Origin of the sequence: Bradyrhizobium sp. ISRA464, from assembly GCF_029910095.1 — a bacterium.
Classification (GTDB): domain Bacteria; phylum Pseudomonadota; class Alphaproteobacteria; order Rhizobiales; family Xanthobacteraceae; genus Bradyrhizobium.
Map to the genome: position 1 here is coordinate 1 of NZ_CP094526.1, position 230,137 is coordinate 230,137.

The window sequence follows — 230,137 nt, forward strand, 5'->3', positions numbered from 1 at the left end:
ATGACGAATACGGAACAGGAGCGCTGGTCGCGGGTGAAGGGGCGGTTGCGGACGAGTGTCGGCGAGGACGTCTATACGAGCTGGTTCGCCCGGATGGATCTGGAAGGCGTGCAGGACGAGAGCGTGCACCTGTCGGTTCCGACCCGGTTCCTGAAGAGCTGGATCCAGGCGCACTACGCCGATCGCGTGCTCACCTGCTGGCAGGCTGAGATGCCCGAGGTACATCGCATCGATCTCACCGTGCGTTCCGCGATCCGCGCGGTGGCGCCGGTGAAGGAAACCGTCGCGCCGGTCGAAGTGCGCCGCGTCGAACGTACCGACGGCCGCCCCGCGCCCGAACTGCGCTCGGTTGCGACCGCGCCGGTGTCCGCAAGCCATGATGCGCTTGGCGGCTCGCCGCTCGATCCGCGCCTCACCTTCGCGAGCTTCGTCGTCGGCCGCTCCAACACGCTGGCGCACGCCGCCGCGCGCCAGGTCGCGGAAGGACGCCGCGGCGATCCCGTGATGTTCAACCCGCTCTACATCCACGCGGGCGTCGGCCTCGGCAAAACCCATCTCTTGCAGGCGGTGACCTGGGCCGGCAACTCCGGCAGCGAACGCAAGGTGCTGTATCTCACCGCCGAGAAATTCATGTACGGATTCGTCGCCGCGCTGAAGACGCAGACGGCGCTGGCCTTCAAGGAGGCGCTGCGCGGCATCGACGTGCTCGTGATCGACGACCTGCAGTTCCTCCAGGGCAAGTCGACCCAGGCCGAGTTCTGCCACACGCTGAACGCACTGATCGATGCCGGCCGCCAGGTCGTGATCGCGGCCGACCGTCCGCCGTCGGATCTGGAAAGCCTTGACGACCGCGTGCGCTCGCGGCTCGCCGGCGGCCTGGTGGTCGAGATGGCTTCGCTTGGCGAGGAGTTGCGTCTCGGCATCCTCAAGTCGCGCGTCGCCGCGGCCCGCGTGCACCATGCGAGCTTCGAGGTGCCGGACGAGGTGCTCGACTATCTGGCGCGCACCATCACCCATAACGGTCGCGATCTCGAAGGCGCGATCAACCGCCTGCTGGCGCACTCCAAGCTCAACAACCAGCCGGTGACGCTGGAGATGGCCGAGCGGGAGGTGCGCGACCTGATCCGCCCGCAGGAACCGAAGCGGATCAAGATCGAGGACATCCAGCGCGTGGTGGCCCGGCAGTACAACGTGAGCCGGTCCGACCTCCTGTCGTCCCGCCGCACCGCCAATGTGGTGCGTCCGCGGCAGGTCGCGATGTATCTGGCGAAGACGCTGACCCTGCGCTCGCTGCCCGAGATCGGCCGGCGCTTCGGCGGCCGCGACCACACCACGGTGCTGCACGCCGTGCGCAAGATTGAGGCACTGGTCGCCAAGGATACGGCGCTCTCCGAAGAGGTCGAATCGCTGAAGCGCCAGCTGCAGGAATAACGCTGCTTCCCGAGCCTCTCCCTCCCGTCTCACGACGGGAGGGAGAGGCTTTTTCTGGCCCAAAACGTGGGGAACGGGCGCCGTTTCCCTTGCGTCGGCCCGCCATCCGCGCCACCTTGCGGTCCCCCCGTGGGTTTGATCAAATCCGACATTGATCCGGCTTTTCGGGTTTCCAATGCCGTGGTGCTGCCGTGAACGGCCGCCCGGCTTTTCCATCTGAGGGATCTGGCGGGTATTGCAATGAAGGTCACCGTCGAGCGCGCGCAACTCCTGAAATCGCTGGGTCACGTTCATCGCGTGGTCGAGCGCCGCAACACCATCCCGATCCTCGGCAACGTGCTGATCCGCGCCGAGGGCGCCAAATTGTCGCTGAAGGCGACCGACCTCGACCTCGAAGTGACGGAGACGCTGGCCGCCGAGACCGGAACCGCCGGCTCGACCACCGTGCCGGCGCACATGTTCTACGACATCGTCCGCAAGCTGCCCGACGGCTCGCAGATCGTGCTGGAAGCCGACGGCGACCGCTCGGTGCTGGCGGTGCGCGCCGGCCGCTCGCGCTTCACGCTGCAGACGCTGCCCGAGAGCGATTTCCCCGATCTCGCTGCCGGCGACATGACGCATTCGTTCTCGCTGCCGGCCTCCGACGTCAAGCGCCTGATCGACCGCACGCAGTTTGCGATCTCGACCGAGGAGACCCGCTACTACCTCAACGGCATCTATCTGCACTCGGCCGGCAGCGCCAAGGCCGCGACCCTGCGGGGTGTCGCGACCGACGGCCACCGCCTGGCGCAAATCGACCTCCCGCAGCCCAAGGGCGCCGCCGGCATGCCCGGCGTGATCGTGCCGCGCAAGACCGTCGGCGAAGTGCAGCGGCTGATCGAGGACGGCGAGGCCGAGATCTCGATCGAGCTGTCGCAGGGCAAGATCCGCTTCACGCTCGGCAATGTGGTGCTGACCTCGAAGCTGATCGACGGCACCTTCCCGGATTACGGCCGCGTCATTCCGCAGAACAACGACAAGGAACTCGTCGTCGACAAGAAGGATTTCGAGGCCGCCGTCGACCGCGTCTCGACCATCTCCAGCGAGCGCGGCCGCGCGGTGAAGCTCTCGCTCTCCTCCGGCAAGCTGGTGCTCTCCGTCACCAACCCGGACTCCGGCAGCGCGACCGAAGAGCTCGAGGTTGAATACGCCTCCGACGCGCTCGATATCGGCTTCAACTCGCGCTATCTGCTCGACATCGCCGCCCAGATCGAGGGCGAGGTGGCGGTGCTGAAGCTCGCCGACCCCGGCTCGCCGACGCTGGTGCAGGACCGCGACAACAAAGGCGCGCTCTACGTGCTGATGCCGATGCGGGTGTGATTCCTCTCTCGTCATGGCCGGGCTTGACGGGGCTTGACCCGGCCATCCATCACACAAGATGACCTATTGGGTGTACATCCTCGCGAGCAAGCCCGGTGGAACCCTTTATGTCGGCGTGACCAACGATCTGATCCGGCGCGTCTACGAACATCGCGAAGGTCTAGCAGAGGACTTTACCAGGAAGTACGGCGTCAAAACGCTCGTCTACTTCGAAGCGCACGAGACGATCGCCGCAGCGCTTCAGCGCGAGAAGAACATCAAGCATTGGTCCCGCGAGTGGAAGATTGATCTGATCGTCGCAAGCAATCCCGAGTGGCGCGATCTATATGATGAAATTGTCCGCTGACGCGGACGATGGATTGCCGGGTCAAGCCGGCAATGACAAGGAACCATGACCCCGTCCCGCATTCATCGCCTGTCGCTGACGCAATTCCGCAATTATCGGGCGGCGACGCTGTCCGCGCGGGGCGACATGGTGGTGCTGGTCGGGCCGAACGGCGCCGGCAAGACCAATTGCCTGGAGGCGATCTCGTTCCTGTCGCCGGGCCGCGGCCTGCGCCGCGCCACGCTGGAGGACATCGCCGACAACCAGGGCGACGGCTCCTGGGCGGTGTCGGCGGAGGTCGAAGGCGCGCTGGGGCTCGCGACACTCGGCACCGGCATCGATGCGCCGAGCGGCGACGCCAGCTCCGCCAGCCGGCGCTGCCGGATCGATCGCGAGCCGGTAAGCTCCGCGACTGCTTTCGGCGATCATCTGCGCATCGTGTGGCTGACGCCGGCGATGGACGGCCTCTTCATGGGCGCGGCGTCCGAACGGCGGCGCTTCTTCGACCGCCTGGTGCTCGCGATCGATTCCGAGCACTCCGGCCGCGTCTCGGCGCTGGAGCGCTCGTTGCGCTCGCGCAACCGGCTGCTCGAGGTGCGCAATTACGACGACCATTGGTGTGATGCGATCGAACGCGAGACCGCGGAACTTGCGGTCGCGGTTGCCGCATCGCGCGGCCAGGCCGCAGCGAAGCTCGCGGCGATGCTGCGCGAGCGCGGGGCGGCGTCGGCCTTTCCCTCCGCCGAGATCGCGCTCGACGGCTGGATGGAGAATGCGCTGCTGCAGGAGCCCGCGACCGCCGTGGAGGACCGCTACCGCGAGATGCTGCGCGCCAGCCGTCCGCGCGATGCCGCCGCCGGACGCACGCTCGACGGCCCGCATCTGACCGACCTGCAGGTGGTCTACGCGCCCAAGAACATGCCGGCGCGCGACGCCTCGACCGGAGAGCAGAAGGCGCTCCTGATCGGACTGGTGCTGGCGCACGCGACGATGGTCGCGGAGATGACCGGCATCGTGCCGCTGCTCCTGCTCGACGAGGTCGTCGCACATCTCGATCCCAACCGGCGCAAGGCGCTGTTTGACGAGCTCGCCAAGCTTGGCGCGCAGGTCTGGATGACCGGCGCCGATCCCGCCGCCTTCGTCGACATCGTCGGCCCGACCGGCGAGATCTTCGACGTCGAGTCCGGCCGCGCCACCCGCCGTGGCTGAGGCCCGGAATCGCTCTCCGTAACGTGCCGAAATCTGCCTCCGAATCGGGCTTTTCCGAGCCTCCGGAATCGGCTCGCAACGGGCTTGAAAGAGGGTCAAAAAATCCCATCTATTCAGTAACTTGCGGCTAGAGACTTTGCGCTAGGCGCAATGCTTCTTTCATGGCACAAATAGCGTAATCAGCGCCCCATATTGCGCGCTGATTCGGGACATTCCTCGAAGGCCTCACATGACAGAACCTGCCCGGCAGACCCCTGCCGAATCTGAGCATCCCATTCCGGTCGAATACGGCGCGGAATCGATCCGGGTGCTGAAGGGGCTCGATGCCGTGCGCAAGCGGCCCGGCATGTATATCGGCGACACCGACGACGGTTCCGGCCTGCATCACATGGTCTACGAAGTCGTCGACAACGCGATCGACGAGGCGCTGGCGGGCTATGCGAGCCGCGTCGAGGTCGTCCTCAATGCCGACAACTCCGTCACCGTGCGTGACGACGGCCGCGGCATTCCGGTCGACATCCACAAAGGCGAAGGCGTCTCGGCGGCCGAGGTCATCATGACCCAGCTCCATGCCGGCGGCAAATTCGACCAGAACTCCTACAAGGTCTCCGGCGGTCTGCACGGCGTCGGCGTCTCCGTCGTCAACGCGCTGTCCAGCAAGCTGGGGCTGCGCATCTGGCGCGACGACAAGGAGCACTACATCGAATTCGCGCACGGCGATGCCGTCGCGCCGCTGCGTGTGGTCGGCGAGAGCCCGGGCAAGCGCGGCACCGAGGTCACCTTCCTCGCCTCGGTCGAGACCTTCAAGAACATCGAATATGATTTCGCGACGCTCGAGCACCGCCTGCGCGAGCTCGCTTTCCTGAATTCCGGCGTCAACATCGTGCTCTCCGACATGCGCCATGCGGTCGAGAAGCGCGAGGAGATGCACTATTCCGGCGGCGTCGAGGAATTCGTCAAATATCTCGACCGCAACAAGAAGGCGATCGTCCCGGCGCCGATCATGGTGCGTTCGGAAGCCAACGGCATCGGCGTCGAAGCCGCGCTGTGGTGGAACGACAGCTACCACGAGAACGTGCTGTGCTTCACCAACAACATCCCGCAGCGCGACGGCGGCACCCATCTGGCCGGCTTCCGCGGCGCGCTGACGCGCCAGGTCAACGGCTATGCCGACGCCAACGCGAAGAAGGAAAAGATCGCACTGACCGGCGACGATTGCCGCGAAGGCCTCACCGCCGTGCTGTCGGTGAAAGTGCCCGATCCGAAATTCTCGTCGCAGACCAAGGACAAGCTGGTGTCCTCGGAGGTGCGGCCGGTGGTCGAGAACGTCCTGAACGAGGCGCTCGCCGCCTGGTTCGAGGAACATCCCACCGAGGCCAAGGTGATCGTCGGCAAGGTGATCCAGGCCGCCGCGGCCCGTGAGGCCGCGCGCAAGGCGCGCGAATTGACCCGCAAGAGCCCGCTCAGCGTCTCCTCGCTGCCCGGCAAGCTCGCCGACTGCCAGGAGAAGGATCCGGCGAAATCCGAACTGTTCATCGTCGAGGGCGACTCGGCCGGCGGCAGCGCCAAGCAGGGCCGCAATCGCGAGTTCCAGGCGGTGCTGCCGCTGCGCGGCAAGATCCTCAATGTGGAGCGCGTCCGCCCCGACAAGATGCTGTCCTCCGAGCAGATCGGCACGCTGATCACCGCGCTCGGCACCGGCATCAGCGACGATTTCTCGCTCGACAAGCTGCGCTATCACAAGATCATCGTGATGACCGACGCCGACGTCGACGGCGCCCATATCCGCACATTGCTGTTGACCTTCTTCTACCGGCAGATGCGCGACATCATCGACGGCGGCTACCTCTATATCGCCCAGCCGCCGCTCTACAAGGTGACGCGCGGCAAGTCCGAGCAATACCTGAAGGACGAGCGTGCGCTTGAGGATTATCTGATCTCGACCGGGCTCGACGAATGCGTGTTCAAGCCGGCCTCCGGTGACGACCGCTCTGGCCGCGACCTGTTGTCGCTGATTGAAGACGCCCGCATCATCCGCTCCGTGCTGCGCAATCTGCACAGCCGATACAATCGCGCGGTGATCGAGCAGGCCGCAATTGCAGGCGTGCTGAATCCCAGGATCACCAGCGACATCGAGACCGCCAAATCGGCCGCTGACTACATCGCCAAGCGGCTGGACGCATTGGCTGAGGAAGTCGAGCGCGGCTGGATCGGCGACTTCATCGAAGGCCAGGGTTTCCAATTCGAGCGCACCATACGCGGCGTCAAGGAAGTGGCGATCATCGACGACGCGTTTCTCGGTTCGGCAGATGCACGGAAGCTCGACGAATACGCCACGAAGCTGCAAGAGGTTTATGTGCGGGCGGGCAAGCTCCGACGCAAGGATGCAGAGCAGGCCATCCACGGCCCGGTCGACCTGTTCGAGGCCGTGACCGACGCCGCCCGCAAGGGCGTGACGCTGCAGCGCTATAAAGGTCTTGGCGAAATGAACCCGGAGCAGCTCTGGGAAACCACGCTCGACACCGAGGCGCGCTCGCTGCTGCAGGTGAAGGTCAAGGAGGTCGACGAGGCCGACGATATCTTCACCAAACTGATGGGCGACGTGGTAGAACCGCGCCGCGAGTTCATCCAGGACAACTCGCTGAGCGCCAACATCGACATCTGAGGGGCCTGTTTCCGCGTGCCGCCGATTCAATACATTGTAGAGGGCGGCCGCCGGCTCTCCGGCACCATCGAGCCGTCCGGCAACAAGAATTCCGCACTGCCGATCATTGCCGCGGCGCTCTTGACCGAGCACCCGGTCACGCTGACCAACGTCCCGCGCATCCGCGACACCGAGACGCTGGTCGAGCTGTGCCGCTCGGTCGGCGCCGCCGCCGAATGGACCGAGCGCAATACGCTCCAGATTCACGCCCGGGAGATCCGCGCGGCCGACCTCGATCCGGGGCTGTGCGCGCGCATTCGCGCCTCGATCCTGCTCGCGGGCCCCCTGCTCGCCCGCTGCGGCGAGGTGGCGCTGCCGCCGCCTGGCGGCGACGTGATCGGCCGTCGCCGCCTCGACACGCATTTCCTCGCCTTCGAGCAGCTCGGCGCCACCGTCACCGCGACGCACCGGCTCGAGTTCCGCGCCTCGCGCCTGAAGGGCGCCGATGTGTTCCTCGACGAGCCCAGCGTCACCGCCACGGAAAACGCGCTGGTGGCCGCCGTGGCTGCCCGCGGCACCACCTATCTGCGCAACGCGGCCTCCGAGCCCCACGTGCAGGACCTCGCGCATTTCCTGGTCGCGCTTGGCGCCAAGATCGAGGGCATCGGCACCAACACCATCATCGTGCACGGGCCGGCGACGCTGGGCGGCGCGACCTATGCGATCCAGCCCGACCACATCGAGGTGGGATCGCTGATCGGGCTCGCCGCGGTGACGCGATCGCCGCTGCGCATCGCGCGCGCCGGCGTCGAGCACCTGCGCTCGATCCGGATGGGCTTCGAGCGGCTCGGCATCGTCTGCGGCGTCGAGGGCGACGACCTCATCGTGCCGTCCGGCCAGACCATGAAGATCAAGGACGATTTCGGCGGCCATGTGCCGAAGCTCGAGGACCAGCCCTGGCCGGCCTTCCCGGCGGACCTGATGTCGATCGCGATCGTCACCGCGACGCAGTGCGACGGCGTCGTCCTGATGCACGAGAAGATGTTCGAATCCCGGATGTTCTTCATCGACATGCTGATCGCGATGGGTGGGCGGATCGTGCTGTGCGACCCGCATCGCGCGATTGTCGCCGGCCCGAGCCGGCTGCGCGGCGCGCCGATCACCTCGCCCGACATCCGCGCCGGCATGGCCATGCTGCTCGCCGCTGTCTGCGCCGAAGGGACATCGACCATCAACAACGCCGTACAGATCGAGCGCGGCTACGAGCGGATCGAGGAGCGGCTGAACGCGCTCGGCGCCAGGATCAAGCGGATTCCAGCGCGAACGTGACCTCCTGCGGCAGCTTGGCCATCCTTTTGGCCCGCTTGCCGTGCTAAGCGTTCCACCATGACCTGCATCGACAAGATCGAACCGGCCGCGCCGCACGCGGCCGTTGCCGTCTCTCGCAATCAGCTTGCGGCCGAGTTCTCGGAAACGCTGAAGCTGGCGGTGCCGCTTGCGCTGACGCAGCTTGGCCAGATCGCGATGATGTCGACCGATCTCGCCTTCATCGGACGTCTGGGCAGCGACGCCGTGGCAGCCGCCGCGCTGGCGCACACCGTGTTCTTCGTCAGCTTCACCTTCGGCATGGGGCTGGTCTCGGCCGTGTCCCCCTTGGCGGCGCAGGCGTTCGGGGCGCGTGACCCGCATCTGATGCGGCGCGCGCTGCGCGTCGGCCTGTGGGCGGCGCTGTTCATGGCGCTGCCGCTGATGGCCCTGCCGTTCCACGGCGAAAGCATCCTGCTCGCGCTCGGCCAGGGGCCCGCGGCCGCACATCTGGCCCAGCAATATCTGTTCGGGCTCGCCTGGGGCATCCTGCCAGCGCTGTGGTTCATCGCACTCCGCGGCTTCATGAGCGCGGTGAACCGGCCGGAGCCGGTGTTGTGGATCACGTTGGCCGCGATCCCGGCCAACGCGCTGCTGGTCTATCTGCTGCTCTACGGCAAATGGGGCATGCCCGAATTCGGCCTGTTCGGCGCCGGACTGGCCACGACCACCGTCAACCTCGGCATGTTCCTCGCCGGCGTGTGGTTTGCCGCGCGTCGCCGCCCGTTCCGAAAATACTACGTCTTCAGCCGCATCTGGCGGATCGACTGGCCGCTGACGGGCAAGCTGGTGGCAATCGGCACGCCGATCTCGCTGTCGTTCTTGCTGGAGTACGGCATGTTCGGCGCCGCCGGCCTCTTGATGGGCCTGATCAGCACCACCGCGCTTGCGGCGCACCAGATCGCGTTACAGATCGCCGCGATCCTGTTCATGGTGCCGTTCGGCGTCGGCATGGCGGCAACGGTGCGGGTCGGCCACGCGGTCGGCCGCCATGACCCGGACGGATTGCGGCGCGCCGGCTATGTCGCGGTCGCGCTCAGCGGCACCTTCATGAGCATCATGACGCTGGCGGTGATCCTGGCGCGCTTCGAGATCGCGACGATCTTCCTCGGCGAGGCCACCGACACCACCGCCCAGCTCACCGCGATGCTGCTTCTGATCGGCGCGACCTTCTTCATTGCCGACGGGGTCCAGACCACCACCGCCGGCGCGCTGCGCGGCATGAACGACACCCAGCTGCCGCTCCTGTTCGCCACCATCAGCTACTGGCTGGTCGGATTCGCGTCGGCCTACGCCCTCGCGTTCTGGACAACGCTCGGCGCAGCCGGTGTCTGGATCGGGCTGTCGCTCGGGACCGCTGTTTATGCGACCCTCCTGATCTTGCGCTTCCGCCTGCTGGCACACAAACTGGCCAAAGAGACTAGCGCGTGACCTTGTCGGTCGATCTCTTCTCGTTCCGCAGCCCCTACAGCTATCTGGCGCTGCCGAAGACGCTGAAGATGGTCGCCGACTACGACGTCGCGGTGAACCTGTGGCCGGTCTATCCGCTCGCGGTGCAAAGCATGACCCGAGGTCATTGCGCGATTTTCTCCTGGGTGTCCTCGCTTGCGCACCAATTGCCATGACAGCGTTTGAGGTCGGTCAGGTTCTGCCGCATCTGTTCGAGCGAGAAGCCGAGCGCAAAAAACCGCTCCGCGGCGTCGACCGGCAGGCCGCGGATCATGCCGTCCTTGCGCAGCGCGGCGACCTCGGCGCTGTAGGCCTGAAGCGCCGCCTCGACCGGCGCCATGTCGGCAGATCCGCGGCCGGCGCGTAAGGAGGTCGCGACCGCCTTCATGTAGGTGACGATCGCGTTGCTCACATCCGACAATGGCCGCGCCAGCCGCGCCTGGATTTCCGCCGGCAGCGGCACGACGCTGGCGCGCCCGATCATCACGACGTCATGCCGCAGCCGCTGGATCGTCCGCAGCAGCGGCCCGGTGTCCGGCCCCGACGACAGATGCATGGAGCGCTCGCGCTCGGCCTCCAGGCCGGTCGCCTGCAGATTGGTCACCGCGATACCGATGCCATCCTGAATCCGGTGTAACGCGTCGTTGTCGAGACCGCGCGTCAGGCCGGCGAGCAGTTCGGCGAACGCCGCCGAGAGCAGTTCCAGCAGCTTCGACGCATTGACCCGGATCTGGCTGACCGCGCGCGACGGCAGCACCAGGAACGAGATCGCGAGCCCGGTCAGCGCCCCGACCGTGACCTCCAGGACGCGGTCGATCGCGGAGTCCAGCGGATTGGACTGATGCATCGTCGGCAGTAGCAGCACGATCACGGCTGTCACCGTCGCCGAGTTCAGGCTGGGATTGAGCGAGGCGATGAAGGCGAGCGGCACGATCGCCAGCACCAGCAGCGCCAGCAGGCTGCCTTCACCGGAATGCGGGATCAGCACCGCGATCGCGCCGCCATAGATGGCGCCGCCGATGGTGCCGAGCATGTAGTCGCGGGTTGCCTTCAGCGAGCGGCCGACGCTCATCTGGGTGACGATCAGCGAGGTCAGCACCGCCCACAGCGGCAGCATCAGATGCAGCGCGACCGCGATGGCATAGGCCGCCACCCCTGAGGCCGCGATCCGGACCGCCAGCGCCAACTGCGTCTTGCGGGCCGAAAGCCGGTCGAACATGCGTTTTGCGAAGGCCCTCATGCACCGCGATCCGGAATCAATGCCAACGTTCGTGTTAAGTGACTTCCAGCATGGCTGCTGCCCGTGGCGGCACGGCGGCTTGAAAGGCCTGTCAGCCCCGCCTACCCTGCACCGCAAGATTGAGGAAACACGATGGCCCACGAAACCGCAACGCTCGCCGCCTATGTCGCCGACCTGAAATATTCCGACATCCCCCCGGAGGTGCTGGAGCGCGCCAAGGTGCTGACGCTGGATCTCCTGGGCAGCACCATCCGCGCCCGCCGCGATGCGGAATCGACGCCGTCGCTGATGAAGATGCTGGAAGCGCTGGCGCTGGACGGCAAGGGCGAGGCCACCGTGTTCGGCGACACCAAAACCTGGACCCCGGCGGTCGCGGCATTGCTCAACGGCGCGCTCGGCCATTCGCTCGACTTCGACGACACCCATGCCGATTCCTCGCTGCATCCGAGCGCGCCGGTGGTGCCCGCTGCGTTTGCGGTCGGCGAGATGGTCGGCGCCTCCGGCCGCGACGTGCTGACCGCGATCGTCGCGGGCTATGAGGTGTGCTGCCGGCTCGGCAACGCACTCGACCCGACATCGCATTACGCCCGCGGCTTCCACCCGACCGCGACCGCCGGCACCTATGGCGCCGCCGCGGCGGCCTCCAAGCTGTTCGGCCTGTCGAAAGAGCAGATCGTCTCGGCATTCGGCGTGTCCGGCAGCCAGGCCGCGGGCTCGCTCCAGTTCCTGGTCAACGGCGCCTGGAACAAGCGCTACCAGGTCGGGGCCGCCGCGATGAACGGCGTGATCGCCGCTACGCTCGGCCGCAACGACTTCGTCGGCTCGACCGACTCGGTCGAGGGCAAGCACGGCCTCCTGGTCGGCTACAGCGACGACGCGCATCCGGACAAGGCGGTCGCCGGCCTCGGCAGCAGCTACGAGACCATGAAGATCGGCGTGAAGCCCTATCCGAGCTGCCGCTACACCCATGCCGCGATCGACGCGCTGATCGCGATGCGGCGCGAGCACAATCTGACACCAGACCAGATCAGGAAGGTCGAGATCGGCCTGCACCGCAACGGCATCACCCTGACCGGCGACGCCGCCACCAAGCGGCACCCGACCTCGATCGTCGGCGGCCAGTTCTCGATGTTCTTCACCGGCGCCATTGCGCTCGACCAGGGCAGCTTCGGCTGGGACGACTATGACCGGCTCGGCGACAAGGCGATCGACGCGCTCGCCGACAAGTTCGACGTGGTGCAGGACGACCGCCTCGAGATCGGCCGCACCCACCCGTTCGGCGCCCGCGTCTCGATCACCACCGACGACGGCACCCATGAGCGCCTCTACGCCGATCCGTCCGGTGAGCCGACCTCGTTCCCCGACGCGCAGGCGATGCAGCAGAAGTTCCTGACGCTGGCCCGCCCGGTGCTCGACAAGCGCGCCGAACAACTCGCGGACGCGATCCTGACACTGGAGCGGTTCGACCGCGTGGAGAAGGCGACGCAGCTCGGGCGGCAGTAACACATCCGCTGCTAGGGCGAAGGTCGGAACGACACCGGAGCAGGCCCTTGGTTGAAGATGTCAAACCGCGCGGCGTCATCACCCGCGAATGCGGGTGATCCAGTATTCCAGAGACGCCGGTGCTCGAGCCGAGAGGCCGCGGCGTACTGGGTGCCCCGCCTGCGCGGGGCATGACAACGGAGAGGATGTGCGTTCGCATTCTCGCGGCGCGTTGCGTCCGAGGTTTTCGTCAGTCTTCGCCGCTCTGAAATCAGAGGGCGCAGGGAAAGCCGGGTGCCGATCGCACCCATGGGTCCCGTGCAGTGAAAAAAGCACGGGAGGTAGGACCACAGGTGAAACCGGATCAATCCCGGCTTTCCCTGCGCGATGGGTTACGGCTTATACCAACGGCCCCCGGATTTGACTCACATTTGGGATTCCCAAATCAGTGAGTTTCTGAATCGATGTTGCTGCGTAGACAGGAGCAATATCGATGGGGGCAGCGGTAGCGATTACGCGGCTTGATTTGACCGCGGGCGAGCTTCGGAAGGCGGCGCGCAGAGAGAAGAATAGTACGGTAGCGCGGCGGATATTGGCGCTTGCGCTTGTGCTGGAGGGCGCGGACCGCAAGAAGGCAGCCGAAAGTTGCGGGATGGATCGTCAGACCCTGCGGGACTGGGTGCATCGTTATAACGCCGAAGGCTTGGCGGGACTGCGGTCGCGCAAACCGACGGGACCGCGGTCGCGGCTGACGACAGAGCAGCAGGCCGAATTGGCCGCGTTGGTCGAGGCCGGTCCCGATCCTGAGCAGCATGGGGTCGTACGTTGGCGGCGGGTGGATTTGCGCGACGCGCTTGAGCGGCGGTTTGGCGTCAAACTGCACGAACGTTCGGTCGGCAAGGTTCTGGCCAAGCTCGGGTACCGCCGGCTCTCGGTGCGGCCGCGCCATCCGCAAGCCGATGAAGCGGCTCAGGAAGCGTTCAAAAAAACTTTGCTACGACCCTCACGACAACGCTCCCCGCTCACGCCCAAGGCAAGCCGATCGAAATCTGGTTCCAGGACGAGGCGCGGATCGGCCAGCAGGGCACGCTGACACGCGTGTGGGCCAAGCGTGGCTCACGGCCTCGCGCGCCGCGCGATCGACGTTACGATTGGGCTTATCTCTTCGGTGCCGCCTGTCCTCAACGTGGCGTCGCCGCGGGTCTTGTCATGCCGACGGCAAATGCAGAGGCGATGTCACTGCATTTGGAGGCAATCAGCCGCAAAGTTGCACCCGACGCACATGCCGTTCTCGTCTTCGACGGCGCCGGCTATCACAGTGCCGGCACCGTCCGAGCTCCGGAAAATATCACTCTGTTACAGCTGCCGCCTTATGCGCCCGAGCTCAATCCGATTGAAAACGTCTGGCAGTACCTGCGCGCCAACAAGCTCGCCATCACCGTCTTCGACGACTACGACGATATCGTCGCCAAGACCTGCGAAGCCTGGAACTTCTTCGCAAATGATCCAGATCGCATCGCCTCAATCACAAGCCGCACTTGGGCAACAGTCAATCCTTAGGGCCATTGGTATTACTACGTGCTCTCCCCGGCGAGACTTGGCTTTTTTGTCACCGTCTTCGCGAAGACGCTTGCCGCGTCTTGCGAAGAGACACCTGCCACTGGGGCGTCAGGACCACACGACTTCACCGTCCGCCTTGCACGTGCTCGTCAGTCACACGCTCGGCGTCCACCGCATCTCGACCCCGCACTCGTGACGATCGCGCAGCGCCCCTCAAGTGGGTGAGACGCGCGCATTAGACCGCTGAGTTGGGTGAATCGCGAAGCGGAAATTTGCCCGTCGGGTTAATTTGTCGCATGCCGACGTCATTCCGGGGCGATGCAGCAGCGTCGAACTATGGTGCGCACTTGCGCACCTGAGAATCTCGAGATTCCGGGTTCTCGCTTCGCGAGCCCCGGAATGACTGAGGGAGAGTTACGCCGCCAGCTCGCCAAGCTCAATTGCCTCCCGCGAGCTTCGCCTTGCCTGTGTTTGCCGCGACGACGTCGCGAACGAGGTCGAACACGCCGTCCGCCTCTGGCGGTGCATTCGGCGAGCGACCGAGGCGAACGATGACGAGGCGCTCGGACGGCACGATGATCACATATTGCCCGATGGTGCCCTTGGCGAAGAAGGCGTCGCGCGGCCAGCCGTGCGCGACGCGATAGCTGGCGCCAAAACTGTCGCCGTGATCGGTCCAGAAGCCGGCGCCATAACCAACCCATGCATTCGGCGTCGGTGTCGCGGAGTATGTCACCCAGCCTTCGGGCAGGATGCGCTTGCCGCCCGCCATGCCGTCGTTGAGATAGATCTGGCCGAAACGCGCCCAGTCACGCGCGCTGGCGAGCATCTGGCTCGATCCTTCCGGCGTTCCCGCGGCATCGAATTCGAGCGTCACGTTGCGCATGCCGAGCGGGACGAACAGCTCGCGACGCGCAAAGCGCAGGACATCGGCTGCGTGACCGCCGGCGGCGTTGCGGATCAGATGCGAGAGAATGATGAAATTGCCGTCGTGATAATTCCAGACCCGACCCGGCGCGCTCGCGAGCGGAATGCTCTCGGCATAACGGGCCATGTCCGATTCCATGAACTTCATCCGGTTGACCGGCTCGAGCGCAGACGCCAGCGAGGCCTGCAGCGAGCTGCCGAGCGCGAGCCCCGCAGTGTGGCGCAACAACTGATCGAGCGTGATCGCATGCCGGGGATCATCCGGACTTTGCCAGGCCGCGATCGGGACCGGCTGATCGAGCGTCAGCTTGCCGTCACGGACGAGAATCCCGATCAGCGCTGAAGTCACCGACTTGGTCGCGGAGAAGCCGAGCAGCGGCGTGTCGATGCCGATGCCGTCGGCGTAGCGCTCCGCGACGATGCGGCCGTCCTTCATCACGACAACAGCGCGGGTGTGGCGGAACGGCGGCGCTGCGGGCTCGGCGAAGGCGCGGTCGAGTGCGGCGGCGAGTTGCGGGGTCTGCGGCGCCACGACCGCAGACGCGGCGATCTCGGGCAGCGATGCGGCTTGCGGCGCCGCCGGCGGCAGCGGGCCGTCGGCGAACGCATCGCCATGATCGAGGGTGCAGCCGAGCCCTTCGCGGTAGACCGCATGACTGCGGCCGAAGCCGAATAGCGTCACGGTGACGTCCTTGCCGGCGCGGTCGACCCGGTAGTCCATCGCCCAGGTGACCAGGCTCGACCCCGGCATCGCCTCCGTGGTCTCGGAGAAAATTCGCGCCGGCTCGAGCCCGCTCACGAAGGTTTCGGAACAGAGGATGTTGGCAACAAACCCGGTCGCGACATCCGGCACGTCGCGGGCGCGCGCGGCGGAGAGGACCAGCACACCGAGCGCGGTGGTGGCGGCAAGGGTCAGCAGCAGCTTTCGACGGGTCACGGTGATCCTCCGGCATGACGCAATGAGCGCGTGGCGGGGATCAGGCAGGACTGGGCTCAGACGCGCTCGCCGGATTTGGAAATCGGGCTGGCCGGAAGTTTGGGACGGCTGGCCGATTCTGAAATTACTCAATGATTTCAATGGAAATTGCCGCGCACTCGCTCCACCTCTCCCGCTTGCGGGGGAGGTCGGATCGCATCGAAAGATGCGATTCGGGTGGGGGCTCTCTCCCAACGAAGGCTCTTAGTCGTGGAGACACCCCCACCCCGGCCCTCCCAAGCAAGCGGGAGAGGGAGAAGAGGTCCACATCACACCATACTCGCTTTCAGCCGCCGGTACTCCGTCGGCGTCACGCCGGTGGTCGCCTTGAAGGCGCGGTTGAAGGGGCCGAGCGACTGGAAGCCGGCGTCCATGGCGATGGTGATGACGGGGACTTCGGCCTGCGCCGGATCGGCGAGCGCGGCCTTGGCCTCCTCGATGCGGTGGTTATTGAGGAAGACGTTGAAGTTGCGGTAGCCGAGCCGCTGGTTGATCAGGCGCCGCAGGCGATACTCCGGAATCTTCAGCCGGTTCGCCAGCGTGCCGATCGTGATGTTGTCCTGGCGGTAGATGCGCTCGTCCGCCATCAGCCGTATCAGGGCGTCGACCAGCTTCTGGTCGGCCGCGTTCTCCGCGGCGGCGGCGGGCGCGTTGGCCGTGACCGCCTCCACCGGTACGGCAAACAGATCGGCACCATCAACGCGCATCATCGCCCAGGCGATCGCCGCCACGATGCCCGCCAGCACGGCGGCGTTGATCGCGTTGGCCCATTCCACTGCAGCACCGCTACCGGCGATCGCGATCTGCAACAGCGCGTTCAGCCCGCCATAGAGCGACGCGGACGCAACGATGAAGACGCGGACGCGGCGCCGCCGCTCGACCAGGTCCACCGACCACGACGAGATCGTTTGCGCGACCGCCAGCGCGATGAAGGCAAGCACGATGAGATTGACCGCGACGATCGCCAGTCGCGCGTGGCCACCAGGTGCGATCCAGAGGCAGTTGGCCAGGCTGAACGCCGTGACCGCCGCCCAGATCAGGCCGTGCCGGGGACGCAACACAAACGCGTCATCGAACAGTGCGCGGGTGAGCAGCCAGAACACCACGATGTTGTCGGTCGAAAACGCGATCAGCGGCGCGTGCCAGGCCGAGACCGGCGCAGTGCCGATCGAATAGGTCACCGCATGCGCGGCCGAGCCGAGCGCGAAGGCAACCGCGAGCCGCCCGGCAACGACGTTCCGGAAATCCGAGACCAGCGAGGCCGCAAGCACCAGCAGCAGCGCCACCGTGGCGCTACGCAGGCAAAGCTCAAATACGGCCAACGTCATTGGTCGAGGTGATCTCCAAGGATGAGCCGAACAATCGTCGGTCAGCCGGGGTTTTTCAAGCCGGATCGCGGCGCCAGCGTCCGCGCGTCGTCACCCAGATGTCGACGACATCGCCTTCGAGTTCGCCCGGTCCCTCGTTCACGGCGCCCAGCCGCCGCGCCACGGCCTGCGAGGCCACGTTGACCGGATCGATGCAATGGATGATGCGGTCGATCGTGAAACTGGCGAACACCCAGTCGATCGCGGCACGCGTCGCTTCCACGGCATAGCCCTGGCCGCGATACTCCTTTGCGATGCCCCAGCCGACCTCGAAGCCGGGCCAGCCCGGCGGGTAATAAGGACCGACACGGCCGATGTAGCTGGTGGAGGCTTTCTCCTCGACCGCGAACATGCCGAAGCCGTGCAGCGCCCAGTGCCCGGCAATCACGGCCGCGTTACGCCAGCCATTGGTTTCCGACGTCACCGGCTTGTGGTTCGGCGTGATGAAGCGCGCCGTCTCGGAATCGGACAGCATCCGCGTATTCGCCGCGATGTCGGACGCACGCCACGGCCGCAGGATCAGGCGCGCGGTCTCGATCACGGGACCATCGACCTGCAGCAGCTTCGCACCGGGCTTGAACAGAGAAACCATCGCTCACCCCAGTTTCCAAGATTGCTCTCGCCGATATCGCACGAGATCAGCAAATAGACCATCGTGACCGCGCCGCGATCGGCGCGACGCGGCGATCAAATCCTGTTACGATCGCCGCACCAGAGAAGGAGTTTTTCCATGAGCTGGCTTCCCGACCTCGACCCTGTGCTCGGTGATCCCAAGACCTGCGACGCGCTGGATCTCGTCATCGTGCCGCGCACCCGCGACCTCGGCGACGGCTTCGCCGTGCGCCGCGCGCTGCCGCACGGCAAGCGGCAGATGGTCGGGCCCTTCATCTTCTTCGATCATTTCGGGCCGGTGCAGTACCTCGCCGGCAAGGGCATGGACGTGCGCCCGCATCCGCATATCGGGCTCGCCACGGTCACCTATCTGTTCGACGGCAGCATCATGCATCGCGACAGCGAGGGCAATGTCCAGGAGATCCAACCCGGCGCGATGAACCTGATGACTGCGGGCCGCGGCATTGCGCATTCCGAGCGCACCCCGGACGTGCAGCGCCGCGACGGCCAGAAGATGCTGGGGCTGCAGAGCTGGATCGCGCTGCCGGCTGGCCAAGAGGAGATCGCGCCGTCATTCCAGCATTATGCGGCCGGCGACCTGCCGATGATCTCGGAGCGCGACTTCACCGCGCGCGTGATCGCCGGCTCGGCGTTCGGCATCGCCTCGCCGGTCAGCATGGTCTCGCCGTGGTTCTACACCGAGGTGACGGCGAAGGTCGGCACATCCGTGCCGCTCGACCCCGACCATGAGGAACGCGCGATCTACCTCGTCGACGGCGAGGTCGAGATCGCAAACGAGCGCTATGAGGGCCCGCGGCTTCTGATCTTCCGGCCCGGCGACCGCATTACCGTGAAGACGGTACAACCGACCCGCATGATGTTTCTGGGCGGCGACGCGCTGGAAGGGCCGCGCCACATCTGGTGGAATTTCGTTTCGTCCTCGAAGGAGCGGATCGAGCAGGCCAAACAGGACTGGAAAACCGGGCGTTTCGCGCCGGTTCCGCAGGAACACGAGTTCATTCCGCTGCCGGAGTGAGCTATCTTCTGAGGTCATCCTTGCCGCCCGCGCGTCGAGCGCGGGCGTGCTGCTTTCGCAAGACCACGCCCGAGAGGCCATGCCCATGACCGCGATGCTATCAAGCGATTTGCCCCTGCCCCGGATCGGCCGCGGCAAGGTGCGCGATATCTATGCTGTCGGCGACGACCGCGTGCTGCTGCTGACCACTGACCGCATCTCGGCCTTCGACGTGGTGATGGCGGAGACCATCCCGATGAAGGGCGCGGTGCTGACCCAGATCAGCGCCTGGTGGTTCCGGCAGCTCGAAGGCACCGTGCCGCATCACATGATCAGCGCCGACGCCGACGAGATCATCCGCGCGGTGCCCGCGCTGAAGGACCATCGCGCCGACATCCTCGGCCGCGCGATGCTGTGCAAGCGCACGACCGTGTTTCCGGTCGAATGCGTGATCCGCGGCTACATCTCCGGCTCGGCCTGGAAGGAATACGCCGCGCATGGCACGCTCGCCGGCGAGAAGCTGCCCGCGGGCCTGGTGGAGAGTGAGAAGCTCGAGCCCGCGATCTTCAGCCCGGCGACCAAGGCCGAGGCCGGCCATGACGAGAACATCACGGTGGCGAAGGTGCGCGAGATCGTAGGCCTCGATGTTGCGGCGACACTGGAGAAGATGGCGCGCGACGTCTACGCCTATGGCGAGACAACCAGCCGCGCCCGCGGCATCATCATCGCCGATACCAAATTCGAGTTCGGCCGCGACAAGGACGGCCGCATCATCCTGATCGACGAGGTGATGACGCCGGATTCTTCGCGCTTCTGGGCGGTCGACGCCTACAAGCCTGGCCAGCCGCAACCGAGCTTCGACAAGCAGCCGCTGCGCGACTATCTCGACGCCGAGCGCAAGGCCGGCCGCTGGAACGGCGATGCGCCCGCACCGCCGCTGCCCGCCAGCGTGGTCGACGCCACCAGCAAGCGCTATCTCGAAGCTTACAGGCGCGTGACGGGGAGCGAGCTGAAGGTCTAACTCCGCTCGTCATCACGAGCCAACGGGTCGCGCGCATGCGCGCCCGATGACGGGCTCCGCGAAGCAATCCATGGATCCGCGCGCGTGGAGAGATGGATTGCTTCGTCGCTTACGCTCCTCGCAATGACGGCGGAGCAGGTTTTAGGTGAATTCAATTCACCACACTTGAAGACATACCTTTTGTCCGATCGTCCGCATCCCTGCACTCTCCGCGCACACGGAGGTGTTCACGATGCGGCAACTGACCTATGTCGGCGGCAACCATGTGATCACCCGCCGGGTCCGTTTTGAGGATGCGTATGAGGCGATCGGCGACCCGACCATCCGCGTCGCCTTCGTTCGCGATGGCATCGCCGGACGGGGAACGCTAGGCTTGGGCTCTAAACAAGAATCGTCCCAAGAACTGACCCAAGGGAGCGCCCCATGTCTGATGCCGATACCGTGCTCATCGAGCGCGATGGTCCGATCACCATCATCTCCATCAACCGTCCGCATTGCCGCAACGCCGTCGACGGCGCCACCGCGCGCAAGCTCTATGACGCGTTCCTGGCGTTCGACGCCGATGCCAGCGCATCGGTCGCGGTGTTCACCGGCATCGGCGGCTATTTCTGCGCCGGCGCGGACCTGAGGGCCGTGGCGACCGGCGATCCCAACAAGAAGCGCGAGATCGGCGGCCACAACACGATTGCGCCGATGGGGCCGAGCCGGCTGCGGCTCTCGAAGCCGGTGATCGCGGCGGTGGAGGGCTTTGCGGTCGCCGGCGGCATGGAGCTGGCGCTATGGGCCGACATGCGCGTGGTCGCCGAGGACGCGACCTTCGGCATCTTCTGCCGCCGCTTCGGCGTGCCGCTGATCGACCTCGGCACCATCCGCCTGCCGCGGCTGATCGGACATTCGCAGGCGATCGACCTGATCCTCACCGGACGCCCGGTCGGTGGACCTGAGGCCCATCGCATGGGGCTGGCGAACCGGCTGGTGCCGAAGGGTGAGGCCCGCGCGCACGCGATCGCGCTCGCGAAGGACATCGCCCGGTTCCCGCAGACATGCCTGCGCGCCGACCGGCTGTCGGCGCTGCACCAATGGGATCTCGAGGAGGAGGACGCGATCAGGAACGAGATGCGCGGCGGGCTCGAGGTGATCGCCTCGGGCGAAACGCTTTTCGGCGCGACGCGCTTTGCGTCAGGCGTTGGACGTCACGGCGCGTTCGGCAATGAGGGCCGGAACGGCTGAGCCCGAGATCGTTCCCGCAGACTCAACCTCGCCTCTCCTCCTACAAGGCAGGGCTATCGCATATGGCACCGGCGAGCTTGTGTGCTGACGTTTCCAGATTCGTCATGGCCGGGCTTGTCCCGGCCATCCACGTCTTTTTCACCGAGAAGCCAAGACGTGGGTGCCCGGCCCAAGGCCGGGCATGACGAGTTTGTGGAGGGATCCAACGCAAAAGGCACTTCGAAACCACGGCACGAGCCGCATATGCGATAGCCCTGCCTTGCAAGGGGAGAGGTAAAGGGTAGAGCACGTGTTGAGAAACCTTGTCACAAAAATCCTGTTGTCGGCCCGCGCCGCGGTCGTCTACGACTGACCGCGGAATTTCGGGGCTTACTTTTCGTGATTAGTCGATCGCTTTATTTCGGCTCGCGGGCACAGCGGGCCATCAATGACGTTCTCGGTGGCAGCGCCGCCAGCATCCTCGGCATCACGTTCGGGCTGTCCTACGCGCTGCTGATCTTCGCCGGACCGCTCTCGCCCTATCTGTCCTACGGCGTCGCCGCGACCTTCATCAGCTCGGCGGTGCTTGCGGCTTGCATCGGCCTGGGCAGCTCGCTGCCCTTTGCGATCGCCGGCCCCGACAGCTCCACCGCCGCTGTAACAAGCATCCTGATGGCCTCGCTGGTCGAGCGCATCGCCGCGACGAACCCGGCCGCGCCGCTGCTCGCGCCGGTGCTGATCACGCTCGGCCTCTCGACCATTGTCACCGGTCTCATGCTGTGCGGCCTCGGGCTCACGCGGATGGGCCGCGCGATCCGCTACGTGCCCTATCCGGTGGTCGGCGGCTTCCTCGGCGCGACCGGACTTTTGATCGTGCTCGGCGCCGTCAGGGTGATCACGGGGCATCCGCTGCAGCCCGGCACCCTCCTCCATTTCATGAACACCGTCACGATCTCGCAACTAAGCGCGGCCTGCGCCATGGCGCTGGTGCTGTACCTGACCTGGCATCGCTCGCGGACGCCGTTCGGCCTGCCGGTCATCCTGATCGGCGGCGTGATCGCCGCGCACCTGGTGTTCTGGATCATCGGCATCTCGCCTGAAGAAGCTCGCGCGACCGGCTGGACCTTCGCACCACCGCCGCCTTCGGCCTTCATGCTGCCCTGGCACGCCGCCGAGCTCGTCCATTACCCGTGGTCGGCAGTTCCGGATCTGCTCGGCAATCTGATCGCCGTCGTGTTCGTCACCGCGGCGAGCACGCTGTTCAACACCACCGGCATCGAGGTTGCCACCCATCGCGAGGCCAATCTGGAGCGCGAACTGAACATCACCGGCTTCGCCAATATCCTCACCGGCGCGCTGGCCGGCTATGCCGGCTGCATCTCGGTCAGCCGCTCGGTGCTCAATTTCTCAAGCGGCGGACGGGGCCGGCTGTCCGGCCTGACGGCGGCCGCGGTGTCGCTCGTGATGCTGGCGGTCGCGCCCGAGTTGCTCGGCTACATCCCGAAATTCGTGCTCGGCGGGTTGCTGATCTATCTCGGCGCGGACCACCTCCACAAATGGATCGTCGAGTCGCGCAAGCGGCTGTCGAAGACCGAGTACGTCTCGCTGCTCGCGATCATCGCCATCATCGTCACCTGGGGATTCGTGCCGGGCATTCTGATCGGCATCATCATCGGCTGCGCGACCTTTGCACTGAGCGCCGCGCGGATCGAGGCGATCAAGTACAGCTTCGACGGCTCGGAATATCGCAGCTCGCTCGACCGGTCGCGCGACGATCAGGAGGTGCTGCTGACGCATGGCGGCATGATCCAGGGCTTGAACCTGCAGAGCTACCTGTTCTTCGGTTCCGCCAACCGGCTTTACCAGCACGTCAAGGCGCTGCTGAGCGAGCGTCCGGAGTGCCGCTACCTCCTGTTCGATTTCAAGCTCGTCACCGGCATCGATTCATCGGCGGCATACAGCTTCGCGCAGATCAGGCGCAGCGCGCACGATGTCGGCGTGGAGCTGGTACTGGTGCACCTGTCGGCCGCGGCGGAGAAGGTGCTGCGCTCCAGTGATTTCCTCACCGAGGGCGTCACCGTGATCGACGAGCTCGATCATGCGCTGGAATGGTGCGAGAACGAGATCATCAGGCAGCATCAGGGGCTGGCGCAGGAGGAGGCCGACCTGCGCGGCTGGTTCACGCGGATCCTCGGCCACGAGCGCGACGCCGACGAACTGATCCGCCGCTGCCAGCGCATCGAGGTGGATGCCGGCGAGGTCATCGTGCGCGCCGGTGAGGCCGCGGATTCGATGCATTTCATCCTCGACGGCCGCGTCGGCGTGGTGGTGCCCGCCGAGGAGCAGCGCACTACGCGGGTGCGCAGCCTCGGCCGCTACACCACGATCGGCGAGATGGGCTTGGTCTCGCAGGCGCCGCGCAGCGCGACCATCCAGGCCGAAGTGGCCAGCGTGCTTTACGTGCTGAACACCCACCAGTTCGCGGCGATCAGGGACGAAGATCCAGAGCTCAGCCAGAAGCTGTTGACATATTTCGTCTCCGTAATGGCGGAGCGGCTGTCCTTCGCCAACCGCACCATCGCGGTGCTGCGGCGGTGAGAACCTTGAGAGCAACGCAATGGACGGTCGCGCGGGGTTTCGGCTCCCTCTCTCGCTTGCGGGGGAGGGATGGGGTGGGGGTCTCACCGCGAGTCGCTAACTGGAGGGAACCCCCACCCGGCGCGCTAAGCGCGCCGACCTAAGAGCGAGCTTCGCTCGTCTCGACCCCGCAAGCGGGAGAGGTGGAGCGAGAGTGTGGATACGCTACAGCAGGCCGCGGCTGGCGCTCGCCTCGAGTTGTTGCATCAGCGCCTTGTCGTCATAGCGCGCCAGCGACAGGCTGCGCGCGAATGGCGGCACCGGCGCGCCAACGACGGCGCGGGCGCAGAGGTCGCCCGTGGCGCAGGCGCCCATCGTTCCGCAACCGGACAGCGCGGTGGCCAAGAACACGCCGGGCGTTGCCGCGGCGCCGATCAGCGGCCAGTTCTCCTTGGTCATCGGATAGTAGCCGCCGTAATGCCGTCGCTGCAGACCAGGCAGCAGCCGATCCAGCTCTCGACGCAAATTCCGCTGATCGAGAACGGGACTATCGACATCGTCTGCGGTCCCGCGACCAACACCCTGGAGCGGCAGAAGGTGGTGGCGTTCAGCGACACCATCTTCGTGTCGAGCATCCGCGCCGTGGTGCGCAAGGATTCGCCGATCAAGACATTCGAGGATCTGAGCGGCCGGCCGGTCTCGCTGACGTCGGGCTCAACCTCGATCGGCCTGCTCCGTGCACGCGCCCAGCAGAAGAACTTCCAGACCAAGAATATCCTCACACCGGATCATGGCGCATCGTTCCTTGCGCTGACGACGGGACGCAGCGAAGCCTTCATCATGGACGACATCCTGCTCGCCAGCCTGATCGCGGGCAGCGCCAATCCGTCCGACTGGCGCATCATCGACGACAGCCTGCGCACCGAACCTTACGGGCTGATCATTCGCAAGGGCGACCCGGAGTTCAAGGCGCTGGTCGACAGGACGCTGACCGACATGATGAAGGACAACGAGTTCCAGGAGCTCTACGCGAAGTGGTTCACGCGTCCGATCCCGCCCAAGAACGTGAACCTGAATTTCCCGATGACCGCGCCGCTGAAGGACGCCATCGCCAATCCAAACGACAAGGGCGTGTGACACGAGCAAAAAGCCCGGCTCTGATTCAATCGGAGCCGGGCTCGAGCGAGAAGATAATACTGGCGATCAGACCCCCGCCATCATCACGTATTTGATCTCGACATACTCTTCCATGCCGTGACGCGAGCCTTCGCGGCCGAGGCCGCTTTCCTTCACGCCGCCGAAGGGGGCGACTTCGGTGGTGATCAGGCCGGAGTTGACGCCGACCATGCCCGACTCCAGCGCCTCGACGACGCGCCAGACGCGGCCGATGTCACGCGAATAGAAATAGGAGGCGAGGCCGAACGGCGAGGCATTGCACATCGCGATCACGTCGGCTTCGTCCTTGAAGCGGATCACCGGCGCGAGCGGCCCGAAGGTTTCCTCACGCGCCACCAGCGCGTCCGGCTTCACGTCGGACAGCACGGTCGGCTCGAAGAAACTGCGGCCGAGCGCGGCGCGCTTGCCGCCGGTCACGACCCTGGCGCCGCCCTTCACCGCGTCCGCAATATGCCGTTCGACCTTCTCGACCGCCTCCATGTTGATCAGCGGACCCTGCACCACGCCTTGCTCGGTGCCGTCGCCGATCTTCATGGCGGCGACCTTCTTCGACAGCTTCTGCACGAACTCGTCGTAGATCTTGTCCTGCGCGTAGAGACGGTTGGCGCAGACGCAGGTCTGGCCCATGTTGCGGTACTTGGAGACGATGGCGCCCTCGACGGCGGCGTCGATATCCGCATCATCGAACACCACGAAGGGCGCGTTGCCGCCGAGCTCGAGGCCAAGCTTCTTCACGCCGACCGACGCCTGCCGGTACAGGATCTTGCCGACCTCGGTCGAACCGGTGAAGCCGACGAAGCGCACCGCCGGATGCTCGCACAGCACCTTGCCGATCGGCGGCGCGTCGCCGGTGATGATATTGAACACGCCCTTCGGCACGCCGGCCTTCTCGGCAAGCGCGGCGAGCGCGAGCGCGGATAGCGGCGTCTCGTTGGCGGGCTTCAGCACGACCGTGCAGCCCGCGGCCAGCGCCGGCGACACCTTGCGGGTGATCATCGAGTTCGGGAAATTCCACGGCGTGATGGCGCCGCAAACGCCGATCGGCTGCTTGATCGCCAACAAGCGGGCATCCGGCCGCTGGGTCGGGATGGTCTCGCCATAGACACGGCGCGCCTCTTCGGCGAAGAATTCGACATAGGCCGCGCCGATATCAACCTCGCCGAGCGCCTCGGCCAGCGGCTTGCCCTGTTCGGAGGTGAGGATCAGCGCGAGATCCTCGCGATTGGCGATGATCAGGTCGAACCATTTGCGCAAAATATTGGAGCGCTGCTTGGCGGTCAGCTTGGCCCAGGCCGGAAATGCGCGCTCGGCGGCTTCGACGGCCTTGGTCGCATCGGCCGCGCTGAGCTGCGGGATCTTGATGAGTTCCGCGCCGGTGGCCGGATTGTTGGTGGCGAATTCCGGCGTGCCGACCCAGGCGCCGTCGATATAGCAGCGGTCGCGCAGCAGCGACGGATCCTTCAGCCGGTCATGGAGGGATGCTGCGGATTGCGAAGCGCGTGCGGCAACGGGCGGGGTCATGGCGTTACTCCTCTGAAGGGGATTCGCCGCCTATATAGGCCGAAACGCACCGCGATGCATTGTCCGCGACGCGGCTCTGCGTGCGCACAAATGCGGTGCCGAAGTCGCGCTCATTTGAGGTTGTTGGCTCGTTAGGCCGCGCCGCTCATATAGGTCTCGCGGCGGCCGGTCATGCGCTGGGCTGCGGCCTTGGCATCCGCCTTGGTCGAGGTTGCGCAGGTGCGATATTCGAGGTCGGCCTGCGCCTTCGTGTCGCGCCGGCCGAACCAGGATTTCGAGCCGGTCCGCAACAGCGCCAACGCCTGCGCGACATTCTCGACCGCCTCGAACGAGTGCAGTGCACCGGTACCAGCGTAGCGGACTTCATAGAGGCCGGGGCTGATCGGCGCCTCGATATTCTCGCCACGTCCGGGCCGCGGATAACGCTTCCATTCACTCCACGTCGAAATCATTGCAGCGTCCCTGCGACCTCAAAAGCGACGACCATTTTTCGTCAAATCATCCCGGTTTGCTGCACGTTTGTGCAGTGATCTGAATGCGTTAGTGTAAAACTTCATCAATGAAAATCGACCACGCCATCACGTTCCCGTGGGTGTTCCCGAGGGATCATCAGGGTTGAGGCAAAGGCTTCCGCAAAATCTCCGCGCGTGATGGACGTCGGTTGCGCGCAGGCCCTGTGCAAGGCCGCCCCCACCGCGCGGCCATCACGAGATCGCGACGTCAGGGCCCCGCGCCCTGCTTGCGGGGCTCCAAAAGCGGGTGGATGATCCCCGCACTCCAAAACAATAACCCACCGGAGGAACATCCCAATGCAAGGCAAGGCTCAGATCGATCAGCTTCTGCGTCAGAAGAGCGACGCAAAGGAGATACCCGGTGTTGTCGCGGTCGCGGCAACGGGCAAGGACGTGATCTATGAAGGTGCGTTCGGCAAACGCGACCTGTCCAAGGACGATGCCATGACCGCCGACAGCGTGTTCTGGATCGCCTCGATGACCAAGGCCGTGACAACAGCGGGCGCGATGCAGCTCGTCGAACAGGGCAAGCTGTCGCTTGACGAGCCGATCGGCAAGCTGTTGCCCGACCTCGCCGCACCACAGGTGCTCGAAGGCTTCGACGCCAGCGGCGAGCCGAAGCTGCGGCCGGCGAAGGGGCCGATCACGCTGCGCCAGCTCATGACCCACACCGCCGGCTTCTGCTACGAGCTGTGGAACGGTGACAAGGCGAGGTATCTGGAAAAGACCGGCACTCCCGGAATAACCACCTGCCAGAACGCCGCGCTGAAGACGCCGATCGCAAGCGATCCCGGTACGCGCTGGGAATACGGCACCAATATCGACTTCGTCGGCAAGGCGGTGGAGGCCGTGAGCGGCAAGAAGCTCGATGCTTACTTGCGCGACCACATGTTCGCGCCACTCGGCATGAACGACACCGCCTTCAAGATATCAGACGACATGCGCAAGCGGCTGGTCGGCATGCATGCCCGCGGCGAGGACGGCACGCTGACCGCGATTCCGTTCGAGCTCGAGCAGAATCCTGAATTCCACATGGGCGGCGGCGGGCTCTATTCGACCGCCGACGACTACATCAAGTTCTGCCAGATGATCCTCAACAAGGGCAAAGGCAACGGCAACCAGTTGCTGAAGCCCGAGACCGTCGCGATGATGGGGCAGAACCACATCGGCGAGCTCAGCGTCGGCAAGATGACGACGGCGGCGCCGATGTACACCAACGACGTCGATCTCTATCCCGACATGGTGAAGAAGTGGGGCTTGAGCTTCCTCATCAACACCGCCAAGACGCCGGAAGGCCGCAGCGCCGGCAGCCTCGCCTGGGCGGGCCTTGCCAACACCTATTTCTGGATCGATCCGTCGCGCGACGTCTGCGGCGTGATCCTGATGCAGCTGTTGCCGTTCGCTGACAAGCAGTGCCTGGAAGCCTTCACGGGCTTCGAGCGCGGCATCTATGCCGGGCTCGATGTCGGCAGTGGGCAGAAGGCGGCTTGAGGCGACCGCGACGGGACCAAGCTCCCTCTCCCCGTCCTTACGGGGAGAGGTTGGGGTGAGGGGCTCTCTCCGCGAGCGCTGACGATTGAGGGACCTGCACCCCCTCACCCGGAACGCATCTCGTGATGCGTCATTGCCGAGGCTTGATCTCGGCGTTCTCAAGAAACGGCCGCCGAAGGCGGCCGATGCCTCTCCCCGCAAGCGGGGCGAGGTGAATCGGAGCCCGCTGCTCTAAAGTCCTCCTCAGTCGGAGGACCTTGCAATACCCGCCATAGGTCGGGCGTGTCCGGCCGGCGCCAAAGGACTAAGATCGCGCAAAACGCGACGTGAAACGCGATCAGGAGGAGGACAGTCTTGGCACCCAGGACGGACAGTTATGTTTGCGGCATTTCCGATACGCCGCTGCTCGGCGAAACCATCGGCCGCAGCCTCGACCGCGCACGCGAGCGCTGGGGCAATCGCGAGGCGCTGGTCTCGCCAAGCCACAATGTGCGCTGGACCTGGAACGAATTCGCCGAGCGGGTCGAGGCGTTGGCCGCAGGTTTCCTCGCCCTCGGACTGGAGCGCGGCGAGCGGATCGGCATCTGGTCGCTGAACCGGCCGGAATGGGCGCTGACGCAATTCGCCGCCGCGAAGGCAGGGTTGATCCTTGTCACAATCAACCCCGCCTATCGCCTGAGCGAACTCGAATTTGCGCTTGGCAAGGTCGGATGCGCCGCCATCGTGACGGCAACCGCGTTCAAGACCTCGGCCTATATCGAGATGCTGAACACGCTGCTGCCCGAGCTTGCGCGCTCCGAGCCCGGCCGCCTGCAATCGGCACGGCTGCCGCAATTGCGCGCGGTGATCCAGATCGGAGGCCCGGCGGCGCCGGGCGCGATTCCATTCGACGAGGTGACCCGGATGGGCGGCCCGCGCCATCGCGAGCAGCTCGCGGCGCTGGCCGAGAGCCTGCAGTTCGACGATCCCGTCAACATCCAGTTCACCAGCGGCACCACGGGCTCGCCCAAGGGCGTGACGCTGACCCACCACAACATCCTCAACAACGGCTACTTCGTCGGCCGCGCGATGCGCCTCACCGAGAAGGACCGCCTTTGCATTCCGGTGCCGCTTTACCACTGCTTCGGCATGGTGATGGGCAACCTCGCCTCCGTCACGCTCGGCACCACCATGGTCTATCCCGGCGAGGGATTCGATCCGCTGGCGACGCTGACGACCCTCGCGCAGGAGAAGTGCACGGCGGTGTACGGCGTGCCGACCATGTTCATCGCCGAACTCGACCATCCCGAGTTCTCGCGCTTCGATCTGTCGTCGCTGCGTACCGGTATCATGGCCGGCGCGCCCTGCCCGATCGAGGTGATGAAGCGCGTCAACACCGAGATGAACATGCGCGAGGTGACGATCGCCTACGGCATGACCGAGACCAGCCCGGTGAGCTTCCAGAGCGCGACCGACGATCCCCTGGAGCGCCGCGTCTCAACCGTCGGACGCATCCTTCCGCATGTCGAGGTCAAGATCGTCGATCTCGACGGCAAGGTGGTGCCGCGCGGCGAACGCGGCGAGCTCTGCACCCGCGGTTACAGCGTGATGCTCGGCTATTGGGACGAGAAGGAGAAGACATCAGACGTGCTCGACGCCAACGGCTGGATGCACACCGGCGACCTCGCCGTGATCGACGACGAGGGCTATTGCAACATCGTCGGCCGCATCAAGGACATGGTGATCCGCGGCGGCGAGAACCTCTATCCAAGGGAGATCGAGGAATTCCTCTACCGCCATCCGAAGATCCAGGACGTGCAGATCTTCGGCGTCGCCGACGACCGATATGGCGAGGAGCTGTGCGCCTGGATCAGGATCCGGCAGGGCGAGACGCTCACCGCGGCCGAGGTGCGCGCGTTCTGCCAGGGCCAGATCGCGCACAACAAGATCCCGCGCTACGTCGAGTTCGTCGACGAATTCCCGATGACGGTGACCGGCAAGATCCAGAAGTTCGTGATGCGCGAGTCGGTCGAGAAGCGGCTCGGGCTGAAGGCGGCGAAGACGGCGTGATGTAGTCCTCTTCCCCCTCTCCCGCTTGCGGAGGAGGGCCGGGGTGGGGTGTCACCACGAGTCACTTTGCGGAGAGAGCCCCAACCCGCCGCCCTTCGCGCGTCGACCTCCCCCGCAAGCGGGAAAGGTGAAGGAAGATCTCGCCTTACACCGGCAAGCCCTTCTGCTTCGCGAGCTCCTTCAGCGACACCAGCGGCCGCGCCCCGATGTGCTGGATCACTTCGGCGGCCGCGAGCGAGCCGAGGCGGCCGGCATTCTCATATCCGGCGTTGCGCACGAGGCCGACCAGGAAGCCGGCGGCGAACAGATCGCCGGCGCCGGTGGTGTCGACGAGCCTGTCGATCGGATAGGCCGGCGCCGCCGTCACGCCATCCTTTGAGACCACGACACAGCCCTTCTCGCTGCGGGTGACGACGCCGAGCTTGGTGTCCTTGCCGAACTGCTGCAGCGCCGTGTCGAAATCCGAGGTCTGGTACAGCGAGTGCAGCTCCGCCTCGTTAGAGAACACCAGGTCCACCGTGCCCTTGCGCATCAGCTCGAGGAATTCGTCGCGGTAGCGATCGACGCAGAACGAATCAGACAGTGTCAGCGCGACCTGGCGGCCCGCGCCATGCGCGATGGTCGCCGCCTTGACGAAGGCATCCTTGGCGTTCTTCGGGTCCCAGAGATAGCCCTCGAGATAGATGATGCTCGCCGCTTCGATCTGCGCCGGATCGATATCGTCGGGCGTCAGGTCCTGCGCCGCGCCGAGATAGGTGTTCATGGTGCGCTCGCCATCCGGCGTGACGAGAATGTAGGAGCAGCCGGTGGCAGGCCCGTCCGTGGCCGGCCTGGTGTCGAAGGTTACGCCTGCGGCGCGGATGTCGTGGATGTAGAGCTTTCCAATCTGGTCGTCCTTGACCTTGCCGACATAGGCCGCGCGCGCGCCGAGATTGCCGACGCCGACGATGGTGTTGGCAGCGGAGCCGCCCGACATCTCGGTCGCCTGGCCCATGTCGCTGTAGATCGCGGTGGCACGGGCTTCGTCGATCAGCTGCATCGAGCCCTTGGTCATGCCGTGACGGGCGAGGAATGCCTCGTCGGTCTGCACCAGCACGTCAAAGATCGCATTGCCGATCCCGAGAACGTCATATTTTGCGTCAGCCATTGACCTGCCCTGTTTGACGGGTACCCACGAAAGGCTGCGGCCTATCACGTTACGCCCGACGGCAGCAAGCCACGCCATTGCACCGTCATCCTGAAGGTGCGAGCCTTGCGGCGCAGTTGCGCCGCTGGGCGAGCCTCGAAGGATGAACGGCCCCGTTGGTGGCCGTCGACCCTTCGAGACGCGCGCAAGGGTGCGCTCCTCAGGGTACGGGTTTGGTAGACTGCCGCTGGCAGCGGCACGCGCGGCTGCTATAGAGGCCGCATGATCCGCTCCTTCCTCACGGTCTCCTCGGGAACGCTGGCCTCGCGGCTGCTCGGTTTCGTGCGCGATTCCGTGATCGCGGCGCTGCTCGGCGCAGGCCCCGTGGCGGACGCCTTTCTGGCGGCGTTCCAACTTGTCAACGTGGTGCGGCGCCTGTTGTCCGAGGGCGGCCTGAACGCCGCGCTGGTGCCGGCCTGGCTCAAGATTCGCGAGCGCGATGGCACGGCGGCGGCGGCCGCCTTTGCCGGCCGCGTGCTCGGCACCGTGAGCGCCGCGGTGATCGCGGCCGCGCTCGTGCTCGGCGTGCTGATGCCGCTGGTGATCACGGTGATCGCGCCGGGCTTTGTCGGCCGCGGCGCGCTGCAATTCGCCGTCGACGACGCGCGGCTGATGCTGCCCTATCTCGCCTTCGCCGGACCCGTCACCGTCATGATGGCGCTGCTCAACGCGCAGGGCCGCTTCGCGCTGACGGCGTTCTCGCCGCTGCTGTTCAACATCGCGCTGATCGCGGTGATGGCCGTGCTGCTGGTGCGGCAACAGGATCCGGTTCAGGCCGCGCAGGTCATGGCGGCGACGGTCGGCGTCGCCGGCTTCCTGCAACTCTCGATGCTGGTCTTGCGCGGCGGCCAGGCCGCCTCACCGCTCCGCGTCTCCTTCGACAATGAGATGCGCGGCTTCCTCGGGCGCGCGGTGCCCGGCATGGTCGCGAGCAGCGCGCCGCAATGGCTTGTCGTGGCGGGCGCGGTGATCGCCTCGACATCGCCGTCGGCGGTGTCATGGCTGTATTTCGCCAACCGCCTGCTCGAGCTGCCGCTCGGCATTGTCGGCGTCGCGATGGGCACCGTGCTGGTGCCGGAGATGACCCGCGCGGTGCGGAGCGGCGAGTACACAGCAATCGCGCATGCGGAATCGCGCGGCCTCGAGCTTGCGGTCGGGTTGGCCTTCCCGGCCACGCTCGGCCTGATGGTGCTGAGCCAGCCGATCGCCCGCATCCTGTTCGAGCGCGGCGCATTCACGGCCGACGACACCGCGGCGACTGCGCAGGCCCTGATCTGGCTCGCGCTCGCCTTGCCGGCGCATGTGCTGGTGAAGGCGTTGTCGCCGGCGTTTTTTGCCCGCGAGGACACGCTGACGCCGCTCGTCGCGACGCTGAGGGCGATCGTGGTCGCGATCGCCGCCGCCTTCCTGCTCGGGCATTTCTTCGGCGCCAACGGGATCGCCGCCGGCATCGCGCTCGGCGCCTGGAGCAACGCGCTGACGCTGATCCGGAACGGTGCGGCAAGCTTCGGCTTCTCGATCGATGCCGATGCGCGCCGCCGCCTGCCGCGCATCCTCGCCGCGGCGCTCGTGATGGGCGCGGTGCTGTGGCTTGCGGAAGACGCCCTGCCGGCCGCCGGCGCGCATGATTCCGCGCAGGCGGTGTCCCTCCTACTGTTGATCGCCGTCGGCATGGCGAGTTACGGGCTGTTTTTGCGGCTTTTCGGCGTGACCGGTTGGCGCGAGGTGGTTAACGCCGTCAGGCAAAAGCGCCCCGCCTGACTTGCGCGCGCGAGGCTTAAATGGCAAACGACGCCGCTGGAGCCTGTTCCGTTCCGATGGAATCGGAACGGGGCTCTAGACTCTTGGTTCGACGCGTTTTCTTGACGCGAACCGGTGCCCACTTCGCTCGAAAGCGCTCCAAAGCAGCCATTTCCGGGAATTGAGACCATGGCGTTCGTTGAACGGGTTTTCTCAGGCGTCCAGCCGACGGGCAATCTGCACCTCGGCAACTACCTCGGCGCGATCGTCAACTTCGTGAAGATGCAGCAGACGCACAACTGCATCTATTGCGTCGTCGACATGCACGCGATCACGCAAGGCGTCGACGTGTGGGGCGGCCCTACTGAGCTCGCACGCAACACGCGCGAGGTGACCGCGGCCTTCATCGCCGCAGGGATCGATCCGAAGAAGCACATCGTGTTCAACCAGAGCCAGATCGCCGGCCACGCCGAGCTGACCTGGATCTTCAACTGCGTCGCGCGGATCGGCTGGCTGAACCGCATGACCCAGTTCAAGGAGAAGGCCGGCAAGGACCGCGAGAACGCGTCCGTCGGCCTCTACGACTATCCGGTGCTGATGGCCGCCGACATCCTGCTCTACCGCGCGACCCACGTGCCGGTCGGCGAGGACCAGAAGCAGCATCTGGAGCTGTCCCGCGACATCGCGCAGAAGTTCAACAACGACTTCGGTGATTCAATTCGTGGTCATGGGTTTGCCGACGGCCTGTTCTTTCCGCAGCCCGAGCCGCTGATCACGGGACCCGCGACGCGGGTGATGTCCTTGCGCGACGGCACCAAGAAGATGTCGAAGTCTGATGCGTCGGACAATTCGCGCATCAACCTCACCGACGATGCCGACACCATCGCGCAGAAGATCCGCAAGGCGAAGACCGATCCGGAACCGCTGCCCACCGAGGAGAAGGGCCTGGAGACACGCCCCGAGGCAGACAATCTCGTCGGCATCTACGCGGCGCTGGCCGGCATTACGAAGCAGGACGTGCTGAAGCAGTTCGGCGGCGGGCAGTTCTCAAGCTTCAAGAACGCACTCGTCGAGGTTTGCGTCACCAAACTGGCGCCGATCGCGGCCGAGATGAAGAAGCTGGTCGCCGATCCCGGCCATGTCGACGCGATCCTGGCCGACGGCGCCAACCGCGCCCGCGTCATCGCCGACGAGACCATGCGCTTGACCAAGGACATCGTCGGCTTCATCCGCCAGCGCTGACGCGACGCGGCGAACAGGAACCGCGGCGCCCTCTCCCAAACGGAGAGGGAGTGTGGCAGCATGCATCGGTTTGGTTCAGCACCGGGACATGCATGACCACCCAGCGACGAAGCTACGAGACGGGCCACCAGCCGAAATGCCTGGTCATCGTCGACGACACCGCGGAATGGGACCGCGCCGTCTATTATGCCAGCCGATGGGCGAAGCGCGTCGGCGGCGGCGTGGTGATGCTGCGGGTGATCGAGACCGAGGACCAGAACCAGCAATGGCTCGGTGTCGCCGACATCATGCGCGCGGAAGCCACGGAGGCCGCCAACGAGGCGCTCGACCGCGCCGCCGGCCGGGCCAACGGGATTGCCGCTATCACCCCGGAGCGGGTGATTCGCGAGGGCGATCCGATCGAGCAGATCATCGACGTGATCGACAAGGACGTCGATATCGCGATGCTGGTGCTGGCCGCTAATCCGGGCCCGGAGGGACCCGGGCCGATCATCACCACCATGGCCAAGACCATGGGCGCGTTCCCGATTCCGGTCACCATCGTGCCCGGCGGCCTGTCCGATCCCGACATCGACGCCCTGTCCTAGGCCATTGGCGCAGGGCTGGAACCGCAGCCCTGCGTCTTGATCGGCGCCTGCCGGGTTGCCATCTTAATCCTTGATTTGACGCGTTTTCTTTGGCGAACCGGTACCACTTCGCGCGAAAACGCTATAATGGAACCCAACGCGCCGGCCTTGAACCGGCGACGCCGGAGACAGCAGATGTTCATTCAGACCGAAGCCACGCCCAATCCCGCCACCTTGAAGTTCATTCCGGGCCGCATGGTGCTCGAGAACGGCACCATGGAATTTTCCTCACCGGAATCGGCCGCGCGCTCGCCGCTCGCCGAACGGCTGTTCGCCGTAGCAGGCGTCACCGGCGTGTTCTATGGCGCCGACTTCGTCACGGTGACAAAGGCGGACGGCGACTGGCAGCACCTCAAGCCCGCGATCCTCGGCGCGATCATGGAGCACTACATGTCGGGTGCGCCGCTGCTCGCCGATGGCACCGCCGGCGGCGACGATATCAGCGATGAGAAAGGCGAGTTCTTCAACGAGGAAGACGCCGAGACCGTCGCGCAGATCAAGGACCTGATCGAAACCCGCGTGCGGCCCGCGGTCGCCAATGACGGCGGCGACATCACCTTCCGCGGCTTCAAGGACGGTATCGTGTATCTCAACATGAGGGGCGCCTGCTCGGGCTGCCCGTCATCGACCGCCACGCTGCAGCACGGAATCCAGAACCTGCTCCGGCACTTCGTGCCCGACGTGCAGGAAGTTCGGCCGATGTAATCTGGGGGGTGGGCAAGACGAAGCGCGCCCACCTCCGACATTGCAAAGACGATGGTGGGCAGGGCGCGGTGCGCCTTTGCCCACCCTACGAGGGGAAAGAACAGTGAGCCGGCGAACCGGAATTGAGCCTGACATTCCATTCGCTGTGACGTTCGCCCCATGCTGATCCTCGCCATCGACACCGCGCTCGACGCCTGCTCCGCGGCCGTGCTCGACACTGCCGCCGGCACAACCATCGCCATCGAATCGCAGGCGATGCAGCGCGGCCACGCCGAGGCGCTGATGCCGCTGATCGCGCGCTTGATGAAGGACAGCGGCATCGCCTTCACCGCTCTCGACCGCATCGCCGTCACCACCGGTCCCGGCAGCTTCACCGGCCTGCGCGTCGGCCTCTCGGCTGCGCGCGGCATTGCGCTTGCCGCGGAGAAGCCGATTGTCGGGCTGACCACGCTCGCCGCTTACGCCGCACCCGTGGTCGCCGAGAATGGCGAGCATCCGATCCTGTCGGCGATCGATGCGCGGCACGATCACGTCTATTTCCAGGTGGTGGGCGGCGACGGCAGTCCGCTGATCAAGCCGAAGGTGGCGCCGATCGCGGAGGCGCTCGAGGCCGCCAGCCTCGGCGCGCTGCATCTGGTCGGCAACGCGGCAAAGATCCTCGCCGAGCGCTGGCCGGCCGACGCTGTGCCGCCGTTCAGGGTCGATCCGCAATCCGCGCCCGACATCACCTGGGTCGCCTGGGTCGGCGCCGCCATCGATCCGGAGAGCGCGCCGCCGCGGCCGTTCTATCTGCGCGCGCCCGACGCAAAGCCGCCGCGGGATCAACTCCCGCTCAGCGCGCAACCGTCGACCACATGATCTCCTGGCTTTCGCGATGGTGGGGCGGCGCTACGCCCACGGTCGAGCCCGCGACATTGCGCGACGCGGCGCGGCTGGCGCAATTGCACGGCGCCTCGTTTCACCGCGGCTGGGGCGAAGGCGAGTTCGAGACGATGCTGACCGAGCGCAACACCCTGGTGCACCGCCTGCGGCAGGGACGCAAGATCATCGGCTTCGCCGTCTCGCGCATGGCGGCGGACGAAGCGGAAATCCTCTCGATCGCGATCGATGCCGGCCAGCGGGGCCGCGGGCTGTCACGCATTCTGCTGCTGACCCATCTCGGTCATCTTGCCGGCCGTGGCGTCCGCACCATCTTCCTCGAGGTGGAAGAAAATAATGAGCCGGCGCGACGGCTCTATGAAAAGGCCGGATTCGGCGTGATTGGCCGGCGCGAGCGCTATTACAAGCAGCCCGGTGGGGAACATTTGAACGCGCTTCTGATGCGGCGTGACTTGTCGTAACATCCGCGCGATGGCAGAACAGCGCCTGCCATTCGACCCAAGGCCTTGAACCCCATGACCACGGTGAAACCCCCGCCTGCGCAAAGGAACACCGGCATCGAGGCGCGCTGCGCCGCGACCGGCATGCGCATGACCGAACAGCGCCGCGTGATCGCGCGCGTGCTGGCGGAAGCCATGGATCATCCCGACGTCGAGGAACTGTACCGGCGCTGCGTGGCCGTCGACGACAAGATCTCGATCTCAACGGTGTACCGCACCGTCAAGCTGTTCGAGGACGCCGGCATCATCGAGCGGCACGACTTCCGCGAGGGCCGCGCGCGCTACGAGCAGATGCCGGAGAGCCACCACGATCACCTGATCAATCTGCGCGACGGCAAGGTGATCGAGTTCACCTCCGAGGAGATCGAGAAGCTGCAGGCCGAGATCGCGCGCAAGCTCGGCTACAAGCTGGTCGATCACCGCCTCGAGCTCTATTGCGTTCCCCTCGACGAAGAAAATAAGTCCTAGTCGAGTGAGCTTCGATCTCGTCATTTTCGATTGCGACGGCGTGCTCGTTGACAGCGAGGTGATCTCCTGTCGCGCGCACGCGGAGACGCTGACGCGTCACGGCTATCCGATCACGCCGGACGGCGTGCTGAAGCGCTTCCTCGGCGTGTCCGACCGCGAGGCGCGGCAGATCGTGGAGACCGAGATCGGCCGCAGACTGCCGGATAGCTTCGAGGCGGAAGTCAAGCAGGCGACGCTCGGCTTCTATGCCGACGACCTCAACGCGATCGCCCATGTCAGCGACGCGATATCGGCGCTCAACTTGCCGAAATGCGTGGCCTCCAGCGGTACGCCGGAAAAGATCCGCCACGGCCTGAGCTGCGCCGGGCTCTACGACCAGCTCGCGCCGCATATTTTCTCCGCAACGCAGGTCAAGCGCGGCAAGCCCGCGCCGGACATCTTCCTGTTTGCGGCCGAGCAGATGGGAGCACGGCCGGAGCGCTGCGTCGTGATCGAGGATAGCGTGCACGGCGTCACCGGCGCGCGCGCCGCCGGCATGACGGTGCTCGGCTTCCACGGCGGCAGCCATTGCACCGCGGAACACGAGGACATGCTGCGCAAGGCCGGAACAGCCGCGACATTCGCCGATATGCGCCAATTGCCAGGTTTGATCGCCCGAGCGGGCCAAAAATACGGCTCGATCGCTGGATTTTCGCCGGTTTAAGCTATATTTCAGCCTCGGCGCCTCGATGACGCCGCTTCCAATCCGCGATCAAGGTTCCATGACGACGCCGCGCAAGCTGCACATCAAGTCCTATGGCTGCCAGATGAACGTCTACGATGCGCAACGCATGGTGGACACGCTGGCTGGTGAGGGCTTCGTCGAGACGGCGAGCGCGGAGGACGCGGATCTCGTGATCCTCAACACCTGCCACATTCGCGAGAAGGCGTCGGAGAAGGTCTATTCCGAGCTCGGGCGTCTCCGGGTCGCCAAGGAAGAGGCCGCACGCGACGGCCGCGACATGAAGATTGCGGTCGCCGGCTGCGTCGCCCAGGCCGAGGGCGAGGAGATCATCCATCGCGCACCGACCGTCGACATCGTCGTCGGGCCGCAGAGCTATCACCACCTGCCGCAACTCCTGAAACGCGCCAAGGCCAACGGCCGCGCGCTGGAAACGGAATTTCCGGTCGAGGACAAGTTCGGCTTCCTGCCGCAGCCGAAGCCGGATGCGATCCGCGCGCGCGGCATCTCCGCCTTCGTCACCGTGCAGGAAGGTTGCGACAAGTTCTGCACCTTCTGCGTCGTGCCCTATACGCGCGGCGCCGAGGTCTCGCGTCCGGTTGCCAAGATCGTCGACGACGTCAGGCAGCTCACCGAGAACGGCGTGCGCGAGATCACGCTGATCGGACAGAACGTCAACGCCTATCATGGCGACGGCCCTGATGGCCGCGCCTGGCCGCTCGGCAGGCTGTTGCAGCGGCTCGCCGAGATCCCCGGCGTGGCACGGCTGCGCTACTCGACCAGCCATCCGCGCGACGTCGACGATTCGCTGATCGCGGCGCATCGCGATCTGCCCGAGCTGATGCCGTTCGTGCACCTGCCGGTGCAGTCCGGCGCGGACCGGGTTCTTGCTGCCATGAACCGCAAACATACCGCCGATGATTACAGGCGCGTCATCGACCGGTTCCGTGCTGCGCGGCAAGATATTGCTTTTTCATCGGATTTTATCGTCGGCTTCCCCGGGGAGACCGAGGAAGAATTTTCCGCCACCCTCGCGCTTGTCACGCAAATCGGGTACGCTGCGGCGTATTCATTCAAATATTCGCCACGGCCGGGCACGCCGGCGGCGGAGATGCGGGAGACAGTGTCAGCAGCAGAGATGGACGAGCGCTTGGGGCGGCTTCAGGAATTGATCGACAGCCAGCAATCGGCCTTCAATCGGGCTGCGATCGGCACAACGGTCGACGTGCTGTTTGAGCGCGCCGCGCCGCGCAAGGAAGGCCAGATCGTCGGCCGCACCGCCTATCTGCAGCCCGCCCATGTGATGGCTTCGCCTGACATCATCGGCAAGGTTCTCCCCGTGCGGATCGACAGCCTCGAGCGCTACAGCCTGATCGGCGAGCTCGCAGCGCCGTCCGCACCGAACCCGGTTTCGCAGACGACCATTGGAGCCTGAAATCCTTGCCCAAAAGCGCATCGGATTCGCCTTCGCTCGCTCCCAGCCGCAAACCTGATCGCGACATGCAAATTCCACCCGAGACCCAGGTCGTCATCGATTTCGACGATAACCGCGCCGCTTCCGCGCTGGTCGGCCCCTACGGCCAGAACCTCGCACTGGTCGAGCGCCGGCTTGGCGTCGTCGTCGACTCCCGCGGCAACCACGTCACCATCGCCGGTTCGCGCGACGGCTGCGACGCGGCACGGCGCGTGCTCGAGACGCTCTACGCGCAGGCCGTCGAGGGACACGACCTCGATCAGGGCGAAGTCGAGGGCGCGATCCGCGCCGTGATCGCGCAGGGATCGCTGTTCGAGTTCGACAACAAGGCGGCCAAGCCGACATTCGAGACGATCAATCTGCGCAAGCGGCCGGTACGTGCGCGCACCGCCGCGCAGGACTCCTACATCCGTGCGCTGAAGCGGCATGAGCTGGTGTTCGGCATCGGCCCGGCCGGCACCGGCAAGACCTGGCTCGCCGTCGCCCATGCCGCACAACTCTTCGAACGCAAGGAGGTCGACCGCATCATCCTGACGCGGCCTGCCGTCGAGGCCGGCGAGCGGCTCGGCTTCCTGCCCGGCGACCTCAGGGAGAAGGTCGATCCCTATCTGCGCCCGATCTATGACGCGCTGTACGATTTGATGGACGCGCGCGTGGTCGAACGCGCGCTGCAGGGCAACGAGATCGAGATTGCGCCGCTCGCCTTCATGCGCGGCCGCACGCTGACCAATGCCGCCATCATTCTCGACGAAGCGCAGAACACCACATCGATGCAGATGAAGATGTTCCTGACGCGCCTCGGCGAAAACAGCCGGATGATCGTGACCGGCGATCCCTCGCAGGTCGACCTGCCGCACGGTCAGGCCTCGGGACTTGCCGAGGCGGTGAAGCTGCTCGACGGCGTCGAGGGCATCGCGCAGGTCCGGTTCACCGCCGAGGACGTCATCCGCCATGAGCTGGTGGCGCGCATCGTGGCCGCCTATGAGGGATTGCCGCAGCGGCCGGCAAACGCCAGATCTTGAGATCAACAGCTTCGGCCGACAGCCCGCGCGATGCAGAGGCCGGCCATAACGCAGATTTTGGAACCACCGTGTCCTCCTTTCCCGCAACCGAGGTTCTCGTCACAGCCGAATGCTGGCGGACCGAACCCAACGCCGAAGCGGTGATCCATCGTGCGATCGAGGCGGCCGCGGAAGTAGCCGACGCCGATGTCGGGGACGCCGAGCTTGCGATCATGCTGACCGACGATGCCGGCATCCGCACCCTGAACAACAATTGGCGCAGCATCGACAAGCCGACCAACGTGCTGTCGTTTCCGGCGCTGCAGCCCACCGGTGGTGGTGCCCCCGATGATGCTCCGCGCATGCTGGGCGACATCGCCATCGCCTATGAGACGACGCGGCGCGAAGCCGACGAGGAACAGAAGCCGTTCGACCACCATTTGAGCCATCTTGCGGTGCACGGCTTCCTGCACCTGATCGGCTACGACCACGAGAATGACGAAGATGCCGAGGACATGGAAAGTCTCGAGCGCGAGATTCTCGGCTCCCTCGGCATCCCCGACCCCTATGCGGATCGGATCGACTGACATGGCGGATTCCGAACCGACCCATGACAATCCGCGCAACGTGAGCAACCTGCCGGTCGTGGTGCACGCCGGCGAGGCGCAGCGCCCCGCCGCCGAAGGCTGGCTGGTGCGTGCGATCCGCACGCTGTTCGGCTGGAAGGCCGGCTCGGTGCGTGATGACCTGCAGGTGGTGCTCGACGCCTCGACGCCCGACGATGTCGGCTTCTCGGCGATCGAGCGCACCATGCTGCGCAACATCCTGTCGCTCAACGAGCGGCGGATCGCCGACGTCATGGTGCACCGCGCCGACATCGTCGCGGTCAAGCGCGACATTCCGCTCGGCGAGTTGATGAGCCTGTTCGAAAGCGCGGCGCATTCGCGGCTCGTGGTCTACAACGAAACCCTCGACGATCCCGAAGGCATGGTGCATATCCGCGACCTGTTGGCCTTCATGACCGCGAGGGCGCGCGTCACCGACGCGACCAAGACGCGGCGCAAGAAGCCGTTTCCGGCGGGGCTCGACCTGCGCGCGGTCGATCTCGCGATGCCGCTGTCGGAAGCCCACATCATCCGCAAGCTGCTCTACATCCCGCCGTCGATGCGGGCGATCGACCTGCTGGCGCAGATGCAGGCCTCGCGCATCCACCTTGCACTTGTCGTCGACGAATATGGCGGCACCGACGGGCTGGTGTCGATCGAAGACATCGTCGAGGAGATCGTTGGCGAGATCGACGACGAGCACGATTCCGACGAGCCGCCCTCGATCGTCCGTCAGGCCGACAATTCCTTCATCGCCGACGCGCGCGCCAGCCTCGACGACGTGCGCTCGGTGATCGGCGAGGATTTCGTCACCGGCGAGGCCGGCGAGGAGGTCGAGACGCTGGGCGGATATCTGGTCTCCTTCGTCGGCCGCCTGCCGGTGCGCGGCGAGGTGATCTCCGGACCGGGCAATTTCGAGGTCGAGGTGCTCGACGCCGACCCGCGGCGGGTGAAACGCCTGCGGATCAGCACGCGCAAGGAGCGGCCGACGCCGCGCAAGGAACGCGAGCGGCGCCGCGAGCAACCCTCTGACTCCGGAACCCCGCAGGCCAATGACAACACCCCGCCGTCCGGCGATGGAGCCGGTCAGCAGTGAGGCTGTCAGACAAACTCCGCGCCACCGGGCTTGCGATCATCCTGACCTGGGGATGGAAGCGTGCGGTCATCGCGCTTGCCGCCGGTGCCTTGTCGTCGCTGGCGATGGCGCCGTTCAACGCCTGGCCGGCTCTGCTTCTGACGTTTCCCATCGCGGTCTGGCTGATCGACGGCGCCGCGGCCGGGCGCTGGCACGGCGTGCCCGCGGCGGCGCTGTCCGGCTTCTGGTTCGGCCTCGGCTATTTCGTGCCGGGTCTGTACTGGATCGGTTACGCCTTCTTCGTCGATGCGCAGACTTTCGCCTGGCTGACGCCGTTCGCGGTGCTCGGCCTGCCGGCCTATCTCTCGCTGTTCACCGCCTTCGGCTTCGCCCTGGCACGGCTGATCTGGCCGCGCGACGCCTCGCGCGTGCTCGCGCTCGCGGCCAGTTTGACGATTTCGGAATGGCTGCGCGGCCACGTCCTGACCGGCTTTCCGTGGAACGCATTCGGCTATGCGCTGAGCGAGCCGCTGGCGCTGGCCCAGACCGCGTCGCTGATCGGGCTGTGGGGCATGACCTTCCTGGCGGTTGCGATCTTCGCAAGCCCGGCCGTGCTGATCGACGGTTCTTCGCGCAGCCGCAAGCCCTGGCGCACGCCGGTCGCGGCGGTGCTGGTGCTGGCGGCGATGCTGGCGTTCGGCGCAGTGCGGCTGTCGCAGCACCCGACCGCGATGGTCGCAGGCGTCAAGCTGCGCATCATGCAGCCCGACCTGCAGCAGGACGCCAAGTTCAACTACTCCGCCAAGGCTGCGGTGATGCAGAAGTATCTCGCATTGTCGGATCGGGCGTCGGGGCCGCAATCCACCGGCGTGGGCGATGCCAGCATCCTGATCTGGCCGGAATCCGCGTTTCCCTTCTTCCTGACTCGGGAAGCCGACGCGATGGCGCAGATCGCCGATCTGCTGCAGAAGGGAACCGTGCTGATCACCGGCTCGGTGCGCGCGCCCGATCTGCCGCCCGGCGTCCGCATCACGCGTGCTTATAATTCCATCTACGTCATCGATCATGACGGCAGCGTGCTGTCGGTCTACGACAAGCTGCATCTGGTGCCGTTCGGCGAATATCTGCCGTTCCAGTCGTGGATGGAGAAGCTCGGCTTCCAGCAGCTCACCAAGGTCGTGGGCGGCTTCATCCCGGGCACGATCCGCCGGCCGCTCGACGTGCCGAATGCGCCGCCTGCGCTGCCCTTGATCTGCTATGAGGCGATCTTCCCCGGCAGCATCGTCAACCACGACGAACGTCCGGGCTGGATCATCAACGTCACCAATGACGGCTGGTTCGGGATCTCGACCGGTCCCTACCAGCATCTGCAGCAGGCACGGCTCCGCTCGATCGAGGAAGGGCTGCCCCTGGTGCGCGCCGCAAATACGGGCATTTCCGCCGTGATCGATCCGTTGGGGCGGATTGTCGCACAACTCGGACTGGGTATCGAAGGCGTGCTCGATGCCGGCCTGCCGGCGGCGATCGCGCCGACGATCTATGCGCGGATCGAGAATATCCCGGCCGCCGCAATTGTGATCGTTGCGCTGGCAATCGTACTGCGGCGGCGTTTTCTCAGGCGAAAGGCCTGACGATTACATATCGCCGGTTGTCGCCGAACCCGAAAAAACGTCGAAATTCGCCTGAACGCGATTCCACCAGTTGACAGATTGACCGTACGCTTCGCATTGTAAGGGTCCGAGCGAAATCCTAAGTCCAGTCAGCCCCTTTGCGCAAATTGTCCGCATTTCGTCCCGATCCTCCTTGCAGGATTTGACGGCACCTGCGCCTGAGGCATATTCGCTTCCAACTTGCCTCATCCACGGGCGCGCAATTCCCTAGGAGAGTTGGAGATGTCTACCAAAGCGCCCAACCCTGTTGACAAATATGTCGGCAGCCGCGTCCGCATGCGACGCATCATGCTGGGCATGAGCCAGGAAAAGCTGGGCGAGGCGCTGGGTCTGACGTTCCAGCAGGTGCAGAAGTACGAGAAGGGGACCAACCGCGTTGGCGCCAGCCGGCTGCAGCAGATCTCCGAAATCCTGCAGGTCCCGGTCTCGTTCCTGTTCGACGGCGGCCCGAGCGGCGTCAAGACGTCCGACGGCTTCGGCGAAGGCGCCTCGCCTGCTTACGTGTCGGATTTCCTCGCGACCGCCGAAGGCCTGGCGCTGACCCGTGCCTTCACCCGCATCGCCGATGCCAAGCTCCGCCGCAGCATTGTCGAACTGGTCGAGCAGATCGCTGCACGCGAGGCGTCCGACCAGGCCTGACCCAGCCGTATCCGTTTGAGGGATCGCCAAATCTGGAATATGTCATTCCGGCGCGCGGACCCGCGCGCCCCGACACGTGAATTCACAGGCGTCGACACCGTCCATGTCCAGCAACCCGTTTGAAGCAGGAGCGATCCTCGACGGCATCCGCCGCTGGGTCGAGATCGAGTCACCGACCGAACGGCCGGACCAGGTCAACAAGCTCGTCGACCTCGTCACATCGGGTTATCGTGATCTGCCGGCAACCGTGGAGCGTGTCGCGGGACGCGACGGCCGCGGCGATCACCTGATCGCGCGCTCGTCCTGGGGCCAGGAGGCGCCGGGCATTCTGGTGCTGAGCCATCTCGACACCGTGCACCCGATGGGATTCATCGAACGCCTGCCGTTCAGGGTCGATGGCGACAGCGCGTTCGGTCCCGGCATCTACGACATGAAGGGCGGCGCCTATCTTGCCTATCATGCCTTCCGGCGGATCTGCGCCGATGGCGCGCGGGCGCCGCTCGGCATCACCCAGCTCTACGTATCCGACGAGGAGGTCGGCAGCCCGACGTCACGGGCGCTGATCGAGGCTGAGGGCCGCAAAGCCAAATACGTGCTGGTGACCGAGCCGGCGCGCGACGGCGGCAAGATCGTCACCGGGCGCAAGGGCGTCGCGCGGTTCGACGTGGCCATCAAGGGCGTGCCCGCGCATGCCGGCACGCGTCCCGAGGACGGCCGCAGCGCGATCCGCGAACTGGGCAACGTGATCCAGACGCTGGAGGCGATGAACGACCTCAAGCGCGGCGTCACCGTCAATGTCGGCGTCGTCCGCGGCGGCACCAAGCCGAACGTGATTGCCGAAGAGGCCTATGCCGAGGTCGACCTGCGCGTGCCGACCATGGCCGATGCCGACGAGCTGGTGCCGAAGATCCTCGGGATCACATCGCGCACCGAGGGCGTTACCGTGACGGTAACAGGCGAGCTGAACCGTCCGCCCTATGAAAAGAGCAGTTCCGGCACCGCGCTCTACGAGCACGCCAGGACGCTTGCCGCCGAACTCGGCTTCGATCTGCTCGATGTCTTCACCGGTGGCGGCTCCGACGGCAATTTCACTGCGCCGCACACCGCGACCCTCGACGGCCTCGGCGTCGACGGCAAGGGCGCGCATACCCACTACGAGCAGCTCTATATCTCCTCGCTCGAGCCGCGTGCGCGGCTCCTGCACCGGCTCTACCAGACGCTGCGATGATCGCTGCACCGCGTGACGCTGGCGACCATGACGTGCCCCCGGACGACGGCGCGGCTGCCCATTCGCGCGGATCGTTCTTCGGTCGCCGCAAGGGCCACAAGCTGCGCGCGCACCAGGCCGACCTGATCGACCATCTGCTGCCGCATCTGGCGCTCGACATCGGCGCTCCCGCGCCCGCAAGCCTGACCGAACTGTTCGACGACGGCCTCGAGAGCGTCAGGCTCGAGATCGGCTTCGGCGGCGGAGAGCATCTGGTTGCGGAAGCGCAGGCGTTTCCCAAGATGGGCTTCATCGGCTGCGAGCCCTATGTCAACGGGATGGCGAAGATCCTGACCCAGATCGAGGCACACAACATCGGCAACGTCAGGCTGTTCGCCGGCGACGCCGCCGAGCTGCTGGCCTGGGCGCCGGCGCGCTCGCTTTCGCGCATCGACCTGATCCATCCCGATCCCTGGCCGAAGCGGCGGCACTGGAAACGGCGCTTCGTGCAGGATGCGACGGTCGCCGCGATGGCGCGGATCCTGACGCCGGGCGGCGAGTTCCGCTTCGTCAGCGACATCGACGACTACTGCGCTTGGACGCTGGCGCATCTGATGCGCTCGCCGGACTTCGCCTGGCTCGCCGAACGCGCAATCGACTGGCAGCAGCCGTGGCCGGACTACACGATGACGCGCTACGGCGCGAAAGCCGAACGCGAGGGTCGCAAGGCCGCGTATCTAAGATTTCGGCGCACGGGTTAGTAACGTCGTTCCAGGGCGATGCGCAGCATCGAACCCGGAACCTCGAGATTCCGGGTTCTCGCTGCGCGAGCCCCGGAATGACAAGAGGTTACCCCTTCGCCGCGGCCATCCGGGCCTTCTTGACGTCGGTCGCCTCCCACACCATGCGCTTTCCCCGCTCGCGGCCCAGCAGCTCGATCGGGTCGCGATTGTCGATGTGGCCGAACTGCCCCTTGTAGACGCCGTAGCCGCACAATTCCTGCAGCCGACGCGGAAAGCGCACGGCGATGTCGCGGGGAATGCCGAGCTGCAGGTTCTCCTGCTGCCGCATCCAGCCCCAGCAATAGGCGCAGGAGAAGGCGAAGCGCCTGGCGTCGCTGGTATTGGCGCCGCCGCCGTGCCACAGCGCGCTGTCAAACAGCATCACGCTGCCTGCAGGCATGGTCGCGGTGACAGCGTCGTAATCCTTGCCGTATTCCGGCGACGAATCGTATTTGTGGCTGCCCGGGATGATCCGCGTCGCGCCGTTGTCGTCGCGGAAATCCGACAGCGCCCAGATCGCATTGATCGTGATCGGAATGTGCGGCCGTGGCAGAGGGATCAGTTGCGTGTCTTCGTGGATCGGTTGCGCCTCCTGGCCGGGACCAAGCACCAGCGAGCAGAACGACGAGAGCAGGCATTCCTTGTCCAGCACGCACTCGACAACCGGCAGCACATTCTCATGCAGCGGCACCTCCCAGAACAGGTCGTCATAGGTCAGGAGGTTGTTGATGCGCAGCGTCTTGAAGCCTTCGAACGAGGTCCTCGCCAAGCCGCGATCATGCTCGCGCTCGATCCGCAGCACCGCCTCCTTCAATCCCTCGACCAGCTCGGGCGAGGCGGCACGCGCGATCACGGTATATCCGTCCTCGCGGATCCGTTCGGCGTGCGATTGAATGTCGGCGTCCATCAGCATGGCAATCTCCCTGTTGGCGCTGTGTCGCGCCTTGCAGGAAGCATAGCGGGCAGACGACATCTTTGGGAGGTATTTTGACGCTGCTACCTTGCCTCGTCATTGCGAGCCAACGGGACGCGCGCATGCGCGCCCGATGACAGGCTCCGCGAAGCAATCCATTTCGGCCCCGGGAGATATGGATTGCTTCGTCGCTTCGCTCCTCGCAATGACGAGGGAGAGAGTTTACCACCGACGATCGCGCCGCGCTCGGCTCCTACCGCGACTTCCAGAAATCGACGACGCGCTGCGCGGTGGACGGCATCAGGCGGACGAAATTCACCCGCGCGCCTTCGATATCGGCCGGTGACGGCACGCGGTTCCGCCCGAGCCGCATCAGGATCAGCGCCCGCACCGTCAGCCATTCGAGGCCGATGGTCTTGCTGGCGATCAGGATCGGATCGTAACGATCGCCGGAGATCAGGCGGTCGAGCGTCACGATCTTCACGCCGGTCATCGCGGCCAGCGCCGCGACCGACTCTTCGTATTTGAAGGACTTTGCGAAATCGAGCAGCGCCGCCTCGTTCAGCTTGCCGGCGTGATGCAGCGCGAGGATCGCGCGCTGTGCCAGCGCGAAATCGCGACGGCCCTCGACAGGAACGATCACGCCTTCGATCTCGCTCATCGCGAGCTTGATCTCGGCCTGCCGCTCCGGCTTGACGACATCGAACAGGCGCCGGCGGATCACGTCGATCGAGCCGGCGAGCAGGTTCTTCAGATGCTCGGGCGGAAGATCGTCGCGCCGGCCGATCTTCAGCGTCAGCACGCCGTCCTGTCCGGCACGGCGGATCATCGTGGCGAAGGCGTCGTCCGAAAATGCAGCACCGGCGTTGCCGGCCGCGCATCTGATCACGTCGCGATCGCCACGGCGGACGATGACGTCGGTCAGTTTGGTCGAAAGCTTCGGCCGCTCGGCTATCGCGAGCAGATGGCCTTGCCCCTTCGCGTTGGCGATTTCGACCAGCACATGCTCGTCGATCACAGGCGAGCGGCGCAGCAGCGGGCCTGCGATCGCGATATTGTCTTCATGGGCGAGCTGGCCGACGAGGTGCCGCGGTGCGTTGGCAAGCAGCGCGAGCCTCTCGGCCAGATCGATCCGCGCATCCAGCTCGGCATGTGGAACCAGGCTGGTCAGCACGCCATCAAAAAGATCGATATGGTCGGGACGGAAGGTCGCAGCGCCCTGCAGGAACAGCTCGCTGACCCGCCGCGCGGCTTCAGCACGGCGCTTGGGGTCACCGCGGCGAACGATGTCATCGAGTTCCGGGATCAGCGCGGGGGCTGTCGTCATAAGCCTATCCAAACCAGCGGCTTCTGCCGGTTTGCCGGCAATCTAGGTCCCGTTTGTAAACGGAGGGTTAGATCGAGCCTCGCGGGGGAGCTGCAAAATCACCCGCCCCCGGGAGCCGGAGGCCTTGCCGGGTCGGGGCAAAAGCGCTATATCGGCAGCAACTTATGGTATCTCATACGATCGCGTAGGAGAGTGGGCCCCCGGGGACCCGCTCTTTTTTATTACCTGACGGGACCCAGCGAGCCCGGGTCCCGTTTGGGTAGCGTTACCGGCCCCTTAAGGCCGCGGAAACAACACGACAGACCTCAGACCGCCTTTGACACTCGATATGACCGATCCGACCGTAACGTCCATCGACGCCGAACTGCTCAACGAGCCGCGGCTCGTCGTCGAGCCCGGCGTGGCCGCGCGGGTGGCCGCAGTCGCCGTGCCGGTCCTGCAGGGCATGGGCTATCGCTTGGTGCGCATCAAGGTCTCGGGCGAGGCCGGCTGCACCGTGCAGATCATGGCGGAACGGCCCGACGGCTCGATGCAGCTCGAGGACTGCGAGGCGATCTCGCGCGCGCTGTCGCCGGTGCTCGATGTCGCCGACCCGATCGATCGCGCCTACCGGCTCGAGATCTCGTCGCCGGGTATCGACCGTCCGCTGGTGCGCCGCTCCGACTTCGAGCGCTATAATGGCCATCTCGTGAAAATCGAGATGGCGGTGGCGCATCAGGGCCGCAAGCGGTTCCGCGGCACGCTCGCGGGCGTCGAGGGCAATGCGGTGCGCGTCAAGCGCGACGATCCGCGCCCGGACGAGGATGCCGACGTCCTCCTGGTGATGGAGGATATTTCGGATGCACGGCTGGTGCTGACCGACGAGCTGATCGCTGAATCGATGCGCCGCGGCAAGGCCGCCGAGCGCGAGCTGCGCCGCGAGCTCGGGCTGGCGCCGCCGCAACCGGAGCACGCAAAGAAGAGCGATCCGGCGAAAAGCCATAAACCGAAGCCGAAGCCCGGCAAGAAGCCGGCTCCGACCAACACCAAACAACACCGCTTGGCCGCCGAGCGTGCGCGTCGAGGCGAGATCGATCCATCCGAAGGAGACTAAGCCATGGCAGTCAGCGCCAACAAACTCGAACTGCTGCAGATCGCAGACGCAGTTGCGCGCGAAAAGTCGATCGACCGCTCCATCGTGATCGCGGCGATGGAGGACGCCATCGCCAAGGCGGCGCGCGCCCGTTACGGCAGCGAGACCGACATCCATGCCGAAATCGACGCCAAGAAGGGCGAGCTGCGGCTGACGCGCCACATGCTCGTGGTCGACGTCGTCGAGAACGCCTCGAACCAGATCTCGCTGGCCGACGCGCAGCGCGCCAATCCGGGCGCCCAGGTCGGCGACACCATCGCGGACACCCTGCCGCCGCTGGAATATGGCCGCATCGCCGCGCAATCCGCCAAGCAGGTGATCGTGCAGAAGGTGCGCGAGGCCGAGCGCGACCGGCAGTACCAGGAGTTCAAGGACCGCATCGGCGATATCGTCAACGGCGTCGTCAAGCGTGTCGAATATGGCAGCGTGATCGTCGACCTCGGCCGCGGCGAAGCTATCGTACGCCGCGACGAGATGCTGCCGCGCGAGGTGTTCCGCAACGGCGACCGCGTCCGCGCCTATATCTTCGACGTCCGCCGCGAGACCCGCGGCCCGCAGATCTTCCTGTCCCGCACCCATCCGCAATTCATGGCGAAGTTGTTCGCGCAGGAAGTGCCGGAGATCTACGACGGCATCGTCGAGATCAAGGCGGTCGCCCGCGATCCGGGCTCGCGCGCCAAGATCGGCGTGATCTCGCGCGACTCCTCGGTCGATCCGGTCGGCGCCTGCGTCGGTATGCGCGGCTCGCGCGTGCAGGCCGTGGTGAACGAATTGCAAGGCGAGAAGATCGACATCATTCCGTGGTCGCCCGACATCGCGACCTTCGTCGTCAACGCGCTGGCGCCGGCTGAAGTCGCCAAGGTCGTGATCGACGAGGACCGCGAGCGCATCGAGGTCGTGGTGCCCGACACCAACAACCAGCTCTCGCTGGCGATCGGCCGCCGCGGCCAGAACGTGCGTCTCGCCTCGCAGCTCACCGGCTGGGACATCGACATCCTGACCGAGCAGGAAGAGTCGGAGCGCCGTCAGGCCGACTTCGAGAATTCGACGCGCGTGTTCATGGAAGCGCTCAATGTCGACGAGGTGGTCGGCCAGCTGCTCGCCTCCGAAGGCTTCACCTCGGTCGAGGAACTCGCGCTGGTCGATGTCAAGGAACTCGCCGGCATCGAAGGTTTCGACGAGGAGACCGCCACCGAGCTGCAGACCCGCGCCCGCGAATATCTGGAACGGCTCGAGGCCGAGCTGGAAGCCAAGCGCAAGGAACTCGGCGTCGAGGACGCCATGAAGGATGTGCCCGGCATCACCTCGAAGATGCTGGTGAAGCTCGGCGAGAACGACGTGAAGACCGTCGAGGACCTCGCCGGCTGCGCTACCGACGACCTGGTCGGCTGGACCGAGCGCAAGGACGGTGGCGAGCCGACCAAGCACACCGGGTTCCTCGACGGCATCGAGATTTCGCGCGACGACGCCGAGGCGCTGATCATGCAGGCCCGCCTCAAGGCCGGTTGGATTACCGAGGCCGACCTCGCCAAGCCGGCCGCGGAAGCCGAGGCCGCCGAAGAACCGGCGGCGTAAGGAGATGGCTTGCGGATGCTCGCTCAGGCTGACCTCGATCTCGACGATGGCCCGCGGACACCGAAGTCCGCGACCACGCGGATGTGCGCGGTCAGCCGCGAGGTGCGCCCGATCGACGAGCTGATCCGGTTCGTCGTCGCGCCCACGGGCGAGGTGATCCCGGATCTCAAGCGCAAGCTCCCGGGCCGGGGATTGTGGGTTTCCGCATCGCGGCGAAGCGTTGCAGAAGCGGTCCGCCGTCACCAATTTAACAGGGGATTCAAGCGCGATGTCCGTGTCGCGCCGACCCTTCCCGCCGACACCGAGGCACTTTTGGTGCGCAGCGCCATCGACGCCCTGGCGATGGCCGCCAAGGCCGGCGAGGTTGTGTCCGGCTTCGGCAAGGTCGAGGACGCGCTCAACCGGGGCGAAACCGCAGCCCTGATCCACGCTTCTGACGGCGCTGCCGACGGAATCCGGAAATTGGACGCGATCCTCCGGCAAAGGAGCGAAAAACGTGGTGAATCGCCGGTAATCGGCACCGTCAATGTTTTGACGTCGGCAGAATTGGATTTGGCACTTGGGCGCGCAAATGTGATACATGCTGCGCTGCTCGCGGGCCCGGCGAGCAAGACGTTCCTGTCGCGCTGCCAGATGCTGGTCCGATACCGGATGGCCGACGACGACAAGACCGCCGAAGCGGCCAGAAATTCCAGAGCATGATCCGGGAGGGCGGAGACCGCCTTTTCCAACGGGATCATGCTCAACAATAGACGACGCGTTGAAGGACTTGTGCGGCAAACGCACAGCGAAACGAGATTAGGACTGCTGAATGGTTGATACCAAAACCCCTGGCGACAAGACTTTGAGTGTCCCGAGCAAGACCTTGACGCTGAAACCGCGCGTCGAGACGGGCACCGTGCGCCAGAGCTTCAGCCATGGCCGGACCAAGCAGGTCGTGGTCGAAAAGCGCGGCAAGCGCCGCATCGGTGGCGATGGCCCGGCCGAGACGCACGCGCCGGAACCCGTGGTCGCAAAGCCTGCGGCGCCAGCCGCCAAGCCGCCGCTCGGCCGCCCGTCAGGCCCGCCTCCCGGCCAGGCGCAGCGCAACACCCGCTCGGGCGTCGTACTGCCGACCCTGACCGAGGACGAGCGCTCTGCGCGCGCCAACGCGCTCGCCGACGCCCGGCAGCGCGACATCGAGGAGCGTCGCCAGGCCGAAGAGGAGGCCAAGCGCCGCGCCGCCCGGGAGGCCATCGAGAAGGCCGAGCGCGAGGCCGCCGAAGCCCGCCGCAAGGCGGAAGAGGAGCGCCATCGCCAGGAAGAAGAGGCCAAGCGCAAGGCCGAAGTCGAGGCCAAGCGCCGCTTCGGCGAGGCCGAAGCCAAGCCCGCGGCGCCGGCCGCTCCGGCCACGGCCAAGCCGGCCGCACCCACCTCGGCACCGGCAGCCCGCACGCCAGCTACACCCACGCGCACCCCGGCCGCCGCGCCGAGGACCCCGGTCGCCGCCGAGGCCGACGATGACGAAGGTCCGCGCCTGGTGCGCCGCCCCGGCGGCGCCGTGCGCCCGGCGACAGCGCCGAAGATGACCCACAAGCCCGGTCCGCAGAAGCAGCGCGGACGCCTCACCGTGACCACGGCACTCGACGTGGACGACGTCCGCGAGCGTTCGATCGCCTCGTTCCGTCGTCGCACCCAGCGCCTGAAGGGGCATTCGTCGAACGAGCCGAAGGAGAAGCTGGTCCGCGAGGTCACGATTCCTGAAGCGATCACGATCCAGGAACTCGCCAACCGCATGTCGGAGCGCGCGGTCGACGTCATCCGCCTGCTGATGAAGCAGGGCGCGATGCACAAGATCACCGACGTGATCGATGCCGACACCGCGCAACTGATCGCGGAAGAGCTCGGCCACACCGTCAAGCGCGTTGCCGCTTCCGACGTGGAAGAAGGCCTGTTCGACGTCGTCGACGACTCGACCGACACCGAGCCGCGCTCGCCCGTGGTCACGGTGATGGGTCACGTCGACCACGGCAAGACCTCGCTGCTCGACGCGCTGCGCCACGCCAACGTGGTGTCGGGCGAAGCCGGCGGCATTACCCAGCATATCGGCGCCTATCAGGTGCTCTCGCCCGAGAGCGGCACCAAGATCACCTTCATCGACACGCCCGGCCACGCCGCGTTCACCGCGATGCGCGCCCGCGGCGCCAAGGTCACCGACATCGTCGTGCTGGTGGTCGCGGCCGACGACGGCGTGATGCCGCAGACGGTGGAAGCGATCAATCACGCCAAGGCGGCAAAGGTGCCGATCATCGTGGCGATCAACAAGATCGACAAGCCCGATGCGAGGCCCGAGCGCGTGCGCACCGAACTGCTGCAGCACGAGGTGCAGGTCGAATCGCTCGGCGGCGACGTGGTCGACGTCGAGGTGTCGGCGAAAAACAACACCAACCTCGACAAGCTGCTGGAAATGATCGCGCTGCAGGCCGAAATCCTCGACCTGAAGACCAATTCGCATCGCCCGGCGGAAGGCACCGTGATCGAAGCCAAGCTCGACCGCGGTCGCGGTCCGGTCGCGACCGTGCTGGTGCAACGCGGCACGCTGCACGTCGGCGACATCATCGTGGCCGGCGCCGAGATGGGCCGCGTCCGCGCGCTGATCTCCGATCAGGGCGAGAATCTCGACGAGGCCGGCCCGTCCGTGCCGGTCGAGGTGCTCGGCTTCAACGGTCCGCCGGAAGCCGGCGACCGCCTCGCCGTGGTCGAGAGCGAAGCCCGCGCCCGCCAGGTCACGAGCTACCGCGCGCATCAGAAGCGCGAGAACGCGGCGGCCTCGATCTCGGGCATGCGCGGCTCGCTCGAGCAGATGATGTCGCAGCTCAAGACCGCGGGCCGCAAGGAATTCCCGCTGATCGTCAAGGCCGACGTGCAGGGCTCGCTGGAAGCGATCCTTGGCTCGCTGGAGAAGCTCGGCACCGACGAGGTCGCAGCCCGCATCCTGCATGCAGGCGTCGGCGGCATCTCGGAGTCCGATGTCACGCTGGCGGAAGGCTTCAACGCCGCGATCATCGGCTTCTCCGTCCGCGCCAACAAGGAAGCGGCAGCCGCCGCCAAGCGCAACGGCATCGAGATCCGCTACTACAACATCATCTACGATCTCGTGGATGACATCAAAAAGGCGATGTCCGGCCTGCTCGCGCCCACGCTGCGCGAAACCATGCTGGGCAACGCGCAGATCCTGGAAGTATTCAACATTTCCAAGGTCGGCAAGGTCGCGGGTTGCCGCGTCACCGACGGAACCGTGGAGCGCGGCGCCAATGTTCGCCTGATCCGCGACAACGTGGTGGTGCACGAGGGCAAGCTCTCGACGCTGAAGCGCTTCAAGGATGAAGTGAAGGAAGTGGTCGCCGGCCAGGAGTGTGGCATGGCGTTCGAGAACTACGGCGACATGCGTGTCGGCGACGTGATCGAGTGTTACCGCATCGAGACGATCCAGCGCTCTCTGTAAGTCCAAGTCTTACGAAGCGCCTGGGTCCATTTAACTGAAAATGCGTCGGCGTGGCCGGACTAGGTCTGGCCACTCCGCATTGTCTGAAATTGAAAAGCTAGGACATTGATGCCCGGGGCGAAGCCTGCGGGCGTGACGGTTTTGGAAGAAGGTCATGTCCCGTCAGAAGAAAAGCTCCGCGCCCGGAGGATCACAACGTCAGCTACGCGTCGGCGAAACCGTTCGCCATGCGGTTGCCGAGATTCTGTCTCACGGTGACGTCCACGATCCGGATCTTGAAGGCCACATCATCACCGTTCCCGAGGTGCGTATGTCGCCGGACCTGAAGCTCGCAACGATCTACGTGATGCCGCTCGGCGGACGCGACACCGACGCCGTGATCGCAGCGCTCGAGCGCAACAAGAAATTCCTCCGCGGCGAGATCGCGCATCGCATTAACCTGAAATTTGCACCTGACATCCGCTTCCGCGTCGACGAGCGATTCGACGAAGCGGAACGTATCGAGAAATTACTGCGAACACCTGCGGTGCAACGAGATCTTGCACCCGATTCGGACGACGAGTGATGACTGTGACGACGACCAACAGCGCGATCGACGCGAAAGATGCCGACGCGCGCGACGCTGACAGAGATATTTTTTCCGAACAGCGCAGTGACGGTCCGCGTCGGGTGAACAACGATCCGCGCCAGAAGCAGGGCAAGCAGAACCAGCAGCCGCGCCGCGACAAGCGTGACGTGCACGGCTGGGTCGTGCTCGACAAGCCGATCGGCATGACCTCGACGCACGCGGTCGCGGTGCTCAAGCGCCTGTTCCAGGCGAAGCGCGCCGGCCATGCCGGCACGCTCGATCCGCTCGCCTCCGGGGGCTTGCCGATCGCGCTGGGCGAGGCCACCAAGACGGTGCCGTTCGTGATGGACGGCCGCAAGCGCTATCGCTTCACGGTGTGCTGGGGCGAGGAGCGCGACACCGATGACACCGAGGGACGCGTCGTCAGGACCAGCGACAACCGGCCGACGGCCGATTCAATCCGCGACCTGCTGCCCCGCTTCACCGGGACGATCGAGCAGATCCCGCCGCAATATTCGGCCATCAAGGTGCAGGGCGAGCGCGCCTATGACCTGGCGCGCGACGGCGAAACTGTGGAACTGAAGCCCCGTCCGGTCGAGATTCACGAATTAATCCTTGTAGAACACGGAGATAACGGCCAGTCCGTGTTCGAGGCCGAGTGCGGCAAGGGAACCTATGTCCGGGCGCTGGGCCGCGATATGGGCCGGATTCTGGGCTGTTTCGGCCATATCTGCGCCCTGCGGCGGACCATTGTCGGTCCATTTACCGAGCAGGACATGATTCCGCTGGAACAGTTAGAGGCTTTATGCAATAGAGCCGCGTCTGGCGAGGGTAGCCTCGCCGACGCGCTTTTGCCCGTTGAGACCGCGCTGGACGACATCCCGGCACTGGCCGTCACACGGGCTGATGCGGCAAGGCTCCACAGGGGCCAGGCCGTTTTGTTGCGCGGACGGGATGCGCCCAATAGTAGCGGCACAGTCTATGTCACGGTGGCAGGCCGTCTTCTGGCGCTTGCCGAACTTGGCAATGGCGAACTCATCCCCAAGCGCGTGTTCAACCTGAGCGGACTGACTGCCAGTTCGGCTCGCAACCATGGAAGCAATTGACGATGTCGATTACCGCGCAACGCAAAGCGGAAGTCATCAAGACGAATGCCACCAAAGCCGGCGACACCGGCTCGCCCGAGGTCCAGGTCGCGATCCTGTCGGAACGCATCAACAACCTCACCGAGCACTTCAAGACCCATGCGAAGGACAACCATTCGCGGCGCGGCCTCCTGAAGCTCGTGTCGACGCGTCGCTCCCTGCTTGACTACATCAAGCGCAAGGACGAGGCGCGTTACAAGGCGCTGCTCGAGAAGCACAACATCCGTCGTTGATATCGAGAAGCACGCGCGCGGTTCGCGCGCGTTTTCGTGTGATCTTCCGGGGAGACGGACTTTCGAATTGTCGAAAGACGATCATGCGCAACAGCATGGCCTTCACGCCATGCACACTAGCGTCCAGCAGCAATCCGGCCGCTGGACGGGGCAAGATGCCCAGATGACCGAAAGGATGGACGCCATCCGGAACCCAAGGACCATGGCAGGATCGCCGGACGCTGGTCGCAGCAGCGCATCAGTGTCTCGCCGTCTTGCGCATGGTCTTTGTGTTTTGGAGCGCCGTGCTTTCGCGAAACCATGAAAGAAGACCGAAATGTTCAAAACGCATTCCGTCGAGATCGACTGGGGTGGACGTCCCCTCAAGCTTGAAACCGGCAAGATCGCCCGCCAGGCCGACGGCGCCGTGATGGCCACCTATGGCGAGACCGTGGTGCTCGCCACCGTCGTTGCGGCCAAGGCGCCGCGCGAGGGCGTCGACTTCCTGCCGCTCACGGTCGACTACCAGGAGAAGGCTTACGCCGCGGGCCGCATTCCCGGCGGCTATTTCAAGCGCGAGGGCCGTCCGACCGAGAAGGAGACGCTGGTCTCCCGCCTGATCGACCGTCCGATCCGTCCACTGTTCGTCGACGGCTGGCGCAACGAGACCCAGGTGATCGTGACGACGCTATCGCACGACATGGAGAACGATCCCGACGTGCTGTCGATGGTCGCAGCCTCCGCCGCGCTGACGCTGTCCGGCGTGCCGTTCAAGGGCCCGATCGGCGCTGCGCGCGTCGGCTTCGCCAATGACGAATACGTCCTCAACCCGACGCTGGACGAGATGACCGAGAGCCAGCTCGACCTCGTCGTCGCCGGCACCGCGGACGCCGTGCTGATGGTCGAGTCGGAAGCCAAGGAGCTCAACGAAGACGTGATGCTCGGCGCGGTCATGTTCGGCCACCGCCACTTCCAGCCGGTCATCAACGCGATCATCGAGCTCGCCGAGAAGGCCGCCAAGGAGCCGCGCGAAGTCACCCCGATCGACAATTCGGAGATCGAGAAGGAGATGCTCGGCATCGCCGAGCAGGAGCTCCGCCAGGCCTATGCGATCGCAGTGAAGCAGGACCGCTATGCCGCGGTCGGCGCCATCAAGGAAAAGGTGATGGCGCACTTCTTCCCCGAAGGGCAGGAGCCGAGATACGACAAGCTGCGCGTCGCCGACGTGTTCAAGGAGCTGGAAGCCAAGATCGTCCGCTGGAACATCCTCGATACCGGCAAGCGAATCGATGGCCGTGACGTCAAGACCGTGCGCAACATCGTCGCCGAAGTCGGCGTGCTGCCGCGCGCTCACGGCTCGGCGCTGTTCACCCGCGGTGAGACCCAGGCGATGGTCGTGACCACGCTCGGCACCGGCGAGGACGAGCAGTACATCGACGCGTTGTCGGGGACGTACAAGGAGACGTTCCTGCTGCACTACAACTTCCCGCCCTATTCGGTCGGTGAAACCGGTCGCCTCGGCGGCACCAAGCGCCGCGAGATCGGCCACGGTAAGCTCGCCTGGCGCGCGATCCACCCGGTGCTGCCGCCGCACCACGAGTTCCCGTACACGATCCGCGTGGTCTCCGAGATCACCGAATCGAACGGCTCGTCCTCGATGGCCTCGGTCTGCGGCGCCTCGCTGTCGCTGATGGATGCCGGCGTGCCGCTGAAGCGGCCGACCGCCGGTATCGCCATGGGCCTGATCCTGGAAGGCCAGCGCTTCGCGGTGCTGTCGGACATCCTCGGTGACGAGGATCATCTCGGTGACATGGACTTCAAGGTCGCCGGCACCGACCAGGGCATCACCTCGCTGCAGATGGACATCAAGATCGAGGGCATCACCGAGGAGATCATGCGTGTCGCGCTTGGCCAGGCCAAGGAAGGGCGCGTCCATATCCTCGGCGAGATGGCCAAGGCCCTGACCGCGGCCCGCGCCGAGCTCGGCGAATACGCGCCGCGCATCGAGACCTTCAAGATCGCCACCGACAAGATCCGCGAAGTGATCGGCACCGGCGGCAAGGTGATCCGCGAGATCGTCGAGAAGACCGGCGCCAAGGTCAACATCGAGGACGACGGCACCGTGAAGGTCGCCTCCAACGACGGCGAGGCGATGAAGGCCGCGATCAAGTGGATCAAGTCGATTGCGTCCGATCCGGAAGTCGGCCAGATCTACGACGGCACCGTGGTCAAGGTGATGGAGTTCGGCGCCTTCGTGAACTTCTTCGGCGCCAAGGACGGTCTCGTCCACATCAGCCAGCTCGCGGCCAACCGCGTGCAGAAGACCTCCGACGTCGTCAAGGAAGGCGACAAGGTCAAGGTCAAGCTGCTCGGCTTCGACGACCGCGGCAAGACCCGCCTGTCGATGAAGGCGGTCGACCAGCAGACCGGCGAGGATCTGGAAGCCAAGCAGAAGCCCGAGGCTCCGGCCCCGCGCGAAGCCGCCGGCGAGTAAGCCGAGGCAATTCGACTGTTATGGAAAGGGCGGCCCCACGGCCGCCCTTTTTGTTTGCGGACACACGAAACAAATCAATCTCCGCTGATCGGCATGCGCTGTTTTGACCCGGCATTGTGAGTGGCATTGTTGGAACCCGTTCACAACTCGCGCCTAACATCGGGAGGCCTTCCCAGCACGGAGAACCACGATGTCATTGATGTCCCGACGCCACCTGATGATCGCAGCAACCGGCATCGCCGCGGCCGCCGCCTCATCGCGTACGGCGTTCGCCCAGGCGACCACGCAGGCCCCGAGCGGACCGTTCAAGGTCGACCCGCTGCCCTATCGGACCAACGCGCTGGAGCCGCACATCGACGCCAGGACGATGGAGATCCATCACGACAAGCACCACCAGGCCTATGTCAGCAACCTGAACACGTTCGCCAAGGATCATCCAGAGATCGCCGCGAAGCCGATCGTCGACGTGCTCGCCAATCTCGGCAACGTGCCGGACGCGATCCGGCGTGCGCAACAACATGGGCGGCCACGCCAACCACACGATGTTTTGGCAGATCATGGGACCGAACGGCGGCAAGCCGGAGGGCGAGGTGCTTGCCGCGATCGACCGCGACCTCGGCGGCATGGAAAAATTCCAGGCCGACTTCAATACCGCCGGCGGACGCGTGTTCGGCTCGGGGTGGGTGTTCGTCACAGTGACCCGGGACGGCAAGCTCGCGATCGAGACGCGGCCGAACCAGGACAATCCGATCATGGACGGCAAGCGCGCCCTGCTCGGCAACGACGTCTGGGAGCACGCCTATTATCTGACTTATCAGAACCGCCGGCCCGATTACCTGAAGGCGTGGTGGAATACGGTGAACTGGAAGGCGGTGGCCGAACGCTACGCAGCAGCCAAGGCCGGGACGCTCGGCGTGTGAGCCCGGCTGTCGAGGCTCGCCGGCTGCGACATGCCCGGTTAAGCTGAAGGCCTCGCGGGAGATCGCGGGGCCTGTCGCGCGCTGAGAGATCGACGATGATGCTGCCGACCATCCGTCCTGCCCGCCCGGACGAATATGATGAGATCGCCCGCCTCTGGATGGAGAGCTGGGTCACGACCGGCTTGGCCCAGGCCAGCGACGTCCTGCTCGCCGATCTGCGCGTGCGCCTTCGCCACGAGGTCGAGCGCGGCTGGAGCCTGTTCGTTGCCGACGACCAGGGCACCCTCGCCGGCATGCTGGCCCTGCATCTTTCCGACAACTATCTGGATCAGCTCTTCGTCGCGCCCGACTATCATGGCAGGAGCGTAGGACGACAACTGCTTGCCTTCACACGCCGGCAGATGCCGGACGAGATCTGGCTGCGCTGCGCGCGCGAGAACGAAAAGGCCTGGCGCTGGTACGAGCGCGAGGGCTTCCTGTTCGAGCAGGAGAAGATCAACCCGCTGAACGGACTGATGATGAAGTACTACCGCTGGAAGAGAGTTCCCGGCTGATTTGCCTAACCCACGAAATTGACCCGCATATCGATCCGAACCCGGCACGCGCGTCTAACCGTAGTGCGTTGCCAAGTCGCGGCAGACGCGCGATGAACGGGCGCTGCCCGTCCCTTGCCGATGAAAGGTTCAGCACATGATCAAACTCTACTGGTCGCCGCGCTCGCGCTCGTTCACCACGATCTGGCTGATGGAGGAATCCGGCCTGCCGTATGAACGGGTGCTGACAGACATCACCACAGGGGCACAGAAGGCGCCGGACTATCTGAAGATCAATCCGATGGGCAAGGTGCCGGCGCTGACCGACGGCGACGCCCAGCTTGGCGAGGCGGCTGCGATCTGCGCCTACATCGCCGACCGCTATCCCGAGACCAAGCTGGCGCCGGCCACGACCGATCCGAAGCGCGCCCGTTATCTGCAATGGCTGTTCTTCGCACCGAGCTGCATCGAGCCGGCGCTGATCCAGCTGTTCACCAAGCTCGAAGTGCCCGCGAGCACCGCGGCGTGGGGCAGCGCGGCACAGGTGTTCGACGTGCTCGACACCGAACTGCAGAAGGGGCCATGGATCCTCGGCGACCAGTTCTCCGCCGCCGATATCACGATCGGCTCGGGACTGAATTACGCGGTGCGGGTGTTCAAGATGGTGCAGCCTCGGCCGTCATTCGACGCCTATATCGATCGCTGCGTGGCGCGGCCTGCGTTCCAGCGCGCGGAGAAGATCGCCGCGGGGTGAGCTTGTAGTCGCGCAGCCGGATGGAGCCAACGGGTCGCGCAAATGCGCGCCCGATGACAGGCTCCGCGCAATCTGGGGCAGTCGCAGACGTCGAAAGGACTCCCGGATTTCGCTTCGCTCCATCCGGGCTACAAGCCGCAAGACGTGAAAGCTTGGCCTAGCCCGGGACGACGCGAGGATCGACGTCCTGCGAATAGTCGATACCGTCGATGCCAAATCCGAATAGGCGAAGGAACTGGGTCTTGTATTCCTGGAGGTCCGCCAATTCGCCGAGCGTTGCGGTGGAGAGCAGCGGCCATCGCCGCGCCACCTCCGCCTGAACTTCGGGCGAAAGCTCCCAATCGTCGACCCTGATGCGCTGCGCCTCATCGAGTTCGGCGTCCTTGCCGAGGCGGGTCCGGAACAGGCGATCGATCTGTTCGATGCACCCCTCGTGGAGCCCGAGCTGCTTCATGACCTTGAACAGCACCGTTCCGTAGAGCGGCACCACCGGAATCGCCGAGCTCGCCTGCGTGACCACGGCCTTCAGCGCGACAACGCGTGCGGCGTCCTGGCCGAGCCGGTTTCGGATCTCTTCCGCCTTGCGGTCGAGATCGACCTTGGCGCGACCCAGCGTGCCTTTCCAGTAGATCGGCCAGGTCAGTTCACTGCCGATATAGGTGTAGTTGAGGGTCCGGAAGCCCGGCGCCAAAACGCCGGCATCCGCGAGCTGGTCAATCCAGCGCTTCCAGTCGTCGCCGCCCATCACCGCGACTGTGGCGGTCGCTTCATCCTCGCTCGCCGGCGCAAGGGTAGTCTCGAAGACCTCGCCGGTTTCGGTGTTGAGGGTCTTGATTTCGACGGGGGAGCCGAGCGGCTTGATCGCCGAGCGATAGGTTTTGCCCGTGACGGGATCTGTCCGGACCGGCGCGGCCATGCTGTAGACCAGCAGGTCCAGCTGTCCGAACTTCTCGCGCACACGGTCGATGAAGGTCTTCTTCATCTCGTCGGAGAACGCGTCACCCTCCAGCGTGAGAGGCGATCGTCCGATCTTCTCGGCCTCGATCTCGAATGCGCGATTGTTGTACCAGCCGGCGCTGCCCGTCCTGGTCGCCGTCGGCTCGCGCTCCAGCGACACGCCGATGGTATCTGCTCCGCCGGCGAAGGTCGCAACGATGCGGCTCGCGAGGCCGTAGCCGGTCGAACATCCGAGCACGGCGACACGCTTGGGGCACTCCGCAATCGGGCCGTGCCGGAGAACATAAGCGATCTGGTCGCGGACATTGCTGGCGCAGCCGACGGGATGTGCCGTGGTGCAGATGAAGCCTCGCACGCGCGGTTCGATAATCATGTCCACCCCATTTCGGATCGTTGCAATGTCACCATTCGCTGCCTGCCGGCCTCCGTCTGCAAGAGAGGAGAGGTAAAGATCAAATCACGCATCCAGCCGCTTGAACACCAGCGTGGCGTTGGTGCCGCCGAAGCCGAACGAGTTCGACAGCACGGTGCCGAGCTTGGCGTTGTCGATGCGCTTGCGCACGATCGGCATGTCAGCGAATACCGGATCGAGCTCGGTGATATGCGCGCTCTCGCAGATGAAGCCGTTGTTCAGCATCAGGATCGAGTAGATCGCCTCCTGCACGCCGGTGGCGCCCAGCGAGTGGCCGGTCAGCGCCTTGGTCGCCGAGATCGGCGGACACTTCTCGCCGGTGCCGAACACCTTGCGAATCGCCTCGATCTCCGGCGGATCGCCGGCTGGCGTCGAGGTCGCATGCGGATTGATGTAGTCGATCGGCGTGTCCACGGTCGACAGCGCCATGCGCATGCAGCGCTCGGCGCCCTCGCCCGACGGCGCCACCATGTCGTAGCCGTCGGACGTCGCACCATAGCCAACCACCTCGGCGTAGATCTTTGCGCCGCGCGCCTTGGCGTGCTCGAGCTCTTCGAGCACCACGACGCCCGCACCGCCCGCGATCACGAAGCCGTCGCGGCTGATGTCATAAGGACGCGAGGCGGTGGCCGGCGTGTCGTTGTACTTCGAGGACATCGCGCCCATGGCGTCGAACAGCACCGACAGCGTCCAGTCGAGTTCCTCGCAGCCGCCGGCGAAGATGATGTCCTGCTTGCCGATCTGGATCGTCTCATAGGCATTGCCGATGCAATGGTTCGACGTCGCGCAGGCCGAGGAGATCGAGTAGTTCACGCCCTTGATCTTGAACCAGGTCGCGAGCGTCGCCGAGGCCGTCGACGACATTCCCTTCGGCACCGCGAACGGGCCGACGCGTTTCGGACCCTTTGCGCGCGCGATGTCGGCGGCCTCCACCAGCGTCCGCGTCGAGGGCCCGCCGGATCCCATGATGATGCCGGTGCGCACGTTGGAAACTTCGTTGTCCTGGAGCCCGGAGTCGCGGATCGCCTGCTCCATCGCGACGTGGTTCCAGGCCGCGCCCTCGGCGAGGAACCGCATCGCACGTCGATCGATCACTTCGGCAGGATTGAGTGTCGGCGCACCTTGCACCTGCGAACGGAAGCCCAGTTCGGCGTGCTTCTCCGCGCGTGTGATGCCCGATTTCGCCTCATAGAGGCTCGCAAGCACTTCCTGGGTGTTGTTACCGATGGACGAGACAATGCCCATCCCCGTGATGACAACCCGCCTCATGTTCGCCTCGCCCTGCCTTTATGTTGTCGCATGATGATCCTGCTCAAGATGGCGCCGTGCCCTGCTTGAACAACCCGACCTTCAAGTCCTTGGCGCGATAGATAATCTCGTCATCCATGGAAAGCCACCCGTCGGCGATTCCAAGCACGAGCTTTGACCGCATCACGCGCTTGATATCGACGTTGTACACAACCTTGCGCGCATGCGGCAGCACCTGGCCGGAGAACTTCAGCTCGCCGAGGCCGAGCGCACGGCCGCGACCTTCACCGCCGATCCAGCCGAGATAAAAGCCGACCATTTGCCACATGGCATCGAGGCCGAGACAGCCCGGCATCACCGGATCGTTCTTGAAATGACAGCCGAAGAACCAGAGGTCCGACTTCACCTCGAGCTCGGCGCGCACCAGCCCCTTGCCGAAGTCGCCGCCGGTTTCGGAAATCTCGCTGATGCGATCGAACATCAGCATCGGCGGCAATGGCAACTGGGCGTTGCCGGGACCGAAAAGTTCTCCCCGGCCACAAGCCAGCAAATCCTCATATTCGTAACCGCCGCGCCGATCCAGCATCCTCTTCAGCCTCTCAAATGTCCCGATGAAGCGCTTTTTGCTTGAGCCGGACCGGTCTTCCCGCGGGCTTTGAGTATCCCGCCTGTGGCGCTACCAGGGTACGCTGTCGGCCTTGGGTCTCTGCCGAAAGCGCATATGTGGTCCGCGCGCTCTCTAACATAGGGCCAACGGGGCGGCAAAGCCGCATTCCGGGGATAAATCGCCGTTTCTCCATAGGGTTCCCCGTTCACCTTGGATCCGTTCTAGTTGCGAAAAACTTGCATCTGACGGTCATCCTTTTTATATTTCCTAGGAATATCGCCCGGGTTAGGTGCATAGAGTGGATATGAGCGACGAAGTAACGGTTTCGAACAATGACGCCGTGCATCCGGCTGCAGGGGGCGCTGGGCATCACCCGACTCTGACCGGCTGCCCGTGGCATGACGTCAACGAGATGCTGCAGGCTGCAGGCCTTCGGCCGACCCGTCAGCGCATGGCGCTGGGTTGGTTGCTGTTCGGCAAGGGCGCCCGCCATCTGACCGCTGAAATGCTGTATGAGGAAGCCACGCTGGCCAAGGTTCCGGTGTCGCTGGCGACTGTCTACAACACCCTCAACCAGCTCACCGATGCCGGCCTGCTGCGCCAGGTCAGCGTCGACGGCACCAAGACCTACTTCGATACCAACGTTTCGGCGCACCACCACTTCTATCTCGAGCACAATCACGAGCTGGTCGATATTCCCGACCCGAACCTCGTGCTGACGAAGATGCCGGATGTGCCTGAGGGGTACGAAATCGCCCGCGTCGACATGGTCGTGCGGCTGCGCAAGAAGCGCTGATCCCAATCAAAGCTTACCATGCGCGGGCTTGACCCGCGCGTTCATCGTCTCCGATCAAGATCTTCTTCGATGGATCGCCGGGTCAAGCCCGACGATGACGAGCGGATTATTTCGTCAGTCCACCTTCTCGTCAGCGTAGACGCCCCACAGGCGCTGCTGCTCGATCCAGCCATCGAACCCGTTGCCGGTGATCCGGCACCAGTTGTTGGCGCACTTCTTGACCTGCGCAACGACGCCGACCTGCAGTCGCGCCGCGACCGCGCTCGTGGTGTCCGGACGATCGTAGAGCGCGGCGAGATCGTCCTTTTTCTTCATGGTGACAACGGCGGTGCGGCGCCCGGACAGCAGGGAGTGATAGACCCAGCCTTCGGCGCCTTCGGAATCGCGCACCCTGCGCCAATTCTCGAATTCGGCGGTGATTTCGACCGGCAGGCCGGCCCGCGTGTAGACCCAAGCGACGTCGTTGTCCTTGGTCGGGCCGGCGCGGACGTTCACGTGATCGGATTTCAGGCTGACATAGCGCGGGATCGGCAGTCCGCTGGTGGTGGGGCTCATGTCCTTGGCCGTATGTCCCGGCATGATCGACGCGCTCAGCATGCTTCCGACCAGCGCCGCCAATGAACCGAAACGCCAAAACATCAACTCGTCTCCTGTCGAGATGACCAACTCGCATTCGGCGAGTTGCAACCCAAACCCACGCCTGAATCTCAGGCCCCCCTGTGCCGCCGCTGCTCACCCCCGACCCGTGATTCCGAGGGTTCTTGTCTTGTCCCAGCCTTCTGCTAGAGAGGATGGAACGGCTGAAGAACCAGAACGCCCGAATTTGCGCCGGCAAAGGCCGGGTAAGTATCGGGGAACCCTAGGAAACGCGAAGGAAACGCCGGGACAGCGCGGCTATCAGCAGTGTCGAACAACCGGGTTAATGAGGTCTGAACGGCGCGAATTTTGGCGCGCCGCGGCCCTCATGAGAGCAGGACATGTCGGTAAAGAAAAAGCCTCTCGTCGTCGTCACCCGCAAGCTGCCGGACTCGATCGAGACCCGGATGCGCGAACTGTTCGATGCCAGATTGAATCTGGACGACACGCCGATGACGCCGGAACAGATTGCCGAGGCGATGCGAACCGCCGACGTGCTGGTGCCGACGGTGACGGACCTGATCCGCGAGGACGTGATCAACCAGCCCGACTGCAAGCTGAAGATGATCGCCAATTTCGGCAACGGCGTCGACAATATCGACGTGGCGGCCGCCCATGCGCGCGGCATCACCGTCACCAACACCCCGAAAGTACTGACCGAGGATACCGCCGACATGACGATGGCGCTGATCCTCGCGGTGCCACGGCGCATGATCGAGGGCGCCTTGATCCTGACCGAAGGCAGGCAGCACTGGGCAGGCTGGTCGCCGACCTGGATGCTTGGCAACCGCATCGGCGGCAAGCGGCTCGGTATCATCGGCATGGGCCGCATCGGCCAGGCCGTGGCGCGCCGCGCCCGCGCCTTCGGGCTGCAGATCCACTACCACAACCGCCGCCCGGTGGCGCCCGTCATCGCCGACGAGCTCGGCGCGACCTATTGGGAAAGCCTCGACCAGATGCTGGCGCGGATGGACATCATCTCGGTGAACTGTCCGCATACGCCGGCCACCTACCATCTGCTCTCGGCACGGCGGCTCAAGCTGATCCGCAAGGAGGCCTACATCGTCAACACCGCGCGCGGCGAGGTGATCGACGAGGACACGCTGATCAAGCTGATCGAAGCCGGCGAGGTCCGCGGCGCCGGCCTCGACGTCTACGAGCACGAGCCCGCGGTGAACCCGAAACTGGTGCGGCTGGCCAAGGCCGGCAAGGTGACGCTGCTGCCCCATATGGGCTCGGCCACCATCGAGGGCCGGGTCGAGATGGGCGAGAAGGTCATCATCAACATCAGAACCTTCCTCGACAACCACAAGCCGCCGGATCGCGTGCTGCCGAGCATGCTATAGGAATTCGATGCTGACTGTAGCGCGGATGGAGCGAAGCGAAATCCGGTATAGTATTGTCCACGGAGGAGACCGTCCCGGATTATGCTTCGCTCCATCCGGGCTACGGGCTACGGCCGCTTATTTCTTCTGTCGCGCCTGCTTGCGCCAGTCGGCGACGAACGACACGAAGGCGGCGAGCGCCGGCGGCGGTTGGCGTCGGCTCGGATAGTAGAGGAACGGCCCCGGAAACGGCGGGCACCAATCGTCGAGCACGCTGACCAGCGCACCGGATTTGACGCCGTAGCGGACATAGCCTTCGAACGTCGCCCAGTAGCCGACGCCATCATGGACCGCGCGCAGAGCGAGGCCGAGATAGGTCACGATCAGCTTGGCCGGCGGCGACACCTTGACCACGCGGCCGTTCTTCTCGAACTCCCAATCGAAGATCGCGCCGCTGCCAAAGCGGGTGCGGATGCAGGCGTGGTCTAGCAAATCCTTCGGATGCATCGGCCGGCCGTGCTTTGCGACATAACCGCTCGAAGCCACGACCGCGTAGCGCTGCGGCGCGCCCAGTGGAACCGCGACCATGTCCTGCGCGAGGTGCTCGCCATAACGCACGCCGGCGTCAAAGCCCTGCGCGACGATATCGACGAACGCGCTCTCGGCGACGATGTCGAGATCGACCTGCGGATATTTCGCGAGGAACGGCGCGACCATCGGCGCCAGCACCAGATCGACCGCGGGCGGCGGCGCGTTGATACGCAAGCGACCGGAGGGCTCGGCGCGCAGGCCCCGCACCTGATTCAGCGCATCGCCGACATCCGCCATCGCCGGTCCGACCCGCGCGAGCAAGAGCTCGCCCGCTTCGGTGAGCGCGACGCTGCGGGTGGTGCGGTTCATCAGGCGGACGCCGAGCCGCTCCTCCATGTCGCGCAGGCGCTGGCTCAGGCTCGAGACCGAGACGCGTTGCTCAAGCGCAGCACGGCGGAAGTTGCGCGTGCGCGCCACCGCCACGAAGGCGTCGAGATCGCGGAGGTCGAAATCCTGCATTGTTCGATATAGTGAACAAGCCATTCAGGATTGTCCAGCTTATCGGCAGAACATGGCGGACGCATATCAGCCCGCGACCTTCAAGGAGCACCACCAATGGACACGCGCAAACTTGGTTCCACCGGCCCTGCCGTCTCGCTGATCGGCCTCGGCTGCATGGGCATGTCTGATTTCTACGGCCCCACCGATCGCAGCGAGAGCATCGCCACCATCCACGCCGCGCTCGACGCCGGCATCACGCTGCTCGACACCGGCGATTTCTACGGCATGGGTCACAACGAGATGCTGATCGGCGAGGCGCTGAAGGGCAGGAACCGCGACAATCGGCAGATCAGCGTCAAATTCGGCGCGCTGCGCGATCCCAACCACGGTTTCCTCGGCTACGATAGCCGCCCCGCCGCCGTGAAGACTTTCGTCGCCTATTCGCTGCAGCGGCTCGGCGTCGACCACATCGACATCTACCGTCCGGCACGGCTCGATCCCGCCGTGCCGATCGAGGAGACGATCGGCGCCATGGCCGACATGATCAAGGCCGGCTGGATCAGGCATATCGGCCTCTCCGAGGTCGGCTCAGAGACCATCCGCCGCGCCTACAAGGTGCATCCGATCGCCGACCTGCAGATCGAGTATTCGCTGATCTCGCGCGGCATCGAGAGCGACATCCTGAAGACCTGCCGCGAGCTCGGCATCGGCATCACCGCCTATGGTGTGCTGGCGCGCGGATTGATCAGCGGACACTGGTCGAAGGAGCGCTCAGGGACGAAGGATTTTCGCCTGCTGAGTCCGCGCTTCCAGGCCGCCAACATCGACACCAATCTGGCGCTCGCGGACCGGTTGCGCGTTATCGCGGCCGACATCGGCGCATCGCCGGCGCAGGTCGCAATCGCCTGGGTCGCGGCGCAAGGCAAGGACATCGTGCCGCTGGTCGGTGCGCGGCGGCGCGATCGCCTGACCGAAGCGCTCGGCGCGCTCGACGTGAAGCTGACCGATGCGCATCTCGCCGCGCTCGCGAAGGCATTCCCGCCCGGCGCGGCGGCCGGCGGACGCTATCCGGAAGAGCACCTCAGGCACATGGACAGCGAGAAGCCTGCGAAGGCTTCGTAAAACTCAGAGATGCCCGCTCAAATCAGTGATGGTGGGCGCATCACCATTGAGCGGGTTCTGCGGATCACGCGCGTAGCGCAGGGTTTCGAACCGCATGGCGCGCGCATCCACCATCAGGAGCCGTCCGACCAGGCTTTCGCCGAAGCCCACGATCTCGCGGATCGCCTCCAGCGCCATCATCGAACCCAGGATACCGGCGAGTGCGCCCATCACGCCGGCTTCGGCGCAGGCCGGCACCGTGCCCGACGGCGGCGGCTCCGGAAACAGGCAGCGATAGGTCGGGTTCAATTCGCCGTCCGCGTTCTTCTCATGCGCGCGGATCGTGGTCAGCGAGCCGTCGAATTGGCCCAGCGCCGCCGTGATCAGCGGCTTGCGCGCGAGAAAGCAGGCGTCGGAGACCAGATAGCGGGTTTCGAAATTGTCGGAGCCGTCGAGCACGAGATCGTAATTCGCAAGCAGCGCCATCGCATTTCCGGCGTCGAGGCGCACGGCATGCGTATCGAACGTCACATGCGGATTGAGCGCATGGATCTGTGCCGCCGCGCTGTCGACCTTGCGCTTGCCCACATCCGATGTCGCATGGATGATCTGGCGCTGCAGGTTGGAGAGCGACACGATGTCGTCATCGACCACGCCGAGCTTGCCAACTCCAGCCGCCGCCAGATACATCAGCGCCGGCGCCCCGAGACCGCCCGCACCAATCACGAGCACGGAGGCTTGCTTCAGCGCGTTCTGACCGGGGCCGCCCACCTCGCGCAACACGATGTGGCGGGCATAGCGTTCGAGTTCTTCGGCACTCAGCATCGTTCGAACAAATCCCTCATCATCTCGGCCCTCATGGTGAGGAGGCGCGCAGCGCCGTCTCGAACCATGAGGCCCCGCCTGTGCCCTCATCCTTCGAGACGCGGCTAGCGCCGCTCCTCAGGATGAGGGGTGGAAGCCTGCCCTGAACCGGGGCGCGGTTGTTGCCGACCAAGCAGATGTGCTTAATTGCCTGGACGTCAATGGTGTCAGTCATTCCCTCCGGATTTGTCATGAGATCGGTGCTTTCGGCAACATTGATGGTCGTGGCCCTGGGCACGGCGCACGCCCAGATGACGCCGCCATCGACGGTCGGCACCAAGCCAAAGCCCGTGACGACGGTGCCGATCCGGCCCCCGCTGCAGAAGCCGGAAGATACCGCGAATGCAATGACGCAGGCCGAACGGCTGGCGCTGCAATCGGACCTCGCCTGGGTCGGCCAATATAACGGCGCCATCACCGGCGATGTCAGCGAGCGCATGGTCAACGCGATCAAGGAATTCCAGAAGAACCGCGGCGGCAAGCCCACCGGCGCGCTGAACCCGCAGGAGCGCGGCGTGCTCGCCGACACCGCGCGGAGGCGGCAGGAGAATGTCGGCTGGAAGATCGTCACTGAGCCCGCCACCGGCGCGCGGCTCGGCATTCCCGCCAAGCTGGTGCCTCAACTGACCAGCGATGCCTCGGGCACCAAATGGACCTCGCCGACCGGCACGATCCAGGCGCTGCTGACGCGGCGCAAGGAGGCCAACCCGACCACTGCAAAGCTCGCCGAGCGGGAAAAGCGGGAGCCCGCCGGCCGCACCGTCGACTACACCGTGGTGAAGCCCGACTTCTTCGTGCTGTCGGGCATGCAGGGGCTAAAGAAGTTCTATCTGCGCGGCACCTTCAGGGGTGACGAGGTCCGCATCCTCACCATCCTCTACGACCAGGCGACCGAAAATACCGTGGAGCCGGTGGTGATCGCGATGTCGAGCGCGTTCAACGCGTTTCCTGCCGGCGTGCAGATCGGACCACCGCCGCGCAAGACCGTGGAATACAGCACCGGCGTCGTGGTCAGCGACGACGGTGCAATCGTCGCGGACCGCGTGGCGACCGATGAATGCATCGCGCTGACGATCCCGGGTTACGGCAATGCCGATCGGGTCGCCGAGGACAAGGAGCGCGATCTGGCCCTGCTGCGCATTTATGGCGCACGCGGTTTGAAGCCGCTCGATATCGCAGGCAATGCGACGAAGACGGCGCTCGACATCACTGGCATCGCCGATCCGCAGAATCAGGGAGGCGGTGCGGCGGTCACCAGTGTGAAGGCATCGGTGGCGCAGCTCGGCGGCGGGGGCGATGCGGCCTTGTCGCCGGCGCCGGCCATCGGCTTCTCCGGCGCGGCCGCACTCGACGGCGACGGCAAATTTGCCGGCATCGCGTTGCTAAAGCCGGTGCTGATTGCCGGCCCCGCCAACGCGACGCCTCCGGCACAAGCCGCATTGGTGCCGGCAGATACGGTGCGCGGCTTCCTGAAAGCCCATGGCGTGACGGTGTCAGGCGGATCGACGGATGCCAAGGCCGCCGTCGTCCGCGTGATCTGCGTCAGGAAATAAGCTTACCGCAACGCGAACCGCACGCCGGCGCGGGCGAGACCGCCTGCAATGCCGATCGGTGTGCCGTCGGCGCGCCAGCAGGCCGCGCCCGACATCGTGCCATCGCTGTGAAACTGGATCGCGTTCATGCCGCCGGCGACCGTCGACACCACCTGCACCTTGTGGCCCTTGGCCGCGAGCGCGGCGCGGACGGCCTGCGGCACCGCCTGCTCGACCTCAAGCGCGTTGCCTTCGGTCCAGACCCGCGGCGCCTCGACCGCCTCCTGCAGGCTCATGCCGTGATCGATCAGGTTGACCAGCGCTTGCATTGCGCTCGGGAAGATGCGCTTTCCACCGGGCAGGCCGAGCGCATAGGCAAGCTTGCCGTCGCGCAGCGCCATCATCGGCGACATCGAGGTGGTGACGCGCTTGCCCGCTGCCAGCGACAGCGCATGTCCCGGCCGCGGATCGAACAGGTTCATGTAGTTGTTCGGCACAGTGCCGAGACCCGGGATCAGGATCTTCGCGCCGAACAGATTGTTGATCGTCTGGGTGGTCGCAACCACATTGCCCATCGCGTCCGCGGCCGTCATGTGCGTGGTGTGCGCGCTTTCGAACTGCGAGACGCCGGCGCCCCAGGCCTGCGCGCGGTCGGGGTCGATCGCATGGCGCCGCTCCTCGGCATAGGCCTTGGAGGTCAGCCGCTCCACGGGCACGTTGATGTAGGCGGGATCGCCGCTTGCCGCCTCGCGATCGGCGAAAGCGATCTTCAGCACCTCGGCGAGATGGTGGATGGTCTCGGCCGAGCCGAAGCCAAGGCGCGCGATGTCATAACCTTCGAGGATGTTGAGCATCTGCGTGATGTGGACGCCGGATGCGGCCGGCGGCGGCGGACCCAGGATTTCCCAGCCGCGGTAATCGCAGCGGATCGGCGCGCGCTCGACCGTCTTGTAGGTCGTCAGATCCTCACGCGCGATGAAGCCGCCGTTCTGCTTCATATAGTCGACCAGGATGTCGCCGAGCGGCCCTTGATACAGCGCGTTGTCGCCATGGTCGGCGATGTATTTAAGCGTCTCGGCATATTCCGCCTGCACCACGCGCTCGCCCGGCTTCAGCGGCTCACCCTTTGGCAGATAGATCGCCGAGATCGGCTTGTCCTTCAGCATCTCCTCGGCGCCGTCGGTGATGCATTCATGCAGATAAGGCGTCGCCGCATAGCCGCGCGCGGCGTGCTTGATCGCGGGCTGCATCACGTCGGCAAGGCTCATGGTGCCGAAGCGGCGGAGCGTTTCGCACCAGGCCTTCAGCGAGCCCGGCACGGCGACCGCTTTCGGCCCGTTGAGGTTCTCGTTGCCGACAGTGTCGAACACGTCATGCGCCGAACCGGGCTTCGAGGTGTAGGTGTCCGGCCGCACCGCTTTCGGCACCGTGCTCTGCCCGTCGATGAAGCGGTGACTGCCGTCGGCCAGGCGAATATGAGCCATCCCGCCGCCGATGATGCCGACCATCATCGGCTCGACGACGGTCAGCGTGAACAGGGTCGCGATCGCGGCATCGATGGCGTTGCCGCCGGCGGCGAGCATCTCGGCGCCGGCGGCTGAAGCCAGCGGATGGTTGCTCACCACCATCCCGCGGCTGCCGGTTGCCGGCTGCTTTTGGCACTCGAAGCTCGTTGCCGCGCGATCCCGCCAGTTGCCGCTCATGATCCTGCTCCCTTGTTATGCTTCCGATGTGCCTCGGAATGATGAACGCGAACCCAAGCCTATTTCTGACACTTCGGGCACCAGAACGTCGAACGGCCGTTCTGGGTGAAGCGCCTGACGATGCCGTCGCAGCCCGACGTGCGGCACCTCTCGCCTTCGCGATCGTAGACCTGGAATGAGTGCTGGAAATATCCGAGTTCGCCATTGGTCAGCCGATGATCGTTGATCGAGGAGCCGCCGGCCTTGATCGCCTGGTTGAGCACCGAATGGATCGCGTCGACCAGCCGCCCGGCATGGTCGGTGGGCTCGCCCTTCTTGGTTGCGAGCGTCGCGGCCAAGCGCCGCGGCGACAGGTGCGCGCGAAACAGCGCCTCGCAGACATAGATGTTGCCAAGTCCCGCCACCACACGCTGGTCGAGCAGCGCCGCCTTCAGGCTCGTCTTCTTGTTGTGGCAGGAGCGCGCCAGCATGGCGGCGTCGAACTCATTGCCGAGCGGTTCGGGACCGAGCCCCTTGAGCAGCGGCTCATCCTCGATCCCGTTGCGGGCGATGATCTTCATGTAACCGAAACGGCGCGGATCGTTGAAGACGACAGCCGCACCCGACGACATGTGGAACACGACGTGATCGTGCGCACGATCCTCGCTGCGCGGATGGTGGAATTGCCCTGGCTTGGCCGCGCGCTCCCCCTTCAGCACCCGGAATGAGCCCGACATGCCGAGATGCATCAGCAGGACATCGCCGGAGGTCAGATCCGCCATGAGGTATTTGGCGCGACGGCCGAGCCCGGTCACGGTCTGGCCTTCGAGCCGGGCGATGAAGTCTTTTTGAAAGGGAAACCGCAGATCCTTCCGGCGGGCTTCGGCCTTGATGATTTTTGCCCCTTCCATGGCCGGTTGCAGGCCGCGGCGGACGGTCTCGACTTCGGGTAATTCCGGCATGGCAGGCATTCACCTTTTGGAAGTGACGTGATAGCGCCATTGCGGCCGCCGCGCTATGGTCCGGCCAGGAGCGACGAGTTGATGGATCGGCCGGATCAAACCACCCATTTCGGCTTCAGGGACGTCCCCCTGGGCGAAAAGCAGATGCTGGTGAACGATGTGTTTCACAGCGTCGCGCAGCGCTACGACTTGATGAACGATCTGATGTCGGCAGGCATGCACCGGGTCTGGAAGGACATCATGATCACGACGCTCAATCCGCCGAAGGGCGACAGGCCGTTCGCGCTGCTCGACGTCGCCGGCGGCACCGGCGATATCGCATTCCGCGCCGCCAAGGAGGCGGGCGCGGGTTTCCGTGCGACCGTCTGCGACATCAATGGCGACATGCTGGCCGTGGGCCGCGAGCGCGCCGCCAGGCAACATCTCGACGACCGCGTGTCGTTCGTCGAAGGCAATGCTGAAACGCTGGCATTCGCCGACCGTTCGTTCGACGCCTACACGATCGCGTTCGGCATCCGCAACGTGCCGCGAATCGACCTCGCCCTGCGCGAAGCCTATCGCGTGCTCCGGCCCGGGAGCCGCTTCCTGTGCCTGGAATTCTCCACCGTGGACGTCCCGGGTCTCGACCGGCTTTATGACCTGTTTTCCTTCAAGGTAATCCCACCGCTTGGCCGCGCCGTCACCGGCGACGCCGAATCCTATCAATATCTCGTCGAGTCGATCCGCAAATTCCCGCGACCGACTGCGTTCGCCGAGATGATCGGCGCAGCCGGCTTTTCGCGCGTGAAGTGGCAGAGTCTCTCCGGCGGCATCGTGGCGTTGCATTCGGGCTGGCGTTTGTGATCTCTGCACTGACTCACATCACGCGCCTCGCCCGCGCCGGTTTCGTGTTTGCGCGCGAGGGCGTGTTCGGCGTCGTCGATCCCTCGCTGGTGCCGCCCCCCGGACAGCTTGCGCTGAAGCTGGCCCGGCTGATCGAACGCCGCACCGCCAAATCCGGCCCGCGGCTGTCCCGCGCGCTGACGCGGCTCGGGCCCGCCTACCTCAAGCTCGGGCAATTCCTCGCCACCCGACCCGACGTGGTCGGCGTCGTCATGGCGCGCGATCTCGAAAGCCTGCAAGACCGGCTGCCGCCGTTCTCGCAAGAGGAGGCCGAGGCCGTGATCGCGCAATCGCTGGAACGGCCGCTGTCGCAGGTCTTTGCCAGCCTGGGGCCCGCGGTCGCCGCCGCCTCGATCGCGCAGGTGCATCGTGGCGAGGTCGAGCGCAACGGCGTACGGCGCCAGGTGGCAGTCAAGGTGCTCCGGCCGAACGTCGCCGCACGCTTCCGCCGTGACTTGAGCGATTTCTTCTTCGTCGCGCGCAATGCCGAGGCGCATTCGGCCGAAGCGCGGCGGCTGCGGCTGATCGAGGTCATCAACACGATGTCGCGCTCGGTCGCGATAGAGATGGACCTGCGGCTGGAAGCGGCCGCGCTGTCCGAGATGGCGGAGAACACCAACGACGATCCGGATTTCCGCGTGCCGGCGGTCGACTGGGACCGCACCACCCACAACGTTCTGACGATGGAGTGGATCGACGGCATCGCGCTGAACGACCATGCGCGGCTCGAGCAGGCCAAGGTCGACCTGCCCGATCTCGGCCGCAAGGTGATCCAGAGCTTCCTCCGCCACGCGCTGCGCGACGGCTTCTTCCACGCCGACATGCATCCCGGCAATCTGTTCCTCGACGACACCGGCCGCCTGGTTGCGGTGGATTTCGGCATCATGGGGCGGCTCGGGCTGAAGGAGCGGCGCTTCCTCGCCGAGATCCTGCTCGGCTTCATCACCCGCGACTACCGCCGCGTGGCGGAGGTGCATTTCGAGGCGGGCTACGTACCGGGGCACCATTCGGTGGAAAATTTCGCGCAGGCGATTCGCGCGATCGGCGAACCGATCCACAACCGCACCGCCGAGGAAATCTCGATGGCGAAGCTGTTGACGCTGCTGCTCGAGGTGACCGGCCTGTTCGACATGCAGACGCGGCCCGAACTGATCCTGCTGCAGAAGACCATGGTGGTGGTCGAGGGCGTGGCGCGCGGCTTCGATCCGAAGCTCGACATCTGGAAGATCGCCGACCCCGTGGTGCGCGAATGGATCACGCAGAATCTCGGTCCGATCGGCCGCATCCAGAACGCGATGTCCGGCGCAGGCGAGCTCGGCCGCGTCATAGCCAACCTCCCTTCAATCGCCAGCCGCGCCATGACGGTGCTCGAGCAGCTGGAGACCATGACCCGGGAGGGCCATATGCTGTCATCGGACACCATCGACGAAATGGCCCGCGCCGAGGCCCGCAAAGAGCGGTTGCAGACCGTCGGGCTTTGGGTCATTGCCCTCGCCCTCATCGGAATTTTTTTCGCCATCCGAGGATCATGATTGCAATGCATGCATGACGTGATATCATTGATGTCACATCTGGGGGCATGCCATGGCCAGCCTAACCATCCGCAAACTCGACGACACGCTGAAAGCCTATCTGCGGCTGCGGTCCGCCAAGAACGGACGCTCGGTCGAGGAGGAGGTCCGGGTGATCCTCCGCGAGCTCGCGGAAGGCCGTGCGGGGCCCGCTGAAGCGCCTCTTCCAGTCCTTGCCGAAGGCCCCACTCCTGCCCTGCGGGCCACCAGCGCGGCTGACGAGCCCCGCGTCACCCTGATCATCGGCGGTGGGATCGCGGCCTACAAGGCGCTGGACCTGGTCCGGCGGCTGAAGGAGCGGCGTATCCAGGTGCGCTGCGTGCTGACCAAGGCGGCCCAGCAATTCGTCACCCCGCTCGCGGCGAGCGCGCTGTCGCATGAGCGCGTCCATACCGACCTGTTCGATGCCGAGAGCGAGTTCGACGCCGGCCACATCCGGCTGGCGCGGGAGTGCGATCTGATCGTGGTGGCGCCGGCGACCGCCGACCTGATCGCCAAGGTGGCGCATGGCCACGCCGACGATCTCGCCAGCGCCATCCTGCTCGCGGCCAACCGGCCGATTCTGATCGCGCCCGCGATGAACCCGCTGATGTGGAACAATCCGGCCACCCGCCGCAACGTGCTGCAACTCCGCCGCGATGGCATTCACACCGTCGGCCCCAATGCCGGCGAGATGGCGGAAGCCGGCGAGGCCGGCGTCGGGCGGATGGCCGAGCCGACCGAGATCGCCGCCGCCGCCGACCACATGCTGCGGCCGCCGCAGCCGCGCCCGCTCGCCGGCAAGCGCGTGCTGATCACGGCAGGTCCAACCCATGAAGCGATCGATCCGGTCCGCTACATCGCCAACCGCTCCTCCGGCAAACAGGGTTTTGCCATCGCCGCTGCCGCGCGGGCGGCCGGCGCCGACGTCGTGCTGGTCTCCGGTCCGGTCGAGCTGCCCGATCCGGCGGGCGTATCGGTGATGCGCGTGGAATCCGCGCGCGACATGCTGCACCGGGTCGAGGCGGCGCTGCCGGTCGACGTCGCGATCTTTGCCGCGGCGGTCGCCGACTGGCGGGTCGCCAATGAAGGTGCGCAGAAGCTGAAGAAGACCTCAGCCGGCATGCCCCCGCTGCAGCTGGTCGAGAACCCCGACATCCTCGCCACGATCTCGAAGCTGAAGGAGAAGCGGCCGCCGCTGGTGATCGGCTTCGCCGCCGAGACCGAGCACCTGATCGAGAACGCCAAGGCGAAGTTCGCGCGCAAGGGCTGCGACTGGATCGTCGCCAACGACGTTTCCCCCGCAACCGGCGTGATGGGCGGCGACCGCAATACCGTTCACCTGCTGTCGCGCCAGGGCAAGGACGTCACCGTCGACTCCTGGCCGGTCATGACCAAGGAAGAGGTCGCAGCCGCGCTGGTGTCGCGCATCGCAAGAACCGTGGGAGCGACATCGTGAGCGCCGTGATCAAGGTTGAGGTCCACCAGCTTCCGCATGGCGCGGACCTCCTGCTGCCGACCTATCAGACGGCCGACGCGGCCGGACTTGATCTGCTGGCGGCGGTGCCGCAGTCAGCGCCGCTCATCCTGCTGCCCGGACGATACGAGATGGTTCCGACCGGACTGACGATTGCACTGCCTCCGGGCTTCGAGGCGCAGGTGCGGCCGCGCTCCGGCCTCGCCGCCAAACACGGCGTCACCGTGCTGAATTCGCCCGGCACGATCGACGCCGACTATCGCGGCGAGATCAACGTGATCCTGATCAATCACGGCCAGGCGGCATTTTCGATCCGGCGCGGCGAACGCATCGCACAGATGGTGATCGCGCCCGTCACCCGGGCGGAACTGGTTCCAGTCGCCGTGCTGCCCGCAACCGCGCGCGGCAGCGGCGGATTCGGCTCGACCGGGCGCTAGCGCCTGCGCGGACACCGAATCATTTCACGTAAAATTCGTGCCATCGGGCGCATTTTTTCACAGCGGATTTTGCGTTCACGGTCTGGACTCTTACTCGCCGAGTCCGGTTGGGACTATTCTGCCTTGATTCGAGCACGACGGGGGGTCTTCGTCGGGCTTTCTGGTCCTGCTTGGGCATGATCCCCGCACAAACGCTGCGCGTTTGTCGCGAGGGAAATACCGGTCTCCGCTTTTCCGGATCATGCCTGGGAGTTGTGCGTTCTGGGGCAACATATGTCGGGCGTAGTCGCGGCAATGCGTCGAACCCTGCTGTCATGCACCTCACTGGCGCGCGACGGCCTGATTGGGCTCGCGACCACGGCATTGCTGCCGGCCCGATCGGCCCTCGCCTCCCAATCATACCTGGTCCAGGCGATGTCCGATCATTTCGGCCTCAACCACCAGGAGGTCGCGGTTCTCGCGACGTCGTTTGCGCTGGTCGGCTTCTCCGTGGTCGCCGCGATCCTGCTGATGCGCACCCGGTTGCGCGCAACGCGGAACGAGGAGCGGCTGCGTTCGGAGATCGCGGACCTGCAGTCGCAATCCGACCGGCTGCGCGCGCTGTTGTTCGCCGAGCCGCAGGTGCTGATTTCCTGGGCCGCCGGCGACAACCGCCCGCAGATCAGCGGCGACATTTCGCTGGTGATGTCGCGGGAGGGATCACCGCAGCGCATCCTCGCCTTCGGAACCTGGCTGCCGCCCGAGCCGGCGCTGCAGATGGACCATGCCGTCGACGCGCTGCGCGAGAACGGCGAGCCGTTCCTGCTCAACCTCTCGACATCGGCCGGCCGTGGCATCGAGGCAATGGGCCGCGCCATCGGCGGCCAGGCCATCGTGCGGATCCGCGAGCTCGGCGGCCTGCGCCGCGAGCTCGCCGAATCGAACCTGCGCTACAAGGCGCTGCAGGAAGAGACCGAGCTGCTGCGCGACTTCGCCGCCGCCGCGCCATGGCCGATCTGGGCCAAGAGCGTCGAGGGCAATCTGCGCTACGCGAACACGGCTTATGTCCGCGCCACCGAGGGCAAGAGCGTTGCCGATGCGCTCCAGCGCAATCTCGAACTGCTCGAGAGCGAGCAGCGCACCGAGCTGGCCCGCGCCCTGAACGACAACGCGAGCTACGCCGCGCGCCTGCCGATCGTCGTCAGCGGCGAGCGGCGGATCTACGACGTGCAGGCGCTCAAGCTCGGCAGCGGCAGCGCGGGCATCGCGATCGACGCCAGCGAGGCCGCAGCGCTGCGCGCGGCGCTAACGCGGATGGTCGAAGCGCACCGGCGCACTCTCGACCAATTGTCCTCGGGTGTCGCGGTGTTCGACGCCAACCGGCGGCTCACCTTCTACAACGAATCCTACCGGCGGCTGTGGGGCCTCGACCAGGCCTTCCTCGACAGCAATCCCGACGACTCCAGCATCCTCGACCGGCTGCGCGCCAACCGCAAGCTGCCCGAGCAGCCGGACTTCCGCGCCTGGAAGGCCAAGCTGCACGAGGCCTATCGCGCGGTCGAATCCGAGACCTACACCTGGTTCCTGCCCGACGGGCGCGCGGTCAGCGTCGTCACCACGCCGAACCTCGAGGGCGGCGTCACTTATCTATTCGACAACGTCACCGAAAGCCTCGACCTGGCGCGCCGCTACGACGGCCTGACGCGGGTGCAGCGCGAAACCCTCGACAATCTGGCCGAGGCGGTCGCGGCGTTCGGCAGCAACGGCCGCGCGCAACTATTCAATCCGGCCTTTGCCAGGATGTGGAAGCTGTCGGCCGATGCGTTGAACGGCGAGCCGCATATCGAGGCGGTGGAAGCGCTCTGCAAGCCGCTCTATGACGATCCGCGGACCTGGCGTACCCTGCGCGAATCCATCACCGCGATCGAGAACCGCGCACAGGTGGCGCTGAAGCTCGAGCGCAAGGACGGCAGCGTGCTGGATTGCATGACCATCCCGCTGCCCGACGGCGCGACACTGCTCACTTTCCAGGACATCACCGACACCGAGAATGTCGAGCGCGCCCTGCGCGAGCGCAACGAGGCCCTGGAAGCCGCCGACCAGATGAAGGTGGATTTCGTCCACCATGTCTCATACGAGCTGCGCGCACCGCTCACCACCATCATCGGCTTCGCGCATTTCCTCAGCGATCCCTCGACCGGACCGCTGACGCCGAAGCAGGCCGAATATCTCGACTACGTCACCAAATCGACCAACGCGCTGCTGGCGCTGACCAACAACATCCTCGATCTCGCCACCATCGACGCCGGCGCGATGAAGCTCGAGCTCGGCCCGGTCAATATCGCCCAGGCGATCGAAGCCGCCGCCGAAGGCATCCAGGACCGGCTTGCCACCGATCGGATCGCACTCAGGGTCGACGTCGAGCCTGATATCGGCGGCTTCATCGGCGACGAGCGGCGCGTGGTGCAGGTGCTCTATAACCTGCTCGCCAATGCCGTCGGCTTCTCGCCGCACGACGCCGTCGTCACGATCAGCGCGCACCGGAACCAGCACAGCGTGGTGTTTGCGGTGACCGACTCCGGCCCCGGCATTCCGCCCGAAATGAAGGACAAGGTATTCAACTGGTTCGAGAGCCATTCCCACGGCTCGCGGCACCGCGGCGCAGGGCTCGGCCTGTCGCTGGTGCGCTCCTTCGTTGAACTGCATGGCGGCCGGGTGCGCGTCGATTCGACCGTCGGCAAGGGCACGACCGTGACCTGCGACTTCCCGATCGACCAGACCGCACATCGCAACGCCGCGGAATGATCGCGATCTCCACATTCCCGGTCGCGCTCGCGAACGAAACCGCGACGGCAGAGCTGATGGCCGACCTCGCGCTGCTGATCGGCGCAGGCGACGTGATCATGCTGTCCGGCGACCTCGGCGCCGGCAAGACCGCCGCCGCCCGCGCGCTGATCCGCTACCTCGCCGACGACGAGACGCTGGAAGTGCCGAGCCCGACCTTCACGCTGGCGCAAAGCTACGAGCTGCCCTCCTTCCCGCTTGTCCATGCCGACCTCTACCGCATCAACGATGCGAGCGAGCTCGAGGAGATCGGGCTGTCGCCGCTGCCCGAGGACATCGTTGCGCTGATCGAGTGGCCGGAACGCGCACCCGATGCGTTGCCCGGCGACCGCATTGACATCGCGTTCAGCCATCGCCCGGCATTGGGATCGACCGCCCGCGCGGCCGAGATCACCGGCCATGGCAAGGGCGCGGCCAAGGTCACGCGGCTCAAGCTGCTGCGCCAGTTCCTTGACGGGGCGGGCTATCTCGGCGCCAGGCGCGAGCGCATGCCCGGCGACGCCTCGACACGCTCTTACGCTCGGCTGCGCACCGATGACGGCCGCGTCATCCTGATGAACTCGCCGCGGCGCCCCGACGGTCCGCCGATCTACAACGGCAAATCCTACAGTGCGGCGGTGCATCTCGCCGAGGACGTCAGGCCGTTCGTCGCGATCGGAAACGGCCTGCGCAAGCAGGGCTTTTCCGCACCCGCGATCCGGCACACCGATCTCGAATCCGGATTCCTGATCACCGAGGATTTCGGCAATGCCAGCATCATCGAGGGCGATCCGCCGCGGCCGATCGCCGAGCGCTACGAGGCCGCGACCGACATGCTGGCGGCGCTGCATCGCGAGGTGCTGCCGACGACGCTGCCGCTGACGGCCGATACGAACTACGACATCCCGGTGTTCGATGTCGACGCCTGGCTGATCGAGATCGGCCTGATGCTCGAATGGTACATGCCGAGCCGGGGCGTCCAGCCAAGCGATGCGCTGCGCGCCGAATTCATCGAGATGTGGCGCACGCTGCTGGAAAAGCCTGCCGCGGCGCCGAAGACCTGGGTAATCCGCGACTTCCATTCGCCGAACATCATCTGGCTCGCCGAACGCACCGGGATCCTCCGCGTCGGGGTGATCGACTTCCAGGACGCGCTGCTCGGCCCGGCCGCCTATGACGTGGTGTCGCTGCTGCAGGATGCGCGGATCGACGTGCCCGAACAACTCGAACTGTCGCTGCTCACCCGCTACATCAAGGCGCGGCGCGCGATCGATGCGAGCTTCGATCCGGCTGATTTTGCCGCGCTCTACGCGATCATGTCGGCGCAGCGGAACACGCGCCTGCTCGGCACCTTCGCCCGGCTCAACGGGCGCGACGGCAAGCCGCAATATCTGAAGCACCAGCCGCGGATCTGGACCTACCTCAACCGGTCGCTGGCTCATCCGTCGCTCGCGCCGCTCCGCGACTGGTACGCGGCCAATATCCCTCCCCCGGTACCGTAGGTTTACCGGTTGTTAGCCATCGACCGCCTAAGGTTCCGGTGGTTGCGCGCTGTGCTTGGCGCGGCTGGATCGGGAGCGGGACCACACGATGGCGACGGAACGACGCAGGGGCGATCGTGTCACATTCGAGCGCGGCATTGCGGCGTTCATGATGGGCATCGACGGCACCTGGCGGCGCGACTGCATCATGGAGGACGTGTCCGAGACGGGTGCCAAGCTCACCGTCGAGGGCTCGATCGAGGGCCTGCACCTGAAAGAATTCTTCCTGCTGCTGTCATCCACAGGATTGGCCTATCGCCGCTGCGAGCTGGCATGGGTCAATGGCGATCAGATCGGCGTCAATTTTCTGAAACAAGGCGACAAGAAGAAAAAAATGACCAGACGCGGCACGCAGGCTGCCGACGCTTAGGTTCCTGTCGTCATCGACGTCTTACGGCCGTCATGTCCGATGACTATGGCGTTTGGTCGATGTGCCTGCCGAATCGCCGTGATATGATCGGCGCAGAGAGATGATGACCGAGAACGTCCGGAAGATGCCCGTCACCCCCCATAGAGCCATGGTGCTCGCCGCAGGCCTCGGCGTGCGCATGCGCCCGCTGACCAACACGATGCCGAAGCCGCTGGTGAGCGTGGCGGGCCAGCCGCTGCTCGACCATGTGCTCGACAAGCTCGCTGGCGCGGGTGTCAGCGAAGCCGTCGTCAACGTGCACTATCTGCCCGACCAGATCATCGATCACGTCAAGACCCGCAGCCGCCCGCGCGTCATCATCTCCGATGAGCGCGACCAGGTGCTCGGCACCGGCGGCGCGGTCGTCAAGGCGCTGCCGCTGCTCGGCGATGCGCCGTTCTTCCACGTCAACGCCGACACGATGTGGATCGACGGCGTGCGCTCCAACTTGGCGCGGCTGGCGGAAACCTTCGACCCCGCGCGGATGGATATCCTGCTCTTGATGGCGCCGACCGCCTCGAGCATCGGCTATAGCGGCCGCGGTGACTATGCGATGCTGCCTGACGGCGCGCTGCGCAAGCGGCGGGAGCATCAGGTGGTGCCGTTCGTCTATGCGGGTGCGGCGATCATGTCGCCGGCGCTGTTTGCCGACGCGCCCGCCGGCGAGTTTTCGCTGCCCAAGATGTTCGACCGCGCCAACGAGCAGGAACGGTTGTTCGGCCTGCGCCTCGACGGCGTCTGGATGCATGTCGGGACCCCCGATGCGATCCAGGCCGCCGAAGAGGCATTCCTCGAAAGCGTGGCGTAAGCCGTCCAGCACACAGATAGAGCTTTTGCGCGAAGCGGATTTCCCCTTTCGGGCGGCGAAGAACCTCAGATCACCCCTTTTCATCGATGGCGAGAATGGCGAAGCTCGCCAGCCAGTGTTCGCCCATATAGTCGCCGGCGATATGCGGGAGCCCGACATCGAGATGGCGGCGTGCGACGTCCTGCAGGATCGGGCGGCGGACATCCGCTTCGGGCAATGCTTCGGCAAGGGCACGCCAGCACCATGCGCGGCTGAGATTGAGCCCGTCGAGATGGGCGATCTTGCCATCCGTGCGATCCGTGACGGTGGCTGGCCGGAACAATGTCGCGGGTTCGTGCTGCACAAGCCGCGGCAGGAAGCGGTCGAACCAGGGCAGGAATGCGTCCGGCGCCAACAGGCGGCGCATGCATTCCGCTTCGATCAGCGCAGAAGACTGGAAGTCGTCTCCGCTTGGCTCGCCCCAGGCGGGACAGTCCTCATCGGCCCCGTACCAGCGCAACGCCGTCTCACGCAGGAGGAAGCTCAACGCAGTGTCGTCTGTCGCGGTGGCGTAATCGGCGGCCATGCGCAGCCCGAAGGCAGTGTTGAAATGCGTGCCGACCCGCACCGGATAGGTCGCGAGTGGCAGGAAATCGCGAAAGCGCTGCGCAAAGACCTCCGCAAGCGGCGCGATGCGTTCGCGCCATCGGGTTTCGTCGAGCGACGAGAGTTCGGCCGCGAGCTTCAACAGCCAGCCCCAGCCATAGGGCCGCTTGAAGCCGCGCGCGGTGGGGGCCGCGAGATAGGCGCATTCCGCCGCGACCTTCTCCGCAATGAACTGCTCGTCGAACAGGGCGCGGATGTCATCTGCGGCCTCGAATCGCGGGTGACGGCGCAGCAGCCGGGCAAGCATCCAGTAGCTGTGCACGCAGGAGTGCCAGTCGTAGCTGCCGTAGAAGACCGGATGCAGCTCGCGCGGCGTGCGCGCGTCCCCTGGCCCCGCCAGCACATGATCCGGCTTGTTCGGATATTCGCGCCTGACATGGCCGAGGGCGATGCGGGCAAAGCGGACAGCGAGTTCTTCGGTGAGGATCGGGGCGCTCATGAAGGATTCTCCTTTCGCTTGGGCCAAACAATGACCCCGATCAAGCGCGGTGTCATGTAGATTGGAAACTGCGTTGCCGCGAAGAACAGCGCCGTCATCGGCGATGTGGCCGCGCCCATGGCCGACCAGACCAGCCCGACATTGCGATTGCCGAGAATGAGGCCCGCGGTCAGCCGCTCGGCCAGACTGCCCGGCGTGAGCAGGACGCCAAGCACCTGCAGGGCGAGATTACAGGCGAAGGCAAGGCCGACACAGGCCTGGACGACTATGCGACCCTGCCACACGCTCTGTTCTCGGCGGCCGCCGGCGACGGCCTGCCGAGCGTGATCGACGCCCTGCTGGCGCGTCGCGGGCTGAAGCGCCGGGTGGCCGTCACGCTCGCCCATGTCGTGGGCGTTCCCTTCGCCGTGGCCGGCACCGATCTCGTCGCCACAATGGCCGAACGCGTCGCCCATTCCGGCCTTCGCCATCGACCTCATCCATACCCGCCGCGCCGCCGAACATCCTGCGTTGCGGTGGTTTCTGGATGCCGTCGGCCGCTGCGCCGGTCGACTGCGACACGAGCCGACGTCGCCCGACAACAGGGGTGGCTAATGGCGGTTGCCGCTCCCTATATTGGCGCCTGATTCCGAATCAGGCAGCCCATGCGCGTCTTCAGCGTTCCCATCTCCGCACCGTTCCTGCGCACCGTCATCTCGGCCTTGGTCGATGGCCGGCTGGTCGCGGGATTCAAGGCGCGGAACGATCCGGCGAAGCTCGCCAACGCCACGCTCTATTTGCCGACCCGGCGCGCCGGGCGACTGGCGCGCGAAGTCTTTCTCGACGTGCTCGACGCCGACGCCGCGGTGCTGCCGCGCATCGTCGCCCTCGGCGACATCGATGAGGACGAGCTCGCGTTTGCGGGCCAATCGGACGATGTCGGCGGCGCCGCGCCGCTGGACATTCCGCCAAAGCTCGGCGAGCTCGAACGCCGCCTGACGCTGGCGCATCTGGTCGCGGCCTGGGCGAAGACGCCGGTATCCTCGCCGCTCGTGGTCGGCGGCCCTGCCTCGACCTTGCAGCTCGCCGGCGACCTCGCGCGATTGATGGACGACATGGTGACGCGCGGCGTCGACTGGCGCGAGCTCGACCGGCTGGTGCCGGACCAACTCGACAAATACTGGCAGCACTCGCTCGAATTCCTGCGCATCGCGCGCGACGCCTGGCCGAACTACCTGAAGGAGATCGGCCGGATCGAGCCGGCGGCGCGCCGCGACCTCCTGATCGAGGCGGAAGCGGCGCGGCTCACGGCGCATCACGCAGGCCCGGTGATCGCGGCCGGTTCGACCGGCTCGATGCCCGCCACGGCGAAGTTCCTGCACGCGGTGGCAAAGCTTCCGAACGGCGCGGTCGTGCTGCCCGGACTCGACACCGATCTCGACGAAGACTCCTGGGACACGATCGGCGGCGAGCGCAACGACGAAGGCAGGTTCACCACGCCGCCCTCGTCGAACCACCCGCAATTCGCGATGCATGCGCTGCTCGACCGCTTCGGCATCAAGCGCCGCGACGTCGAGAGCCTTGCGGCACCGGCGCCGCTCGGCCGCGAAGTGCTGGTGTCGGAGACGATGCGCCCGTCGACCGCGACCGCACAATGGCACGACCGGCTGGAGCGCCCCGAGATCGTCGCGCGCATCTCTGCCGGGATGACGAACCTTTCCGTGGTCGAGGCGCCGAATCCCGAGATGGAGGCGCTGGCGATCGCGGTGGCGATGCGCGAGGCGCGGCATCTCGGCAAATCGGCCGCGCTGGTGACGCCGGATCGCGCGCTGGCGCGCCGCGTGACGGCTTCGCTGACGCGCTGGAATCTGGAATTCGACGATTCCGGCGGCGATGCGCTGATCGAGAGCTCACCCGGCGTGTTCGCCCGCCTCACGGCAGAGGCGGCGGCAAAGGGACTGGAGCCGTCGACGCTGCTCGCGCTGCTCAAGCATCCGCTGTTCCGGCTCGGCGGCGCGCGTGGCGCACTGAAACGCGCGATCGAAGTGCTCGAACCCGCCGTGTTGCGCGGCACGCGGCCGCAAGCCGGAACGAGCGGCTTGGCGCACGATTTCGAGCGCTTCCGCGCCGAGCTGACAAAACTCCGGAACGGCGAGACCTCGTCACTGCACGCGGCGGAGCAGCGCGCGCGGTTACGCGACCACGAGCTCAACCAGGCGCAGGCCCTGATTGCGAAACTGCGGGCGGCGCTGGCGCCGCTCGAAAGCATGGCGTCGTCGAAGCCCTACGATTTCGCCGAACTGGCCTCACGGCATCGCGATTCCCTGATGGCGCTATCCTGTGACCAGCACGGCGTCGCGGTCGTGTTCGAGGACCGCGCCGGCGGCGCATTGGCGTCGGCGTTCGATGATTTGCTCGCCAAGCAGCAGCCAAGCGGGCTCATGACACCACTCGCCGACTATCCCGAAGTGTTCCAGACCGCGTTCGCCGACCGGATGGTGCGGCGGCCGGAATCCGTCGGCGCCCAGCTCAACATCTTCGGCCAGCTCGAGGCGCGCCTGACCGAATCTGATCGCGTCATCCTCGGCGGGCTGGTCGAGGGTGTCTGGCCGCCGGCGCCGCGGATCGATCCCTGGCTGAGCCGGCCGATGCGGCACCAGCTCGGACTCGACCTCCCCGAGCGGCGCATCGGCCTCTCCGCGCATGACTTCGCACAGCTGCTCGGCCACGACGAGGTGATCCTCACCCATGCCGCCAAGGTCGGCGGCGCGCCGGCGGTTGCCTCGCGCTTCCTGCATCGGCTGGAAGCGGTTGCGGGCGAAGCGCGCTGGAAAGCGGCGAAAGCGGCCGGCGAAACTTACGTGCAATATGCCGCCGAGCTCGACCGGCCCGACAAGGTCGAGCCGATCGCCCAGCCGGAGCCGCGGCCGCCGCGCGAGGCACGGCCGCTGAAAATGTCCGTCACCGCGATCGAGGACTGGCTGCGCGATCCCTACACGATCTACGCGCGCTATATCCTCAAGCTCGATCCGCTCGATCCCGTCGACATGCCATTGTCGGCAGCCGATCGCGGCTCAGCGATCCATGAGGCGCTTGGCGAATTCACGCAAACCTATGCCGACGCGCTGCCCGCCGACACGATGCGGACCCTGCGCGAGATCGGCGGCAAGTATTTCGCGCCGCTGATGGAGCGGCCCGAGGCGCGCGCGCTGTGGTGGCCCCGCTTCCAGCGCATCGCCGCATGGTTTGCCGAATGGGAGCAGGCCCGGCGCGGCCAAATCAACGCGATCAAGGCCGAGATCCGAGGTGAAATCGGCATTCCCCTCGACAACGAGCGGACCTTCGTCCTCTCCGCGCGGGCTGACCGCATCGAGCGGCGCGATGACGGCAGCTTTGCCATCCTCGATTACAAGACCGGCCAGCCGCCGACCGGAAAACAGGTGCGCATGGGTCTGTCGCCGCAGCTCACCCTGGAAGCCGCGATCCTCCGCGAGGGCGGCTTTGCCGACATCCCGGCCGACTCCTCGGTCGGCGAGCTCGTTTATGTCAGGCTGAGCGGCAACAACCCGCCGGGCGAGCAGCGTTCGTTGGAATTGAAGATCAAGCCCAACGACACGCCGCAGCCGCCCGACGAGGCCGCCGACAGCGCCCGGCACAAGCTGGGAGCGCTGATCCGTGCCTTCGACGACGAGCAGCAGGCCTACACCTCGCTGAATCTGTCGATGTGGGCGAACCGCTACGGCGCCTATGACGACCTCGCGCGGATCAAGGAATGGTCCGCCGCCGGCGGCCTGGGGATCGAGGAATGGTGAAGGCACCGCGTCCCATCCCATCAGCGGTGCGCGACGCGCAGGCGCGCGCCTCCGATCCGAAGGCATCGACCTTTGTGTCGGCGAATGCCGGCTCGGGCAAGACGCACGTCCTTGTCCAGCGGGTGATCCGCCTGCTGCTCGACGGTGTGCCGCCGGAAAAGATCCTCTGCATCACCTTCACCAAGGCCGCCGCCGCCAACATGGCCGAGCGGGTGTTCACGACGCTCGGCCACTGGGTGACGCTGAACGACACCGCGCTCGATGCCGCGATCCGCGAGGCTGGCATCGCCTACCCGAATGCAACGCTGCGGCGCGATGCGCGAAAGCTCTTTGCCTGCGCGCTGGAGACGCCCGGCGGCTTGAAGGTGCAGACCATCCACGCGCTGTGCACCCGGCTGCTGCAGCAGTTTCCGTTCGAGGCCAACGTGCCGGCGCGCTTTGCCGTGCTCGACGACCGCGACCAGAACGAGATGATGGAACGTGCCAATCTCGCGGTGTTCCTGGACGCCTCGCGCAATCCCGACAGTCCGATCGGTCGTGCGCTGATGACGGCGATGGCGAGCGCCGCCGACGTCACCTTCAAGGACGTGGTCCGCGAGGCCTGCCTCAGCCGCGACCACTTCATGGCCTGGACCGACACCGCCGGCAGCGCCGCGGCGGCGGCCGCACAGATGTCCGTCGCGCTCGGCGTGTCCCCTGACGACCGCATCGAGGATATCGAGCGCGAGATCGTCGATGGGCCCTATCTCAGGCGCGCCGGATGGGAAGAGATCGCGGCCGCGCTCGACACCAGCAGCAAGTCCGACCAGGACCAGGCGGCACGGCTGCGCGAAGCGCTGGTGTTTACCGGCGCCGCGCAGGTCGACGCGTATCTTGCGGTGTTCCTGACCGATGCCGACCGCACGCCGCGCAAATCGGTGGTGACGAAGAAGTTCTGTGACAACAATCCCGCGATCGGCCGGCTGTTCGAGGCCGAGATCCGCCGCGTGCTGCCGCTGGTCGAACGGCGCCGCGCCGTGGTCGCGCGCGACCGCACCGAGGCGCTGATCCATATCGCGACCGCGGCGGCGGCGCACTACCGCCGCGAAAAGCTGGAACGCGGCCTGCTCGACTATGACGACCTGATCGACAAGACGCTGGAGATGCTCGACCGCGTCTCCTCCGGCTGGGTGCACTACAAGCTCGACCGCGGCGTCGATCACGTGCTGATCGACGAGGCGCAGGACACCAGCCCGCGGCAGTGGGACATCGTCGCCCATATCATCTCGGAATTCACCTCAGGCGCCGGCGCGCGCGACGGCCTGGTGCGCACCGTGTTCGCGGTCGGCGACGAGAAACAGTCGATCTTCTCCTTCCAGGGCGCAGCACCGCGCGAGTTCGACCTGCGCCGCCGCGAGCTGAAGCGGCGGTTCGAGGATGCCGGGCTGAAATTCGATCCGGTGTCGTTCACCTACTCGTTCCGCTCAGGCCCGACGATCCTGCATTCCGTCGACCACGTGTTTCGCGAGCAGGAGATCTATCGCAGCATCCACGCGGTCGAGAACGGCTATCCGATCCACAACGCGATGGCCGACGCCGGCCCGAGCCTGATCGAGCTCTGGGATCTCGCGCAAGCCGATGACCGGCAGGACATCGAAGGCTGGCGCGCGCCGTTCGACGGCGTATCGGTGACCAGCCCCGAGGTGAAGCTCGCGCGGCGAATCCAGGCCGAGATCAAGCGCCTCGTCGCCAGCGGCACCATGACCGGCAGCGCCGGCGCGCGCCGTCCGTTGCGTTACGGCGATATGCTGATCCTGGTGCGCCGCCGCGGCAACGCCTTCGATGCGGTGATCCAGGCGCTGAAGCACGCCGGCATCCCGGTCGCCGGTGCCGACCGGCTGAAGCTGACCGAGCACATCGCGATCATCGACCTGATGAACCTTGCCGACGCGCTCCTGCTGCCGCAGGACGATCTTGCGCTCGCGGTGGCGTTGAAGAGCCCGCTATTTGGTCTCACCGATGACGATCTGTTCAAGCTGGCATGGCAGCGCCGTGGATCGCTGCGCGAAGCGCTCGCCGTGCAGGCGCCGACCGACGATCGATTTGCTGCCGTGCTCCGTCGCCTCGAGCAATGCGAGCGCCGCTTTGCCAATGAAACTCCGTTCGCCTTCTACGCCTGGCTTCTCGGCGGCGACGGCGGGCGGGCCCGCATCCTGCGCCGGCTTGGCCACGAGGCCAACGACGCGCTCGACGAATTTCTCGAGCTCGCGCTGAGCTATGAGCGCAAGGCTCCGGCCTCGCTGCAGGGCTTCGTGGCGTGGCTGCGCGCGGCCGATACCGAGGTGAAGCGCGACATGGAGATTTCGCGCGACGAGGTCCGCGTGATGACCGTGCACGGCGCCAAGGGCCTGGAATCCTCAGTCGTCTTCCTCGTGGACACCACGACCTCGCCGTCCGACACGCAGCGCCTGCGGCTGATCCATCTGCCGCAGGGCAACGCCGCGCCGCATGCGCCCGGTGTCGTGGTGTGGGCGGGCAAGAAGGCGGAAGATCCGCCCGGGGTCGCCGACGCGCGCAAGGCGATGCTCGGCGACACCGAAGACGAATATCGCCGCCTGCTCTATGTCGCGATGACGCGCGCCGCGGATCGCTTGGTCGTCGGCGGCTGCATGCCCGGCAATATGAACACGGTGCGGAAGTCCTCCTGGTACGACCTGATCACCAAGGGGCTGGCCAATTCCGGGCTCAAGCTGGAAGAGCTCGAGACGCCGGCCGGCAAGATCAGGCGCTATTCGCGGCCGGAGGACGGCGCTGAGGCCACCGGCGCGGCTGCGTCAACGGCAGTGGTACCGATTGTGCTACCGCCATGGCTGCGCGCCCCCGCCGCGCCTGAAGCGTCTGCGGCCGGCCTGCTGCGCCCTTCCGACCCCGCCGACGGCGACGGCCACCATGTGCGGACCGGCGAATCGGTGGTGGCGCGCGCCCGTGCCCTGCAGCGCGGCACGCTGGTGCACCGCCTGCTGCAGTCGCTGCCGGACGTCTCCGTCGAGCGGCGCCGCGACGCCGCGCTGGCCTATCTCGCGCGCAATGCCGATGGCTGGAGCGAGGGCGAGCGCACGGCGCTCGCAAGGCAGGTGCTTGCCCTGATCGCGGATCCACGCTTCGCGGCAGTGTTCGCCCCCGGCAGCCGCGCCGAGGTCTCGATCGTCGGGCGGCTGGACCGGCCGGGTCAGTCGAAGGGGCTCGTCTCAGGTCAGATCGACCGGCTGGTGGTGACCCCGAAGGAAGTCCTGATCGTCGATTTCAAGACCAACCACGCCCCGCCCAAGACCGCCGCCGAGGCACCAAGGGGCTATGTCAGGCAGCTCGCGCTGTACCGCGCGGTGCTTGCCAAGCTTTATCCCCCGCTCCCTGTCCGCGCCGCCCTGCTCTGGACCGAAGTACCTGAAATCATGGAACTTTCTGCCTCCGCGCTGGACGCTGGGCTGGCATAAGGTCATGTCGGCGTGACCGAGCTTGACCCGGCAAGGGGGCGTTCATAGGTTTCCCCCATGCTCCCCGGGCGCGATTCTCAGTCGCGCCTTTTGTCTCAACCGAACGAGGTACTCCGATGGCCGTTGGCAAGGTTTCTGACGCCGATTTCGAAGCCGAAGTGCTCAAGGCGACCGGGCCGGTGGTCGTCGACTTCTGGGCCGAGTGGTGCGGTCCCTGCCGCATGATCGCGCCCGCCCTTGACGAGATTTCTGGCGCAATGGGCGACAAGGTCAAGATCGTGAAGCTCAACGTCGATGAGAGCCCGAAGACCGCGTCGAAGTATGGTGTGATGTCGATCCCGACCCTGATGATCTTCAAGGGCGGAGAGATGGCGTCGCGTCAGGTCGGCGCCGCGCCGAAGGCGAAGTTGCAGCAGTGGATTTCCGCTGCGGTCTGATCCGCTTCGAATTAGCTGATTGCGAAACGGCCGGCGCATCGCCGGCCGTTTTCTTTTTGTGCTTCGCCTGTAGCCCGGATGGAGCGAAGCGCAATCCGGGTCCTCGCGTCCGCGGGTCCAGCCGTCGCGGATTTCGCTGCGCTTCGGGCTACGGATTATCGGATCCAGCCCGTCGCCAGCGCCGATGCGAGTTCGGGCTGGCCATTCTGCCGGGCGAGCGGCGCCGCGCAAGATCATTGCCGTGCACGTCGGCGATGGCAGCAAAGCGCATTGTCTGCCCTCCTCGTCGCGGCCCGCGATACGAGGGATCTCATGCGGGAGGCGTACCGTTGGCGGCAAGCACGGGGCCGGCGAGATAGAGCGAGCCGGTGACCAGGATGCGCGGCGGCACCTCATAGGCCAGCATGGCGAGACGCTGCAGCGCAGCCTCTACGTCTGCTGCGATCTCGACGCGCATGCCGAGCGCGCGCGCCGCGTCGGCCAGCCGCTCGGGCGGCATGCCGTTGTCGCGCCCGGGCACCGGGATGGCGATGATGTGGCGCGTCAAGCCGGCGAAATTGGCGAGGAAGGCGCCGGCGTCCTTGTTGCCCATCATGCCGGCGATGACGACGAGCGGCCGCGATACGCGCTCCTCGAGATCGCCGAGGGCTGCGGCCGCGACGCGGCCGCCTTCGGCATTGTGCCCGCCGTCGAGCCAGACCTCGCTGCCTTGCGGCGCCTGGCTGACGAGCATGCCGGAGACCAGTCGCTGCATTCGTGCCGGCCATTCGGCATTGACGACGCCGGCCTCATAGGCGGCCATGTTGAGCTTGAACGCATCGATCGCGCGCAGTGTTGCGATCGCAAGGCCGGCATTGTCGAACTGGTGACGGCCGAACAGTTTTGGCGCTGCGAGATCCATCAATCCGCGCTCGTCCTGGAAGACCAGCCGGCCCCGCTCGATGCTGACATGCCATTGCTGCCCCGCCGCGTGCAGCGGCGCGCGCATGCGGCTCGCCTGTGCCTCGATCACGGACATCGCCTCGGGCGCCTGCTCGGCGCAGATCACCGGCACCTTGCGCTTGATGATCGCGGCCTTCTCGCCGGCGATCGAGGTCAGCGTGTCGCCGAGGAATTCCATATGGTCCATGCTGACCGGCGCGATGACAGAGGCGAGCGGCGTCTCGACCACATTGGTCGAATCCAGCCGGCCGCCGAGGCCGACCTCGAGCAGCGCGACGTCGGCCGGATGCTTTGCGAACAGGCAGAACGCGACCGCAGTCTCCATCTCGAAGATGGTGACGGGATTGCCGGCGTTGACCTGTTCGCAATGCTCGAATGTCGCGCGCAGCTCATCGTCACCGACGAGCTTGCCGCCGCCGACCGCACCCAGCCGGTAACATTCGTTGATCCGCACCAGATAGGGCGAGGTGAAGACGTGCACGCGCCGGCCGGCGGCCTCCAGGATTGCGCGCAAATAAGCGATCGTGGATCCCTTGCCATTGGTGCCGGCGACATGGATTACCGGCGGCAGCTTGCGCTCGGGATGATCGAGCCGCTCCATCAAGCCGAGCATGCGATCGAGGCTGAGATCGATGCGCTTGGGGTGCAGCGCCGACACCCGCGCGATCAACGCCTCGAACGAGGACTGCGATGAGGCGGCTCTCCCGGTCACGCGTGCGGCGCGGCCGGCACCGTCTCCGGGGCCGTGACGATCTGGGCCGGCGTCGTGACGGCGGCCGCGGGTTTCGACGTGGTTTCGAGCGCCGGCGACTTCGTCAGCAGGCGGCACAGCCGCGCCAGCGTTGCCTTCATGTCGTGGCGGTGCACGACCATGTCGACCATGCCATGCTCACGCAGATATTCGGCACGCTGGAATCCCTCGGGGAGCTTCTCGCGGATGGTCTGCTCGATCACGCGGGCGCCGGCGAAGCCGATCAGCGCGCCGGGCTCGGCGATGTGGATGTCGCCGAGCATCGCATAGGAGGCGGTGACGCCGCCGGTGGTCGGGTTGGTCAGCACGACGATGTAGGGCTGCCGCGCCTCACGCAGCATCTGCACGCCGACCGTGGTGCGCGGCATCTGCATCAGCGACAGGATGCCTTCCTGCATTCGCGCGCCGCCGCTCGCGGCGAACACGATGAAGGGCGACTTCTTCTCGACCGCGAGCTCAAGCCCGCGCACCATCGCTTCACCGGCAGCCATGCCGAGCGAACCGCCCATGAAATCGAAATCCTGCACGGCGACGACGACACCGGCGCCCTCGAGCTTGCCGTAGCCGACCTTGATCGCGTCGTTCAGGCCGGTCTTGGTGCGGGCATCCTTGATGCGGTCGACATATTTGCGCTCGTCGCGGAACTTGAGCGGATCGGCGGTGACCTCGGGCAGCGCGACGTCGAACCAGGTCTCGTTGTCGAAGATCGACTTCAGCCGCGCCACCGCGCCCATGCGCATGTGGTAGTTGGAGCCGGGGATCACGAACTGGTTGGCCTCGACGTCCTTGTAGAACACGAGCTGCCCGGAATCCGGGCACTTGATCCAGAGATTTTCCGGCGTCTCACGGCGCAGGATGTTGCGGATCTTCGGCCGGACGACGTTGGTGAGCCAATTCATGGTTCGCTCCGAAATGCGGATCGGTCCCGCATCAACTGGTTATATGGCGGGGCCGGGCAAACCCGGCAAGCCGCCCGGTGCGGCCTTGTCGCCGCAAATTATGGCTTATTCAGCGGCCTGCCGGGCGCCGCGGACCCCCTGGGCCAGCGCCGACACGAGGTCGGCCACGGCGGTGACGGTCTTCGGCGTCGCGCGGCCCTCGGCATCGAGGCTGCCGCGCACGGCATCGACGATCGCGGTGCCGACCACGGCGCCATGGGCGCTTTCGGCAATCGCGCGCGCCGTCTCCGGGGTACGGATGCCGAAGCCGACGCAGACCGGCAGCTCGGTGTGCCGCTTGATGCGGGCGACGGCTTCTGCAACCGCCTTCGAATCGGCGGCCGCGCTGCCAGTGATGCCGGTGATCGAGACGTAGTAGACAAAGCCCGAAGTGTTGGCGAGCACCGCCGGCAGCCGCTTGTCGTCGCTGGTCGGCGTCGCCAGCCGGATGAAGTTCAGTCCGGCCTGCATGGCCGGGATGCAGAGCTCGGTGTCTTCCTCCGGCGGCAGGTCGACGATGATCAGGCCATCGACGCCGGCGGCCTTGGCGTCGGCCAGGAACGTGTCGACGCCGTAAATGTAGATCGGATTGTAGTAGCCCATCAGCACGAGCGGCGTGGCGTTGTCGTCCTTGCGGAAACCGCGGACCATCTCCAGCGTCTTCCTCAGCGTCATGCCGCCCTTGAGCGCGCGCAGGCCGGCGGCCTGGATCGACGGGCCGTCGGCCATCGGATCGGTGAAGGGCATGCCAATCTCGATAATGTCGGCGCCGGCCTTCGGCAGCGCCTTGACGATGTCGAGCGAAGTTTTTGCGTCGGGGTCGCCGGCCATCACGAAGGTGACGAAGGCAGAGCGGCCCTGCTTCCTGAGGTCGGCGAACTTGGCGTCGATACGGGTGGTCACTTCTTCCTGCCCTTCAAGATGTCGCCGACCTGCGGCACGTCCTTGTCGCCGCGGCCGGAGAGGTTGATCACCATCAGGTGATCCCTCGGACGCGCAGGCGCGAGTTCGGACAGTTTCGCGATGGCGTGCGCCGATTCCAGCGCGGGGATGATGCCTTCGAGCCGCGACAGCAACTGGAACGCGGCCAGCGCCTCCTCGTCGGTCGCCGACAGATACTTCACGCGGCCGGTCTCATGCAGCCAGGAATGCTCGGGCCCGATGCCGGGATAGTCGAGCCCGGCCGAGATCGAATGCGCTTCCTGGATCTGGCCGTCCTCGTCCATCAGGAGATAGGTGCGGTTACCGTGCAGCACGCCGGGGCGGCCGCCGGCCAGCGAGGCGGCATGCAATTGCGTCAGCCCGTGACCGGCGGCCTCGACGCCGAAGATCTCGACCGAGGGGTCGTCGAGGAACGGGTGGAACAGGCCCATCGCATTGGAGCCGCCGCCAATGCAGGCGATCAGCGAATCCGGCAGGCGGCCTTCGGCCTCCTGCATCTGCTTGCGCGTCTCGTGGCCGATGACCGACTGGAAGTCGCGCACCATCATCGGATAGGGATGCGGGCCTGCGACCGTGCCGATGCAATAGAACGTGTTGTGCACGTTGGTCACCCAGTCGCGCAGCGCGTCGTTCATCGCGTCCTTCAGCGTGCGCGCGCCCGACTGCACCGGGACGACCTTGGCGCCGAGCATCTCCATGCGGATCACGTTCGGCTGCTGGCGCTCGACGTCGACCGCGCCCATGTAGACCACGCATTCGAGCCCGAAACGGGCGCACAGCGTCGCCGTCGCCACGCCATGCTGGCCGGCACCGGTCTCGGCGATGATGCGCTTCTTGCCCATGCGGCGCGCGACCATGATCTGGCCGAGCACATTGTTCACCTTGTGCGAGCCGGTGTGATTGAGCTCCTCGCGCTTCAGATAGATCTTGGCGCCGCCAAAATGATCGGTGAGCCGCTCGGCGAAATAGAGCGGCGAGGGCCGGCCGACATAGTCCTTCAGATAGGCGTTCATCTCGGCCTGGAACGACGGATCGGCCTTGGCCTCCGCGTAGGCCTTTTCCAGATCGAGGATCAGCGGCATCAGCGTTTCCGCCACGAAGCGTCCGCCGAAAATGCCGAAATGTCCGCGCTCGTCAGGTCCGGTGCGGAAGGAATTGGGCAGGTTTTGATTCATCGAACCATCAGTTCTTGTTGCCGTCTCGCGGCGTTGTTTCCGCTCCCTCGCCCCGCTCTTGCGGGGAGAGGGTTGGGGTGAGGGGTTTCTCCACTTGCTCGATCATCGCCGTGAGCCCCTCACCCGCCCGTGCGTTGCGCGGTCGACCTGTCCCCGTAAACGGGGAGAGCTGAAGTGGAGACGGCAGCGCGCGCGGCGCGGATGAAGGCGCGGATCAGGTCGGGATCCTTCACGCCGGGCGAGCGCTCGACGCCTGACGATACGTCGACACCGCCGGCACGGGTGACGGTGACGGCCTCGGCGACATTGTCGGCGTGAAGCCCGCCCGAGACCATGTACGGCAGAGCGAGATCGAGATTTTCCAGCACGTGCCAATCGAATGTCGCGCCGAGACCACCGGGCCGCGTGGCGCCCTTCGGCGCCCGGGCATCGAACAGGATACGGTCGGCGACGCCGGCATAGCCCGGCAGCGGCGCGAGATCGGCAGCCGTCTCGACCGGCAGCGCCTTCATCAGGGGCAAGCCGAACTTCTGCCTGATGTCGCGTAGCCGTGCCGTCGTCTCCTTGCCGTGCAATTGCAGGATATCCGGCCGCAGCGTCTCGACGATGTTTTCCAGGGTCGCGTCATCGGCATCGACGGTCAGCGCGACCTTCACCGCGCGGCCCTTGGCGCGGCTGCCGAGGTCGCCCGCGACCTCCAGGCTGATATGCCGAGGCGACGGCGGAAAGAACACGAAGCCAACCATGTCGGCGCCGGCGTCAAGCGCGACGTCGAGCGTCTCGCGCGTGGACAAGCCACAGATTTTGACAAGCAGCGACATGGTCTCGAAACGGGTCGTCATCCGGAACGGGTTTTCGGGCCGCCGGAACCGGGGCGTACCCACGTCCGACGGGGCGGGTTCTACAACGTCGCGCCCTGCTTGTCTCGCCCGGCGGAGCCGTAAAAGCCGGTTTGGCCCGGTGCGGGCAGCCGTGGCGCATCGCCCCGGGCCGCGGCAGCCCTGAGATCGGTGAGCTCGGCGCGCGCCCGGCGGGCATCGGCCTCGTGCTGCCGGGCGGCGCGGCGCCAGCGCCCCTGCCGGAACCAGGTCGCGATGCCGCCCGCGATCACGCCCAGGATCGCCGACGCGATGATCACGACGAACAGCGGCAGCTTGACTGCGATCGTCGGTGTGACGGAATTGAAGGGATCAAACGACACCGTCACCCAGTGACGGTTTGCGACCGCGAAGATGATGAAGATCAGCCCCAGCGGGATGACGACCAATGCCGTGAAGAACTTTCGCATGACCATCTCTCATAGCGATGGAGAAAGCGCGGGCGCGAGCCCGCCACACGGCACGCCTGACGTCGCGCGTTACGCGTCAGCCTTTGGTGCGTCGACCTTGGGAGCTTCCGTTTCGACGCCCTCGCGATTGAGACGCTCGCGCATCTCCTTGCCGGTCTTGAAGAACGGCACGCTTTTCTGATCGACCGGCACATGCTCGCCGGTGCGAGGATTGCGGCCGGCACGTGCCGGACGATGCTTCACGGAGAATGCGCCAAAACCTCGCAGCTCGACACGGTCGCCACGCGCCAGCGCCGCGACAATCTCATCGAGAATCGCATTCACAATGTTCTCGACATCCCGCTGATAGAGGTGCGGGTTGTGCTCGGCGATACGCTGAACAAGTTCGGATTTGATCATCGAAAATGGGATCCGGGATCTCGCGGAAGTCCATTTCCGTGAAAATGCCCTGCACTGTCAAGACGCTAAATCAATTCCTGATGTCGCGAATTAGGGTAACAAATAGCCCAATTGGGCCATTTGGCGATTCGCGCAGAGCGGGAATCGCCTCGACGATACGCCTTGGCGCCGATCAGTTGGTTCCGGCCGGGGTCCACAAGGCCAGCATGCCGTCCAGCCCGAACCTGTCGACCGCCTGCACCATCCCGCCCTGCTCAATCCGCCGCGCGATGGCGCCCAGACCGAGCGCGTCGAGCGTCATGGATGCTGCGGTGCGCAGGAATGTCAGATCCCCGAAGCGGGGATTGAGCCTGTAGTCGCGCACCGGAAGGCCGCTTTTGATCTTCTTTTCCGCGACGAGCCATGCGATCGCGGTTTTCTCATCGCCAAGCTGATCGATCAGCTTGAGATCAAGCGCCTGCCTGCCGGTGAAGACGCGTCCATCCGCGACCTTCTCCAGCAGGGCATCATCCATGCCGCGCCGCTCCTTCACCAATCCACGGAACCATGCATAAGAATCCTTCACCAGCGCGTCGATCGCGGCGCGCGCTTCGGGACTGGTCGGCTCAAGGCCGTTCGGCGCCGCCTTCAACGGCGAAGACTTGATCTCCTCGACCTTCACGCCCACGGTCTTGAGAAGTTCTGAAACGTTCGGAAACTGGAAGAGCACTCCAATCGAACCGACCAGCGACGTCTGCTGGGCGACAATGTGATCGGCCGCCATCGCGGTGATGTAGCCGCCCGACGCGGCCAGCCCCTCGACGACGACGACGAGCGGCTTCTTCGTCTTCAGCTGCGTCAGCGAGTCATAGAGCTGCTCGGAGCCCGCGGTGGTGCCGCCGGGCGAATTGATGTGCACGACCACCGCCGCATAGCTCGATTTCTCGAGCCGCTCCAGCGCCTCGGCGCGCTGCTGGTCGCTGCGGATCAACCCCTCGATATTGACGCGTGCGATCGCACCCTTCGTCTCGAGCAGGTCGCGCCCGCCGGTCGCGAACAGGCCGACGCCGATGATCGCCGCAATCGCCACGACGGCGGCGGTGACGCGCCAGAAGGTCAGCTTGCGCCTGATGCGGCGGCGATCGACGATCACGTCTGAATCCAGCGACATGGAAATGCTCCAGGAATGTCCGTGCGTTCTTGCAGTCGCAGCGTCACTATGACCTTAGCCAAATACATCAATTGCGACGCAATATGAAGAAAAGGCTCGCTATACTCCTAACGTCTGTAGCCCGGATGGAGCGAAGCGCAATCCGGGAAGACCTCACCGCGGGCGCCGAACCCCGGATTTCGCTACGCTCCATCCGGGCTACGATTTTCCTGTCTTTGACAAATAGAAAGGCCCCGGCTTTCGCCGGGGCCCGGTTGGTTCGCGCAAAACTGAGCGAACGCTTACTTGTCGGTGCCGCGGTTCTTGAGCGCGGTGCCGAGGATGTCGCCAAGCGTCGCACCCGAATCGGAGGAGCCATACTGCGCGATGGCTTCCTTCTCCTCGGCGACTTCCAGCGCCTTGATCGAGACCTGCACCTTGCGGGCCTTCTTGTCGAACTGGATAACGCGGGCATCGACCTTCTCGCCAACGGCGAAGCGTTCGGCGCGCTGGTCGTTGCGGTCGCGAGCCAACTCGGACCGCTTGATGAAGGTGGTGAACTCGGTGCCCGAGATTCGCACCTCGATGCCGCTCTCCTTCACCTCGAGCACTTCGCAGGTCACGACCGCGCCCTTCTTGACGTCGCCCGGCTCGGCGAAGGGGTCGCCTTCGAGCTGCTTGACGCCGAGCGAGATGCGCTCCTTCTCGACATCGACATCAAGCACCACGGCCTTGACCATGTCGCCCTTCTTGAAGTTGTCGATGACCTGCTCGCCCGGAAGCTTCCAGTCGAGGTCCGAGAGGTGGACCATGCCGTCGACGTCGCCCTCGAGACCGAGGAACAGACCGAATTCGGTCTTGTTCTTGACCTCGCCCTCGACCACCGAACCGACCGGGAACTTCTCGACGAATACCTCCCAGGGATTGCGCATGGTCTGCTTGAGACCGAGCGAGATACGCCGCTTGACCGAATCGACTTCCAGCACCTGCACTTCGACTTCCTGCGAGGTCGAGACGATCTTGCCGGGGTGCATGTTCTTCTTGGTCCACGACATCTCGGAGACGTGGATCAGGCCTTCGATGCCCGGCTCGAGCTCGACGAACGCACCGTAGTCGGTGATGTTGGTGACGCGGCCGGTGAAGCGGGCGCCGAGCGGATACTTCGCTTCGATGCCCTGCCACGGATCGTCCAGCAGCTGCTTCATGCCGAGCGAGATGCGGTGCGTCTCGTGGTTGATCTTGATGATCTTGACCTTCACCGTCTGGCCGATGGTCAGCACCTCGGTCGGGTGATTGACGCGGCGCCAGGCGATATCAGTGACGTGCAGCAGGCCGTCGATGCCGCCGAGGTCAACGAACGCACCGTAGTCGGTGATGTTCTTGACCACGCCGTCGATCACCTGACCCTCTTCGAGGTTCTGCACCAGCTCCTGGCGCTGCTCGGCGCGGGTCTCTTCGAGAACCGTGCGGCGCGACACCACGATGTTGCCGCGGCGACGGTCCATTTTGAGGATCTGGAACGGCTGCGAGTTGTTCATCAGCGGCGCAACGTCGCGGATCGGACGGATGTCGACCTGCGAGCGCGGCAGGAAGGCAACCGCGCCGTCGAGGTCGACGGTGAAGCCGCCCTTGACCTGATTGAAGATGACGCCGTTGACCTTTTCGTTGTTCTGGAACGCCTTCTCGAGCTTGCCCCAGCTCTCCTCGCGGCGCGCCTTGTCGCGCGACAGCACGGCTTCGCCGAGCGCATTCTCGATACGGTCGAGAAACACCTCGACGGTGTCGCCGACCTTCAGATCGCTTTCACGGCCGGGACCGGCGAATTCGCGCAGCGCGACGCGGCCTTCGGTCTTCAGGCCGACGTCGATGACGGCCATGTCCTTCTCAATTGCAACCACCTTGCCCTTGATGACCGAGCTTTCCTGCAGATTGCCGCCGGCAAAGGACTCATCAAGCATCGCCGCGAAATCGTCGCGGGTCGGAGTATAGGAAGACGCAGTATTCGAAGCCATTTGTTCTCCAGATGCGGAATATTGCCGGCCGTTCGGGTTGATGGGCGCACCGCGCGTGGAGTGTCGGGGTTCCGCAAGCCCTGACGACCGCTCGTTGCAGGAGGCGCAACAGCGGGCCGGCAGCAGGACTGCACGTTCGGTACGTTTGATTGATCCGGAGCCCGAAACGAGAATATCGACTTCAAGACCTGGGAGCGGGCGTTCCTCCAGATGCGGCAAGGGCTCAACCCCAACGCCGGCCCGCTTCAGACACAGCCTCGACATGGTCGATGGTGGCCCGGACGGCGCTGATATAGCCCCGCAGCGTGCTTTCGGCAAGCGCGAAATGCCCCATTTTGCTGCGTTTTCGGGCCGAGAGCGTCGCTTCCGGCCCTACATTCAGCGCTGGGCGCGCGCCTGTTCGACGATGGCGATCGCGGCGCGCACGCCGGCTTCGATGTCGAGATTGGAATTGTCCAGGGTGTGGGCGTCCGCGGCCGCACGCAACGGCGCAATGGTGCGATTCTTGTCGCGCTCGTCGCGCTTGAGGATGTCGGCCAGCACCGCTTCCTCGTCGGCATCCTCGCCGCGGGCTCGAGCCTCCAGCGTTCGCCGCCGCGCGCGCACCCGCGGGTCGGCGACCACGAAGATCTTCACGTCGGCGTCGGGGCAGATCACGGTCCCGATGTCACGCCCGTCGAGCACCGCCCCGGGCGGATCGGCGGCGAACTGGCGCTGGAAGTTGACCAGCACCTCGCGCACCTTGGGAAAGGCGGAGACCACGGATGCAGCCTCCCCGACCTCCTGCGTCTTCAGGATCGGATTGCCGAATTTCTCGGGGTCGAGCTCAAGCGCCGCGGCCACCGCCAGCGCTTCATTGTTGAGGTCGGCACCCGCCGCCATCATCGCATAAGCCACCGCGCGGTAGATCACGCCGGTGTCGAGATGGCGATAGCCATAGTGGTGGGCGAGCCGCTTGCCGAGCGTACCCTTGCCTGAGGCGGCGGGACCGTCGATGGCGATGATCATGCGAAGTCAGCTCCGAGCGAGCGCATCATCGGAATGAAATCCGGAAAGCTGGTGGCGATGAAGGTGATGTCGTCGACCTTCACCGGCTTGTCGGAAGCGCAGCCCATCACCAGCGCCGACATCGCGATGCGATGATCCATATGGGTCGCGACAAGGCCCCCGCCGGGAACATGGCCGCGGCCCTCGACGATCAGATCGTCGCCGGAAACCTCGACCTTCACGCCGTTGACGCGCAGCATGTCGGCGGTGGCTTCCAGCCGATCGGATTCCTTGACCCGCAGCTCCTGCAGGCCGCGCATGATGGTGGTGCCCTCGGCAAAGCTCGCCGCAACCGCCAGCACCAGATATTCGTCGATCATCGACGGCGCACGTTCCGGCGGCACCTCGACGCCGCGCAGCTTCGAAGCACGAACGCGCAACTGCGCCATTGGTTCGCCGGCGTCGCCGCGGACCTCGCTCTCCTCGATGGAGGCACCCATCTCGCGCAGCGTGGTGAGGAGGCCGGTGCGCAGCGGATTGGTCATCACGTCGGAGAACATGACATCGGAACCTTCGGCGATCAGCGCCGCCACGATCGGGAACGCGGCCGAGGACGGATCGGCCGGCACCACGACCTCGGCGCCGTGCAATTCGGACTCGCCGTTGAGCGTGATCCTGCGCCCATGGCTGCCCTCCTTCTCCGAGGAGATCTCGGCGCCGAAATGCCTGAGCATCAGCTCGGTATGGTCGCGGCTCGCTTCCTGCTCGATCACGGTGGTGACGCCGGGGGCGGACAGCCCGGCCAACAGCACCGCGGACTTGATCTGGGCCGAGGCGACCGGTGTCTTGTAGACGATCGGCACCGGATAGCGCGCCCCATGCAGCGTCAGCGGCAGCCGGCCGCCTTCGCGGATATCGCTCGTCCTGGCGCCCATCAGCTCCAGGGGATCGAGGATGCGGCGCATCGGGCGCGAGCGCAGCGAGGCGTCGCCGTCGAATACCGCCGCGATCGGACAGCCGGCGACCGCCCCCATCACCAGCCGGCAGCCGGTGCCGGAATTGCCAAAATCGAGCGTTGCGGAGGGCTGGGCGAATCCTCCGACCCCAACGCCGGAGACCGACCAGGCAAACGGTCCGGTCCGTTCCACCCTGGCGCCCAGCGCGCGCATGGATTTGGCGGTATTGAGCACGTCCGCGCCTTCCAGGAGGCCGGAAATGCGGGTTTCGCCGACCGCAAGCGCCCCCAGGATCAGGGCGCGATGGGAAATCGATTTATCGCCGGGAACGCGGACTTTGCCGGCCAAGGGGCCGCTCGCACGAGCTTCCAGCGGGTTCGGGGTGTCGGAATGAGCCAAGATTGTGTCCTCTCGCGCCGCGGCAGGTATCACATAGGCAACACCACGTCACGCGCCCGTCAAATGCGCGCAGACCGCTATTGACAGCGGCCCCTCAACTAGCCAAGTGAAGCTCCGTTTTTCAGGAAAATTCCCAGGATCACCAAGTGGCCAAGTCCGATCTCGGAACCAAGCGCATTTGCCCGACCACGGGCAAGAAGTTCTACGATCTCAACAAGAATCCGGTGATCTCGCCCTACACCGGCGAGGTCGTGCCGATCGCGCCGGTGGCCCCGCCGCGGGGCCGCGGCGCCAATGTGAGCTCGCCCGCCACCGCAGCCGAAATGCCCGAGGCGGCCGAGACCGAAGAGTTGGTCTCGCTCGAGGAGGCCGATGCCGAGGAGAACACCGGCAAGGTCAAGGCTCAGGTTCCCGAATCCGAGGACGATATCGAGATCGATGAGACCCTCGAGGACGATGACGACGATGATTCGACCTTCATCGCCGACGAGGAAGAGGGCGATGAGGACGTCACCGACATCATTGGTGACGTTGGAGGTGACGAAGAGACTTGAGATCGTCGCCAATCTGTGGTGAAGGGTGCTGCCTCACGAGTCGCCTAGGACTCGGGGGCCGGGCACGGCCGCAAGGCCGTGCCCGAACTGGAAGACTTACGGGGCCATAGCTCAGCTGGGAGAGCGCTTGCATGGCATGCAAGAGGTCGGCGGTTCGATCCCGCCTGGCTCCACCACGCTTCGCCCTTCGGGCTACGCGTGGCGCAGCCACGAGTTGCCTGAAGGGCGAAGCGTGGTGTCCGGCGTAGCCCGCAGGGCGAAGACGGACGGCCTAAAGTTCCGGTCCTTAGCGCCCGCCAGTGGATGCCCATGTGGTACGTCTACATCATCCGCAGCATCGATTTCCCTGATCAGGAATACATTGGCGCCACCGAAGACCTGAAGCGGCGACTTCCTGAGCACAACGCCGGCAAGTCGGCGCACACCTCAAAATTCAGGCCCTGGCAGCTCGTCTGGTACTGCGCATTCCCGTGCAAGTACAAAGCCCTCGCCTTCGAGAAGTACCTTAAATCGCACTCCGGTCGTGCCTTCGCCAAGAAGCGCCTCTAGCCCGCCCCCTACTCCCCCAGCACCGCATTCAGCCGGTCGCGCAGCGCGACGAGCTCGTCCTTCATCGCCAGCAATTCGCCGACCGAGCAGGCCGACGCCGCGAGGATCGATTGCGGTACCGACTTGGCCTTTTCGCGCAGCGCGTGCCCTTGGGGCGTCAGCGCGATCAGCACCTGGCGCTCGTCTTCGGTGCTGCGGCTCCGCTTGATCAGCTCCGCCGCCTCCAGCCGCTTGAGCAGCGGCGTCAGCGTGCCCGAGTCCAGGAACAGCCGCTGGCCGATATTCTTGAGCGGGACGCCGTCGCGCTCCCACAGCGTCAGCATGACGAGATATTGCGGATAGGTCAGGCCAAGCTTGTCGAGCAGCGGCTTGTAGACGCGGTTGAAGGCGTGCGCGGTCGAATAGACCGCAAAGCAGATCTGGTTGTCGAGCCGCAGCGCCTGATCGGCCGCCGTCTGTTTCCTGGCCATGAATCCCGTCAGACTTGTCACATGCCGGCGTCATTGTGGCTCCACGTGACCCGGGATTCAATTGCGAACAATTAAATGTGAGGCCGCACAATTTATATTGCACACAATATAATTTCACGCAATCTATTGATCATCGAATTCAAACCCAAGGGAGACCACGATGTCTGTGAACGTGCTCTACAAGACCAGCGCCAAGGCAACCGGCGGCCGCGACGGCCATGCGGCGACCCTCGACGGGGCGCTCGACGTCAAGCTCACGACCCCCAAGGAGCTCGGTGGCGGCGGTGGCGCCGGCAACAACCCGGAGCAGCTGTTCGCGGCCGGCTATGCCGCCTGCTTCATCGGCGCCATGAAGTTCGTGGCCTCCCAGGGCGGCCCGAAGGTTCCCGCCGACGCCTCGGTGACCTCGACGGTTGGCATCGGCCCGCGTTCGGCCGGCGGCTTCGGCCTCACCGTCGACCTCGCGGTCTCGCTGCCCGGTGTGCCGCGCGCGGAGGCCGAGGCGCTGGTCGAGAAAGCGCATCAGGTGTGCCCCTATTCCAACGCGACCCGCGGCAATGTCGACGTCAAGCTGACCGTCGTCTAATTCGTCTCCGCGAATGGTCCGCCACGCGTGGCGGGCCATTCGTTCCCGCCTACCCGAAGCAGGCTTCGGTTCGCTTGGCGAACATGAGAACGGCCCGCTGCATGGGCCTGCGCACGCGAGGGCATTGCTGCGGCGCCTGAAGACCGTTAGCTCTGGGACCCTGCTTCCGATCCCACCTGAGCGAAGGTTGCTTCCATGAATACCCCTGCGCCAACAGGCGCGATGACCGGACTGCGCGTGATCGATCTGACGCGCGTGCTCGGCGGCCCCTATTGCACGCAAATCCTTGCCGACCACGGCGCCGACGTGATCAAGGTCGAGCCGCCTGCGGGCGACGAAGTCCGCGACTGGGGCCCTCCCTTCCATGAGGAGGACGCGGCCTATTTCGTCGGCATCAACCGCAACAAGCGCTCGATCGGCCTCGACCTCGCCTCCGAGGGCGGGCGCGCGGTGCTGATGAAGATGCTCGAGACCGCCGACGTGCTGATCGAGAATTTCAAGCCGGGCACGCTCGACAAATGGGGCATCGGCAACGACGTGCTGCGCGCGAAGTTTCCGCGCCTCGTGCATTGCCGCATCTGCGGCTTCGGCGCCGACGGCCCGCGCGGCGGCAATCCAGGCTATGACGCGATCATCCAGGCGATGACCGGCATGATCGCGGCCACCGGCTCGCCCGAGAGCGGACCGATGCGCATCGGCGTGCCGCTGGTCGACATCACCACCGGGCTCTATGCCGCGATCGGCATCCTGATGGCGCTGTCGGAGCGGCAACGCTCGGGCCTCGGCCAGTTTCTCGAGACCACGCTGTACGAGACCGGCCTTGCGATCATGCATCCGCACACCGCGAACTATTTCATGCATGGCAAGCCGCCGTCGCTCACCGGCAACGAGCATCCGAACCTGGTGCCCTACGCGATCTTCCCGACCAAGACCGACAACATCTTCATCGGCGTCGGCAATGACGGGACGTTCCGCAAGCTCGCCCGGGAGATCGGCAAGCCAGAGCTCGGCACCGATCCGCGCTTTGCCCGCAACAAGGACCGCATCGCCAATCGCGATGCGCTGCGCGAAGAGCTGGCCGCGGTGTTCAGCCAGCACGAGGCCGAGCCGCTGTGCAACCGGCTGCTCGCCGCCGGCCTGCCGGCCGGGCCGGTGCAGAAGATCGACCAGGCGCTGACCAACCCGCACACGATCTACCGCGGCGATATCATCGAGAAGGATTGGTACAAGGGCGTCGCCTCTCCGATCCGGCTCGATCGCACCAAGCCGAACCTGCGGCGCACGCCGCCGAAGTTCAGCCAGCACGCCGCGGAAGTGCTGGGTGAGTTCGGCTACTCAAAGGACGAGATCAACGCCCTGGTCGACAAGGGCGTGGTCTGCGGCCCCGAGCGCAAGCGCTAACCAGCGCCGATGATCCTGATTTGAATCGGTCTAGCCGCGAGCTCTTCACCTCTTCCCAGCGGGGAGAGGTCGATTTGCGTAGCAAATCGGGGTGAGGGGTTCAGGTCCCACGAGAGAGCTTAACCCCTCACCCGCGCCTTCGGCGCGACCTCTCCCTATGGGAGAGGTTTTGCACTGCCATTGCAGCAACAACTCAACCAAATCTCACCATGTTCTAGACACCACTAACCCCCCGGATGCGGTGCAATGTCACGCCTGACGTTGCAGTGCGCACGGGCGCGTCCGCGGCATCCGCCTTTTTTACCGCTTCCCTTCGCGCTGGCTTCCCCCGTACGATGGCCTTCGTTTATACGGTCATTTGAACGTCATCCGGCGCTGCTAACGCGCGTAACGAAAGATGACGGTCCAACCGGGAGGGGTTTTGATGCTTTTTCGACGATTCGGTGCTCCTGCGGCGGTGGCGACTGCCACGCTTGCATTCTCGTCACCTGCGCTTGCGGTGACCGAGATTCAGTGGTGGCACGCGATGACCGGCCCAAACAACGACGTCGTGGTCAAGCTTGCCAACGACTTCAATTCATCCCAGCACGACTACAAGATCGTCCCGACCTTCAAGGGCAGCTACGCCGACACGCTGAACGCGGGCATCGCGGCGTTTCGCGCCGGCAATGCACCGGGCATCATGCAGGTGTTCGAGGTCGGCACCGCGACCATGATGGCCGCGAAGGGCGCGATCAAGCCGGTCTCCGAGCTGATGAAGGAGCAAGGCGAGAAGTTCGACCCGCAGTCCTACCTGCCGGCGATCACGGGATATTACTCGACCTCCAAGGGCGACATGCTGTCGTTCCCGTTCAACTCGTCGAGCATGGTGATGTGGGTCAATCTCGACGCCTTGAAGAAGGCCGGCATCGACGCGCCGCCGACGACCTGGCCTGAGGTCTTCGCCGACGCCAAGAAGCTGCACGCGACGAGCCCGACCTGCGGCTTCTCCTCGAGCTGGATCACGTGGGGCCTGATCGAGCAGTTCTCCGCCTGGCACAACCTGCCGATCGGCACGAAGGCCAACGGGCTCGACGGCTTCGATACGGTGCTCGAGTTCAACAATCCGATGGAAATCAAGCTGCTCGAAAACCTTGTCGAGCTGCAGAAGGACAAGAGCTACGACTATTCGGGCCGCACCAATACCGGTGAGGGACGATTCACGTCCGGCGAATGTCCGTTGTACATGACGTCCTCGGCCTTCTATCCGAACGTCAAGGCGAACGCGAAGTTCAACTACACGGCGGTGCCGATGCCGTATTTCCCGGAGGTGAAGGGAGCGCCGCAGAACTCGATCATCGGCGGAGCTTCGCTGTGGGTGATGGCCGGCAAGTCGGCCGAGGAGTACAAGGGAATTGCGAAATTCTTCACCTTCCTCTCGGATACCGACCGCCAAGTCTACCTGCACGAGGTTTCCGGCTATCTGCCCATTACGAAGGCGGCCTACGACAAGACCAAGGCGTCTGGCTTCTACGACAAGAACCCGATCCTCGAAGTGCCGCTGAAGGAGCTGACCAACAAGCCGCCGACGGAGAACTCCCGCGGCCTGCGCTTCGGCGGCATGGTCCAGATGCGCGACGTCTGGTCTGAAGAGATCGAAGCAGCGCTCGCCGGCAAGAAGTCGGCCAAGGAGGCGCTTGACGCTGCGGTCTCGCGCGGCAACCAGATGCTGCGCCAGTTCGAGCGGACCGCGGCCAAGTAAGGTCGCTCACATCGTGGCTGCGGGATCAGCGACCGCAGCCACGATGTCACGAAAGGGGGCGGGAGCTTCATGGAGAACCGGGCAATCTTCTCAGGCAAGCTGCTCGCCTGCCTCCTGGTTTTGCCGCAGCTTGCGATCTCCCTGATCTTTTTCTACTGGCCGGCAGCGCAGGCGCTCTGGCAATCCTTTCTCGTGCAGGACGCGTTCGGACTCTCGACCGAGTTCGTCTGGTTCGAGAACTACGCCAGCCTTCTGAAGACGCCCGAATATTACCAGGCGATCGGTACGACCTTCGTGTTTTCGCTGCTGGTCGTGTTCTTCTCGCTCGCCATCGGTTTGCTGCTTGCGGTCATGGCCAATCGCAACATCGCGGGCGTGCAGATCTATCGCACATTCCTCATCATCCCCTACGCGGTTGCGCCCGCAGTGGCGAGCGTCCTGTTCATCTTCATGTTCCAGCCGGGCCTCGGCATGATCGCGCGCGCCCTGCAGAGCTATGGAATTGACTGGAATCCGGTGCTGAACGGCACGCATGCTATGATCCTGATCGTTATCGTCGCGGTCTGGAATCAGATCAGCTACAATTTCCTGTTCTTCCTTGCCGGCTTGCAGTCGATCCCCAAAAGCGTGATCGAGGCAGCCGCGATCGACGGCGCGAGGCCCGCGCGGCGATTCTGGACCATCGTGTTCCCGCTGCTGTCGCCAACGACTTTCTTCCTGATCGTCATCAACATCACCTACGCGTTCTTCAATACGCTCGGCATCATCGACACGGCGACCGGCGGCGGCCCGAACGGCGCCACGCAGACGCTGGTCTACAAGGTGTTCCAAGACGGCAAGGTCGGCTCCGATCTCGGCGGCTCGGCGGCTCAATCGGTCATCCTGATGATCATCGTCGTGGCGCTGACCGCGATCCAGTTTCGTTATGTCGAAAAGAAGGTCCATTACTAGCCAATGGTCGAGCATCGGAGATTTGGAAATCTGTTGCCCCACCTCGTGCTGCTGGCCGGCGTGATCGTCGTCGCCTTCCCGGTCTATCTCGCGATCATCGCATCCACCCACGACAACACCGTCATCGCCAACGGACAGATGCCGCTCTATCCCGGCACTCATGCGCTGGAAACCTATTGGAACACCATCTTCTCCGGCACCGGACGGACCACGCGCCAGCCGGTCGGCAGCATGATGGTGGCGAGCCTGATCATGGCGATGGGCATTGCCGCCGGGAAGATCGCCATCTCGATCATCTCGGCCTACGCGATCGTGTTCTTCAATTTCCCGTTCCGGATGGCGGCGTTCTGGACCATTTTCATCACGCTGATGCTGCCGGTCGAAGTGCGCATCTTTCCGACCTACAAGATCACGTCGGACCTGCACATGCTGGATTCCTATTCCGGCCTGATCCTGCCCTTGATCGCGTCGGCGACGGCAACGCTGCTGTTCCGTCAGTTTTTCATGACCGTGCCGAAGGAATTGGTGGAGGCCTCGAAGATAGATGGAGCCGGTCCGATCCGCTTCTTCTGGGACACGCTGTTGCCGCTGTCGGTGACAAACATTGCGGCGCTGTTCGTCATCCTCTTCATCTACGGCTGGAACCAGTATCTCTGGCCGCTTCTGATCACGACGCGCGACGACATGCAGACCATTGTCATCGGCATCAAGAAGATCATCGACGTGCACGACGCCCTGACCGAATGGTCCGTCGCGATGGCCACCGCGGTCCTCGCCATGCTACCGCCGGTGGCGGTCGTCCTGCTGATGCAGCGTCTGTTTGTCAAAGGCCTGATCGAGACGGAGAAATAGGCCGATGGCCAATGTAACGCTGCGCAACGTTCGCAAGGCCTACCCCAACGGCTTCGAGGCGATCAAAGGCGTCAATGTCGACGTCGCCGACGGCCTGTTCTGCGTGCTGGTCGGCCCCTCCGGCTGTGGAAAATCGACGCTGCTCAGGATGGTCGCGGGGCTCGAGACCATCACCTCCGGCGAGATCGACATCGGCGGCCGCATCGTCAACCAGATCGAGCCGGCCGAACGCGATATCGCGATGGTGTTCCAGAACTACGCGCTCTATCCGCATATGAGCGTCTACAACAACATGGCCTACGGGTTGCGCAATCGCGGCATGCCCAAGCCCGAGATCGATACCCGCGTCCAGGAAGCCGCCCGCATCCTCGAGCTCAGCGCCATGCTGGACCGCAAGCCTGGGCAACTCTCCGGCGGCCAGCGCCAGCGCGTGGCGATGGGCCGCGCGATCGTCCGCCAGCCGAAGGTGTTCCTGTTCGACGAGCCATTGTCGAACCTCGACGCCAAGCTGCGCATCGCGATGCGCGTCGAGATCCGCAAACTGCAGCGCCGTCTCAACACCACATCGATCTACGTCACCCACGACCAGCTCGAGGCGATGACGCTCGCCGACATCCTCGTGGTCATGAATGCCGGCCAGGTCGAGCAGATCGGCAATCCGCTGGAGATCTACCAGAAGCCCGCCACCACCTTTGTCGCCTCCTTCATCGGCGCGCCGCCGATGAACCTGATGCCGCTGCGGTCGGACGAGCTGAGGTCGCAGATCGCAGGCGTCGACGGCGCCGGCATCGTCGGCATCCGGCCCGAGGATTTCGTCATCTCCAGCGAGACCGCTCCCGGCGGCGTCGAGCTCGGGCTGACGGTCGAGGCGATCGAGCATGTCGGCGCCGAGACCTTCGTCTATGGCACCCGCCGGCGCGAGGAACAGGGCGTGGCCGCCAACCCCGGCGAACTGCCGCCCGGTGAGGTCATCGTCCGGGTTCCCGGCGCTACCGGCCCGGCGATCGGCGAGCGGATCAGAGCGGTCGCGCCCCGGGACAAGCTGCACCTGTTTACCGCCGACGGCCGCCAGCGCGTCGGCTAGTGACCGACCTGGAAGGAATAACCGCCATCCTGTGAGCCATTTACGCTGGTTTCAGAGGCGCTTGAACGCTATCCAAATCACCCCCATATTGGCTTTTGATCGGGGGGCAAGAGGCCCGTCGATTGCATGGGGTGCCGCAAGGGCCCGTCAAAGTCGCTTCGAGAGGACTTTGTAATGTCTCGTGTTCCATCGTTGTCCAGTCCGTTCCTTCTGGGATTCGACGAAATCGAGCGTGCGCTTGATCGCGTCGTGAAGGGGGCTGACGGCTATCCTCCTTACAACATCGAGCGGTTCGACCGTACCAACGGCCAACCCGAGCGCCTGCGCATCACGCTGGCGGTGGCGGGTTTTACCCGCGACCAACTCGATGTGACCATTGAGGAAAACCAGCTCGTCATCCGCGGCCGCCAGCAGGACGACAAGGCTCGGCAATACATCCATCGCGGCATTGCCGCACGCCACTTCCAGCGCACCTTCGTGCTGGCGGAGGGGATGCAGGTGCTGGGCGCGGACCTGAAGAACGGGCTGTTGTCGATAGATCTGGCCAGGCCGGAACCTGAACGGGTCATTAAGACAATCGCTATCAATGAACACGAATAATAGAAACCTGGAGCGGACTCGACCGCTTGTATCACTGAGGAGTCGAGACCATGAGTGAGCTGAGTACCACATTCGAAACCGAGAGCGTCACGCCGGAGGCGCTGGCTCACTTGGGCGAGGGTCATATCGCCTATGTGAAGCAGGTCCGTTCGGAGGATGTGCCGGATCTCTTTCCGCAAGCGCCGAGCCTTGCGCCGGGTCTGAAATTGTTCGCACTCCACGCCGCCGACGGCACGCCGATCATGCTGACCGACAGCCGCGAGGCCGCGATCGCCAACGCCTGGAGCAATGAGTTGCAGGCCGTGAGCGTCCACTGACGCAAGGCTGAATTCAGCATCCGCGAGTTCAAATGCGCGGGCATGCCTCGACAGGAATCGAGGCGGCCCGCGCATTCTCATTTATGGTGTTACGGCGATGCGGACGATGTGGCGAGAACCGGCGCCATGCATTGCTGCACCTCGCCGGGCACGTTGTAGTCGCGCATCAGCGTGCGGCTGTTGCGCAGACCGCACGCCTCCCGCTGCACCACGAACATCCAGAGCGCATGGCCGGCTTCCCTCACCAGGATGCGCCGGGCCTGCTGCGTTGCTTCAGAGTGCGGATGAGCGGCATCGAACTCCCGCAGCCTGGCGAGGGCCTGTTCCAGCGCACGTCCCATTCGCCCAAGCGCGGTCGCCTTCTCCTCGGCGAGCTCATAAGCGAGAACGTCGACGGGAACACGATCAAGGCGGAAATCACGGGACATCTGATATCCCCTGGGTCTGCATGCGCGACGAGGCAGACGCCGTCTTCTGGCGTCGCAGGGCGGTTGTCAACGGGAAGTGCTAGCTGCCCGAGCGACCCGCCAGCCGCGCGCGGATATCGGGCTTCAGCACCTTGCCGACCCTGGAGCGCGGGAGATCGTCCCAGACCTCGATCTGCTTCGGCGTCTTGACACTGCCGATCTGCTGCTTGACGAAGGCCGCGAGCGCAACCGCATCGATGCCGTGACCGGCGCGCGGCTGCACCACGGCCACGATGCGTTCGCCCCATTTGTCGTCGGGCAAACCGATCACCGCGCAATCCTGCACCGCCTCATGCGCGCGCAACGCGTTCTCGACCTCGATCGAGCAGACGTTGAAACCGCCGGTGATGATCATGTCCTTGGCGCGGTCGACGATGTAGAGATAGCCGTCGTCGTCGATGTAGCCGATGTCACCGGTGTGGTGCCATCCGTGCGCCGAGGCCTCGGCCGTGGCTTCGGGATTCTTGTAGTAGCCCTCCATCACCAGCGAGCCGCGCACCACGATCTCGCCGCGCGATCCGGTCGGCAACAACTTGCCCTCACCGTCCATGATGCCGGCCTGGACCAGCGGGCCGATCCGTCCGGCCGACGCGAGGCGCTGCATCGCGATCGTGCCGTCGGGATTGTAGTGCTCGTCGGGCGCCATCATCGAGATCATCATCGGCGCTTCGGTCTGGCCGAACAATTGCGCCATCGGCCCGATCCGCTGCAACGCTTCCGCCAGCCGCGCAGCCGAGATCGGGGCGGCGCCATACCAGAAGCATTGCAGCGAGCCGAGCTTCGCCCGATCCAGGCTGGGATGGTCGAGCAGCATGTAGATCACGGTCGGCGGCAGGAAGGTGTGCGTGACGCGATAGCGCTCGATCAGCGCGAGGAACTCGCCGATATCAGGGTGATGCATGATCACGACACGGCCGCCGAGCGTCATGATCGGAAAGCAGAGCACGCCGGCGGCATGGGTCAGCGGCGCCAGCGCGAGATAGATCGGGCGGCCCTTGAAAGGGTAGCCCATCAGCGTCAGCGCCGTCATCGCCTCGATGTTGCGCCCCGAGAGCATGACGCCCTTCGGCTTGCCGGTGGTGCCGCCGGTGCCCGGGATCATCGCGAGGTCGTCGATCGTCTTACGTTGATAGAAATCGTCGGTGAGACCGGCGAGCCAGTGCTCGAACGACGGCGCGAAGGTCAGCTCGGTGTCGAGGCAGACCAGCGCGCGCAGCTTCGGCAGGTCCTGTCTGACGGCTTCGACCATCGGCGCAAAGCTCGAATGAAACAGCAGCAGGCTGCAATCGAACTGGTCGAGGATGAACTTGTTCTCGTTCGCCTCGTTGCGCGGATTGATCGGGCACCACACCGCAGCGGCGCGCGAGATGCCGAACACGCAGGCGAAGGCCAGCGGATCGTTGCTGGAGAGGATCGCGACCTTCTCGCCTGGAGCAATACCCGATCGGTCGAGGCCGCGCGCGATCCGGTAGCTGAGCCGCTGCACCTCGCAGTAGCTGAGGTCGCGTCCATCCATGGTGAGGCACGGCGCGTCGGCGCCAAGCGAAGCGCCTTTGTCGAGATAGTCGATGAAGCGCATGGTCGATCTCGCGCGAGAAGCGGGTGACGCGCGACTGCGGTCACCCGCGATTTACTCAATCGTGCACGGTCACGATCGGCTTGCTGACGAGCCCGAAGCTGCGCAATTGCCCGAGCAGCTCGCGGTGGCCGAATGCCTGGCATCCTGAGGCGAAGCCGGTGCGCTTCGGCGGCTGTTGCAGCAGCGCGAACGCCGCATAGGCCTGCAGCATGCCGGTCTGCTTGTAGTTGCAGTTGCCGTGGATCACGCAATGCGCGCGGCCGAGCGGCCCGGATGCGTGGACCGAGTCGATCGAGGTGTTGACGCGCGGATTTTCGCGCGGCGGCATCGAGGCCTGCAGGGTGGCGGCGATGTCGGCCAGGGCCTTCTCCTGCTCCGCCGGCGGCAGCGGCTTGATCTTCTCCTTCACCATCTGCGTGGTCTGCACCACGCCTTCCATCACCGGGCGCGCGAGCACGCCGCCGAGCACGCGGCAATTGCTGACGCGCGGATCGTTCTTGAACCAGACCGGATGCGCGGTGCCGCCCCACGGCACCGCGATCGCGGTCTCGTGCTGGCCCGGCACGACGACGTCGGCGCGCGTGGTGACGTCCCATTCGACGAACTTGTTCTGCTCGAGGTAGTACCAGTTCGCCTTGAGGATGGTGAAGATCGTCTGCGTCGAGGCGTAGGTCGGGAAGCCCTTCCAGAACACCAGGATGTCGAGCGTGTCGAGGCCGGGCGTCTCCAGGCAGATATTGGCGGCGATCTCACCGGTCGTGTACATCTGCGCCAGATTCGGCGACAGCAGCAGGCCCTTCTCGGCGAACGCCTTGCCCCATTTCTCCTGGGCCAGCAGCACCCAGTCCTGTTCGCCGGTGGTGTCAGTGTAGTGGCAGCCGGCCTGCAGCGCGGCTTCCACGACTTCCGATCCGTATTTGATGAACGGGCCAACCATGTTGCTGACGACCCGCGAGCCGCGGAACAGTTTCGTCAGCGACTCGACATTGTGCTCGACGCCGACGACCTCATAGTCGGCGGTTTCGATGCCGGGGATTTTCTCCACCACCGCCTTCACCTTCGCGGCGTCGCGGCCGGCGGCGATGAAGGGGATGTTGTACTCGCGCAGATATTCGCAGACCAAGCGGCCGGTGTAGCCTGAGACACCGTAGACGACGACGGGCTTCTTCTCGCTCATGGCGATCCTCCGAAATGATTGCTGTTGCGCGCGTGGCTACATGCCCATGCCGCCGTCGACCGGCAGACCGATGCCAGTGATAAAGCGCGCATCGTTCGAGCACAGGAACACGGCGGCGTCCGCGATGTCGCTGACCTCGGCGAGGCGGCCGAGCGGCGTTTGCTCAACCACCGAGCCGACGGCGGCATTGACGGCGGGTGCGAGTCCGATTTTCACGATGTCGTTGGCGAGCTGCATCCCCATGTCGGTGGGGATCAGGCCGGGATAGATGCAGTTGACGCGCACGCCGTAGCCGAGCTTGCCGGCTTCCATCGCCGCAACCCGCGTCATGCGATCGACCGCAGATTTGGTGCCCGAGTAGACCGCGATGCTCGGGAAGGCGATCGTCGCCGCGACGGAGGCGATGTTGACGATCGCACCGCCCTTGCCGGCCAGCCCGCCCGGCCGCATCGCGCGGAAGGCGTGCTTCATGCCGAGCACGGTGCCGACGATGTTGACGTCGCACATCCGCCGCGCGTCCTCGGCCTTGATCTCGCTGACCAGCGAGGTGATCTCGATGCCGGCGCTGTTGATGAGGATGTCGTAGCCGCCGAGCGTAGCGACAGTGGCCGCGACAGCCCTTTCCCATTGCGCGTCGTCGGTGACGTCGAGCTGGGCGAAGCCGGTCTTCACGCCGGCCTTGCCGATCTCGGTGGCGGTCGACCTGCCGGTCTCCTCGAGAATGTCGGCGATCATGATCGCCGCGCCGGACCGCGCCAGTGCCTGCGCGATGGCGGCTCCGATACCCCGGGCGCCGCCGGTGACCAGGGCTTTCCTGCCTTCAAGGCTCTTCCCACTCATGACGTACTCCTCCCTCGCTGGTGATTGGTCGATGCTGCGGCCACGGGCAGCACGTGCCGGCGGACTGAGCGCCTTCGGGCGGCAGCAGTCAGGTCCGCTGATCGGCGGAGCGCAGCATTTGGCGCTCCGGCGGCGTAGATCCTCCCTGTTCGGCGTCTTGACGACTGTCCAAATTATTTCGCCAAACCTCCGCCAGAAGCTTGACACTTGTCAAGATGAAATTTGACAAGTGTCAAAGGGAATGGTTGTGAGGGGATGGAGCGCCGCTGCTGGCGCGCTATAAGACTTTCAAGGGACGGAACGGAGGAAAGGCAGGAGATGGCGCGGCTGGTAACGGCCCAACGGGTGGCGGTAGCGGCCGAGGCACTGCGCGACGAGAAATTCAACGCGCGGCGAATCGAGCTTGCGGAAGCCGCGCTGGAAACGCTCGGCGAACTCGGCTTCGCGCGCACCAGCCTGCGCGAGATCGCGCAGAACTCCGCGTTCACGCACGGCGTGTTTCACTACTACTTCAGCGACAAGCTCGACCTGATCTGCTGCTGCGTGCGGCACTACAAGGCGAAATGCGTGACGCGATATGACGAGGTCGTCGCGACGGCGAAGACGCGCAAGGAGCTGACGGACGGCTTTCTCGCCAAGCTTGCGACGACGCTGCGCGAGGACGCCCGCATGCACCGGCTGTGGTACGATCTGCGCTCGCAGGCGATGTTCGAGGCCGCCTTTCGCAAGGACGTGCTCGAGATCGACAAGAGCCTGGAAGCCATGATCTGGCGCGTCGCCTCGCGCTATGCCGAGCTGGACGGCAAGCGGCTCACGACGTCGCCGGCCGCGCTCTACGCGCTGTTCGACGGCCTGTTCCAGAGCGCGCTGCTCAGGCATCTCGCCAACGACGAGACGGCGATCCCCGAGTTCCTCGACGAAGTCAGGCGCATCCTGCCAACGATTTGCTGAAACGATTGCGAAGCGCGTGGCTTGCGACGCCTCTCGCGGGCAACGCCGGAGACGACTTCTGATTAAAGAACGTTACGCCGCGCTCGCGGGCGGCAGCGCGAGCACCGAGTAGATCGCCTGCGCGTCGCGCGAGGCGCGCAGCTTCTTGGCGACGTCCTGGTCGCGCAGCAGGCGGGCAATGCGCGCCAGCGCCTTGAGGTGGTCGGCACCGGCGCCTTCCGGCGCCAGCAGCAGGAAGATCAGGTCGACCGGCTGACCGTCCATCGCCTCGAAATCGATCGGGCGTTCGAGACGGGCGAACAAGCCGAACAGCTTCTCCAGCTTTGGCAGCTTGCCGTGCGGAATGGCGACGCCATAGCCGACGGCGGTGGTGCCAAGCTTCTCGCGCTGCAGCAGCACCTCGAAGATCGCGCGTTCGTTCTGCCCGGTCAGAGCCGAGGCACGCGCCGCGAGTTCCTGCAGCGCCTGCTTCTTGCTGATGACTTTCAAAGCCGGGAGAATCGCCTCGGGTGCGACCAAATCGGTAATCGGCATTGGGACGTTCCGAGGTGAATGAGACCGTCAGGTTGCGAGATAGGCGTTACAGCGTCGGCGTCAAGAAGGTGAGGTGGGATGCGGGCTTAGCCCCGGTCCTGGTTGGCAGGGCTTCTACTCCAACGCATCGGCAGTGCCAACACCTGCGGACCCTGTTCCGCCCCCTATCCGGGGCGGCGGACCATAAGCAGGGCTGGCTTCCAAGGTCAATGCCATCCACCATAATATCTCAGGGGGTAACCGCCGGGGGATCGACCCAGCCGACATTGCCGTCCGTACGACGGTAAATGATGTTCACCCGCCCGCTGCCGCCGTGCTGGAACACCAGGCAGGACGCGCCCGACAGGTCCAGCTCCATGACAGCTTCGCTGACCGACAGCCGCTTCAGCGCGGTGGTTGCTTCCGCAATGATCACGGGGCTGTACTCGGTGACCTCGTCCTCGTTCTCGGGCGCCTCGATGACATAGCTCGGCGCATCGAGCCCGACACCGTTCAGTTCGGCGAGTGCGGCGTTCGCGGCATAGGCCTTGCGGGCCGAGCGGTCCTTCAGCCGGCTCTTGTAGCGGCGCAGGCGCTTCTCGATCATCAGGAGCGCGGCGTCGGCGCTGGCATAGGCGTCGGTGGCGTTGGACTCGGCTTCCAGCGTGATGCCGGAATCCAGATGCAGCGCGCAATCGGTCCGGAAGCCGAAGCCATCCTTGCTCAGCGTGATGTGACCGGAATAGTTGCCATCAAAGTACTTTCGCAGGACCTCGTCGGTGCGCTCGCTGACGCGCGCGCGAAGCGCTTCGCCGATGCTGATGCTCTTTCCCGAGATTCGAAGGGTCATTTGATGCCTCGATTGCTGGATGCCTTGATCACTCTCTTGCCGGAGCATGATGGTTTTCTGGATTTCGGGTACCTTCCTTTCCGGGTTACGCCTGAAGGGGGAAGTTGAGACTAGCGCGATTCGGCGCGAAGGCAATTATACTGCAGCCGTAGTATCGCGCGATCGGTCGGAGGAGGAGGCTGAGGCCGAAAGGGCATTGCCGAGCATGCTCTGTTTGTCGCGGCGGCGCTGTACCGAGGACGGTATCCGCATCGCCTCGCGGTACTTCGCGACGGTGCGGCGGGCAATATCAATGCCGGACGCCCGCAAACGTTCCACGATCGTGTCGTCGGACAGGATCGCCGACGGCGCCTCGCCGTCGATCAATTGCTTGATGTGGTGACGCACCGCTTCCGCCGAATGCGCCTCGCCGCCGTCGGCGGACGCGATCGACGCGGTGAAGAAATACTTCAATTCAAAACTGCCGCGATTGGTCGCCATGTACTTGTTGGCGGTGACGCGCGACACCGTCGATTCATGCATCTGGATCGCGTCGGCGACCGCCTTCAGGTTCAGCGGCCGCAAATGCGCGACGCCATAGGTGAAGAAGCCGTCCTGCTGGCGCACGATTTCGGTCGCAACCTTCAGGATGGTGCGGGCGCGCTGATCGAGCGCGCGCACCAGCCAGGTCGCATTCTGCAGGCAATCGGTGAAGTACGACTTGTCACCGTCCTTGCGAATCGTCTTCGACAGCTCAGCGTAGTAGGTCTGGTTGACCAGCACACGCGGCAGAGTGTCGCTGTTGAGCTCGACATGCCAGCCGCCATCGGGACCCGGCCGCACATAGACGTCAGGCACCATGGTCTGCGCCCGCGACGTGCCGAACTTCAACCCGGGCTTCGGATCGAGCCGGCGGATCTCCGCGATCATGTCGGTGATGTCTTCGTCGTCGACGCCGCAGAGCTTCCGCAAGCCAGCGATGTCGCGCTTGGCAAGCAGGTCGAGATGCTCGACCAGCGCCTGCATCGCGGGATCGTAACGGTTGAGCTCGCGCAGCTGGATCGCCAGGCATTCGCTCAAGTTTCGCGCGCACACGCCCGGCGGATCGAACTTCTGCAGCGTCGCGACGACCTCGTCGACCGCGGCTTGCGACGTGCCGAGCCGCTCGGCGGCTTGGCCGAGATCGGCCGGCAGGTAACCGGCCTCGTCGACCAAGTCTATCAGGTACTGCCCGATCATGCGCTGCGCGGGCGCGGAGAAGGCCACCGCGAGCTGTTCGGCGAGGTGGTCGGCCAGCGTCACCTCGGCGGCCACAAAGGCTTCGAGATTGTATTCGTCGTCGCTGGAGGCGCCTCCGCCCCACTCGGTGTAGACCGAAGGCGGCGCGTCCTGCGCGGCGCGCGCGGCGGCTTCCGCCGGCTCCTCGGAAAAGACGTTGTCGAGGCCGGTATCCAGCGTCTGCTCGATCTCGGCGCGGGTGCCGAGATCGCGGTTCAGCCATTCCTCCTGGCCGGGCTCGAATGCCTCGGCAACGGAACCGCCGGCCATGTCGCCCGGTTCGCCGCCGTCGTCGCCATCACCGCCGGAATCGCCATAGTCCGGCCGCTCCATGGCGGCCTCGCCTGCCACCGGCGGCTCAGGACCATCCGCGGCCCGCTCGAGCAGCGGGTTGCGTTCCAGTTCCTCCTCGACGAAGGCCGATAGGTCCAGGTTCGACAGCTGCAGCAGCTTGATCGCCTGCATCAGCTGCGGCGTCATGACCAGCGACTGCGACTGGCGGAACTCTAGTCTTTGCGTCAGTGCCATGGAGGCAAGAACGATCCAGAAAAGTTGGCTCGATTTTTGCTTAGCTCAGTCTGCGTGCGATGTACACGGCTTGACGGATCGGAATTTTGGGGTAGGCGAGATCGGCAACAGTGGACGCCCCGGTTTGGCGCCCGACCGCGCGTCAAATTCCCCAAGTAGCGCATGATCTTATCGCCAAACCGCGTCACACTTTGGCGGATCATGCGCTAAAGGCGGAATTCCTCGCCAAGGTAAAGCCGCCGTACATCGGGATCATTAACGATGTCTTCCGGGCTGCCTTCGGTCAAGATTTCGCCGGCATAGACGATATAGGCGCGGTCGGTGAGGCCGAGCGTCTCGCGGACATTGTGGTCGGTGATGAGAACGCCGATGCCGCGGTTGGTGAGATGGCGCACGAGATCCTGGATGTCGCCGACCGCGATCGGGTCGATGCCGGCGAACGGCTCGTCGAGCAGCATGTAATTGGGGCGGGTCGCCAGCGCGCGGGCGATCTCGACGCGGCGGCGTTCGCCACCGGACAGCGCGATCGACGGGCTTTTCCGCAAACGGGTGATGTTGAACTCGTCGAGCAGCGAATCCAGCTCGTGCTCGCGCTTCTTGCGCGAAGGCTCGACGACCTCGAGCACCGCGCGGATGTTCTGCTCGACGGAGAGACCGCGGAAGATCGAGGCTTCCTGCGGAAGATAGCCGATGCCGAGGCGGGCGCGCTGGTACATCGGCAGCTTGGTGACGTCGTGGCCATCGAGCTCGATCGCGCCGCGATCGGCCTTGATCAGGCCGGTGATCATGTAGAACACCGTGGTCTTGCCGGCACCGTTCGGCCCCAGCAGCCCGACCGCCTCACCACGACGGACATAGATGCTGACGCCGCGCACCACCTGGCGGCTGCCGAAGCTCTTTTCCACGCTATGCACAGCCAGATAGCCCGGCCGCTTGATCAGCTGCGGTGCGCCGGCGGCGCCGTTGCCCCTCGTAGGCCTGGCGCGCGGTGCTGCGGGTGCGGGCTGGGGCTGGGGCCGCGGCAGCTCCACGCCGGGAACCGGGGCGGCACGCGCCATTGGCGGCGCGTCGCGGACCGGGCTTGCCAGCATGTCGCCGAATGAATCGCCGAGCGCCGTGATGTCGTCGCGCGAGCGCGCAAATCCGCTGCTGCGTTTCGCAGGGCGCCGCCGGAACATGCCGAGAAAATCCACCATCCCCGCTTCGCTTCAGCCTTTCATGGTGATCCCGCGACCTTGCCCGCAGACCAGTCGATTCGCACGCGAACCCGAGCATGTTCCGGAAAACTGGGCACCGGCTTCCGGACCGACCATGCTCAAACAATACGACAAGGCGCGATGACCGCGCCTTGAATGAATGGATGCCCCGAGCCTGGCCAACATCTCGATCCCCCTCAAGCGCATCTCCAGGCCGGGCCACTCCAGTAAATACAATCTCGCTCCGCGCGCTTCAACCTCGCGGGCCGAGGATATTATCTAACGTATTGATTCTACTTGGGCTTGCCTGGAAGAAGCTGAAGCGGCGACGGCGGGGCCGAACCGGGCGCGGCCGGCGTCCCGCATTTGCCGTTCTGCCCGCCCTGGGACTGGATGAACAGGCCCTGCACCTTGCCGCTATTGGATTCGACGCGCGAGACGCCGGTGGTCATGTCGACCAGCAGACGGTCGCCGCGCAGCACGTTCTGGCACTGGGTCAGCACCACGCCGCCGAGCATCGTGATCAGGTTGGTCTTGGTGTCGAAGATCGCGGTTTCGCCGGTAACCACCTGATCCTTTTGGGTTACCACGACGTTGCCCCGCGCCTCGAGGCGTTTGATCGACGACGCGCCGCCGGGGCCGGGGGTCGCCGACTGCATCGGGGCGGCGGAGCCCTTCGCGCCCTTGGCGTTGCTGTTGGCCGGCTGCTGCTGCGACTGGCCCGAGCTCGATTCGTAGAACACCACCAGCGTCTTCGAGGTCATGGTGGTGTCGCCCTGCACCACCTTCACGTTGCCGGAGAAGGTCGCTTCCTTCTTCTTGTCGCGCATTTCGAGCGAGGCGGCCTCGATCTGGATCGGCTGGTCGCGGTTCTGCGAAAAGCCCTGCATGGCGTTGGGGACGCCGGTCATCGAGCCTTGCGCGCTTGCAGCGCTCGCGGCGAAGAGCGAGAGCGCGAACGCCGCAATTGCTGTGCCGCGCGGAAAAGATCTCATCATCAATGTCATTTCGGGTTGGCGGATCTGCGTGCCTTGGGCGGCGGCGGAGGTGGTGCGGGTTCGGCGGGCTGGCTGGCGGCGTTATTGTCGCCGAGCTTGTCGAGATGCATCACCACGTTGCCCTCGAACCGCACAACTTCGCCGTTGTTGTAGATCCGCAGCTTGTCGGAGGTCAGCGTCCCGTCGAGCAGCTTGACGTCGACATGCTCGTCCGAGGTCACGGTGCCCTTGTTCATGTCGACGAAGGCCTGCGTCAGCCTCGCCTCATAGCCGGTCGACGATTGCAGGAAGATATCCTTGCGCAGGTCGAGCAGCTGCTGCTTGTTGTCGAAGAAGCCGGTGCGCGCATCCATCGTCACCGTCGATTGGTCCTCCATCGCCACCTTGGCGCGGATCGTCTTCAACTCGACATGATCGGGATCGGTCACGTCCTGGATCGCAGCCTTGGCCCACATCTCGTAGGGCCGCCCGTCGGTCGAGAAGCCGGACAAATGCGGCGATTCCATCGTGATCTTGGTCCCCGACACCACGAGATTGTCCATCTCGACGGGCATTTTGGGCATCAGAGCGCGGAACGGATTGACGATCGAAACGAAGACGATCGCCGCCATCGCCAGCACCACCGCCGCCGGCACCGCGATGCGCAGGATCCGCACCATGCGGCTGTGCCGCGCGGCCGCGGCAAAGCGCGCCTCGAGGGTGGCGCCGTAGGCTGGATTCTGAACCGAACTCACCGCTGCTCCAGAGGCGCGAAATTGCCGTCCATCCTACCCGTAGCCGCACAAATATGCAGCCCGGACTTCGCGTCGCGCCCCCGAAAGCGACCTCGCGTGAACAGTTTGGCCGAAACGGGGCGGAAATGGCCTCCGCCGACCGAAATCGTCGCCGTTCACGAATGTGCGAAAATATCCTCGGCCTCCCAGCCGTCGAGATCGAGCTTGGCGCGGGCCGGGAGGAATTCGAAACAGGCCTTGGCCAGGTCGGTCCGCCCCTCGCGCGCCAGCATGGCATCGAGCTTGTCGCGCAGCGCGTGCAGATGCAGCACGTCGGAGGCCGCGTAGGCGAGCTGCGCCTCGCTCAGCGTCGCTGCGCCCCAGTCGCTCGACTGCTGCTGCTTCGACAGATCGACGTTCAGCACCTCCCGCACCAGGTCCTTCAGGCCATGGCGATCGGTGTAGGTGCGGGTGAGCCGCGAGGCGATCTTGGTGCAGTAGACCGGCTTCGGCATCACACCGAAGGTGTTGTAGAGCACCGCGACGTCGAACCGCGCGAAATGGAAGATCTTGGTGATGGCGGGATTGGCGAGCAGCGCCTTCAGGTTCGGCGAATCGGTGTGCCCCTTCGGAATCTGGATCACGTCGGCGGTGCCGTCGCCATTCGACATCTGCACCACGCAGAGCCGGTCGCGATGCGGATGCAGCCCCATGGTCTCGGTATCGATTGCCACCGAATCGGTGTAGCGGGACAGGTCGGGCAGATCGCCGCGATGCAGGCGGATGGTCATGAAAACTGGCCTCAAGTTCCAAATGTCGATTCGGCGCGACACTACCCTCCAAAGAGCAGGGATGCGAGCGGATAGGCTGCTTCCGGCCACCCTGCGCCGCGCCTCCGACAGGGTCTCGCCTGAGCCCAAATAGGGCAGCAACTGCCGCGAATCGAGCATTTTTGCACCCCGGCTCGCAATTGGACATAGGTTTGCCCCTCGCCCGCCCGGTGAAATTGTCCCGGCCCCACCCTATCTGTTGCCAGCCCTTCGCCCGCTTGTGCCCCCAACGAAAAGAATGACATGACCGATCAGACTCTGGCAGCGCCGATCGATGACCCGCAGCAGCAGGAGCGCGGCTTTTCGCGCTACCAGTCACTCCTCATTGCGCTGCTCGCGTTCACGCAGTTCACCATCATCCTCGATTTCATCATCATGTCGCCGCTCGGCGCCATCCTGATGCCGTCGCTCAACATCAGCGCCGGACAATTCGGCGTGGCGGTTTCGGCTTACGCGTTCAGTGCCGGAATGTCCGGCATCCTCGCTGCCGGTTTTGCCGATCGCTTCGACCGCAAGCGCCTGCTCTTGTTCTTCTATGTCGGCTTCGCGCTCGGCACCGCGCTCTGCGCGCTGGCACAGGATTTCCACGTGCTGCTGCTCGGCCGGATCGTCACCGGATTGTTCGGCGGCGTGATCGGTTCCGTCGTGCTCGCCATCATCACCGACCTGTTCCCGCTGCAGCAGCGCGGCCGCGTGATGGGGTTCGTGCAAACCGCGTTCGCCGCGAGCCAGGTGCTCGGCATTCCCGCCGGGCTGTTTCTCGCCAACCACTGGAACTGGCACGTCGCCTTCGCCGCGATCGTCGGTCTGTCGATCGTGGCGATCGCCGCCATCGCGCTCGCGATGCAGCCGGTCGATGCACATCTGCGGTTCAAGCAGGACACCAATCCGTTCAAGCACCTGATCGCGACCGTCGGCGAGCCGCGCTATACGCTCGCCTTCGCGGTGACGACGCTGCTGGCGACCGGCGGCTTCATGCTGATGCCGTTCGGCAGCGCCTATACCGTGCACAATCTCGGCATCGACATCGTTCACCTTCCGACGATCTATCTCGTCTCCGGCCTGTTCAGCATCATCATGGGGCCGCTGGTCGGCCGTGCCAGCGACACGTTCGGCAAGTATCCGACCTTCGTGTTCGGCAGCGCCGTATCCGTCGTCATGGTGCTGATCTACACCCATCTCGGCCAGGTCTCGCTGATCACCGCGATCGTCGTCAACGTGCTGATGTTCGTCGGCATCTTCTCGCGCATGATCCCGTCGCAGGCGCTGATGTCGGCGATCCCGGACGCGAGCCAGCGCGGCTCGTTCAGCGCGGTCAGCGCCTCCGTGCAACAGCTCTCGGGCGGGCTCGGCTCGGTGCTGGCGGCGGCGATCATCGCGGAGAACCCGGACGGTTCGCTGCTGCATTTCGACCGGCTGGGATACATCGTTGTCGCGACGTCGATCGTCTCGCTGGTCGCGATGTACTTTGTGCAGAAAGCGGTCGCGAAGCGGAGCGGCCGGCGCATGGTGTGAGCGCAAGGCATCTTCCGCACGAGACCCATCCAGGGAGGTCGACCCATGCCGCTCGTCAACATCTCGCTCCTGAAGGGCAAGTCGAAGGACCACATCCGCGCCATCTCCGATGGCGTCCACCAGGCGCTGATGGACACCTACAGCGTGCCGCCGGGCGATCGCTTCCAGTTCATCCGTCAGCATGAGCGGGAGGAATTCATCTACGACCCCGACTATCTCGGCATTCACCGCACCGACGACGTGGTGTTCATTCACATCGTCGCCGGCAATTGGCGCGACACCGCGACCAAGAAGGCGCTCTACAGGGCGATCGCCGACCGCCTCGTCGAGAAGCCGGGCCTGCGGCGCGAAGACGTGCAGATAATCCTGTCGCCCAATGCGCGCGACGAGTGGTCGTTCGGCAACGGGCTCGCCTCCTACCTGCAGGACATCGATCCGGCCTGAGGCCGTTGCGCCGACGGCTAAGGCTCGTCCGGCACTGATTTTCGGTTTGTCAGCCTGATTGCCTGGCGGTCTTCCCTTTGATGCCCGCCAATATTCCTCGGCGTGGCGGTCGATTTCGACGGGCGAAGTGCTCAGACGGTAGAGGCGAGCGCAATCACGCCGCGCATAGCAAACGGCTTACACCTGAAAACTGTGGCTCGCCCGATATCGGCCGATCGGCAGCCCAAATTCCCAGCAATCGAGCGATTTCAATCGCTTGCAAAGGGAGTGGTGCCCAGGACTTGCAAAGGGAGTGGTGCCCAGGAAAGGACTCGAACCTTCACGGCCGTGAAGCCACTGGCACCTGAAGCCAGCGCGTCTACCAATTCCGCCACCTGGGCACGTGGGCCGCTCTAGTAAGGTTCGATGACGCGCTTGTCAAATTCGCGATTGGAAAATCAAATACCCTGTACACGATGGGGCCGATGGCGTATCGCCAACCGGCTAAATACCCTCAATAACTCTCGAATCCGGCAGGAACTGACCTCATGGCATCGAACCTCGACACGCTCGTCACTGTCTTCGGCGGATCGGGTTTTCTGGGGCGGAACGTGGTCCGGGCGCTCTGCAAGCGCGATTACCGCATCCGAGTCGCGGTGCGGCGGCCCGAGCTTGCCGGCCATTTGCAGCCGCTCGGCCGGGTCGGGCAGATCCACGCCGTGCAGGCCAATGTGCGCTACCCCGCCTCGGTTGAGGCCGCGATGCGTGATTCGCATGTCGCCATCAACCTGGTGGGCATCCTGGCCCAGGGCGGCGGGCAGACCTTCGACGCCGTGCAGCAGAAGGGGGCCGAGACGGTTGCCAAGGCGGCGGCTGCCGCAGGCGCCCGGATGGTCCATGTCTCGGCGATCGGCGCCAACGAGAATTCGGCCTCCGGCTATTTCCGCTCCAAGGCCGCCGGCGAGCAGGCAGTGCTCGCTGCTTCTCCCTCGGCCACGATCATCCGGCCGTCGCTGTTGTTCGGGCCCGAGGATCACTTCACCAACCGCTTTGCGGCGCTGGCGCGGATGTCGCCGGCGCTGCCGCTGGTCGGCGGCGGGGTCAACAAGCTGCAGCCGGCCTATGTCGCCGACGTGGCGCGGGCCGTGGCCGACGCCGTCGACGGCAAGACCAAGGCCGGCGCAACTTACGAGCTCGGCGGGCCGGAAGTGCTGACCATGCGCGAGGTAATGAAGATCATCCTGGAGATCACCAAGCGTGACCGCATGCTGGTGCCGCTGCCGTTCGGCCTCGCCAGGCTGATGTCGGTGTTCCTGCAGTTCGCCCCCGGCGCGCTCAAGCTGACCCCGGACCAGGTCGCGATGCTGCGCGCCGACAATGTGGTGTCGGATGCTGCGAGGGCAGAGGGCCTGACCTTCGCCGGCCTCGGCATCAGGCCCGACTCGATGGAAACCATCGCCCGGCAATATCTCTGGCGCTTCCGCGCGACGGGGCAGTTCCAGAAGAAGAGCGCGTAGGCGCAGTCGCAACGGGACTCCGCCCCCTCTCCCGCTTGCGGGGGAGGGCTGGGGTGGGGGTGTTGCCATGAGCGATAACCTTCGTGTGGAGAGAGCCCCCACCCGTATTGCATCTTCGATGCAATAAGACCTCCCCCGCAAGCGGGAGAGGTGAAAACACAGCGAAACTTCGAGTGACTTGTCTTACCGGCCCATCGCCAGCGCGATCAGGCCGAGCGTGCCGACGATCACGCGCCACCAGGCGAAGAAGGTGAAGCCGCGGCGGGTGACGAAGTTGAGGAACGCTCGCACCACGATGACCGCGGTGATGAACGAGACCACGAAGCCGATCGCGATGATGCCGAGGCCGTCGGTCGTGAAGTCGCCGCGGTTCTTGTAGAAATCATAGGCGAACGCGCCGATCATGGTCGGGATCGCGAGGAAGAACGAGAACTCCGCCGACGAGCGCTTGTCGGCGCCGAGCAACATCGCGGCCACGATGCTGGCGCCCGAGCGCGACACGCCGGGGATCATCGCCATGCACTGCGCAACGCCGATCCAGAAGTACATCAGCAACGGGAATCGGGTCGCGTCGTCCTCATAGAACTTGAGATCGAGCTGATCGACCCACAGCAGGATGGCGCCGCCGACGATCAGCGAGAAGCAGACCACCCACGGATTGAACAGGAATTCCTTGATGTATTTGCCGGCAATCAGACCGATCACCACCGCCGGCAGGAAGGCCACCAGCACGCCGATGACGAAGCGCCGGTCGTCGGGATTGGTGAACATGCCGAGCGCGATGCGCCACAATTTGGCGAAATAAAGGACGACGATCGCCAGGATCGCGCCGAGCTGAATCAGGATCGCAAAGCTCTTCCAGAAGTCGCCTTCGCCGAGATTGAAGAAGCGCTCAGCAAGCAGCAGGTGGCCCGTCGAAGAAACCGGCAGGAACTCCGTGACGCCCTCGACAATGCCGAGAATCACGGCCCGCAGCGTATCCGTCATCATGATGTGGTCTGCCCCTGTCTGGAAGAACCGCGCTCTTCTGGCCTATTCACCCCTATGCTGCAATCGCAAAAAAACGGCAAACAGTTGTTGCCTGACGGATTTGCTGAGCTATAGCGTTTTTGTGACCCGCACCCCCCGCGGGGGTGGCTACCGCTTTGCGTGATCACGCGACATAGAGTCGATCGAGGCTGGTTCGGCCAAGCCCCTCAAGTTCACGTCACACAGGTTGATGGTTTCTTAAGCGCCGCGACACTACCAAGGACTGCATGTACACGCTGTATCACCATCCGTTCTGTCCGCATTCGCGATTCATCCGCCTCGTGCTCGGCGAGTACGGCCTCGATCTGCGCCTTGTGGAGGAGCGGGTCTGGGAACGGCGCGAAGCGTTTCTTGCGCTCAATCCGGCGGCGACCACACCGGTGTTGATCGCGGAGGGCTTTCCGCCGGTTCCGGGTGCTGCGATCATCGCCGAATATGTCGACGAGGCGCATGGCCTTAACGCCGGCGAGCGACGGCTGTTGCCGACGTCGATGGCCGAGCGCGTCGAGGTGCGCCGGCTGATGGCGTGGTTCAACGAAAAGTTCTTCGAGGAAGCCTCCAACCCGCTGGTGACCGAGCGCATCTACAAGCGTTTCATGAGCGAGGACAATGGCGGCGGTCCGCCGGCCCCCGACATCATGCGCGCGGCCAAGGTCAATGTGCGTTATCATTTGAGCTATATCGGCTGGCTCGCGAAGACGCGGAACTATCTCGCCGGCGACCGGCTTACTTACGCGGATCTCGCCGCCGCGGCGCATCTTTCGGCGATCGATTATCTAGGCGACGTGCCATGGAGCGAGGACGACGCTGCAAAGTCGTGGTACGCGCGGGTGAAATCCCGCCCGTCGTTTCGCCCGCTGCTCAGCGAATGGCTGGCGGGGGTGCCGGCGTCGCGCACCTATGTGGACCTCGACTTCTGAACCAGACGGTCAGGCTTTCTCCTGATGATCTGAAGGCGGCGCTGATGCGCGAGGCGCATGCGCTCGGCTTCGACAGCATCGGCATCACCGGTCCCGACGCCATCGCGCAGGCCGGCAGGCATTTCCTCGAATTCCTCGACAGCGGCGGCCATGGCGACATGGACTGGCTCGCCGCCAGCCCCGCGCGCCGCACCGATCCGCGCGGGTTGTGGCCGGGGGTGCGCTCGATCATCATGCTCGGCGTCAACTATGGACCCAACGAGGATCCGCTCAGAATTCTTGAGCGCCGCAGCCGCAGCGCGATCTCGGTCTATGCGCAGGGCGACGATTATCACGAAGTGATCAAGAAGCGCCTGAAGACGTTGGCGCGATGGCTCGCTGCGACCACTGGCGACGAGGTGAAGGTGTTCATCGACACCGCCGCCGTGATGGAGAAGCCCTTGGCGCAGGCCGCCGGCATCGGCTGGCAGGGCAAGCACACCAATCTCGTCTCGCGCGAATTCGGCTCGTGGCTGTTCCTCGGCGCGATCTATTCCGCCACCGAGCTACCGCGCGACGAGCCTGACACCGATCATTGCGGCAGCTGCCGCGCCTGTCAGGACATCTGCCCGACCGCGGCGTTTCCCGCTCCCTACAAGCTCGATGCGCGGCGCTGCATCTCGTATCTCACCATCGAGAACAAGGGACCGATCCCGCACGAATTCCGCAAGAGCATCGGCAACCGCATCTATGGCTGCGACGACTGCCTTGCCGTGTGCCCGTGGAACAAGTTCGCGCAAGCGGGACGCGAACAGAAGCTCGCCGCGCGCGACGCGTTGCGCGCGCCAAATCTTGCCGATCTGGCGCGGCTCGACGATGGAGCCTTTCGCGCGCTGTTTGCGAAATCACCGGTCAAGCGCATCGGCCGCGACCGCTTCATCCGCAATGTGCTGATCGCGATCGGCAATTCGGACGATGCGAGCCTCGCGGGCGAAGCGCGGCGCTTGCTTGGCGATGCAAGCCCGCTGGTGCGCGGCGCCGCGGTGTGGGCGTTGTCGCAACTGATCGCGCGGGATGAGTTCGCGGCGCTGGCGTCGCGGGCCGGCGGCGAGCCCGACGTCACCGTGCAGCAGGAGTGGCGCGCGGCCCGCGCTGCCTCTTGATTTCATCGCGCTGTTCCCGTCATGGTCGCGCGCCATGACAAACCAGCCCTTCTTCACCAGGCACGGCAACGGCTTCATGCCGACGGCCGTTGCGAACGGACCGTGGAGTCCGGAATCCCTGCACGGCCGCGTCGTGATCGGCCTGCTCGCTTTTGTCATCGAGGAGCGCCACGGCTCCGATGATTTCGTGCCGGCGCGGCTGACCGTCGACATGTTCCGGCTGCCCAACATCACGACGCCGATCGAGGTGACGACGAGGCTGGTGCGTGACGGCATGCGCATCAAGGTGATCGAGGCCGAATTTGTCTCCGGCGGCACCAGCATGGCGCGCGCCTCCTGTCAGCTGTTGCGCAAAACGGAAAATGCGCCCGGCAACGTCTGGTCGCCGCCGAACTGGGAGGTGCCGGCGCCATCGGACATTCCGAAGCCGACCGATCCCCGGCTCGGCATGAACGGCAAATGGGAAACGCGGCCGATCACAGGCCACATGGGCTCGCTGGGTGCCCGCCGGCTCTGGATGAGCGAGGTGCGCGAGCTCGTCGAGGGCGTGGCGATGACGCCGTTCGTCCACGTCGCGACCGGCGCGGATTTCGCCAGCCCGTTCGCCAACGCCGGCGACCAGGGGCTCGGCTACATCAACAGCGATGTCACGATTTATCTGCATCGCCTGCCGCTGACGCGATGGATCGGCTTCGAGGTGGTGAACCATCACGCCACCGACGGCATCGCGATCGGCGAATGCTGGCTCTACGACGAGAAGGGGCCGATCGGCACGTCGACGGTCGCGGCGCTGGCCCAGCGCCGGCCGATGACCAATCCGCCGCCGCCGTAATCACTCTCCGTCGTCATTGCGAGGAGCGATAGCGACGAAGCAATCCATCGTTCCGCCTACGCTGAAACATGGATTGCTTCGTCGCTATCGCTCCTCGCAATGACGGTGCTGAGGAGGCTAAGGCGTGATGAGACTAGGTCGAGCTGGAACGGCAACGGAGATTCACCTCTCCCTTGGGAGAGGTAAGGCGAGTCCGTCGCCGAACCGATTCGATCCAAACTCATCTTGCCTTAAGGCGTCAGATGCCGCGCCATCTCCGGCCGTGCCTTCAGCGCGGCGCCCTGCTTGGCGACGATCTTGGCGATCCGCTCCGGCGCGAAATTCAGGTCGACGAAGGCGGGCGCGGTGTTGGCGACCTCGTGATAACAAGTGATCTTGCCGTCCCGCAGCGTCATGATCGAGACGCCCTCGAACATCGCGCGGGCGCCGTTGGCTTCGGGCAAGGTCGAGCGGTAGCTGAACGTGTAGCGCGCGTAGAGTGTCTCGCCGTCGCTGACGGGGTCGTGCATGTCCCAGCGGAAATCGGTCGCGGTCCGGTAGAACCAGTCGTCGATCATCTCGGCGATCCGAGCGTGGCCCTTGAACGCGCCGTAGAACACGTCGTGATAGACGCCGTCCTCGGTGAAGAGGCTTGCAAAAGCCTTGCCGTTGCGCTGCTCGACCGCGTCGCAGAATGCGCGCAGCATGTCGTTGATCGTCATTGGCATTCCTCCCGCCGTCATGCCCCGCGCAGGCGGGGCATCCAGTATTCCAGAGGGGCTGCTTTGAATCGAGGGGCCGCGGCGTACTGGATCATCCGCTTTCGCGGATGATGACAGCAATTAGCCGATCTCCGCCACGGCGGCGATGATCCGCGCGATGTCCTGCGGCCGCGACAGGCGATGGTCGCCGTCCTGGATCATGGTCAGCACGACGTCCTCGGCCGGCAGCCGGTGCACCAGCGCAAAGGCATGCTTCCACGGCACGTCGGGATCCTGCGCGCCCTGCAGGATGCGCACCGGGCAGCCGACGTCGATCTTGCTGCCGAGCAGGAGGTGGTTGCGGCCCTCCTCGATCAAATTGCGCGTGATCGGATAGGGCGTGCCGTCGCCATATTCCGAGGGCCGGAGCCAGACGCCCTTGGTCTCGATCTCGGCGCGGATCTCCGGCGAGAACCCCTTCCACATCAGCTCTTCGGTGAAATCCGGCGCCGGCGCGATCAGCACCAAACCCGCGAGCTGTGCCTGACCGTTGCCGCGCCTGGCGATCTCGCGCGCCAGCAACAGCGCCATCCAGCCGCCCATCGACGAGCCGATCACCACCTGCGGCCCGCGGCAGAACTCGGTGAATACCGCCACGCTCTCTTCGAGCCAGCGGCCGATCGTGCCGTCGACGAATTGCCCGCCGGATTCGCCGTGGCCGGAATAGTCGAACCTGACGCAGCCGCGGCCGTGCTCGGCGGCCCACGTGTCGAGCGCGATCGCCTTGGTGCCCTTCATGTCGGAATTGAAACCGCCGAGCCAGAACAGCCCGGGACTGCTGCCTGAACGGGCGCGCACCGCGATCCGGCGCCGGCCATTGCCCTCGCCGAGCTCGATGAAGGCGGGTTCCTGATCGGGGGCGGCGATTTGGCTCATGGTTCGGTCACTCGCGTGTCAGACAATTGGTTTTCGATGAGCTGATGGCATCGGTCAACGGCTGGGGTCCACGCCTTGCGGAGCACGCGTGCCCGCTATATGTGCCGGGCGTGGCCAAAATGCCTCGCAATCGGCGGTTTTGCCGCGTAAATGGCGAGCACGCTTGCCCGTTGCAGCATCTTGCTTCAAAATATCCGCCTTCCCTTTCACAACTTTGGAGAGTTACCCATTCGCCGTCCCAATAGAGCCCCGCCGACAGTCGCCAAAGACGGGCCGCGCACCAATGACGAGATCCGCAACGCACAGATCCAGCTGATTGATCAGGACGGTGTCAACAAAGGCACCGTTGAAACCGTGGTGGCCGTGCGCATGGCCATGGAAGCCGGCATGGACCTCGTCGAGATTTCGCCGAATACCAGCCCTCCCGTCTGCAAGATCATGGACTACGGGAAGTACAAGTATTCCGCGCAGAAGAAAGCCGCCGAAGCCCGCAAGAAGCAGAAGGTCGTCGAGATCAAGGAGATCAAGCTCCGCCCGATGATCGACGATCACGACTACGACGTGAAGATGCGCGCGATGCAGCGCTTCTTCGAGGAAGGCGACAAGGTCAAGATCACCTTGCGCTACCGCGGTCGTGAGATGGCGCACCAGGAGATCGGCACTAAGCTCCTGGACAAGGTGAAGGCCGACGTCGCGGAGTTCGCCAAGGTCGAGCAGGACGCGAAGTTCGAGGGCCGCCAGGTCGTGATGGTGCTGGCGCCGCGCTAGTTCGATCAGTCCGTTGTTCGCGATGAAACGGCCTGCCAGATCGTCTGGCGGGCTGTTTCTTTTCGTAGCCCGGATTCCAGTAGCCCGGATGGAGCGCAGCGCAATCCGGGGCAGGTCAAGCCGCGGATGCACCGTCCCGGATTTCGCTCCGCTCCATCCGGGCTACGGTTCCGGACCCGTTTCCCCGCTTCAATCGTTGCAAAATGGCCGATCCTCTGCCATAAGCCGGCCTTCGCCGCCCGGCTGATCAAGGGCTGCCGTGGCGACGTGTCGTGCAGGTTCTTTCAATTCGGAAAAAACCTTAGCACTTTCAACGCTCTAACGAGCATTTTAGCCGGCCGCACGCCTCTCGGGGCGGATTTCGTGCTTGGCCTGAAGGAGAGCCAAATGCCCAAGTTGAAGACCAAATCGGGCGCCAAAAAGCGCTTCAAGGTGACTGCCACCGGCAAAGTCATGCACGCCCAGCGCGGCAAGCGCCACGGCATGATCAAGCGGACGAAGAAGCAGATCCGTCAGCTCCGCGGCACCCGCGTGCTGTTCAAGACCGACGGCGACAACGTCAAGAAGTACTTCTTGCCGCACGCCTGATCGCGCGCATCTGCTTGAACCCCGCCGCGACCGCGCGGCGCTCCGTCACCTCTTCTAGATCTCAAGGATTTCCGTCATGTCTCGCGTCAAACGCGGTGTGACCGCTCACGCCAAGCACAAGAAAGTCTACAAGGCCGCCAAGGGCTATTACGGCCGCCGCAAGAACACGATCCGCATCGCCAAGCAGGCGGTCGAAAAGGCCGGCCAGTACGCGTTCCGCGACCGCAAGCGCAAGAAGCGCACCTTCCGCGCGCTCTGGATCCAGCGCCTCAACGCCGCCGTTCGTCCGTTCGGCATGACCTACAGCCGATTTATCGACGGTCTCTCCAAGTCGGGCATCACGGTCGACCGCAAGGTGCTGTCGGATCTCGCGATCCACGAGCCCGCGGCGTTCCAGGCGATCGCCGAAAAGGCCAAGGCTGCTCTGGCTGCCTGATCCTAGCGGGCCTTCGGGCCCGCCGCTTTCAGCGCCTTTTGCGAGTAACGCTGGGCGACCTCCGCCCGGCAAAATCCTGTGAACGATATGTACATGGTGCCGGATTCATTCCGGTACTTTCGGTCGCAGACCCGCATCTCGCGCTGGTAGGCCTTTTTCCGCGACGCCCCGAGGCCGGACAGGAAGTCCGCCTCGCACTTTTGCTCGACCACGGCGCCGAATTGGACGTCTCCGCTGGCGCCGTATTCGCACGACTCGAAGATCGTCATCGCGCGGTTGCAGCTCGGCGCCGCCTTCAGGGCCGCGATGATGTCATCCATCTGGGTCGATTTGGCGGGACATTCCTCCGTGGCGGCTTGCGCCGCGCCGAGAGCGAACAGCACCGCCAATACGGCCAGACAGGATCGCAAGAACATCGCGCAGTCTCCTGCTATTCCACTTGGGTAGCCCGGCCTCCGCGCGGGGTTCAACGCAGCCCGTCATCCGCCCGAAATGACCGGCTTTTTGCTTGACGTTACGGCCTTCGGGCGGCGACAACCCAGCCGAATTTTGCAGCATGATCCGGAAAAGTGGGTACCGGTTTTCCGGATAGATCATGCTCCGGCCAAAGTGCAGGGAATTGACCGTGTCCGACCTCGCAACGCTCGAAAAATCCATTCTCGACCAGATCGCCGCCGCCGGCGACGAGCCCGCCCTCGAGGCCGTGCGCGTGGCCGCCCTCGGCAAGAAGGGCTCGATCTCCGCCCTGCTCGCCACCCTCGGCAAGATGTCGCCGGAGGAGCGCAAGTCAGAGGGCGCGAAGATCAACCTCGCCAAGGATGCGGTGACCCAGGCGCTCGCAGCAAAGCGCGACGTGCTGAAGCAGGCCGCGCTCGATGCGCGCCTCGCCTCCGAGACCGTCGACGTCACGCTGCCTTTGCGCGAGACGCCCGCCGAGGCCGGCCGCATCCATCCGCTGAGCCAGGTGTGGGACGAGCTCACCACGATCTTCGCCGACATGGGATTCTCGGTCGCCGAAGGGCCCGATATCGAGACCGACGATTACAACTTCACCAAGCTGAACTTCCCCGAAGGCCATCCGGCGCGGGAGATGCACGACACCTTCTTCTTCAATCCGAAGCAAGACGGCTCGCGCATGCTGTTGCGCACCCACACCTCGCCGGTGCAGGTGCGAACCATGCTGACGCAGAAGCCGCCGATCCGCGTGATCTGCCCCGGCCGCACCTATCGCATCGACTCGGACGCGACGCATACGCCGCAATTCCACCAGGTCGAGGGCCTCGTGATCGACAAGGGCTCGCATCTCGGCCACCTCAAATGGATTCTGCACGAGTTCTGCAAGGCGTTCTTCGAGGTCGACCATATCAACATGCGGTTCCGGCCGTCGTTCTTCCCGTTCACCGAGCCGTCGCTCGAGGTCGACATCCAGTGCCGCCGCGACAAGGGCGAGATCCGCTTCGGCGAGGGCGAGGACTGGCTCGAGATTCTCGGCTGCGGCATGGTGCACCCGAACGTGCTGCGCGCCTGCGGACTCGATCCCGACGTCTACCAGGGCTTCGCCTGGGGCATGGGCATCGACCGCATCGCGATGCTGAAATACGGCATCGCCGATTTGCGCCAACTGTTCGACAGCGACGTCCGCTGGCTGAACCACTACGGCTTCAAGCCGCTCGACATCCCGACGATCGCGGGGGGATTGAGTTCGTGAGTCTCGTTAAGTCCCCCGATGCGGCGCGAGCCCCCACCCTGACCCTCCCCCGCAAGCGGGAGAGGGAATGGATGGAGCTCGCTCGAATGGATGCGAAGACTCTACCGCCACGAACGGTCGGACTCCCTCTCCCGCTTGCGGGGGAGGGCTGGGGTGGGGGTCTCTCCACAAAGGGGCTAGCGATGGTCGATCCTGAACACCCGGACTGGAAGGTCCCCCAGAAACTGCGTTCGAATGCGCGCGCGCTTCGCAGGAACTCGACCGATGTCGAGCGAATCCTCTGGTCCGAGCTGCGCGCCAATCGACTCAACGGCGCAATCTTCCGCCGCCAGGTCCCAATCGACAACTACGTCGCCGACTTCGTTTGCCCTGCAGCGAAGCTTGTCATCGAACTCGACGGTGGTCAGCATTTCTCAGATCAGGGCGAACGCGCCGATGCGGCGCGCTCCGCCGTCATTGAAGCGAAGGGCTTCAAGGTCCTTCGCTTCAGCAACCTCGACGTCCTGACAAACCGCGCAGGCGTCCTCGAAACAATCGCCGCTGCCATCGCGGAGAGAGCCCCCACCCTAACCCTCTCAGCGCGAGCTGGGCTCGTCGCGCCCCGCAAGCGGGAGAGGGGACTGGAGAAGCCGTCGTCATGAAGTTCACCCTCTCCTGGCTGAAGGACCATCTCGAGACCGATGAGCCGCTGGAAAAGCTCGCCGACAAGCTCACCATGATCGGGCTCGAGGTCGAGAGCATCGAGGACAAGGCGAAGCAACTTGCGCCGTTCACCATCGCGCGCGTGATCTCGGCCGAGCAGCATCCCAATGCGGATCGCCTGCGCGTGTGCATGGTCGACACCGGCGACGGCGGCGCGCCGGTGCAGGTGGTGTGCGGCGCGCCGAACGCGCGTGCCGGGCTGATCAGCGTGTTCTCGCCGCCCGGCACCTACATCCCCGGCAAGAACATCACGCTCGGCGTCGGCACGATCCGGGGCGTCGAGAGCCGCGGCATGCTGTGCTCGGCGGCCGAGCTGCAGATCTCCGAGGACCACGACGGCATCATGGAGCTGCCGGCGGATGCGCCGGTCGGCAAGGGCTTTGCCGAATGGGCCGCGCTCGGCGATCCCGTCATCGAGATCAATTTGACGCCGAACCGGCAGGACTGCACCGGCGTGCACGGCATCGCGCGCGATCTCTCCGCGGCCGACATGGGCAAGCTCAAGGAGCCCGCGATCAAGCCGATCAAGGGTGAATTCCCCTGTCCGGTGCAGGTGACGGTGGCAGATCCCGATCTCTGCCCGGGCTTCGCGCTACGCCTGGTGCGCGGGGTGAAGAACGGCCCGTCGCCGGAATGGCTGCAGAAGCGGCTGACCGCGATCGGCCTGCGCCCGATCAACGCGCTGGTCGACATCACCAACTTCATGACCTACGACCGCGCGCGCCCGTTGCATGTGTTCGACGCCAGGAAGGTGAAGGGCAATCTCACCGTCCGCCGCGCCAAGGATGGCGAGACGCTGCTCGCGCTCGACGGCCGCACCTATACGCTCGACAACAATGTCTGCGTGATCGCTGACGAGCATGGCGTCGAATCGCTCGCCGGCATCATGGGCGGCGAGGCCTCGGGCTGCGATGAGAACACCACCGACGTGCTGATCGAATCGGCGCTGTGGAACGAGATCAACATCGCCCATAGCGGCCGCAAGCTCGGCATCAATTCGGACGCGCGCTATCGCTTCGAGCGCGGCGTCGATCCGGCCTTCATGGTGCCGGGGCTCGAGCTCGCGACCAGGATGGTGATGGATCTCTGCGGCGGTGCGCCGTCCGAGAACGTCGTGGTTGGCAATCGCTTCGGCGAGGATCGCGTGATCGATTTCCCGCTCACGGAGGTCAAGCGCCTTGCGGGCATCGAGGCGCCGCTGGTCGAGGTGAAGCTGATCCTGAGCCGGCTCGGCTTCATGCTGGCCGGCAATGGTCCCGTCGTGAAGATCGCAATCCCGTCCTGGCGCACCGACGTTCACGGCAAGGCCGACATCGTCGAGGAGATCGTGCGCATCGTCGGCGTCGACAAGGTGCCGATGACGCCGTTCGATCGCGGCGAGGAGCCGCGCAAGCCGGTGCTGACACCGATTCAGCTCCGCACCCGCCGCGCCAAGCGTGCGTTGGCCGCGCGCGGCATGGTGGAAGCGGTGACCTGGTCGTTCATCACCAGCGACGCGGCCAAGATGTTCGGTGGCGGACAGCCCGAGCTCGTGCTCGCCAACCCGATCGCAGCTGACCTCTCCGACATGCGGCCGAGCCTGCTGCCCGGCCTCGTCGCTGCGGCGCAATCCAACATCAACCGCGGCTATCCCGATGTCGCGCTGTTCGAGGTCGGCCAGGTGTTCCGCGGCGACAGGCCGGAGGACCAGTTCGTCGCCGCCTCCGGCGTGCGCCACGGCTACGCCTCGACGAAGGGTGTCGGCCGCCACTGGTCCGGCTCGTCGACCGCGGACGTGTTTGACGCCAAGGCCGACGCCTTCGCCGTGCTGGCGGCCGCCGGCGCGCCGGTACAGGCGCTGCAGATCGTGCCCGGCGGCCCTGCCTGGCTGCATCCGGGACGTTCGGGCACCATTCAGATGGGCCCGCAGAACGTGCTCGGCACTTTCGGCGAATTGCATCCGCGTGCCGCCGAGGCGCTCGGCGCCGACGGCCCGATGATCGTGTTCGAGGTGATCCTGGAGTGCATCCCGGAGGGCAAGCAGCGGGCAACCCGCGCCAAGCCGGCGATCGAGCTGTCGGCATTCCAGCCGGTGTCGCGCGACTTCGCCTTCATCGTCGATCGCGGCGTGAAGGCGGGCGACATCGTCCGCGCTGCGCAGAACGTCGACAAGAAGCTGATCTCCGGCGTCACCGTGTTCGACGTCTATGAGGGCAAGGGCATCGATCCCGACAAGAAGTCGATCGCCATCGCCGTGACCATCCAGCCGCGCGAGAAGACGATGACCGATCAGGAGATCGACGCCGTCGCGGCGAAGGTCGTCGCCGAAGTGACCAAGAAGACCGGCGGTACGCTGCGCGGGTGATGCGGCCGAGCACGCTGCAACACTCCCTCTCCCGCTTGCGGGCTCTCCCGCTTGCGGGGGAGGGCCGGGGTGGAGGTCTCTCCGCGAAGGGAATATCGGTAGGCAGCCGATCGCCTCAACGAAGATCGGGCGTAGGGGACAAGCAGCTGAACCGCGTTGAGATCACCATTGCGGCGCGAGCCCCCACCCTAACCCTCCCCCGCAAGCGGGGGAGGGAATGGATGGAGCGTGCCAGCCGCGCCTATGTCGTGGATCGGACGGCGCTGGCCATCCAGCGTAGTCGCGCTCCCTCTCCCCGTTCTTACGGGGTCGAGACGAGCGCAGCTCGCTCTTAGAGGGTCGGGGTGAGGGGCTCGTCCCGCGAAAAAGGTGAGGACGGAGTATGCGGAGGCTCCCTCTCACACGAAATTCAAGCGAAGCTCTAATTTCGACCTCTCCCCGCACGCGGGGCGAGGTCGAACTGAAATCATCGCCGGTCGCGTTCCCTCCCATGAACTCCCTCAGCCTCATCCCGTCCGACGTCAGCACCGCGGTTGCGCTCGCGATCTGCGGGATCGCGTTCGTCTCCGGCACGGCGCGCGGCTTTTCCGGCTTCGGCTCGGCGCTGATCTTCATGCCACTGGCGAGCAGCATCGCGGCGCCGCGATTGGTGGCAGCGCTGCTGCTCGTGATCGATTTCGTCGCGGCCACGCCGCTATTGCCGAACGCCTGGAAGCATGCCGACCACAAGGCGACAGCGGTCATGGTCGCCGGCGCCCTGATCGGCGTTCCCATCGGCACCTATTTCCTCACGGTGCTCGATCCCGTCACCACGCGCTGGATCATCTCCTGCTTCGTCGCGGCCTTGCTGGTGCTGCTGCTGTCCGGCTGGCGCTATCGCGGCAAGGATCACGCGGCGCTGTCGGTCGGGATTGGCGGCCTGTCCGGCTTTTGCAGCGGCCTCGCGCAGACCGGCGGTCCGCCGATCGTCGGCTACTGGCTCGGCCGTCCGATCCCATCGGCGATCTCCCGCGCCAACATCCTGCTGTTCTTCGGCGCCTCCGATTTCTTCTCGCTGGCCAGCTACTGGTTCACCGGACTGATCACCTTCGACTCGGTCAAGTTCTCGCTGATCGTCGGCCCGATCTACGGCATCGGCGTCTGGTTCGGCGCTTCGCTGTTCGGCAAGGCGAGCGAAGCAATCTTCCGTGCGATCTGCTATGCGCTGATCGCCGCCGCCGTCATCGCCGGCCTGCCGGCGCTTGATGGCATTTTGCGCGACAGCTAGAACCTAAGCGACGTGCGTTGCACTGCATCCACGTCCGAACTCCACCTCTCCCCGATGGGGAGAGGTGTTCTAGACGGAACGGCCGGTGCAACCGCCGCACTCAAGGGAGAGATTCATGATCGACCGCCGCAACGCGTTGAAGCTGGCGCTCGGCAGCGCCGCCATGCTCGCCGCACCCACTGTTCGCGCGCAAGCGGCAAAGCCGCGGACGCGCATCGTGTTCCTCGGCACCAAGGGCGGGCCGCGCGTCGGCATCGGCGCCTCCAATCCCGCCAATCTCGTCGTCGTCGACGACACGCCGTTCGTGATCGATTGCGGCATGGGCGTCAGCCGTCAGCTCGTCAGCGCCGGCGTGCCGATCCCTTCGGTGAAATACATCCTCATCAGCCATCACCACTCCGACCACAACCTCGAATACGGCAACCTGTTCTACAACGCCTGGGCCGCCGGCCTCACGACGCCGATCCATTCGTTCGGCCCGAAGGGGATCGAGGCGATGACCAGGGAGTATTGGGAGCTCAACAAGTTCGACGTCGAGACGCGGATCGCCGATGAAGGCCGCCCCGACCCGCGCAAGCTCCTGATCGCAAAAGACATCACCGAAGACGGCGTGGTGCTGAAGACATCGGAGGTGACCGTCACCGCATTCCGCACCCCGCATCCGCCGATCACGGACAACTTCGCCTACAAGTTCGAAACGCCCGACGGCGTCATCGTGTTCTCCAGCGATACCGCCTACAATCCGAAGCTCGCCGACTTCGCCAAGGGCGCCGACGTGCTCGTGCACGAGTGCCTCTACATCCCCGCGGTCGATCGCCTGGTGGCGAAGACCAAGAACGGCGCGACGCTGAAGAAGCATCTGCTCGACAGCCACACCTCGACCGAGGATGTCGGCCGCATCGCCGCCGCCGCCAATGTGAAGGTGCTCGCGCTCAGCCACTTCGTTCCCGGCGACGATCCGCTCGTCACCGACGAGGACTGGACCAGGGACGTGAAGAAGCATTATTCCGGCCGGATCGTGGTCGCGAAGGATTTGATGGAGCTGAAGCTGCCGGTGTGAAAGGGCGGCCATCTCCTCTTGCCATTCCCGGCGACACGAAGCGTCGAGCCCGGGTTGACGGTGAGGTGAGCACACAGCTCAGGCTCCCTCCCCCCCTATGCTGATCACGCTGCGCGTTCGATGCATGCGGTGTGGTTGGTGTACCCCACAAACTCGTCGTGCCCGGGCTTGTCCCGGGCATCCACGTCTTTGTTTTTCCATGTAAAGAGAGATGTGGATGGCCGGAACAAGCGCGGCCATGACGACGTGGAAACGTCAGCCCCGGAGCCCGCCGGGGTCATATGCGATTGCCCTGCCCCCTGCAAGGGGGAGGGAACCCTTCTGCCGGTGCTTCCCTAACGCGCCAATCACTGAGTTGCCCGACGTGGCAAGCCCCTGCATCAAAAATATTTCTGTTTTTCGGAAGGGCAACTCAGTCTATGATCCACCCGTCTCACCCGATGAGGGGCGGATCGCGATCGTCACGAACGCGGCGTGAGATGCGGTGGACGCCGATTGCGCAACTGACGAGTGCGCGTGAAGCGGACGGTGAAGTCGTGCAGGCCTGACGCCCTAGTGGCAGGTGTCTCATCAGTAGAGGGCAAGCTCTCTCCCTGATGACGGTGACAACAAAGCCCAGTCTCGCCGGGGAGAGCGCGTATAAGCCGTAACCCATCGCGCAGGGAAAGCCGGGATTGCTCCGGTTACACCTGTGGTCCTACCTCCCGTGCTTTCCATTTGCACGGGACCCATGGGTGCGATCGGCACCCGGCTTTCCCTGCGCCCTCTGCTCTTCAGGGTGGCGAAGATCGATGAAAACCTCGGACGCATCGCGCCGCGAGAATGCGAACGCATGATTCACAAGCTGCGCCACACACTCACTGTCGTCCTGGCGAAAGCCATGACCCATTACCCCAAATGCTCATTGTTGCGCGACGCTGGGGCCAAGATCCCGTTCGTCACCAAATGCGGTGGTTATGGGTCCTGGCTTTCCAGGCCGTGCAAAAACCACGGTCTGATGTTGGATTTGGGAGGCAGAGACGGATTCGGGGGCAGGATGGCACACATCGTTGGCCAATCGCGCTATCAGGCGACGTTGTATCCCGAGACGTTGGACGAGGTGATCGCGGCAGACAGCGCGGTGCGCGTCATTGACGGTTTTGTGGACAGCCTGGACCTTGCCGGGCTGGGTTTCTCGAACGTTGAGGCGGAGGCGACGGGGCGGCCGCCTTACGATCCGCGCGATCTGTTGAAGCTTTATGTCTACGGGTATCTGAACCAGATGCGTTCGAGCCGGCGGCTTGAGCGTGAGGCTCGGCGCAATGTCGAAGTGTTCTGGCTGATCAACCGGGTGAGGCCGGTGTTCAAGACCATTGCGGACTTCCGCAAGGACTATCCTGAGGCGATTGCCGGGGTCTGCCGGGCCTTTATAAAGTTCTGCCGCGAGCAATCGGTGTTTGGAGGCGAAGTCCTGGCGATCGACGGGAGCAAGATTGCTGCGGCGGCGAGCCGCAAGCAGGTGATCACCAAGGCGAAGCTTGCGGAGCGGGATGCGGCGATCGAGCGCAAGATCGCCGACTACCTGACGGCGATGGATGAGGCCGACGCCGAGGAGACGCCGCTTGAGCCGACCAAGACCGACGTGGCTGCAGCCCTTGCCGCGTTGAGGGCTCAGCGGGCTGAATTGCAGCAGCAGGCCGAACAGCTGGTTCAGGAAGGGCTCAAGCAGAAGGTGCTGGGTGAGCCTGAGGCCAAGCTCATGCGCACGCCGCGCGGCCATCAGGTTGCCTACAATGCACAGATCGCGGTCGATGCCCAGCATGACATGATCGTTGCGTTCGATCTGACCAACGAGGGCAACGATCTGCAGCAACTCCACCCGATGGCCCGGCAGGGCAAGGCGGCCGTCGGCGCCGATCAGGTGAGCGTCGTTGCCGATACCGGCTATGCCAACGGCGCGCACGGCAAGCAATGTGAGCAGGACGGGATCACCGCGATCGTACCGCATGGCGAGCGGGTCAATCCGAAGGGCAAGCAATACTTCAGCCGCGATCAGTTCAGCTACGCCCGAGAGAGCGACAGCTGGGGTTGCCCTGCCGGTGAGGTCCTCCAACTCTTCAAGACCTCCCACACCAAACAGAAGAAGGAATATCGGACGCAAGCCTGCCCGGCCTGTCCGCTGAAATCGCAATGCACCGAGGCGGCGCAGCGGATCATCGTGCGCGGCTTCCATGACGATGACCGCGAGGCCATGCATCAGCGGGCGATCGCCGATCCAAGCTGGATGAGGCTCCGCCGCGAAGTCGCCGAGCATCCGTTCGCGACCATCAAATGGTTGATGGGAACCCCGCGCTTCCTCGTCCGCGGATTGCGCAAAGCCAAAGCCGAACTGGCGCTCAGCATCATCGCCTACAACCTCAAGAGACTGATTGCCATCAAGAGCGTACCCGCTCTGCTCAAGGCGCTCCGGCCCTGTCCAGCTTGAGGGTGCCCTCCTCGTTCTCAGCTCCAGGCACCGCGCCGACATTTTTGCACGGCCTGTTTCGCCAGGACGACGCCGGTAGATGGGGCGCGACATCGGTCCCGGCCCGCAATTGCGCACTAGGCCGGGACGACATCTGATATGCGGAGCTTACTTCAGCAAATCTAGCTATGACGCTCGATCGCGTTGTACTGGCGGCTGCGACTTAACGCATCGGCGCGGCCGTACGCGCCGGCGCACGGCGCGATCGATGCTTTGCTGCCGGCGCTCGCGCTTCCGGCGCCGCCTCCCTCAGCCCGCCGATCCGTCGCAGCGCGGCGTCCGCGGCGCGTTCGCCGCTCTCCCAGGCGCCATCGACGGTGCCCCACAGCGTCTCATGCGTGGCCTCGCCGGCGAGATAGAGGCAGCCGATCGGCTCGGTCAAAACCCTGCGCGAGAACTGCGCGCCGGGAGCAGCGGCCGACATCGCGCCGAGAACGAAGGGCTGAGTATTCCAGCGCGTGGCGCTGGTCTTCTTCACGGCGGCACCGACTTCGCTGCCATAGAGCTTGGTCAGCCATTCCACCGCAAAGGCCGTCATCGCCTTCTCGCCCTGCGCGGACAGATCGCGCCCGAAGGAGCCGGCGACGTCGATCGTGCACAGGGAGGAGCCGCCGATATTGCCGTAGAGCAGCGCCGTCCTGGTCGAATTGCTCTGCTCGATGATGACGTCGTCGCGCGACAGCCCGAGCGGATTGCCCGGCATCTGAAGCGCGATGCGATCATAGCTGCCAAGGCCGAGCTTTGCCGCGGCATCGAGCGCGCGTTTCGGGATCTCCGGCGCGAATTTGATGATGCCGCTGGTGAGCACGTTGCTCGACACGGTGACAACGGCGGCACGCGCCGTGATCTTGCCGGCCGGCGTCTCGACCATCACGTCGCGATTGCTCCACAGGATGCGCTGTGCCGGCGTCGACAGCGCCAGCGGAAGCTGCTCGCCGAGCTTTGCGAGCAACGCGCCGAGCCCTTGCCGGCAGCCGATCGCGGCGTTGCGGTCCTGCGCGCGCGCCTTGTCGACGACGGAGGCATCCTTGAGGTCCTTGCCGCTGAAGCTGGCGCCAAGCAGGAATTCCGCGGTGCCGGCCCAATCGCCGAGGTCCTTCGGCAACACCGCAGCGCAGGCAATATCGGCCTTGCGCGAGGCATCGTCGATGGCGCGGTTGGCACGCACCAGCGCCGCAAGAAACTCCTCGGTCTCGCCGGGACGGGCATAGCGCCGGCCGATGCGGATCTTCTGGCCCGCGGGCGCGGTGACGATCTCGAGGCCGGCCGCGCGGGCCAGCCGGACCATCGGATTGGTCTCGGGATTGTGCATCCAGCGCGCACCGCGATCGAACGGCGCGTCGAAGGTCGATGCATCGGTCTGGCAGCGCCCGCCGATCCGGCCGGCAGCCTCGAGCACAATCACCTGGCGATTTGCGGCCGCGATCCGTCGCGCGGCAGCAATGCCCGCCGCGCCTGCGCCGATCACGACGATGTCGGCTTCGCGCGGCAACGGAGCAGCATCGACCCGGCCGCCCAGCGCAGGCGCCACTGCGAGTCCTGCGGACGCCGACAGGAAATCGCGGCGGGTCATTGTCATGGCATGGTTTCCGGGGACTTGCGGCAAAAGGGAACGCTTCGCGAACTGTGCCGCATCTCACTGGCCGCAGCAACCATCATGGTGAATCAATCATGATTGATCCGCGCCATGCATGAACTAAATTGAAACGGCCAGCGACCATGATTATGTCGCAACGAGCGGTCGTAGAACCGCTTGGGGGGATTCCATGGGCTTGATGCTCGATACTGTCGGCAAATGGATCGCGGGGTACCTGCAAAAGGAAATCCCGGGTTACGAGCCGTTCACGCCGAGCGAGCCGGATCAGTTGCGTGGCATCATCCAGCCCGGCGATGTCCTGCTTGTCGAAGGCAACAACCGGATTTCAGGCATCATCAAATACCTCACGCAGTCGACCTGGTCGCATGCCGCGCTCTATGTAGGCCCCGTCGAAGGCGCGACCGAGCCCGACGGCGAACAGCATGTGCTGATCGAAGCCAATGTCGGCGAAGGCGTGACGTCCGCGCCGCTGTCGAAATATTTCACCTATCACACCCGAATCTGCCGGCCGGTCGGCCTGTCTTACGAGGACCGTACCACGGTGTGCCGCTACGCCATCAACCGCATCGGCTTCGGCTACGACACCAAGAACATCGTCGACCTCGCGCGCTATCTGTTCCCGCTGCCGATCCCGCAGCGCTGGCGGCGGCGCATGATCGCGTTCGGCTCGGGCGATCCGACCAAGATCATCTGCTCGGCGCTGATCGCGCAGGCCTTCGAAGCCGTGCGTTATCCGATCCTGCCCAAGATCACGCGCGCGGCCAGCCGCAAGGCACGCCGCGAGATTCTGCATATCCGCGATTCCTCGCTCTACATGCCCCGCGACTTCGACATCTCGCCCTATTTCGAAGTCGTCAAACCCACCATCGTGCATGGATTCGACTACACGGCCCTGCACTGGGCCGACAAGCAGAAGCCGCTCCAGGAGGTAGCGGGCGAATTCAGTGTGTTTCCAGAAGGCAGGTCGCCGCCGCTTGTTCCTGAAGAGATTGACGAAGAGGCACCGGTTGCAGTTGCGGCTGCGCAAGTGACGATCTCGGCCACGGAGCCGGCGTCGGCGTGAGGATCGGAACGTCGCGGCCAAGACGCCCGCGCAAGCCAACACGGATAGCCCATGCAACGGATCACCATCACCATCGAGGATGATTTGCTCGCGGAGATCGACGCCGCCGCAGAAGAGCGCGGCTATCAGAATCGCTCCGAGATCATCCGCGACCTCGCGCGCGCCGGGCTGCAGCAGAGCGGGGAGCAGGCGCCCTCAGGACAATGCGTGGCGGCGCTGGTCTATGTCTACGATCATGCCGCACGCGACCTGTCGAGGCGGCTGGTGCAGAACTTCCACGGCCATCACGATCTGTCGCTGGCGACGCTGCACGTCCATCTCGACGACGACAGCTGCATGGAGGTGACGGCGCTGAAGGGCGCGAGCAGCGAGGTCCGGCATTTCGCCGACCACATCATCGCCGAGCGCGGCGTCCGCTACGGCCGGGTGGTGATGATCCCGACGGCGCCTGATAAGAAGCAGCGCAAGCGTGGGCATCATCACGATTGAGCGTAGCCCGGATGCAGCGCAGCGAAATCCGGGGCCTTGCGTCCCCGGACGGACTGTCCCGGATTGCGCTCCGCTCCATCCGGGCTACGTGTCGAACTCGTTACGCTGCCTTCGCCTTGGTGCCGCAGGGCAGGCCGGCGCGGGCGAGGCCGCCATAGAGCGGCTCGTTCGGCATCTCGGATTTGAGGATCGAACGCACGGCGATGAGCCGGTCGAGATCGATGCCGGTCGGGAATCCCTTGCTCTCGCAGAGGAAGACGAGATCCTCGAACACGACATTGCCGGTGGCGCCCGGCGCGAACGGGCAGCCGCCGAGGCCGCCGAGCGAGCCGTCGAGCACGCGGGCGCCTTCATCGAGCGCCGCGGAGGCATTCGCGATACCCATGCCGCGCGTGTCATGCAGGTGAACGCAGACCGGCTTCGATCCCGCGATCCTCACGGCGCCCTTCGTCAGCTCGCCGACTTGCCTCGGACCCGCATAGCCGACGGTGTCGGCGATCGCGACCATGTCGACGCCGATCTCGTAGAGCTTCTCGGTGAGGCGCAGCACCTCCTTCGGATCGACGGCCCCCACGATCGAGCAGCCCAGCGCCATCGAGATCGCGGCGTTGACCACGGGCTTATCCGCGCTGGCGTCACGCAGTTCGCAGAGACGCTTGACGTTCTCGATCGCCGATTCACGCGAACGGTTGGCGTTGGCCTGGCTGTGTTCCTCGGTCGCGGATACCACCGACGCGATCTCGGCCACGCCCGAGGCCAGCGCCTCGTTGACGCCGCGCTCGTTCAGCGCCAGTGCGACGCCATGCGCGCCGGGCAGCGAGGCGATGGTCGCGACCACGTCGCGGACATCGACGAATTGCGGGAAGGTCTTCGCAGGCAGGAACGAGCCGACCTCGAAATGCCTGACGCCGGCAGCATATTCATCGCGCACCCAGCGCTGCTTCGCCGATGTCGACGGGAAGGTCTTCACCAGCTGCAGGCCGTCGCGCAGGCCGACCTCGCGCAGGCTCACTCTGTCGTTGGGATAGATATCGTGAACACGGGTCATGACAGCCTCACGCAGCGTTTCCGGTTGATGAGCGTTTTTGTTGTTCGAGCTCGGCACGAACCTCATCGGTATCTGCACCGAGCACCGGCACTTTCAGGCCTTCGCCGATATTGCCGCCATTCCATTCGACCGGGAGCGCGGGCACGCGGAACGGCTTGCCGTCGGCATTGACATTGTTGACCAGGCCGCCGGGCCGCAGCACGTGCGGGTCCTGCAGCAGATCCTCTGGCCGATTGATCGGCGAGAAGCAGATGTTGAGCGCGTCGAGCCTGGCCGATAGATCCGCGACCTTCCAGCGTTTGATCTCCTCCGCGACGCGCGGAATGATTCGATCACGCGCCATGATGCGGTCCGTGGTTGTGCGCAGTGTCGGATCCTCCGCGAATTCCTGGAGACCGAACTCGTGGCAAAAGCTCTGCCAGTGACCTTCGGTCACGACGCCGATGAAGATGCGATCGCCGCCGGCGGCCTCGAAGATGTTGTAGATCGGCCAGGCATGCTCGCGCTCCGGCATCGAGCGCGGCTTGCGCCCGGTCATCTCATACTCGACCATATGCTGGGCGACCAGAAACAGGCAGTTCTCGAACAGGCCAATGCGGATGTCCGCGCCGTTCTTGTTGCCGCCGCGCTTCTGGTAGAGCGCGGCGAGGATCGCAATCACGCCGAACATGCCGCCCATGATGTCGTTGGCGGAAGAGCCGACTCGCTGCGGCGTGTCGCGCGTGCCGGTCATCGCCGCGAGCCCCGACATCATCTGCACGACCTCATCGAGCGCGGGGCGATGGTCGTAGGGGCCGGACAGAAAACCCTTGTGGCCGGCGAGGATCAGATGCGGATATTTCTTGCGCAGTTCGTCGGCGCCGAGCCCCTGCTTCTCGAGCTGGCCGTCGCGAAAATTCTCCAGGAACACGTCGGCGCTTGCGAGCAGCCGGTGCATGGTCTCGCGGTCTTCAGGCTTGGCAAAATCGAGGACGACGCTGCGCTTGCCGCGATTGAACAGCGGGAAGAACGAGACGCCCATGCCGCCGAGCGAACGGGTCTTGTCGCCGGCCGGCGGCTCGACCTTGATCACCTCGGCGCCGAGCTGCGCCAGGACCATGCCGCAGGTCGGGCCCATCACCATGTGGGTCATCTCGACGACCCTCACGCCTTCCAGCGGCAGTCCGCTCCCCGTCATCGGTCGCTCCGTGCTCGTTTCGTTGCTGAGACTAGGCTTCCGCACGCTATCTGAAAAATATAATCTGTCGAATAGTGTATTCGTGGTTCCAGAACGCAAGGTCCGATGGACTCGCGCCAGCTTCGCTATTTCATTGCGGTTTACGAGCAGCGCAACCTGTCGCGCGCGGCGGATCAGGCCAATGTCGCGCAATCCGCGCTCAGCCATCATATCGCGAACCTGGAATCCGAATTCGCTACGCCCTTGTTCGAGCGCAAGCCACGCGGCATGGAACCGACCGCGGCCGGCGAGCGGCTCTACGAGCACGCCCGCATCATTCTGCGTGCGATGGCGGCGGCCGAGCGCGAGATCAAGGAAGGCGGCAGCGAGATCGCCGGCGACATCTCGATCGGCATGGCCAATTCCGGCATGAAGGCGATCGGCGTGCCGCTGATGCGCACCGTGCTGACAAAGTATCCGAACCTGAAGCTGTCGCTAACCGAAAGCCTCTCCGGTGCCACGCTGCTGCACCTGATGAGCTCCGAGGTCGATCTCGCGCTGGTCTACAACCCACCATCGGAAAGGGACCTGATCGCGGAGCCGGTGCTGGAGGAGCAGATGTTCTGCGTCGGCACTGAGAAGCTGATCGGCAACAAGGGACCCATCACGTTCGAGCAGGTCGCGCAGTTGCCGCTAATTCTGCTCCGGCACGGGTTGTCGGCCCGCGCGCTGCTGGACGACCCCGTACCGCTCAAGCGGCTGGAAGCCGGTGCAATCCTGCACCTCAACTCGACCAGCGGCATGATCGGTGCCCTCACCGCGGGTTTGGGCTGCACGATCGCGACGACCCACTTCGTGAGCGAGCCATTGAAGGCAAAGGCACTGGTCGCACGCGAGGTGATCGAACCGAGGCTGACCCGCACGCTCTACCTCTGCCGCCTGCGCAACCGCCCGATGACCTATGTGATGGAAGAAATGTGCCGGCTGATCCGCTCGCTGGTCGCCGAACAGGTGGGGCGCGGCGCCTGGGAGGCGACCCTTCTGATCTAGCGCGCGTTCGAGTGAAGAAATTCACCAAGATCGGCGCTATCGAAAATGTCGAACGATTCCTTCGATATGTTCGTCTGGATTTCTGGCTTCCAACTGCCAAACATGGCGCTGACCGGCACGCCTTCGCAAGAAAGGCGGCCATTGGACCATTCGGGGAGGACCAGCATGAGCGCCGTCGACGTCGGCTCAGTGACCGATCGTGTCAGCACGACAAGCGAGCCCGACGAGATCTCGCGGCGGCTTGAGGCGCTGCCCGCCTCCGCCTATGTCTGGCGGCTGGTGATCCTGCTGTCGCTCGGCGGCTGTTTCGAGATCTACGATCTGTTCTTCACCGGCTATATCGCGCCCGGCCTCAGCCGCAGCGGCTTGATGACAACGACGACCCAGGCCTTCTTCGGCTTCTCCGGCATCGGCGCCTTCGTCGCCGCGACCTTTGCCGGCCTGTTCGTCGGCACCTTCTTCCTCGGCTTCCTCGCCGACCGCTTCGGGCGCAAGGCGGTCTTCACCTATTCGCTGCTGTTCTACAGCGTCGCTTCCGTCATCATGGCGTGCCAGACGACGCCCGGCGGCCTCTTGCTGTGGCGGTTCATTGCCGGGATCGGGATCGGCATCGAGGTCATCACCATCGATGCTTACATCACCGAGCTGGTGCCGAGCTGGATGCGCGGCCGCGCCTTTGCGATCAACCAAGCCGTGATGCTGTCGGCGGTGCCGATCGTTGCGGCGCTGTCGTGGTGGCTGGTGCCGCTCGCTCCTTACGGCATCGACGGCTGGCGCTGGGTCGTCCTGATCGGCGCCACCGCGAGCATGGTGATCTGGGTGCTGCGACTCTATGTGCCGGAAAGCCCGCTCTGGCTGGCTCGCCACGGCCGCGCCGGCGAGGCCAACAAGATCATGCGGACGCTCGAGGCCGCCGCAGGCGTAACTGCCGCGCGGCCGGCCGCAAGAGTTGCGATGGCACCGGCGCGCGCGCCGATCAAGCCGGCCGGCTATGCCGAGTTGTTCCGGCCGCCCTATGGCGCGCTGATTCTGCTCTTCATGATCTTCAATCTCTGCCAGGCCTTCGGCGTCTACGGTTTCGCCAACTGGGTTCCGGCCTTGCTGGTCCAGAAGGGCATCACCGTCACCAAGAGCCTGCAATATTCCTTCATCATTGCCATCGCCTATCCGCTGGCGCCGCTGCTCGCCGCAACCTTCGCCGATCGCTTCGAGCGCAAATGGATCATTTGCGGCGCCGCCGCGGCGATCTCGGTGTTCGGCCTCGCGTTCTCGCAACTCACCGAGCCGGGGCTCCTGATCGCAAGCGGCGTGCTGGTGACCGGCGCCAACATGACGCTGTCCTATGCCTATCACGCCTACCAGACCGAGGTGTTCCCGACCGCGATCCGGGCCCGCGCGGCCGGCCTCGTCTATTCGATGAGCCGGCTCAGCGCGACCTTCTCCGGCTTTATCGTGGCTTTCATGCTGCGCGAAGCCGGCGTCGGCGGGGTGTTCGGCCTGATCACCACGGCGATGGTCATCGTGATCGTCGCGATCGGCGTCTGGGGACCCACGGTCCGCGGCAAGCCGCTCGACGCCTGATCGCGACACAATCGGCACTTGCCGAAGCCTTATTGGGTGTCTACCTCTCGCGAGAACTTCCGGAGAGGTAACCCAGTCATGTTGGACGCCGCCGTCAAGGCGCTTTCGCAGATCCTGTCACCGCCGATGCGCGCGATCCTGTGGCGCTCGATCGGGCTTGCGCTCGTGCTCATCACGGTGCTGGCGATCGGCTTGCAGCGGCTGCTCAGCTGGTTTGCCGACTATGGCGAGGTCTGGGCGGAGGGCATGCTCGGCCCGAACTTCCATTCCACCCTGCACGTGCTGTCCTGGGTCATCTCGATCGCCGCCGGCCTTGGCGTCGTGCTCGGCGGCATCTTCCTGATGCCCGCGATCACTTCGCTGGTAGCGAGCCTGTTCGTCGACGACGTCGCCGACATTGTCGAGCGCGAGCATTATCCGGCCGAGCCGCCCGGCGCGGCATTGCCATTCGCGCTCGCGATGACCGAAGGCGCCAAGACGGCGCTGCTGACGATCCTGGTCTACCTGGTTGCACTGCCTTTCGTGCTGTTCGCGGGCGTCGGCTTCATCGTGTTCTTCATCGCGACCGCGTGGCTGTTGGGACGGGAATATTTCGAGCTCGCCGCGATGCGTTTCCGCTCGCCCGCGGAAGCCAAGGCGATGCGCCGGGACCATGCATCGACCATATTCACCGCGGGCTTGTTCATCGCCGCCTTCGTCTCGATCCCGATCGTCAATCTGGCGACACCGCTGTTCGGCATGGCCTTCATGGTCCACATGCACAAGCGGCTGTCCGCTTCATGGTCCACATGCACAAGCGGCTGTCCGGCTCGCGGCCCGAGTTGATCGAGCCGCGACGGCATCAGGAAATTTCGCTGCGATAACGGCGCACTCAGGAGACGGCCACGCCGCATTTGCGCGACGAGCACCGCGAAGAGCGGGATCCCGAAGCGGCCCCAGAAACCACTCGCAGTGGTTACAACCTCATGATGTCGATCATGCCTCAGACGGTCTTTTCCGGCCACCGGCAAAGGTCATTGATCAGACATACTTCGCAACGCGGCGAGCGCGCGAGGCAGGTGTAGCGGCCATGCAGGATCAGCCAGTGATGGGCGTGCAGCATGAACTCCAGCGGGATCACCTTCTCCAGCGCCAGCTCGACCTCGAGCGGGGTCTTGCCAGGCGCCAGCCCCGTGCGATTTCCGACGCGAAACACATGGGTATCGACCGCCATCGTGTGCTCGCCGAACGCCATATTGAGCACGACATTCGCGGTCTTGCGGCCGGCGCCGGGTAGTGACTCGATCTCGGCACGGGTGCGCGGCACCTCGCCGCCGAATTCGGCGATCAGCTTCTCGGACAGCGCAATGACGTTCTTCGCCTTATTGCGATACAGCCCGATGGTCTTGATGTAGTCGCGCACCTTGTCCTCGCCGAGCGCGAGCATCTTCTCCGGCGTATCGGCGACCGCGAACAGCGCCCGTGTCGCCTTGTTGACGCCGGCATCGGTCGCCTGCGCCGACAGCACCACCGCGACCAGCAGCGTGTAGGGGTTGAGGTGTTCGAGCTCACCTTTGGGCTCGGGATTGGCTTTGCGGAACCGATCGAAGGCATCGTAGACCTCCACTTCCGTCCAGGGCTTCGGTTTCGCCGCCTTCTTTGCCGCGCGTTTAGACAGTGGCCTTGCCGTTTTCGCGGGCTTCTTCGGCGCGGACCGAACGGTTGATGTCTTGGCGCGTTGAGAGCGGATGATTTTGGCCATGACCGGGATATACTGATACGTCATGACTGCAGGCAATGATTTTGATCCCAAGGATGACCTTGAGGCGATCGGCTCTGACGCCGAGCCGGCGCTGTTCTCGGCATTGCTGACGCCGCACCGCTCGCTCAACCGGACCGGCTTCGCGGTGCTGATGACAGCGGTCACCGCGATCAGCTTCATCGCCGGCGCGGTGTTCTGGTGGATGGGTGCCTGGCCGATCTTCGGCTTCTTCGGCCTCGACGTGCTGGTGATCTATTGGGCGTTCAAGGTCAATTTCCGTACCGCCAAAGCGAGCGAGGAGATCACCGTGACATCATCAGAATTGCGGGTGCGCCGGATCAGCCACCGCGGCCATGTGGTGGAATGGGTGCTCAATCCGCTCTGGGTGCAGTTCGAGCAGAAGTCGCATGAGGAGTTCGGCATCGAACGGCTTTACCTGATCTCCAGGGGCCGCCGGGTGAGCATCGGGAGCTTCCTGAGTCCGGACGAAAAGGCCAGCTTTTCCAAAGCCTTGATAGCCGCGCTAAACACCGCCAAGCGAGGCCCGACCTATAATCCCATTCATTGATCGCGGCTTGTCAGAAATCGGGTGGTTCGGACGCGCCATGGCTCCTAAATCAGAGACCATGATGACACTCGCCATACATGACCAGCGCCTGACCAAGCCGGGCCTCCAGAACGCAGCGTTGCGTGACTACGATTCGGTGCGGCGCGCGATCGCCTTCATCTCGGAGCACTGGCGTGCGCAGCCGACCATCGAGGCGATGGCCGACGCCGCCGGTGTCACGCCGGATGAGCTCCACCATTTGTTCCGCCGTTGGGCGGGGCTGACGCCGAAAGCCTTCATGCAGGCGCTGACCCTGGATCACGCCAAGGGCCTGCTGCGCGGCTCCGCCAGCGTGCTCGATGCGGCGCTCGACTCCGGCCTTTCAGGGCCGGGCCGTCTGCACGACCTGTTCGTGACTCACGAGGCGATGTCGCCAGGCGAGTGGAAGAACGGCGGCGCCGGCATGACGCTGCGCTACGGCTTCCATCCCTCGCCGTTCGGCACCGCGATCGTGATCGCGACGAGCCGGGGGCTGGCGGGCCTCGCCTTCGCCGATCCCGGTGACGAGCAGATCGCCTTCGCCGATATGACGCGGCGCTGGCCGAACGCGACCTATGTCGAGGACACCGACGGCACCACCATGTTGGCGCAGCGTATCTTCGATACGCGGTTGTGGCGGCCGGACCAACCGCTGCGCGTGGTCCTGATCGGCACCGATTTCGAGGTGCGGGTGTGGGAGACGTTGCTGAAGATCCCGATGGGCCGCGCGGTCAGCTATTCCGACATCGCCAACAAGATCAGCAATCCGAAGGCGTCACGCGCCGTCGGCGCCGCGGTCGGCCGCAACCCGGTGTCGTTCGTGGTGCCCTGCCATCGTGCACTCGGCAAGAGCGGCGCGCTGACCGGCTATCACTGGGGCATCACCCGCAAGCAGGCGATGCTGGGCTGGGAAGCCGGGCAGGTGGGCTTGCACTAAGGCGAACGGTTCAGCTTCCCGCCATCCTAGGAAGCCGTGAACGGTGCAGCTCCAGTCATTGCGAGGAGCGACAGCGACGAAGCAATCCATTCTTCCGCGCGTGCCGCGCGATGGATTGCTTCGCTATCGCTCGCAATGACGTGGACCGGGCTGCTGCGCCGATGCGCGCGTCCGCTCGCTCAGCCAGCCAGATCGACCTTGGATGCCACGGTGGAATCGGCATTGAGCCGGTACACCACGGGCGCGCCGGTCGCGAGCTCGCGCTTGATGATCTGCTCGGGCGTCAGCTTTTCCAGCACCATGATCAGTGCGCGCAGCGAATTGCCGTGGGCAGCAACCAGCGTGCGCTGGCCGCGCAGCACGCCGGGCAGGATCTCCTGCACGTAGTAGGGCAAGGCGCGCGCAAGCGTGTCTTTGAGGCTTTCGCCGCCGGGCGGCGACACGTCGTAGGAACGGCGCCAGATCAGCACCTGGTCTTCGCCCCACTTCTTGCGCGCGTCGTCCTTGTTGAGGCCGGAGAGATCGCCGTAGTCGCGTTCGTTGAGCGCGAGGTTCTGCGTCGTCGGCAGCCCGGTCTGGCCGATCTCGGCGAGCATCAGTTTCAGCGTGTGCTGGGCGCGCGTAAGGTCGGAGGTGAAGGCAACGTCGAACGACAGGTCCTGCGCCTTGAGCTTGCGGCCGGCTTCCTTGGCTTCGTTGATGCCCTGCTCGGTGAGATCAGGATCCTTCCATCCGGTGAAGAGATTCTTCAGGTTCCAGTCGCTCTGGCCGTGCCGCACGAGCACAAGAAGACGTTCGCTCATTCAAAGTTTCCATTGTTGTTTTAGCTTTATTATTCACTCAGCCCGAGCACGTCAGCCATCGAGTACATGCCGGGCTTCCTGCCCTGCGCCCACAGCGCCGCCCTCAGCGCACCTTGCGCGAACAGCGCGCGGTCCTCGGCATGATGAGAGAGCGTGATGCGCTCCGACGGACCTGCAAAGATCACACTGTGGTCGCCGGCAATGGTGCCGCCGCGCAGGGAGGCAAAGCCGATGTCGCCGGCGCGCCGTGCGCCGGTAAGTCCATCGCGGCCACGCGCCGAATGCTGCTCCAGCGCGATCTTGCGTCCCGCGGCAGCGGCTTCGCCGAGCATCAACGCCGTGCCCGACGGCGCGTCGATCTTGGACTTGTGGTGCATCTCCAGAATTTCGATATCGAAGCTCTGGTCGAGCGATTGCGCGACGCGCTTGACCAGTGCGGCAAGCAGATTGACGCCGAGGCTCATATTGCCCGACTTCACCACGATCGCTCGATCGGTCACGCTCCTGATCACGGCATCATCCGATTGCGACAGGCCGGTGGTGCCGATGATGTGAACGAGGCCACGCTGGGCCGCGATCGCGACATTGGCGATGGTCGCGGCCGGCACGGTGAAATCCAAGATGCCGTCGGCATTGGCCGACATCGACCACAGGTCGGCCGACAGCGTGACGCCGTTGGCCGGCAGGCCGGCCAGCACCCCGGCATCCTTGCCCAGCAGTTCCGAGCCCGGCGCTTCGAGCGCGCCCACCAGAACCGCTCCCGGGGTTTCGGAAATTACCCGCGTCAGCGTGCGGCCCATCCGGCCGCCGGCTCCCGCAACGATTAGACGCATGTCAGCCATGGCTCACCTCTGAGGGCCGTATAAAGCATGATCCGGGAAAGTGGAAACCGGTTTTCCGGCGATGGATCATGCGTCGAACGGGGGTCATCGAGGCTGTTCCGGCAGCTGAACCGGCTGTCTACGGGCTGTCGTGGCCCTGGATGATAATGAGGTCGGCGATCGAATGCGGCTGCCGCACCTTGATGTTGGCCTGATATTCCGGCGAGTGGTAGCAGGCCAGAGCGGTCTCGTAGTCGGGAAATTCGATCACGACGTTGCGCGAGCGGCTCTGGCCCTCGACGCTGGCGAACTTGCCACCGCGCACGATGAACTTGCCGCCAAATTTCTGGAAGATGGCCGGATTGGCCGCCATGTAAGGCTTGTAGCCTTCCTCATTGTGAACGTCGACGCGTCCAATCCAGTAGCCCTTCGCCATTTCTTTCTCCCTTGTTGCTGTTCAGGCAAGCGCCTGCGCGATCTCAGCTTGAATGGCCTCTGCGGCGGCTTTGGGGTCAGCTGCTTCCATCACCGGCCGCCCCACCACCAGATAGTCAGCGCCGGCGGCAATCGCACGGGCCGGCGTCATGATACGCTTCTGGTCGCCGGTGGCCGATCCCGCCGGCCGGATCCCCGGCGTCACAAGATGCATCCGAGGGCCGACGATCTTGCGCAAGGCGGCCGCTTCCTCGGGTGAGCTCACCAGGCCATCGACGCCGAGCGCCTGCGCCTGTCTGGCGCGCGCTTCGACGAGATCGGAGACGTTGAGGCGATAGCCCGCGGCATGAAGATCGTTGTCATCGTAGGAGGTCAGCACGGTGACCGCGAGGATCTTCAGGCCGGAGCCGGCGCGCGCTTCGACCGCGGCCTTCATGGTCTGCGGATAGGCATGCACGGTGAGGAAGGTTGCACCGAGGCTCGCGATGCTCTCGACGCCGCGCGCGACCGTGTTGCCGATATCGTGCAGCTTGAGATCGATGAAGACCTTCTTGCCGCTGTTAGCAAGCTGCTTCGCCAGCGGCAGGCCGCCGGCATAGGCGAGCTGATAGCCGATCTTGTAGAAGGCCACGCTGTCGTCGAGCTTCTCGATCATCGCCTCCGCCGCAGCGACGGACGGCAGATCGAGCGCCACAATCAACCGGTCTCTCGGAGCGATCCTGGCTGGCTGCATGTCACCTCACATCATGCGTTGGGAATGATCGATCAACTGCCGCGTCAACGCCCGCATCGCCTCGATGTCGGCGTGGTGTTTTAGACGATCCATATCGTCATAGGCCTGCTCGGCGAATGACAGTGCAAGCTGGTTCGGAATCACGGTCGCGTGGCACGCCGAGAGGATCAGCCGCAGCGCCGCCAGCGCGCGCGTCCCCCCGAGCCGGTTGCCGGAGGCCGCAGCGATCGCGAAGACACGGTCGCGGAACACCTCGCCGCGGGCCTCGTGCGGGTCCTGCACGCGACTGACCCAGTCGATCGTGTTCTTCACCAGCGCCGGCACCGAGGAATTATATTCCGGCGTCACGATCAGCACGCCGTGATGGGCGCCGATCATCCGCTTGAGGTTGACCGCATTCAGCGGCACGCCGGATTTGGCCTGCAGGTCACCGTCATAGATCGGCAGCGGAAAATCGCCGAGCGAGATGCGGGTGACATCCGCGCCGAGCTGCACCAGTTCCAGCGCGGCGACTGCTGCCAGCTTGGCATTGAGCGAGCCGGTACGAAGCGATCCCGGGATCACAAGGATTTTCAGCGCGGACATTTTGAAATCGCAGGTCGGGCGAGCCCGCGCGAGAGCGCAGAGCGATCAGCCCTTGCGATACACCCAGACCCGCGCGGGCGGAAGGTTCATCCAGATCCGTTCGGAAGCTTCTGTGGACACGCCCGGTAGCGATTTCGGGATCGGGGGCACGACCGAATAGGTGAACTGAATGAAGGGAGCGCCGGGTGCGAGCGCCACGAAGGCGTCGCGGATCAGCTTCACGCGCGTCAGCATCGGCTTGGTGACGAGCGGCAGGCCGGACACCACCGCGGAGGCGGGAGACTTCATGACCTCCCAGAGCGCGTCGCGCAGCGCGTAGGCGTCGCCCTGGACAACCTTGGCCTGCGGATAGCGCTCGCGCAGCAGTGCGCAGAAGCCCGGATTGTATTCGACCAGCACGAGCCGCTTCTGATCGACGCCATGCTCGATCAGCGCGTTGGTGATCGCACCGGTCCCGGGCCCAAGTTCGACGACCGGCCCTTCGGCGTTCGCGTCGACATATTGCGCCATCGTGCGGGCCAGCAGTCGCCCCGATGGCATCACCGCGCCCATATGCAGCGGCTTCTCAATCCATGAACGGAGAAAACGGACCTCGTCATCGAGACGGAGGGGCTTCTTCAACGCACGCGCGGACGATTGCAAGGGCATGTCGCTACCAAGCGGGACCGCACGATCGAGCGGTTGTCAGAAAACAGTCACAAAGACGTATAGCTCGAAACCGTTACGGTCAAGCACGACGACTACTGCTGGGCGGAGCGGTTTCCGAAGAAGTCCTTGACCTTAGAGAAGAAACCCGCTGCCTCCGGCTGGGTTGCACCGGACGACAGCCTTTCGAACTCCGCCAGCAATTCTTGCTGTTTCTTGGTCAGATTCTGCGGCGTTTCAACCATAACCTGGACATACATGTCACCGGTCTGGCGGGACCGCAGCACGGGCATGCCCTTTGATGCGATGCGGAATCGCCGTCCGGACTGCGTGCCGGCCGGCACCTTCACTTTGGTCTTGCCCTTGTCGATGGTCGGCACCTCGAACTCGCCGCCGAGCGCAGCCGTTACCATCGAGATCGGCACGCGGCAGTGCAGGTCGGCACCGTCGCGCTGGAAGAACTGGTGGGCAGTCAGGGACAGGAAAATGTAGAGGTCTCCGGGCGGACCGCCGCGGATACCGGCCTCGCCCTCGCCGGCAAGACGAATGCGGGTGCCGTCCTCGACGCCCGGCGGGATGTTGACCGACAGCGTTCGGTCGCGGGTCACCCGGCCGGATCCGCCGCAGGAGGTGCAGGCGTCCTCGATCATCTGGCCGCGGCCCTGGCAGCCGGGGCAGGTACGCTCCAGCGTGAAGAAGCCCTGTGCCTGTCGGACGCGGCCGGCGCCGCCGCAGGTCGAGCAGGTCTTCGGCTTGGTGCCGGCCTTGGCGCCGGTGCCCGAGCAGGATTCGCAGGTGACGGAGACCGGGATCTCGATCTGCGCGGTCTTGCCCTGGAAGGCTTCCTCGAGCGTGATCTCCATGTTGTAGCGCAGGTCGGCGCCGCGCTCGCGGCCGCCGCTGCGGCGCTGCCCGGCCATGCCGAACAGGTCTTCGAAAATGTCGGAGAAGGAGGAGGCGAAGCCTGCGCCGAAGCCGGGACCGCCACCGCCGCCCATGCCGTGCTCGAAGGCCGCGTGGCCGAAGCGGTCATAGGCGGCGCGCTTCTCGCCGTCCTTCAGCACTTCATAGGCTTCGTTGATTTCCTTGAACCGGACCTCGCTCTGCGCATCGCCGGGATTGCGGTCCGGGTGCCACTTCATCGCGAGCTTGCGGAAAGCCGCTTTCAGCTTGGTCTCGTCCGCGTTCCGATCGACCTCGAGGGTCTCGTAGTAGCAGCGCTTGGTGGACATCCGTCAGTTCCGTTGGAAGTTCATCGCCAGGGACCGCGCCTGTCGGGAAAATGCCGCGATCGGCTTAACGAAAAATGACCCCCACTCCATCGAGACGCTCAGCGTGCTCTTTGGCGTGAGGGTCATCATCTCAGGCCCGCGCGTTAAGCAGACTTCTTGTTGTTCTTGTCGTCGTCGACCTCGGTGAACTCCGCGTCGACGACGTCATCCTTCGCAGCGTCCTTGGCCGCATCGGCCTCGGCCTGCTGCTTGTACATGGCCTCGCCGAGCTTCATCGAAGCCTGCGCCAGCGTGTTGGTCTTGGCCTTGATCGCCTCGGCGTCGTCGCCCTTCAGCGCTTCCTTCAGGTCGCTGACGGCATCTTCGATCGCGCGACGCTCGGTGTCCGAGATCTTCGAGCCGTGCTCGGCCAAAGCCTTCTCGGTCGAATGAACCAGGCCGTCGGCGTGATTCTTGGCGTCGACCGCCTCGCGGCGCTTCTTGTCCTCGGCCGCATTGGCCTCGGCGTCCTTCACCATCTTCTCGATGTCGGCCTCGGACAGACCGCCGGATGCCTGGATCCGGATCTGCTGTTCCTTGCCGGTCGCCTTGTCCTTGGCCGAGACGTTGACGATGCCGTTGGCGTCGATGTCGAAGGTCACCTCGATCTGCGGCATGCCGCGCGGAGCCGGCGGAATGCCCATCAGGTCGAACTGGCCGAGCATCTTGTTGTCGGCCGCCATCTCGCGCTCGCCCTGGAAGACGCGGATCGTGACGGCGTTCTGGTTGTCCTCGGCCGTCGAGAACACCTGGCTCTTCTTGGTCGGGATCGTGGTGTTGCGGTCGATGATGCGGGTGAACACGCCACCCAGCGTCTCGATGCCCAGCGACAGCGGGGTCACGTCGAGCAGCAGCACGTCCTTGACGTCGCCCTGCAGCACGCCGGCCTGGATCGCAGCGCCGATCGCGACGACCTCGTCCGGGTTGACGCCCTTGTGCGGCTCCTTGCCGAACAGCTGCTTCACCACTTCCTGAACCTTCGGCATGCGGGTCATGCCGCCGACCAGCACCACTTCGCCGACTTCAGCGGCGGTGAGGCCGGCATCCTTCAGCGCCTTGCGGCAGGGCTCGATGGTCTTCTGGATCAGATCGTCGACCAACGCCTCGAACTTGGCGCGGGTCAGCTTCATCGTCAGATGCTTCGGACCGGTCTGGTCAGCCGTGATGAACGGCAGGTTGATCTCGGTCTGCGTGGTCGACGACAGCTCGATCTTGGCCTTTTCGGCAGCTTCCTTCAGGCGCTGCAGGGCCAGCTTGTCGTTGCGCAAGTTGATGCCCTGTTCCTTCTGGAACTCGTCGGCGAGATAGCCGACCAAGCGCATGTCGAAATCCTCACCGCCGAGGAAGGTGTCGCCGTTGGTCGACTTCACTTCGAACACGCCGTCACCGATCTCGAGGATCGAGATGTCGAACGTGCCGCCGCCGAGGTCGTATACCGCGATCGTGCCGGACTTGGTCTTGTCGAGGCCGTAAGCGAGCGCGGCTGCCGTCGGCTCGTTGATGATGCGCAGCACTTCGAGGCCGGCGATCTTGCCGGCGTCCTTGGTGGCCTGACGCTGTGCGTCGTTGAAATAAGCGGGAACCGTGATGACGGCCTGATCGACCTTCTGGCCGAGGTGAGCCTCAGCGGTCTCCTTCATCTTCTGCAGGATGAAGGCCGAGACCTGCGAGGGCGAATAGGTCTTGCCATCGGCTTCGAGCCAGGCGTCGCCGTTCGATGCCTTGACGATCTTGTAGGGAACGAGCTTCTTGTCCTTCTCGACCATCGGGTCGTCGTAGCGGCGGCCGATGAGGCGCTTCACCGCAAAGAACGTGCGCTCGGGATTGGTCACCGCCTGGCGCTTCGCCGGCTGGCCGACAAGCCGCTCGCCATCATCCGTGAAGGCAACGATCGACGGCGTCGTCCGCATGCCCTCGGCATTCTCGATCACCTTGGCGTTTTTGCCATCCATTACGGCAACGCACGAATTCGTGGTGCCGAGGTCGATCCCAATGACCTTACCCATGGTTTTCATATCCTTCTTGCTACGGCAGGTTGGTTGGGCCCTGACGGCGCTCCGTACCGAACCCCCAGACGTTCACATACTCGCGATATTGCGACGGTGAGCCTGATATAGGAGAGAGGGTCTGGCCCGCAAGGACTGGACGCAACGTTGAGGCCTGAAAAGACTGACGTTTGAAAGATTGTGTCAGCCTCCGGGTCAACGCTGGTTCAGCCCCGAAACATGTTAACAAATCAGCAATGATTGCGAGCGCAACCGACGGCGATCCGCCACCGCGCGAGCGTGCCGCTTGTTGAGTGAACGCTCACAACGGTCCCGCACGCGAGCGAGGGAGGGCGCGCTATTTGGCCGCTGGCGGCGGGGCTCGCGCGAGCCCCCCGAGATGCCGGGAAACACCGGAAAGTGCCGGCTTATCCGGCAAAACACGTCCGGAATCGGGGCTGCCAGGCCGGAATGAAGAGATGGCGACCCTGTTGCAGGGCCATCAAAACCGCTAAAAGCGGGCCGACTGACTGAGGCCCACCCAGCCCTGCATCGGCCCATCGAACGGCCGCCGAGCAAACCGGTAGATCCTCCATGATGCCTTTTCGCCTTCTCGCTGCGGTTGCCTTGCTGATCGCCGCCACGTGCTCTGCCTTCGCTGCCGACGTGGTGTTTCCGCCGGGCGCACATGTCGGAATGAAGCCGCTGGTCGGCCTTGTCCGCGCGAAGACGTTCGTCGGTTTCGAGACCGAGGACCAGAGCGTGAAGGTGCTGATCGCGGATCTGCCCGCGGCTGCCTATGGCGAGGTGGTCAGCGCCTTCAAGGCAAATCCCGGCGGCAGCGGCGGGATCAAGCCGGAAAGCCTCGAGACGCCGGCCGGGCTCGGCTACTACACCATCGAGAGCGCGCGGGACGGCGCCACCAATGTGCGGCGCTATTCCATGATCCTGCCGGGGCCGACCTTCTCCGGCTATGTCGCGGTCCAGGTGCCCGAGAATGCCGCCAAGATCTACACCGATGACGCCGTACGCCAGATGTTCGCCTCCGCCGTGATCCGCAACGAGGTGCCGGTCGACGAGCAGCTCAGCCTGATGCCGTTCAAGGTCACCCAGCTTGCCGATTTCAAGAACGTCCGCATGGTGGCGCCCGGCGCGGCGCTGATCCTGGCCGACGGCGACGAGAAGAGCGGCTTCGAGGCCAAGCCTTTCATGATCCTCGGCGTCGTCGCCTCGACCGCGGCCTCTCCCGACGACCGCGGCCGTTTCGCCCAACAGGTCGCCACCACCATCCCCGGCGTTCGTGACGGACGCATCACGATGTCCGAGCCGATCCGGATCGACGGCCAGCCGGGCTACGAGACCCGGATCGACGCGACCAGCGGCAAGGACAATACGCCGGTGACCATCGTGCAGTGGCTGCGGTTCGGCTCGCAGTCGTCGATGCGCATCATCGGCAGCTCGCCGCGCACCGACTGGGAGAAGGCGTTCCCGCGCTTCCGCGCGGTGCGCGACGGCGTCGAGCCGCGGGGCTGATCGCGCTTCTCGCAGGGCGCGCCGACTGCCCTCGACGCCCGCAAGGCCGGCTTCGAAACCTATGTGGTGGAAGACGCCTGCCGCGGCATTGACACCCAGGGGTCGCTGGCCAAGGCTTGGTCCGATATGGACAAGGCCGGCGTCAAGCGCATCCAGTCGTCCGACCTCGCGTAAGGTCTTTTTGCCTGCCGCGACCTCGAAGGAGATCTCTGGAGCTTCGGCACCTATTGGCCGAAGGCCCATGAGAAACCGCCGGCATGACGCCGCGGCGATCGCAAGCTGCACCGCTTGCGTCCGCGCCCTGTCCAGGTTCGGACGATCAGGCCGTGAAATCGGCAGCCGGGGCGGCCTTGGCGCCGCCCTTGGAAACGCCCACGAGCGCCGGACGCAGCACGCGCTCGCCGATCATGTAGCCGGCCTGCACGACCTGGACCACGGTACCTGACGGCACCGACGGGTCAGGCACTTCGAACATCGCCTGCTGGAAATTCGGATCGAACTTCTCGCCGATCGGATCGAATTTCTTCACGCCGTTCTTTTCCAACGCGTTGAGCAGCGAACGCTCGGTCAATTCGACGCCTTCGATCAGCGCCTTGAGGCCGGGATCCGCGGCTTCCTTGGCCTCGGCCGGCACGGCATCAAGCGCGCGCTGCAGATTGTCGGCGATCTCGAGCACGTCTCGGGCAAAGCCGGTAATGCCGTAGGTCTTGGCGTCGGCGACCTCGCGGCGGGTGCGCTGACGGAGATTCTCCATCTCGGCCAACGTGCGCAGCGTCTTGTCGTGCGCCTCCGCCAGTTCCTTGGCCAGCGTCTCGGCCGATCCAACCTCAGGCTCATCAGGCATGATGTAGGGCTTGGAGACCACAGGCTCACCCGTCGGCGCCGGATTCTCGGTATTGTCATTCGTCCGGTTCGGATCGGTCATGGCTTGCCTTCTCGAAAACTCGCGTCGATTCAAATCTTGGGGATTGGTTAGGGGGATATCGTGCTTTGGGCAGGGAAAATCAAGCGCCCTTCCGCCCTCCGGTCAGCCGCCCAGGATCTTGCTCACGATGCGCGCGGCGTAATCGACCGTGGGAATCACCCTGGCGTAATTCAGCCGTGTCGGCCCGATCACGCCGAGGACGCCGACGATCCGGCCCTGGGCGTCGCTGTAAGGCGCCATGATGGTTGAGGAACCCGACAGCGAGAACAGCTTGTTCTCCGAGCCGATAAAAATCCGCACCCCCTCGCCGCGCTCGGCGCGCCCGAGCAAATCGATCACGCCGCGCTTGGTCTCGAGGTCGTCGAACAACGATTTGATGCGCTCCAGATCGTCGAGCGCATGCAGATCCTCGAGCAGATTGGCATGGCCGCGCACGATCAGTTGCCGATCCTCGTTCTCGCCGCCGGACCAGCTCGCGATTCCGGCCGCGACGACCTTTTGGGTCAGCTGATCCAGTTCGGCGCGGCTCTGCGTCAACGCGGTCTCGAGCTCGAGGCGCGCTTCGGCCAGCGTCCGGCCGCGGATCCGCGCATTGAGGAAATTGCTCGCCTCGGTCAGCACGGAAGACGGAACACCCGGCGGCAGCGCCAGAACCCGGTTTTCGATCTGGCCGTCTTCGCTGACCAGCACGACCAGCGCCTTCTCCGGCTCCAGCCGCACGAATTCGATGTGCTTCAGCCGCGCATTCGACTTCGGCGTCAGCACCACCGCTGCGGCGCGGGTCAGGCCCGACAGCCGCATCAGGGCTTCCTCCAGCGCGGCCTCGACCGTTTGCGCGCGGCCGACGGAGGCAAGCTGGGTCCGGATCGACTGCCGCTCGTCCTCGGTGAGATCGCCGACCTGCATCAGCGCGTCGACAAAGAAGCGCAGACCGAGTTCGGTCGGCAGCCGGCCGGCGGAGGTGTGCGGCGCGTAGATCAGGCCGAGTTGCTCGAGGTCCGACATCACGTTGCGGACCGAGGCCGGCGACAGCGGCAAGGCGATCAGGCGCGAGATGTTGCGCGAGCCGACCGGCTCGCCGGTCGCCAGATAGCTTTCGACGATTTGACGAAAAATGTCGCGTGAACGTTCGTTGAGCTGAGCCAGCCCGGCATGCGGTGCGATCAACCCTATCGGATCGTGGTGAGCCACGCTCTACTCCCTCACATTGCCCCTAATTTGTCGATCGGGGAGGCCGGTGACAAGCATGCATTCGGCCTCCGATACCGGGGCCAAAAACCCTTGCCGCTGCCCCTTCCCCCTCCTACAAGCACGGCCAGCCATTTTTCTCGGATTTTTGGAGGACTTCATGCGGCCAAGCCGCCGTGCGCCCGATGAACTGCGTCCCGTGTCGCTGGAACGCGGCGTCGTCAAATATGCCGAGGGTTCCTGCATGGTGAAGTTCGGCGACACCCATGTGCTGGTGACCGCCACGCTGGAGGAGCGGCTGCCGCCCTGGCTCAAGGGCCAGGGCCGCGGCTGGGTCACCGCCGAATACGGCATGCTGCCGCGCGCCACCCTGGAACGCACCCGCCGCGAGGCCTCCGCCGGCAAGCAGGGTGGCCGCACCGTCGAAATCCAGCGGCTGATCGGCCGTTCGCTGCGCGCGGCCATCGACCTTGAGGCACTGGGCGAGCGCCAGATCACCGTCGATTGCGACGTGATTCAGGCCGATGGCGGCACCCGCACCGCCTCGATCACCGGGGCCTGGGTGGCGCTGGCTGATTGCATCAACTGGATGAAGGCCCGCAACATGCTGAAGGCCAACGTGCTGCGCGACAATGTGGCGGCGATCTCCTGCGGCATCTATCAGGGCACGCCGGTGCTCGATCTCGATTATGCCGAGGATTCCGAAGCCGAGACCGACGCCAATTTCGTCATGACCGGCGACGGCCGCATCATCGAGGTGCAGGGCACCGCCGAGAAGACTCCGTTCTCGCAGGACGAATTCCTGGCGTTGATGGCGCTGGCGCGCAAAGGTGTCGCGCGTCTGGTCGACTTGCAAAAGATCGCGGTGGCGTAGACAGATTGGTCATGCACCGCCGAATCACCGGAAGGCTCGTGATCGCCACCCATAATCCCGGCAAGCTTGCCGAGATGCGGGAACTGCTGGCGCCGCACGGTATCGAGGCGGTGTCGGCCGGCGAGCTCGGCCTCGCCGAGCCCGAAGAGACCGGGGACAATTTTCGCGCCAATGCGGCGATCAAGGCGTCCGCGGCGGCCAAGGCGGCGGGATTGCCAGCCTTTGCGGATGATTCCGGCCTTGTGGTCGACGCGCTGGACGGGGCGCCGGGCATCTATTCGGCGCGCTGGGCCGGCGAGGGCAAGGATTTCATGGCCGCGATGACGCGGATCGAGCGCCTGCTGCAGGAGCGCGGCGCCGCCACTCCCGAACAGCGCAAGGCGCATTTCGTCTCGGCGCTGTGCGTGGCCTGGCCTGATGATCATCTCGACGAGGTCGAGGCCCGCGTCGATGGAACCCTGGTCTGGCCGCCGCGCGGCACCGCCGGCTTCGGCTACGATCCGGCCTTCCTGCCCGACGGATACACACGTACATTCGGCGAGATGACCAGCATCGAGAAGCACGGCCTGCCGCCGCTCGGGCTTGGCCTGTCGCATCGCGCGCGCGCCTTCGTGAAGCTCGTGGAGATTTGCCTTGAGCCGCGCTGAACGAGCAGCCTTCGGCGTCTACGTGCACTGGCCGTTCTGCCTGTCGAAATGCCCGTATTGCGATTTCAACAGCCACGTCCGGCATGCGCCCGTCGACGAGGAGCGCTTCGTAAGCGCATTTGCCCGCGAGATCGAGACGACGGCCGCGCGTGTGCCAGGACGCGAAGTCTCCTCGATCTTCCTCGGCGGCGGCACGCCCTCGCTGATGCAGCCGCAGACCGTCGGCGCGGTGCTCGATGCGATCGGCAAGCACTGGCAGGTCGCGCGCGATGTCGAGGTCACGCTCGAGGCCAATCCGACCAGCGTGGAGGCGACACGCTTTCGTGGCTATCGCGCTGCCGGCGTCAACCGCGTCTCGCTCGGCGTCCAGGCGCTGGACGATGCATCACTGAAGGCGCTGGGGCGCTTGCACACGGCGCGCGAGGCGCTCGATGCGGTTGCGATCGCGCGCTCCGCGTTCGACCGCTATTCCTTCGATCTGATCTATGCGCGTCCCGACCAGACGCCGCAGATGTGGGCGAGCGAATTGAAGCAGGCGATCGCGGAAGCGGCCGAACATTTGTCGCTCTATCAGCTCACGATCGAGGAAGGCACACCGTTCTTCGGACTGCACGCCGCCGGCAAGTTGCAGACGCCGGATGAAGCGACCGCACGCGCGCTCTATGATGTGACGCAGGAGGTCTGCACCCGCGAAGGCTTGCCCGCCTACGAAATCTCCAATCACGCCCGCATCGGCGCCGAGTGCAGGCACAACCTCGTCTACTGGCGCGGCGAGGAATATGCCGGCATTGGCCCCGGCGCGCATGGCCGGCTCGACATCGATGGGGTGAGACACGCGACCGCGACCGAGAAACGGCCCGAGGCGTGGCTGATGCGGGTCGAATCAAGCGGGCACGGCGTCACCACCGACGATAGCCTCAACAGCGAAGAACGCGCAGACGAATTCCTGTTGATGGGACTGCGGCTCGCCGAGGGCATCGATCCCAGGCGCTATGCGGCGCTGTCAGGTCGTCAGCTCGATCCGCACCGCATCGCCATGTTGCGCGAGGAAGGCGCGATCGCGGTCGATGCCGACGGGCGGCTACGGGTGACGAAGTCTGGCTTCCCGGTGCTCGACGCCGTCGTTGCGGATCTTGCCGCTTAGAGCGCTTTTAAGCGAGGTGGCAGGCCTAGCATTACAGTTGCATCTTCCTGAAGGTTCTGAATCTATGGGCGACCATGATTCGGGATCTGATGATTGGTGGCGCGTCGGTTGAGGATACGCTGACGCTGTGGGCTTCGTCGTTGCGAGATGCCAAGCAACGCATCCGTCCGCTGTTTACGCAAGAGCGGGTCGCGGCCTCGGCGGGGCAATTTCTCGACGGACTGTTGGGCAACGAGCCGCGCAAGACGGGTTGGATGCGGGCGGAAGCGGCTGGCGATCCAGGCCCGTGGCGCCAGCAGGCGATTCTGGGTCGGGGGCAGTGGGATGCCGACGCGCTGCGCGATATTGTACGTGAGTACGCGCTGGAAACGCTGGGTGACGAGGACGCGGTTCTGGTCATCGATGAGACCGGCTTTTTGAAACAGGGCAAGGCCTCGTGTGGGGTCGCGCGCCAGTACACTGGCTCGGCGGGCAAGATCACCAATTGCCAGATCGGAGTGTTTGCCTCCTATGTGTCGCGGCATGGCCATGCCTTCATCGATCGGGCGCTCTACCTGCCAAAGGAATGGACGGACGAACCCGCTCGCCTGAAGGCCGCACATGTCCCGAGCGATGTGAGCTTTGCGACGAAGCCCCGGATCGCGCATCAAATGATCGCTCGCGCGATCGCCGCAAAGGTGCCGTTCTCGTTCGTAGCAGCGGACAGCGTGTATGGCACGGGAGCGATCGAAACCCTGCTGCGCAAGGCGGGCAAAGGCTTGTTCTGGGGGTTGCTTCCAATCACGTGTTCTATTCCTGGGGCAAGCAGCAGCCTGTCGCCGGCACTGCCTCTACGATCGCGCAGAGCCTTCCCAAGAAGGCCTGGCGCCGCCTGCCGTCCGGCGAAGGAACCAAAGGTCCGCGCTGGCACGACTGGGCCTATCTTGAGCTGGCCGATCTCGACGCCGGCGAATACAACGACGACCTTGCCGGGGAATGGACCCGAGGTCTTCTGATCCGCCGCAATATTGCCGACAACAGCTTAGCCTTCTTCTCCACATGGTGCCCCAAGGGCACGTCCATGCAGAAGCTGGTATCCGTGGAAGGCCATCGCTGGGCCATCGAAGACAGCTTCGAAACCGCCAAGAACGAGCTCGGTCTTGATCACAACGAAACCCGCTCCTGGCATGGCTGGCATCGCCATGTCTCACTGGTCATGCTTGCCTTCGCCACGATGGCCGTCATCCGTCATCGGGCCAACACCGGAGCATTGCTTAAAAAAACGCGACCGCGGCCCCGACCGAAGCATCGTTCTTGATCCGCTGGTCGATCCAGGAAATCCGCCGCATCGCCATGAAGCTCGCCCAGCGGCGCATCCCGCATGCCCACATCCTCGCATGGTCATCCTGGCGCAGGGCTCATCAAGCCAACGCGCGCAAAGCGCATCTCAAGCAAAAATTACAACTGTAATGCTAGGCGGTGTGGACACTTATCGCATCCATAGGACGATGGCAGCGAGAGTGACGACGGCTCGGTAATTTCGGGCGGTTTTTTCGAAGCGGGTAGCGACGCGACGGAACTGCTTGAGTTTGGAGAAGCAGCATTCCACGAGATGGCGCTGGGCATAGAGATGCTTGTCGAGCGGATATTTGAGCGCGCGTGACGGGTTGTTGGGGATCACGGCGAGCGCCTTTTTGGCGGCGATGTCTTGGCGCAAATGGTCGGCGTCATAGGCTGTGTCGGCGATGACGACCTCGGCGGGCAGTCCCTCGATCAATGCGGCGGCTTGCGGTGCATCGCCCTTCTGGCCTGCGGTGAGCGTGAACCGGACAGGACATCCAAGACCGCGAACGGCCATATGGATCTTCGTGCTCAGGCCGCCGCGCGAGCGGCCAAGCGCCTGATCTTCAGGCCCCCTTTTTTCGCCCCAGCGGCGTGCTGATGCGCCCGGACGATGGTGGAATCGACGATTAGATATTCGAAGTCTGGGTCGTCGGACATCGCCTCGAAGATCCGCCACCAAACACCCTTGGTGCTCCATCGGCTGAAGCGCCGGAACACGCTGTTCCAGTCCCCGAACACCTCCGGAAGATCACGCCAGGGAGAGCCGGTCCGCACGATCCAAAGCACACCTTCCACGAACATCCGGTTGTCTCGCCCGGTCGAGCCCTTCTGGTCGGGCCGGCCGATGATCAGCGGCGCCATGCGCTCCCAGGCCGCGTCGCTCAACACCAAACGATCCATCACACCCAAGACTGCCTCCCCAAAAGCAGCCTTGAATCTGATTTGCTCTCAAAAGGGAATCCTTAGAGTCCACACTGCCTAACATTACAGTTGTAATTTTTGCTTGAGATGCGCTTTGCGCGCGTTGGCTTGATGAGCCCTGCGCCAGGATGACCATGCGAGGATGTGGGCATGCGGGATGCGCCGCTGGGCGAGCTTCATGGCGATGCGGCGGATTTCCTGGATCGACCAGCGGATCAAGAACGATGCTTCGGTCGGGGCCGCGGTCGCGTTTTTTTAAGCAATGCTCCGGTGTTGGCCCGATGACGGATGACGGCCATCGTGGCGAAGGCAAGCATGACCAGTGAGACATGGCGATGCCAGCCATGCCAGGAGCGGGTTTCGTTGTAATCAAGACCGAGCTCGTTCTTGGCGGTTTCGAAGCTGTCTTCGATGGCCCAGCGATGGCCTTCCACGGATACCAGCTTCTGCATGGACGTGCCCTTGGGGCACCATGTGGAGAAGAAGGCTAATACCAATCCTCAAATTGATCGACCGATGTAGGCCCAATCGCGGAGCGCGATTGACATGATCTTCCACGGCTGATCGATGAGAGTGTTCCAGGCGCAACAGCAGTGATCGACGATGTTGTCATAGGATTTGAAGACGCGGTTTGACAGCCAATTTTGGCGCATGAACTGCCAGATATTCTCCTGGCTGTTCAGCTCGGGCGAACGCGGCGGCAACGGCATCAGCGAGATGTTGTGCGGGATCTTCAGCTCCTTCGCTCCGTGCCAGCCGTGCGTGTTTCGGTAAATCCCGGACAGCGATTTCGGTAATTCGCGGACAGGGATTTCAGTAATTCCGGGACAGGGATTCCGCTAATTCGCGGACAGTCGTGGGGGTTGGTTTTCGGGAGCGCCGTTCAGGCAATGTTCTCTCTCAAGCTGAGTTTGAGAGGGGCAATGCCGAGACGGAAGCAAGCGAAACGAACCACTGTGAAGGACCTACGATCGATCCTGCGGCTGACCTACGAGCAAGGCCTATCGGTTCGGGCCATCTCGGAGCGGCTGCAGATCAGCAAGACCTCGGTTGCCACCTACCTGCTGCGGGCGCGTGAAGCGGGCCTGAGCTGGCCGCTACCACCGATTTACGAGAGCGAGAGCGCGTTGCAGCGGGCTCTGTTCCGGCGGGTAGGACGGCCGCCGCAGGATTTGAGCGAGCCTGAGTGGCCACGGGTAGCGCAGGAGCTCAAGCGTAAGGGCGTGACGCTGACGCTGCTGTGGCAGGAATACCGGACGGTGCATCCCGACGGTTATGGTTACACGTGGTTTTGCGAGAAATTTGACGCCTATCAGCGCCGGGCAACGGCGACCTTCCGCCACCGCCATGAGGCGGGTGCGGTGATGCAGACCGATTATGCCGGGCCGACGGTAGAGGTGATTGATCCGCAAACCGGCGAGATCCGCCAGGCCCAGATTTTTGTCGCGGTGCTCGCCGCCTCGTCGCTGACCTTCGCTATGGCGAGCTTCGGTCAGCGACTGCCAGACTGGATTGAAGGCCAGACCCAGGCATTGGCGTACTTCGGTGGGGTTCCCAAGGCGATCGTCGGCTTCCCACCCAGATTGTCGCGCTATACGCGATGCGCCATCGAGCACCGCAGCGATCGCCAGAAGGCGCCGGACCTGATCGCTGTCCTTCGCCCGCCGCGCCAGCCGGCGCAGCTCAACCGCTGCAAAATCCGTTCGAACCGCAATCGGCTGGCCCATGGCAACTCCCTCCAGTTGCCATGTTGAATCATCGATCCTCTGATTTGGGAATGCTCGCCGTGAGTCAGCACCTCAGCGGATTGGTATAAGCTGTTGTCGGCAATATTGCGGCGGATCAGAAGACCTCGGGTCCATTCCCCGGCAAGGTCGTCGTTGTATTCGCCGGCGTCGAGATCGGCCAGCTCAAGATAGGCCCAGTCGTGCCAGCGCGGACCTTTGGTTCCTTCGCCGGACGGCAGGCGGCGCCAGGCCTTCTTGGGAAGGCTCTGCGCGATCGTAGAGGCAGTGCCGGCGACAGGCTGCTGCTTGCCCCAGGAATAGAACACGTGATTGGAAGCAACCCCCAGAACAAGCCTTTGCCCGCCTTGCGCAGCAGGGTTTCGATCGCTCCCGTGCCATACACGCTGTCCGCTGCTACGAACGAGAACGGCACCTTTGCGGCGATCGCGCGAGCGATCATTTGATGCGCGATCCGGGGCTTCGTCGCAAAGCTCACATCGCTCGGGACATGTGCGGCCTTCAGGCGAGCGGGTTCGTCCGTCCATTCCTTTGGCAGGTAGAGCGCCCGATCGATGAAGGCATGGCCATGCCGCGACACATAGGAGGCAAACACTCCGATCTGGCAATTGGTGATCTTGCCCGCCGAGCCAGTGTACTGGCGCGCGACCCCACACGAGGCCTTGCCCTGTTTCAAAAAGCCGGTCTCATCGATGACCAGAACCGCGTCCTCGTCACCCAGCGTTTCCAGCGCGTACTCACGTACAATATCGCGCAGCGCGTCGGCATCCCACTGCCCCCGACCCAGAATCGCCTGCTGGCGCCACGGGCCTGGATCGCCAGCCGCTTCCGCCCGCATCCAACCCGTCTTGCGCGGCTCGTTGCCCAACAGTCCGTCGAGAAATTGCCCCGCCGAGGCCGCGACCCGCTCTTGCGTAAACAGCGGACGGATGCGTTGCTTGGCATCTCGCAACGACGAAGCCCACAGCGTCAGCGTATCCTCAACCGACGCGCCACCAATCATCAGATCCCGAATCATGGTCGCCCATAGATTCAGAACCTTCAGGAAGATGCAACTGTAATGCTAAGGCAGCCAGTTGCGGCAGCCCCAACCAACCCCGATCCGCCCCCTGCGGCAGCGGCAGGGCCAGGCCGTGAGGGATGAGGCTTTGTGGGACCCAAACCGTTGACCCCATGGGCGTTTTTGTGGCCTAGTCCGCCGTCCTTTGATAGGACCCAAAACTCCACCCAAAGCCCTGCGATTTCATGACCTCTGAACGCTACAACGCCCGTGAATCCGAGCCCCGCTGGCAGCGCCTGTGGGACGACAAGGCGATCTTCGCCTCGAAGAACGACGATAAGCGGCCGAAATATTACGTGCTCGAGATGTTTCCCTATCCGTCCGGGCGCATCCATATCGGGCACGTCAGGAACTACACGCTGGGCGACGTGCTGGCGCGCTACATGCGCGCCAAGGGCTTCAACGTGCTGCATCCGATGGGCTGGGATGCGTTCGGCCTGCCGGCGGAGAACGCCGCGATCGAGCGCAAGGTGGCGCCGAAGGCCTGGACCTACGACAACATCGCCGCGATGAAGAAGCAGCTCAAGTCGATCGGGCTGTCGCTCGACTGGAGCCGGGAGTTCGCGACCTGCGATTCCTCCTACTACAAGCATCAGCAGAAGATGTTCCTGGACATGCTGCGCGCGGGCCTCGCCGAGCGCGAGAAGCGCAAGCTGAACTGGGATCCGGTCGACATGACCGTGCTCGCCAACGAGCAGGTGATCGACGGCCGCGGCTGGCGCTCGGGCGCGATCGTCGAGCAGCGCGAGATGAGCCAGTGGGTCTTCAAGATCACGAAGTACTCGGAGGAGCTGCTGGAGGCGCTCGACGGCCTGGACCGCTGGCCCGACAAGGTGCGGCTGATGCAGCGCAACTGGATCGGCCGCTCCGAAGGCCTCTTGATCCGCTTTGCGCTTGATACGGCGACGCCGCCGGCCGGCGAGAGCGAGCTGAAGATCTTCACCACGCGGCCGGACACGCTGTTCGGCGCGAAGTTCATGGCGATCTCCGCCGATCATCCGCTGGCGCAGGCCGCGGCCGCGAAGAACCCCAAGCTTGCGGAGTTCATCTCCGAGATCAAGAAGATCGGCACCGCGCAGGAGATCATCGACACCGCCGAGAAGCAGGGCTTCGACACCGGCATCAAGGCGATCCATCCGTTCGACCCGAGCTGGAAGCTGCCGGTCTATGTCGCGAATTTCGTGCTGATGGAATACGGCACCGGCGCGATCTTCGGCTGTCCGGCACACGACCAGCGCGACCTCGACTTCGTCAACAAATACGGGCTCGGCAACGTGCCGGTGGTCTGCCCCGAGGGCCAGGACCCGAAGAGCTTCGTCATCACCGACACCGCCTATGACGGCGATGGCCGCATGATCAATTCGCGCTTCCTCGACGGCATGACCATCGAGCAGGCGAAGGAAGAGGTCGCCAAGCGCCTTGAGAGCGAGATGCGCCCCTTGCCTAACTCTTCCCCGCAAGCGGGGGAGGGAAGGGTGGGGGCCGTCGGCGAGCGCCAGGTGAATTTCCGCCTGCGCGACTGGGGCATTTCACGCCAGCGCTATTGGGGCTGCCCGATCCCGGTGATCCATTGTCCCAAGTGCGACGTGGTGCCGGTGCCCGACGACCAGTTGCCGGTGACGCTGCCGGAGGATGTGACCTTCGACAAGCCGGGCAACGCGCTCGACCATCACCCGACCTGGAAGCACGTCACCTGCCCGAAATGCGGCGGCAAGGCGGTGCGCGAAACCGACACGATGGACACCTTCGTCGACTCGTCCTGGTACTTCGCGCGCTTCACCGATCCCTGGAACGAGAACGCGCCGACGACGCCCGCGGTCGCCAACCGGATGATGCCGGTCGACCAGTATATCGGCGGCGTCGAGCACGCGATCCTGCATCTGCTCTACAGCCGCTTCTTCACCCGCGCGATGAAGGCGACCGGCCACATCGACATGAAGGAGCCGTTCGCCGGCATGTTCACCCAGGGCATGGTGGTGCACGAGACCTACCAGAAGGCCGACGGCACCTATGTCACGCCGGCCGAGGTGAAGGTCGAGATCGGCGGCAACGGCCGCCGCGCGGTGTTGATGGCGACCGGCGAAGACATCGAGATCGGTCCGATCGAGAAGATGTCGAAGTCCAAGAAGAACACCGTCGACCCCGACGACATCATCGCGAGCTACGGCGCCGATGTCGCGCGCTGGTTCATGCTGTCCGACTCGCCGCCGGATCGCGACGTGATCTGGAGCGACGAGCGCGTGCAGGGCGCCTCGCGCTTCGTGCAGCGGCTGTGGCGGCTGGTGAACGAATCGGCCGAGATCGCAAAGTCGGCGCCGGCGGCGCGGTCGGCGACCTTCGGGCCCGAGGCACTCGCCTTGCGCAAGGCCGCGCACGGTGCGCTCGACAAGGTTTCGTCGGGCATCGAGCGGCTGCACTTCAACGTCTGCCTCGCCCATATCCGCGAGTTCGCCAACGCATTGGCCGAGGTATTGGGGAAGGGTGACAAGCCCGCGCCCGACGTCGTCTGGGCGATAAAAGAGGCCGCGACCATCCTGGTCCACCTGTTCTCGCCCATGATGCCGCATCTGGCCGAGGAGTGCTGGGCGGTTCTGGGCCAGAGCGGGCTGGTATCGGAGGCCGGTTGGCCTCAAATCGAGCGCGATTTGCTGGTCGAAGACAGCGTGACCCTGGTCGTTCAGGTCAACGGCAAGAAGCGGGGTGATGTTACTGTGCCACGCACCGCCCAAAATCCGGATATAGAGGCTGCCGTTTTGGCGCTCGATGCGGTAAAACTCGCCCTGGGCGGCAAACCCGTCCGCAAGGTGATCGTAGTTCCCATGAGGATCGTGAATGTCGTCGGCTAGGATCAGGATCGCTGCCCGGCTTTTGGCCGTGGCGGCCTTGGCCGCGCTGACGGCCGGCTGCTTTCACCCGATGTATGCCGAGCATACCGACGGGACGCCGGGCCTGCGCGAAAAGCTGATGGGCGTCGAGATTCCGCCGGTCGACAAGCCGAACGCCTCGCGCGAGGCGCGGATCGGCGTCGAGATCCGCAACGCGCTCGCCTTCAAGCTCTACGGCAATGCCACCGGCATGCCGCCGACCCACAAGCTGGTGCTGCGGTTCACCACCAGCCGCTCCTCGCTGATGATCGACCCCGCCACCGCGCTGCCGACCAGCGAGAACTACGGCATCAACGCGCAGTTCAACCTGATCGAGATCGCGTCCAACAAGTCGGTGATGACCGGCACGACCTTCTCGCGCGTGTCCTATGACATGCCCGGCTCCTATCAGCGCTTCGCCCGCTCGCGCGCCTTCCGCGACGCCGAGGACCGCGCCGCGCAGGAGATCGCCGACAACATCCAGACCCGGCTGGCGTCGTTCTTCTCGGCCGGGACCTGATCACCGCATTGGTCGCGCTTCGCGGAAAAGAGATCGACAGCTTTCTCGCCCGGCCTGACGCCGGCCGCCCGATCATCCTGCTGTACGGCCCGGATGCGGGCCTCGTGCGCGAGCGCGCCGACGCGCTGATGGCGTCGGCGGTCGACGATCCCAACGATCCGTTCTCGCTGGTGCGGCTCGATGGCGACGAGCTCGCCGCCGAGCCCTCGCGGCTGGTCGACGAGGCGATGACGGTGCCGCTGTTCGGCGGCCGCCGCGCCATCCGCGTCCGCGCCGGCTCGCGCAATTTTGCCAGCGGCGTCGACACGCTCGCCGAGACACAGTTGAAGGATTGCCGGATCGTGATCGAGGCCGGCGAGCTGCGGCCGGAATCGCCGCTGCGCAAGGCCTGCGAGCGCGCCAGGAATGCGGTGGCGATCGGCTGCTATCCCGACACCGAGCGCGACCTGACCAAGCTGATCGAGGACGAGCTGCGCATCTCCAACCTGCGGCTGGCTGCGGACGCGCGCGCGGTGCTGATGTCGCTGCTCGGCGGCGACCGCCAGGCCTCGCGCAACGAGCTGCGCAAGCTCGCGCTGTTCGCGCACGGCAAGGGCGAGATCACGCTTGAAGACGTGATGACTGTCGTCTCCGACGCATCCGAGCTGAAGCTCGACCCGATCGTCGACGGCGCCTTTGCCGGCAACGCCGCGCTGGTCGAGAGCGAGTTCGCAAAAGCGATGGTCGCCGGCACCTATCCCGGCGTGATCATCTCGGCCGCGCAGCGCCACGCGGCTTGGCTGCACAAATCGGCGCTCGCGGTCGCCGACGGCACGCCTGTTACCGCCGTGCTCGAAGGCGGATTTCCGCGGCTGCACTTCTCGCGCAAGGCCGCGGTCGAGATCGCGCTGCGCAATTTCAGCGCGCCGCGGCTGGTGACCGTGGTCGAGCAGCTCGCGACCGCCGCGCTCGAGATGCGCAAGCAGGCCTCGCTTGCCGCCGTGATCGGACAGCGCGCGCTGCTGTCGATCGCGGCGAATGCGAAACGGCGGGGATAGCGCACGATATTGGAGAGACGTCATTGCGAGCGAAGCGAAGCAATCCATCGTCCCGCAAAGGAAACATGGATTGCTTCGTCGCTTCAGCGCAAAATTGCTTTGCAATTTTGTCGCGAGCTCCTCGCAATGACGGAAAAGAGATCGGCTGGACTAGAGCATGATGTTTTTATACGGAAACGTAACCTGAGTTTTTGAAGTAGTTGGTGCACTCCTCCTTGGAGAAGAGATCGAGGAGTTCACCGGCCTTTCGCCAGGTTGCCTCCACGTCACGAGGCTCTGCAGCTCGCATGAGGTGTTTGAGTTTGGCGAAGACCTGCTCGATCGGATTGAGGTCAGGGCTATAGGGCGGGAGGAAGATGCGGTGGGCGCCTCTGGCGCGGATGGCTTGGCGAGCCGCTTTGCCCTTATGGCTGCCAAGATTGTCGAGGATGACGATCTCGCCCGGTGCGAGGGTGGGTGCCAACACCTTCTCGACGTACAGCGTGAAGAACTCACCATTGATGGGACCATCGATCACCCAAGGCGCGCTGATCCGATCGTGACGCAGCGCCGCGATGAAGGTCATGGTCTTCCAATGACCGAAAGGCGCAGATGCTTGGAGGCGCTGCCCACAGGGCCCCCAGCCGCGCAGCGGCGCCATATTGGTTTTGATCCACGTCTCGTCGATAAAAACCAACCGCGCTACGTCGATCCTGCCTTGATGTGCTTTCCAGCGGGTCCGCTTACGGGCGACGTCGGGGCGATCCTGCTCGGCTGGTAGAAGCGTTTTTTTTGAAGCTGAGCCCCTCGGTGTGAACAAAAGTCCACACCGCCCGCACGTCTGTCTTGATCCCGCGTGCAGCCAGCTCCTGTGTCAGCTTGCGCAAGGTGAATGGCCCCGAGCGAATGCGTTTGCGCAGCCAGTCGGCGTTGGCATCCGATAGAACCCGCTTCTTGTGGCCGCCGATCTTGCCAGGCGACAGGCTACCGGTATCCCGCCTCAGATTCTTCCACTTCGTCACACAGGAGGGACTGATCTGTAGCGCCTCTGCAATCGAACGAACTGTCTCCCCCGCGTCAGCTCGCGCCAAGGCCCGCTCGCGGATGTCTTCCGAATAAGGTCGCGTCATCCATGCTGGCCTCCGTCCTCCAGCATGGAGTTTGAATCAGAAATTGCCTCCTCTGGGAATCCCGATTCCAGCCAAAAACAACGTGCTCTAGCCGCCTTCCAGCCGCCGCACCACCTCATCGAGCTGCTCGAGGTTGCGGTAGTTGATCTGCACCGTGCCGCCGGGATCGCGATGGTTGACGGTGACGGTAAGGCCGAGCGCGTCGCTCACACGCTTCTCCAGTGCCAGGGTGTCGGCATCCTTGTTGACCTTGGCCGCAGCGCTCGAGCGCGCTTTTTGCGACTTGCGCTCCGGCACGCCTTCCTCATGCGCCAGCGCCTCGGCCTGGCGGACGTTGAGGCCTTCGGCGACGATGCGCTTCGCAGCCGCGAGCGGATCGGGCACGCCGATCAGCGCGCGGGCGTGACCGGCGGAGAGATCGCCCTTGGCGATCAGCGCCTGCACCTCGGCGGGCAGCTTGGTCAGCCGCATCATGTTGGCGACGTGGCTGCGGCTCTTGCCGACAATCTTGGCGATGTCCTCCTGGCTGCGTTTGAACTCGTCGGCCAGCGCATGATAGCCCTGCGCCTCCTCCATCGCGTTGAGGTCCTCGCGCTGGACATTCTCGATGATCATGATCTCGAGCGCATCGGAGTCGTTGACCTCGACCGGCACGATCGGCACTTCATGCAGGCCCGCGAGCTGCGAGGCGCGCCAGCGGCGCTCGCCGGCGATGATCTCGTAGCGGTCCTGCACGCCCTTGATCGCGCGCACCACGATCGGCTGGATCACGCCGCGCTGCTTGATCGAGTCAGCGAGCTCGCCGAGCTCGGCATCGGCAAAGGTGCGGCGCGGGTTGCGCGGGTTGGCCTTGAGGAATTCGATCGGCACCTTGCGCTGCGCGCGCGGCCGCTCGACATGCGCGGCCTCGCCGCCGACGTCCCCGATCAGGCTTGCAAGCCCGCGCCCCAGTCGCGAACGCGCTTCATCAGCCATTGTTGCGAGCTCCCTTGGATTCACGCGCAGTACTCCGGACTTGAATTTCAGAATCGTAGGATGGGTAGAGCGCAGCGAAACCCATCGCTCTCTTTCAGCGCAAGGATGGGTATCGCTTCGCTCCACCCATCCTACGCATCGTCAATGCGTGCGCAGCTCGCGCTCGCGCTGGATCACTTCGGTGGCGAGCTTGAGATAGGCTTCGCTGCCGGCGCATTTGAGATCATAGACCAAGACCGGCTTGCCGTAGGACGGCGCCTCCGAGATGCGCACGTTGCGCGGAATCATGGTGTCGTAGACCTTGGCTCCCATGAACTGGCGCACGTCGGCGACGACTTGGTTGGAGAGGTTGTTGCGCGAGTCGAACATGGTCAGCACGATGCCGTGGATCGACAGGTTCGGATTGAGCGTCGAGCGCACCTGCTCCACGGTCTGCAGCAACTGCGACAGACCTTCGAGCGCGAAGAACTCGCACTGCAGCGGCACCAGTATCGCATCCGACGCCGCCATCGCATTCACGGTGAGCAGGTTGAGCGACGGCGGGCAGTCGATCAGCACATAGGTGTAGTCGGCTTCCGGCGAGACATTGTTGTTCAGCCCGGCGATCGCATCGCGCAACCGGAACGCGCGGCCCGGCGTGGTGCCGAGCTCGAGCTCGAGGCCGGAGAGATCCATGGTGGAGGCCGCGATATGCAGCCGGGGCACCGCGGTCGCGACTACGGCGTCGCGCAGCGGCGCTTCGCCGACCAGCACGTCGTAAGTCGAGCAGCTGCGGTTGCGGCGATCGATGCCGAGGCCGGTCGACGCGTTGCCCTGCGGATCGAGATCGACGATCAGGACCCGCTCACCAATCGCAGCGAGTGCCGTGCCAAGATTGATCGCTGTGGTGGTTTTGCCGACCCCGCCCTTCTGATTGGCGAGAGACAGGATGCGCGGATGGCCGGCCGGCTGCGGCGCCCTATCCTCTTGATAAACCTCATCCATCACAGTCATACCAAAATACCACTTGCTGCCGCGGAGTCCCCTAGCGCCGCTCGATTGACGCGAGCTCGACGATCCAGCCGTGTCCGCCGGTACGGCTGGAATGAAGCTTCGGTTCAATATTCCAATATTTAGTGGCCTCGGTCAATTCGGCCTCTACATCTTGACCTTTCAAAAACAGCGCTCTCGCGCCTTTTTTGACCCACGGCTCCGCAAAGCCGATGAGTTGATGTAACGGAGCCAGCGCCCGCGCGGTGACGCAATCGATCGGACCGGAGATTCTATCCACAGTATCCCCGATATCAGCGAGATGCACTGTCCCCGGCGACGTCGTCACGCGAATCGCCTCGCGCAAGAATGCCGCCTTCTTGGCGATTCGCTCAACCAGATGAACCGACGCGCCCGGCGTCTCGGCCAGCGCGCAGGCCAGCACCACGCCGGGGAAGCCGCCGCCGCTGCCGAGATCGACCCAGGACTTCGCCGATGGCGCTAGATTTAGAAGCTGGAGCGAATCGGAGACGTGGCGGGTCCAGAGATTCGGGAGCGTCGATGGCGCCACCAGATTGGTCTTGGCCTGCCACTCCAGCAGGAGCCCGACATAGCGATCGAGGCGAGCTTCCGTTTCACGTGAAACAGGAGTCAGCGCGAGCGCCGCGGCCTTGTCGCCGGCGGAGACTTGAAGCTCTGAGGATTGGGAAACTGGAGCCATCTTCTTGGATGCCAATCGTGCTCGCTGTTGGGACGAAGCGATGCAATCCAGAAGTGCTGCCCGGAAGCGATGGACTGCTTCGTCGCTTCCGCCCTTCGATACGACGGACAGTCGACCGCCGTCCCGTTTCACGTGAAACGCTACGCAGACGCCTTTGCGGTCTTGCGCCGCGCCTCGCGGCGCAGATAGGCGGCCAGGATGCCCAGCGCGGCCGGTGTCATGCCGTCGATCCGGCCCGCCTGCCCGATCGTCCGCGGCTGCGCCTTCTGCAACTTGACGCGCGCCTCGTTCGAGAGGCCCGGCACAACGGCGTAGTCGACATCGGTCAGCACCAGCCCTTCGTCGCGCCTGAAGGCATCGACATCGGCGGTCTGGCGCTTCAGATAGACATCGTATTTGGCGTCGATCTCGAGATGCACCGCGATGGCGGGATCGATGGCCGACAGCTCCGGCCAGATCGCGCGGACCGCGGGCCACTCGATCTCCGGGTAGGCCAACAGTTCAAAGGCCGAGCGGCGGTTCCCATCGCGGTTGAGCGACAGCCCATGCCTAGTGGCTTCATTCGGCGTGATCGAGAGCGACTTCGCCAAGGCCTTCGCCGCCTCCAGCGCCGCCATCTTGGTCCGGTGGCGCACCGCGCGGACTGTCCCGACGCATCCCAGCGCAATACCCTTGTCGGTGAGCCGCTGGTCGGCATTATCGGCCCGCAGCGTCAGCCGATATTCGGCGCGCGAGGTGAACATCCGATAGGGCTCAGTGATCCCGCGAGTGACGAGATCGTCGATCATCACGCCGAGATAGCCGTCAGCGCGGTCGAACACGATCGGGTCGGCGCCGCCGGCAACCAATGCGGCATTGAGCCCTGCGACAATGCCCTGCCCGGCCGCCTCTTCGTACCCGGTGGTGCCGTTGATCTGCCCGGCCAGGAACAGCCCCTGGAGGCGCTTGGTCTGCAGGGTCGGATCAAGCTCGCGCGGATCAACATGGTCGTACTCGATCGCATAGCCCGGCCGGACCATCTTCACCCGCTCAAGGCCGGGAATGCTGGCGAGGATCGCAAGCTGGACCTCCTCCGGGAGCGATGTCGAGATACCGTTCGGATAGACCGTGGTGTCGTCGAGCCCTTCCGGCTCCAGGAAGATCTGGTGGCCGTCGCGATCGCCAAAGCGGACGATCTTGTCCTCGATCGAAGGGCAATAACGCGGTCCGGTGCTCTTGATCTGGCCGGAATACATCGGCGAGCGATGGACATTGGCCCGGATCACCTCATGGGTCGCCGACGTGGTCCTGGTGATGCCGCACTGGATCTGAGGCGTCGTGATCCGCTCGGTCATCACTGAAAATGGCTCAGGCGGATCGTCTCCCGGCTGCATTTCGACCGCCGACCAGTCGATCGTGGTGCCATCCAGGCGCGGCGGGGTCCCGGTCTTGAGCCGTCCCAAGGTAAAGCCGACGCGTTCAAACGACGCAGAGAGCCCCATGGCCGGCGCCTCGCCGACTCGGCCGGCGGGCCAGTTCCTCTCGCCGAGGTGGATCAGACCGCGCAGAAAGGTGCCCGTCGTAATCACGACGGCACCCGTCGAGAGCGTTCGGCCGTCGCCCAAGCGAATGCCGGTCACGCGCCCATCAGCGACGATCAGCTCGTCAGCTTCACCCTCGATCACTCTCAGGTTGGCGGTCTCAGTAATCGCGACCTGCATGGCCGCGGCATAGAGCTTCCGGTCGGCCTGGGCTCGCGGGCCACGGACCGCTGGCCCCTTCCGACGATTGAGCATCCGGAACTGGATGCCGCCGGCATCGGCAACACGACCCATCAAACCATCAAGGGCATCGACCTCGCGCACCAAGTGCCCCTTGCCGAGGCCTCCGATGGCGGGATTGCAGGACATCGCACCAACAGTCGCAAAGCGGTGGGTCACAAGGGCGGTCTTTGCGCCCATCCGGGCAGCCGCGCTCGCAGCCTCGCAGCCGGCATGGCCGCCGCCGATGACGATGACGTCAAATGTATCCGCCGGAGAAATCATGGCGGGACTTCTATCGCGGAGTCATGAATGCCGGAAGAACGAAGTTGAAAGCTCCGTTGTTTCACGTGAAACGGGCGCCCTTGGTTCCGGCCAATCTGTTTCACGTGAAACGCGCGACTGGTCACACCGGGGGCAATTGGTGTTTCACGTGAAACGATCTGACAATACCCCGGATGGGGGCGTCTTACTTGCCTATGCAGAATTCTCGGAAGATCACGTCAAGGATGTCCTCGACATCGACCCGGCCGAGCAAGCGGCCAAGGGAAAAGGCCGCGCTGCGGAGTTCCTCAGCGACTAATTCTTCGCCCTGGCCGATCACGTCGAGGCTGCGGTGGAGCGACTGCGCCGTCTCCTCCAGCAACTTGCGTTGCCGTGTCCGGCTGATCAGTCCGCCTTCGCTGGTCCCGAAATAGTCGTGCGCGAAGCCAACCAGCGCCGTGATCAGTTCGGGAATTCCATCGCCGCGGGCTGCGGAGATCCTGAACTGGGGGTTTGTGTCCCCCTCGCCCAGTCCACTGGATCGCGCACGATCGAGATCGACCTTGTTGCGTACCAGCCAGACCGGCGTCGTATCTTCGTGCGTCCCCACCCCGCCAGCACGGTCGGTCAGCCAGAGGACGAGATCCGCTTCCGCGGCTCGCGCCCGCGCACGGCGGACGCCCTCCTGCTCCACGGGATCCTCGGTCTCGCGGATGCCAGCCGTGTCGATGACCATCACCGGATAGCCGTCGAGATCGAGCTGAACCTCGATCACGTCACGCGTGGTGCCGGCATGCGGCGAGACGATCGCGACCTCACGCCGCGCAAGCTGGTTGATCAGCGTCGACTTGCCGACATTCGGCGGACCCGCGATCGCGACCACCAGGCCATCGCGCAGCCGTTCCCCTTGTCCTTGCGCCGCAAGGACGCCTTGAATCTCATCGTGAAGCGATCTGATCTTCGCCAGCGCCGGCGCAATCAGTTCGTCGGGCACATCGCCTTCGTCGGAGAAATCAATGCCGGCTTCGATCAGCGCCGACGCCGCGATGATCTGCTCGCGCCAGTCGCGCGCGCGATCGCCAAGCAGCCCCTTCAACTGACGCAGCGCCTGGCGCCGCTGGCGGTCGGTATCGGCGTGGATGAGATCGTCGAGGCCCTCCGCCTCGGTCAGGTCGAGTTTGCCGTTCTCGAAGGCCCGCCGCGTGAATTCGCCGGGCTCGGCCGGACGTACATTGTCGAACGCAGCGAGTGCTCCAAACATCGTTGCCAGCACCGCGCGTCCGCCATGGACATGGAATTCGGCAACGTCCTCGCCAGTCGCACTCGCCGGCGCTGGAAACCACAGCACGACCGCATCGTCGATCGGTTGGCGGCCGGAATTGCGGAGCAGCACACGGGTGGCCATCCGCGGAACCGGCATCTTGCCGGCCAGGCCCGAGACGACTGACTCGGCCATTGGACCAGAGACCCTGATAATCGCGATCGCACTCGGTGCCCGACCGGACGACAGCGCAAAAATGGTTTGGTCGCGTGAATGCATCGCCTATTTGTTCCCGAGCACTTTACAAAGGCAATGCGGTGTCGTTTTGCAACATTTGATCAAGAATGCTGCATTGCAATATAACTTGGATGCGACCGCAAAATTTCCGCAGCAATTATGTTGCAATCGGCACTCTGATCACGCAGCACAGCCATTCGTCAGTTAATATATCTGTTATAAATCAATACGTTATAAGGTAACTTATGTACTAACGCGCCGCACTCCATCTTGCGGGCGTACTGCAACAAGACCGCAACATGAAAAAGGCGCCCCGTTTGAACGGAGCGCCTGTCGTTCCGGGCCGCCTCAGGTGTTCATCGAATCGAAGAACTCTGCGTTGTTCTTCGTGTTCCGGAGCTTGTCGAGCAGGAAGTCGATCGCGTCCATGGTGCCCATCGGATTCAGGATGCGGCGCAGGACGTACATCTTCTTCAGCACCTGCGGATCGGTGATGAGCTCCTCCTTGCGGGTGCCGGACCGGGCAATGTCGATCGCCGGGAAGGTCCGCTTGTCCGAGACCTTGCGGTCAAGGATCAGTTCGGAGTTACCGGTGCCCTTGAACTCTTCGAAAATGACTTCGTCCATGCGGCTGCCGGTATCGACCAGTGCGGTCGCGATGATGGTCAGCGAACCGCCCTCCTCAATGTTGCGCGCGGCACCGAAGAAGCGCTTCGGGCGCTGCAAGGCATTGGCGTCGACGCCGCCGGTCAGTACTTTGCCGGATGACGGCACCACCGTGTTGTAGGCGCGGCCGAGGCGCGTGATCGAATCGAGCAGGATCACGACGTCGCGGCCGTGCTCGACGAGCCGCTTGGCCTTCTCGATCACCATCTCAGCGACCTGGACGTGACGTACCGCGGGTTCGTCGAAGGTGGACGAGACCACTTCACCCTTCACCGAGCGCTGCATGTCAGTGACTTCTTCGGGACGCTCGTCGATCAGCAGCACGATCAGATAGCAGTCAGGATGATTGGCGGTGATGGAGTGCGCGATGTTCTGCATCAGCACCGTCTTGCCGGTGCGCGGCGGCGCCACGATCAGCGCGCGCTGGCCCTTGCCGATCGGCGCGACAATGTCGATCACGCGGGCAGAAAGATCTTTCTTGGTGGAGTCCTCGAGCTCCATGCGGAAGCGCTGATTGGGAAACAGCGGCGTGAGGTTGTCGAAATTGACCTTGTGCCTGGATTTCTCGGGGTCTTCGAAATTGAGCGTGTTGACCTTCAGCAGCGCGAAGTAGCGTTCGCCTTCCTTCGGGCTGCGGATGTGGCCTTCGATCGTATCGCCGGTGCGCAGGCCAAAGCGGCGGATCTGCGAGGGCGAGACGTAGATGTCGTCGGGGCCCGGCAGGTAGTTCGCGTCCGGCGAACGAAGGAAGCCGAAGCCGTCGGACAGAACCTCGACGACGCCTTCACCGATAATGTCGGTCTCGGCGATCGCGAGCTGCTTGAGGATGGCGAACATCAGCTCCTGCTTGCGCATGGTGCTGGCGTTTTCGACCCCGTTCTCTTCCGCAAACGAGACGAGCTCAGCCGGCGTTTTCGATTTGAGGTCCTGGAGTTTGATTTCCCGCATTGGGATAGTCCTGTGAGGAAGTAAGTAGGGAAGGGGTGCGAGGTGGCTTTGGAAAAAGCGGACGCCAAAGGAAGGTCCGCAGGTCTCAGCCAGGAAAGTGCCGTTGGGGCTTCAAACCTGATGCGGCGCCGGCCCAAAAACGAACCGAAACGCGACCACATCCGCCTGCGTAGGGTGGGATGAAGCCTATATAGAAAATCGATCCGTGCTCCGCAAGAAGGACTGAAGCCCACTTCTTGAGCATTATCGTCCCTAGAACGGCTTAACGACCACCATGATGACGATCAGAATCATCAGGAGTGTAGGTACCTCATTGATAATACGATAGAATTTCTGGCTACGCTGATTCCGATCCGCGGCGAAATCCTTCACCCACCGGGCAAAAAAGCCGTGGACACCGGACATTATCAGCACCAGCGTAAATTTGACGTGAAACCAGCCCGAAAGGTACCAGTGTCCAGCCCAGACCAGATAAAGCCCGGCGAGCCAGGTCACGATCATCGCGGGGTTGATGATCGCCTTCAAAAGCCGCCGCTCCATCACCTTGAACGTCTCGGACTGCTTCGAGCCGGGCTCAGCTTCGCAGTGATAGACGAACAGCCGCGGCAGATACAGCATCCCCGCCATCCACGAGATGACGGCAACGATGTGCACGGCCTTGATCCACTCGTACATGGCGGGGCTGCCTTTCAAGGAACGGCTCGGGCGGTCTCAGCGTTGCGAGCAAAGCTCTCCAAACGAGGGACGGATACATATCCGCAAGCTCGGCTCTCCTAAACCTATTAATTTTAGAATCTAAGGTTTGAGTCTGAATGGCGGTGGATTTGACTCACGCAAGGCGATCCAGCCGTTCTCGCAGGCTTGTTCACATCTCTCAACATTCTGGCGCGGTGGCATGCTCACTGGGATTCGGTGATCTCACTCAATTGCTTGCGCAGGTCCGTGGCCAGCTTATGAAGAGACAAATCCACACCTACCCACTATCATCGCTCCCATGACGTCGACTTATCCTTTTGCGAGGCGCTGTGAAGAAGAGGATGAGATATCCCGAGGCTGGCCGGCGGCCCCGGATTCTCCTCCTCGGTCTCCACAGGGATTCACAAAATAGACAGGAATTTTGGTGCCCACGAACTCCAACTATTTCCATCTGCATCTGGTGTCGGATTCGACCGGTGAGACGCTGATCACCGTGGCACGCGCGGTCGCCGCGCAATACGCCAACGTGACCGCGGTCGAGCATGTCTATCCGCTGGTGCGCAGCCAGAAGCAGCTCGATCGCGTGCTCGATGAGATCGAGGAATCGCCGGGCATCGTGCTGTTCACGCTTCTGGAGAAAGATCTCGTCGGCCGGCTCGAAGACAAGTGCAAGGAGATCAATGTTCCCAGCCTGTCGATCATCGGGCCGGTGATGCAATTGTTCGAGGCGTATCTGGGTGCCGCGACGACGGGACGGGTCGGCGCGCAGCACGTGCTCAACGCGGAATATTTCCGGCGGATCGATGCGTTGAACTACACCATGATGCATGACGACGGTCAGCATGTCGAAGGCCTCGAGGAAGCCGACGTCGTCCTGGTCGGCGTATCGCGCACGTCGAAGACGCCGACGTCGATCTATCTCGCCAATCGCGGCATCCGCACGGCGAACGTTCCGCTGGTGCCGGGCATTCCGCTGCCGCACCAGCTCGAAACCCTGAAGAAGCCGCTGGTGGTCAGCCTGCACGCAACGCCGGAGCGATTGATTCAGGTGCGGCAGAACCGCTTGCTCAGCATGGGCGACCGCGACAACGACACCTACATCGATAAGCAGGCGGTGGCCGACGAGGTCGCCTTTGCACGACGCTTGAGCGCGAAATTCAACTGGGCGCTGCTCGACGTGACGCGCCGCTCGATCGAGGAGACCGCGGCCGCGGTGATGAAGCTCTATGCCGACCGCCAGCGCGCGCGGCCGCCCGAGTGATCGTTGCGTCATGACCATCTGGCGTGGACAACAGAAGCTGATCCTGGCGTCGCAAAGCCGCGCGCGGAAAATGCTGCTCGAAAATGCCGGCCTCGATTTCGAGGCGCTGCCGGCCGATATCGACGAGCGCGCCGTGCAGAAGCAATCCGGTCTATTGGCGCCAGGCGAGATCGCCTCGATGCTGGCGTGCGAGAAGGCCTTGTTCGTCTCCCGCCAAAGGCCCGGCCACTATGTCGTCGGGGCTGATCAAACGCTTGCGCTGGGGCCGCGGATGTTCAGCAAGCCGGCCGGCCGGGCGCAGGCCGCCGAGCAGCTCAGTCTGCTCGCAGGCAATGTCCATGAACTCCATTCGGCCGTCTCAGTTGCGCGTGACGGAAAAACCTTGTTTGCCGATGTGAGCGTCGCGCGCATGACGATGCGGCGGCTCAGCGAGGGCGAGATCGAAGCCTATCTCGACCAGGCCGGAGCGGCGGTGACGACCAGCGTCGGCGCCTATCAGCTCGAGAGCCTGGGCGTACATCTGTTCGAGCGCATCGAGGGCGACCATTTCACCATTCTCGGCCTGCCGCTATTGTCGCTGCTCGGGTTCCTGCGCCGCGAGCGACTGCTCGCGGTATGAGGCGGTATTGAAAGGCATGACGACGGAAAGATGCTGATCCGATGTTGATCCTTGGACTGACCGGCTCGATCGGGATGGGAAAATCCACGACCGCAAAACTGTTCATGGAGGCCGGCGTGCCGGTGTACGACGCCGATGCGGCCGTGCATCAATTGTATGAAGGGGAAGCGGCGCCGGCGATCGAGGCGGCGTTTCCCGGCACCACCGTCAATGGCAAGGTCGACCGCGCAAAACTCTCCGCGCGCGTGGTGCATGATGCCGCGGCGATGCAGCAGCTCGAGCAGATCGTGCATCCGATGCTCGGCGCGTCGCGCCGGAAATTCTTCGCCGACGCGGAGGCCGCCGGCGCACCCGTGGTTGTCGTCGACGTGCCGCTATTGTTCGAGACCGGCGGCGAAAAGCGGGTCGATGCCGTGGTGGTCGTCTCCACCTCGCCGGAGCTGCAGCGCGAGCGCGTGCTGGCGCGAGGCACGATGGATGCCGAGAAGCTCGACGCCATCATCGCGCGCCAGATTCCGGACGCCGAAAAGCGCAAACGTGCGGATTTCATAGTGGATACCTCGCACGGGCTTGAGCCGGTGCGGGCGCGCATCCGCGACATTCTGGCCGAGGTTGTTAAGATGCCGAAGCGGCGCGTCTGATTCGCCCGCTCTTCGGATTCCTTCACGTCATGCGCGAAATCGTTCTCGATACCGAAACCACTGGCCTCGATCCGCTGCGCGGCGACCGGCTGGTCGAGATCGGTTGCGTCGAGATCTTCAATCGCATGCCGACGGGGCAGACCTACCACGTCTATATCAATCCCGAGCGCGACATGCCGGCGGAGGCATTCGCCGTGCACGGCCTATCGACCGAGTTCCTGGCCAGCAAGCCGCTGTTCAGCGAGGTGGTCGAGGAGTTCCTGGCCTTCATTGGCGACACGCCGCTGGTGATCCACAACGCGTCCTTCGACGTCAGCTTCATCAACGCCGAGCTCGATCGCATCAAGCGGCCGACGATTCCGAAGGATCGTCTGGTCGACACCTTGCTGCTGGCGCGCCGCAAGCACCCCGGCGTGTCGAACCGGCTCGACGATCTCTGCTCGCGCTACTCGATCGACAATTCCCACCGCACCAAGCACGGCGCGTTGCTCGACGCCGAGCTCTTGGCCGAGGTCTATATCGACCTGATCGGGGCACGGCAGTCGCAGCTCATCCTGGCGTCGGAGACGTCGGACGCCCGCGCCGGCAGCTATGGCGATACGCCGCGGCGGCAGCGTGAAATTCCGCTGGTGCCACGGGTCAGTGATGCCGATCGCGAGGTTCACCGGGCCTTTGTCGCGACCTTGGGCGACAAGCCGATCTGGAACGACTATTTGCCGCCGGTGCCTGTGGCTGTACCGGCCGCTTAAAGGCAATTCGGCCCTGATTGCGATCAGGGCCGAATGCGCTGGCCTGCTGGTTTTGCCTGAATGCCGTCGGATCAGCTCGGCTTGACGCCGGACGCCGCCTGTGCGGCAGCTTGCCGCTCCATGTTTTGGCGGTAGAGGCCGACGAAATCGACGGGATCGAGCATCAGCGGCGGGAAGCCGCCGTCGCGGACCGAGGTTGCGACAATCTCGCGCGCGAACGGGAACAGCAGCCGCGGGCACTCGATCATGACCAGCGGGTGCAGGTTTTCCTGCGGAACGTTCACGATCCGGAACACGCCGGCATAGGCCAGGTCGAAGCTGAACATCACCTTGCCGGCGCTTTCGGCCTTGCCTTCGATCGACAGGATCACCTCGAAGTCGTTTTCCGCGATGTTGTTGGCGGAGACGTTGATCTGGATGTTGATCGCCGGCTGCTGTTGCTGCGGCCCGAGCGAGGCCGGCGCGTTCGGGTTCTCGAACGAGAGATCCTTGGTGTATTGCGCCAGCACGTTGAGCTGGGGAGGGGCCTGCTCGACAGGTGCGCCGTTGCCGTTGGTCATGAAATGTCTCCTGAAGCGGCGCTCGATGGACTGGATGTCCGACGGCACGCGTTAAGGTGTTGGGAATGCAGATGCCGCGCGAGTGGCTATCATAGGCCCGGCGCGCTCGACAAGGACGACGAGGCAAAGAGCGGGCGGCGGATTCCTCCGCCAGCAGTGGTCAAGCCGATCCGCACAATCCATTAACGGCTTCCTAAATTATTGAATATGCGTGATTTCCGGGCAGGAACGGGTTTCCTCCCAGCGGTAAAACGCGCTACAATTGCCCGTGCCAAAAAGCGCCATTGGCCGGGCATAGTTTCGTGCCTACATGCTGCGGACTCAATCGGTGATGTAATCTCTGCCGTTCCCCGACCGGGAACGCTTGTACAGCCGGCCCGTTGCCGGCAGAGACCAGAAAGCGAAATCGACGTGGATATCTACACCATCATCTTCCTGGCGCTGGCTGTGTTCATCTTCCTGCGCCTGCGCAGCGTCCTCGGACAGCGCACCGGAAGCGAGCGGCCGCCTTACGATCGCGCCGCACCCAACGTCGTTCAGCGCAGCCAGGATAACAATAACGTCGTTCCGATCCCGGGTTCGGTGATCGACCAACCCACCGCGGCACGCGTCGAGCCGACTGAACCGACCGACCGCTGGAAGGGGATCGCCGAGCCCGGCACGGCGCTGGCGCAGGGTCTCGACGCGGTGGCTGCCCAGGACTCCTCGTTCGATCCGCGGCATTTCCTCTCGGGCGCCCGTTCGGCCTACGAGATGATCGTGCTGGCCTTCGCCAACGGCGACCGCCGGGCCCTCAAGGATTTATTATCGACCGAGGTCTATGAAAGCTTCGAGGCCGCGATCAAGGACCGCGAGAAGCACGAGCAGAAGACCGAGACGCGGTTCGTGTCGATCGACAAGGCCGAGATCGTCAACGCGGAGACGCGCGATCGCACGGCGCAGCTGACCGTCCGCTTCGTGTCGCAGATGATTTCGGTCACGCGCGACAAGGCGGGCACGATTGTCGACGGCAGCCCGGACAAGGTGGCCGACATCACCGATGTCTGGACGTTCGCCCGTGACTCGACTTCCCGCGATCCGAACTGGAAGCTGGTTGGTACTGGAAGCGCTAACTAAACATCTCAGTTATGGGCGCCTTGCCGTTGCGAGTTGCGCGCTCGCGATACTGTGTTCCACGGCGGCGATAGGCGCACATTACCGGGCGAAACGGCACGCACCGGCGCGGCACGAGCCTACGCGCCAGGTTCCCTATCCCAAGCTTGAATTGCCGCTGCAGGTCAGCGGCAGCCAGTATGAGCCGCTTACCTGGGCCACGATTCCCGGCTGGAACGACGACGACCACCTCGCGGCCTACAAGGCGTTTCGGACGAGCTGCAAGCCGATCGCGGCCCAGCAAGGGCTACCTCCGGAATCGAAGGCGCTCGGCAGCTCGCTGCGCGATCCCTGCCGGATCGCCAAACGGCTCGAGCCGACCGACAGCGCGCGGGCCAAGGAATTCTTCGAGCAGAACTTCGTACCCCTGCGCATCTCGCGGCTCGGGGAAGACGCAGGCTTTGTCACCGGCTATTACGAGCCGGTGCTCGAGGGCTCGCGGACGCAGACCGACGTCTACAACGTTCCCGTCTATCGCCGCCCGTCCAACCTGTTCGTGCGCGGCAAGACACAGGACTCGGTCGGCCTGCCCAACAGCGGGCCGGTGTACCGCAAGATCGGCCGGCGCAAGCTCGTGCCCTATTATGACCGCGCCCAGATCGAGGATGGCGCGATTGCCGGACGCGGCCTGGAGATCTGCTGGCTGAAGAGCCAGACCGACCTTCTGTTCGCGCAGATCCAGGGCTCGGCGCGGATCAAGCTGACCGACGGCACCACGCTGCGCATCAATTATGATGCGCATAACGGTTACCCCTATACGCCGGTCGGACGCATCCTGATCGATCGCGGCATCATCGCGAAGGACCAGATGTCGATGCAGAAGATCAGGGAGTGGATGGAGCAGAACCCCGACGGCGCCAAGGAGCTGCGCCGGCAGAACCGCTCTTACATCTTCTTCCGTGAAGTTCCGCTGTCGGAGAAGGATGAAGCGGTGGGCGCGCAAGGCGTGCCGTTGACGCCGGGCCGCTCGATCGCGGTCGACAAGGCGCTGCATGTCTATGGCACGCCGTTCTTCATCGAGGGCGTGCTGCCGATCGAATCCGAGCAGTCGAAGACGCCGTTCCACCGGTTGATGATCGCGCAGGACACGGGCTCTGCGATTGTGGGTCCTGCGCGCGCCGATCTTTATTTCGGCGCCGGCGCGGATGCTGGGAAGGTGTCGGGTCGCCTGCGGAATAATATGCAGTTCGTCATGCTGGTCCCGAAGGGTCTCGATCCGGTCGCTCGCGGCCGCAAGCTGCCGATTCCCGACGCCCGGCCGTCGGCCAGGATCGCAAAGCTGTTCCCGCAGACCGATCCACAGAAGGACAAGCCGGCGGCAAAGCCGGCCGACGCGCCTGTTGCACCTGTGACCAAGGATGCGGCCAAGGATGCGCCCAAGGGTGCGGCGAAAGATACGACCGGCAATGTAACCAAAGGCCCGACCGCCACGAAAGCCACAGCATCTCCGGCGACGACAGGCACGACAGCCCCTGTCGCGCAATCCGCGCCTGTGGCAGAACCGGTGCCGTTGCCGGCAGCCCGGCCTGGCATTATTCCGCAGCAACCGGAGAAGCGGCGCTCTCGCCATCGCGACGATCAATGAAACGTCCCGCGCCGATCCTCGACCTCTCCGCTCCTTCGCGGCGCAAACGCGCGTTGAGCGAGGAGGAGCGCGCGCTCTGGGAGAGCGTGGCGAAACAGGTCAAGCCGCTGCGCAAGCGGCCGGTTGCCATCAAAGCACCCACCGTCGCCGCCGATCCGAGCACGCATCACGTCCCGGCAAAGCCTGTTCCGGTCAAGGCGGCGCCCGCGAAGGCCGCGCCGGCGCCGCGCCCGCATTTGCCGCCCCTGGCGCCAATCGGTCGCCGCGAGCGCGCCAAGCTGTCGCGCGGCAGGCAGGAGATCGACGCGCGGCTCGACCTGCACGGCATGACGCAGATGCGCGCGCATCGCGTGCTGTTCTCCTTCCTGCAGCGTGCCCACAGCGATGGGCTCACCTTCGTGCTCGTCATCACCGGAAAGGGCAAGGTCGGCGGGTTGGACTCAGAGCGCGGCGTGCTGCGGCGCCAGGTGCCGGAATGGCTCAGCCTGCCGGAATTCCGTTCCTTGGTCGTCGGCTTCGAAGAGGCCCATATCGGCCATGGCGGCGAGGGCGCGCTCTATGTCCGAGTCCGCCGCGCGCGAGGCTAGAGCGCTTTCGGGCGAAGTGGGCACCAGTTCGCGTGAAGAAAACGCGTCACAACAAAATCTAGAGCTTCGGTTCTGATCCAATCAGAATCGATCATGCTCAGAACGGCCTGATGATCCCGACGCGCGGGATCAGCGTCAGGATCCAGCCGAAGGTCGTCGTCCTGCGATCGTCTGACGGGATCACCGGCACCTCCTTCGAGGCCGGCAGCATCTTCACGGCGTGCAGCATCAGGAACATGCAGACCGCCCAGTTCGAGATCCAGCGAGAGTAGTCGAACACGATCACGAACATGATGGAAAAGCCGGCGCTGATAATGATGATCGCGGCGATTACGATCCGCCGGTGCAGCTCGCTTGCGAGCGCGTCGATCAGGCGCGCGAAATACCGCCAGAGCGGCGTGTGCAGCCAGATCAGCAGCGCGAACACCGGGACGCCCAGGATGTTCGAGGGCATGCGCGCCCAGGTGTCCGTGATCTCCTTCGACAGCGGCTGGTACCAGATGTAGCCGAACTCAAGCAGGTCGGTTCGTGACGGGTCGGCCATCCGGCTCTGCAGGTGACGGAGAAATTCGTCATAGGGCACGTCGACGGTGCCGAGGAATTGCGCGGCGAGGAAGAGGATGCCGACTGCGGCCAGCGCCGCGACTCCCGCCACAGCGTTCCGCGACGTCACGCCCTGCACGAGATAGAAGCGCAGCACCAAGATGGCAGCGATGGTCGGCACGTACATCAGCACGAAGATGTGGTGGATCAAGATCAGTACGATCGAGAACAGCGCGGCCACCAGCACATAGGCGATCGAGCGGGCCGGGATCAGCAACAGCACGATCGCCAGCGCGCAGCCATAGATGTCGAAATGGCCGAGCGAGAACATGAAGTTCTTCAGGAAGAACGGCGATCCCGCGGTGAAGACGAACAGTGGCCAATGCGCGTCGTCGAGCCCGAACGTGCGGCGGAAGAGCTTGACGAACAGGCCGAGCGTCACCAGCCAGATCGCGCCGCCCAGTGCAAATACCAGCCATACCGGCACCTTGTCGGTGAACAGCGAGACGATCGCGCCGATCAGTGCGCGCTTGGTGAAGCCGTAGTGATAGTCGACCAGCAGGTGGATATAGGGGACGAAGGGCCGCAGCGTGATCTTGTAAAAGAATAGCCCGACCAGCACGGCGGCATTGACGGCAAGCATCACGCGCCAGGGATTTTTCCAGGCCGGCAGATTCATCGATCGTCCACCACGTCGCCCCGACCTGGTGCGCAATTGCGCACCAGGGCCGGGCCTATGACCACCAGAACTAGAGCATGATCCGGACCCGGAGGGCCGCGTCAGCGCAAGGTGTGAAGCGGTTTTCCGAAAAGATCATGCTCAAACAAGAAGCTAAAGCGCGATGACGAGTCAACGCAATCTCATCGCGCTTTAGTTCTTAGACGGGATAGCGGCCCGAGTCTTGGTTCAATGCGGGCAGCGATGGTTGTCGGCCCCGACCTGCGTCGGAGCGAGAGATGCCGGATCAGAGAATGAACCGGCTTAGATCGGCGTTCTTGGCGAGATCGCCGACGTGCTTCGTCACATAGTCGGCATCAACCTGGATGGTCTCGCCATGGCGGTCGGGCGCGGTGAAGGAGATGTCGTCCAGCACCCGCTCCATCACGGTCTGCAGCCGCCGCGCGCCGATGTTCTCGACCGTCGAGTTGACGGCGACCGCGACGTCGGCCAGCGCGTCGATCGCAGCGTCGGTGATGTCGAGCGTCACGCCCTCGGTCTTCATCAACGCGACATACTGCTTGATCAGCGACACCTCGGGCTCGGTCAGGATCCGGCGCATGTCGTCGCGGGTGAGCGCCTGCAGCTCGACACGGATCGGCAGGCGGCCCTGCAGCTCGGGCAGCAGGTCCGACGGCTTCGCGATGTGGAACGCACCGGAGGCGATGAACAGCACGTGGTCGGTCTTGACCGCGCCGTGTTTGGTCGAGACGGTCGTGCCTTCGATCAGCGGCAGCAGGTCGCGCTGCACGCCCTCGCGCGACACGTCGCCGCCGCCGGCGCGGTTCTCGCGCACACAGATCTTGTCGATCTCGTCGAGGAAGACGATGCCGTTATTCTCGACCGCGTTGATGGCTTCCTGCACCAGCTGGTCGGTGTCGAGCAGCTTGTCGGATTCCTCGTTGACCAGGATCTCGTGCGAGCCTTCGACGGTCAAGCGGCGCGTCTTGCTGCGGCCGCCCATCTTGCCGAAGATATCGCCGAGCGAGATGGCGCCCATCTGGGCGCCGGGCATGCCGGGAATCTCGAACATCGGCATGCCGCTGCCGGATGACTGTGTCTCGATCTCGATTTCCTTGTCGTTGAGCTCGCCGGCGCGCAGCTTTTTGCGGAACGATTCGCGAGTTCCGGCGCTCGCCGCCGGCCCCACCAGCGCATCCAGCACACGTTCTTCGGCGGCGAGCTGGGCGCGGGCGTGGACGTCCTTGCGCTTGCGCTCGCGGGTTTGCGCGATCGCCACCTCGACGAGGTCGCGGATGATCTGCTCGACGTCGCGGCCGACATAGCCGACCTCGGTGAACTTGGTGGCTTCGACCTTGAGGAACGGTGCGCCCGCGAGCTTGGCGAGCCGCCGCGCGATCTCGGTCTTGCCGACGCCGGTCGGCCCGATCATCAGGATGTTCTTGGGCAGAACCTCCTCGCGCAGGGAACCGTCGAGCTGCAGCCGCCGCCAGCGGTTGCGAAGCGCAATCGATACCGCACGCTTGGCATCGGTCTGGCCGACGATGAAGCGGTCAAGTTCAGAAACAATTTCACGGGGGGAGAAGTCGGTCATTGGCTCTAGCTAGGTTGAAAGAACTCTATCGGCAAGCATTGTTCCGGACCTGCGACCTCGACGTCATCTGTCGCGGATCATCAGCAGCGCAGGTCCGTCAGGCGTGTCGATCATGTGCATCTTGCGGAAACCCGCCTTTTCGTAGGCGCGCACCGCGCGTGTGTTAGTCGGATCGGGGTCGGTCACCACCCGCGGCGTCTCCAGCGCCAGCCGTCCGTCAACAAAGGCGCGGATCAGGGCTGGGCCATGGCCGCGCTCGATCATGGCGGGCTCGCCGATGAAAAGATCGATGCCGCGCGTGCCTTTTGGCTGCGCGCCGAAGCCGGAATCCCACGCCGTCACGTCATAGCACTGGATGTAGCCGAATTCGCCGTCGTCAGCCGAGACGATGAACTGCTCCATGGCCGGCTCCTCGAGGTCGCCGCTGAGAAGCGCATATTGCTCGGCCGGATCGCCCCACCACGCCCGGACGTGCGGCAACGCAAGCCACCGCTTGATCTGCGGCAGGTCGGCCGACGTCATCGGGCGGAAGCGGTAGTCGCAGGCCACGCTCAGCCGCCCACGGTTTCGATCGTCACGTTCCGGTTGGTGTAGACGCAGATATCGGCGGCGATATCCAGCGCGCGGCGCACGATGGTCTCGGCGTCCTTGTCGGTGTCGATGAGCGCTCGCGCCGCGGCGAGCGCATAATTGCCGCCCGAGCCGATAGCCATGACCCCGGCCTCCGGCTCCAGCACGTCGCCGGTGCCGGTCAGCACCAGGGAGACGTCCTTGTCGGCGACGATCATCATGGCCTCCAGGCGCCGCAGGTAGCGGTCGGTGCGCCAATCCTTGGCGAGCTCCACGGCCGCCCGGGTCAACTGGCCCGGATATTGTTCCAGCTTGCTTTCGAGCCGCTCGAACAGGGTGAAAGCGTCGGCCGTTGCGCCGGCGAAGCCGCCGATCACGTCGCCCTTGCCGATCCGGCGGACTTTCTTGGCATTGGCCTTGATCACCGTCTGGCCGATCGAGACCTGCCCGTCGCCGCCGATCACCACCTTGCCGCCCTTGCGGACGGAGCAAATCGTGGTGCCATGCCAGCCGGACGGCTCATTTGGAGATGCTTGCATAGGTTACCTCTCTTGGGCGCAGATTTAGGCGGTCGGGCAGGGGGTTACAATCGGACGATTTGGCAAGGAATTCCGGTCACCATGGCCAGAAGTCGGGCATTTCGACGTCATCCCGCAGTAGCGAAGGTGACATCAGCCTGTTAAAAGACCGGCGTTTTCGGCACGGGAAAGCTCATTTTCATGCGCACGGCAACCATCAAGCGCAAGACCAAGGAGACCGACATCGAGGTGACGGTCAACCTCGACGGAGCGGGCGTATCCACGGTTTCGACCGGGATCGGCTTCTTCGACCATATGCTCGACCTCTTGGCCCGGCATTCGCGCATCGACATCACGGTGAAGGCGGATGGCGATCTCCATGTCGATTACCACCACACCACCGAAGACGTCGGCATCGCGCTCGGGCAGGCCGTGAAGCAGGCGCTCGGCAACATGGCCGGCATCACCCGCTATGCCTCGATCCACATGCCGATGGACGAGACGCTGTCGCGCGTCGTGATCGACATTTCCGGCCGCCCGATGCTGGTGTTCAGGGTCGAATTCCCGCGCGACAAGATCGGCGAGTTCGACACCGAGCTGGTGCGCGAGTGGTTCAACGCGTTCGCGATGAACGCCGGCGTGACTCTGCACGTCGAGACCCTATATGGCGAGAACAGCCACCATATCGCCGAATCCTGCTTCAAGGGTTTGGCCAGGGCGCTGCGAACGGCGGTCGCGATCGATCCGCGCAATCAGGGCGAGGTGCCCTCGACGAAAGGTCGGCTCGGCAGCTGATACGGGAGCATGATCGGAAAAGCGGGTGCAGGTTTTCCGAAAGATCGTGCTCAAAGAAGAGACTATCCTCGGCGGAGATTTCGATGCCGGTCTACACAGTGCATGCCCCCGTGGCTAATGGCGCCGATCTTGCGGCGACCGACAAGTTCACTTTCGTGCGCGATGGCTTCCATTTCTGGGCCGCCGTCGCGAGCGTGATCTGGCTTGCCTGGAACCGGCTATGGCTGGCGCTGGTCGGCTGGATCATCCTTAGCTTTGCCATCGATTTCGGACTGGCCAGGCTCGGCGTCGGGCGCGGCGCGATCTTTTTCGTCGATCTGGTGCTGATGCTGCTGATGGGGTTCGAGGCGTCAAGCCTGCGACGCTGGACTTTGTCACGGGGCAAGTGGCGGCAGCTCGACATCGTCGTGGCCGATGACGAGGAGACCGCCGAGCGCCGCTTCTTCCAGCGCTGGACCGCCCGCCATCGTGGCATCGTCAACGATCAAGGGTCAGTCGACCGCGGCGCGCCGCCACCGACCCGGAATATTCCGGGACAGCCGTTCTCAAAACCACCGCCGCCGCAAGGCAGCATTATCGGATTGTTTCCAGAGCCAGGAGGATCGCGATGACAGTTGCAATCATCGATTACGGCTCCGGCAACCTGCATTCCGCGGCGAAAGCGTTCGAGCGCGCCGCGCGCAGCATGGAGGATCCGCAAGCAATCAAGGTGACGCGCGATCCCGACGCGGTGTATCGCGCCGATCGCATCGTGCTGCCTGGCGTCGGCGCCTTTGCCGACTGCCGCCGTGGCGTCGACGCGGTCGACGGCATGCTCGAAGCGCTCACCGAGGCGGTGCGGGTCAAGGCGCGGCCGTTCTTCGGCATCTGCGTTGGCATGCAGCTGATGGCGACGCGCGGCAAGGAGCATGTCACGACCGAGGGCTTCAACTGGATCGGCGGCGACGTCGTCAAGATCGAGCCGCGCGATGAAAGCCTCAAGGTCCCGCACATGGGCTGGAACACGCTCGACCTCGTCCGCGAGCACCCGGTGCTGGAGCGGCTGCCGCTCGGGCCGAAGGGCCGTCACGCCTATTTCGTGCACTCCTACCACCTCGCCGCCGCCGAGGCCGACGTGCTGGCACGCGCCGATTATGGCGGGCCGGTCACCGCGATCGTCGCCAAGGACACCGCCATTGGCACCCAGTTTCACCCCGAGAAGAGCCAGCGCTTCGGCCTTGCCCTGATCTCGAATTTCTTGAAGTGGAAGCCGTGATGGCCGCGCCTCTAGTTACCTCGCCCCTTGTGGGGGAGGTCGAATGCGAAGCATTCGGGAGGGGGGTAAGCCACAAGCACCGTGTCCGCGGCTACCCCCCACCCAACCCTCCCCCACAAAGGGGGAGGGAGCAGGCAACAGAGCATGATCCTCTTTCCCGCGGTTGATCTGAAGAACGGCCAGTGCGTGCGCCTGGAGCAGGGCGACATGGCGCGCGCCACCGTGTTCAACCTCGATCCAGCGGCCCAGGCGCGCAGCTTCGCCGCGCAGGGCTTCGAATACCTGCACGTCGTCGATCTCGATGGCGCCTTTGCCGGCAAGCCGATGAATGCCCACGCCGTGGAAGCGATGCAGAAGGCTGTCACCATGCCGGTGCAGCTCGGCGGCGGCATCCGCGACCTCAAGACCATCGAAGCCTGGCTCGACAAGGGCATCACGCGGGTGATCATCGGCACCGCGGCGGTGCGCGATCCTGAGCTCGTGAAGGGCGCGGCGAGGAAATTCCCCGGCCGGGTGGCGGTCGGCCTCGATGCACGCGACGGCAAGGTCGCGGTCGAAGGCTGGGCGGAGACGTCGCAGGTGACCGCGCTCGAGATCGCGCAGCGCTTCGAGGATGCCGGCGTCGCCGCGATCATCTTCACCGACATCGCCCGCGACGGCCTGCTCAAGGGGCTCAACCTCGATGCCACGATCGCGCTCGCCGATCGCATTTCGATTCCCGTGATCGCTTCCGGCGGCTTTGCCTCGATCGACGACGTCAAGGCGCTGCTCGAGCCGCGGGCGAGGAAGCTTGCCGGCGCCATCGTCGGGCGCGCGCTCTACGACGGACGGCTCGATCCAGCCGCCGCGCTTGAGCTGATCAAGAACGCTCGAACCGCGGCCTAGGAGAAGACCATGTTCAAGGTTCGCGTGATCCCCTGTCTCGACGTGAAGGACGGGCGCGTGGTCAAGGGCGTCAATTTCGTCGACCTGCGCGATGCCGGCGATCCGGTCGAGGCCGCGATCGCCTATGACGCCGCCGGCGCCGACGAGCTCACTTTCCTCGACATCACCGCGACCCACGAAAACCGCGGCATCATGCTGGACGTGGTGCGGCGGACGGCGGAGGCCTGCTTCATGCCGCTGACCGTCGGCGGTGGCGTGCGCACCGTCGACGACATCAAGACCCTGCTGCGGTCCGGTGCCGACAAGGTCTCGATCAATTCGGCCGCCGTCAGCCGCCGTGAGTTCGTGAAGGAAGCGGCCGAGAAATTCGGCGAGCAGTGCATCGTGGTCGCGATCGATGCCAAGCGGGTCAAGCGCGCCGGCGGGTCGGACCGCTGGGAGATCTTCACCCATGGTGGACGTAATGCCACCGGGATCGACGCCATCGAATATGCGCAGGAGGTCGTGTCCCTCGGCGCCGGTGAAATCCTGCTGACCTCGATGGACCGGGACGGCACCCGGCAAGGCTTCGACCTGCCGCTGACCCGGTCGATCGCCGACAGTGTCCCCGTACCGGTCATCGCGTCCGGCGGCGTCGGCAACCTCGATCATTTGGTCGACGGCGTCCGCGAGGGGCACGCCACCGGCGTGCTGGCCGCTTCGATCTTCCACTTCGGGGAATTTACCATCCGCCAGGCCAAGGACCACATGGTGCGCGCCGGGCTGCTGATGCGTCTCGATCCCTAGCGCATGACCCCGAAGAGTGGAAACCGGTTTTCCGAAAAGGTCATGCTCCAACAAGAGATGAGATCATGATGCGACTAGCTCCAATCGCATCATGATCTAGGACTCCTTGTCACAAAAATGCTAAGTCCGCACTTGGGAGCGGCATCTGGACGGTGCCGGTGCTCACGGTCGAGTTGAGTCAATGTCGCGTTTCACGGTCCACGATCTGGCCGCTATCATCGACGCCCGCGCTGCAGCCGGCGGCGAGGCGTCCTACACCCGCAAACTGCTCGACAAGGGCGCGGAGCACTGCGCCAAGAAGCTGGGCGAAGAGGCGATCGAGACGGTGATCGCCGCGATCGAGAATGATCGCGATCATCTCATCGCCGAGAGCGCGGATCTCGTGTTTCACCTGCTGGTTCTGTTGAAGTCACGTGGTGTGAAACTGGAGGATGTCGAGGCCGCGCTGGAGAAGCGCACCTCGATGTCCGGACTGGAAGAGAAGGCGTCGCGCAAGCGCGATTGATCGAGGAACGGTCTCATGGATATCCGGGCACCAGATCAGCAATACAATCCCTACCGCATCTTCACGCGCCAGCAATGGGCTCATCTGCGCGACGACACGCCGATGACGCTTGAGCCCGGCGAGTTCGATCGCCTGCGGTCGATGCACGATCGACTCGACTTGCAGGAGGTCGAGGACATCTACCTGCCGCTGTCGCGGCTGCTCTCCATCTACGTCGATGCGATGCAGCGGCTCTATTATGCGCAGCGCCAGTTCCTCGGCATCCGCGATCGCAAGATGCCCTACATCATCGGCGTCGCCGGTTCGGTCGCGGTCGGCAAATCCACCACCGCGCGCGTGCTGCAGGCGCTGTTGGCGCGCTGGTCGCCGCGGCCGAAGGTCGATCTGATCACGACGGACGGCTTCCTGTATCCCAATGCCGTGCTCGAGCGGCAGGGCCTCATGCAGAAGAAGGGCTTTCCGGAAAGCTACGATCTGCCGACGCTGCTGTCATTCCTCAGCGACATCAAGGCCGGACGGCGTCGTGTGCGCGCGCCGGTCTATTCGCATCTGACCTACGACATCGTGCCGAACAAATGGGTCGAGATCGACCAGCCCGACATCCTGATCGTCGAGGGCGTCAACGTGCTGCAGACCGGAAGGCTGCCGCGTGACGGCAAGGCGGTGCCGTTCGTCTCCGACTTCTTCGATTTCTCGGTCTACATCGATGCCGACGAATCGGCCTTGCGGCAGTGGTACATCACGCGTTTCCTGGCGCTGCGCGACACCGCGTTCACCGATCCCAGATCCTACTTCCACCGCTACGCACCGCTGTCCGACGAGGAGGCGACGGCGACCGCGATCGCGATCTGGGAGCGCACCAACCTCGCCAATCTCGAGGACAATATCCTGCCGACGCGGCCGCGCGCGACGCTGATCCTCGAGAAGGGCGCCGACCACGTGGTGCAATCGGTGGCGCTGCGACGGCTGTAGACAATCCACCTAATCCGAACGCATGACAGCCGTCGTCCGGGCAAACGCAGGGACGACGGAGCGCTTGCGACGACCTTACGCCGCGAGATGCCGCGACGCGGCCAGTCCCGCAAGCGCCTCTGCCAGCTTCTCGCGGTCGAGCGGCTTGATCAGGAAACCATCCATGCCGGCTTCGAAGCAGGCGTAGCGGTCCTCCACCAGCGTGTTGGCGGTGAGCGCCAGGATCGGGGTCCGGCGTCCGGGCTCGCCGGCTTCGTGCGCGCGGATGCGCTTGGTGGTTTCAATGCCGTTGAGGCGCGGCATCTGGACGTCCATCAGCACGAGATCGTACGGCGTGCCAGCGGACTTTGCGGACAGCCACGATTCCATGGCCTGTTCGCCGTTCGTGGTGATGACCGCGGTGTGGCCGAGGCGGCTGAGCAGCGACCGCATCAATAGCGCGTTGATCTCATTGTCTTCGGCGACCAGGATCGAGAACCCCTTGTCCGGGGCCGCGGCCGGAGCCGCAGCGGGCGCAGGCTCGGCGAGCGCTTCCATCGCAAGGCTCGGTGCCGCGACTTCGGGCGATGCAGTCAGGCGCGCCGCGAGCGACGACGCACGCAGCGGCTTGACCAGGTAGCCGGTGAAGGTGGGCGTCGAGGATGCCAACAATTCCTGTCGCGTTGCGGGGGTGAACATCACGATACGATGGATCGCATGGCTGCGGGCGGCATTGGCAAGCGTCTCCATCGCGCCAGTACCGAGTGCGTGGTCGATCAGGATCGCGTGCCAGCTTCGCTCCGGCAACAATGCCTCGGCCACCTCGGCGTCCGACACGATGCAGGTCTGCGCACCCCAGCGCTGCAGACGCCGCGAGATCAGCGAGACCTCGATGCTCTGCGGCGCGACCAGCATGATCGATTGGCCCGAGAGATCGGGCGCGACGAAGGCGTTGCCCTCGCCGGTCTCGGCCGCGGCAAGCGGGATCGACACCTCGAATGTCGAGCCGGCACCGGGCGTGCTGGCGAGGGCTATTCGCCCGCCCATCCGCTTGACGATGCGGTCGCTGATGGAGAGGCCGAGGCCGGTGCCGCCATAGCTGCGCGCAATGCGCTCGTCGGCCTGCTCGAACTCGCGGAAAATCCGCTGCTGGGCTTCCGGCGCGATGCCGATCCCGGTGTCACGGACCAGGAAGCTGATTTCGTTCGGCAAGATGCCGGGCTCGACGATCAGGGCAACTCCGCCGGCTGCGGTGAACTTGATGGCATTGCCGGCGAGGTTGAGCAGTACCTGCCGCAGCCGCGCAGCGTCGCCAATCACCTGCAACGGCAGGCGCTCGTCGACATAGGCCGCGATCTCGATGCCCTTGGCCTGCGTGCGTGGCGCCAGCAGCTCGGTGACGTCCTCGATCAGGCCGGACAGCGCGAAGGGGCGGTGCTCGAGATCGATCTTGCCGGCCTCGATCTTGGAGTAGTCGAGCAACTCCTCGATCAGCGCGAGCAGCGCATCGCCCGACGTCTTGACCGCCTTGACATAGGTCGCCTGTTCCGGCGTCAGCGACGTATCCATCAACAGTCCGCTCATGCCGATGATGCCGTTCAGCGGCGTGCGGATCTCGTGGCTGGCCATCGCCAGGAAACGCGATTTGGCCCGATTGGCGGCATCGGCCTGGTCGCGCGCTTCGCCAAGCGCGCGCTCGCTCTCGGTGCGATCGGTGACGTCGCGGCCGACGCTCTGCATCTCCGCCGGTCCGCCGGCATCGTTGCGGACGAGACCCTCGCGCCAGGCGATCCAGCGCGGGCCGAGCGGTCCATCGATCCTTTGGTCGTAGACGCGCGTGCCGCTGGGTTCGAGCGCGGTATCGCCCTGTTCGAGGACCTTCAGCGTCGCGGTGCTGCCGATCAGATCGTCGCGCCGGACCTGCGCCAGCTCGCAATAGGCGTCATTGGCATAGGTGATGCGGCCCTCGGGGTCGCGCAGCACGATCAGGTCGCCCTGGGCTTCGAACAGGTTGCTGACGCGTTGCTCGGCCTCCTGCAGTTCCCAATTGCGATCGGACATCGCTTCGTTGTGCAAGGCGATCGTGCGCAGCTTCTTGCGCATGAAGCGCAGGCGGATGCTCAGCGTGACGATCCAGAGGCAGGCGAGCGCAAACAGGAAGCTGACGCCGATCGCGAACAGATGAGGATCGTAGCCGCTTTTGTCCGAGAGAATGCCCGTGATGAATCCGAAGGCGCCGCCGAACGCGGCGGAGAAGATCATAAAGGAACGGACGATCAACGCGATCCAGGAATGGCGCCGCAGGAAACGACGCAGGCGCAACTTGATCCTGAAGAAACGCCCCATCAATGGTGGCCCTGAGATAGCTTGATCCGTCGCGCACTATGCGTCGGCGACCTTGCAAAGTGCTTGAGGCCGGCGAGCGTTTCGCGCTGCCCTGGGAACAGGGTTAGCGAAGGGTTAATTCGGGGCCGCGCCAGATCAGAGCGACGCCGTCTCGAGACGGCGGTGGTTGTCGCGGGCGCTGACGATCAGCGCTGCGGCGTCGCGCGCCGAGAAGGTCTTCGACTGCACGAAGATGCGGTAGTCGGACGGCCCGTCATGCGAAAGATAGATAACCGGATCGCTCGGCGACGGATCGCTGGAAATCGCGATCAGGTGCGGCACGGCGTCGCTCTGGCAGGCGCCGGCTTCGCTGTCGTCGACGTCGTCGATCACGGTGAAATCGGCGGCCTCGGCACTGTCGGCGATCCGGACCCGGACGGTGGCAAGGCGGGGATCGTCGGTGAAGCTGACGTGAAGCTGGGCCAGCCACGGGATCGATGCGATCTGCAGCGCGGCGCTGCCGACTTCGATGCAGGGCCGAGGGCCCGGCAAGATCTCGGCGCGGGCAAATACTGCGGCCACGGCGAGGGGGACCACCGAGGCCAGAACCTTGAAACGCAACATGACGCTACTCACTCGACCCAAGCTTGCCGCGGATCGCGGGGGCTTATGGTTTGCGGAGCGTAAATAAAACTCGTTACCACCGCGTTGACGCGGACCGATCTTCGGCGCGAACCGGTGTCCACTTCGCCGGAAAAGCTCTCATCAGGCGGCGCGGCGAAGATCGTCGGCCAGCGCGCGGTAGGACAGCGCTTCGGCGAGGTGCAGCCGGCCGATCGTCGCGGCGCCGTCGAGGTCGGCGAGCGTGCGCGCCACCCGCAACACGCGGTGATAGCCACGAGCCGTGAGGTGCATGTTCTCGGCCGCCTCGCGCAGCAGCTTCTGCCCATGCGCATCAGGCTGCGCGATGGTGTCGAGCAGCGAGCTCGGTGCCTCCGCGTTGGTTCGGATATGTGGCATGCCGGCTGCCGCGTAGCGCGTGCGCTGGATGTCGCGTGCGGCCGCGACGCGGGCGGCGACCTCGGCCGATCTCTCGGATGGCGGCGGCAGAATCAGATCCGCCGCGGTCACCGCAGGCACCTCGATCCGCAGGTCGATGCGATCCATCAGCGGACCGGAGATCCGCATCTGGTAGTCGGCGGTGCAACGATCGAGCCGGCCGCGCTTGCAGGAATAGCCGGGCTCATAGGCGTGGCCGCAACGGCACGGATTCATAGCTGCAACCAGCATGAAGCGCGCCGGATAGGTGACGCGATGATTGGCACGCGACACCGCAACCTCGCCGTTCTCCAGCGGCTGGCGCAGCGAATCCAGCACACGCGGATCGAACTCCGGCAGCTCGTCGAGGAACAGCACGCCCTGATGCGCGAGCGAGATCTCGCCGGGTTTGGCGCGCGTGCCGCCGCCGGTCAGCGCAGCCATGCTGGCGGAATGATGCGGGCTGCGGAACGGGCGCCGCGCCGTCAACGCGCCATCGCGGATCTCGCCAGCGACCGAGGCGATCATCGAGACTTCGAGCAGCTCCGATGGCGACAGCGGCGGCAGGATCGAGGGCAGCCGCGCCGCCAGCATCGACTTGCCGGCGCCCGGCGAGCCGATCATCAGCAGGTGATGCCCGCCGGCCGCAGCAATCTCGAGTGCGCGCTTGGCGCTCTCCTGGCCCTTGATATCGCGCAGGTCGAGCAGCGCCTCCTCGCGCTCATGCACTCTTGGCTGCGGGCGCGACAAAACCTGCGTGCCCTTGAAGTGGTTGGCGATCTGGATCAGCGAATGTGCCGCGATGATCTGGATGTCCGGGCTGGCCCATGCGGCCTCCGAGCCGCAGGCCGCCGGGCAGATCAACCCCTCGTCGCGCGAATTGGCGCCGATCGCGGCCGGCAGCACGCCTGCGACCGGCGCGATCGAGCCGTCGAGCCCGAGCTCGCCAAGCACGGTGAAGCCGTTGAGGACGTCCGGCGGGATCGCCCCGATCGCGGCCATCAGCCCGAGCGCGATCGGTAAGTCGTAATGGCTGCCTTCCTTGGGCAGGTCGGCGGGCGCGAGGTTGACGGTGATCCGGCGCGCCGGCAGCGCCAGGCCAGAGGCGATCAGCGCCGAGCGCACCCGCTCGCGCGCCTCCGACACCGCCTTGTCGGGCAGGCCGACGATGGCAAAGGCCGGCAGGCCGGGTGCGACCTGCACCTGCACGTCGACCGCGCGGGCCTCGATCCCCTCGAAAGCGACGGTGGAAACGCGTTGGACCATGCTGCCCCTATCTTCCGCAATCGAGGGTAGCGGAACCTGAGGTCAGACGACGATTATGTACTTTACAAACCCAGAATCGGAGGTAGAATCGAGTCCATAGTTACTACCTATGGATTTGCGTCATGTCGGTTCTTGCAAAAGCCTACTTTCACAATGAAAAGAGCGCCTTCCGCCATCTGGAGAAGCTTCTCTGGGCCGATGGCGTGGTTTGCCCTCACTGTGGCGTAGTCGGAAAAGCTGGGCGCCTAGAGGGCGTTAAGGGCAAGAACGGCAAGAACGGCAAGGTCAGGCTGGGTCTGTGGAAGTGCTACGAGGCTGGTTGCCGCAAGCAGTTCACGGTGCGTGTGGGTACGGTATTCGAGTCCGCCCATATCCCGCTGCACAAGTGCTTGCAGGCCGTCCACCTGATGGCGTCCAGCAAGAAGGGCATTTCGGCCCACCAGCTGCATCGCATTTTGGAAATTCAGTACAAGAGCGCGTGGTTTTTGGCGCACCGCATCCGCGAAGCCATGCGCGATGGCAAGCTTGCCCCCATGGGCGGCAACGGCAAGATCGTAGAGGTGGACGAGACCTATATCGGTCGTCTCAAAGGCATGCCCAAGCCCAAGAAGGGCGGCGCGGCCCATAAGAACATCGTTCTAACGCTGGTTGAGCGCGGCGGCTCGGCCCGTAGCTTCCATATCGACAGCACGTCGATTGCCGACATTGCCCCGATCCTGCGGACCAATATCCGCAGGGAAAGCAAGCTGATGACGGACGAGGCGCGCCACTACATGGAAGTTGGTCGCGAATACGACAGCCATCAGGCCGTCAACCACGGTCAGGAGGAATACGTCCGCTACGGCTCTGACGTGATCACCACCAACACCGTTGAGGGCTACTACAGCATCTTCAAGCGCGGCATGAAGGGCGTCTATCAGCATTGTGCTGAGAAGCACCTGCACCGCTATCTGGCGGAGTTCGATTTCCGCTACAGCAACCGCGTTGCGCTTGGCGTGGACGATCAGGATCGGGCCGAGAAGGCAATCCTTGGTGCGACTGGTAAGCGACTTACCTACCGGCAACCTTGTTCGCTCGATTCGGAAACGGTCTAAGAGATCAATAGCTTAACTAAAATAAAAGTAAGTTATTGAATCTTAAGGCTGAATCACGTAGGTTAAATCCTACGCGCGACACGGTGAATCTCCAGGCCGTGGCCACCCTGGGCTGGCTTTTACTGAGGAGCCGACTCTTTGGGGGTGTGCACTATGTAGGGGAATTGGAGTCCCTACCGCGTAAACGGGCGGCTTGGCCGCCCGTTACCTTTTCTCGGGTCTCAATACGCGCCCAGCCTTTGTATAGCGTGCCACTTCGCTGGGTTTGGTGGTGTGAATCGATGAAACCCAAAGCTCTGTGCAGCTAGAGTTTGGCTTGACCGCTACGTGAAACCACTTGCCGAAAACCACTTCGTCGAAGTGAAAAAACTGCAGGTGGTTCCGTCTATCTAGTACGGCTCTGCCCACGTCGATTGCGATGCCGACCATTGGCATCCGATGCGGATCAATGCCATGTTTGGCATGGGCTTTAACTGGGCTAGAGCAGCCAATAGCGCGGCTAAGCTCCGCAGGTAGCCGTGTGATAGAAACGGCCTGCGGTGCCCCATAGATTAAGAATTTGATCCACTCCTGCTCCGTCATGGTTATGCCAAAGCACAAAGAAACTCAGTTAGAGAAGTTCAAGCAGGCCGCCCGCGAACTCGAAACGGACGACAACGAAAAGCGCTTCGACGAGAGACTTGGAAAAATTGCTCGTCAGAAGCCGACGCCAGCGAAGCCCACACGCTCCAAAGAAAAGGTTAAGCGCTCTTAACCAGCGTGGATTTGTGTGCCGCAGAGGGACATCTAGTCCACACATAGCGGATGATTCTTAATGGTTTGTTCGGAAGTCGAAATTCTCAGCCTGACGGTTGATGACGCTAGTTTGTCGTGGCTTGAGGAACTCGCCGGGCACTTATCGCTTCTTGAACAGGTCATTGATTGCCCGGTCGAGCTTCCTAATCTCGTCCTCAGCAGCCTTTGCGGACCCTCCGGTTTCGACTTTAAACTTATGCCCGCACCGGCAGGTGAGAATAGGGTCTCGCTTGAGTTCAGCGAGAACATGATCGGTATTATGACCGCACTTCGGGCATTTAATCGGAAACTTTGCCTTCCCGGCCATGTCTGACTTGCCGGTGGTGGTGATCGTCACTTTCATCTCACGAATCTCCGGTTGAGTCGATTCGGTTGTAACAACCTGAGCGACTCATAACCGGAACCCGAAAATTCGGGCATCACAAAAAGATTCAACCCATTGTTATTTCGGAGCTATCCACTGTTTGGGTGTGCGAAGTGCACAATTGCGAGGTCAGACGCAAGAACATTACGGGAACGCTCTCGCTGGGGCTCGTTGCGGCGGCGCTATCGGTGACCGGCGGGGTGATGTGATGGCGCGCAGACGCCGGGCGTGCGTAGCTGCGCGACAAGGCGTCGCACTACTGGCCGACAGGCGTTGCGCGCTTGCCAAGGAGACCGAACGCCTCTGCCCAAGGCCGCCCGGTCGACAGGACCGTTCGGGAGCGGCAGCTGCCGCCCCCGAAGGCATCTTCCGCAGCTTCGTTACAGCAGCATCTGCATCGGCTCCGGATAGTACCGGAAGCCGTCACCGGCCTTGGCCACGTGGCCGTAGCCGGGCCAGGCGAAGTGATAGGACATCACCGGCGTCTTGTTCGCCGCCAGCATTTCCAACAGTCGCACCCGCGATTGCGCCGCCTGCTTCGGATCGGTGTCGTAGGAGAATTCCATCCTGGGCTTCTCCAGCAACAGCACCGCGTGATGCGAGAGATCGCCAAGGAAGGCGAAGGATTTGCCGCCCGAGCTCACCATGAAGATGGTGTGGCCCACGGTGTGGCCAGGCGCTGCGATCGCCTGCACGCCGGGCAGGAATTCCTCGCCGTCCTTGAAGAACACCAGGCGATCCCTCACCGGCAGCAGGTTCTTGCGGGCGTGTACGATGAAGTCCTTCAGCGCACTGCCCATCTTGCCTTCGTCAGTCCAGAAGTCGAGATCGCTTTGCGCGATGTAGTACTGTGCGTTGGGGAACAGCGGCTTGTTGTTGGCATCGACGATGCCGCCGATATGGTCGATATGCGCGTGCGACAGCACGACAGCATCGATGTCCTCCGGCTTGATGCCGGCTTCCTGCGTGCTCTTCTGCTGTCGGCCGGTGGTCGGGCCGAACAGTTGCGACGTGCCCATGCCGGTATCGAACAGGATCAGTCTGTCGCCGGTGTTGACGATCGGCGAGTTCTGCTCGAGCACGACATTATCGGGCGACAGGAAGTTGTCGGAGAGCATCTGCTTCACTTGCTCTTTCGGCACGCCGGTGAAGGTGCCGGACGGATCACCAAGCGGGAGCGGGCCGTCCGATACGACGGTGACTTCGGCATCCCCGAGCATGAAGCGGTGCCAGTAGGGCGTCTGCGTGCCGAGCTTCGGCGCGCGCGCGACCGCGGTGCCGCCGAGCATGGTGCTGGCGCCGAGACCGGCACCGAGCGCGAGCAAGGATCGTCGTGAGACATTAAGCGTCATACGTCTTCCTCCACAATGTTTATGAGATTATTTCGCGTTGTCGCCCGCGACGGCCCGCCGCTTGACCTGACGCAGGCAACAGGATGCTGCGCTCGCCCGCGCAAGCTGGCAAGAAGAATAAGGCGAGCGCAGGCTCGCTAGAAATCTATCTGAGACGCAACCGCAATGTGCGTCGAATAAGGAAAGCTTATTTCGCTGCGCGCCTGGCCTCAATGCTATCCCAGATCTTCGCCGCGATATCCGTTCCGTTGAGCCGCTGGATCGCGCGGATACCCGTCGGGGACGTGACGTTGATCTCGGTGAGACTGCCGTCGATCACATCGATGCCGACGAACAGCAGCCCGTGCTTACGGAGCGCAGGCCCCAGCGTCGTGCAGATCTCGCGCTCGCGGTCCGAGAGCTCGGTGGCCTTGGCCGCGCCGCCGCGCACCATGTTGGAGCGCAAATCGTCAGCCGCCGGCACGCGGTTGACGGCGCCGGCGAATTCGCCATCGACCAGGATGATGCGCTTATCGCCATGCTTCACCTCGGGAAGGAAGCGCTGGATCACCCACGGCTCCTTGAAGGTGACCGAGAACATGTCGAACAGCGAGCCGAAATTCATGTCTTGCGGCATGACGCGGAACACCGCGGCGCCGCCATAGCCGTGCAGCGGTTTCATGACGACGGCGCCGTGCTGATCGCGGAATGCGTTGATCTCGTCGAGGTCGCGCGAGATCAGGGTCGGCGGCATCAGCTGCGGGAAGTTCATCACGAACAGCTTCTCCGGCGCGTTGCGTACGCTGACCGGGTCGTTGACGACCAGGGTCTTCGGGTGGATGCGTTCGAGGAGATGGGTCGAGGTGATGTAGGCGAGGTCGAACGGCGGATCCTGCCGCAGCAACACGACGTCGAAGGCGTTGAGCGGCTCGCGCTTCGGCTCGCCCAGCGTGAAGTGATTGCCGACCTCGTCGCGCACGGTGAGAAGCTGCACCGGCGCCACCAGCTCGTCGCCGCGCAGCGACAGCTTGTCCGGCGTGTAATAGGAAATGCCGTGGCCGCGCTTCTGCGCCTCTAGCAGCAGCGCAAAGGTGGAATCGCCGCGGATGTTGATGCGCGCGATGGGATCCATTTGGACGGCGACGTTCAATTTCATGGGGCGTATCCCGCGAGTCTGGAGGTAACGTTAAGGGCTGGCGTCGAATGCCGCTAACAGATGGCGCGGCAGGCTCTTCGGCGCAATCAGGACGGCATCGAATCTGAGATCAAATTCCGCATGTTCGGGATGCGCCATTAGCCAGGCCTGGGCGGCATTGATGATGCGCTGCTGCTGGCGCGGCGTCACCGCATAGGCGGCTTCATCGAGGCTGGCGCGCGCCTTGACCTCGACGAAGACGAGCAGGTTGCGCCGGCGCGCCACCAGGTCGATTTCGCCATAGGGAGTACGGAAGCGCTTGGCGAGGATGCGATAGCCCTTGGCCATCAGATAGGCGGCGGCGCGGCTTTCGGCGGAGATGCCGGTCCGGAATGCCGCGACGCGTTCAGGGGAGGCGCTCTCAGTCTTCGCCATCGCCGTCCCTGATGTCCTTCGCGAGCTCGAGGGCGCGGGCATAAACCTCGCGGCGGGGGCGGCCGGACAGTTCGACCGCATGGGCCACCGCGTCCTTGACGCTGCCGCGCGCGAGCTGCGCGCGCAACAGCTCATCCAGCGCATCCTGGTCCATCACCCCGGCATTGTCAGGCGGCGGTCCGACGACCAGCACGAACTCGCCGCGCGTCTCCAGCGTATCCGCGGCCTCCGCAAGCTCGGCGAGCGGTGCGCGCGTGATTTCCTCGTGCAGCTTGGTCAGCTCGCGGCAGATTGCGGCGTCGCGTCCAGGCATGATCGCGGCGAGATCGCGCAAGCTCTCCTGAACGCGATTGCCGGATTCGAACATCACCAGCGTCGAATCGATCCTGGCGAGCTCGTTGAGCCGCGTCCGGCGCGCGTGCTCCTTCGCGGGCAGGAATCCTTCGAAGAAAAACCGGTCGGTCGGCAGCGCCGCGACCGATAACGCGGTCAGCACCGACGATGGGCCGGGGACTGCGATCACCCGATGCTCGGCGGCGCAGACCTCGCGCACCAGCTTGAAGCCGGGATCCGATATCAACGGCGTGCCGGCATCCGAAACCAGCGCGATCGAGGCGCCTTGCGCCAGTTGCGCCAGCATCTTCGGTCGCGCCTGCGCGGCATTATGTTCGTGGTAGGGTTGCAGCTCGGCGGCGATCGCGTAACGCTCGGTCAGGCGGCGCGTAATCCTTGTGTCCTCGCAGGCAATGATGTCGACACCAGCAAGCGTTTCCAGCGCGCGCAGGGTGATGTCGGCGAGATTGCCGATCGGGGTCGCCACCAGATGCAGCCCCGGAGCCGCCTTGGGGGCCGCCAGTATCTGGCCACCGACGGAAAAGGTTCTGTTTGAAGAACCCGCGGTGGCCTCCGGGCCGTACAAGGAACTAGCTTTTGCGCGCATAATGACAATCTAGAGGGACGGCGGTGCTTGCGCTACACCGGCAGCGGCGGTGGCGGAGCGCGGCCGAACCAAGAAACGGGAGCCTCCCGGCAAGGTCTGGCGAGGCCATAATCCTTTTGTTTTAGTTAACTATTCGCCGACAATATGCCTGAATCCACCGGCCTCATCGAGGCTGAATGGAATCCTGGCCGATCACGGTCGGTCAAGAGAAGAGAGACGATGGCAGGCCCGCATCACCGCAAGTCCCCGCCGTCGGGCGCGACCCGGCGGACCGCGCTTGGCCTCATCATGGGCGCGCCGCTGCTGTCGGCCTGCTCAGGCGTCCAGCAAACCCTCAACCAGTTCTCGACCCCGGAGGCCGGGCCCGCGGGACCGCCGCAGCAGCCGCAGGCGATCGGAACGGGGCAGGTCAAGGTCGGGCTGGTTCTGCCGCTGTCGGCGGCGGGCAATGCCGGCGTCGCTGCGCAGTCGATGCGCAACGCTGCCGAGATGGCATTGGCGGAATTTCAGAATCCGAACATCCAGCTCCTGATCAAGGACGATGGCGGCAGCCCGCAGGGCGCGGCGCAGGGAACCCAGCAGGCGCTGTCCGAGGGGGCCGAGATCATTCTGGGGCCGCTGTTCGCGGGCTCGGTGCCGGCCGCCGCGCAGCTCACGCGCCAACGCGGAACCTCCCTAATCGCGTTCTCGACGGATTCGAGCGTCGCCGGGCGCGGCGTCTATCTTCTCAGCTTCCTGCCGGAGTCCGATATCAATCGCATCGTCGATTATGCGTCTGGTATCGGAAAGCGCTCCTTTGCAGCGATGGTGCCTGACAACGCCTACGGCAACGTGGTCGAGGCCGCGTTCAAGCAGGCGGTGAGCCACAAGAACGGTCGCATCGTCGCATTCGAGAAATACGGTGCCGACCGCGCGACGCCGGCGCGGAACGTGGCGCAGGCGCTCGGCCAGGCCGATGCACTCATGCTCGCCGATGACGGCGATTCGGTCGTCGCCACCGCGGACGCGCTGACCGCGGCCGGCGCCAATCTGCACAACATCCAGTTGCTCGGCACGGGGCTGTGGGACAATCCGCGCGTGTTCGCGAGCCCCGCGCTGCAGGGCGGCCTCTATGCCGCGCCCGATCCGGCCGGCTTCCGCAGCTTCGCGGGCCGCTACCGCGCCAAGTTCGGCGGCGAGCCGGTGCGCACGGCCACGCTTGCCTATGACGCCGTCGCACTGGTTGCGGCACTGGCCCGCACGCAAGGTGCGCAGCGCTTCGCACCGGAAACGCTGACCAATCCTTCCGGCTTTGCCGGCATCGACGGCCTGTTCCGCTTCCGCTCCGACGGAACCAATGAGCGCGGCCTTGCCGTCATGAAGGTGGCGTCGGGTGGCAGCACCGCGGTTGCCGGCTCGCCGAAGAGCTTTGGCGCCTAGCATTACAGTTGTAATTTTTGCTTGAGATGCGCTTTGCGCGCGTTGGCTTGATGAGCCCTGCGCCAGGATGACCATGCGAGGATGTGGGCATGCGGGATGCGCCGCTGGGCGAGCTTCATGGCGATGCGGCGGATTTCCTGGATCGACCAGCGGATCAAGAACGATGCTTCGGTCGGGGCCGCGGTCGCGTTTTTTTAAGCAATGCTCCGGTGTTGGCCCGATGACGGATGACGGCCATCGTGGCGAAGGCAAGCATGACCAGTGAGACATGGCGATGCCAGCCATGCCAGGAGCGGGTTTCGTTGTGATCAAGACCGAGCTCGTTCTTGGCGGTTTCGAAGCTGTCTTCGATGGCCCAGCGATGGCCTTCCACGGATACCAGCTTCTGCATGGACGTGCCCTTGGGGCACCATGTGGAGAAGAAGGCTAAGCTGTTGTCGGCAATATTGCGGCGGATCAGAAGACCTCGGGTCCATTCCCCGGCAAGGTCGTCGTTGTATTCGCCGGCGTCGAGATCGGCCAGCTCAAGATAGGCCCAGTCGTGCCAGCGCGGACCTTTGGTTCCTTCGCCGGACGGCAGGCGGCGCCAGGCCTTCTTGGGAAGGCTCTGCGCGATCGTAGAGGCAGTGCCGGCGACAGGCTGCTGCTTGCCCCAGGAATAGAACACGTGATTGGAAGCAACCCCCAGAACAAGCCTTTGCCCGCCTTGCGCAGCAGGGTTTCGATCGCTCCCGTGCCATACACGCTGTCCGCTGCTACGAACGAGAACGGCACCTTTGCGGCGATCGCGCGAGCGATCATTTGATGCGCGATCCGGGGCTTCGTCGCAAAGCTCACATCGCTCGGGACATGTGCGGCCTTCAGGCGAGCGGGTTCGTCCGTCCATTCCTTTGGCAGGTAGAGCGCCCGATCGATGAAGGCATGGCCATGCCGCGACACATAGGAGGCAAACACTCCGATCTGGCAATTGGTGATCTTGCCCGCCGAGCCAGTGTACTGGCGCGCGACCCCACACGAGGCCTTGCCCTGTTTCAAAAAGCCGGTCTCATCGATGACCAGAACCGCGTCCTCGTCACCCAGCGTTTCCAGCGCGTACTCACGTACAATATCGCGCAGCGCGTCGGCATCCCACTGCCCCCGACCCAGAATCGCCTGCTGGCGCCACGGGCCTGGATCGCCAGCCGCTTCCGCCCGCATCCAACCCGTCTTGCGCGGCTCGTTGCCCAACAGTCCGTCGAGAAATTGCCCCGCCGAGGCCGCGACCCGCTCTTGCGTAAACAGCGGACGGATGCGTTGCTTGGCATCTCGCAACGACGAAGCCCACAGCGTCAGCGTATCCTCAACCGACGCGCCACCAATCATCAGATCCCGAATCATGGTCGCCCATAGATTCAGAACCTTCAGGAAGATGCAACTGTAATGCTAGGGCATCCTCAAGGAACTTATTCGGTGTCGTCACCCGCGAAGGCGGGTGACCCAGTATTCCAGAAACGCCTGAGTTCAACCCGAAAAGCCGCGGCGTACTGGATCGCCCGGTCCCGTCTACGCCAAGGCTTCGACGGGGCTTGCGGCCTCGGGCGCGCCGGAGCTTTAGCGAAGGCGGCAAGCCGGGCGACGACAGGGGTGTTGGGGGCGCAATTTCGCGTTCTCGCGACATGATCTGTCCGAGTCTTGCCTCACATTCCGCCCTCTTTCGATCAGAGGGCGCAGGGAAAGCCGGGTGCCGATCGCACCCATGGGTCCCGCGCAACAAAAAACGCGGGAGGTAGGACCACAGGTGAAACCGGAGCAATCCCGGCTTTCCCTGCGCGATGGCTTTACGGCTTATACGTGCTCTCCCCGGCGAGACTGGGCTTTGTTGTCACCGTCATCAGTGAGGGCTCTAGCTCTTACTGATGAGACACCTGCCACTAGGGCGTCAGGCCTGCACGACTTCACCGTCCGCCTTGGTGCGTTCGTCCTGTGCACCTCGGCGTCCACCGCATCTCACCGCAACACTCGTGACGATCGCGAAGCGCCCCTCAAGCGGGTGAGACGGGCGGATCATAGCCCGAGTTTCATTTCTGGAAAACAGAAATATTTTCGATGCGAGGCCTTGCGCCGTCGAGACTGGGCAAGAATGGCAACTAAGGGGCTGGGGCGGCTCGGAAAGCACTGACGACGAGCGACAGCGAGATTTTGGCGCGGAAGGGCCGCAAAGCAAGCCGAATGGCGCGCAGAGTGGCCGCAAGGAGGTTTGCGCCGGCAATGCGCGTCTTTTCTGCAAGGTACGCGACGAAGCGGTCGAAGCCGAGAATGCTGAGCACGCGGGTGAAGTTGTAGCAAAGCGCCATCAGGCTCCATTCGCCGCGGACCTTGTCGAAGCCGCGCACGAGAAAGTGCTGATAGCCGGCGCGGCATTTGAGTGTTCCGAAAGGGTGCTCGACGATGGCGGAACGGCGGCGCATCAATGTGGCAGCCTCGGCGCTTTGCATCCTCATGCGGTGACGTTCGAGAACGTCCTCGTGTTCCCAGCGCGCGATGCTCCGGTAAGGCGCCTTCGGGGCAAGACACCGCGCGCTCAGGGGACATGCTGCGCAGGCCGCCTTGCGCGCCAGGTAGCGGATCTCGATGCGGCCGCTCGTGTTCGTCCAGCGCCCTTCCGTCGGGCGCAGCAGCTCGCCGGCCGGGCAACGGTAGGCATCGGCGTTCGCATCGTAACTGAAGTCCTTGCGGCTGAGGCGGCCTTCCTTGAGCTTGCCATTGCCCTCGTGCAGCGGCACATAGGCAACAATGCCGTCATCCTCGCAGGCCTTCAGGTCCTCGCTGGTGGAATAGCCGGCATCGGCCGCCACCTGCAGAGTCTCGACGTCGAGGGCCTCTTTTGCCGCCTTTGCCATCTCATGAAGATGGCCCGCGTCGTTGCGGTTGACGACCTCGCTGGCAACGATGAGCGTGTGCTTGTCGTCAACGACGCTCTGCACGTTGTAACCCGCAATGGTCTGGTCGCCCTTGCTCAGAAGCCTTGCGTCGGGATCGGTCTTCGAGAGTTGCCCCTTGTCGCTTGTCTCCAGGTTCTTGAGGTCGGCTTGCGCGCGCTCGCGCCGGGCCATCAGCTCCTTCACCTTCTCGCCGACATCGCCGCTGCCCTTGCTGCCATCTCCCGGACCGGCACATCGCTTGGCTTCCTCGGCATCGTTGGCTTCAAGGGCCTTGCCATAAGCCTCGATCTCCTTGTCCAACGCGGCGATCTGTTTGGCCAGCTTCCCTTGCGTGAAGATGCTGCCCTTGCTGGCGTTACCATGGAATAGCGCCCCGTCGATCGCAACGAAGGTCCCACCGATCAGGCCGAGGTCGCGCAGGAGCAGCACGAAACTGCGGTTCGCGGCCTTGAGCGCCGCCCAGTTCTCCTTGCGGAAGTTGGCGATCGTCCGATAGCCCGGCTTCATGTTCTTCAACAGCCAGATCAGCTCCAGATTGCGGCAGGCCTCCCGCTCCAACCGCCGCGACGACCTGATCTGGTTGATGTAGCCGTAAAGGTAGAGCTTCAGCAGATCGGCCGGATCGTAGGGCGGCTGCCCCACTTCGTCCGCGGCACGATCCGCATGGCGGAAGCCGAGCTTTGAAAGGTCGAGCGCGCCAACGAAACTGTCGATCGCCCGCACCGGATTCTGCTGTCCGACATAGTCCTCAATCCGGGGAGGAAGAAGACTGGGTTGCTCCCGGCTGTCGCCGGCCTTGAACGTCCGATTCGCCATGCGCCGAATCGTACATCAACTCCAAAAAATGCCGAGTTCTTGCCCAGCCTCGTCGAGACTGGGCAAGAATGGCAACTAAGGGGCTGGGGCGGCTCGGAAAGCACTGACGACGAGCGACAGCGAGATTTTGGCGCGGAAGGGCCGCAAAGCAAGCCGAATGGCGCGCAGAGTGGCCGCAAGGAGGTTTGCGCCGGCAATGCGCGTCTTTTCTGCAAGGTACGCGACGAAGCGGTCGAAGCCGAGAATGCTGAGCACGCGGGTGAAGTTGTAGCAAAGCGCCATCAGGCTCCATTCGCCGCGGACCTTGTCGAAGCCGCGCACGAGAAAGTGCTGATAGCCGGCGCGGCATTTGAGTGTTCCGAAAGGGTGCTCGACGATGGCGGAACGGCGGCGCATCAATGTGGCAGCCTCGGCGCTTTGCATCCTCATGCGGTGACGTTCGAGAACGTCCTCGTGTTCCCAGCGCGCGATGCTCCGGTAAGGCGCCTTCGGGGCAAGACACCGCGCGCTCAGGGGACATGCTGCGCAGGCCGCCTTGCGCGCCAGGTAGCGGATCTCGATGCGGCCGCTCGTGTTCGTCCAGCGCCCTTCCGTCGGGCGCAGCAGCTCGCCGGCCGGGCAACGGTAGGCATCGGCGTTCGCATCGTAACTGAAGTCCTTGCGGCTGAGGCGGCCTTCCTTGAGCTTGCCATTGCCCTCGTGCAGCGGCACATAGGCAACAATGCCGTCATCCTCGCAGGCCTTCAGGTCCTCGCTGGTGGAATAGCCGGCATCGGCCGCCACCTGCAGAGTCTCGACGTCGAGGGCCTCTTTTGCCGCCTTTGCCATCTCATGAAGATGGCCCGCGTCGTTGCGGTTGACGACCTCGCTGGCAACGATGAGCGTGTGCTTGTCGTCAACGACGCTCTGCACGTTGTAACCCGCAATGGTCTGGTCGCCCTTGCTCAGAAGCCTTGCGTCGGGATCGGTCTTCGAGAGTTGCCCCTTGTCGCTTGTCTCCAGGTTCTTGAGGTCGGCTTGCGCGCGCTCGCGCCGGGCCATCAGCTCCTTCACCTTCTCGCCGACATCGCCGCTGCCCTTGCTGCCATCTCCCGGACCGGCACATCGCTTGGCTTCCTCGGCATCGTTGGCTTCAAGGGCCTTGCCATAAGCCTCGATCTCCTTGTCCAACGCGGCGATCTGTTTGGCCAGCTTCCCTTGCGTGAAGATGCTGCCCTTGCTGGCGTTACCATGGAATAGCGCCCCGTCGATCGCAACGAAGGTCCCACCGATCAGGCCGAGGTCGCGCAGGAGCAGCACGAAACTGCGGTTCGCGGCCTTGAGCGCCGCCCAGTTCTCCTTGCGGAAGTTGGCGATCGTCCGATAGCCCGGCTTCATGTTCTTCAACAGCCAGATCAGCTCCAGATTGCGGCAGGCCTCCCGCTCCAACCGCCGCGACGACCTGATCTGGTTGATGTAGCCGTAAAGGTAGAGCTTCAGCAGATCGGCCGGATCGTAGGGCGGCTGCCCCACTTCGTCCGCGGCACGATCCGCATGGCGGAAGCCGAGCTTTGAAAGGTCGAGCGCGCCAACGAAACTGTCGATCGCCCGCACCGGATTCTGCTGTCCGACATAGTCCTCAATCCGGGGAGGAAGAAGACTGGGTTGCTCCCGGCTGTCGCCGGCCTTGAACGTCCGATTCGCCATGCGCCGAATCGTACATCAACTCCAAAAAATGCCGAGTTCTTGCCCAGCCTCGTCGGGCAAATCAGTGGCATGGGCGCGGCTCTTTCCTGGGACGCTACGCGTCGGCCCAAGAGTGACGAGTGGAGATTCGCCCGCTTATATCGTTGACACCACAAACTCAGATGTTGGGGCGAGCGGCCGAATCGTATTGATCTGGCTGACGCGCCCCTGATCCTGCGTTTATTAACGCAAGCCCTGTAAGGCATTGCAAAAAATATACTTTTCCCCGGGATTCACAACCTGTGAAGCTGTCGCTATATTCTCTCCAACTCCCTAGCCTGAAGCCACTGCCTAGGCAGTGGCGCTCGCCCAAAGGCGAGGATTGAAACCCAGCCCCTATGGGCGAAGAGACCTCAATCTATAGGCTAGGGACCACCCCTTAACTTGCGCGGCCACACCGTGAACTTGCCCTCTCTGGCAGTTCCCTTCGAGATGTCCGTGATGCCCGCTCGCTTGATGATGTGTTGAGCAAGCTCTACCTTGGCCGGATTGGCGTCCCTTGCTTTGTCATGTCCATTGAGGAGGTACGCAATAGCGCCAATGATCACGTCCACCACTTGGAGCAGCTGGATTTCTTTTGAATTGCGAAACTGACATCGGCGGATAGGCCAGTCACGTTTGTCTCCCCGCTTGGCCGCTGCGCGATTCAATATGAGACGCAACTCTTCGGGCGTGCTGTTGGTGTCTCGATAGTCGGGATAGATATGGAAGTAATCGGAGCCGTATAGACGGCCGACCTTGTTAGCCAGCTGATAGACCTCCTTAGCGAAACCTATCTCGCTGTCGCCATCATTGAACTTCTTATGGTCTTGTTTCGAGGTGTCGACGAAAAGCGAGTGAAAATGGATCTGGTCCGAATTGCCGAAAATCAGGTCCACAACTCGCTTGTATGCCGGCAACTTTGCTTTCGAGACTTTCGTCCACTTCAGTTCGTTGAACGGCAATTCCGGCGATCGTGCTTCTGCAATTAGATCATTGATGTTTTGAGAATTCGTCAGGCGCACCACGACCGCGCCAAGCACTAAGTATCGATGCTTGGTTTGGCTGCTCTCATCAACGTAGACCTCCAGGATTTCTTCCGGTTTAGCAGGAGTTCGCATGACGAAGCCTAGAAGCAAGACCATAAGTACAGTGACGAAGAGGCGGAGCGAAGACTGCAAACGGTGCTCCGTGGTTCGCGAATTGCTGGTCAAAAAGCAAATGACCGATCTGCAAAAAAGCGAACGCCGAAGAAGGCCAAACGAGAGAAGCCCGGCAAGTAGGCCGGGCTCCTCGGGTTCGCGTTAGGCGACTGACGGCAGGCGTTTGGCTGCCTCAGCGCGGCTAAAGTGCGCTCCTTCAGCACCTCATTCACCCTACCCGGGTTCACGTTATAGGATGCTGCGATGTGATGCTGATATTCGCCGCGCCAGTGACGCAGCCACACATAAACTGCGTCCTCGAACGTGAGGCGATAAGGTTTAGCTGTACTAGGAAGATTGTCTTGCATGGTTCGATTCCGTTTTAATTTCCGAATCGAACCTTGGAGGCGTTGACAGCAGAATCCGCGTGCGCAAGTGTGCACCTTGTTGAGAGGACGCCGCTGCAACGCCTGCCAAGGTTCATTGCAGTCAAGTTCTGAGCCGGGCCTTGCCAGAGGTCCGGCTTTCTCATTTGCGGTAAGCGACTGCCAGATCGCTTACGACTTCCCGTTCTCCGCAGCGACAAAGCTGTGAAGTTGCCCTTTCTATGGGACCCTTTTGCGGGAACGTCGGCGGGACCCAAACACCTCGCGCCGAACACCTATGAAGCTAGTGCTGTTCCGTAACGCCCGTCAAGGATAAGTACGAGTTTCTGAATCAAACACTAAATATGGTGGAAGACGCAGGTGACTCGCTTCGGTCACCCGCGCAAGTATATGCGAGTGTTGAAGGATTCTCAGGCTAAGAAAGCCTTTGTCCCGTTATTCACAGGCGACATGTATTTACTTTCGCCAACATTTAAGAACGGCGGCTCTGATTTCGGCAATTTTGGACGCCAACGCAGGAAGCGTCGCGCCTGTTTCGAGAAGTCTTAGTAAGACCCCCTGCGGTGAATGCGATCGGTCAATCCGCTTCGCAAAGCCTCGAGGCCGTGATTCAACTCGCCATCGCCATCCCGGCTTCGTCCTGCGCCTTCACGAATCCATGCTCGACCACCGCGTTGCGGCCACGGCCCTTGGCGGCGTAGAGCGCGGCGTCGGCGGCTTCGATCAGATCGCCGGGGCGAAGGGCGTCGTTCGGCTTCGTCGTCGCGACGCCGACGCTCACGGTGACGATGGTGTGGCCCGACGTTGAGTGCGGCACTGCCAGCCCGAGGACCGCCGTGCGCACGGTCTCGCCGATCGCGAGCGCCCGCGTGGCGTCGGTGTTCGGCAGCAGCAGGCAGAATTCCTCGCCGCCATAGCGGCCCGCAAAGCCCATCGTGTCGGCGGCGATACCGGACAGCGTTTCGCCGATCCTGGTGAGGCAGGTGTCGCCTTCGGGATGACCGTAGGTGTCGTTGTAGAGCTTGAAGTGATCGACATCGATCATCAACAGCGACAGCGCGGAGTCATATTGCTGCGACTTCATCCACTCGAAATCGAGCCGGCTCTGGAAGCCGCGGCGATTGGCAAGGCCCGACAGCGCGTCGATCGAGGCCATCAAGGTCAGGCGATCATTGGAGGCGAGGAGCTCGCGCTCGCGCTGGCTGAGCCGCGCGGCCATCGCATTGAAGGCGCGCGCCAGCGGAACGAACTCCGACGGCAGCTTGTGCTTGGCGACGCGCGCAGACCAGTCACCCTCCCCGAACCGGCGTGCCATGCCGGTCATCAGCTCGATCGGCTTGATGATCAGCTTCTCCGCGCCGACCAGTGCGCCAAGCAGCACGAACAGGCAGACGAAGCCGAGCTGCAGATAGGCCGTGCGGATCTCGCGGTTGATCGCCGCCGTCACCTTGGCTTCATCCATGCTCACGATCAGCCGTGACTGCGTTCCGGAAATGCGGGCGAAGCTCAGCGTGCGTTGCGCGCCGTCGGACGCAGTGAACGACACCGAGCCCGAGGGCTCGTCGTAGCTCAGCGCCTTCTCCGCGATCGCCGACATCAACGGAACAGTGTCGAGCGAGCGACCGATCAGGCTCGCATGGTCCGATGGCGCGGCGATCACGACGCCGGTGCTGTCGACCAGCACCGCCGACATGCCCGGCTGTCCGCCGAGATTGCCCATGATCTGCGAAAGCCAGTCGATATTGATGCCGGCGACGACGACTGCATCTTCCTCCGGATTGATCGCGGCGACCGGATAGGCGGCCATCATCATCGGACGGCCATTGGGCTTGCCGAACAAATAATCGCTGAAGACGAAGCCGCGCGTGCTCTGCGCTTTCTTGAAATAGTCGCGCTCGGCGAGATTGATCCCGACCTGGGCGTTGAGCGTGGAACACTGCACCACGCCGTCGCGGGAGGCGAACATGATGCTGCTGATCCACGGCAGGATCGTCGGCAGGCTGGCGCGCAGCACCTCGCAGCTCCGCGCGATGCCGCCGGAGGCTCTGATATAGGCGGCCGACTTCAGCATGGTTTCGACCGAGGAAACCACCTCGCGCTGGGTTTCGGCGGAATGGCTGGTCAGATTGGCGTAGACTTCCGCTGCCTGCGCGATCTGCTTGGCGCGGAACGCCTCCAGCGTGCGGACCCGATCGAGCATCAGGGGCGCAACCAGCATCACTGCAAGCAAGGCCAGCCGGGCACGAATGCCCAGAACCTTCTTGAGTTTCACCCGGTTGCGGTTGAAGGTTACGCCCGACATCTTGGTCCCTTGCCCGTGCGCCAAGGTAAGATGAAGGGCTTCAAAAAGCCTTTCCCGAATTTGGTAAAATTCGACCAACACCACCGTACGTCAGAAAACGATACAAACATGCCGCAAAGCCCGACCACGCCGTTATCAGCCCATTCACCAAACGGCCTTGCCGCCGTCGAGCAGGAGATCGCGCGTGCCTGCAAGGAAGCGCGCCGCGATCGCGCCTCGGTGACGCTGATCGCGGTGTCGAAGACCTTCGCGGCCGATGCCATTTCACCCGTTATCGCCGCGGGACAGCGCGTATTCGGCGAAAATCGCGTGCAGGAGGCGAAAGGCAAGTGGCCGGCGTTAATGCAGTCCAACCCCGGACTGGTGCTGCATCTGATCGGGCCGCTGCAGTCGAACAAGGCCAAGGAGGCCGTCGCGCTGTTCGATGCGATCCATTCCGTCGATCGGCCGAGCATTTGCGAAGCATTAGCCAAGGAAATCAAATCCCGGCACAAGCAGCCGGAATTGTTCGTCCAGATCAACACCGGCGAGGAGCCGCAGAAGGCCGGCGTCGCTCCGCAGGACGCCGATGCCTTCATCGCCGCCTGCCGCGACAGATACGGTTTGCAGATCTCGGGATTGATGTGCATCCCGCCGGTCGACCAGGCGCCGGCGCCGCATTTCGCACTCTGCGCCAAGATCGCCGCACGCAACGGCCTGAAGAATCTCTCGATGGGGATGAGCGCGGACTTTGCGGTGGCGATCCAGATGGGCGCCACCCATGTGCGCGTGGGCTCGGCGATCTTTGGGGCAAGATAAACTCGTTGCCCCGAGCGACGCAGCGCTCCCTCGCCCCGCTCTTGCGGGGAGAGGGTTGGGGTGAGGGGCTCTCTCCGCGAGCGTTGTGTTTGGAGGGTCCTGTACCCCCTCACCCGGATCGCATCTAGCGATGCGATCCGACCTCTCCCCGCAGGCGGGGCGAGGTGGAAAATCACAGCTTACGCGAACCGCACCGACACTTTTCCGAGCACGCCGAAATCCGCCGCGAAGACATCGCCGGCTGCAATCGGCAGCGGCGGGTGGCAGGTGCCGGTTGTGATCACCTCCCCTGCCCGCAGCGTCAGCCCAAGACCGCGTAGTTCATTGGCGCACCACGCCAGCGCGACGCGGGGATCGCCGAGCACGTTCTTGCCATGGCCGGTGTAGTGCCGGCCGCGCAGCGTGATGGTCGGCCGCTCCTCGATCAGATCCATCGCGCGCCAGTCGGCCGAGGTCGCCGCTCCAAGCACGAACAGATGCGCGCAGGCATTGTCGGCGATCAACTGCGCTTCGCCGGCGGCGGTGAAATCGGTGAAGCGCGAATCCGGAATCTCGATTGCGGGATGCA

The 230,137-nt window shown here is 64.5% G+C and carries 206 protein-coding genes, 2 tRNA genes and 11 pseudogenes (1 of these 219 cut by a window edge); 121 read left to right on the forward strand and 98 right to left on the reverse strand.

Annotated elements, in window-relative coordinates:
• From dnaA to MTX19_RS00040, 8 genes and pseudogenes are all read left to right on the forward strand, one after another.
• On the forward strand, positions 1-1,431 hold the full coding sequence (dnaA, locus tag MTX19_RS00005; RefSeq protein WP_280981925.1) for a chromosomal replication initiator protein DnaA: 1,431 nt from the start codon (positions 1-3) through the stop codon (positions 1,429-1,431).
• 240 nt (positions 1,432-1,671) lie between these two features.
• A complete protein-coding gene (dnaN, locus tag MTX19_RS00010) occupies positions 1,672-2,790 on the forward strand; it encodes a DNA polymerase III subunit beta (RefSeq protein WP_280974604.1) in 1,119 nt (372 codons plus the stop codon).
• A 58-nt stretch (positions 2,791-2,848) separates the two neighbouring features.
• Positions 2,849-3,136, forward strand: a complete 288-nt coding sequence (locus MTX19_RS00015; RefSeq protein ID WP_280981926.1) for a GIY-YIG nuclease family protein — start codon at positions 2,849-2,851, stop codon at positions 3,134-3,136.
• Positions 3,137-3,181: 45 nt separating this feature from the next.
• Positions 3,182-4,324 (forward strand): DNA replication/repair protein RecF, encoded by a 1,143-nt coding sequence (gene recF, locus MTX19_RS00020; protein WP_280981927.1) that lies wholly within the window; start codon positions 3,182-3,184, stop codon positions 4,322-4,324.
• 229 nt (positions 4,325-4,553) lie between these two features.
• A complete protein-coding gene (gyrB, locus tag MTX19_RS00025; RefSeq protein WP_280981928.1) occupies positions 4,554-6,989 on the forward strand; it encodes a DNA topoisomerase (ATP-hydrolyzing) subunit B in 2,436 nt (811 codons plus the stop codon).
• Between the two features lie 15 nt (positions 6,990-7,004).
• Entirely contained in the window at positions 7,005-8,297 is a 1,293-nt protein-coding gene (gene murA / locus MTX19_RS00030; RefSeq protein WP_280974610.1) for a UDP-N-acetylglucosamine 1-carboxyvinyltransferase, read from the forward strand.
• A 57-nt stretch (positions 8,298-8,354) separates the two neighbouring features.
• Entirely contained in the window at positions 8,355-9,764 is a 1,410-nt protein-coding gene (locus MTX19_RS00035; protein WP_280981929.1) for an MATE family efflux transporter, read from the forward strand.
• Positions 9,761-9,892, forward strand: a pseudogene (locus tag MTX19_RS00040) (2-hydroxychromene-2-carboxylate isomerase); the annotation flags it as partial. The gene MTX19_RS00035 and the pseudogene MTX19_RS00040, both read left to right, overlap by 4 nt.
• A 14-nt stretch (positions 9,893-9,906) precedes the next feature.
• On the opposite strand, the gene MTX19_RS00045 reads toward MTX19_RS00040, so the two are convergent.
• Complete coding sequence (locus MTX19_RS00045) at positions 9,907-11,022, reverse strand: FUSC family protein (RefSeq protein WP_280985782.1); 1,116 nt, start codon at positions 11,020-11,022, stop codon at positions 9,907-9,909.
• A gap of 132 nt (positions 11,023-11,154) precedes the next feature.
• On the opposite strand from MTX19_RS00045, the gene MTX19_RS00050 reads away from it, so the two are divergent.
• Both MTX19_RS00050 and MTX19_RS00055 read left to right on the forward strand, forming a co-directional pair.
• Complete coding sequence (locus tag MTX19_RS00050; protein ID WP_280981930.1) at positions 11,155-12,525, forward strand: MmgE/PrpD family protein; 1,371 nt, start codon at positions 11,155-11,157, stop codon at positions 12,523-12,525.
• Between the two features lie 472 nt (positions 12,526-12,997).
• Positions 12,998-14,064 (forward strand): IS630 family transposase gene (locus tag MTX19_RS00055; protein ID WP_280979624.1). Its coding sequence is split into 2 segments (ribosomal slippage): positions 12,998-13,484 and positions 13,484-14,064, totalling 1,068 coding nucleotides; the frame shifts between segments, so codons are not numbered across the junction.
• Positions 14,065-14,500: 436 nt separating this feature from the next.
• On the opposite strand, the gene MTX19_RS00060 is transcribed toward MTX19_RS00055, so the two are convergent.
• The 3 genes from MTX19_RS00060 to MTX19_RS00070 form a co-directional block, all read right to left on the reverse strand.
• Positions 14,501-15,928 carry a serine hydrolase gene (locus tag MTX19_RS00060; protein WP_280981931.1) on the reverse strand — a complete coding sequence of 476 codons (1,428 nt, stop codon included), beginning with the start codon at positions 15,926-15,928 and terminating at the stop codon, positions 14,501-14,503.
• A gap of 308 nt (positions 15,929-16,236) precedes the next feature.
• Complete coding sequence (locus MTX19_RS00065; protein WP_280981932.1) at positions 16,237-17,295, reverse strand: helix-turn-helix domain-containing protein; 1,059 nt, start codon at positions 17,293-17,295, stop codon at positions 16,237-16,239.
• Between the two features lie 55 nt (positions 17,296-17,350).
• Complete coding sequence (locus MTX19_RS00070) at positions 17,351-17,926, reverse strand: GNAT family N-acetyltransferase (RefSeq protein ID WP_280981933.1); 576 nt, start codon at positions 17,924-17,926, stop codon at positions 17,351-17,353.
• Between the two features lie 138 nt (positions 17,927-18,064).
• Between MTX19_RS00070 and MTX19_RS00075 the strand changes: the two genes are divergently transcribed.
• From MTX19_RS00075 to MTX19_RS00090, 4 genes are all read left to right on the forward strand, one after another.
• On the forward strand, positions 18,065-18,982 hold the full coding sequence (locus MTX19_RS00075; protein ID WP_280981934.1) for a pirin family protein: 918 nt from the start codon (positions 18,065-18,067) through the stop codon (positions 18,980-18,982).
• An 85-nt stretch (positions 18,983-19,067) separates the two neighbouring features.
• The gene (locus tag MTX19_RS00080; protein WP_280984647.1) at positions 19,068-19,982 is read left to right on the forward strand and encodes a phosphoribosylaminoimidazolesuccinocarboxamide synthase; all 915 of its coding nucleotides are present in this window, start codon (positions 19,068-19,070) and stop codon (positions 19,980-19,982) included.
• Positions 19,983-20,405: 423 nt separating this feature from the next.
• Positions 20,406-21,212 carry a crotonase/enoyl-CoA hydratase family protein gene (locus MTX19_RS00085; RefSeq protein ID WP_280981935.1) on the forward strand — a complete coding sequence of 269 codons (807 nt, stop codon included), beginning with the start codon at positions 20,406-20,408 and terminating at the stop codon, positions 21,210-21,212.
• Between the two features lie 378 nt (positions 21,213-21,590).
• Positions 21,591-23,789 (forward strand): SulP family inorganic anion transporter, encoded by a 2,199-nt coding sequence (locus MTX19_RS00090; protein ID WP_280981936.1) that lies wholly within the window; start codon positions 21,591-21,593, stop codon positions 23,787-23,789.
• Positions 23,790-23,993: 204 nt separating this feature from the next.
• Here the strand turns inward: MTX19_RS00090 and MTX19_RS00095 are convergent, their stop codons facing one another.
• The gene (locus tag MTX19_RS00095) at positions 23,994-24,293 is read right to left on the reverse strand and encodes an FAD-dependent oxidoreductase (protein WP_280981937.1); all 300 of its coding nucleotides are present in this window, start codon (positions 24,291-24,293) and stop codon (positions 23,994-23,996) included.
• Between MTX19_RS00095 and MTX19_RS00100 the strand changes: the two genes are divergently transcribed.
• Positions 24,246-24,905: a transporter substrate-binding domain-containing protein gene (locus MTX19_RS00100; RefSeq protein ID WP_280981938.1), complete on the forward strand. Its 660-nt coding sequence runs from the start codon at positions 24,246-24,248 to the stop codon at positions 24,903-24,905. The genes MTX19_RS00095 and MTX19_RS00100 overlap by 48 nt on opposite strands.
• Positions 24,906-24,971: 66 nt before the next feature.
• Here the strand turns inward: MTX19_RS00100 and MTX19_RS00105 are convergent, their stop codons facing one another.
• Together MTX19_RS00105 and MTX19_RS00110 are read right to left on the reverse strand one after the other, a co-directional pair.
• Positions 24,972-26,465 (reverse strand): NAD-dependent succinate-semialdehyde dehydrogenase, encoded by a 1,494-nt coding sequence (locus MTX19_RS00105; RefSeq protein ID WP_280981939.1) that lies wholly within the window; start codon positions 26,463-26,465, stop codon positions 24,972-24,974.
• Positions 26,466-26,596: 131 nt separating this feature from the next.
• Positions 26,597-26,917, reverse strand: a complete 321-nt coding sequence (locus MTX19_RS00110) for a hypothetical protein (protein ID WP_280981940.1) — start codon at positions 26,915-26,917, stop codon at positions 26,597-26,599.
• Positions 26,918-27,274: 357 nt separating this feature from the next.
• Here MTX19_RS00110 and MTX19_RS00115 point away from each other — a divergent pair, with 357 nt between their 5' ends.
• Entirely contained in the window at positions 27,275-28,468 is a 1,194-nt protein-coding gene (locus tag MTX19_RS00115; RefSeq protein WP_280981941.1) for a serine hydrolase domain-containing protein, read from the forward strand.
• 354 nt (positions 28,469-28,822) lie between these two features.
• Positions 28,823-30,517: an AMP-binding protein gene (locus tag MTX19_RS00120; RefSeq protein ID WP_280981942.1), complete on the forward strand. Its 1,695-nt coding sequence runs from the start codon at positions 28,823-28,825 to the stop codon at positions 30,515-30,517.
• 145 nt (positions 30,518-30,662) lie between these two features.
• Here MTX19_RS00120 and MTX19_RS00125 read toward each other — a convergent pair whose 3' ends face one another.
• Positions 30,663-31,664, reverse strand: a complete 1,002-nt coding sequence (locus MTX19_RS00125; protein ID WP_280981943.1) for an adenosine kinase — start codon at positions 31,662-31,664, stop codon at positions 30,663-30,665.
• Positions 31,665-31,925: 261 nt separating this feature from the next.
• Here MTX19_RS00125 and murJ point away from each other — a divergent pair, with 261 nt between their 5' ends.
• The 16 genes from murJ to trmB all read left to right on the forward strand — a co-directional run bounded on the left by murJ (position 31,926) and on the right by trmB (position 47,016).
• Positions 31,926-33,464 carry a murein biosynthesis integral membrane protein MurJ gene (gene murJ, locus MTX19_RS00130; RefSeq protein WP_280985783.1) on the forward strand — a complete coding sequence of 513 codons (1,539 nt, stop codon included), beginning with the start codon at positions 31,926-31,928 and terminating at the stop codon, positions 33,462-33,464.
• Positions 33,465-33,632: 168 nt separating this feature from the next.
• Positions 33,633-34,685: a tryptophan--tRNA ligase gene (gene trpS / locus MTX19_RS00135; protein WP_280981944.1), complete on the forward strand. Its 1,053-nt coding sequence runs from the start codon at positions 33,633-33,635 to the stop codon at positions 34,683-34,685.
• Positions 34,686-34,777: 92 nt separating this feature from the next.
• The gene (locus MTX19_RS00140; protein WP_280981945.1) at positions 34,778-35,272 is read left to right on the forward strand and encodes a universal stress protein; all 495 of its coding nucleotides are present in this window, start codon (positions 34,778-34,780) and stop codon (positions 35,270-35,272) included.
• Between the two features lie 174 nt (positions 35,273-35,446).
• On the forward strand, positions 35,447-36,016 hold the full coding sequence (locus MTX19_RS00145) for a NifU family protein (protein ID WP_280981946.1): 570 nt from the start codon (positions 35,447-35,449) through the stop codon (positions 36,014-36,016).
• 159 nt (positions 36,017-36,175) lie between these two features.
• Positions 36,176-36,874, forward strand: coding sequence for a tRNA (adenosine(37)-N6)-threonylcarbamoyltransferase complex dimerization subunit type 1 TsaB (gene tsaB / locus MTX19_RS00150; RefSeq protein WP_280985784.1), 699 nt, complete (start codon positions 36,176-36,178; stop codon positions 36,872-36,874).
• Complete coding sequence (gene rimI / locus MTX19_RS00155; RefSeq protein ID WP_280981947.1) at positions 36,871-37,356, forward strand: ribosomal protein S18-alanine N-acetyltransferase; 486 nt, start codon at positions 36,871-36,873, stop codon at positions 37,354-37,356. The genes tsaB and rimI overlap by 4 nt, the downstream gene beginning before the upstream one ends.
• Before the next feature lie 54 nt (positions 37,357-37,410).
• A complete protein-coding gene (locus tag MTX19_RS00160; RefSeq protein WP_280974637.1) occupies positions 37,411-37,863 on the forward strand; it encodes a Fur family transcriptional regulator in 453 nt (150 codons plus the stop codon).
• 4 nt (positions 37,864-37,867) lie between these two features.
• On the forward strand, positions 37,868-38,566 hold the full coding sequence (locus MTX19_RS00165; RefSeq protein WP_280981948.1) for an HAD family hydrolase: 699 nt from the start codon (positions 37,868-37,870) through the stop codon (positions 38,564-38,566).
• A gap of 58 nt (positions 38,567-38,624) precedes the next feature.
• The gene (miaB, locus tag MTX19_RS00170; RefSeq protein WP_280985785.1) at positions 38,625-40,019 is read left to right on the forward strand and encodes a tRNA (N6-isopentenyl adenosine(37)-C2)-methylthiotransferase MiaB; all 1,395 of its coding nucleotides are present in this window, start codon (positions 38,625-38,627) and stop codon (positions 40,017-40,019) included.
• 5 nt (positions 40,020-40,024) lie between these two features.
• A complete protein-coding gene (locus MTX19_RS00175) occupies positions 40,025-41,080 on the forward strand; it encodes a PhoH family protein (protein ID WP_280981949.1) in 1,056 nt (351 codons plus the stop codon).
• A gap of 68 nt (positions 41,081-41,148) precedes the next feature.
• Positions 41,149-41,646, forward strand: coding sequence for an rRNA maturation RNase YbeY (gene ybeY / locus MTX19_RS00180; protein ID WP_280981950.1), 498 nt, complete (start codon positions 41,149-41,151; stop codon positions 41,644-41,646).
• A 1-nt stretch (position 41,647) separates the two neighbouring features.
• Positions 41,648-42,760 carry a hemolysin family protein gene (locus MTX19_RS00185; protein ID WP_280981951.1) on the forward strand — a complete coding sequence of 371 codons (1,113 nt, stop codon included), beginning with the start codon at positions 41,648-41,650 and terminating at the stop codon, positions 42,758-42,760.
• Entirely contained in the window at positions 42,757-44,370 is a 1,614-nt protein-coding gene (lnt, locus tag MTX19_RS00190; RefSeq protein WP_280981952.1) for an apolipoprotein N-acyltransferase, read from the forward strand. Before MTX19_RS00185 ends, lnt begins: the two co-directional genes overlap by 4 nt.
• Before the next feature lie 261 nt (positions 44,371-44,631).
• On the forward strand, positions 44,632-45,048 hold the full coding sequence (locus tag MTX19_RS00195) for a helix-turn-helix transcriptional regulator (protein ID WP_280981954.1): 417 nt from the start codon (positions 44,632-44,634) through the stop codon (positions 45,046-45,048).
• A 103-nt stretch (positions 45,049-45,151) separates the two neighbouring features.
• Positions 45,152-46,276 carry a M20 family metallopeptidase gene (locus MTX19_RS00200; protein ID WP_280981955.1) on the forward strand — a complete coding sequence of 375 codons (1,125 nt, stop codon included), beginning with the start codon at positions 45,152-45,154 and terminating at the stop codon, positions 46,274-46,276.
• Positions 46,273-47,016 carry a tRNA (guanosine(46)-N7)-methyltransferase TrmB gene (gene trmB, locus MTX19_RS00205; RefSeq protein WP_280981956.1) on the forward strand — a complete coding sequence of 248 codons (744 nt, stop codon included), beginning with the start codon at positions 46,273-46,275 and terminating at the stop codon, positions 47,014-47,016. Before MTX19_RS00200 ends, trmB begins: the two co-directional genes overlap by 4 nt.
• Before the next feature lie 88 nt (positions 47,017-47,104).
• Here trmB and MTX19_RS00210 read toward each other — a convergent pair whose 3' ends face one another.
• Positions 47,105-47,950, reverse strand: coding sequence for a phytanoyl-CoA dioxygenase family protein (locus tag MTX19_RS00210; protein WP_280981957.1), 846 nt, complete (start codon positions 47,948-47,950; stop codon positions 47,105-47,107).
• A 253-nt stretch (positions 47,951-48,203) separates the two neighbouring features.
• Positions 48,204-49,277, reverse strand: coding sequence for a DUF2336 domain-containing protein (locus MTX19_RS00215; RefSeq protein WP_280981958.1), 1,074 nt, complete (start codon positions 49,275-49,277; stop codon positions 48,204-48,206).
• A gap of 328 nt (positions 49,278-49,605) precedes the next feature.
• Here MTX19_RS00215 and rimP point away from each other — a divergent pair, with 328 nt between their 5' ends.
• The 11 genes and pseudogenes from rimP to MTX19_RS00270 all read left to right on the forward strand — a co-directional run bounded on the left by rimP (position 49,606) and on the right by MTX19_RS00270 (position 62,094).
• Positions 49,606-50,370, forward strand: coding sequence for a ribosome maturation factor RimP (gene rimP / locus MTX19_RS00220; RefSeq protein ID WP_280981959.1), 765 nt, complete (start codon positions 49,606-49,608; stop codon positions 50,368-50,370).
• 3 nt (positions 50,371-50,373) lie between these two features.
• Positions 50,374-51,984 carry a transcription termination factor NusA gene (nusA, locus tag MTX19_RS00225; RefSeq protein ID WP_280981960.1) on the forward strand — a complete coding sequence of 537 codons (1,611 nt, stop codon included), beginning with the start codon at positions 50,374-50,376 and terminating at the stop codon, positions 51,982-51,984.
• A 15-nt stretch (positions 51,985-51,999) separates the two neighbouring features.
• Positions 52,000-52,686 carry an RNA-binding protein gene (locus MTX19_RS00230; RefSeq protein ID WP_280984648.1) on the forward strand — a complete coding sequence of 229 codons (687 nt, stop codon included), beginning with the start codon at positions 52,000-52,002 and terminating at the stop codon, positions 52,684-52,686.
• A 109-nt stretch (positions 52,687-52,795) separates the two neighbouring features.
• Positions 52,796-55,468 (forward strand): translation initiation factor IF-2, encoded by a 2,673-nt coding sequence (infB, locus tag MTX19_RS00235; protein WP_280985786.1) that lies wholly within the window; start codon positions 52,796-52,798, stop codon positions 55,466-55,468.
• A gap of 154 nt (positions 55,469-55,622) precedes the next feature.
• A complete protein-coding gene (rbfA, locus tag MTX19_RS00240) occupies positions 55,623-56,033 on the forward strand; it encodes a 30S ribosome-binding factor RbfA (RefSeq protein ID WP_280981961.1) in 411 nt (136 codons plus the stop codon).
• Positions 56,033-57,142 carry a tRNA pseudouridine(55) synthase TruB gene (gene truB / locus MTX19_RS00245; RefSeq protein ID WP_280981962.1) on the forward strand — a complete coding sequence of 370 codons (1,110 nt, stop codon included), beginning with the start codon at positions 56,033-56,035 and terminating at the stop codon, positions 57,140-57,142. Before rbfA ends, truB begins: the two co-directional genes overlap by 1 nt.
• A gap of 2 nt (positions 57,143-57,144) precedes the next feature.
• Positions 57,145-57,414, forward strand: coding sequence for a 30S ribosomal protein S15 (gene rpsO, locus MTX19_RS00250; RefSeq protein ID WP_280974658.1), 270 nt, complete (start codon positions 57,145-57,147; stop codon positions 57,412-57,414).
• Between the two features lie 316 nt (positions 57,415-57,730).
• Positions 57,731-59,887 (forward strand): polyribonucleotide nucleotidyltransferase, encoded by a 2,157-nt coding sequence (gene pnp / locus MTX19_RS00255; protein WP_280981963.1) that lies wholly within the window; start codon positions 57,731-57,733, stop codon positions 59,885-59,887.
• Positions 59,888-60,077: 190 nt separating this feature from the next.
• A pseudogene (locus tag MTX19_RS00260) lies at positions 60,078-60,807 on the forward strand (superoxide dismutase).
• Positions 60,808-60,902: 95 nt separating this feature from the next.
• Positions 60,903-61,361 (forward strand): GNAT family N-acetyltransferase, encoded by a 459-nt coding sequence (locus MTX19_RS00265; protein ID WP_280974661.1) that lies wholly within the window; start codon positions 60,903-60,905, stop codon positions 61,359-61,361.
• A gap of 136 nt (positions 61,362-61,497) precedes the next feature.
• Positions 61,498-62,094, forward strand: a complete 597-nt coding sequence (locus MTX19_RS00270; protein WP_280981964.1) for a glutathione S-transferase family protein — start codon at positions 61,498-61,500, stop codon at positions 62,092-62,094.
• Between the two features lie 157 nt (positions 62,095-62,251).
• Here MTX19_RS00270 and fabV read toward each other — a convergent pair whose 3' ends face one another.
• The 3 genes from fabV to fabA all read right to left on the reverse strand — a co-directional run bounded on the left by fabV (position 62,252) and on the right by fabA (position 65,297).
• Positions 62,252-63,424 carry an enoyl-ACP reductase FabV gene (gene fabV, locus MTX19_RS00275; protein ID WP_280981965.1) on the reverse strand — a complete coding sequence of 391 codons (1,173 nt, stop codon included), beginning with the start codon at positions 63,422-63,424 and terminating at the stop codon, positions 62,252-62,254.
• Positions 63,425-63,508: 84 nt separating this feature from the next.
• Positions 63,509-64,732 (reverse strand): beta-ketoacyl-ACP synthase I, encoded by a 1,224-nt coding sequence (gene fabB / locus MTX19_RS00280; protein WP_280981966.1) that lies wholly within the window; start codon positions 64,730-64,732, stop codon positions 63,509-63,511.
• Positions 64,733-64,775: 43 nt separating this feature from the next.
• Entirely contained in the window at positions 64,776-65,297 is a 522-nt protein-coding gene (gene fabA / locus MTX19_RS00285) for a bifunctional 3-hydroxydecanoyl-ACP dehydratase/trans-2-decenoyl-ACP isomerase (protein WP_280981967.1), read from the reverse strand.
• Between the two features lie 325 nt (positions 65,298-65,622).
• Between fabA and irrA the strand changes: the two genes are divergently transcribed.
• Positions 65,623-66,114, forward strand: coding sequence for an iron response transcriptional regulator IrrA (gene irrA, locus MTX19_RS00290; protein WP_280981968.1), 492 nt, complete (start codon positions 65,623-65,625; stop codon positions 66,112-66,114).
• Between the two features lie 114 nt (positions 66,115-66,228).
• On the opposite strand, the gene MTX19_RS00295 is transcribed toward irrA, so the two are convergent.
• On the reverse strand, positions 66,229-66,756 hold the full coding sequence (locus MTX19_RS00295; RefSeq protein WP_280981969.1) for an SH3 domain-containing protein: 528 nt from the start codon (positions 66,754-66,756) through the stop codon (positions 66,229-66,231).
• Positions 66,757-67,091: 335 nt separating this feature from the next.
• Between MTX19_RS00295 and MTX19_RS00300 the strand changes: the two genes are divergently transcribed.
• The gene (locus MTX19_RS00300; protein WP_280981970.1) at positions 67,092-68,096 is read left to right on the forward strand and encodes a D-glycerate dehydrogenase; all 1,005 of its coding nucleotides are present in this window, start codon (positions 67,092-67,094) and stop codon (positions 68,094-68,096) included.
• Between the two features lie 117 nt (positions 68,097-68,213).
• Here the strand turns inward: MTX19_RS00300 and MTX19_RS00305 are convergent, their stop codons facing one another.
• Positions 68,214-69,125, reverse strand: coding sequence for a LysR family transcriptional regulator (locus tag MTX19_RS00305; protein WP_280984649.1), 912 nt, complete (start codon positions 69,123-69,125; stop codon positions 68,214-68,216).
• Between the two features lie 96 nt (positions 69,126-69,221).
• On the opposite strand from MTX19_RS00305, the gene MTX19_RS00310 reads away from it, so the two are divergent.
• On the forward strand, positions 69,222-70,229 hold the full coding sequence (locus MTX19_RS00310; RefSeq protein ID WP_280981971.1) for an aldo/keto reductase: 1,008 nt from the start codon (positions 69,222-69,224) through the stop codon (positions 70,227-70,229).
• Between the two features lie 3 nt (positions 70,230-70,232).
• Here MTX19_RS00310 and moeB read toward each other — a convergent pair whose 3' ends face one another.
• Positions 70,233-71,033: a molybdopterin-synthase adenylyltransferase MoeB gene (moeB, locus tag MTX19_RS00315; RefSeq protein ID WP_280981972.1), complete on the reverse strand. Its 801-nt coding sequence runs from the start codon at positions 71,031-71,033 to the stop codon at positions 70,233-70,235.
• A 230-nt stretch (positions 71,034-71,263) separates the two neighbouring features.
• Here moeB and MTX19_RS00320 point away from each other — a divergent pair, with 230 nt between their 5' ends.
• Entirely contained in the window at positions 71,264-72,625 is a 1,362-nt protein-coding gene (locus MTX19_RS00320) for a serine protease (protein WP_280981973.1), read from the forward strand.
• A gap of 2 nt (positions 72,626-72,627) precedes the next feature.
• Here the strand turns inward: MTX19_RS00320 and ggt are convergent, their stop codons facing one another.
• Together ggt and mutM are read right to left on the reverse strand one after the other, a co-directional pair.
• Complete coding sequence (ggt, locus tag MTX19_RS00325; protein ID WP_280981974.1) at positions 72,628-74,307, reverse strand: gamma-glutamyltransferase; 1,680 nt, start codon at positions 74,305-74,307, stop codon at positions 72,628-72,630.
• 59 nt (positions 74,308-74,366) lie between these two features.
• Complete coding sequence (gene mutM / locus MTX19_RS00330; protein WP_280981975.1) at positions 74,367-75,248, reverse strand: bifunctional DNA-formamidopyrimidine glycosylase/DNA-(apurinic or apyrimidinic site) lyase; 882 nt, start codon at positions 75,246-75,248, stop codon at positions 74,367-74,369.
• A gap of 81 nt (positions 75,249-75,329) precedes the next feature.
• Here mutM and ubiE point away from each other — a divergent pair, with 81 nt between their 5' ends.
• The 8 genes from ubiE (at position 75,330) to MTX19_RS00370 (ending at position 85,154) form a co-directional block, all read left to right on the forward strand.
• Positions 75,330-76,091 carry a bifunctional demethylmenaquinone methyltransferase/2-methoxy-6-polyprenyl-1,4-benzoquinol methylase UbiE gene (gene ubiE / locus MTX19_RS00335; RefSeq protein WP_280981976.1) on the forward strand — a complete coding sequence of 254 codons (762 nt, stop codon included), beginning with the start codon at positions 75,330-75,332 and terminating at the stop codon, positions 76,089-76,091.
• Positions 76,088-77,662, forward strand: a complete 1,575-nt coding sequence (gene ubiB, locus MTX19_RS00340) for a 2-polyprenylphenol 6-hydroxylase (protein WP_280985787.1) — start codon at positions 76,088-76,090, stop codon at positions 77,660-77,662. Before ubiE ends, ubiB begins: the two co-directional genes overlap by 4 nt.
• Positions 77,663-77,714: 52 nt before the next feature.
• Positions 77,715-79,139 carry a bifunctional phosphopantothenoylcysteine decarboxylase/phosphopantothenate--cysteine ligase CoaBC gene (coaBC, locus tag MTX19_RS00345; protein WP_280981978.1) on the forward strand — a complete coding sequence of 475 codons (1,425 nt, stop codon included), beginning with the start codon at positions 77,715-77,717 and terminating at the stop codon, positions 79,137-79,139.
• Positions 79,136-79,594 carry a dUTP diphosphatase gene (gene dut, locus MTX19_RS00350; RefSeq protein WP_280985788.1) on the forward strand — a complete coding sequence of 153 codons (459 nt, stop codon included), beginning with the start codon at positions 79,136-79,138 and terminating at the stop codon, positions 79,592-79,594. Before coaBC ends, dut begins: the two co-directional genes overlap by 4 nt.
• A gap of 273 nt (positions 79,595-79,867) precedes the next feature.
• Positions 79,868-82,378, forward strand: a complete 2,511-nt coding sequence (locus MTX19_RS00355) for a PAS domain-containing sensor histidine kinase (protein ID WP_280981980.1) — start codon at positions 79,868-79,870, stop codon at positions 82,376-82,378.
• The gene (tsaE, locus tag MTX19_RS00360; protein ID WP_280985789.1) at positions 82,375-83,898 is read left to right on the forward strand and encodes a tRNA (adenosine(37)-N6)-threonylcarbamoyltransferase complex ATPase subunit type 1 TsaE; all 1,524 of its coding nucleotides are present in this window, start codon (positions 82,375-82,377) and stop codon (positions 83,896-83,898) included. Before MTX19_RS00355 ends, tsaE begins: the two co-directional genes overlap by 4 nt.
• 88 nt (positions 83,899-83,986) lie before the next feature.
• Positions 83,987-84,307 carry a PilZ domain-containing protein gene (locus MTX19_RS00365; protein WP_280984650.1) on the forward strand — a complete coding sequence of 107 codons (321 nt, stop codon included), beginning with the start codon at positions 83,987-83,989 and terminating at the stop codon, positions 84,305-84,307.
• 124 nt (positions 84,308-84,431) lie between these two features.
• Positions 84,432-85,154, forward strand: a complete 723-nt coding sequence (locus MTX19_RS00370; RefSeq protein WP_280984651.1) for a nucleotidyltransferase family protein — start codon at positions 84,432-84,434, stop codon at positions 85,152-85,154.
• A 70-nt stretch (positions 85,155-85,224) separates the two neighbouring features.
• Here MTX19_RS00370 and MTX19_RS00375 read toward each other — a convergent pair whose 3' ends face one another.
• Both MTX19_RS00375 and MTX19_RS00380 read right to left on the reverse strand, forming a co-directional pair.
• The gene (locus MTX19_RS00375; protein WP_280981981.1) at positions 85,225-86,238 is read right to left on the reverse strand and encodes a DUF2891 domain-containing protein; all 1,014 of its coding nucleotides are present in this window, start codon (positions 86,236-86,238) and stop codon (positions 85,225-85,227) included.
• On the reverse strand, positions 86,235-86,708 hold the full coding sequence (locus tag MTX19_RS00380; RefSeq protein WP_280981982.1) for a hypothetical protein: 474 nt from the start codon (positions 86,706-86,708) through the stop codon (positions 86,235-86,237). The genes MTX19_RS00375 and MTX19_RS00380 overlap by 4 nt, the downstream gene beginning before the upstream one ends.
• Before the next feature lie 174 nt (positions 86,709-86,882).
• Between MTX19_RS00380 and addB the strand changes: the two genes are divergently transcribed.
• From addB to trxA, 3 genes are all read left to right on the forward strand, one after another.
• Positions 86,883-90,029: a double-strand break repair protein AddB gene (gene addB, locus MTX19_RS00385; RefSeq protein ID WP_280981983.1), complete on the forward strand. Its 3,147-nt coding sequence runs from the start codon at positions 86,883-86,885 to the stop codon at positions 90,027-90,029.
• Positions 90,023-93,502 carry a double-strand break repair helicase AddA gene (addA, locus tag MTX19_RS00390; protein ID WP_280981984.1) on the forward strand — a complete coding sequence of 1,160 codons (3,480 nt, stop codon included), beginning with the start codon at positions 90,023-90,025 and terminating at the stop codon, positions 93,500-93,502. The genes addB and addA overlap by 7 nt, the downstream gene beginning before the upstream one ends.
• A 116-nt stretch (positions 93,503-93,618) precedes the next feature.
• Positions 93,619-93,939 carry a thioredoxin gene (gene trxA / locus MTX19_RS00395; protein WP_171712798.1) on the forward strand — a complete coding sequence of 107 codons (321 nt, stop codon included), beginning with the start codon at positions 93,619-93,621 and terminating at the stop codon, positions 93,937-93,939.
• A gap of 310 nt (positions 93,940-94,249) precedes the next feature.
• Here trxA and MTX19_RS00400 read toward each other — a convergent pair whose 3' ends face one another.
• The 11 genes from MTX19_RS00400 to aroA all read right to left on the reverse strand — a co-directional run bounded on the left by MTX19_RS00400 (position 94,250) and on the right by aroA (position 105,857).
• On the reverse strand, positions 94,250-95,494 hold the full coding sequence (locus MTX19_RS00400; RefSeq protein ID WP_348638305.1) for a folylpolyglutamate synthase/dihydrofolate synthase family protein: 1,245 nt from the start codon (positions 95,492-95,494) through the stop codon (positions 94,250-94,252).
• Between the two features lie 95 nt (positions 95,495-95,589).
• On the reverse strand, positions 95,590-96,531 hold the full coding sequence (gene accD, locus MTX19_RS00405) for an acetyl-CoA carboxylase, carboxyltransferase subunit beta (protein WP_280981986.1): 942 nt from the start codon (positions 96,529-96,531) through the stop codon (positions 95,590-95,592).
• A 105-nt stretch (positions 96,532-96,636) separates the two neighbouring features.
• Positions 96,637-97,473 (reverse strand): tryptophan synthase subunit alpha, encoded by an 837-nt coding sequence (trpA, locus tag MTX19_RS00410; protein ID WP_280981987.1) that lies wholly within the window; start codon positions 97,471-97,473, stop codon positions 96,637-96,639.
• Entirely contained in the window at positions 97,470-98,687 is a 1,218-nt protein-coding gene (trpB, locus tag MTX19_RS00415) for a tryptophan synthase subunit beta (RefSeq protein WP_280981988.1), read from the reverse strand. The genes trpA and trpB overlap by 4 nt, the downstream gene beginning before the upstream one ends.
• Before the next feature lie 119 nt (positions 98,688-98,806).
• Positions 98,807-99,508 carry a phosphoribosylanthranilate isomerase gene (locus tag MTX19_RS00420; protein ID WP_280981989.1) on the reverse strand — a complete coding sequence of 234 codons (702 nt, stop codon included), beginning with the start codon at positions 99,506-99,508 and terminating at the stop codon, positions 98,807-98,809.
• An 80-nt stretch (positions 99,509-99,588) separates the two neighbouring features.
• A complete protein-coding gene (locus MTX19_RS00425; RefSeq protein WP_280981990.1) occupies positions 99,589-99,975 on the reverse strand; it encodes a LapA family protein in 387 nt (128 codons plus the stop codon).
• A 69-nt stretch (positions 99,976-100,044) separates the two neighbouring features.
• Positions 100,045-100,374 carry an integration host factor subunit beta gene (locus tag MTX19_RS00430; RefSeq protein WP_280981991.1) on the reverse strand — a complete coding sequence of 110 codons (330 nt, stop codon included), beginning with the start codon at positions 100,372-100,374 and terminating at the stop codon, positions 100,045-100,047.
• A 172-nt stretch (positions 100,375-100,546) separates the two neighbouring features.
• Positions 100,547-101,524 (reverse strand): signal peptide peptidase SppA, encoded by a 978-nt coding sequence (sppA, locus tag MTX19_RS00435; protein ID WP_280981992.1) that lies wholly within the window; start codon positions 101,522-101,524, stop codon positions 100,547-100,549.
• 281 nt (positions 101,525-101,805) lie between these two features.
• The gene (rpsA, locus tag MTX19_RS00440; protein WP_066504830.1) at positions 101,806-103,515 is read right to left on the reverse strand and encodes a 30S ribosomal protein S1; all 1,710 of its coding nucleotides are present in this window, start codon (positions 103,513-103,515) and stop codon (positions 101,806-101,808) included.
• Positions 103,516-103,893: 378 nt separating this feature from the next.
• Entirely contained in the window at positions 103,894-104,523 is a 630-nt protein-coding gene (gene cmk, locus MTX19_RS00445) for a (d)CMP kinase (protein ID WP_280981993.1), read from the reverse strand.
• Positions 104,520-105,857, reverse strand: coding sequence for a 3-phosphoshikimate 1-carboxyvinyltransferase (gene aroA / locus MTX19_RS00450; protein ID WP_280981994.1), 1,338 nt, complete (start codon positions 105,855-105,857; stop codon positions 104,520-104,522). The genes cmk and aroA overlap by 4 nt, the downstream gene beginning before the upstream one ends.
• A 146-nt stretch (positions 105,858-106,003) precedes the next feature.
• Here aroA and MTX19_RS00455 point away from each other — a divergent pair, with 146 nt between their 5' ends.
• The 3 genes from MTX19_RS00455 (at position 106,004) to MTX19_RS00465 (ending at position 106,960) form a co-directional block, all read left to right on the forward strand.
• A complete protein-coding gene (locus tag MTX19_RS00455; protein WP_280981995.1) occupies positions 106,004-106,411 on the forward strand; it encodes a TIGR02300 family protein in 408 nt (135 codons plus the stop codon).
• 100 nt (positions 106,412-106,511) lie between these two features.
• A tRNA-Ala gene (locus MTX19_RS00460) sits at positions 106,512-106,587 on the forward strand.
• Positions 106,588-106,720: 133 nt separating this feature from the next.
• Positions 106,721-106,960, forward strand: coding sequence for a GIY-YIG nuclease family protein (locus MTX19_RS00465; RefSeq protein ID WP_280981996.1), 240 nt, complete (start codon positions 106,721-106,723; stop codon positions 106,958-106,960).
• Between the two features lie 8 nt (positions 106,961-106,968).
• Here MTX19_RS00465 and MTX19_RS00470 read toward each other — a convergent pair whose 3' ends face one another.
• Positions 106,969-107,430, reverse strand: coding sequence for a MarR family transcriptional regulator (locus MTX19_RS00470; protein WP_280981997.1), 462 nt, complete (start codon positions 107,428-107,430; stop codon positions 106,969-106,971).
• A gap of 160 nt (positions 107,431-107,590) precedes the next feature.
• Between MTX19_RS00470 and MTX19_RS00475 the strand changes: the two genes are divergently transcribed.
• From MTX19_RS00475 to MTX19_RS00510, 8 genes are all read left to right on the forward strand, one after another.
• The gene (locus MTX19_RS00475) at positions 107,591-108,016 is read left to right on the forward strand and encodes an organic hydroperoxide resistance protein (RefSeq protein WP_280981998.1); all 426 of its coding nucleotides are present in this window, start codon (positions 107,591-107,593) and stop codon (positions 108,014-108,016) included.
• Positions 108,017-108,211: 195 nt separating this feature from the next.
• A complete protein-coding gene (locus MTX19_RS00480) occupies positions 108,212-109,417 on the forward strand; it encodes a CaiB/BaiF CoA-transferase family protein (protein ID WP_280981999.1) in 1,206 nt (401 codons plus the stop codon).
• Positions 109,418-109,841: 424 nt separating this feature from the next.
• On the forward strand, positions 109,842-111,158 hold the full coding sequence (gene ugpB, locus MTX19_RS00485; RefSeq protein WP_280982000.1) for a sn-glycerol-3-phosphate ABC transporter substrate-binding protein UgpB: 1,317 nt from the start codon (positions 109,842-109,844) through the stop codon (positions 111,156-111,158).
• Positions 111,159-111,227: 69 nt separating this feature from the next.
• Positions 111,228-112,109, forward strand: coding sequence for a sn-glycerol-3-phosphate ABC transporter permease UgpA (gene ugpA / locus MTX19_RS00490; protein ID WP_280974698.1), 882 nt, complete (start codon positions 111,228-111,230; stop codon positions 112,107-112,109).
• A gap of 3 nt (positions 112,110-112,112) precedes the next feature.
• Positions 112,113-112,961 (forward strand): sn-glycerol-3-phosphate ABC transporter permease UgpE, encoded by an 849-nt coding sequence (ugpE, locus tag MTX19_RS00495; RefSeq protein WP_280982001.1) that lies wholly within the window; start codon positions 112,113-112,115, stop codon positions 112,959-112,961.
• Between the two features lie 4 nt (positions 112,962-112,965).
• Entirely contained in the window at positions 112,966-114,045 is a 1,080-nt protein-coding gene (locus MTX19_RS00500) for a sn-glycerol-3-phosphate import ATP-binding protein UgpC (protein ID WP_280982002.1), read from the forward strand.
• 174 nt (positions 114,046-114,219) lie between these two features.
• Positions 114,220-114,645: an Hsp20 family protein gene (locus MTX19_RS00505; protein ID WP_280978327.1), complete on the forward strand. Its 426-nt coding sequence runs from the start codon at positions 114,220-114,222 to the stop codon at positions 114,643-114,645.
• Positions 114,646-114,695: 50 nt separating this feature from the next.
• Positions 114,696-114,962 carry a DUF1150 domain-containing protein gene (locus tag MTX19_RS00510; RefSeq protein ID WP_280974701.1) on the forward strand — a complete coding sequence of 89 codons (267 nt, stop codon included), beginning with the start codon at positions 114,696-114,698 and terminating at the stop codon, positions 114,960-114,962.
• Between the two features lie 89 nt (positions 114,963-115,051).
• Here MTX19_RS00510 and MTX19_RS00515 read toward each other — a convergent pair whose 3' ends face one another.
• The 4 genes from MTX19_RS00515 to MTX19_RS00530 form a co-directional block, all read right to left on the reverse strand.
• Complete coding sequence (locus MTX19_RS00515; protein ID WP_280982003.1) at positions 115,052-115,390, reverse strand: DUF6665 family protein; 339 nt, start codon at positions 115,388-115,390, stop codon at positions 115,052-115,054.
• 79 nt (positions 115,391-115,469) lie between these two features.
• Complete coding sequence (locus tag MTX19_RS00520; RefSeq protein WP_280982004.1) at positions 115,470-117,008, reverse strand: AMP-binding protein; 1,539 nt, start codon at positions 117,006-117,008, stop codon at positions 115,470-115,472.
• 55 nt (positions 117,009-117,063) lie between these two features.
• Positions 117,064-118,185 carry a DUF5938 domain-containing protein gene (locus MTX19_RS00525; RefSeq protein WP_280982005.1) on the reverse strand — a complete coding sequence of 374 codons (1,122 nt, stop codon included), beginning with the start codon at positions 118,183-118,185 and terminating at the stop codon, positions 117,064-117,066.
• A gap of 36 nt (positions 118,186-118,221) precedes the next feature.
• Positions 118,222-119,025, reverse strand: coding sequence for an SDR family oxidoreductase (locus MTX19_RS00530; protein WP_280982006.1), 804 nt, complete (start codon positions 119,023-119,025; stop codon positions 118,222-118,224).
• 318 nt (positions 119,026-119,343) lie between these two features.
• Here MTX19_RS00530 and MTX19_RS00535 point away from each other — a divergent pair, with 318 nt between their 5' ends.
• Complete coding sequence (locus MTX19_RS00535) at positions 119,344-119,976, forward strand: TetR/AcrR family transcriptional regulator (protein WP_280982007.1); 633 nt, start codon at positions 119,344-119,346, stop codon at positions 119,974-119,976.
• A 72-nt stretch (positions 119,977-120,048) separates the two neighbouring features.
• Here MTX19_RS00535 and ptsN read toward each other — a convergent pair whose 3' ends face one another.
• The 7 genes from ptsN to MTX19_RS00570 form a co-directional block, all read right to left on the reverse strand.
• The gene (gene ptsN, locus MTX19_RS00540) at positions 120,049-120,510 is read right to left on the reverse strand and encodes a PTS IIA-like nitrogen regulatory protein PtsN (protein WP_066514759.1); all 462 of its coding nucleotides are present in this window, start codon (positions 120,508-120,510) and stop codon (positions 120,049-120,051) included.
• 229 nt (positions 120,511-120,739) lie between these two features.
• Positions 120,740-121,339 (reverse strand): ribosome-associated translation inhibitor RaiA, encoded by a 600-nt coding sequence (raiA, locus tag MTX19_RS00545; protein ID WP_280974711.1) that lies wholly within the window; start codon positions 121,337-121,339, stop codon positions 120,740-120,742.
• Between the two features lie 135 nt (positions 121,340-121,474).
• Positions 121,475-123,124: an RNA polymerase factor sigma-54 gene (rpoN, locus tag MTX19_RS00550; RefSeq protein WP_280982008.1), complete on the reverse strand. Its 1,650-nt coding sequence runs from the start codon at positions 123,122-123,124 to the stop codon at positions 121,475-121,477.
• A gap of 206 nt (positions 123,125-123,330) precedes the next feature.
• Entirely contained in the window at positions 123,331-124,320 is a 990-nt protein-coding gene (lptB, locus tag MTX19_RS00555; RefSeq protein WP_280982009.1) for an LPS export ABC transporter ATP-binding protein, read from the reverse strand.
• Between the two features lie 293 nt (positions 124,321-124,613).
• Entirely contained in the window at positions 124,614-125,318 is a 705-nt protein-coding gene (locus tag MTX19_RS00560) for an LptA/OstA family protein (RefSeq protein WP_280985790.1), read from the reverse strand.
• Between the two features lie 5 nt (positions 125,319-125,323).
• The gene (gene lptC, locus MTX19_RS00565; protein WP_280982011.1) at positions 125,324-126,052 is read right to left on the reverse strand and encodes an LPS export ABC transporter periplasmic protein LptC; all 729 of its coding nucleotides are present in this window, start codon (positions 126,050-126,052) and stop codon (positions 125,324-125,326) included.
• A 155-nt stretch (positions 126,053-126,207) separates the two neighbouring features.
• The gene (locus MTX19_RS00570; protein WP_280982012.1) at positions 126,208-126,822 is read right to left on the reverse strand and encodes a ribonuclease D; all 615 of its coding nucleotides are present in this window, start codon (positions 126,820-126,822) and stop codon (positions 126,208-126,210) included.
• A 282-nt stretch (positions 126,823-127,104) separates the two neighbouring features.
• Here MTX19_RS00570 and MTX19_RS00575 point away from each other — a divergent pair, with 282 nt between their 5' ends.
• The gene (locus MTX19_RS00575) at positions 127,105-128,376 is read left to right on the forward strand and encodes an MFS transporter (protein WP_280982013.1); all 1,272 of its coding nucleotides are present in this window, start codon (positions 127,105-127,107) and stop codon (positions 128,374-128,376) included.
• 45 nt (positions 128,377-128,421) lie between these two features.
• Positions 128,422-128,820, forward strand: coding sequence for a tautomerase family protein (locus MTX19_RS00580; protein ID WP_280982014.1), 399 nt, complete (start codon positions 128,422-128,424; stop codon positions 128,818-128,820).
• A gap of 293 nt (positions 128,821-129,113) precedes the next feature.
• Here the strand turns inward: MTX19_RS00580 and MTX19_RS00585 are convergent.
• Positions 129,114-129,200: transfer RNA gene (locus MTX19_RS00585), tRNA-Leu, on the reverse strand.
• A gap of 147 nt (positions 129,201-129,347) precedes the next feature.
• Between MTX19_RS00585 and MTX19_RS00590 the strand changes: the two genes are divergently transcribed.
• Positions 129,348-130,316, forward strand: coding sequence for a complex I NDUFA9 subunit family protein (locus tag MTX19_RS00590; RefSeq protein ID WP_280982015.1), 969 nt, complete (start codon positions 129,348-129,350; stop codon positions 130,314-130,316).
• Positions 130,317-130,499: 183 nt separating this feature from the next.
• On the opposite strand, the gene MTX19_RS00595 is transcribed toward MTX19_RS00590, so the two are convergent.
• Positions 130,500-131,306: an undecaprenyl-diphosphate phosphatase gene (locus MTX19_RS00595; protein ID WP_280982016.1), complete on the reverse strand. Its 807-nt coding sequence runs from the start codon at positions 131,304-131,306 to the stop codon at positions 130,500-130,502.
• A gap of 266 nt (positions 131,307-131,572) precedes the next feature.
• Between MTX19_RS00595 and MTX19_RS00600 the strand changes: the two genes are divergently transcribed.
• From MTX19_RS00600 to MTX19_RS00610, 3 genes are read left to right on the forward strand one after another with little or no spacing between them, the layout of a single operon-like run.
• Complete coding sequence (locus MTX19_RS00600; RefSeq protein WP_280974721.1) at positions 131,573-132,265, forward strand: glutathione S-transferase family protein; 693 nt, start codon at positions 131,573-131,575, stop codon at positions 132,263-132,265.
• The gene (queG, locus tag MTX19_RS00605) at positions 132,214-133,407 is read left to right on the forward strand and encodes a tRNA epoxyqueuosine(34) reductase QueG (protein ID WP_280982017.1); all 1,194 of its coding nucleotides are present in this window, start codon (positions 132,214-132,216) and stop codon (positions 133,405-133,407) included. Before MTX19_RS00600 ends, queG begins: the two co-directional genes overlap by 52 nt.
• 34 nt (positions 133,408-133,441) lie before the next feature.
• Positions 133,442-134,239 carry an acyl-CoA thioesterase domain-containing protein gene (locus MTX19_RS00610; protein WP_280982018.1) on the forward strand — a complete coding sequence of 266 codons (798 nt, stop codon included), beginning with the start codon at positions 133,442-133,444 and terminating at the stop codon, positions 134,237-134,239.
• A 230-nt stretch (positions 134,240-134,469) separates the two neighbouring features.
• Here MTX19_RS00610 and MTX19_RS00615 read toward each other — a convergent pair whose 3' ends face one another.
• Positions 134,470-134,940 carry a nuclear transport factor 2 family protein gene (locus MTX19_RS00615; protein WP_280982019.1) on the reverse strand — a complete coding sequence of 157 codons (471 nt, stop codon included), beginning with the start codon at positions 134,938-134,940 and terminating at the stop codon, positions 134,470-134,472.
• Positions 134,941-135,060: 120 nt separating this feature from the next.
• The gene (locus tag MTX19_RS00620; RefSeq protein ID WP_280982020.1) at positions 135,061-135,855 is read right to left on the reverse strand and encodes an alpha/beta hydrolase; all 795 of its coding nucleotides are present in this window, start codon (positions 135,853-135,855) and stop codon (positions 135,061-135,063) included.
• A gap of 228 nt (positions 135,856-136,083) precedes the next feature.
• On the opposite strand from MTX19_RS00620, the gene infC reads away from it, so the two are divergent.
• From infC to rplT, 3 genes are all read left to right on the forward strand, one after another.
• Positions 136,084-136,623 carry a translation initiation factor IF-3 gene (gene infC / locus MTX19_RS00625; RefSeq protein ID WP_280984652.1) on the forward strand — a complete coding sequence of 180 codons (540 nt, stop codon included), beginning with the start codon at positions 136,084-136,086 and terminating at the stop codon, positions 136,621-136,623.
• A 387-nt stretch (positions 136,624-137,010) separates the two neighbouring features.
• Positions 137,011-137,211: a 50S ribosomal protein L35 gene (rpmI, locus tag MTX19_RS00630; RefSeq protein ID WP_280982021.1), complete on the forward strand. Its 201-nt coding sequence runs from the start codon at positions 137,011-137,013 to the stop codon at positions 137,209-137,211.
• Positions 137,212-137,287: 76 nt separating this feature from the next.
• Complete coding sequence (gene rplT, locus MTX19_RS00635) at positions 137,288-137,647, forward strand: 50S ribosomal protein L20 (RefSeq protein WP_280974727.1); 360 nt, start codon at positions 137,288-137,290, stop codon at positions 137,645-137,647.
• Positions 137,648-137,649: 2 nt separating this feature from the next.
• Here rplT and MTX19_RS00640 read toward each other — a convergent pair whose 3' ends face one another.
• Positions 137,650-138,063 (reverse strand): hypothetical protein, encoded by a 414-nt coding sequence (locus MTX19_RS00640; protein ID WP_280982022.1) that lies wholly within the window; start codon positions 138,061-138,063, stop codon positions 137,650-137,652.
• A gap of 209 nt (positions 138,064-138,272) precedes the next feature.
• Here MTX19_RS00640 and pheS point away from each other — a divergent pair, with 209 nt between their 5' ends.
• The 6 genes from pheS (at position 138,273) to MTX19_RS00670 (ending at position 147,192) form a co-directional block, all read left to right on the forward strand.
• A complete protein-coding gene (gene pheS / locus MTX19_RS00645) occupies positions 138,273-139,355 on the forward strand; it encodes a phenylalanine--tRNA ligase subunit alpha (RefSeq protein ID WP_280982023.1) in 1,083 nt (360 codons plus the stop codon).
• A gap of 182 nt (positions 139,356-139,537) precedes the next feature.
• Complete coding sequence (locus tag MTX19_RS00650; RefSeq protein ID WP_280982024.1) at positions 139,538-139,996, forward strand: endonuclease domain-containing protein; 459 nt, start codon at positions 139,538-139,540, stop codon at positions 139,994-139,996.
• Complete coding sequence (gene pheT / locus MTX19_RS00655; RefSeq protein ID WP_280982025.1) at positions 139,993-142,401, forward strand: phenylalanine--tRNA ligase subunit beta; 2,409 nt, start codon at positions 139,993-139,995, stop codon at positions 142,399-142,401. Before MTX19_RS00650 ends, pheT begins: the two co-directional genes overlap by 4 nt.
• A gap of 490 nt (positions 142,402-142,891) precedes the next feature.
• Positions 142,892-143,668: a sulfite exporter TauE/SafE family protein gene (locus MTX19_RS00660; protein ID WP_280985791.1), complete on the forward strand. Its 777-nt coding sequence runs from the start codon at positions 142,892-142,894 to the stop codon at positions 143,666-143,668.
• 115 nt (positions 143,669-143,783) lie between these two features.
• A complete protein-coding gene (locus MTX19_RS00665; RefSeq protein ID WP_280982027.1) occupies positions 143,784-144,728 on the forward strand; it encodes an MBL fold metallo-hydrolase in 945 nt (314 codons plus the stop codon).
• 1,036 nt (positions 144,729-145,764) lie between these two features.
• Positions 145,765-147,192: an IS1182 family transposase gene (locus MTX19_RS00670; protein ID WP_280983057.1), complete on the forward strand. Its 1,428-nt coding sequence runs from the start codon at positions 145,765-145,767 to the stop codon at positions 147,190-147,192.
• A gap of 202 nt (positions 147,193-147,394) precedes the next feature.
• Here the strand turns inward: MTX19_RS00670 and MTX19_RS00675 are convergent, their stop codons facing one another.
• Positions 147,395-148,810 carry an NAD(P)/FAD-dependent oxidoreductase gene (locus MTX19_RS00675; protein ID WP_280982028.1) on the reverse strand — a complete coding sequence of 472 codons (1,416 nt, stop codon included), beginning with the start codon at positions 148,808-148,810 and terminating at the stop codon, positions 147,395-147,397.
• A 187-nt stretch (positions 148,811-148,997) separates the two neighbouring features.
• On the opposite strand from MTX19_RS00675, the gene MTX19_RS00680 reads away from it, so the two are divergent.
• Together MTX19_RS00680 and nikR are read left to right on the forward strand one after the other, a co-directional pair.
• The gene (locus MTX19_RS00680; RefSeq protein WP_280982029.1) at positions 148,998-149,891 is read left to right on the forward strand and encodes a YiiX/YebB-like N1pC/P60 family cysteine hydrolase; all 894 of its coding nucleotides are present in this window, start codon (positions 148,998-149,000) and stop codon (positions 149,889-149,891) included.
• Positions 149,892-149,942: 51 nt separating this feature from the next.
• A complete protein-coding gene (gene nikR / locus MTX19_RS00685; RefSeq protein WP_280982030.1) occupies positions 149,943-150,380 on the forward strand; it encodes a nickel-responsive transcriptional regulator NikR in 438 nt (145 codons plus the stop codon).
• 100 nt (positions 150,381-150,480) lie between these two features.
• On the opposite strand, the gene MTX19_RS00690 is transcribed toward nikR, so the two are convergent.
• Positions 150,481-151,428, reverse strand: a complete 948-nt coding sequence (locus MTX19_RS00690) for a hydroxymethylglutaryl-CoA lyase (protein WP_280982031.1) — start codon at positions 151,426-151,428, stop codon at positions 150,481-150,483.
• A 7-nt stretch (positions 151,429-151,435) separates the two neighbouring features.
• Complete coding sequence (locus tag MTX19_RS00695; RefSeq protein WP_280982032.1) at positions 151,436-152,605, reverse strand: CoA transferase; 1,170 nt, start codon at positions 152,603-152,605, stop codon at positions 151,436-151,438.
• A 105-nt stretch (positions 152,606-152,710) separates the two neighbouring features.
• On the opposite strand from MTX19_RS00695, the gene MTX19_RS00700 reads away from it, so the two are divergent.
• A complete protein-coding gene (locus MTX19_RS00700; RefSeq protein WP_280982033.1) occupies positions 152,711-153,634 on the forward strand; it encodes a LysR family transcriptional regulator in 924 nt (307 codons plus the stop codon).
• Here the strand turns inward: MTX19_RS00700 and MTX19_RS00705 are convergent.
• Positions 153,631-153,801, reverse strand: coding sequence for a hypothetical protein (locus MTX19_RS00705; protein ID WP_280982034.1), 171 nt, complete (start codon positions 153,799-153,801; stop codon positions 153,631-153,633). The two genes, MTX19_RS00700 and MTX19_RS00705, sit on opposite strands and share 4 nt — an antisense overlap.
• Between MTX19_RS00705 and MTX19_RS00710 the strand changes: the two genes are divergently transcribed.
• Together MTX19_RS00710 and MTX19_RS00715 are read left to right on the forward strand one after the other, a co-directional pair.
• Positions 153,800-155,215: an MFS transporter gene (locus MTX19_RS00710; RefSeq protein ID WP_280982035.1), complete on the forward strand. Its 1,416-nt coding sequence runs from the start codon at positions 153,800-153,802 to the stop codon at positions 155,213-155,215. The genes MTX19_RS00705 and MTX19_RS00710 overlap by 2 nt on opposite strands.
• Positions 155,216-155,293: 78 nt before the next feature.
• Positions 155,294-156,078 (forward strand): annotated as a pseudogene (locus tag MTX19_RS00715) (sulfate transporter family protein).
• Positions 156,079-156,197: 119 nt separating this feature from the next.
• Here the strand turns inward: MTX19_RS00715 and nth are convergent.
• The gene (gene nth, locus MTX19_RS00720; protein ID WP_280984653.1) at positions 156,198-156,956 is read right to left on the reverse strand and encodes an endonuclease III; all 759 of its coding nucleotides are present in this window, start codon (positions 156,954-156,956) and stop codon (positions 156,198-156,200) included.
• 22 nt (positions 156,957-156,978) lie between these two features.
• Here nth and MTX19_RS00725 point away from each other — a divergent pair, with 22 nt between their 5' ends.
• Together MTX19_RS00725 and MTX19_RS00730 are read left to right on the forward strand one after the other, a co-directional pair.
• Complete coding sequence (locus tag MTX19_RS00725) at positions 156,979-157,524, forward strand: DUF2244 domain-containing protein (RefSeq protein ID WP_280982036.1); 546 nt, start codon at positions 156,979-156,981, stop codon at positions 157,522-157,524.
• 58 nt (positions 157,525-157,582) lie between these two features.
• A complete protein-coding gene (locus MTX19_RS00730; protein WP_280984654.1) occupies positions 157,583-158,479 on the forward strand; it encodes a bifunctional helix-turn-helix domain-containing protein/methylated-DNA--[protein]-cysteine S-methyltransferase in 897 nt (298 codons plus the stop codon).
• Positions 158,480-158,658: 179 nt separating this feature from the next.
• Here MTX19_RS00730 and MTX19_RS00735 read toward each other — a convergent pair whose 3' ends face one another.
• From MTX19_RS00735 to dnaK, 8 genes are all read right to left on the reverse strand, one after another.
• Positions 158,659-159,282 carry a 2,3-bisphosphoglycerate-dependent phosphoglycerate mutase gene (locus MTX19_RS00735; protein ID WP_280974744.1) on the reverse strand — a complete coding sequence of 208 codons (624 nt, stop codon included), beginning with the start codon at positions 159,280-159,282 and terminating at the stop codon, positions 158,659-158,661.
• Between the two features lie 29 nt (positions 159,283-159,311).
• Positions 159,312-160,124 carry a 4-hydroxy-tetrahydrodipicolinate reductase gene (gene dapB / locus MTX19_RS00740; protein ID WP_280982037.1) on the reverse strand — a complete coding sequence of 271 codons (813 nt, stop codon included), beginning with the start codon at positions 160,122-160,124 and terminating at the stop codon, positions 159,312-159,314.
• A 118-nt stretch (positions 160,125-160,242) separates the two neighbouring features.
• On the reverse strand, positions 160,243-160,539 hold the full coding sequence (locus MTX19_RS00745; protein ID WP_280982038.1) for a DUF1330 domain-containing protein: 297 nt from the start codon (positions 160,537-160,539) through the stop codon (positions 160,243-160,245).
• Positions 160,540-160,560: 21 nt separating this feature from the next.
• Positions 160,561-161,271 carry an orotidine-5'-phosphate decarboxylase gene (pyrF, locus tag MTX19_RS00750; protein ID WP_280982039.1) on the reverse strand — a complete coding sequence of 237 codons (711 nt, stop codon included), beginning with the start codon at positions 161,269-161,271 and terminating at the stop codon, positions 160,561-160,563.
• A 6-nt stretch (positions 161,272-161,277) separates the two neighbouring features.
• Positions 161,278-161,856: an NAD(P)H-dependent oxidoreductase gene (locus MTX19_RS00755; protein ID WP_280982040.1), complete on the reverse strand. Its 579-nt coding sequence runs from the start codon at positions 161,854-161,856 to the stop codon at positions 161,278-161,280.
• Positions 161,857-161,901: 45 nt separating this feature from the next.
• Positions 161,902-162,504, reverse strand: a complete 603-nt coding sequence (locus MTX19_RS00760; protein ID WP_280982041.1) for an rRNA adenine N-6-methyltransferase family protein — start codon at positions 162,502-162,504, stop codon at positions 161,902-161,904.
• Between the two features lie 92 nt (positions 162,505-162,596).
• Positions 162,597-163,733, reverse strand: coding sequence for a molecular chaperone DnaJ (gene dnaJ, locus MTX19_RS00765; protein ID WP_280985792.1), 1,137 nt, complete (start codon positions 163,731-163,733; stop codon positions 162,597-162,599).
• A gap of 143 nt (positions 163,734-163,876) precedes the next feature.
• Complete coding sequence (gene dnaK, locus MTX19_RS00770; protein WP_280982043.1) at positions 163,877-165,778, reverse strand: molecular chaperone DnaK; 1,902 nt, start codon at positions 165,776-165,778, stop codon at positions 163,877-163,879.
• Positions 165,779-166,351: 573 nt separating this feature from the next.
• Here dnaK and MTX19_RS00775 point away from each other — a divergent pair.
• Positions 166,352-167,290: a hypothetical protein gene (locus MTX19_RS00775; RefSeq protein ID WP_280982044.1), complete on the forward strand. Its 939-nt coding sequence runs from the start codon at positions 166,352-166,354 to the stop codon at positions 167,288-167,290.
• 18 nt (positions 167,291-167,308) lie between these two features.
• A pseudogene (locus MTX19_RS00780) lies at positions 167,309-167,464 on the forward strand (nicotinamidase); the annotation flags it as partial.
• Between the two features lie 145 nt (positions 167,465-167,609).
• Here the strand turns inward: MTX19_RS00780 and grpE are convergent.
• A complete protein-coding gene (gene grpE / locus MTX19_RS00785) occupies positions 167,610-168,215 on the reverse strand; it encodes a nucleotide exchange factor GrpE (RefSeq protein WP_280982045.1) in 606 nt (201 codons plus the stop codon).
• A 102-nt stretch (positions 168,216-168,317) separates the two neighbouring features.
• Positions 168,318-169,406 carry a heat-inducible transcriptional repressor HrcA gene (hrcA, locus tag MTX19_RS00790; RefSeq protein ID WP_280974755.1) on the reverse strand — a complete coding sequence of 363 codons (1,089 nt, stop codon included), beginning with the start codon at positions 169,404-169,406 and terminating at the stop codon, positions 168,318-168,320.
• A gap of 157 nt (positions 169,407-169,563) precedes the next feature.
• On the opposite strand from hrcA, the gene rph reads away from it, so the two are divergent.
• The 5 genes and pseudogenes from rph to MTX19_RS00815 all read left to right on the forward strand — a co-directional run bounded on the left by rph (position 169,564) and on the right by MTX19_RS00815 (position 173,517).
• A complete protein-coding gene (gene rph, locus MTX19_RS00795) occupies positions 169,564-170,277 on the forward strand; it encodes a ribonuclease PH (RefSeq protein WP_280974756.1) in 714 nt (237 codons plus the stop codon).
• A gap of 11 nt (positions 170,278-170,288) precedes the next feature.
• Positions 170,289-170,924, forward strand: coding sequence for an RdgB/HAM1 family non-canonical purine NTP pyrophosphatase (rdgB, locus tag MTX19_RS00800; protein WP_280982047.1), 636 nt, complete (start codon positions 170,289-170,291; stop codon positions 170,922-170,924).
• Entirely contained in the window at positions 170,911-172,068 is a 1,158-nt protein-coding gene (gene hemW, locus MTX19_RS00805) for a radical SAM family heme chaperone HemW (RefSeq protein ID WP_280982048.1), read from the forward strand. Before rdgB ends, hemW begins: the two co-directional genes overlap by 14 nt.
• A 74-nt stretch (positions 172,069-172,142) precedes the next feature.
• A pseudogene (locus MTX19_RS00810) lies at positions 172,143-173,365 on the forward strand (IS701 family transposase).
• Positions 173,362-173,517: a hypothetical protein gene (locus MTX19_RS00815; protein WP_280978692.1), complete on the forward strand. Its 156-nt coding sequence runs from the start codon at positions 173,362-173,364 to the stop codon at positions 173,515-173,517. Before MTX19_RS00810 ends, MTX19_RS00815 begins: the two are co-directional and overlap by 4 nt.
• Before the next feature lie 19 nt (positions 173,518-173,536).
• Here the strand turns inward: MTX19_RS00815 and MTX19_RS00820 are convergent.
• From MTX19_RS00820 to MTX19_RS00835, 4 genes and pseudogenes are all read right to left on the reverse strand, one after another.
• Positions 173,537-174,300, reverse strand: a protein-coding gene (locus MTX19_RS00820; protein WP_280985793.1) for an IS5 family transposase whose coding sequence is annotated in 2 segments (ribosomal slippage) — positions 173,537-173,956 and positions 173,959-174,300 — 762 coding nt in all. Because the reading frame shifts where the segments join, the coding sequence is not laid out codon by codon here.
• Positions 174,301-174,375: 75 nt separating this feature from the next.
• Positions 174,376-174,531 carry a hypothetical protein gene (locus tag MTX19_RS00825; RefSeq protein WP_280978692.1) on the reverse strand — a complete coding sequence of 52 codons (156 nt, stop codon included), beginning with the start codon at positions 174,529-174,531 and terminating at the stop codon, positions 174,376-174,378.
• Positions 174,528-174,803: pseudogene (locus MTX19_RS00830) on the reverse strand (IS701 family transposase); the annotation flags it as partial. The pseudogene MTX19_RS00830 and the gene MTX19_RS00825, both read right to left, overlap by 4 nt.
• A 9-nt stretch (positions 174,804-174,812) precedes the next feature.
• Positions 174,813-175,067 (reverse strand): annotated as a pseudogene (locus MTX19_RS00835) (transposase); the annotation flags it as partial.
• Positions 175,068-175,235: 168 nt separating this feature from the next.
• On the opposite strand from MTX19_RS00835, the pseudogene MTX19_RS00840 reads away from it, so the two are divergent.
• A pseudogene (locus MTX19_RS00840) lies at positions 175,236-175,880 on the forward strand (sigma factor-like helix-turn-helix DNA-binding protein); the annotation flags it as partial.
• Positions 175,881-175,907: 27 nt separating this feature from the next.
• On the opposite strand, the pseudogene MTX19_RS00845 reads toward MTX19_RS00840, so the two are convergent.
• Positions 175,908-176,039 (reverse strand): annotated as a pseudogene (locus tag MTX19_RS00845) (IS630 family transposase); the annotation flags it as partial.
• Between the two features lie 95 nt (positions 176,040-176,134).
• A pseudogene (locus MTX19_RS00850) lies at positions 176,135-177,075 on the reverse strand (IS701 family transposase); the annotation flags it as partial.
• Positions 177,076-177,302: 227 nt separating this feature from the next.
• Between MTX19_RS00850 and leuS the strand changes: the two are divergent.
• The 3 genes from leuS to holA are packed head-to-tail and all read left to right on the forward strand — an operon-like array spanning position 177,303 to position 181,538.
• The gene (leuS, locus tag MTX19_RS00855) at positions 177,303-179,963 is read left to right on the forward strand and encodes a leucine--tRNA ligase (RefSeq protein WP_280982050.1); all 2,661 of its coding nucleotides are present in this window, start codon (positions 177,303-177,305) and stop codon (positions 179,961-179,963) included.
• Positions 179,950-180,501 carry an LPS assembly lipoprotein LptE gene (lptE, locus tag MTX19_RS00860; RefSeq protein ID WP_280982051.1) on the forward strand — a complete coding sequence of 184 codons (552 nt, stop codon included), beginning with the start codon at positions 179,950-179,952 and terminating at the stop codon, positions 180,499-180,501. Before leuS ends, lptE begins: the two co-directional genes overlap by 14 nt.
• 8 nt (positions 180,502-180,509) lie before the next feature.
• Complete coding sequence (holA, locus tag MTX19_RS00865; protein WP_280982052.1) at positions 180,510-181,538, forward strand: DNA polymerase III subunit delta; 1,029 nt, start codon at positions 180,510-180,512, stop codon at positions 181,536-181,538.
• A 166-nt stretch (positions 181,539-181,704) separates the two neighbouring features.
• Here holA and MTX19_RS00870 read toward each other — a convergent pair.
• The 8 genes from MTX19_RS00870 to hemJ form a co-directional block, all read right to left on the reverse strand.
• A protein-coding gene (locus MTX19_RS00870) for an IS630 family transposase (RefSeq protein WP_280982053.1) occupies positions 181,705-182,647 on the reverse strand; the annotation gives its coding sequence in 2 pieces (ribosomal slippage) (positions 181,705-182,310 and positions 182,312-182,647; 942 coding nt in all).
• 87 nt (positions 182,648-182,734) lie between these two features.
• On the reverse strand, positions 182,735-183,622 hold the full coding sequence (locus tag MTX19_RS00875; protein WP_280982054.1) for a ParB/RepB/Spo0J family partition protein: 888 nt from the start codon (positions 183,620-183,622) through the stop codon (positions 182,735-182,737).
• A gap of 141 nt (positions 183,623-183,763) precedes the next feature.
• Positions 183,764-184,615 (reverse strand): ParA family protein, encoded by an 852-nt coding sequence (locus MTX19_RS00880; RefSeq protein WP_280982055.1) that lies wholly within the window; start codon positions 184,613-184,615, stop codon positions 183,764-183,766.
• A 31-nt stretch (positions 184,616-184,646) separates the two neighbouring features.
• Positions 184,647-185,312, reverse strand: a complete 666-nt coding sequence (gene rsmG, locus MTX19_RS00885; protein WP_280986157.1) for a 16S rRNA (guanine(527)-N(7))-methyltransferase RsmG — start codon at positions 185,310-185,312, stop codon at positions 184,647-184,649.
• A 140-nt stretch (positions 185,313-185,452) separates the two neighbouring features.
• A complete protein-coding gene (mnmG, locus tag MTX19_RS00890; RefSeq protein WP_280982056.1) occupies positions 185,453-187,336 on the reverse strand; it encodes a tRNA uridine-5-carboxymethylaminomethyl(34) synthesis enzyme MnmG in 1,884 nt (627 codons plus the stop codon).
• Positions 187,337-187,520: 184 nt separating this feature from the next.
• Positions 187,521-188,855, reverse strand: coding sequence for a tRNA uridine-5-carboxymethylaminomethyl(34) synthesis GTPase MnmE (gene mnmE / locus MTX19_RS00895; protein ID WP_280982057.1), 1,335 nt, complete (start codon positions 188,853-188,855; stop codon positions 187,521-187,523).
• Between the two features lie 306 nt (positions 188,856-189,161).
• Positions 189,162-190,427 (reverse strand): transcription termination factor Rho, encoded by a 1,266-nt coding sequence (rho, locus tag MTX19_RS00900; protein WP_280974790.1) that lies wholly within the window; start codon positions 190,425-190,427, stop codon positions 189,162-189,164.
• Between the two features lie 252 nt (positions 190,428-190,679).
• Positions 190,680-191,102, reverse strand: a complete 423-nt coding sequence (gene hemJ / locus MTX19_RS00905) for a protoporphyrinogen oxidase HemJ (protein WP_280984655.1) — start codon at positions 191,100-191,102, stop codon at positions 190,680-190,682.
• 445 nt (positions 191,103-191,547) lie between these two features.
• On the opposite strand from hemJ, the gene MTX19_RS00910 reads away from it, so the two are divergent.
• Genes MTX19_RS00910 through dnaQ form a run of 4 tightly spaced genes read left to right on the forward strand, consistent with a single transcriptional unit; the run spans position 191,548 to position 194,393 of the window.
• Positions 191,548-192,384 (forward strand): pyruvate, water dikinase regulatory protein, encoded by an 837-nt coding sequence (locus MTX19_RS00910; RefSeq protein ID WP_280982058.1) that lies wholly within the window; start codon positions 191,548-191,550, stop codon positions 192,382-192,384.
• Between the two features lie 10 nt (positions 192,385-192,394).
• Positions 192,395-193,003 carry a Maf family protein gene (locus tag MTX19_RS00915; RefSeq protein ID WP_280982059.1) on the forward strand — a complete coding sequence of 203 codons (609 nt, stop codon included), beginning with the start codon at positions 192,395-192,397 and terminating at the stop codon, positions 193,001-193,003.
• 41 nt (positions 193,004-193,044) lie between these two features.
• Positions 193,045-193,644, forward strand: a complete 600-nt coding sequence (gene coaE, locus MTX19_RS00920) for a dephospho-CoA kinase (protein WP_280982060.1) — start codon at positions 193,045-193,047, stop codon at positions 193,642-193,644.
• A 29-nt stretch (positions 193,645-193,673) separates the two neighbouring features.
• Entirely contained in the window at positions 193,674-194,393 is a 720-nt protein-coding gene (dnaQ, locus tag MTX19_RS00925) for a DNA polymerase III subunit epsilon (RefSeq protein ID WP_280974785.1), read from the forward strand.
• Between the two features lie 71 nt (positions 194,394-194,464).
• On the opposite strand, the gene secB is transcribed toward dnaQ, so the two are convergent.
• Positions 194,465-194,953 carry a protein-export chaperone SecB gene (gene secB, locus MTX19_RS00930; RefSeq protein WP_280974784.1) on the reverse strand — a complete coding sequence of 163 codons (489 nt, stop codon included), beginning with the start codon at positions 194,951-194,953 and terminating at the stop codon, positions 194,465-194,467.
• 411 nt (positions 194,954-195,364) lie between these two features.
• Here secB and MTX19_RS00935 point away from each other — a divergent pair, with 411 nt between their 5' ends.
• From MTX19_RS00935 to MTX19_RS00945, 3 genes are all read left to right on the forward strand, one after another.
• Positions 195,365-196,069, forward strand: a complete 705-nt coding sequence (locus MTX19_RS00935) for a Tim44/TimA family putative adaptor protein (protein WP_280982061.1) — start codon at positions 195,365-195,367, stop codon at positions 196,067-196,069.
• A gap of 148 nt (positions 196,070-196,217) precedes the next feature.
• A complete protein-coding gene (locus MTX19_RS00940; protein WP_348638260.1) occupies positions 196,218-197,690 on the forward strand; it encodes an MltA domain-containing protein in 1,473 nt (490 codons plus the stop codon).
• Positions 197,687-198,277: a Smr/MutS family protein gene (locus MTX19_RS00945; protein WP_280982062.1), complete on the forward strand. Its 591-nt coding sequence runs from the start codon at positions 197,687-197,689 to the stop codon at positions 198,275-198,277. Before MTX19_RS00940 ends, MTX19_RS00945 begins: the two co-directional genes overlap by 4 nt.
• Before the next feature lie 97 nt (positions 198,278-198,374).
• On the opposite strand, the gene MTX19_RS00950 is transcribed toward MTX19_RS00945, so the two are convergent.
• The 4 genes from MTX19_RS00950 to hslV form a co-directional block, all read right to left on the reverse strand.
• Positions 198,375-199,499 (reverse strand): hypothetical protein, encoded by a 1,125-nt coding sequence (locus MTX19_RS00950; RefSeq protein WP_280982063.1) that lies wholly within the window; start codon positions 199,497-199,499, stop codon positions 198,375-198,377.
• 286 nt (positions 199,500-199,785) lie between these two features.
• On the reverse strand, positions 199,786-201,093 hold the full coding sequence (gene hslU, locus MTX19_RS00955; RefSeq protein WP_280974779.1) for an ATP-dependent protease ATPase subunit HslU: 1,308 nt from the start codon (positions 201,091-201,093) through the stop codon (positions 199,786-199,788).
• Positions 201,094-201,156: 63 nt separating this feature from the next.
• On the reverse strand, positions 201,157-201,642 hold the full coding sequence (locus MTX19_RS00960) for a GNAT family N-acetyltransferase (RefSeq protein WP_280982064.1): 486 nt from the start codon (positions 201,640-201,642) through the stop codon (positions 201,157-201,159).
• A gap of 2 nt (positions 201,643-201,644) precedes the next feature.
• Positions 201,645-202,202 carry an ATP-dependent protease subunit HslV gene (hslV, locus tag MTX19_RS00965; protein WP_280982065.1) on the reverse strand — a complete coding sequence of 186 codons (558 nt, stop codon included), beginning with the start codon at positions 202,200-202,202 and terminating at the stop codon, positions 201,645-201,647.
• A 180-nt stretch (positions 202,203-202,382) separates the two neighbouring features.
• Here hslV and hisB point away from each other — a divergent pair, with 180 nt between their 5' ends.
• The 7 genes from hisB (at position 202,383) to coaA (ending at position 207,379) form a co-directional block, all read left to right on the forward strand.
• On the forward strand, positions 202,383-202,976 hold the full coding sequence (gene hisB / locus MTX19_RS00970; protein ID WP_280982066.1) for an imidazoleglycerol-phosphate dehydratase HisB: 594 nt from the start codon (positions 202,383-202,385) through the stop codon (positions 202,974-202,976).
• A gap of 83 nt (positions 202,977-203,059) precedes the next feature.
• On the forward strand, positions 203,060-203,587 hold the full coding sequence (locus MTX19_RS00975; protein WP_280982067.1) for a DUF2628 domain-containing protein: 528 nt from the start codon (positions 203,060-203,062) through the stop codon (positions 203,585-203,587).
• Positions 203,584-204,231 carry an imidazole glycerol phosphate synthase subunit HisH gene (gene hisH / locus MTX19_RS00980; protein WP_280982068.1) on the forward strand — a complete coding sequence of 216 codons (648 nt, stop codon included), beginning with the start codon at positions 203,584-203,586 and terminating at the stop codon, positions 204,229-204,231. Before MTX19_RS00975 ends, hisH begins: the two co-directional genes overlap by 4 nt.
• Positions 204,232-204,375: 144 nt before the next feature.
• Positions 204,376-205,116 (forward strand): 1-(5-phosphoribosyl)-5-[(5-phosphoribosylamino)methylideneamino]imidazole-4-carboxamide isomerase, encoded by a 741-nt coding sequence (gene hisA / locus MTX19_RS00985; RefSeq protein WP_280982069.1) that lies wholly within the window; start codon positions 204,376-204,378, stop codon positions 205,114-205,116.
• A 9-nt stretch (positions 205,117-205,125) separates the two neighbouring features.
• Positions 205,126-205,902, forward strand: a complete 777-nt coding sequence (hisF, locus tag MTX19_RS00990) for an imidazole glycerol phosphate synthase subunit HisF (RefSeq protein WP_280982070.1) — start codon at positions 205,126-205,128, stop codon at positions 205,900-205,902.
• A 181-nt stretch (positions 205,903-206,083) separates the two neighbouring features.
• On the forward strand, positions 206,084-206,407 hold the full coding sequence (locus tag MTX19_RS00995; protein ID WP_280974771.1) for a phosphoribosyl-ATP diphosphatase: 324 nt from the start codon (positions 206,084-206,086) through the stop codon (positions 206,405-206,407).
• A 15-nt stretch (positions 206,408-206,422) separates the two neighbouring features.
• Entirely contained in the window at positions 206,423-207,379 is a 957-nt protein-coding gene (coaA, locus tag MTX19_RS01000; RefSeq protein ID WP_280982071.1) for a type I pantothenate kinase, read from the forward strand.
• Positions 207,380-207,454: 75 nt separating this feature from the next.
• Here coaA and MTX19_RS01005 read toward each other — a convergent pair whose 3' ends face one another.
• The 3 genes from MTX19_RS01005 to MTX19_RS01015 form a co-directional block, all read right to left on the reverse strand.
• Positions 207,455-209,704, reverse strand: a complete 2,250-nt coding sequence (locus MTX19_RS01005; RefSeq protein ID WP_280982072.1) for a response regulator — start codon at positions 209,702-209,704, stop codon at positions 207,455-207,457.
• A 135-nt stretch (positions 209,705-209,839) separates the two neighbouring features.
• Entirely contained in the window at positions 209,840-210,307 is a 468-nt protein-coding gene (locus MTX19_RS01010; RefSeq protein ID WP_280985794.1) for a hypothetical protein, read from the reverse strand.
• A gap of 141 nt (positions 210,308-210,448) precedes the next feature.
• Positions 210,449-211,987, reverse strand: a complete 1,539-nt coding sequence (locus MTX19_RS01015) for a YifB family Mg chelatase-like AAA ATPase (RefSeq protein WP_280982073.1) — start codon at positions 211,985-211,987, stop codon at positions 210,449-210,451.
• 122 nt (positions 211,988-212,109) lie between these two features.
• Here MTX19_RS01015 and MTX19_RS01020 point away from each other — a divergent pair, with 122 nt between their 5' ends.
• Positions 212,110-213,081 (forward strand): IS1595 family transposase, encoded by a 972-nt coding sequence (locus MTX19_RS01020; RefSeq protein ID WP_280982074.1) that lies wholly within the window; start codon positions 212,110-212,112, stop codon positions 213,079-213,081.
• An 895-nt stretch (positions 213,082-213,976) separates the two neighbouring features.
• Here the strand turns inward: MTX19_RS01020 and MTX19_RS01025 are convergent.
• From MTX19_RS01025 to rsmI, 5 genes are all read right to left on the reverse strand, one after another.
• On the reverse strand, positions 213,977-214,219 hold the full coding sequence (locus MTX19_RS01025; protein WP_280982075.1) for a hypothetical protein: 243 nt from the start codon (positions 214,217-214,219) through the stop codon (positions 213,977-213,979).
• Positions 214,220-214,620: 401 nt separating this feature from the next.
• The gene (locus MTX19_RS01030) at positions 214,621-215,592 is read right to left on the reverse strand and encodes an MBL fold metallo-hydrolase (RefSeq protein ID WP_280982076.1); all 972 of its coding nucleotides are present in this window, start codon (positions 215,590-215,592) and stop codon (positions 214,621-214,623) included.
• Positions 215,593-215,779: 187 nt separating this feature from the next.
• On the reverse strand, positions 215,780-216,727 hold the full coding sequence (gene gshB, locus MTX19_RS01035) for a glutathione synthase (RefSeq protein WP_280974762.1): 948 nt from the start codon (positions 216,725-216,727) through the stop codon (positions 215,780-215,782).
• A 30-nt stretch (positions 216,728-216,757) separates the two neighbouring features.
• Positions 216,758-217,183: a YraN family protein gene (locus MTX19_RS01040; RefSeq protein ID WP_280982077.1), complete on the reverse strand. Its 426-nt coding sequence runs from the start codon at positions 217,181-217,183 to the stop codon at positions 216,758-216,760.
• Positions 217,128-218,081 carry a 16S rRNA (cytidine(1402)-2'-O)-methyltransferase gene (gene rsmI, locus MTX19_RS01045; protein ID WP_280982078.1) on the reverse strand — a complete coding sequence of 318 codons (954 nt, stop codon included), beginning with the start codon at positions 218,079-218,081 and terminating at the stop codon, positions 217,128-217,130. The genes MTX19_RS01040 and rsmI overlap by 56 nt, the downstream gene beginning before the upstream one ends.
• A gap of 219 nt (positions 218,082-218,300) precedes the next feature.
• Here rsmI and MTX19_RS01050 point away from each other — a divergent pair, with 219 nt between their 5' ends.
• The gene (locus MTX19_RS01050) at positions 218,301-219,500 is read left to right on the forward strand and encodes a penicillin-binding protein activator (protein ID WP_280982079.1); all 1,200 of its coding nucleotides are present in this window, start codon (positions 218,301-218,303) and stop codon (positions 219,498-219,500) included.
• Between the two features lie 2 nt (positions 219,501-219,502).
• On the opposite strand, the gene MTX19_RS01055 is transcribed toward MTX19_RS01050, so the two are convergent.
• The 7 genes and pseudogenes from MTX19_RS01055 to MTX19_RS01085 form a co-directional block, all read right to left on the reverse strand.
• Positions 219,503-219,658 (reverse strand): hypothetical protein, encoded by a 156-nt coding sequence (locus tag MTX19_RS01055; RefSeq protein ID WP_280978692.1) that lies wholly within the window; start codon positions 219,656-219,658, stop codon positions 219,503-219,505.
• Positions 219,655-220,877 (reverse strand): annotated as a pseudogene (locus MTX19_RS01060) (IS701 family transposase). The gene MTX19_RS01055 and the pseudogene MTX19_RS01060 overlap by 4 nt, the downstream one beginning before the upstream one ends.
• 749 nt (positions 220,878-221,626) lie before the next feature.
• Positions 221,627-223,237 (reverse strand): IS1182 family transposase, encoded by a 1,611-nt coding sequence (locus tag MTX19_RS01065; RefSeq protein ID WP_280978673.1) that lies wholly within the window; start codon positions 223,235-223,237, stop codon positions 221,627-221,629.
• A gap of 75 nt (positions 223,238-223,312) precedes the next feature.
• Positions 223,313-224,923 carry an IS1182 family transposase gene (locus tag MTX19_RS01070; protein WP_280978673.1) on the reverse strand — a complete coding sequence of 537 codons (1,611 nt, stop codon included), beginning with the start codon at positions 224,921-224,923 and terminating at the stop codon, positions 223,313-223,315.
• 404 nt (positions 224,924-225,327) lie between these two features.
• A complete protein-coding gene (locus tag MTX19_RS01075; RefSeq protein ID WP_280982080.1) occupies positions 225,328-226,122 on the reverse strand; it encodes a DUF3800 domain-containing protein in 795 nt (264 codons plus the stop codon).
• Positions 226,123-226,151: 29 nt separating this feature from the next.
• The gene (locus MTX19_RS01080) at positions 226,152-226,451 is read right to left on the reverse strand and encodes a hypothetical protein (protein ID WP_280982081.1); all 300 of its coding nucleotides are present in this window, start codon (positions 226,449-226,451) and stop codon (positions 226,152-226,154) included.
• Positions 226,452-227,079: 628 nt separating this feature from the next.
• Positions 227,080-228,771 (reverse strand): diguanylate cyclase, encoded by a 1,692-nt coding sequence (locus tag MTX19_RS01085; RefSeq protein WP_280982082.1) that lies wholly within the window; start codon positions 228,769-228,771, stop codon positions 227,080-227,082.
• Positions 228,772-228,879: 108 nt separating this feature from the next.
• Here MTX19_RS01085 and MTX19_RS01090 point away from each other — a divergent pair, with 108 nt between their 5' ends.
• Positions 228,880-229,569, forward strand: coding sequence for a YggS family pyridoxal phosphate-dependent enzyme (locus MTX19_RS01090; RefSeq protein ID WP_280982083.1), 690 nt, complete (start codon positions 228,880-228,882; stop codon positions 229,567-229,569).
• 179 nt (positions 229,570-229,748) lie between these two features.
• Here MTX19_RS01090 and MTX19_RS01095 read toward each other — a convergent pair whose 3' ends face one another.
• On the reverse strand, positions 229,749-230,137 hold the 3' end of the coding sequence (locus MTX19_RS01095; RefSeq protein WP_280984658.1) for a fumarylacetoacetate hydrolase family protein. Its footprint extends 397 nt past the window's final position; 389 of the gene's 786 nt are visible here — the last part of the coding sequence; the start codon falls outside the window, past its right edge; its stop codon occupies positions 229,749-229,751.

Coding starts and splice junctions, on each gene's coding strand:
- dnaA (WP_280981925.1), top strand. CDS start 1: ATGACGAATACGGAACAGGAGCGCTGGTCGCGGGTGAAGGGGCGGTTG.
- dnaN (WP_280974604.1), top strand. CDS start 1,672: ATGAAGGTCACCGTCGAGCGCGCGCAACTCCTGAAATCGCTGGGTCAC.
- MTX19_RS00015 (WP_280981926.1), top strand. CDS start 2,849: ATGACCTATTGGGTGTACATCCTCGCGAGCAAGCCCGGTGGAACCCTT.
- recF (WP_280981927.1), top strand. CDS start 3,182: ATGACCCCGTCCCGCATTCATCGCCTGTCGCTGACGCAATTCCGCAAT.
- gyrB (WP_280981928.1), top strand. CDS start 4,554: ATGACAGAACCTGCCCGGCAGACCCCTGCCGAATCTGAGCATCCCATT.
- MTX19_RS00035 (WP_280981929.1), top strand. CDS start 8,355: ATGACCTGCATCGACAAGATCGAACCGGCCGCGCCGCACGCGGCCGTT.
- MTX19_RS00045 (WP_280985782.1), bottom strand. CDS start 11,022: ATGAGGGCCTTCGCAAAACGCATGTTCGACCGGCTTTCGGCCCGCAAG.
- MTX19_RS00050 (WP_280981930.1), top strand. CDS start 11,155: ATGGCCCACGAAACCGCAACGCTCGCCGCCTATGTCGCCGACCTGAAA.
- MTX19_RS00065 (WP_280981932.1), bottom strand. CDS start 17,295: ATGACGTTGGCCGTATTTGAGCTTTGCCTGCGTAGCGCCACGGTGGCG.
- MTX19_RS00070 (WP_280981933.1), bottom strand. CDS start 17,926: ATGGTTTCTCTGTTCAAGCCCGGTGCGAAGCTGCTGCAGGTCGATGGT.
- MTX19_RS00075 (WP_280981934.1), top strand. CDS start 18,065: ATGAGCTGGCTTCCCGACCTCGACCCTGTGCTCGGTGATCCCAAGACC.
- MTX19_RS00080 (WP_280984647.1), top strand. CDS start 19,068: ATGACCGCGATGCTATCAAGCGATTTGCCCCTGCCCCGGATCGGCCGC.
- MTX19_RS00085 (WP_280981935.1), top strand. CDS start 20,406: ATGTCTGATGCCGATACCGTGCTCATCGAGCGCGATGGTCCGATCACC.
- MTX19_RS00100 (WP_280981938.1), top strand. CDS start 24,246: ATGCCGTCGCTGCAGACCAGGCAGCAGCCGATCCAGCTCTCGACGCAA.
- MTX19_RS00105 (WP_280981939.1), bottom strand. CDS start 26,465: ATGACCCCGCCCGTTGCCGCACGCGCTTCGCAATCCGCAGCATCCCTC.
- MTX19_RS00110 (WP_280981940.1), bottom strand. CDS start 26,917: ATGATTTCGACGTGGAGTGAATGGAAGCGTTATCCGCGGCCCGGACGT.
- MTX19_RS00115 (WP_280981941.1), top strand. CDS start 27,275: ATGCAAGGCAAGGCTCAGATCGATCAGCTTCTGCGTCAGAAGAGCGAC.
- MTX19_RS00125 (WP_280981943.1), bottom strand. CDS start 31,664: ATGGCTGACGCAAAATATGACGTTCTCGGGATCGGCAATGCGATCTTT.
- murJ (WP_280985783.1), top strand. CDS start 31,926: ATGATCCGCTCCTTCCTCACGGTCTCCTCGGGAACGCTGGCCTCGCGG.
- trpS (WP_280981944.1), top strand. CDS start 33,633: ATGGCGTTCGTTGAACGGGTTTTCTCAGGCGTCCAGCCGACGGGCAAT.
- MTX19_RS00140 (WP_280981945.1), top strand. CDS start 34,778: ATGACCACCCAGCGACGAAGCTACGAGACGGGCCACCAGCCGAAATGC.
- MTX19_RS00145 (WP_280981946.1), top strand. CDS start 35,447: ATGTTCATTCAGACCGAAGCCACGCCCAATCCCGCCACCTTGAAGTTC.
- tsaB (WP_280985784.1), top strand. CDS start 36,176: ATGCTGATCCTCGCCATCGACACCGCGCTCGACGCCTGCTCCGCGGCC.
- rimI (WP_280981947.1), top strand. CDS start 36,871: ATGATCTCCTGGCTTTCGCGATGGTGGGGCGGCGCTACGCCCACGGTC.
- MTX19_RS00160 (WP_280974637.1), top strand. CDS start 37,411: ATGACCACGGTGAAACCCCCGCCTGCGCAAAGGAACACCGGCATCGAG.
- miaB (WP_280985785.1), top strand. CDS start 38,625: ATGACGACGCCGCGCAAGCTGCACATCAAGTCCTATGGCTGCCAGATG.
- MTX19_RS00185 (WP_280981951.1), top strand. CDS start 41,648: ATGGCGGATTCCGAACCGACCCATGACAATCCGCGCAACGTGAGCAAC.
- MTX19_RS00195 (WP_280981954.1), top strand. CDS start 44,632: ATGTCTACCAAAGCGCCCAACCCTGTTGACAAATATGTCGGCAGCCGC.
- MTX19_RS00200 (WP_280981955.1), top strand. CDS start 45,152: ATGTCCAGCAACCCGTTTGAAGCAGGAGCGATCCTCGACGGCATCCGC.
- trmB (WP_280981956.1), top strand. CDS start 46,273: ATGATCGCTGCACCGCGTGACGCTGGCGACCATGACGTGCCCCCGGAC.
- MTX19_RS00210 (WP_280981957.1), bottom strand. CDS start 47,950: ATGCTGATGGACGCCGACATTCAATCGCACGCCGAACGGATCCGCGAG.
- MTX19_RS00215 (WP_280981958.1), bottom strand. CDS start 49,277: ATGACGACAGCCCCCGCGCTGATCCCGGAACTCGATGACATCGTTCGC.
- rimP (WP_280981959.1), top strand. CDS start 49,606: ATGACCGATCCGACCGTAACGTCCATCGACGCCGAACTGCTCAACGAG.
- nusA (WP_280981960.1), top strand. CDS start 50,374: ATGGCAGTCAGCGCCAACAAACTCGAACTGCTGCAGATCGCAGACGCA.
- MTX19_RS00230 (WP_280984648.1), top strand. CDS start 52,000: ATGCTCGCTCAGGCTGACCTCGATCTCGACGATGGCCCGCGGACACCG.
- infB (WP_280985786.1), top strand. CDS start 52,796: ATGGTTGATACCAAAACCCCTGGCGACAAGACTTTGAGTGTCCCGAGC.
- rbfA (WP_280981961.1), top strand. CDS start 55,623: ATGTCCCGTCAGAAGAAAAGCTCCGCGCCCGGAGGATCACAACGTCAG.
- truB (WP_280981962.1), top strand. CDS start 56,033: ATGACTGTGACGACGACCAACAGCGCGATCGACGCGAAAGATGCCGAC.
- rpsO (WP_280974658.1), top strand. CDS start 57,145: ATGTCGATTACCGCGCAACGCAAAGCGGAAGTCATCAAGACGAATGCC.
- pnp (WP_280981963.1), top strand. CDS start 57,731: ATGTTCAAAACGCATTCCGTCGAGATCGACTGGGGTGGACGTCCCCTC.
- MTX19_RS00265 (WP_280974661.1), top strand. CDS start 60,903: ATGATGCTGCCGACCATCCGTCCTGCCCGCCCGGACGAATATGATGAG.
- MTX19_RS00270 (WP_280981964.1), top strand. CDS start 61,498: ATGATCAAACTCTACTGGTCGCCGCGCTCGCGCTCGTTCACCACGATC.
- fabV (WP_280981965.1), bottom strand. CDS start 63,424: ATGATTATCGAACCGCGCGTGCGAGGCTTCATCTGCACCACGGCACAT.
- fabB (WP_280981966.1), bottom strand. CDS start 64,732: ATGAGGCGGGTTGTCATCACGGGGATGGGCATTGTCTCGTCCATCGGT.
- fabA (WP_280981967.1), bottom strand. CDS start 65,297: ATGCTGGATCGGCGCGGCGGTTACGAATATGAGGATTTGCTGGCTTGT.
- irrA (WP_280981968.1), top strand. CDS start 65,623: ATGAGCGACGAAGTAACGGTTTCGAACAATGACGCCGTGCATCCGGCT.
- MTX19_RS00300 (WP_280981970.1), top strand. CDS start 67,092: ATGTCGGTAAAGAAAAAGCCTCTCGTCGTCGTCACCCGCAAGCTGCCG.
- MTX19_RS00305 (WP_280984649.1), bottom strand. CDS start 69,125: ATGCAGGATTTCGACCTCCGCGATCTCGACGCCTTCGTGGCGGTGGCG.
- MTX19_RS00310 (WP_280981971.1), top strand. CDS start 69,222: ATGGACACGCGCAAACTTGGTTCCACCGGCCCTGCCGTCTCGCTGATC.
- moeB (WP_280981972.1), bottom strand. CDS start 71,033: ATGCTGAGTGCCGAAGAACTCGAACGCTATGCCCGCCACATCGTGTTG.
- MTX19_RS00320 (WP_280981973.1), top strand. CDS start 71,264: ATGAGATCGGTGCTTTCGGCAACATTGATGGTCGTGGCCCTGGGCACG.
- ggt (WP_280981974.1), bottom strand. CDS start 74,307: ATGAGCGGCAACTGGCGGGATCGCGCGGCAACGAGCTTCGAGTGCCAA.
- mutM (WP_280981975.1), bottom strand. CDS start 75,248: ATGCCGGAATTACCCGAAGTCGAGACCGTCCGCCGCGGCCTGCAACCG.
- ubiE (WP_280981976.1), top strand. CDS start 75,330: ATGGATCGGCCGGATCAAACCACCCATTTCGGCTTCAGGGACGTCCCC.
- coaBC (WP_280981978.1), top strand. CDS start 77,715: ATGGCCAGCCTAACCATCCGCAAACTCGACGACACGCTGAAAGCCTAT.
- MTX19_RS00355 (WP_280981980.1), top strand. CDS start 79,868: ATGTCGGGCGTAGTCGCGGCAATGCGTCGAACCCTGCTGTCATGCACC.
- tsaE (WP_280985789.1), top strand. CDS start 82,375: ATGATCGCGATCTCCACATTCCCGGTCGCGCTCGCGAACGAAACCGCG.
- MTX19_RS00365 (WP_280984650.1), top strand. CDS start 83,987: ATGGCGACGGAACGACGCAGGGGCGATCGTGTCACATTCGAGCGCGGC.
- MTX19_RS00370 (WP_280984651.1), top strand. CDS start 84,432: ATGCCCGTCACCCCCCATAGAGCCATGGTGCTCGCCGCAGGCCTCGGC.
- MTX19_RS00375 (WP_280981981.1), bottom strand. CDS start 86,238: ATGAGCGCCCCGATCCTCACCGAAGAACTCGCTGTCCGCTTTGCCCGC.
- MTX19_RS00380 (WP_280981982.1), bottom strand. CDS start 86,708: ATGGCGAAGGCCGGAATGGGCGACGCGTTCGGCCATTGTGGCGACGAG.
- addB (WP_280981983.1), top strand. CDS start 86,883: ATGCGCGTCTTCAGCGTTCCCATCTCCGCACCGTTCCTGCGCACCGTC.
- addA (WP_280981984.1), top strand. CDS start 90,023: ATGGTGAAGGCACCGCGTCCCATCCCATCAGCGGTGCGCGACGCGCAG.
- trxA (WP_171712798.1), top strand. CDS start 93,619: ATGGCCGTTGGCAAGGTTTCTGACGCCGATTTCGAAGCCGAAGTGCTC.
- MTX19_RS00400 (WP_348638305.1), bottom strand. CDS start 95,494: ATGCTCGGCTTGATGGAGCGGCTCGATCATCCCGAGCGCAAGCTGCCG.
- accD (WP_280981986.1), bottom strand. CDS start 96,531: ATGAATTGGCTCACCAACGTCGTCCGGCCGAAGATCCGCAACATCCTG.
- trpB (WP_280981988.1), bottom strand. CDS start 98,687: ATGAATCAAAACCTGCCCAATTCCTTCCGCACCGGACCTGACGAGCGC.
- MTX19_RS00420 (WP_280981989.1), bottom strand. CDS start 99,508: ATGTCGCTGCTTGTCAAAATCTGTGGCTTGTCCACGCGCGAGACGCTC.
- MTX19_RS00425 (WP_280981990.1), bottom strand. CDS start 99,975: ATGCGAAAGTTCTTCACGGCATTGGTCGTCATCCCGCTGGGGCTGATC.
- MTX19_RS00430 (WP_280981991.1), bottom strand. CDS start 100,374: ATGATCAAATCCGAACTTGTTCAGCGTATCGCCGAGCACAACCCGCAC.
- sppA (WP_280981992.1), bottom strand. CDS start 101,524: ATGTCGCTGGATTCAGACGTGATCGTCGATCGCCGCCGCATCAGGCGC.
- rpsA (WP_066504830.1), bottom strand. CDS start 103,515: ATGGCTTCGAATACTGCGTCTTCCTATACTCCGACCCGCGACGATTTC.
- cmk (WP_280981993.1), bottom strand. CDS start 104,523: ATGATCATCGCCATCGACGGTCCCGCCGCCTCAGGCAAGGGTACGCTC.
- MTX19_RS00465 (WP_280981996.1), top strand. CDS start 106,721: ATGTGGTACGTCTACATCATCCGCAGCATCGATTTCCCTGATCAGGAA.
- MTX19_RS00470 (WP_280981997.1), bottom strand. CDS start 107,430: ATGGCCAGGAAACAGACGGCGGCCGATCAGGCGCTGCGGCTCGACAAC.
- MTX19_RS00475 (WP_280981998.1), top strand. CDS start 107,591: ATGTCTGTGAACGTGCTCTACAAGACCAGCGCCAAGGCAACCGGCGGC.
- MTX19_RS00480 (WP_280981999.1), top strand. CDS start 108,212: ATGAATACCCCTGCGCCAACAGGCGCGATGACCGGACTGCGCGTGATC.
- ugpB (WP_280982000.1), top strand. CDS start 109,842: ATGCTTTTTCGACGATTCGGTGCTCCTGCGGCGGTGGCGACTGCCACG.
- ugpA (WP_280974698.1), top strand. CDS start 111,228: ATGGAGAACCGGGCAATCTTCTCAGGCAAGCTGCTCGCCTGCCTCCTG.
- ugpE (WP_280982001.1), top strand. CDS start 112,113: ATGGTCGAGCATCGGAGATTTGGAAATCTGTTGCCCCACCTCGTGCTG.
- MTX19_RS00500 (WP_280982002.1), top strand. CDS start 112,966: ATGGCCAATGTAACGCTGCGCAACGTTCGCAAGGCCTACCCCAACGGC.
- MTX19_RS00505 (WP_280978327.1), top strand. CDS start 114,220: ATGTCTCGTGTTCCATCGTTGTCCAGTCCGTTCCTTCTGGGATTCGAC.
- MTX19_RS00510 (WP_280974701.1), top strand. CDS start 114,696: ATGAGTGAGCTGAGTACCACATTCGAAACCGAGAGCGTCACGCCGGAG.
- MTX19_RS00515 (WP_280982003.1), bottom strand. CDS start 115,390: ATGTCCCGTGATTTCCGCCTTGATCGTGTTCCCGTCGACGTTCTCGCT.
- MTX19_RS00520 (WP_280982004.1), bottom strand. CDS start 117,008: ATGCGCTTCATCGACTATCTCGACAAAGGCGCTTCGCTTGGCGCCGAC.
- MTX19_RS00525 (WP_280982005.1), bottom strand. CDS start 118,185: ATGAGCGAGAAGAAGCCCGTCGTCGTCTACGGTGTCTCAGGCTACACC.
- MTX19_RS00530 (WP_280982006.1), bottom strand. CDS start 119,025: ATGAGTGGGAAGAGCCTTGAAGGCAGGAAAGCCCTGGTCACCGGCGGC.
- MTX19_RS00535 (WP_280982007.1), top strand. CDS start 119,344: ATGGCGCGGCTGGTAACGGCCCAACGGGTGGCGGTAGCGGCCGAGGCA.
- ptsN (WP_066514759.1), bottom strand. CDS start 120,510: ATGCCGATTACCGATTTGGTCGCACCCGAGGCGATTCTCCCGGCTTTG.
- raiA (WP_280974711.1), bottom strand. CDS start 121,339: ATGACCCTTCGAATCTCGGGAAAGAGCATCAGCATCGGCGAAGCGCTT.
- rpoN (WP_280982008.1), bottom strand. CDS start 123,124: ATGGCACTGACGCAAAGACTAGAGTTCCGCCAGTCGCAGTCGCTGGTC.
- lptB (WP_280982009.1), bottom strand. CDS start 124,320: ATGGTGGATTTTCTCGGCATGTTCCGGCGGCGCCCTGCGAAACGCAGC.
- MTX19_RS00560 (WP_280985790.1), bottom strand. CDS start 125,318: ATGATGAGATCTTTTCCGCGCGGCACAGCAATTGCGGCGTTCGCGCTC.
- MTX19_RS00570 (WP_280982012.1), bottom strand. CDS start 126,822: ATGACCATCCGCCTGCATCGCGGCGATCTGCCCGACCTGTCCCGCTAC.
- MTX19_RS00575 (WP_280982013.1), top strand. CDS start 127,105: ATGACCGATCAGACTCTGGCAGCGCCGATCGATGACCCGCAGCAGCAG.
- MTX19_RS00580 (WP_280982014.1), top strand. CDS start 128,422: ATGCCGCTCGTCAACATCTCGCTCCTGAAGGGCAAGTCGAAGGACCAC.
- MTX19_RS00590 (WP_280982015.1), top strand. CDS start 129,348: ATGGCATCGAACCTCGACACGCTCGTCACTGTCTTCGGCGGATCGGGT.
- MTX19_RS00595 (WP_280982016.1), bottom strand. CDS start 131,306: ATGATGACGGATACGCTGCGGGCCGTGATTCTCGGCATTGTCGAGGGC.
- MTX19_RS00600 (WP_280974721.1), top strand. CDS start 131,573: ATGTACACGCTGTATCACCATCCGTTCTGTCCGCATTCGCGATTCATC.
- queG (WP_280982017.1), top strand. CDS start 132,214: ATGGCTGGCGGGGGTGCCGGCGTCGCGCACCTATGTGGACCTCGACTT.
- MTX19_RS00610 (WP_280982018.1), top strand. CDS start 133,442: ATGACAAACCAGCCCTTCTTCACCAGGCACGGCAACGGCTTCATGCCG.
- MTX19_RS00615 (WP_280982019.1), bottom strand. CDS start 134,940: ATGACGATCAACGACATGCTGCGCGCATTCTGCGACGCGGTCGAGCAG.
- MTX19_RS00620 (WP_280982020.1), bottom strand. CDS start 135,855: ATGAGCCAAATCGCCGCCCCCGATCAGGAACCCGCCTTCATCGAGCTC.
- rpmI (WP_280982021.1), top strand. CDS start 137,011: ATGCCCAAGTTGAAGACCAAATCGGGCGCCAAAAAGCGCTTCAAGGTG.
- rplT (WP_280974727.1), top strand. CDS start 137,288: ATGTCTCGCGTCAAACGCGGTGTGACCGCTCACGCCAAGCACAAGAAA.
- MTX19_RS00640 (WP_280982022.1), bottom strand. CDS start 138,063: ATGTTCTTGCGATCCTGTCTGGCCGTATTGGCGGTGCTGTTCGCTCTC.
- MTX19_RS00650 (WP_280982024.1), top strand. CDS start 139,538: ATGGTCGATCCTGAACACCCGGACTGGAAGGTCCCCCAGAAACTGCGT.
- pheT (WP_280982025.1), top strand. CDS start 139,993: ATGAAGTTCACCCTCTCCTGGCTGAAGGACCATCTCGAGACCGATGAG.
- MTX19_RS00660 (WP_280985791.1), top strand. CDS start 142,892: ATGAACTCCCTCAGCCTCATCCCGTCCGACGTCAGCACCGCGGTTGCG.
- MTX19_RS00665 (WP_280982027.1), top strand. CDS start 143,784: ATGATCGACCGCCGCAACGCGTTGAAGCTGGCGCTCGGCAGCGCCGCC.
- MTX19_RS00670 (WP_280983057.1), top strand. CDS start 145,765: ATGGCACACATCGTTGGCCAATCGCGCTATCAGGCGACGTTGTATCCC.
- MTX19_RS00675 (WP_280982028.1), bottom strand. CDS start 148,810: ATGACAATGACCCGCCGCGATTTCCTGTCGGCGTCCGCAGGACTCGCA.
- MTX19_RS00680 (WP_280982029.1), top strand. CDS start 148,998: ATGGGCTTGATGCTCGATACTGTCGGCAAATGGATCGCGGGGTACCTG.
- nikR (WP_280982030.1), top strand. CDS start 149,943: ATGCAACGGATCACCATCACCATCGAGGATGATTTGCTCGCGGAGATC.
- MTX19_RS00690 (WP_280982031.1), bottom strand. CDS start 151,428: ATGACCCGTGTTCACGATATCTATCCCAACGACAGAGTGAGCCTGCGC.
- MTX19_RS00695 (WP_280982032.1), bottom strand. CDS start 152,605: ATGACGGGGAGCGGACTGCCGCTGGAAGGCGTGAGGGTCGTCGAGATG.
- MTX19_RS00700 (WP_280982033.1), top strand. CDS start 152,711: ATGGACTCGCGCCAGCTTCGCTATTTCATTGCGGTTTACGAGCAGCGC.
- MTX19_RS00710 (WP_280982035.1), top strand. CDS start 153,800: ATGAGCGCCGTCGACGTCGGCTCAGTGACCGATCGTGTCAGCACGACA.
- MTX19_RS00705 (WP_280982034.1), bottom strand. CDS start 153,801: ATGCTGGTCCTCCCCGAATGGTCCAATGGCCGCCTTTCTTGCGAAGGC.
- nth (WP_280984653.1), bottom strand. CDS start 156,956: ATGGCCAAAATCATCCGCTCTCAACGCGCCAAGACATCAACCGTTCGG.
- MTX19_RS00725 (WP_280982036.1), top strand. CDS start 156,979: ATGACTGCAGGCAATGATTTTGATCCCAAGGATGACCTTGAGGCGATC.
- MTX19_RS00730 (WP_280984654.1), top strand. CDS start 157,583: ATGATGACACTCGCCATACATGACCAGCGCCTGACCAAGCCGGGCCTC.
- MTX19_RS00735 (WP_280974744.1), bottom strand. CDS start 159,282: ATGAGCGAACGTCTTCTTGTGCTCGTGCGGCACGGCCAGAGCGACTGG.
- dapB (WP_280982037.1), bottom strand. CDS start 160,124: ATGGCTGACATGCGTCTAATCGTTGCGGGAGCCGGCGGCCGGATGGGC.
- MTX19_RS00745 (WP_280982038.1), bottom strand. CDS start 160,539: ATGGCGAAGGGCTACTGGATTGGACGCGTCGACGTTCACAATGAGGAA.
- pyrF (WP_280982039.1), bottom strand. CDS start 161,271: ATGCAGCCAGCCAGGATCGCTCCGAGAGACCGGTTGATTGTGGCGCTC.
- MTX19_RS00755 (WP_280982040.1), bottom strand. CDS start 161,856: ATGTCCGCGCTGAAAATCCTTGTGATCCCGGGATCGCTTCGTACCGGC.
- MTX19_RS00760 (WP_280982041.1), bottom strand. CDS start 162,504: ATGCCCTTGCAATCGTCCGCGCGTGCGTTGAAGAAGCCCCTCCGTCTC.
- dnaJ (WP_280985792.1), bottom strand. CDS start 163,733: ATGTCCACCAAGCGCTGCTACTACGAGACCCTCGAGGTCGATCGGAAC.
- dnaK (WP_280982043.1), bottom strand. CDS start 165,778: ATGGGTAAGGTCATTGGGATCGACCTCGGCACCACGAATTCGTGCGTT.
- MTX19_RS00775 (WP_280982044.1), top strand. CDS start 166,352: ATGATGCCTTTTCGCCTTCTCGCTGCGGTTGCCTTGCTGATCGCCGCC.
- grpE (WP_280982045.1), bottom strand. CDS start 168,215: ATGACCGATCCGAACCGGACGAATGACAATACCGAGAATCCGGCGCCG.
- rph (WP_280974756.1), top strand. CDS start 169,564: ATGCGGCCAAGCCGCCGTGCGCCCGATGAACTGCGTCCCGTGTCGCTG.
- rdgB (WP_280982047.1), top strand. CDS start 170,289: ATGCACCGCCGAATCACCGGAAGGCTCGTGATCGCCACCCATAATCCC.
- leuS (WP_280982050.1), top strand. CDS start 177,303: ATGACCTCTGAACGCTACAACGCCCGTGAATCCGAGCCCCGCTGGCAG.
- lptE (WP_280982051.1), top strand. CDS start 179,950: ATGTCGTCGGCTAGGATCAGGATCGCTGCCCGGCTTTTGGCCGTGGCG.
- MTX19_RS00875 (WP_280982054.1), bottom strand. CDS start 183,622: ATGGCTGATGAAGCGCGTTCGCGACTGGGGCGCGGGCTTGCAAGCCTG.
- MTX19_RS00880 (WP_280982055.1), bottom strand. CDS start 184,615: ATGACTGTGATGGATGAGGTTTATCAAGAGGATAGGGCGCCGCAGCCG.
- rsmG (WP_280986157.1), bottom strand. CDS start 185,312: ATGGCTCCAGTTTCCCAATCCTCAGAGCTTCAAGTCTCCGCCGGCGAC.
- mnmG (WP_280982056.1), bottom strand. CDS start 187,336: ATGATTTCTCCGGCGGATACATTTGACGTCATCGTCATCGGCGGCGGC.
- mnmE (WP_280982057.1), bottom strand. CDS start 188,855: ATGCATTCACGCGACCAAACCATTTTTGCGCTGTCGTCCGGTCGGGCA.
- rho (WP_280974790.1), bottom strand. CDS start 190,427: ATGCGGGAAATCAAACTCCAGGACCTCAAATCGAAAACGCCGGCTGAG.
- hemJ (WP_280984655.1), bottom strand. CDS start 191,102: ATGTACGAGTGGATCAAGGCCGTGCACATCGTTGCCGTCATCTCGTGG.
- MTX19_RS00915 (WP_280982059.1), top strand. CDS start 192,395: ATGACCATCTGGCGTGGACAACAGAAGCTGATCCTGGCGTCGCAAAGC.
- coaE (WP_280982060.1), top strand. CDS start 193,045: ATGTTGATCCTTGGACTGACCGGCTCGATCGGGATGGGAAAATCCACG.
- dnaQ (WP_280974785.1), top strand. CDS start 193,674: ATGCGCGAAATCGTTCTCGATACCGAAACCACTGGCCTCGATCCGCTG.
- secB (WP_280974784.1), bottom strand. CDS start 194,953: ATGACCAACGGCAACGGCGCACCTGTCGAGCAGGCCCCTCCCCAGCTC.
- MTX19_RS00945 (WP_280982062.1), top strand. CDS start 197,687: ATGAAACGTCCCGCGCCGATCCTCGACCTCTCCGCTCCTTCGCGGCGC.
- MTX19_RS00950 (WP_280982063.1), bottom strand. CDS start 199,499: ATGAATCTGCCGGCCTGGAAAAATCCCTGGCGCGTGATGCTTGCCGTC.
- hslU (WP_280974779.1), bottom strand. CDS start 201,093: ATGACCGACTTCTCCCCCCGTGAAATTGTTTCTGAACTTGACCGCTTC.
- hslV (WP_280982065.1), bottom strand. CDS start 202,202: ATGCAAGCATCTCCAAATGAGCCGTCCGGCTGGCATGGCACCACGATT.
- hisB (WP_280982066.1), top strand. CDS start 202,383: ATGCGCACGGCAACCATCAAGCGCAAGACCAAGGAGACCGACATCGAG.
- MTX19_RS00975 (WP_280982067.1), top strand. CDS start 203,060: ATGCCGGTCTACACAGTGCATGCCCCCGTGGCTAATGGCGCCGATCTT.
- hisH (WP_280982068.1), top strand. CDS start 203,584: ATGACAGTTGCAATCATCGATTACGGCTCCGGCAACCTGCATTCCGCG.
- hisA (WP_280982069.1), top strand. CDS start 204,376: ATGATCCTCTTTCCCGCGGTTGATCTGAAGAACGGCCAGTGCGTGCGC.
- hisF (WP_280982070.1), top strand. CDS start 205,126: ATGTTCAAGGTTCGCGTGATCCCCTGTCTCGACGTGAAGGACGGGCGC.
- MTX19_RS00995 (WP_280974771.1), top strand. CDS start 206,084: ATGTCGCGTTTCACGGTCCACGATCTGGCCGCTATCATCGACGCCCGC.
- coaA (WP_280982071.1), top strand. CDS start 206,423: ATGGATATCCGGGCACCAGATCAGCAATACAATCCCTACCGCATCTTC.
- MTX19_RS01005 (WP_280982072.1), bottom strand. CDS start 209,704: ATGGGGCGTTTCTTCAGGATCAAGTTGCGCCTGCGTCGTTTCCTGCGG.
- MTX19_RS01010 (WP_280985794.1), bottom strand. CDS start 210,307: ATGTTGCGTTTCAAGGTTCTGGCCTCGGTGGTCCCCCTCGCCGTGGCC.
- MTX19_RS01015 (WP_280982073.1), bottom strand. CDS start 211,987: ATGGTCCAACGCGTTTCCACCGTCGCTTTCGAGGGGATCGAGGCCCGC.
- MTX19_RS01020 (WP_280982074.1), top strand. CDS start 212,110: ATGTCGGTTCTTGCAAAAGCCTACTTTCACAATGAAAAGAGCGCCTTC.
- MTX19_RS01025 (WP_280982075.1), bottom strand. CDS start 214,219: ATGAAAGTGACGATCACCACCACCGGCAAGTCAGACATGGCCGGGAAG.
- MTX19_RS01030 (WP_280982076.1), bottom strand. CDS start 215,592: ATGACGCTTAATGTCTCACGACGATCCTTGCTCGCGCTCGGTGCCGGT.
- gshB (WP_280974762.1), bottom strand. CDS start 216,727: ATGAAATTGAACGTCGCCGTCCAAATGGATCCCATCGCGCGCATCAAC.
- MTX19_RS01040 (WP_280982077.1), bottom strand. CDS start 217,183: ATGCCCGCGCCCTCGAGCTCGCGAAGGACATCAGGGACGGCGATGGCG.
- rsmI (WP_280982078.1), bottom strand. CDS start 218,081: ATGCGCGCAAAAGCTAGTTCCTTGTACGGCCCGGAGGCCACCGCGGGT.
- MTX19_RS01050 (WP_280982079.1), top strand. CDS start 218,301: ATGGCAGGCCCGCATCACCGCAAGTCCCCGCCGTCGGGCGCGACCCGG.
- MTX19_RS01065 (WP_280978673.1), bottom strand. CDS start 223,237: ATGGCGAATCGGACGTTCAAGGCCGGCGACAGCCGGGAGCAACCCAGT.
- MTX19_RS01070 (WP_280978673.1), bottom strand. CDS start 224,923: ATGGCGAATCGGACGTTCAAGGCCGGCGACAGCCGGGAGCAACCCAGT.
- MTX19_RS01080 (WP_280982081.1), bottom strand. CDS start 226,451: ATGCAAGACAATCTTCCTAGTACAGCTAAACCTTATCGCCTCACGTTC.
- MTX19_RS01085 (WP_280982082.1), bottom strand. CDS start 228,771: ATGTCGGGCGTAACCTTCAACCGCAACCGGGTGAAACTCAAGAAGGTT.
- MTX19_RS01090 (WP_280982083.1), top strand. CDS start 228,880: ATGCCGCAAAGCCCGACCACGCCGTTATCAGCCCATTCACCAAACGGC.